Origin of the sequence: Cellulophaga sp. BC115SP (assembly GCF_009905545.1) — a bacterium.
Taxonomy (GTDB): Bacteria; Bacteroidota; Bacteroidia; order Cytophagales; family Spirosomataceae; genus Flectobacillus; species Flectobacillus rivi.
Genome location: NZ_JAAALB010000004.1, coordinates 57,672 through 255,764, shown reverse-complemented (window position 1 = coordinate 255,764; position 198,093 = coordinate 57,672). Strand labels below are relative to the sequence as shown.

Genomic DNA, 198,093 nt, shown 5'->3' with positions numbered 1-198,093 from the left:
TGGAGCTTGGTAACTACAAAACTCTTGCTTCCCTTTCTTTTTACCTAATTTGTCCCATTTTTTAGTAGGGTAGAGTAGCTTACGGCATATTGCTTAGAGCCTAGAGCAAGTATAATTGCCCAATAGCTTCAGATATTTTACTTTTATCAATGACCATCAAAATCATCAAAAGTTTAATTTCTAAACCTGATTAAAACTTGAATTATTTAGATTAATTATAAATAATAGCAAATTTAACGAATTGATTTTAACAATACGTTAAATAGAGATGATGCTTATCTAAAAAATGTACTAAAAAAAATATTACTATTATTTTGAGATTTGAAGGTAAGAAAAGTGTCTTTAAAGCGAAATAGCGTGATTTTGAAGATAATATGGCAAGATAAAATGAAGACGTACTTCGAATTTTACAAAAAAATAATAATCATTTTTTGATTTTTCTTTTAAAAGTACAAAACTCGTCGTAAATTTGTCTGGCAAATAACAAATCAAAGCTATTTGCCATGTTAGACACATCCAAGTTCTTATACGAAGCATTAACATACGACGACGTATTGCTTCTTCCTGCTTACTCAGAAATTCTTCCGAGAGAAACTAGCACTCAGACCAAACTTACTCGCAACATCACGCTTAATACTCCAATGATTTCGGCTGCTATGGATACAGTTACCGAAGCTGATTTGGCTATTGCGATGGCTCAAGAAGGAGGTATTGGTATTATCCACAAAAATATGACCATTGCACAGCAAGCTGCGCAAGTAAGAAAAGTAAAACGTTCGGAATCGGGTATGATTATCGATCCTGTAACACTTACAGACGGTCAAACACTTGGTGATGCTCACCGTATCATGCGTGAATTTAAAATTGGAGGTATTCCAGTGATCGATTCAGAAGGTAAACTTATTGGTATTTTAACAAACCGTGATTTACGTTTCCAAAAAGATTTGACCAAAACTGTCAATGAAATCATGACTAAAGATGGTTTGATTACAGCTCAAAAAGGAATCTCTTTGGACGATGCAGAAAGCATTTTACAAGAATTTAAAATTGAAAAATTACCAATCGTTGACGGAAACAATAAGTTGATTGGATTGGTAACCTATAAAGATATTATCAAACGCAAAAATAACCCTTACGCATCAAAAGACACATTGGGTCGTTTGCGCGTAGGTGCTGCGGTTGGTGTTACTCCAGATTTGTTAGAGCGTGTTCAAGCGCTTGTAGCTGTTGGAGTTGACGTAATTAGTATCGATACAGCTCACGGGCATTCTAAAGGTGTAATTGAAGCCTTGAAACGTGTGAAAGCTCAATTCCCAGACCTAGACGTAATCGTGGGTAACGTAGCTACAGGCGAGGGCGCAAGAGCTCTAGCTGAAGCAGGTGCCGACGCTGTAAAAGTAGGTGTTGGTCCTGGTAGTATCTGTACAACTCGTATTATTGCTGGTGTAGGTATGCCACAGCTTACAGCCGTATACGAGGCAGCTAAAGCAGTAGCTGATTTAGGTGTTCCTATTATTGCTGATGGTGGTATCCGTTTCTCTGGTGATATTGCAAAAGCAATCGCTGGTGGTGCTAGTACAGTAATGATTGGCTCAATGTTGGCTGGTACTGACGAGGCTCCAGGTGAAGTGATTATCTTCGAAGGACGTAAATTCAAAACATACCGTGGTATGGGCTCTCTTGAAGCAATGGAAGATGGTTCGAAAGACCGTTATTTCCAAGATGCAGAAGACGATATTAAGAAATTAGTTCCAGAAGGTATCGTAGGTCGTGTACCATTCAAAGGTTCTGTATCTGAAATCATTTACCAAATGGTAGGTGGTTTGAAAGCAGGTATGGGATACTGTGGTGCTAAAAATATCACTGAAATGCAAAAAGCACGCTTCGTGAAAATTACAGCAGCAGGGGTAAAAGAAAGCCATCCACACGATATTACTATCTCGAAGGAAGCTCCAAACTATAGCGCGAAGTAAGCAACATCCGCAGTTTATAATCATAAATTATAGCTTTGTAGAAATTCAAAAGGCTCAGTACGATTTGTATTGAGCCTTTTTGATAATGTCAAAGAATTGCGGATTGGGGATTTATGATTGCGGAAGTATAAAAAAGACTCCCCAAAAAGTGGGTCATAGTTCCGAAATCCAACATCCGAAATCCGCAATTTTCTCTATGCCTGGTATTCCTTTACGGTATCGATAAAGCATTTTACTTTATCTGGATTAGTATCTGGATATACGCCGTGTCCTAAGTTTGCAATGTATTTCTGTGTTCCAAATTGCTGAATCATTGAACGAGTGTGCTTTTTGATTTCGTCAAATGAGCTATACAATACACATGGATCAAGATTTCCTTGTAATGTTTTTGAATCGCCAACCAATTTTCTTGATTCAGCAATATCCATATTCCAGTCAAGACCCACAACATCACAATTCAATTTACCCATATCTTCACGAGCAAAGAATGCACCTTTAGCAAATACTGTTACAGGTACTTCGGTAATAGCATCGCAAATTTGAGCAATATACGGCAATGAATAAATACGATATTGTTCAGGAGAAAGGATACCAGCCCAAGAGTCAAAAATCTGAACTAAATTAGCTCCTGCTGCAATTTGAGCTTTTAGGTAAGCAATAGTAGTATCTGTAATTTTTTGTAAAAGAGCATGTGATAATTCAGGCTCAGAGTACAATGCTTTTTTTGCTTTAGAAAAAGTCTTTGAGCCTCTTCCTTCAATCATATAGCAAAGTAACGTAAACGGTGCACCAGCAAAGCCAATTAAAGGCACACGGCCATTTAATTCTGATTTTACAATTTTGATGGCATCCAATACATATTTAAGCTCCTCCTCTGGATTGGCAACACGTAGCTTTTCCACATCTGCCATCGAATGAATCGTAGTAGGAAAAATAGGACCTACTTTTTCTTCCATCACATAAGGTAAGCCCATAGCTTCGGGAACTACCAAAATATCAGAAAAAATAATTGCGGCATCTACACCTAAAATATCCACAGGCTGAATCGTTACTTCAGCAGCTAATTCTGGGGTTGTCGCTAGTTGAATAAAACTCCCTGCTTTTTCGCGAACGGCACGGTATTCAGCTAAAATTCTACCCGCCTGACGCATCATCCAAACAGGCACACGCTCTACTTGCTGCCCACGTGCAGCTCTCAATATTAAATCGTTCTGTAAGTTTTCCATTGATTCAGCAATTCGAGTGCCTTGATATGTATGTCATAGTAGGCTGGCTCGTATAATATTACCGCAAATATACGGCAATATTTCGGTATGGGATTTTGAAAAAGAAGATAAACCCAAAGAATCCTATTTCGAGGTGGTCTTTTTGTATTTCAACAAGGTTTTTATCAGATATTCAGGAGGGAAAAAACCTTTGAGTCGTTCTAGCTCTTTGCCTCTTTCATCCAAAATAATCGTAATAGGATATTCCGAAACTTTATAGATATCAGCCACATCCATACCTGTAAATTGTTCCACATCTACAATTTTAGAAACATATCGTAAACTTAACAATGAGGCTACCTCTGGCTCTGAGAAGCTTTCTGCCTCAAGCTTTTGACAAGGCTGGCACCAACTTGCCGAAAAAGTAAGCAAGATAGGTTTACGCAATTTTTTAGCTTCTTGTAATGCTTCTTGATAGTTACCTTGAAAAAATGTTGCCTCTAGGATATTATCAATAGGTATGATCTTGTCCTGAGCTTTTAGCGAATGGTTCAGAAACAACAATAAGCTTAGTATAAAAGTAAACAGTTTCATAGAAGTGGATGTCAAGAGAAAATGGTATTATTCATCAAATTACAAATTTCCAGAAATCTTTGTACCCAATGTACTGCCTTTTATAACGCAAAAAGCTCCGTAGTGTTGCTACGGAGCTATGCTATTAAAATCCTTATCTAATCCCTGTTAGTTATCGTTCAAGCCTAAGGCTTTCAATGTTTCGATATTGATATTACCCAATGGAAGGTTGTTATCTTTCTGGAATTGAGTCAAGGCAGCACGAGTTCTTGGTCCAATTACATCATCGATAGGACCTGGATCATAACCTTTAACTTTCAAAGCACGTTGGATTTGGATAATTTTTTCTACAGTCAATTTGTTACCACAAATTACTTCTACCCAATCAGCGTACATATTGTCTGCCACTTTTGTAGTAGTTACGAATGAACCATACTCAGCAGGAATAGTCTTTTCAGTAGTTTTAGCCGCAGACTTAACTACAGTACGAGTATAAGTTTTTGACTCAGCCGGAATCTCTGTTTCTTTAGTCGTAGCTTGCGCCGCTAGTAACTGACGTACGCGAGTTTCGTATTGAGCTGGAGTTTCTACAACTTTTGTTGTAGCTGGAGATACCAATACTTGTTTTTGACGAGTAGCATATACTGCTGGAATTACTACTTCGCGAGTAGATGCAGGGGCTGCTACAATTTGCTTTGTCAATACTTGATAACAACTTTGTCCGTTTGGAAGTTTGATGCTTGCCACAGCAGCATTTGGCGTAGTACCAGGTGCTACGCAAGGCGTAGGAACATCAATTTCAACAGATTTTGCTGGAGTACCTACCACTTGTTTTGTACGAGTAGCATACACTGCAGGAATCACTTGTTCTTTTACTTCAGCATCTTTTACCAAAACTTGTTTAGTTACCGATGCATACTCAGCAGGAATAGCTGTTTCGCGAGTTGAAGCAGACTTTGCAATTACAGTTTTGCTGATAGTTTTGTATTCAGCAGGAATTTCTTTTTCTACAACTCTAGCAGGTTGGTCAACAACTTCTTTAGTATAAGTTTCGTACTCAGCAACCACGTCTTTTGCAGAAGCTAAGTCAGCAGGAGCTACCAATACTTGCTTTGAGAAAGTTTTGTATTCTGCAGGAATCACTGTTTCCTTCACAGTAGCAGGCGAAGCCAAAATCTGGCGAGTGATAGTAGTGTATTGTGCAGGAGTTACTACTTCTTTTGTACCAGCTGGAGTTTTTAATACTTGCTTAGTAATTGTTTTGTATTCAGCAGGAACCGTTACAAGACACAAGATACGACAGTCATCAGGGTTAGCAGACAAACATGATGGATCAGCTTTACCTTTTTCGTATTTTGTATATTCATCACGAATTTTTACTTTTTCAGTAACTGTTTCGTACACTGGAGGAGTTGTCACCAAAGCAGTAGTAGCTTCTTTCACTAATACTTGCTCAGTTACAGTTTTATATTGAGCAGGAACAACTTCCAATTTTTTGGCAGCTTCTTTTACCAATACTTGCTCGGTTACAGTCTTGTAAGTAAAGGCATTTGGTGTCAAAGTTTTAGACGCTTCTTTCGTCAGACGTCTTTCTGTTACTTTTTTGAAAGTTCCAGGAACGACTGTCAATACTTTAGATGCTTCTTTTACTAAAATTGTTTCTGTAACAGTTTTAAACTCTGCTGGAATAACTTCCAAGCGAGAATATGCAGGTTTTACCACATATTTTTCTGTTTCAGTTTTGTACACTGCAGGAATCACAGTGTAGCTTTTTGAAGCAGGTTTTGCCACGTATTGTTCTGTTTCAGTTTTCAATACTGCTGGAACTACTTCCAATTTTTTACAAGGAGAGCCTGTCAATTCAGAACCATCTGGGCGAACAAAAGCTCTGCGTTGGTTATCCCATGAACCAGCCATATAAGAGCCAGTTGGACATCCACCTACAAATACTTGTTCTGTTACTGTTTTGTACTGTGCAGGTACAACTTCCAATTTTTTAGAAGCTTCTTTTACCAAGATAGTTTCTGTTTCTGTTTTGTAAACCGCAGGGATTACTGTAACTGATTTACCTGCTTCTTTTACCAATACTTGTTCCGAAACTGTTTTGTATGCAGCAGGAACTACTTCTAAGCGTTTTGCAGCTTCTTTTACAACAATTGATTTTGTCTCTGTACCTAATACTGCAGGAACTACTGATAAAGTTTTACCTGCTTCTTTAGATACAAATTGTTGTGACTTAGTGGTAAATTGTGCTGGCTTCAAACATTTCGCATAACACTTGCCATTAACAGCGTTAGGCGGTAGGTCATTTTGGGCGTCAACTGCCGTCGAGACCGTACTTAGGGTTGCTATCGTTAACAATAGCGAATAGTAATTTTTCTTCATGGTTAGAAAAATTTATCAGGTGTTAAGGATTTAATAACAAATTTACGTGTCGTTACAATAAAAAAAAAGTGACATTTATAAACCACGTCACCAATAATTACGTCATATAGACGTAACCAAATCCCATCTGTCACTATATTTTACAATTAACTCTTATATGTAGAGTAAGAGAGCGGATAATTAAAATTGTGTAAATTTGCGGATGTTTGTTAAAACTAACAAACTTATTTGACACAAAGACACCCTGAGAGGGCATTATTTGTGCTAATATATTACTATTTCTTGCAAAATGCTAGACTTAGTAAATTCATAATTTAAAAAAAGAGGAGCTTATCGCTTTTCACCATAAAATTTAGCGCCATGAAAATCACTCAAGCGTCTTTTTTAATGAGTAATTCCACTTATCAGCAATGTCCTAAGCCTGATAAGCCTGAATATGCCTTTATCGGAAGATCCAACGTAGGAAAGTCATCTCTTATCAATAGCATTGTTAGAAAAAAGAACCTTGCTAAAACATCCCAAACGCCTGGGAAAACACAACTTATCAATCACTTTTTTATCAATGAAGACTGGTATTTGGTCGATTTGCCAGGATATGGCTATGCTAAAGTGAGCAAAGTTGAGCGTGAGAAATTCGAAAAAATGATTAATGAATATCTTACACTCAGAACCAATCTTGTATGTACTTTTGTACTCATCGATGTAAGACATGAACCACAGAAAGTAGACGTTGAGTTTATGCAAAAACTTGGAGAAAATGGGCTTCCATTCTGCATCGTTTTCACAAAAGCCGATAAGCTTTCAAATACGGCAGTGAATAAAAATCTTGCTATTTATGAACAAATCATGCTGGAAACATGGGAAGAAATGCCACAATATTTTGTGACGTCATCCGTTAATGGAACTGGTCGTGAGGAGATTCTAGCATATATTGACGAGCTTAATCAGGGCTTTAAGCCGTAGTTAGAAATAATTTTAGGTCTTTTTGACGAAATACTCTTGTCAAAGCCTTAAATAACTAATTTTGTAAAAACAAATTATTAAGATATCATATGGAATTACTAAAAGAAGTAGCTAATATTTCAGGTAAAAGCGGATTATACAGAATTTTAAAACCTACTCGTACTGGCGTTATCGTAGAAAGCCTTGATGGAAAAAAAGAACGTTCTGTGGTAGGAGCTAATGCACGCGTATCAGTTTTGAAAGATATTTCAGTATATATGTCGGATCATCAAGATAGTTCAGTTCCTTTGGCTGACATTTTCTTTGCGCTTAAAGAAAAATATAACGAAGGTGTTGAATTAAATACAAAAACTGCTTCAGACGAAGAGCTTTATGCAATTTTAAGCGAAGTTGCTCCAGACTTTGACCGTGAGCGTGTTTACCCATCTGATGTAAAGAAAATCATCAACTGGTTCAATACACTTTTGAAAAACTTGCCAGAAGCATTTGAAGTAAAAACAGAAACTGCTGCTGAATAGTCGTTATTGAACAAGTCATAAAAAAGGAGTGATAGGTTTCTATCACTCCTTTTTTATGCATTTAATTCATAACAAGTTTGGGAAAACGATACAACTGTGAATCATAAATCACTAGTTGCTCGACCTCTACATCCCACTTGTGATATATGGGCGACTTTTCTAAAGTTTGTAGTACCTCTTTTTTGCTATTAGCATTCATAATAATCCAGCCTTGCGTAGACTCGGCCGAAATCGCATACGAATCTATAATTCCTTTCTGAATCAACTCTCCTATAAAGTTACGATGTTGAGGTACTTTTGAGAGTAACTCTTCGTCCAGTTCAAATTGAAATATTACCTGATATTTGTGCATAGTCGTAGCGATTAGATATAAACCATTGAACCACTCATAAGTCAATATACCATAAAGTGATTTTAATCATAACACAAAAAAGAGACCATTAGTTGTGCTTTCTGCGAATTTCAAGACTTAAAAAACAAAAAACCTTGGTAATTATGACATTACCAAGGTTTTTCACAGAATCGTATAATTCTTATTTCTTCTTTCTTAACGAGTTAATCCAAGTAGCAATTTTGATAGCATCGTCCTTTGGAACGTTTTTCATAGCTGCCATTGGAGGATAACCTGGCCAGTTTGATGGCTTTGGATTAGCAATCAATTCAACGATTTTCTCGTTAGTATATTTTTTCTTAGCAACATCTGTGTAAGCTGGACCCACCAAACGAGTATCTACTTTGTGACAAGCAGTACAAGTATATTTAGTCATCAATGGTTTGATGTCTTCTGGGAAATCTTCTGCTTTTGCATTGATCGCAAATGCAGCAAGTATTAGAGAGCTCAAAACAACTTTTTTCATTTGTAATTCAAAGGGTTTCTTAAGGAATTGAATAATAAAGTAAAATAAAATTTAAGATAGTAAGCCTATTACCAAATATTATTTCACCAATCTTCTCGAAATACAAAATAAAGACAAAAAGATGATTTATTTATCATTACCTATGTGTTTCTTGATTTTTCGGTAAAATTTAATTTTAAAAGCTACAGAATCCTAAGAATTAGTTTTCAAAAGAGATAACTCTATTAAACGCCTTGTCAATTCTGAAAATCTTATAATTGTACTTCTCAAATTTTTTCTATACTCTTTCAACGACAATATTAAGCTAAAAGTACTAAGCTCTATGTTAATGGTTTGTTAACGTAAAGAAGAGCGATAAGCATCTATTGCTTTGCGCACACTACCATGCTCTTGCAAGAGTGTTTCAGCGAGGGTTCTATCGATTCCTAATTCTCTGATAATCATATTTTCGGCTCTTGCTACTAATTTGTGGTTGCTCAATTGCATATCCACCATTTTGTTGCCACGAATACGACCTAATTGTATCATTACAGAGGTCGAAATCATATTAAGAATCAGTTTTTGTGCAGTACCTGATTTCATACGTGTACTACCTGTTACAAACTCTGGCCCTACGACTACCTCAATAGGAAACTCTGCTTCTTTTGAAATTTCACTTCCTATGTTACAAGAAACCGAACCAGTCAATACCCCATTGTTACGAGCAGTACGAAGACCGCCAATAACATAAGGTGTACGCCCAGAAGCAGCAATTCCGACCACTGTATCTAGTTCGTTGATATCGTACTGTTCGAGGTCCTTCCAAGCTTGTTCTTCATCATCTTCGGCATACTCTACAGCCTTGCGAATAGCAGTATCGCCACCCGCAATGATACCAATAACCAAGTCAAAAGGAACACCAAATGTTGGAGGGCATTCTGAGGCATCTACGATACCTAATCTGCCGCTAGTACCTGCTCCAATGTAAAACAGGCGACCGCCTTGCTTCATTCTTGGAACAATTTGGCTAACTAAGGCTTCAATTTGTGGAATAGCCTTCTCAACAGCGTGTGGTACTGTTTTGTCCTCATTGTTAATACCTTCCAAAATGGCCGTAATAGACATTTCATCGAGGTTATTATATTTTGAACTTGCCTCGGTTGTGAGTGTTTCTAAGTTGATTTCTTGTGACATAGTTTTACAAAACAAAATATTGGGTCTGTTTCTTCTAGAAGGGTTTGAAATAGATTCCCACTCCTAAACCGCCATAGTATCGAATTGAGCGATATTGTACAAAGTGACAATTAAGTAATAGTACTGAATCATGAATGTAAATTTTAAATAAATTTATTTTACACCCAACATTGATTCAATCAATTTCTGCGCTATTACCTGCGTAAATTTAGTTTCTAGCTATCGAGTATCAACCCTTTGCCCAGAACTAAAAGTTTGTTTTCATCTATAAGAGCAAATCTTTTGTTTATGGGTAAACCTCCACAACAAAGCAAAGCCCTTGTAGGCTCATTACTGAGCCATTTCTGTGTAGTATTTAAAGAACAATGGAATTGTCTCTATTCCTTTATAAAAATTAAACAAGCCATAATGCTCATTTGGAGAGTGAATCGCATCCGAATCTAACCCAAAGCCCATCAATACCGTTTTCACTTGTAACTCTTTCTCAAATAAAGCCACAATTGGGATACTTCCTCCTCCACGTGTTGGAACAGGCTTTTTACCAAATGCTTCCTCCATTGCTTTGGCTGCTGCCAAATACTCAACCGAATTGGTTGGCGTTACATAAGGCTCTCCTCCATGGTGAGGACGAACTTTCACCTGTACACCAGCTGGAGCAATAGACTCAAAATGTTTGGTGAACAAAGCTGTAATTTTATCTGACTGTTGGTTTGGTACCAAACGCATTGAGATTTTGGCGTATGCTTTAGAAGGCAAAACTGTTTTGGCTCCTTCTCCAATATAACCGCCCCAAATACCATTTACATCAAGCGTTGGACGAATTGAGGCACGTTCGATAGTCGAATAACCTGTTTCGCCATATACATCATTAATATCTAAGTCTTCTTTGTAAGCATCCAAGTTGAATGGCGTTTGAGCCATTGCAGCGCGCTCTTCTGCTGTCAAATCGATCACATCATCGTAAAATGTAGGAATGGTAATATGATTATTTTCGTCATGCAACGAAGCAATCATTTTACTCAACACATTGATTGGGTTTGCTACGGCACCACCATATACACCAGAATGCAAATCACGGTTAGGTCCTGTTACTTCAACTTCAAGATAGCTCAATCCTCTCAAACCAACATCAATAGATGGCGTATCATTAGCAATAATAGCAGTATCCGAAATTAAGATTACATCTGCTTTCAATCTATCCTTATTTGCCGCCACAAAGATACCAAGGTTGTCCGAACCAATTTCTTCTTCGCCCTCAATCATAAATTTTACATTGCATGGCAAAGAATTTGTTGCCATCATAGCTTCGAAAGCTTTGATATGCATATAAAACTGCCCTTTGTCGTCACAAGCTCCACGAGCATAGATTTTACCATCCTTTACTACTGGCTCAAATGGAGGAGAATTCCACAATTCGTAAGGGTCAGCTGGTTGTACATCGTAGTGACCATATACCAACACCGTAGGAAGGGTTTCATCAATAATTTTTTGTCCAAAAACAATAGGATGGCCTGCCGTTTCGCATATCTCTACTAAATCAGCTCCTGCTGCCTGAATTTTTTCGGCTACAAATTCTGCTGCTTTACGTACATCCCCCTTAAATTTTGAATCGGCACTCACCGATGGAATTCTCAATAAATCAAGAAGTTCATTCAAAAACTTCTCTTTATTTTGCTCAATATAGCCTTGCATAGACGTTGATGATTGATTTCAAAAAAATACCTCCAACTACTTAGTAATTGGAGGTACAAATATAGTAAGTTATTATGGAGTTATCATTACGAGTTTGGTATCAACAGACGTCATAATCGTAAGGAAACATTAACATCAGAATTATATTACCAGTTAAAAGATTACTCTTTCTTTTTTCTTAGATAAATACGACTTTCTTGTCCTCTCATTAAGCGTACAATATTTTTACGATGTGTAATGACAATCATCCCAAAAAGCATAAATCCAAAGACAATTACCGATTCATTTTCTTTACCAAATGTACGTAACAATAAAAGCACAGGAAACGCTAATGATGCAATAATAGCCCCCAATGATACATAATGAAACGACATAAATACTACAAAGAAAATTACCATACATACTAAAGCAGCCTCAGGATGCACCGACATTACCATACCCAAGAGCGTTGCTACACCTTTGCCTCCCTTAAAATTTGAAAATACAGGAAAAATATGTCCAACTACAGCAGCAAAACCAAAAATTAACTTTAAAGTTTGGCATTCGTTCCATTCAACCATGTGACCATAATAAAGCATCAATGCCAACGAAGTAGAAATCCACCCCTTAATAGCATCAATCAACAACACGACAGTTCCTGCTCTTTTGCCTAACACCCTAAAAGTATTAGTAGCGCCAGCATTACCGCTTCCATGCTTGCGCACGTCGATTCCAAAATAAGCTTCGCCATACCAAATAGCCGTTGGGATGGAACCTAACAAATAGGCAAGTACTGTACAAACAACAACGAGTAGGGTTAACATTTTTTGCTAGTAGATTATTAAGTAAAAATCGGAATGTTGTAATAAAAGCAATGTCTAACATCTGGGTTCTCGAAACAAGAAGATTTTCTTTTGTGCATTTTGAGTAAAGATTTATCTCTAATTTTTACCATAAAAACACCGAATAACTTCTGTTCAACTGGAATTTCTAAGTTCATAACCTATTAGTTACTACTTACCTATCCGATTTCAAATTTTAGCACTTTTGTTGTATAATAAATTGCTCTCTAAACAAAAATAAATGAAACTTTATGCAAAACCTATTAAGCAATAAAAGTTCTTAGAATAATCCAACGGGTTCAAAATAAATACAAATTAAGTGGGAATTACATGAAAAAAGCTGTTTGTATTGCTACAAAACAGCTTTTCTAAGAACATGGATATTGAAACAAATAAATATCTTTAGGTTTAGCTATTGAGGTTTTCGAACAAAATTAAGTCCTTGATTTTGTGATTCTTCAGAAAAATCCTAGCAACAGGTATAACCGTGAAAACCTTAATTTGTCAATCGTTTATCAATCAAGGTAGCACTATCTTTATCTTTAAAGAAAATACTTCCTTCAATAACTTTTGTAAATTCTTCTGAATAAGTATCACCAATTGGAATACGCACTACTTTATCGAGTAACACTTCGTCACCCTCTATGCCTGTAATTTTTTCCATCGAAATAATATACGAGCGATGTACACGCATAAATCTGTCAGAAGGCAAACGTTTTTCTAAGTCTGACAATGTCAAATTCGTAGAAATACGTTCGTCTTTCATGTAAATAGAAGCATAATTTTTTTGTGCTTCCATGTACACTACATCTTTGAATAGCACTTTATGGAATTTTCCTTTTACATCTACCTTCACAAAAATGAATTCCTCTTTTTTGGCAGGCTGTGGCTCTGGAGCAGCAGCAGGTTTGGGCTCTTCAACCAAGGTCATGTGAAAAGGCATTTTGTTAACAGCCTTCAAAAATCTTTGGTATGAAAACGGCTTCACCAAATAGTCGAGTACTCCATATTCAAAACTTTTGAGTGCGTATTCTTGATAACCTGTAGTCATGATAAACTTCATACGACCATCAAAAAGACTCACCAAGTTCATGCCATTCATACGAGGCATTTGAATATCTGCAAATACCAAATCAACTTCTTTAGTCTGTAAAACACCCACCGCTTCCATGGGATTTGTGGTGGCCGCAACTAAGTTTAGAAATGGGGTATCGTTTATGTAATCTACCACAATATCCAAGGCAGATTGCTCATCATCTACTGCGACACAGTTAATCATATTCCGTTCGGGTTATAGTTAAAGTTTAAGGTAAAAAATACAGCATAATCATCCTTATCATCAATTATGCTCAATTCTTGAGCATCGCCATGAACAACCTTAAGGCGTTTTTTGATATTGTCGATACCAATACCTGTTTGACCTTTATCAGTGATAGGATTATCGTCCTTTCGTTTCAAGTTCCAGGTAGAGAACGTCAAAATATCATCTTCAAGAATCGCACGTATTTGTAGAGGACTCTCTGGGTCATGAAGCTCGCCGTGTTTAAAGCTATTTTCAACAATGGTAATCAATACCATTGGCATGATTCTAAAATAGCTGAAGTCACCTTGTTCTTCATAATCAATAAAGATATTATTATTAAAACGTTGCCTTTGTAGTTCGAGATATTGCTTGACAAAATCCAATTCCCCTTCTAAGTCGACGGTATCTTGCTGCATACGAGTACTGGTAGCATAGCGCATCATTTCGGCAAATGTCAGGATAATATTTCCTGCTTCTTTGGATGCACCACGTACTTTGCTGTACAGCATATTTAGGGTATTGTACAAAAAGTGAGGATTGATTTGCGCACGTAAAAATGCCATTTCGGCGAGAGTTTTCTCTTTTGCTAAAATAGCTAGTTCTGCGTCTTGTCTTGCAATTTCTGCATCTTTTTCCGCAATTGCAATTTCTTGATGAGCAATTTCTTTTTGCTGTTTAATCGACTTCAGAGCAAAGAAATAACCCACACTAAACATCACATAAGTATTGGCATTAAAGATAGTCAAAGATATCATTTGTGCTATTTTAGTCCCTATCGTGCTAAACAACCATGGCATCAAAATATACTCTATCCATGCTCTCCAGCCTAAATACAAACCAAGCAATATTAAAAATGACAGAATTAGCTGAAAAATTTTCGATTTTGAAAAAAAACGGGGCAAAACTAGTAGCGCAAGCCCATAAAACAGCATGGCATCGCCAATCCTATACACGACCGCCTGTAGAATAAACTTCGGTGTAATGGGCTCTCCATAAAAGAAATGAAGTAGTAAGCTAAAATAAATGGTGTACAAGACCCAAATCATCACATGCGTACTTACTTCCCTTGAAGCCCATGAAGTCCTTTTCTGTGTATCTGCTGTTCGATTCAACATAGAATTTTTTAGGATAATTAAAAAATTAAAATAGACAATCTTCCTATTCGGATTGATAATAAACGGATTAATCCGATAAAATAAATAGGCCAAAATCTTTTGAACAACTTTGTATCATCACTTCGCAAGAAGCTAATTACTAGACACATAACTTAATAAATAAAAGATTTTTGCCATGAAAAATATTACAACAAATAACAAGCTTTCTGTTGCTAAATCTACGGTTGCTAAATTCAATAACCAAGATAGCCTTAACCACAAAACGGCTTCGATCATCTCAAACTTCGGCGCTCAGTACACTGCTTCGATCATTTCGAATTTCAATGATAATGCGACCGCTTCAATTATCTCGAATTTCTAAGAATAGCCCTTTTATCTGTAACAACACAACATTCAAAAATTTATAAACTCGCATTGCCATGAAAACTATCACAACTAACAACAAGCTTTCTGTTTCTAAATCTACGGTTGCTAAATTCAACAACCAAGATAGCCTTAACCACAAAACGGCTTCGATTATCTCAAACTTCGGCGCTCAGTACACTGCTTCGATCATTTCGAATTTCAATGATAATGCGACCGCTTCAATTATCTCGAATTTCTAAGAATAGCCCTTTTATCTGTAACAACACAACATTCAAAAATTTATAAACTCGCATTGCCATGAAAACTATCACAACTAACAACAAGCTTTCTGTTTCTAAATCTACGGTTGCTAAATTCAACAACCAAGATAGCCTTAACCACAAAACGGCTTCGATTATCTCAAACTTCGGCGCTCAGTACACTGCTTCGATCATTTCGAATTTCAATGATAATGCTACCGCTTCGATTATCTCGAATTTCTAAGAATAGCCCTTTTATCAGATACTAACACAACATTCAAAAATTTAAAACTCTTATTGCCATGAAATCTATCACAACTAACAATAAACTTTCTGTTGCTAAATCTACGGTTGCTAAATTCAATAACCAAGATAGCCTTAACCATAAAACGGCTTCGATTATCTCAAACTTCGGCGCTCAGTACACTGCTTCAATCATTTCGAATTTTAATGATAATGCTACCGCTTCGATTATCTCGAATTTCTAAGAATAGCCCTTTTTATCAGATACTAACACAACATTCAAAAATTTAAAACTCTTATTGCCATGAAATCTATCACAACTAACAACAAGCTTTCTGTTTCTAAGTCTACTGTTGCTAAATTCAATAACCAAGATTCCCTTAACCATAAAACGGCTTCGATTATATCAAATTTCGGCGCTCAGTACACTGCTTCAATCATTTCGAATTTCAATGATAATGCGACCGCTTCGATTATCTCGAATTTCTAAGAATAGCCCTTTTTATCTGTAACAACACAACATTCAAAAATTTAAAACTCTTATTGCCATGAAATCTATCACAACTAACAACAAGCTTTCTGTTTCTAAGTCTACGGTTGCTAAATTCAATAACCAAGATTCCCTTAACCATAAAACGGCTTCGATTATCTCAAATTTCGGCGCTCAGTACACTGCTTCAATCATTTCGAATTTCAATGATAATGCTACCGCTTCGATTATCTCGAATTTCTAAGAATAGCCCTTTTTATCTGTAACAACACAACATTCAAAAATTTATAAACTCTCATTGCCATGAAAACTATCACAACTAACAACAAGCTTTCTGTTGCTAAATCTACGGTTGCTAAATTCAATAACCAAGATAGCCTTAACCATAAAACGGCTTCGATTATCTCAAACTTCGGCGCTCAGTACACCGCATCAATCATTTCGAATTTCAATGATAATGCTACTGCTTCGATTATCTCGAATTTCTAAGAATAGCCCTTTTATCTGTAACAACACAACATTCAAAAATTTATAAACTCTCATTGCCATGAAAACTATCACAACTAACAACAAGCTTTCTGTTGCTAAATCTACGGTTGCTAAATTCAACAACCAAGATACACTTAACCATAAAACGGCTTCGATTATCTCAAACTTCGGCGCTCAGTACACTGCATCAATCATTTCGAATTTCAATGATAATGCTACCGCTTCGATTATCTCTAATTTCTAAGCAGTTGTTTACTCTAATTATCAAAACAAAAAGAATCCTTAATTTGTAGACATTCGCAAAACCGCTCAAATGCGAAACTTAAAATTATAAATCTACAATAGTCTAAATTTCAAATCGCAAGTTTACATACGGTCAAAAGGTGCTTTTGACAATCAATCATCAAATTTTTTTAGTTAATGTCTTCGGCTTTAGGAGGCACATAGATGGCGATATGCAATAGAAATGAACCAGAGGAGAATCTCAGTAATTTTACATAATGGAAAATACTCAGTAATACGCATTGCTCAATACGTATATGCCTAAAGGTTCATTTCTTATCTATGATTAACTGCGCTGAAACACACTTTTTGTACAAAGTAAATACCTTATCGCAAAAAAACTATCTTCCTCAAAGACATTTTCGATGTCTGACAAGGTATAACAGAACAAGGGACTTAATAAAAAACTCCTATCAAACATTACGTTCAATAGGAGCTGATAACTTAGAATGAAAAATGTACTGATCCTTTTATGGTAAATTTATCTGGTAATTTACCCGATGGAGACAAGTGGTCTAAGTAAGTGAGGCGATGAAATGCCTGAATTCTAAATATTTTAAAGATATTATCAATCCCATAACCAACCTCCACAAACGGAATATTTGGATCTAAGCTTGAAAAATTAAACCTTGATTCAAGCATATTAGAAGGATGTCGAGGATTAAATATTGGCATTGCATCATCCATCAATTGCTGATTTCCTTGTTTTTGGCTACCGTACAATATATTGGCTGTTGCCAAAAGACGCCATTTCAATTGACGAATTGCAGGAATTCTATTGAATAATAATCCTTCGAAATTGTGGTTGTATTGCACAGAAACAAACTTATCACTCACAAATTCAAAATAGTGCATTGTATTAAATGCTGCTCTATTAAAGAATAGCGTTTGGTTTCCTAAGTGTGGATACAATAATGGAGCAGGCAAACTAGATGGTGTATAGCCAGCTTGTAACAAATAAGACGAACGACCAAGTGTACCTAATCTAAATGTTTGATACACTTTTGCTGTAAATTTGTGATAGTCAAAATCGCCATTCAAAAATCCTTTCAAGCCTCGTTGATACGTAAGCGTAACCACAGGAACGCGTTTAGTATCGAGTGTGATTCGTTCGTTGCCATCCATGATATAAGTTTCATTTTTAGCAAAACGAGCTTCTAATGTCAAAAAAGTATCATCATAGTAATCTCTTGATGGAGACAGTTGATTCATTTCGGGATTAGTACGATACTTGAATGCAAACAAAGGATCAAAATTTCGTTGAATCAAAGACGCCGTTAAAGTAATTCCTTTTGTTGGCTCTGTTTTAATGAATGCTTCATTTTCTCGACGATAAAACGCTCCAGAATATAATCCCCAGCGCGTAAAAGCATAGAAGATTTTATTGTCTGAAATCAATTCAGGTGTTAAGCCTATGCGTTCTAAGTCATAGGTATGTTTAAATCCTGCAACGGTCCAGTGTCTTCTAGACAAAATATAGTTGGCTTCCGCACCATATTTCATCTTCAAATCTCGTGTTCCAATTCCTGCAAAACCTCTAAAGACCCAGTGCTTACTAAATGCTGCATTCGTTCTAAAACCCATTCTTAAGCGCATTCCTTCAATTCGGTTGAAAGCAATAGAATACAAATATGGGCCAATTTCGATACCATCGAAGCGCTTGTAACCACTTGCAACAATCTCTGCAATCTCTACATATGTGCGTACGATAGGCACATTACGTACGGTATCTATCAACCTAGACGCTAATACGTCTTGAGCGCTAAAAGGCTCATGACGGGCTTGTTCCCAAAATTTAGGGTCAGTTTCTTTTGAATCCTCGGCTACCTCGACAGGAATATCGTAAAACGCTAGAGGCTTTGGTTGATTAATCACAAAGTCTTTGTTGGAGATATACATTTTCAAAAGCATACCAGCCGAATTCTTTGAAATTTCAGCAATATCAATCAAAAAACGTGTTTTGGCAGGAAGCCACGCTCCTTCAGAAGTTTGTGTTAACTCTTGAGAAATTTTAATCTTATCAATAAAGTTGATATTGGCTTCTTTGCCTACAGTAGCGTCTATCTGAACCAAGGCATAAGTAGTGGTATCGATATAAGCTTTTCCGATAAACACCAAATCTTTATCGTTTTTTGGATCGAACTCCATACCATAGCAGATATGTCCATCTATATCGGTGGTATCTGACAAATACCATTTATAGGTACCTTTCCAGTTTTCACCAATTGGCGAAATAATATCTTTTCCTAAAAATGCGACGTAGTTATTATAAAAGTTATAGTTGGCAAAAAGGTTTCCTCCAACTAATTGCGACACAAATCCTCCTTCTTTGACACCAACTCCTTTTACGTTGTTTTTAAGCACCATTTCTTTTTTGCGAGAAGGGCTTTCACGGTAGTAATATTTAGAAACTGTTTCTGAAATAAACGTTGGAATAACCGCCTTTCCATCTTCGCCTGCCATTTTTTCAAATTTGTCAATGGCACCTTGGATTTGCTTCATAACCTTTCTCTTCTTGAACTTTTCTGAAATATTATCTACATCAAGTTCCATTTTTGAATAGGAATCATACTCGTAGGCACTTAAGCGCTTACGGTCATTTTTATCACTATTTTCACGAAGTTTACGAAGAATTTTAAAGGCAGGATTTTCTCCAGAATAAACAATTACTTCATCTAGGGACTTGGCTTCGCCCGCTAACTGAAAATCAATAGTTTGATTTGCTGACTTTTTATCAATGGCTTTGGTACGAGTTTTATAGCCTACTGTACTTACATAGAGAGAATCGCCGAGTTCTTTTGCACGAATAGTAAAAATACCCTCAAAGTTGGTTTGAGCACCTATATTTTTACCTTTGATACCGACTGTAGCAAAAGGAAGCGGATCACCATTTTTTGCATCTGTAACTCTACCTTTTATAACGAATTGTGCTTTTGTAGTTAGGGTTGTTAAGATAATAATGGTTAAAATTTTTGTGAATAAAAAGAGGTTTTTAGTGCACATGTATAAGACAAGTGATTTTGATTCCAACATTTCTCGGATAAAACTTAAATGGCGATAATGTTTTAAATCTGTGATTAGATATTTTGTAAACGGAAAACTAAATAGTTGGCTGTCTAAGCCATTAATTTAAAGAGATTTTTTATTCAAATTTGGAAAAAGAAACTTAAAAATACAATTTATTAGTATGACAATTAAAAGACACTATTCCCTCTAACTTACTGAAGATAAGTCTATAATCTTGTATAGCAAATCTTCATTCCTTTTATGTGCCGTACATTGAATATGTACGAAGAAAAAGTTATAACTGGTTGCTTACGAGCGTAGAATATTTTTGAGGATGCAATTCTGTTAATTAAACATTGAGGTTATTTTTTATTTCAAATCAAAAAGAAGTTTTCACTCTTCTCTAAATTTCTTTCAAGAATTGGACTAATTTTTGAAAGGCTCGTCCTCGGTGAGACATACTGGCTTTTTGTTCCATCGTCATCTCTGCAAATGTTTGTTCATAACCATCTGGCACAAATATAGGGTCATAACCAAAACCGCCTTCGCCTCTTAATTCATCAATTATTTGTCCTTCTACTATACCATCAAATTGGTGAATTACGCCATCTAATATCAAAGTAATGACAGTTCTAAATCTTGCTTTACGACTTGCTTTATCTTTCAAATTGGTCAAAAGCAACGCTATATTATCGGTATTACTACGATGAGCTCCTGCATAACGGGCAGAATATACCCCTGGCTCACCATTGAGCGCTTCCACTTCCAAACCTGTATCGTCTGCAAAACAGTTAATATTGTTATAATTATCAAAAAGGTATTGAGCTTTTTGTAGGGAATTGGCTTCTAGGGTATTACCTGTTTCGGGTAACTCTTCTTTACATCCTGTAGCTTCAAGAGAGATAAGTTCGAACTGCTCGCCGAGCATGGCTTGAATTTCTTGCAACTTATGAGCATTGTTCGTTGCAAAACATAACTTTTTCATAATAATCATTCAAATTTTAGTTTCGGGCTACACCTTTCATATCAAAGCCTTCCTCTGTTAAGAAGAAGGCTTTGATATTTTCTGTAAAACTACAAAGAAAACAGTTGAGTATTACCCTGACTGTCATTATTTTACTGACACTACCTCTACTTCAAATTGTAATGAAGCATAAGGAGGTATCACATATACACCAGTAGTTTGGTTGACACTACCACCACTTGAATACCCAATATTTGAAGGAAAGATAAACACTGCTTTTTCTCCAACTTTCATTCTTGCAACGCCTTCTTCAAATCCTCTAATTGTAAGATTTGCGCCAACGGTAAAATCCATCGTATTTGCGTCAAATTGAGCATCATAATAGAGTTTGTTATTGGCATCCACTTTTCTCATTTCAAAAAGTAACTTTCCAGTATACTTTAATGAAACTTTTTTGCCTGATGTTAAAGACTCCCCACTAGGATTAGCACTTGTTATTGCAAATCGTAAATCAGTAGAGGTTTTAGTAAATGACAATTGAGGATATTTCGTTGCGATATACTTATCAATATTCTCATTTTCGGTAAGCGTATTCAACAACTCAATCTCAATAATCACAGGATCGCCATTGCTTTGAAGTTGAGGAAAAATAAATTTACCTTTATCTCCTACACGCATTATACTCAATGGATAATTGAATACACTGTTATAGGCTCCAAAAATATAATCATAAGCAATTTTCTGATTAACTCTTGAACTATCAACAATAGTACCTGCAAGATTTTTAATCACGAAGTTAATCGATGACAAATCACCTACTACAGGAACACGACCCGATGGGTTTGAGTTATTGATTTGAAAATAAAAGCCTGAACTATGTTGTTGTACAGCAAGATTATTGTCAGTGATATATTTCTTTACTGCTGCTTCATTTTGTTTGAGTTTCTCTGTTGCAGCTGGGTCAGGATCGCCATTACTCATACAAGAAGTCATCAAAAATGCATAACCAATCGTTAATAACCAGAAGAGTTTTTTCATAATAAATACAATAATTGGGGTTTAAAATTGCGAATGTTACGCTTTCGCATACATCTGCTTTCAAAAATAAAGAGTTAGATGTTAGAGCATCTTATCCCAAAGACTCCAAAGCTGGCAAAATGGTTGTATTCAAATGACCATTCCTTACAACTTTATCTCTTTGAAAGGATTACTTACTCTAATTTCTAACTCTTTAGATAATATTTACTATTAATTATCGCTTACAGCAATTACTTGTACATCAAAAATCAATGGTGATTCCCCTGGAATCTTTGGTAACGAACCTGTTGTGCCATAACCAATAGATGATGGGAAAATTAGGGTTGCTTTTTCTCCTACTTTCATCAACTCTACCCCTCTTTGGAAACCAGTAATAGCTGATGACCCACCGATGGTAATTTTGAAGGTATCGGTTTTTGCAACGTTTGAATCAAAGATAAATCCATTCAATAGCTTTCCTGTATATTTAACTTTGGCAATTTTACCACTTGCCATATAGTCTCCTGTTCCATCTTGAGTACGGATATAACGTAAGCCATTACTGTATTTTGCAGTCACAGTGATCTTATTCGCTAAGATATAGTTATCAATATAAGCCGCTTCACTGTAGGTTTTAAACCATTTTACATCTAAGCGAATCGGTGAGTTTGCAGGTAGATTTGGAAACGTTTGTGACCCCAATGCTTGAGTAGATGGAATAATAAATGACCCTTGTTGGCTCTCGTGCAACAAAGGAAGCGTTTTCACAAAAATACTAGTACTATTACCATAAATAAACTGGAATGGTTTTCCTGTAACTGAGCTATCGATTTTCACTCCATCCAATCTTGAAATAGTGTATTGTACTCTTACAGTATCACCAGCCGTCATAACACGTCCGCTAGTATCACCCACAGCTGTATAGTAAATACCGTTTGTTGCTTTGGTAAATGATAGTGACTGTGAACTTAAATATGTCTGAATTTTGGTTTCGTTCTGTTTTACGATTTCGTCATTTTCTAAGACGATTGTCGATAAGCATGAACTCAATAGCACTACAATCGCAAACAGCCCCAACACATATAAACTTTTGATGTTTTTCATCTTTGATGATAATTACAGATTGTTAGATTAAAAATTAGCTTGGAATATCTTTAACTGAAAACTCCTAAACATAAAGTATTCACTTTACTGGAATAGACAGTCTTTCATAGTGTAAAATAACGACAAGCATTTGTGGAATAGTGCTACTTGGCTGTTAAAAACTGTTAAAATTAGCAGTTTTGCACTTTAGAATGAAGGGATTTCCAAAAACAGACAAAAGTGTAAGATGTATCCGAGAATACCGCCTACACTTTTATCGCGTAATTACTTACAACCTTGATATTATTTTGACGCTGTGAAATCAATTACTTCAACCTCGAATACCAAAGCAGAGTTGCCTGGGATTGGGCCTTGTCCTTGCTCGCCATAACCGATTGCTGGAGGGATCACGAATGTTGCTTTTCCACCTTTTTTCATCAATGTCAATGCTTCGTTAAATCCTGGAATCATTTGTCCGATTGGCATATCAATTGGTTGTTTGCTTTGGTCAAATACTTTACCATCCAAGAATTTACCAACATACATACACTTACAAACGTCTCCTTTTTTAGGACTAGCGCCAGTACCTTCAGTTGTGATTGAGTAGTATAAGCCTGAAGCAGTAGTTTTGAATGTTTTTCCAGATTTTGCGATATAATCTTGAATCAATTTTGGAAGTTCTGTCTTGCGTGCTTCAGCAGCTTGCTTTTCTTTTTGAGCATTAGCAGCCATTTCTTTATCAAAATCAGCACGAGTTTGTACTTTCAAGATTTTAACAGAATATTTCAAATCTGTTCCTTTTTTGATAAATGGAGGCAATTGTTGTGCACCTTTTGACAATGAATCTACTGGTACATAAATTGTTGCACTGTCACCCTGAGCAAGTAATCTCAAACCATCTTCGAAGCTACCTTTAAAGCCTGATGCACCTGCTGGCTGAACCATAGCACGTGCTGGGTTTGCTTCAGTTGACTCTTGTAACAATGAATCTGCGCTATTATAGATTTTGGCAGTAAAAGTGATGATATCGCCATCTTTTAATTTCTTCGCCTTGTCGTCATGGTTGTGAATTTGAATCTTCACATTTTCGATTACCTCTACACGATTTTTGTTACATGCAACTACTAAGCTAGCAGCAGCCATAACCATGGTAAGTTTTTTAAGCATTTTTCTGATTATTGTAAAAAATTGATTTTAATTCTATTCTACTTTTAATAATTCCTCTTGATACTCTGGTAAAATTGAGAGTAATTTAGCCACCGTGCCTTCAACACCTAATCCTGTTGTTTTTCCTCCTGCGGCATTTTTATGACCTCCTCCATTGAAATATTTAGATGCCAAGCCATTTACTGCAAATTGCTCTACAGAACGGAACGACATTTTTACGGCTTCTGGACGATCTACGATAATGACAGACATGACAATGCCTTCTACCTGTAATCCATAATTAACAATACCCTCAGTATCACCCGTTTGAGAATTGTATCTTTTAAGCTCCTCAGCGGTAAGTACAAAATATACAACTCGATATTTAGGCAATACCACCATTTTTTCGGACAATACAAATCCTAAAAACTTCAGACGCTCTACCGAGGTACTATCATAGATACGACGATGTACCAAATTGGTGTTGACACCCAATTCCATAATATCAGCCGCAATACGATGTACTTCTGGTGTTGTACTAGGATGTCTAAATGAACCTGTATCGGTCATGATACCAGCATACAAACTTTCACCGATTGGAATATCGATGAGGCTTTTATCACCCAACAACACAATCAGTTGATAAATCAACTGTGCTGTTGCCGAAGCTTTTGTGTCATGGTATACAAAAGTAGCAAAGCTTTCAGGATTGATGTGATGGTCTATCATCACTTTGGTAGCTTTTGCTTTTTCTACATATTCGGCCATTGCTTCAATGCGACCTAATGCAGAAAAGTCAAGGCAAAAGATTAAGTCTGCCTCGTTTATATATTTTATGGCTTGCTTTTGAGCTTTTGAGTCTTCAAAGTTAAGAACCTCATCATTTCCCTGCATCCAATTCAAGAACCTAGGATAATCAGATGGAGTGATTACCTGTACTTGATGACCTTTTTTCTTGAGATAACCTGCCAAGCCGAGCGACGAACCTAAAGCGTCGGCGTCTGGCTTGTAGTGAGTGGTAATCACAATCCTTTGTGGGGTAGCGATTATCTCACGAAAGGCTTCGAAGTTTTGCATTCTATTAGTGATTTCTCCTAAAAGAGTTTTATTTTAAGTTAATTAGCCCACAAAGTTAGAGAATAGTTTACAGTTTATGATTTATCACTTGGAGATTTTTGAAATATTCGAGTGATTTAGCCTTAAAATTGCTATATTAGTTAGGTAATCATTTGAAAATCAAGCAAAGAGTATATCAAGCATGCAAAACCGTATAGTTATTTCTTTGAATGGTAAATAGAATATCCTTGGAACTTGATATAATCAGATATAATTTTGTATTAAACAAAAATCATATAATACCCATTTTATGGCTACTAACAGAACCTTTACAATGATTAAGCCAGATGCTGTAGCAGATGGCAACTCAGGTGCAATTATCAAAATGATTGAGGAAGCAGGCTTCAAGGTTATTGCAATGAAAAAAACATTGTTGACTCCAGCTCAGGCGGGCAAATTCTATGAAGTACACGCTGAGAGACCGTTCTACGCTGATCTTTGCGAATACATGTCTTCTGGCCCTATCGTACCAATGATTCTTGAAAAAGAAAATGCTGTTCTTGATTTCAGAACGCTTATTGGTGCTACTGACCCAGCTAAAGCTGACGAAGGTACTATTCGTAAAATCTTCGCAAAGTCTTTGAGTGCAAACGCCATTCATGGTTCTGATTCAGACGAAAATGCAGCTATTGAAGGTGCATTTTTCTTCGCAACTACTGAGCAATACTAGGCTATTGTTAAGTAACACTTCAGATGCAACATTAATCACAGAAGCTGTCTTACCGACAGCTTCTGTTTTTTAAGGCTTTTTGATTAAATATTATCGTATTTACCTCAATTCCGACACATGCTCCTTTTCTTTATCCTTGGGTATTTATCACTGAATCTTTTGGTAGGCTGGTGGGCTTCAAGTAAAATATCGAGTACCGAAGATTTTGTACTTGCAGGACGTGGTTTATCCTTTGGACTTTCGTCGATGGTTACTTTTGCTACTTGGTTTGGCTCTGAAACTATGATGGGAGCTCCCGCAGAGTTTATTGAAAACGGTATTTTAGGTGTTATTGAAGAGCCTTTTGGTGCAGCCCTGTGTTTGATTTTGGTAGGTCTATTTTATGCAAAAATCTTCTACAATCTGAACATTCTCACTTTTTGTGATTATTTCAAATTACGATACGGAGTTGCCGCTGAATATGTATCGGCTTTCTTAATGGTTCCTTCTTATTTTGGTTGGATTGCTGCTCAGCTTATTGCGATGGGAACGGTTTTGGAGGTTGTAGTCGGGTGGCCTTTGTATATGGGGATATTAATCAGTGCGCTTTTGGTAATGGTTTATACGCTAATGGGCGGAATGTGGTCGGTGTCAGTAACTGATTTTTTCCACAACATTTTGTTGATTATTGGGTTAATCATTCTCACAGCAATTATGCTTGATAAAACAGGTGGGCTTCAGCCTGTGATAGCTTCTACGCCACAAGATTTTTTTAGGGTAGTCCCCAAACGATTTACCTTACTCGAATCAGCGTCTTATCTGACAGCTTGGATTACAGTTGGGTTAGGCTCTATTCCACAACAAGATATTTTTCAAAGAGTTATGGCCTCCAAAGATGCCAAGACAGCTGTTCGCTCCTCGGTTACAGCAGGTTTTCTCTATTTGTCTGTGGCTATGTTACCCTTGTTTATTGCCTTAATGGCAAAATACCTTCATCCTGAACTTTTGCAGCAAGATGCCCGCATGATTATACCTAACATGGTCATGGAGCACACCAATACATTTGTACAAATCCTATTTTTTGGCGCATTGATTTCGGCGGTATTGAGTACCACAAGTGGTGCTATATTAGCTCCCGCATCAGTAATAGGCGAAAATATTATTAAACCCCTTTACCCTAAACTAACAGACCGTCAATTGCTCTTTGTGATTCGATGCGCTATAGTTGTGGTGACTCTGGCGAGTATATGGATGGCAACCTCAAGACAAAATATCTTTGAGTTAGTTGGCGAATCCTCAGCTTTTAGCCTTGTATCACTTTTTGTACCCTTGACCGTAGGATTGTATTGGAAAAAAGCAAATACGATTGGCTGTATTGCCTCAATGATACTAGGATTTGGTTCTTGGTTTATTTGCAATTTTGTGTGGAAAACGGAGTTTCCTGCTTCCCTAATCGGGCTTATTGTCAGCTGGATTGCCATTTATGTCGGGTCGTATATTCCAATTAAGTCCTTGAGATCTTAATTGGAATAATACTTCGACATACGATGTTGGCCATCAGATGTGAAGGTTTCAGAAATTTTATTTGTAAGGATTTTATAAAATATCAAAAATCAATCTGACTAATACTTATCGTCTTCGCCCAAATCATCACCTAGAAGACCTTTTCCGAATTTTTTGAGACCATCTAGCCATGAGCCTTGTTTCTTAGCTTGCTTTTGCTCTCTTTCTTTTTCTGGCTCACGTTTTCTTGGCGTATTAGGTGTCACAGCTACTGGTGGCACAATTTTAGGCTCCGTTTTACGCAATACTTTGTAACTATCTTCACGTTCGTCAATCGAACGAAGTCCGTTCCAAACAAGCCCTACAGCCGTCGCAAAAGAAGGATTTTTCACTTCTTCAGAGATGGTACGTCCTAGATTTTCGTTTGGATAGCCTAGTCTAACATCACGTCCTGTTACCTTTTCAAACAACTCGCAGATATTTGGCGTTTGTACAGAACCTCCCGTAAGAACGATTCCACATGACAAACGATTGCCGAAGCCAGAACGACTAATTTCGGCAACAACAAGTGCGGCAATTTCTTTCAAACGCTCCTCAATAATAATAGACAAGTTTTTAACCGAAACGACTTTCGGTTTACGTCCGTTGATACCAGGGATTGAAATCGTTTCTTCGAAAGGAACTTGAGAAGCCAAAGCATTGCCAAATCGTACTTTTAGGACTTCTGCATGTTCATTAGAAACATTACACCCTTGCTCAACGTCGGCAGTAATGATGTCGCCAGCATAAGGTAACACCGAAATATAACGAACGATATTTTTATAGAAAATAGCAATTTCAGTAGTACCACTACCTATGTCTACCAACGCTACTCCACTTTTCTTTTCTTGCTCTGAAAGTACTGCCAATGATGCCGCCAACGGAGAAAATACCAAACCACCTTCGATTTCCATTTTCTCTTTTGCACGCTCGATACAGCGCTTAGTTTTGTCCAAAGCCAGTGTAGGAGATGTAATCATTAGAAAATCTCCTTGTAACTTCAAACCACTAATACCTACAGGCTCTTGGATACCTGTACTAGAGTCTACCACGTATTCTTGTGGTAAAGTATGTACGATTGAGTTACCTTGAGAAATGAAGGTACGCTCTGCATCACTAGCCACTTGGTCCACGTCGGTTACTGTAACCTCCTCACCTGAGGTGTTACGAGTAATCATGGCCTTGTGTTTAATTCCTGCAATATTTGGACCTGCAACACTTGCAATAACTCCACGGATATCGATATTAGCTTGTTGCTCAACTTGCATAATCGCATTGCGAACGGCGTCGATTGTTTTGTTGACGTTCAAAACAACACCCTTCGAAACTTGACCAGTAGTATCACCTTTGCCCAAGCCTAGTATCTCTAACTTTCCCATGTTATCGAGTCTACCAGCCACAACGCTTACTTGCTTGCTACCTATGTCCAATCCAACAATTATCTCACTCATGCGATTTAGAAGTTTTAGTGATCCTTCAGTCAATAAACCCCGATATAAATGTAATAGCAAAAACTACATAATACGCCTCACTCTATAACACTATTGATTAACAACTGAAAACCTTATTCACAAACAATCTGATTCTTATATTTAACACTAATTTTTTTATAAAAATCCCACCCTTTTACTGGTAGAATCTCTTTATATAAAATTTTTATCTTTTTAAACTTTGCTTCTAAATCTATGGCTAGTCCTAGCTCAATAAAGTGACTTCCAAATTCGGGTATCAAAGTAACTCCTCCGTCTTTTTCAACGATGAGCTGGGTAATTTGAGACTTCCAAAATTCATCATCACGAATAAACTTTATCAGTTCTATAATAGATTTACTTTGTGCATCTTTTAGCGATTTTTTACCCACAAAGTAAGCACCCGAAATCAACAAAACTCGCTCGGTGTGGTGAGGCGACAGCCCAATCATTGAACCATCTTCTACCAAGTAGCTATCATATTGTGTATGGTTGGGGCTTTTGCTCGACAAGATTCTTGCAATAGGAGTATGTTCTTGTACTGTAATAGTCATCTGCCCACTCAAATCTTGGTGCGCCTGACATGATTTAATCAAAGGGTTTGCCAAAACTTTTCGCTCAATTGCCTTCAGATTTATTCGGCTAAAAGGCTTGCCTTGAGGGTCTTCGCTAGGTACTCCAGTGACTACGTTCTGAACATCATACTCTTTTACAAGTAGATTTTTATTTTCACTCTCTATTACAACCTTAATCTCCTTACATTTTTGTTTGCTATGAATTAGGTTAGCTCCAAAAATGGCAACTACCACCGCTACCACTGATACGATAAGCACTACAGTTCTCTTTAATTGTACTTTTAGTGGCAAATCAATATGGGGTTAGAGTTTACACGTTATTACTATTTTTTAGCCAAGCACTTAAGGCTGCAAGATTTACACGAAATTAGTATTTTTTTCTTATGTTTTACTTAAGAGGATTTTATTAAAATTTTTAATAACCCTAAAAAAGCAATTTTAATCAACGAATTTATTACAAGAGTGCAACAAATAAGTGATTAATCTATTTCAAATTGAATATTTTTTTATAGGAGATTCCTCTTTTTTTATTGAGCGGTTAACATCTCCTTAATTGGAGCCAAAAGAGTGTCAATATCTCCAGCTCCAATCGTCACTAGTAAGTCTAAATCTTTCGTTTTGAGCACGTCTAACAAATCTTTCTTAGCAACCATTTGTTTGTTATCAATCGTAACCTTATCAAAAATAATTTGTGAAGTTACTCCTTCTATCGGCAGCTCTCTTGCAGGGTAAATATCTAATAATAAAAGCTCATCTGCTAAGCTCAAGCTTTCAGCAAAACCTTCTTGAAAGTCTCTTGTACGAGTAAACAAATGGGGCTGGAATACCGCCGTAAGTTTACGGGTAGGATACAGCGCTTTTACAGAACGTAAAAAAGCCTCAATTTCTGTTGGGTGGTGCGCATAATCATCAATAAACACTACATTTTCTTGACGAACATGATATTCAAATCTGCGTTTTACTCCCTTAAATGTATTGATTCCATCACGAATTTCATCAGCACTCAAACCCACTGTTAAACATGCTGCGGTAGCTGCCAAAGCATTTTCGACATTATGAAATCCTGGCGTAAGTAATTTACAATCTTTGATTTCTCCATCTGGATATACGATATCAAATACCATCTCTGCATTTTCGATACGAAGATTATTGACATGATATTGTCCACCTTCGAGCGAAAACTCTGCTGAGGTTTTGGTATAATTTTCCAACTCTAAACCTTTACGCTGGAACAATCGACCACCTTCTTTAATTTGCCCGACATACATTCTAAAAGACTCCAATACATGATTGTGGTCTCCATAAATATCTAAGTGATCTGCATCTGTAGAAGTTACAATCGCAACATCGGGATGCAGGGTTAAAAACGAACGGTCAAATTCATCAGCTTCAATAACACATGCTAAGGGATTTGGCGCACTACTAATCAAAAAGTTAGTACCATAGTTTTGTGTAATACCTCCCAAAAATGCCGTAATATCGCGATTTGCATTTTTAAGAATATGAGCAATCATCGAAGATGTCGTGGTTTTACCATGTGTACCCGCAACGCCAATGGTAAACATATTCTGCGTGAGAAGTCCCAATACTTGCGAGCGTTTCATTAACGTAAAGCCATTTTCCTGAAAATAATTCAACTCGGTATGGTTCTTTGGTATAGCGGGTGTATAGACGACAAGCGTTTGGGTAGTATCAGTCAGATATTCACTTGGAATAAGATTGATATTGTCTTCGAAATGAACCTTTGCACCTTCTTTTTCCAAAGCTTGGGTAAGTGGCGTAGCTGTTTTGTCATAACCAGCCAACTGATAGCCGTTGGCAATAAACCAGCGAGCAATTGCCGACATTCCGATTCCACCTATTCCTAAGAAATATACGTATTTGAGTTGTTGTAAGTTCACGATACAGTTTTTGGTTAATGTTAATTAAGTTAGTAGGCAAAATTAATTTTACCTGCCGTAAGCATTACGCCTTATGCATTAGGCTAAAAGTTTGAATATGCGTCCTATTCTACCTAGTGCCCATAGCTGAATTTTATTTTGCACTAATACTTAAGTGGTTAGTCGTATGCATTAGGTAAAAAAGTCGCCATTACGCCATTTGAAATATTCACTTTTAACTTATGGCATAAAGCTCATAGCCTATTGCCATGACGAATAAGGCTCGATACTTAGTCTTGAATTGTAATAACGAGGGTCGTCTGTAACTTCAGTCTGTACCCAAGTAGGTAGGTCAAATGTTTCTGTTTCTGAGCTAAGCTCTATTTCAGCAACAATTAAACCTTCATTAGCTCCTTTAAATACATCTACTTCCCACGTTTTTCCTTCATGAGGAATTATGTATCTGTACTTTTCAATGTTTTGTTCTGTAAAATTATCTAACAATGCCAGTGCTTCATCTTTAGGTATCTCATATTCAAACTCCAAGCGACTCATCCCTTGAGTTTTTCCTTTGATTGTAATAAAGCCTTTGTCATTGGTAGCTCTAACTCTTAATGTTTTTTCAGGGTCGGTAGAAAGATACCCTTGTTTTAAGAAGTTTGGTATTGGTTTATCCAATTCATGCCATAATTCATGCTTTACCAAAAACTTTCTTTCTATTTCTACAGCCATGCTTTATAGTTGTTTTACGGCCTCAATAATCTTAATTTGTTCGAGTACCAATTCTGGTTTTATCAACAAATCTTTCCCTTCAACAATGGCTTCATATAAGTTTTGGAAAAGTAATCCCCAATTGCCCACTTCCGTTTCCACTTTTCCTTTGACAACTACATCGCCAATATTGGAATATATTGCTCCTTGATTTTCGATTGGCTCAACGCCAAACCCTGTCATTTGAGGCAACAAATCTGCCTTTAAATGGTCTTCTTGATGGTCTATCCCGTATTTGACAAACGAACCTTTTGTTCCATTAATTCTGTAGCGTGGGCTTTCCTCTCTTACTAATAAACTAGACGACAGTTTTACAGTCATTTTATCGTATGACAAGTAAATATCAAAAGCATCGTCAATCAATGAACCTTCACGCTGAGTGTAAGTTTGTCCCCATACTTTTTGAGGCACTCCAAACAATACTAAAGCTTGGTCAAGAATATGTGGTCCTAAGTCATAAATAATCCCGCTTCCTGGCGATGGTGTTTCTTTCCATTTTTTAGGATTAAGTACGGGTTTATAACGATCATATCTTACTTCATAGCTCACAATATCACCTAATAATTTGGCTTTCAAAATTTTTTGTACTGTCAAAAAATCAGAATCAAATCTACGATTTTGGAACACAGAAAGTACTTTATTTTGCTGCTTAGCTAATAGTATCAACTCCTCAGCTTCTTGACTAGTACTGGCAAGAGGTTTTTCTACCAGAACATGCTTATTGGCTAATAAAGCTTTTTTAGCATATTCATAATGGGTTGCATTCGGACTTGCAATACTCACCAAATCGATAGACGAATCTGCCAAAACATCTTCGATTGAAGATACAATCTGAGCCTCAGGATATAACTCCTTTGCCAAGGCATTGGATGTTACAATAGTTTTGAGTCGATAATTAGAATTTGCGGTAATGAATGGTGCTTGCAAATAACGTCCAGAAAGACCAAATCCTACTAATGCAATATTTATCATAATCTAGTCGAAAGTAAATAAAAGAATGTCTATTTCACCAAGCTAAGCACTTGTTGAGCAATCTCAATAGCGGCATTAGGCTTTCCTAATTTCAGAATATTATCGATCAGTGTACTTTGTTTCTCTTTATCATGTAATAAATCCAAAGCAACCTTTACGAGTTCTTCTCTTGCTTGTACATCTTTAACAAGTATGGCAGCATTATTTTCTACTAAACTCATGGCATTTTTTGTTTGGTGGTCTTCAGCAGCAGTCGGAAGAGGCACTAAAATTGACGGTTTACCAGCCAAACAAAGTTCTGAAACAGACAATGCCCCCGCACGCGACACAACAATGTCGGCCATAGCATAAGCCAAATCCATCTCGTAAATAAAATCAGAGACATATACCTTCCCTTTGAATACTTCGGCAGCAGTTTTGGCTCTTTCGATATAGAGTTTACCTGTTTGCCAAACTACTTGACAACCTTCATTTACAAGACTTGTTAGCCCTCCATCAATACTTTCATTGATGGTTTTGGCACCTTGACTCCCTCCTATCACCAACACGGTTGGTTTGTCAGGCTGTAGTCCAAAATGTTCAAAAGCTTGTTGTCGTTTAGCTGCTACATTGAGGATGTCTTTTCTTACAGGATTGCCTGTCATCTGAATTTTAGACGCAGGAAAAAACTGTTCCATTTTGGGATACGCTACACATATCTTCTTGGCATTTTTCGCTAAGAATTTATTGGTAATACCCGCGTAGGAGTTTTGTTCTTGAATTAAGATAGGAACATTGGCAAAAGATGCTGACAAAAGCAATGGACCAGAGGCATACCCCCCCACTCCAACTGCCACGTCAGGCTGAAAGTCTTTTACTATTTTTCTTGCTCGTAGTAAACTCGAGATAAGCTTCAGTGGAAAACCTAAGTTTGCCAGCATATTCGAGCGGTTGATCCCTGCAATTGGTAAACCAATAATAGGATACCCAGCCTTGGGTACTTTTTCCATCTCCATTTTTCCTTCAGCACCTACAAAAAGTACTTCAACGGCAGGATTAATTTCTTTGAGGGCATTAGCAATTGCTATGGCAGGATAAATATGGCCTCCTGTACCACCACCCGAAATAATTACTTTTATGGCTTTCACAAGTTGTATTATTTTTCAATTAAACCTTAAAGATAATGATTCCTTATAAATCTCTTGTTAGAGAGCTGCATCTTTCACTTTATCTCTACTCACCGATATAATAATCCCAACTGTGATGCCTGTAAAAACTAAGGAACTCCCTCCCCAACTTAATAATGGCAAAGGTTGGCCCGTAACTGGCCCTAAACCCGTAGCTACCGACATATTGACCATCGCCTGTATAACCAGACTAAAAGTAAGTCCTGCCGAAAGTAGCCCTCCAAAGGCTCGTCCAGAACTATCGACAGCCTTCATTCCTCGATACAAAAACCATAAGTAAAGACCCAATACAAAAATGCCTCCAAGCATTCCCCATTCCTCAATAATAATAGAATACACAAAATCTGAATCGGCTTGAGATAGGAAATACCGCTGTTGACTTTTGCCTGGTCCTTTACCAGTAAGTCCTCCGTTGGCAATGGCAAAAAAGCTTCGTTCTATTTGATAATCGCTATCTTTATCTGCACCAGGTTTTTTCTTGCCTTTAATACCATCTACGTAATTAACAATACGATTGCGAGCGGTTTCAATACGACTACCTGTACCCGTCATCACCAAGATTGTTCCCATCATAAAGAGCCCCATCATGGTGTACACTAAATATTGAACAGGCACTCTACCAAAGAACATTAGTAAAAAACAAGTGGAAAACAGCAATGCAGATGTAGATACGTTAGTTAAGGCGATACAAGTACACACAATGAGGATTTTTGCAATCATGGGTACTAATTCTACAAAGGTATATTCGACATGTTGGCGCTTAGCCAACATGCCTGCCAAATTGGTAATCAACGAAAGTTTAGCCAAATCGGATGGCATAAACGTCATTCCTATCAATGGTACACGTACCCAACGGCGGGCATCGTTAATGGAAACGCCATATTTGTAAGTATAAAGTAGCAACGCAATAGACAGTAACACACCAAAGTTGGAAACGGTAGCAAACTTATGATAGTCAAATTTGTGAAAATACCACATTGCTCCCAAACTTACCACGACAATAGCCGTGTGTTTTACCAAAAATGAAAAAGTGCCCTGACCCGACAATATGGCCAGTTTTCCTGTGGCACTAAATACGACGATAATACTACACATCGAAAGAAAAGCCACAATTGTCCAAATCTGATAATCCCCCTCAAGGTTTTTTTTCAGCCAATTAGTTATCATAGTTGATAGAATTCTATGGGTATTAAGATAAAGAAGGATTATTTTACGTTTGGTAGTTCTTGGACAGCTTGCTTAAATTGGCGACCTCTGTCTTCATAATTTTTGAACAAATCAAAACTAGCACATGCTGGTGACAACAATACTACATCACCTTCAACAGCTAAGTTTGCTCCTGTTTCTACAGCCTCTTTCATCGATTTGGTGTCAAAAATTAAAGGTACTTTTTTGCCAAAATAATCAAACAATTTATGATTATCTGTCCCCATGCATACAAGGGCTTTGACTTTGTTTGCAACTAGCTCATCTATTTGACTATAGTCGTTGCCTTTATCAACTCCTCCCATAATCAATATAATTGGCTCATTAAAACTTCCTAGTGCATAAAATACCGAATCAACATTAGTAGCCTTAGAATCATTTACAAAAGTAACTCCGTTTACTACTCCAGCAGGTTCTAAGCGATGCTCCACACTTTGGAATGAAAGTAACCCCTCCATAATTTGCTCGTCGTTCAAACCAATAGCTTGAGACGCCAACACAGCACAACTCGCATTGATACTGTTATGAGTTCCTTTAATAGGTAATTTATCTATATCTACCTGAAAATCGCGCGCTTGAAATTTAGCCTCCAAAACACCATTCTGAACAAAAGCTCCTTGTGCTACCTCTTCTTGAATCGACACTGGCAAATGATTAACAGCATACACTTTTTGCGTCAGTTCTTTAGCCAAAGCTTCACTTTCTTGAAAGTAGATAAAATGGTCGCTCGGAGTCATATTCTGTAAAATACGGAATTTAGAATTCACATAATTTTGGAAATTATACTCATAACGGTCAAGATGGTCTGGTGTAATATTTAACAAAATGGCAATATCAGCCTTGAAATCATAGCAATTATCAAGCTGAAAGCTCGAAAGTTCCAACACAAAATAATCGAAAGTATCTTCAATTACTTGTTTCGCAAAACTATCTCCCACATTTCCTGCCAAGCCAACCTTTAAACCTGCCGATTTGAGAATATGATAAACCAAAAGAGTCGTCGTAGTTTTACCATTACTTCCTGTAATAGCAATAATTTTCGCTTTTGTATATCGAGAAGCAAACTCAATCTCTGATATGATTGGTTTACGTAAAGACTTCAGTTTTTTTATTAATTCAACTTTGTCAGGGATCCCTGGGCTCTTGATAATTTCATCCGCATCCAAAATAAACTCCTCATTGTGCTGCCCCTCTTCGTAAGGAATATCATTCTGCTCTAAAATCTCTTTGTATTTGTCAGACAAAGCCGATTTATCAGATAAAAAAACCTCATATCCTTTACTTTTTGCTAACAAAGCTGCACCTACGCCACTTTCACCACCTCCTAAGATTACAATTTTCATAACAGTTTTATTTTTGGGATAAAGCCTTAATTCATTTTGTTTTTTGTATCAAACCACCAATATAAGCCCCATCAAAAAGTACTCATTTTTTATTAGTGTCAAATCTTCCTGCATGAAAGACTTTTTGACGTTGCAAAATAATCAAAAAGCGCTTTACCAAATATGCTTTAAAAAATAAAAAACAAAAGTCTGACGCCATTAGCATCAGACTTTTGCTGAAAATCGAAACCATTGAATATCTATTCAAATTTCTTTTCTGTCAAACCTGCTTTATTTGCAGCCTTAATGACCAAGAAAATTACCCATGCTACAATAAGGAAGTTGACCGAAATCTGAACAAAGCTACCAAATTTCATGGCTACTTCTGCTTGGTTTTCAGCAGGATTAGCGGCTTTAAGTACGACTTTCCAAGTAGAAAAATCGATTCCGCCAAGAAATAAGCCAACCACTGGCATCAAAATATCCTCAACGAGTGAGGTAGTAATTTTGCTAAATGCTCCACCTATTACAACCCCCACTGCCAAATCAAGCACATTACCTTGCGAGATAAAATTTTTAAATTCTTTTAACATCAGTAGTTTAGTTTAGAAATCATGGAAAAGTATATAAAAGACCAATACCTAAGTTTTGAGCTACTTGTAAATTAGCACTCTGATCTTGGAAATACATCGCGATTATATCGAAAGTAGTGCTTATGTATTTATTTACCTTCGCTGTAAATTTAGCATCTAAGCGATTATCCATTGCCGCAAGGTCATTGTATTTAATAAACAGTGCATAACGTGCCTTTAGATTAATATTTTTTGCTACATCTTTATCTAACGTCGCAACAATCTGCATCAAGGCTACATCATTCTTAATGGTTTTACCATCTGGCACCCCATATCGTTCTCCTGTTTTTGTAAACGCAATCTTATTATCTGCAACGATAGTCTGACGAAGGGCTCCTGGTGCAAAAGACATATTAAATACTTTTGAGGGTTTCCATTCAAGACCTATGGATTCGGTTATATACGCAGGAGAAAACAAATTAGAAACCAGAATGTCAGGTTTATAAGTTGTTCCATCTGGAAGTGTCACATCAGCCCCAGCTCCATAGTTATAGCCTTTAGAAAATTGAGACTGAAAGTTAAGATTGGCGATAAACAACCATTTTGGAGAAATTTTATTTCCTAGTTTGGTATCAAAGAATACCCTGTCTATGGTTTTTCTTAATCCGCTTCCATTATCTTGTAAGCCATACTGCATTTGTAAATCATTTACCCAGTTGACTTTACCCTTATTGTATTCACCTTTTGCATTAAAAAATACGTTGAATCCAACAGATCCTTTCGCACCTTGAACAGAACTCCAAGCTCCATTAAAACTAGCTTGGTTAAAGTTGGCTCCAAAAGCAGTTTTCTTCTTCCAGTAAGAAGTATCCTTTTTAGCCTCTTGTGCTATTGTAGCACAACCTACACTTAAAATTGAGAGTGTTAATAAAAATTTTTTCAGCATGGCTCTAATATGTATTGATTGTAGAATTTCCACTCTCTTTCTCAACACAAATCTGGCGCTACAGGTCTGATTCTACCTTTGAGTCATGTGCAAAAATTTCAATTTTTTCCTTTTGTAAGACATTTAAAGGTAAAATTGTCTGTGTTTCGCCAGTTTGTAGTGTTAAAGAGGTGGTGTCAAATGAAACGATGATACCTTTTACACCATTCACTTCAATGACTTGTCCTTCTTTGAATTTGTTCTTGCTATAGAAGTTAGACAGGATATTTGTTAAAACGTCACGCGAAGCAAAGCCATATCCAATCGCAAATGCTAAAACGACTCCTCCGATGATTAGGTTGAAGCTTGATTCCAATAGACTAGTTTCGATGCCAGCCTGTTTAAGAGAGGCGATCAACGCAATCACAAAGAAGAAGAAAAATACAATATTGCCAAGGAGCTTTGCTGAGTCGATTTTAAACGAATTACATAGATTTACTACAGTATTCTTTAATGTATCTGCAATCATTAACCCTGCAAACAGCAAAATAGCAGAAGCTATTAATTTGGGGATTAAATTAACTAAAGATGCTACCATATCTGTCAGTACTTGCATGCCTAACGTTTCGGTAGAGGCAGTAATAAATACTAACATGATAAAGTACTGTAATACTTTAGACACAATTAAACTTAATTTCAACTCACCAAATCGGGCGATAACATCAATCTTATTTAGTTTGTCTCCTAAGCGATCAAATCCTGATTTTTCAAGGGCTGTTTTTAAAATTCGACTTACAAGTTTTGACACAATTGAACCTACGATCAATAAGATAGTAGCTCCTAATAACTTGGGAACAAAACCCGTTAACTGCTCTAATAATTTGCGAAATGTATCAATTAAAATGTCTTGGATGTTTGGCATGATCAATAAATGCGATTATAATAATGAAAGTAAAGAGCTATAATTCATCTTCAGGTGTAATAGTAGATTCGCCACGTTGTGTGTTCAACGAAGCAGTTATGGTATTGATGAAATTACCAACATACAAATCTATAATTATAGAAGTGTTGCGAATTGTATCTATCTCTGATACAAGAGCTCGCTTGAGACTTTCTGGAGCCTTTTCTGAAGATTCTAAATCTTTAAAGGGGTTTTCAGCCATATCTATTTAAGTAATTAGCGTATTTGGAACCAAATTTAGTCATTTCCAAACAGCAAGCTAAGTGCTTTGGCGATAATTATTCCCCAAATGAGAGTGGATTCAAGGTAAACCTTTCTGATTTTTTCTTTGGCTCTAAGCAAGCGCATTTTTACGGCACTTTCAGATATGTCTAGGGTAGATGAAATTTCCTTAATAGATAAATCATCCTGATACTTCATCATCAGAATAGATTTCTCCTCTGGTTGCATCTGAGATAAGGCTTTACGAAGCTTTGTTGCTTCCATTTCAGCCAATTCTGCTCCTTCGTCGTAATCTTCTACATCGAAGTTTTCATCCATTAAGGTTTCTGAATAGCGCTTAGCCAAACGAGTTTGGTCTATACAATAGTTATAAGTGATTGAATATAGCCACGTCGAAAACTTTGCAGTTTCTTTATACGATGATATATTCATCACTAGCTTTAGAAAGATGTCATGTGCGAAGTCTTCGGCACGTGCTTCATCTTTTACAAATGAGAGACATTTGCGATATACTTTATCTGAATACCTATCATATAAATGCTCGAAATAGATATTCTTCTGAGTTTCGATAAAAAGCTTCACAAGCTTTTCATCCGTTTCTTTTTTAAGGTTAGCTTTCATTAGCAGACTTTGATTTAGCTCAGGCGGGTTTCATATAGTTTTACTGAAAAAGATAGTGTTTATTACTTAATTATTATCATTTGTCTACATAATATTAAGGTAGGCAAGTTAACAAAAAACTTTATATAAATAGGGTGGCGTTCCCTAAATCTTATTAATCGTCACTCTATCCTACGAGTATTCACATGAAAATAATCAAATACACCTGTTGTTTAATCACTAAGCAACTCCTAATTTACTGATTATAAAGCTATTGACGTTAAAAATACCAATTATGCTACAATTATATCTAACAAAGTAGTTGATCATTGAATATAACTGATAAATGTAGAATAAAAGAAATAAAAACTCTGAATTTTATATAAATAAGTCTAGTCTTTATGATAAAAAATAAGAGCCTCTTTTTGAGAGGCTCTTATTAAAAATATGGTATTCAAGCGATTAAGCTAAAGCAATACGTTTGAATTCTGTGATTGTCAAACCTTTTTGAGTTTGTTCCAACAATTGTTTGATGTTGATAGAAGAATCTTTCACAAACTGTTGGTTCAACAAAGTAGATTCTTTGTAGAATTTCTCTAATCTACCTGTTGCAATTTTATCTAACATTGCTTCTGGCTTACCTTCAGCACGAGCTTGCTCTCTACCAACTTCAATTTCACGTTCGATTGTAGCAGCATCAACACCGTCTTTGTCCAAAGCAACTGGTTTCATTGCAGTGATTTGCATAGCGATATCTTTACCTACCTCTAGTACGTCAGCACCAGAAGTATTATTAAATGCTACTAATACACCAATTTTGTTGTTTGAGTGAATGTAAGAAACTACTTTCTCTGCAGTTACATTTTCGTAACCAGCGATAGTAATTTTTTCACCAATCTTACCAGTCAACTCGATAATATTTTCTTCTGCAGTACGTCCGTCAGACAATGTAGCAGCCAATACTTCTTCTTTAGTAGCAGCATTGTTTGATACTGCAGCTTCTAACAAAGCAGAAGCCAAGTTGTTGAAATCAGCTACTTTAGATACTGGTTCAGTTTCACAAGCCAAAGCAAGCAATTTACCATTTGAACCATCTTCGCTGATAGAGATCAATACAACTCCTTCATTAGTAGCATTGTCAGCACGTTTAGCTGCAACTTTTTGTCCAGCTTTACGAAGAATATCGATAGCGGCTTCAAAATCGCCATTAGCTTCAGTTAGGGCTTTTTTGCAATCCATCATGCCCGCACCTGTCATTTGTCTTAGTTTATTAACGTCTGCTGCTGTAATAGCCATCGTTTTGTATATTTTAAGATTAAAATTTCTATTAAACTTCTAAGCTTTGAAAGTACTAGTACCTATTGGTAATAGCTTATCTGCAACAATTACTCATTTCTTAATAGCCTCCCAAAACTAACAGAATAGCCCACAGAAAACTATGGGCTATTCAAATGGTAATAATTATTTCATTGACACTTAACAACTTAAGAGTATTGGTGTCAATCTACGAAAGAAAGTTTATAGGCTAATAGCCCCATTTGCTACTAAGCTTCTTCTTCTTTCTCGTATTTAGCTGCTAATTTCGCTGCTTCGCGTGCTGCTTCTTCTTCCTCTGCAACTTTCTTTGCCTCTTCTTCTTCAGCCATACGAGCATCGTCTTTATCTTGCTTACGCTCCATCAAACCTTCTTCGATAGCTTTACCGATAGCTAAAGTAATCAATGCGATTGATTTGTAAGCGTCATCGTTTGCTGGAACTGGGAAGTCTACTAAATCAGGGTTTGAGTTAGTATCGCACATAGCGAAAACTGGGATACCCAAACGTTTTGCTTCAGCAACTGCAATGTGCTCACGCTTTACGTCAACTACGAACAAAGCAGCAGGAAGACGAGTCAAATCAGTGATACCACCTAAAACTCTTTCCATTTTCTCTTTGTCACGAGTCATCATTAAACGCTCACGTTTAGCCAATGCCTTGAAAGTTTCTTCGTCTTTCAACATCTTTTCAATCTGTCCCATCTTCTTGATAGATTTACGAACAGTTGCAAAGTTTGTCAACATACCACCCAACCAACGGTCAGTAACGAAAGGCATTTTCAAACGACGTGCTTCTTCAGAAACGATCTCTTGAGCTTGTTTCTTTGTAGCAACGAACATTACTTTACGTCCAGAACGAACGATTGCTTTAATAGCAGTACAAGCTTCGTCCAAACAAGCTAAAGTCTTGTTCAAATCGATGATGTGAATGCCATTTTTCTCCATAAAGATGTATGGAGCCATTCTTGGATCCCACTTACGTGTTAAGTGTCCGAAGTGAACACCAGCATCCAATAAGTTTTTGTATTCTAATTGTGCCATTTGTGTATTGTTGAAATAAATTCAACACTAAATGATGAAAAAAATATGAGTAAATAATCGCTGCGGCATCGGTCACTGCAAGCCTAACAGCAATAAGCATTTGGCATACGAATAACGAGCAGCCCATTGCTGGGCTGAAATTCGTAAGCCAAAAGCCGTAAAAATATTAACGTTTCGAGAACTGGAATCTACGACGTGCTTTACGACGACCTGGTTTCTTACGTTCTACCATACGAGGGTCACGAGTCAAGAAGCCTTCTTTCTTCAATGGAGGACGCAATTCGCTATCGATTTCTTGCAATGCTCTAGAAATAGCTAAACGGATTGCTTCTGCTTGTCCTTTGATACCACCGCCATCAACGTTTACTTTAACATCATAAGCACCTTCAGTTTTTGTTAAAGCGAAAGGCTGGTTAACGATGATTTGTAAAATTTCTGATGGAAAATATTCTTTAATTTCACGACCGTTGATGATGATTTCGCCCTTACCTGGAGTCATGTAAAGACGCGCAACAGCCGTTTTTCTTCTTCCTAATGTATTAGTTACTTCTGCCATTGTTTTATAGAGAAGTTATCGGTCATAGTGGCGCTCCCAACTACAACTAATAACGATTATTAGAATTTAATTTCTTTTGGTTGTTGAGCTACGTGTGGGTGTTCAGTACCTGCATAAACGTGCAAGTTTGTGAACAAACGACGACCTAAACGGTTTTTTGGAAGCATACCTTTTACTGCTGCTTCAACTACACCTCTAGGGTTTTTGCTCAACACTTCTCTTGGAGTAGCAAAACGCTGTCCACCTGGATAACCAGTGTGACGAGTGTAAACTTTATCAGTTAATTTCTTGCCAGTAAAACGGATTTTATCAGCATTGATTACGATAACGTTATCACCACAGTCAACATTCGGAGTGTAGCTTGGCTTGTGTTTACCACGTAAGATTTTAGCAATCTCAGAAGTTAAACGACCTACGATTTGGTTTTCTGCATCTACGATTACCCATCCCTTCTCTACGGTAGCTTTGTTAGCTGAGATGGTTTTGTAACTTAAAGTATCCACTTTTGTTCTAAGTTTTAATGTTATGAATCATCTTTTACAGATGACGGAATACACCTGATTTTCAATGATTTTGCCTTATTTCCTTTCTGAACGGGCATCCAGTCGAAAATGGGAATGCAAAATTACTGAATATCATGACGATATACAAATAATTACAAGGAAAATTTTCGTATAAAAGCCTATTCTTTCAATTTTTCTTCTAGATTGATTTGCACCTCTTTAGACTAATCACTAAGCCCTAAAGGTCATTTTTTTAGTAGTCAATTTATCTTTAAAATATTAGGTCCAAATATTGTGTAATTGGAACTTGCCTGTATCCAGTTTAAGATTTCTCTAAGAAAACTTTATCTTTGAGCAATGCGTTTAGCTAATGACCTACGTTGAGGTTAAATACAAATTATTTTATTTATCGAAAACATTACCGTTTTTACTCAGTCTGACAATTCCATAAATTCTATGAACATTCAAGGTATTCCAGCGCCAAAGGCTCCTATCAAACCTTATCCTATGACCATCCACGAGGATACTCGTGTTGATAATTATTATTGGCTAAATGACCGTGAAAATCCAGAAGTAATTGCCTACCTTGAAGCAGAAAATGCTTATACAGAAACGGTTATGTCTCCAACAAAAGCTTTTCAAGAAGAGCTTTTTGAAGAAATGAAAGGGAGAATAAAAGAGCAGGACGAATCTGTTCCTTACCGTGATGGAGATTACTACTATTATTCTCGCTATATCGAAGGTGGAGAATATCCGTTGTATTGTCGCAAAAAACATTCAATGGAAGCAGAAGAAGAAATTCTTTTAGATGGTAATGCTCTTGCCGAAGGACATGAGTATTTCTCGATTGGTGGCTATGATATTTCGGACAACGATCAAATATTAGCTTACAGTATCGACACTATCAGCCGTCGTAACTATACGCTTTATTTTAAAAACCTTCAAACTGGCGAGTTATATCCAGAAACAATTGAGAATACCGAAGGTGGTGCTTATGCTTGGGCAGCCGACAATCAAACCATTTTTTATCTGCAACGTGACCCTCAAACTTTATTAGCATCAAAGGTTTATCGCCATAAATTAGGTACTTCAGCCTCAGAGGATGTTTTGGTATATACAGAGGAAGACCCTCAGTTTTATATGGGATTGGGGCGTATGAAATCTAAAAAATACATTGTTTCAGTTTCTGATCATAATGGTGTTTCTACAGAATATCGCTTGTTAGAGGCATCAAACCCTGATGGTGACTTCAAGGCATTTTACCCTCGCCAGCATGGCTTACAATATTCGATAGAACATTTTGAGGACAAATTCTATATCCGAACAAATGTGGGTAATGCGACCAACTTCAAACTAATGGAAGTTACTGAAAATGAGTCGTATGATATTAAAAACTGGAAAGAAGTAATCGCACACCGTGAGGATACTTATTTGGAGGGCATAGATGTTTTTCGTCATCATTTGGTATTAACAGAACGTAGTAATGCACTAATTCATTTAAGAGTAATCGACCAACGTACACAAAAAGAACATTATTTAAACTTTGGTGAACCTGCCTACGATGCAGGTGTTGGATACAATCCCAACTTTGATACTGATTTACTCCGCTTTCATTATACTTCATTGACTACCCCTAGTTCGGTATTCGATTATAATATGGATACACAAGAGAAAACGCTTATGAAAGAGCAAGAAGTTCTTGGGGTATTTAATAAAGAAGATTATCAGACAGAAAGACTCTTTGCAACTGCGCGTGATGGCGTACAGATACCTATTTCGATTGTTTATAAAAAAGGATTCAAAAAAGAAGGCTCGCAACCTTTGTTGCAATACGCGTATGGCTCGTATGGCTATTCTATTGACCCATATTTCTCGGCTGCACGTTTGAGCTTATTAGATAGAGGGTTTGCCTTTGCCATTGCCCATATCCGCGGGGGACAAGAAATGGGGCGTCCTTGGTATGAAAATGGGAAAATGCTTCAAAAGAAAAACACTTTCTTTGATTTTATCGATGTTTCAGAGTATTTGATTCAAGAAAAATGGACTTCGAAAGATAAACTTTTTGCCAATGGTGGCTCGGCTGGTGGTTTATTGATGGGCGCTATTATCAATTATCGCCCAGACTTATATAAGGGTATACTAGCAGCTGTTCCTTTTGTCGATGTTGTTACGACCATGTTGGATGAAACAATTCCACTTACCACAGGCGAATGGGAAGAATGGGGTAATCCTAAAGAAAAAGAGTATTATGATTATATGAAATCTTACTCTCCTTATGACAATGTGGTAGCACAGCAATATCCAAATATGTTGGTCACAACAGGTTTGCATGACTCGCAAGTTCAATATTGGGAGCCAGCCAAATGGGTAGCTAAACTAAGAGAGTTGAAAACCGACAATAATATATTGCTTATGCACTGCGATATGTCGACAGGGCATGGTGGCGCATCAGGACGCTTCCAAAGATTTAAAGAAGTTGCCAGAGATTATGCTTTTATTTTGAATTTAGTGTAAGGAAATAGCTTTTAGATACTAGTAGCTTGATATAAAAAATGCTTCTAGTGTTTTGTGACAGCTCAATTCAATTATAAGCTTACTACTATTATATATTAATGTAAAATAAAATTGCATTAATACGCATTAGGCAAAAATGTATTCATGGTTTTATTATAAACACTTTTATACTTTCAGCATACGGCATATAGCTTAATGCCTATGGCAGGTAAAACTCTTTCAATTTTAACTGCTAACTTATACAAAACTATGTATCTCGATCAAAAAGTCATTTGGATAACAGGAGCCTCTTCAGGAATTGGAGAAGCGCTAGCGCTAGAATTAGCAAAATTTCCAGTCAAATTAGTTCTGTCGGCTCGTCGAAAAGATGAGCTAGAACGAGTGGCATTACTGACAGGGTTGTCTTCCAAAGACCTTTTTGTATTACCCATGGATATGTTGGATATATCTTCGATGTCGCAAAAAGTAGAGGATGTAATACAACGTTTTGGTTATATTGATATCGTAATACAAAATGCTGGAGTGTCTCAGCGTTCGATGGTAAAAGATACCGTTTTTCAGGTTTATAGAGACTTAATGGAAATTAACTTCTTTAGCATTGTAGCGTTGACACAGGCTGTTTTACCGCATTTTACTCAAAGACAAAGAGGACATTTTGTAGCAATCAGTAGTGTGGCAGGTAAAATTGGAACACCATTACGTGGTGGTTATGGCGCTACAAAACATGCTGTAATTGCTTTTTTTGACTCGTTGAGAGCAGAAGTTTTTCCTGACAATATTGATGTGACTGTTATTTGTCCGGGATATATCAAAACGCAAATTTCGTTTAATGCACTTTCGGGAGATGGTAGTAAACATAATCAAATGGATGCTAATCAAGCTAAAGGAATGCTTCCTGATGAATGTGCTCGCCAAATTGTCCGAGCGATTATTACTAAAAAATCAGAAGTATATATCGGTGGATGGTACGAAGTAATGGGTGTGTATCTCAAACGCTTCTTTCCAAATTTCGTTTACAAGACTTTACGATTAAAAAAATCATAAAATAGAAAAGGGGATAATGATGTCATTATCCCCTTTTTCTTTATCGATAGTTCGAATGCATGAATTTACTTTCCTGTTGCGTTAATAGCTTTTCCAGCATTCATTTCCATATAGTCAAGCGTCAAGTTTGTCATGGCTTTCATACCTAACACAAAACCACCTTCGTCGATATAGAAGTCAGGCGTATGATGCGAGGCTGTTTCAGACTCTTTCTTTCCTTTTGGAGCACCTCCAAGGAAGAAGAACAATCCCGGTACTTTTTCTTGGTAAAATGCAAAGTCTTCTGCGCCAGTAGCCGCCGATGTCAAGAATACATTTTCTTTTCCAGCAACCGCTTCTAATGTTGGAACCATTTTTTCTGTCAAAGAAGGGTCATTAAAAGTTACAGGGCACATTTTAGTAATACTTACTTCAGCGATGGCACCAGCACTTTCGGCAATATTTGTAGCCACTTGCTTCATTCGAGCATGAATCATGTCCTGAACCTGCGTATCAAGCGTACGAATGGTTCCATTCATATTCAATTCTTCAGGAATGATATTGCTTCTTACCCCAGCATTGATTTGACCAACAGTTACAACAGCCGCTGATTCTGTAAGGGGAGCATTTCGGCTGACAATTGTTTGCAAGCCCATCACGATTTGTGAAGCAGTTACAATAGGGTCGATACCTTGCCAAGGAGTAGCACCATGAGCCTGTTTGCCTTTCAATTTGATTTTGAACCAGTCAGAAGCAGCCATTGTACCTTTAGGGCGGTAACGAATCGTTCCAACAGGTGCTTGTGCACTAATATGAAGTCCGAAAATAGCATCAACTTTAGGATTTTCAAGTACCCCCTCCTTTACCATCAAACCAGCACCACCTTCTTCCCCTTCAGGAGCGCCCTCTTCGGCAGGTTGGAAAATAAATTTTACGGTACCTTTCAATTCACTTTTCATACTAGCCAAAATTTCGGCAGTACCCATCAAAATGGCCACGTGCGAGTCATGACCACAGGCATGCATCACGCTTACAGGTTGGCCGTTATATTCACCCATTGCTTTTGAAGCAAAAGGGATATCCACTCTTTCTTTTACAGGAAGGGCGTCCATATCGGCACGTAATGCAATTATAGGACCTGGCTTGCCTCCTTTCAAAATTCCCACAACACCCGTTTTTGCTACGCCCGTTTGTACTTCAATACCCAGCGAACGAAGATGAGCCGCAACTTTTTCAGAGGTCTTAAATTCACGATTACTCAATTCAGGATTTTGGTGAAAGTCACGACGCCAAGTTACAACTTTCGACTCAAGCGACTGAGCTTTTTGTGCCACTTTAGCTTTGAGGGCTGCGGTCTGGGCAAATGACATATAGGCGCCTAAGAGCAAAGCACCAGAAAGTACTATTTTTTTCATGAAATGTGTTAAGGTTTGTGTGATGACAATTATACCATGTGCAATGTCAAATTTGGGTACTACACTTTTATGAAATTAAGAAGTTATTAAGAATATTCCAAGAAGAATCCATTTGAGAATAAAGCATATTAAGGATTACTGTGCCCCAGAAGCATACTATTTTAATAGGCTTATTTAAGCATCAGAGACTAAAAATTTACGTATATTAATCAACAGTTCATACAGTTACGTCTACACATTTCAAATTTTCCCAAAAAAATAAATATCCTTTTGAATAGTACTTTTTCAAGGCTCTGTAAAGCTTTAACTCTAAATTTTCAGGTGTTATATTAGAGGAATTGCAAATGGCATTACATTTGAAAAATCCAATAATTATCCTCTTAATTGTATTATAAAATGTAAATTCTTGCTAATTGGTCATTATTTCTAAAAAGATATATTTATCTTTTATTAGAGGCTTTTGTAAACAAAATATTATTTATTAGTGTTATGAAAGGAGAATCACTTTTTTAGGCGAAACGTAAAATATGTGAAACGTTACTAACCGAAATCTAATGTTCCAACATATAAAATTTGGTTTAGAAGTTTTTCTGTTTGTATTTTTGTTTAAATTGGAAATTAATCCACTGTCAGTTTAGTATTAACAAACTAAAAAATTGTCACATGAAAAGAAAGCTACTAATGAGCTTTGTTTTGGTGTTGTCGCTTATATTTAGCACAATCGCCCAAGACATAGCAATTTCAGGAAAGGTAACTTCATCAGAAGATGGTTCGACACTAGCAGGTGTCAATGTTACTATCAAAGGGTCTTCGAAAGGAACCACCACTGCTTCAGACGGTTCTTATCGTATCAGTGCTCCAGCAAAGTCTGTTTTGGTTTATAGTTTTGTAGGATTCAACTCTCAAGAAATTGCAGTTGGTTCAAAAACTATCATCAATGTTACTTTGAAATCATCTACTACTGACCTTGACGAGGTTGTAATTGTAGGTTATGGTACTCAGGCAAAAAATAAAGCTACTTACTCGGTATCCTCAATCAAAAGTGATGAATTAAAAAACCTTCCTGTTACAGGGGTTGACCAAGCTATGCAAGGTCGTGCGGCAGGTGTATTGGTTACGTCAAACTCAGGTACTCCTGGTGGTGGTGTTACGGTACGTCTTCGTGGTGGTAGCTCTATTACTGCAAGTAACGAGCCTTTATATGTTGTAGATGGTATTCCAATCAACACAGGTAGTTACTCTCAATTAGGATTTGGTAACCAATCATCAAATGCCTTGAATGATATTGCACCAAACGATATTGAATCAATCGACATTTTGAAAGACGCAGCAGCAGCAGCTATTTATGGTTCTCGTGCAGCTAATGGTGTTGTTTTGATTACGACTAAAAAAGGTAAAGCAGGCAAAACTCAAGTTAACTTTAACTACTACACTGGTTTTGGTCAGAAAGCTAGCAATAGATTAAGTCCTATCTCTGGTGCTGAAGAAACAAAGTTATTGCAAGAAATGGTAATCAACCGTTATGGTGTTTACAACAGTGCAGGTGGTTTAACAACTCCAGGTTTTGGTACAGGTACAAGTGTATGGGCGTCGGCAGCTGATGCAGCAGCTTGGTTCTGGCAATCAGATAGTAACGCAGGTGTAAATGCAGGAGGACAATTATATACCATCGAATCTGCAACATCAAAAGCTAGAGGAATTCGTACAGTAAATGTATTCCAAAACCCATCACAAGCAATTAGTACTAACTGGCAAGACTTGATTTTCAGAAATGCTCCAATTAGCCAATACGATATCTCAGCAAGAGGTGGTAACGACAAAACAACCTTCTTTGTATCGGGTTCATTGTTTGATCAAAAAGGTATTATCTTGGGTTCTGACTACAAGCGTTTGGTAGGTAGAATTAACTTAGAGCACCAAATCAGCAAAAGAGTAAAAACAGGTGCGCAAATGGCATATACTCGTTCATTGCAAAACCGTATCAACAACGATAACAACATTTATGGTGTATTGAGTACTGCTATTTTGATGGCATCTGATATTCCTGTTCGTTTTGCTGATGGTTCTTATGGTAAAGATGCTTCGTCATCTACAGAAAACCCATTGGCTGCAGCTGTTGAACCATATAACTTGTCAACTAGTGGTCGTTTGTTAGGAACTGTATTTGCAGAAGCTTCTTTGATAGATGGTTTGAAAGTAAGAACAAACTGGAATATGGACCAAGTATCATTCAAAGAAGACCGTTTCTTGCCAAACACATTGAACGCAGCTTCAGGGTTGAATGGTTCGGCTACCGCTACTAATGGTGGTGAATTGAACTGGTCAACAAGTAATTACTTGACCTACAACCGTTCGTTCAACAATATTCACTCTATTTCGGCTACGGCAGGTGCAGACTACCAACAATCTTCTTATGATTATGTATTGGCTTCTGCAACAAACTTCCCAGGCAATGCGATTAAAAAAGTATCTGCTGGTGCAAACAAAACTGATGCTACATCATTTGCTACATCTTGGGGCTTGGTATCTTACTATGGTCGTTTGAACTATGACTACGATGGTAAATACTTAGTACAAGGGGTATTCAGAACAGATGCTTCATCAAGATTTGGTGCTAACAACCGTTGGGGAACATTCCCTTCTATCTCGTTTGCATGGAGAGCTTCTAAAGAAGAATTCATGGAATCAGTACCAGCTGTTAGTGACTTAAAAATCCGTGCTAGTTATGGTAAAACAGGTAACTCTGAAATCACTAACTTTGGTTCTTTAGGTTTATTTGGTAGTGGTGTTGCGTACCAGTTAAACGGTGCATTAGTTCCTTCTCAATTATCAAATCCTGATTTGAAATGGGAAACTACAACTACTTCAGAAATTGGTTTGGACTTAGGTTTACTTAAAAACCGTATTACAATCAATGCTGGTTATTACCACAAATACACTAATGACTTGTTGTTGAATGCTACGATTCCTGCTACTTCTGGTTTTACTTCGGTACTCCAAAACATTGGTGAAATGCAGAACAATGGCTTTGAATTGGGTATCTCTACTGAAAATATCAAAGGTAAAGACTTCACTTGGAACACTAGCTTCAACATCACTTTCAACAAAAACAAAGTGATGAAAATCTTCAACGGAACACCAACTCCTTACGGTTTTGCAAGCTGGTTGGCGGAAGGTGAAGAGTTAGGTGCATTCAGAGGATATGTTGTAGACAAAATCTTCCAATCTGCTGATGAAGTAGCTGCTGCTAACGCTGCGGCAAAAGCAAAAGGTTTTACTTACTATCAAGTAGCAGCTACGGCTCCTGGTGATATTAAGTTCAAAGATTTGAACGGAGATGGTGTTGTCAATTCGGCTGATCAGCAAGTTTTGGGTTCTGCTCAACCAAAATTCTTTGGTAGCTTAACAAACGACTTCACATACAAAGGTTTCGATTTGAAAATTTTCGCGCAGTTTGTGTATGGCAACAAAATCTTGAATTATACTCGTAACTTCTCTGAAGGTATGAACGGTGTATTTGGACAAACAGATGCTGTATTGAACCGTTGGACTCCAACAAATACAAACACAGATATTCCAAGAGCTGTATATGGTGACCCTAACAACAACCGTCGTGTATCTGACCGTTTCATCGAAGATGGTTCATACTTGCGTTTGAAAAACGTGATTTTGGGTTACACATTACCTAAATCTGTAACAAACAAAGTTGGTATTGAGCGTGTAAGAGTTTATGCGCAAGCACAAAACTTGTTGACATTTACTAAATACAAAGGCTTAGACCCAGAAGTAAGTACTTTCACAGCAGGTGCAAATGGTAACTCATCAGCCAATGCTGCTTTAGGTACAGATTTCTTGACTTTCCCACAACCTAGAACAATTACATTTGGTGTAAACTTAACTTTCTAGTAGTACAACCACTTGATTTGTAGGTATTATTGTTTTACAGTAAGTTATTCATTTTAAAGATTTTGAAGCCATGAATAAACTAAAAATATTTATATTTAGTACTCTTGTTTTGGGCAGTACAGCTTGTGAACAAGTACTAGACCAACTTCCCCAAACTTCCGTAGTATCCGAAATTAAGGATGCTTCGACGGCACGTGCTGCACTTAACGGTGCTTACAATGGTTTACAATCTGCTAACTATATTGGTACTCGCTACCAATTACTACCAGATTTGCAATCAGGAAACCTTCGTCACACTGGTACTTTCTCTGATTTTGCAGAGATTGCTAACCGCTCAATCCTTACCAACAACACGTCGGTAACAGGTATGTGGACGCAAATTTATACGTCTATTTTGCGTGACAACTTCTTGATTAAGTATGTTCCATCGATTAACGAATCAGGCTTTACTGACGCTGCTAAAAACCAAATTGTAGCAGAAGCTAAGTTCTTGAGAGCGTTTAACTATTTCAACTTGGTAAGATGGTGGGGCGATGTGCCATTGGTATTAGATCCAACTGAGCAAGCAAACGAAACGTTGAAAGTATCTCGTAGCTCAACTGCCGATGTGTACAAGCAAATCTATGCTGATATTGATGCAGCACTTCCATATTTGCCAACAACAAATAAAGGAAAAGCTACGAAAAATGCAGCGTTGGCATTGAAAGCAAGAGCTGCTCTTTACCAAAAAGATTATGCTGCAGTAGTGTCATTGTGTGATCAAATTATTGCTTCAGGACAGCACTCTTTGGTGCCTACTTTCTCTAATATTTTTGCGACACAAGGAACGTCTGAAAGTATCTGGGAGCTTAGTTTTGAAACGACAAACAGTAATACTTTGGCATTCTTCTTATTCTCTACGGCTTTGGGTGGTAGAAATGAGATTCGTCCAAATACCACTTTGGCGTCTGCTTATTCAGCAACAGATACTCGTCGTATTTTGACGACTTCTTACGATGCTCAATTGAAATATTTCAGAATTAATGGAACAGACTTCCCTGTGCTTTTCCGTTATGCTGAAGTTATTTTGAACAGAGCTGAAGCGTTGGCTGAACTAGGAAGAAATGCTGAAGCTTTAACAGCTTTGAACTTGATTCGTAACCGTGCTGGTATTGGTGATGCAGATGCAACATTGGTATCGAACCCAACAGCATTGAAAACCGAAATCTTTACACAAAGAAGATTAGAGTTAGCATTGGAAGGTCATTATTTCTTTGACTTGGTTCGTACTGGACGTGCAGCAGCTACGCTGACTAACTGGGCAAGTACACAAGCATTATTGCCAATTCCACAAAGAGAAAGAGATTCAAACCCTAACATGACTCAAAACCCAGGGTATTAATCAATTTTTGAGGTATATATCATGATTATTTATTTGATTTAGTCATGAATACTATAATCTTTGAAAGAAGCTTCCTTTATCAAGAAGGAAGCTTCTTTTTTTATATAAAAAAAACTAATTTTAAACTATTCAAGTTTGAAATGTTGCTTTGATGACCTTATGCTATCCTTGTGATTTAGTGCAACTAATTTCTTCTTAAGTTGGTCTTTACAATAAGTATAATATCTTCTTAATTTTTGTAATCAACATTGATTCCACTTGAAAACATTTGTCCATTCTCACTTAATCCTAGACTTATGAAAAAGCAACTTTTACTACTTTTGTTGACGCTTTTTTCAATTCCTTTTATTCGGGCTCAATCAAAGCTTGACAAATTTGTAGGCCCCGGCAGAAGCATTTATTGCCCTCCTTCAGATCCAAATGCGCCTGCCGTAAAAAGCTATGTAGCTCCACCACTTGAGTATTTGCTCAAGCAAAATAGGGCTGCAAAAGTTACAGCAGACAAATCTCAATTTATTGTTACTTATAATGACTTTCCTGCTGATGCAAAAGCCGCTTTTCAAAAGGCTGTAGATATATGGCAGTCTATACTGGTTTCAGATGTACCTGTTCGCATAACTGCTAATTGGCAAAGTTTAGGAACTAGTGTTTTAGGCTCTGCCTCTACAACAGGTGCCTATAGAGACTTCCCAGGAGCTACCAAAGCTCAAACTTGGTACGCCGTTGCATTAGCTGAAAAAATGGCACATACCAACCTTAATGGTAATAATCCTGATATTGTTGCTCAATTCAATGGCGACTTTGCATGGTATTATGGAACAGATGGAGTCGTTCCTGCTAATAAATATGACCTCGTTTCTGTTGTTCTCCACGAAATTGGGCATGGTCTAGGATTTTTTGGCTCGCTGCGCGAAGCAAGCTCAGATGCAACGCTTGGTGTTATTACGGATGGTGGTATTCCTTATATCTACGATGTATTTGGAGAGAGTCAAAGTGGACAAAGACTACTCAATTCAAGTGTTTTCAAAAATCCCTCAGTAGAACTTCATCAGCAAGTGGTTGGAGGGCAACTTTATATGAATTCACCTTCTATTATTGCTGTGAATGATAGTTTGAGAGCCAGATTGTATGCGCCAAACCCTTATGACCAAGGTTCCAGCTATAGCCACTGGGATGAAGTTACTTACCGTACAGGCACAGTCAATGCCTTAATGTCTCCACAATTTGCCAGAGCTGAAGCAATTCACAACCCTGGCCCAATTATGTTAGGCTTTTTCAATGACATGGGATGGATTGGCAATACCATTAGCCATAAACGCCTAAAAGACACAGAAGACTTAGTTAATCCGCTTTCTTTCGCGGTAAAGGTTTTTGGTGACAGTGGCTTTGACTCAACTTCTGTCAAACTTGTATACTCGTATGGTGATATTACCAAGGATAAAACAGAAGTATTAATGACTCGAAATGGTAAAACTGGGAATTATACTTTTAGCTTACCAAACAAAGGAAATGACCAAACGTTAAGTTATTATTTCACAGCAGTCGACAGTAAGAAAAAAACATTTACCACACCAGCAGAAGCATCTGGAAGTATTGCCAATATTAATTTCTATAAAGTTAAAATTGCAGCAGATACTGTTAAGCCAGTTATCGATTTTGTAAATAATATCTCATTGGTAAAGCCTTCTGATACACAAGTAACTTTGCCGTCATTAACCGTAGCCGATAATATCGATATTGATACGGTTTATGTTGAATATTTGATTGACGGAAAAGCTCAAACAGCCTTTGGTCTAACCAGAGGTCAATCGGGGGATTTATTGAGTGGTGGGATTGCATATCCTTTTACGGGCAAGTTTACATTTGCTAGTGGCTTATTCAAAGGAGGAGAAAAGATTCAATACAGAATTGTGGTAAAAGATAGAACAAAAGCAAAAAACACAACCTACTCTCCGAGCACAGGTTACTATGAGTTTAGTGTACAAAAAATCCTTGCTGCTGTTAACTCATATATTACAACCTTTGAAAGTGTTGCTACAGACGATTTTTATACCAAAGGCTTTAGCGTAACACAGCCTTCTGGTTTTACTAGTAAAGGGATGCACTCTGACCATCCTTACAAAGACGGAACAGAATTTCCATTTACGGCCTCTGATCCTTCAGATACTTATAGCAACTTTACCTTCAACTTGCAAAAGCCTATCATTTTAAGAGGTGATACTGCCAAAATTTATTTCGATGAAATTGCGCTTGTTGAGCCAGGAGACAAAGGTGTTTCTTTTGCAAGTAATGGCGTTCCAAATAGAAACTTTTTTGATTACGTAATCGTGGAAGGCTCCAAAGATGGAGGTAATACGTGGAAATGGTTTCAAGACGGTTGGGATGCAGCGAGTAATGCTACATGGTTAGCTGCTTGGAATAGCTCTTCGGATGCCAATGGCAATTCATTAGCAGCAGGAACTCAAGCCTTATTCAAGCCTCGTGAAATAGATATGCTCAAATCTGGCGATTTTAAAGCTGGAGATCAAGTCTTAATTCGCTTCCGTTTGTTGGCTGATGTTGGTGCGCACGGCTGGGGCTGGGCTGTTGATAATTTAAATATCCAAGGTCCTAATCCAAATCCTCCTAAAGTGGTAGTGCTAGGAACAGAATTTGATGAAACTCAATTGTTCACGGTAAGCCCTAATCCAAGCAATACGGGTCAATTTTTACTGAAGGCTACTTTCGAAAAACCAGCAACAAAATTACGCTTGAGTGTAGCTAATATGCTTGGTCAGGAAATATCACAAGCTAGTTTCGAAAAAGTAGGAACTGAATTTTCTCAAATCATAGATTTATCTTCTGCAAGCTCAGGCACATATATCCTCCGCATGATGGTTGATGATAAATTGTATGTCAAAAAATTGATTAGCCATCGCTAAATTTAGTGAATTGAGATTGAGTGAATGAGTGATTATTTTAAGGAAAAACACCTGTAACAACCTAATAATTTGCGTCTTAGGAAGTGTCACTCTGAAATATAGTATCAAAAAAGGGGTCGAAAAATATTTTTCGACCCCTTTTTTGATAAAACTATGCTAGATATGAATGGCTTGAGACGCAATCATTGCGTCTCTACTGATGGAATACAAATTTTTACATAATCACTCACTCGCTCAATCACTAAATCACTAAATTTGGGATGACTCATCCTTTACAAAGTATCCAAATAAGTTAAGAATGCTTTTAAGTCTGTTTCATTTTTTAGATTAGGCTTTTCCTTACTCCACCATTCTTTCACTACACTCTCATCTTTGCCTAAAGCTTCCAGTAAAGATTTCTTGTCTTTCTTTACTTTCACGATGGTATTATCTGACTTCAAGAGATATAAGGTCTCATTAATATCAAATTTCATCGTTTTGGTTGCCGAATTATAGCCCGAAACATCAAACTTATGGGCTTTAAAATATTTTAGTAATTTGATTTTTCCATCATACGCCACTTCATAAAAAGTACCATCAGTCTGGCGGTCAATAGCAGGAAATCCTTTTTTGAATACACGCATACTGCCAGCAGCCTCCTCAAACCCAAATTCTACAATTGGTAAGGTCAAGACCTTTTCTTCCTTACCCTCTTTAAACTCTATGCGATTGTCGTAAGAATTAAATCGGACTTGAGGGATTGTCATTTTCCTTTCGTTCGAAAACTTCAAATATCCTTTTTTAAACTCCTGAGGAATATAAACTGTACCTTCTACATTGACTTCATGTCCATCGAACAAGACTCTCCCATCGGGAGTTTCAAGGTAGGATTGGGCTTTAGTATGATAAGATAAAAAGCAGATTATCAAAAATGAGGCTATTTTTTTCATTTCAAAAGAACTTAGATTGTTGCGTTTTTAGTTATATAGACCAATAAATTACGGAAAATGTTGTCAAAATCAACACTTTATCTGTAAATTTCTGGACTTAAAATCAGCTACTAAAACGAAAAAGCTTAGATAAAATTCAAGTTTTTGTTAATTCTCGATTGCTTAAGTTTTATCTTTGCGATTCATTATCACTCACAACGAGTATTTTACCTAGTGTTTCTTTTCCTAAAAAACACGTAAAATCTTTAATTGAAAAAGAAATATGTCTTGGTTTACCAGAAAAGATAAGGGGATTTTGACCCCAACCGAAGCTAAAAGAGAAGCACCAGATGGTCTATGGTATCAGTGTCCTTCTTGTAAAAAAGTAATGCATACGCGCGAACATCGCCTATTTGCTTGGACTTGTTCGTCGTGTAACTACCACGAAAAAATCGGTTCACAAGATTACTTCGAGCTACTTTTCGACCAATCACGTTATACAGAGCTAGATGCCTTTATGTCGTCGGGCGACCCTCTCAAATTCGAAGATACCAAACGCTATCCTGATCGTATCAAAGCTACAGAAAAGAAAACTGGCTTGAAAGATGCTGTTCGTACTGCGCACGGTAAAATGAATGATGTTGAGGTTGTAATCGCAGCCATGGACTTTTCATTTATTGGTGGTTCGATGGGCTCAGTAGTAGGCGAAAAAATTGCTCGTGCGATTGACTATTCTCTAAAGCACAAAATTCCATTCTTGATGATTTCAAAATCTGGTGGAGCTCGTATGATGGAGGCCGGTTTCTCATTGATGCAAATGGCTAAAACATCAGCCAAATTAGCGTTACTTGCTGAAGCAAAAATCCCTTACGTATCGTTGTTGACAGACCCTACTACTGGTGGTGTTACGGCTTCTTACGCAATGTTGGGTGACTTCAATATCTCTGAGCCAGGTGCTTTAATTGGATTTGCGGGTCCTCGCGTTATCCGCGAAACTATCGGTAAAGACCTTCCAAAAGGTTTCCAAAGTGCTGAGTTTGTATTAGAACACGGCTTCTTGGATTTTATCGTAGATAGAAAAGATTTGAAAGATAAGCTTACAGCTTTGTTCAATATGTTGAAATAATCATTACTTTATTGAGTGATTATTTTAAGATGAATTTCACTAGTAAAGACGCAATGCTTTGCGTCTAAAGATGTGTCATTCGAAATATAGTATCAAAAAAGGCGTTCGAAAAACTAGTTTCGAACGCCTTTTTTGATACTATATTTAACTAACGGTTTGCAACTACACGAAGGGCGGGATTTTTACCACAAAATTTGATTTGAAAACTAATGTTTGATTGACCACAAAGCTGTTGTCTGGTGCTGTTATTGGCAGTTATTTCTGTCATCATATTATTTCAGCTTGTCCAATTTGGCTGTCGCCTTCGTATATCCACCAAACTCGTCCTTTATTTAAATATTTTTCAATTGGTTGATTCATTAAGAAGCGAACTGTTACTTCTCTTTCTTCTCCTGGTTCAATAGTCGGTTTGTCTTGAAATACTATATCGCCAATATAAGTTTGTAATAATTGTCCTTTGTCGTTGTATTCAAAAACATGATTGGGTCTATAACCGCTAATAAATCCAGTTTGTCGTCCACCTTCTTCTGTCGATTTGAGTTTTAATATTGCCTTGACGGTCAACAGTCCACCGTTGTTTTCATATTCTAAGTCTCTTATGCTTGTCAAAGTATATTTGTCATACGCCATTACATCAAATATTTTTGATTGTCCAGTGTCAAGCCAGCGTTTGTATATGAGCTTTCCGTTCATGTACAAATACAGTTCATTGCCTTCTATTTTTTTTAATATTGCCATCGTCTATAATTGCCTATAACATCCAATATCCGAAATGAATGTTTTTTTAATCCTTCACAAAGTACTAAATTAAAGTATTCAGGGCAGCTTTGGCTTTGTTGTCAGCAGAGTTTTTATACTCATGTTTTGAATAAGTCAGTACTTTTTCGAAGTAATACTTTGCTTTTACTTTTTGCCCGCTCTCCTGAAAGATATATCCAAGCTGTAAGCAAGCTAATGCGCCATAACTTATCGAGGAATTTTGACTAAGTATAATAGCTCTTTCAAAGTGTTCTTCTGCCAAGGTTATTTCATGTAATTTCTGATGTATTCGTCCTTTGCGATAATTATATTCTGCTTTTTCGGCATGATCAAAAAAATAGCTTTCTTTCAAGTCTAAAACTCCTTCTTTTGCTTTTTGATAATACCCTCCATCAAAAGCTAAGCGAGCTTTCATTAAGATTTTTGAAGCATTGCTTTTAGTAGAGAGTTTAAACTTTTCAGCAAATCGTAACGCAGACTGATCAGACTCCACAATGGTTGAACCTTGTGTTTTTACTTTTTCTAAGTAGGCAATCGCTTTTGTGTCTTCATTATTAAGCCATAAACATAAGAACAGTTTGTAATAGGTATCCTTGATAAAATTAAAGCCTTTGTATTGCTGTAAAAACACTTGATAGTGTCGACTTGCCAAAGTATAATTCCCTTTCTGAATCTCTATTTCACCATGTAGATACTGCAAAAACGGAAACGCCCAATAACCTGTTTGAGCATTCAAGGTGTCACATTTTTTGAGCAATACATTGGCTTGGCTGCTATTGCCCTCTTTCATGTAGGTGGTGACTCCTAAAAATTGTATTAAAAGGCTTTCGTCATTTTTATCCAAAAACTGCTCATAATCCTGAAAAACCACGGGGGTAAAACCAAGAATATAAGCATGAGCCAAATAATACATTACGTTGGCTTCGGTAGCATAACGAGGTTCATTTTTGCTTACATTTTTCAATTCCTGCAAACCATTCTTAACAGAACCTTTAAGTCCCAATAGTTTGGCTACCCACAAAAAATTCTGAGGTATAGACCCAACCATAATATGAATCAAACCAAGTGATTTTTGTTGTGGGATAAAATTGGGAAACTTCTTGTAGTTATTTTCGAGCAATTTAGAGGCCTTTATCAAATTCCAAGCCCCTTTTACCTCATGACCAAATTTGAGCTTTGCAGTAGCCAAATGAAGATACATTTCGGCTATAATCCATTGTTTTTCGGGAGCAGTATCAGGGAAGTCTTCCAGTAAAGTCAATCTAGAAGATTGAGCATCGAGGAACTGCTCAAAATCGGTCTTATCTTCTGTAACCATCAACTCTATTAAATCTGTGTAGCTTTGAAGATAAAGCTTTATTCCAGAGGTATTTTTTTGCGAAGCTAATAAGGCTCTGGTTTCTTGCAAGCGTAATTTCCAAAGTGAAATATAAGCCCTTTGTAATACTGGATTCCAGTCAAAGTCATTTGCTTTACTTTGAAAATTTATCAAAACCAGAAAGACAACGATTAATCTTCGCATATTTATTGGAAACCTTTATTTGAAAGTTTTATAACGTCAATACTATGATTAAGTTGCAAAAAGGTTAATCTAGTCTGTAGAGTTGCCATAAACAAATAAAGCCCATAACTCAACAGTTATGGGCTTTAGATATATTTTCAGCAGATTTCTTAGCGTTTTGAAGCTGTGATAACGTCTTCAACACCAGCCAAGATACGACCGCAGTGCTCACATACGATAATACGTTTGTGGTCTTTGATGTCTGCCTGACGTTGTGGAGGAACTACGTTGAAACAACCACCACAAGCACCACGCTTAACCAATACTACTGCAAGTCCGTTTGCATAGTTTGTTCTTAATTTATCGTAAGGGCGCAACAAACGTTCTTCAACGAATTTTACTGCCTTGTCACGATCTTTCAACAAACGTTGCTCATCGTCTTCGCTTTCAGAAATCAAAACGTCCAATTCTTTACGTTTTGCATCAAGGTCTTTTTGACGGTGGAAAAGACGAGTTTCAGTTTCAGAAACATCATCACGTTTGTTTAAGATTTTGAATTCGAATTCACGCATACGTTTGTCTGCTAATTCGATTTCCAATTGTTGTAATTCGATTTCCTTCGAGATGGCGTCGTATTCACGGTTGTTACGAACGTTCATCTGTTGGTCTTTGTATTTGTTTACAAGCTTTTCTGATTCTTTTTTCGTATTTCTATTCTTCGAAATTTCATCTTCTAATGAAGCAATCTCACGATTGAATTTTCCGATACGTGTCTCGATACCAGCAATCTCATCCTCCAAATCACGAACCTCTTCTGGCAAGTCGCCACGCATTTTTTTGATACTATCTAAAGATGAATCTATGGTCTGAAGTTTCAGAAGTGCTTCTAATTTCTGAGCAATGGTTGTTTCGTTAGCTACTACTGCCATTTTCGTTATACGTTATTCGTTATGCGTTAAACGTTATTTGTTAAGTTCTATGTTGTAATGATTACCCTCTACTCCTAACGCCTGTTCAAAAATACTGTACAGGATTCGTGTTTACCTGACTTTTGAGAATCGCAAAATTACTAAATTTTTCAGATAAATAACTAATTATTAATTCCTTTGTGTAAACTTCTGACTCATAATGTCCAATGTCACAGATGATAATCTTGTTTTCGGCATCAAAAAACTCATGATATTTGTAATCAGCCGTCACAAACACGTCTGCACCTTGTCGAATAGCATCATTGAGTAAAAAGCCACCCGCTCCACCACATACCGCTACTTTCTGGATTTTTTTTCCTAAAAGTGGCGTATGGCGAATAGTAGATAAAGCCATCGACTCTTTTAAGTATTGTAAAAAAGATGATTCCTCTAAGGCTTCGTCCAAACTTCCGATGGCACCAGCTCCTACCTGTGCTAAATCATTCTCTAAGTTAGACAAATAATAAGCAACCTCTTCATAAGGATGCGCTTTTTTTAATGCATGCAAAATCGCATATTCCTGATGTGCTTGTAGAATGACTTCTATTCTAAACTCTTTTACCTCCTCATCTTTGTCTACAGTACCGATGAAGGGGTTTGCTCCGCCTGTAGGACGAAAGGTACCTGTTCCTTCCACTCTGAAACTACAGTTTTTATAATCCCCAATTTGTCCAGCTCCTGCCTCGTACAAAGCATCCAAGACTTTTTGACCATGCTCTACAGGCACAAAGGTTACAAGCTTTTTAAGAAGATTTTTTTTAGGCTGTAATATTTTTACATTTTGTAAGCCTAATTTTTCTGCAATCTTAAAATTTACGCCTCCTTCTACATGGTCCAAATTGGTATGTGAGGCATAGATAGCAATATCATTTTTGATGGCCTTGATGACTACTCTTTCAACGTAGTTTTTACCATTTAGTTTTTTCAAACCTTTAAAAACAATCGGATGATGCGCAATAATTAAATTACAGCCTGCCTGAATCGCCTCCTCAACCACAGCTTCTGTACAGTCGAGTGTACTTAGAACACCTTTTACTTCTTCGTTAGGATCGCCTACGATAAGCCCTGCGTTATCATAGCTTTCTTGTAAGAACAGTGGAGCCAATTGCTCCATATAATTGGTAATATCTTTTATTAAAGTCATATTAAGTACGAGTGATGAATTGTGAGTTAGAGCTGTACGAAGGATTTTCAACTATTGCAGATTTGGGATTTCTGATTTCGGAAATAAAGTAAAATACCTTTATTTTTTACAAAATACAGAAGGTTACAGTTCCGAAATCCAACGTCCGATATCCAAAATAATTGTTTTCATAATCCTTCGTATACAACTAGTATACAATCAAGCTTTTGGGCTGTATCAAATCCCAGAGGTTACCATACAAGTCTTCAAATACGGCTACTGTTCCATACACTTCTTGTTTTGGTTCTCTTACGATTTTGATTTGTTGTGTTAATAGGTTTTGATAATCTCTTTCAATATCATCGGTATATAAAAACATAAATACTCGTCCTCCTGTTTGATTGCCTACTCTAGTCTGCTGCTCTTCATTGGCTGCTTTTGCTAGTAGTATGGCACATTCTTTGGCTCCTTTTGGTTTTACCAAAACCCAACGTTTTTCTGGGCTCATGATAGTATCTTCGATTAAATCGAAGTGTAACTTTTGGGTATAAAACTCAATCGCTTGGTCGTAGTCATCCACGACAATAGCGATATGGGCAATGTGTTGATTCATATCAAGTTGTTTTACAAAAAGCAGTTTAATCTTTTTCGTCACGGGTGAATAAATTCACTCACTAAGTGGACTATCTAAGAGTAAGTTATTCTCCAAAAGTCATAATAACTTAAATGGAGAGTATTTCTTTTTCAAAATTACTGGAAAATTCATCCACTTCTATCAACAAAGAAAAAAGGCGAGAAAATCCCGCCTTCTTTAAATCGCCACAAATATATACTGTCAAATGAAGATTTCTAGTCTTGTCTCACGACACTGCCTCCCGAAGTTTTAGCATCTACGACTGGAGTGCCTCTAAAATATACTGAGCTTGCTCCTGATGCTACCACATTGAGATAACGAGAGGCCATTACTCTTACTTTACTAGCTCCAGATACATCTAAGTATGCCTCCTCACTTCTCATCGAAAAACCATTAACTAATGATGCCCCGAATACACCTCCAGAAATCTTTTGGGTATCACCCAATACATCCATGGTAGATCCGCCAGAGAGATTAAAAGTAAAATATTGTATATCTGAGTTTAGGTCTAGGTATGAAGAAGCTTCAAGACTAACATCCATATCTCTTTCATCGAAACCATATACCTTACCTGTGCTTGCGCCATACAACTCGATAGAGCGCAATGATGGCATTACAATATCAAAAGTAACCTGATAGCGGTTATTACGAGGATAACTATAGTTCGCAATTAATACCCCGTTTCGTACATAAATATTAAGGTCATTTATATCTATTACATCCCCACGTACATAGATACTGTAGGTGTTTCCAGCTCTCACATTTACTTTAAATCCACTACCCATCTCGATACCATCAAAGTTACGGAGACGAACTTCCTCCTGGATTTCTTCAAATCTTGGCCTAATTTCTTCTCCTCGGAGAAAACATCCTGTTAAAGTAAATATCATTAAGCCTATAACGCTTAGGAATAGAGTTTTCTTTGAAGTTTTCATAATAACTATACGTGTTTATGCCTTTTTTAAGGGCGTTTTGATTAAGAAGTTTTTCTGAGGTTCATTTGTCTTACTGACAAATCAATCGTATTTTACCCCTAGAATATTTTATACGTTAACATTTCATTAAGAAAAAAGTGAATAGGGGCTTGCCTAAAACTACAAAAAGGTATACTTCTATTACTCAACATCTCAATAATTTTAAATAAGTAGTTTATGAAAGTAAGGCCAAGTGTAGCAATTATCGAAAACAACCACCTACTATTGATGCGTTATGAATATGGTAGTACCCAAGTTTATAATTTACCCGGCGGTAATACTGATCCCGGTGAAACATTGGTCGGTACTTTGGAAAGAGAACTCAGAGAAGAACTAGGGATAGAAATAGAGGTAGGTCCAATGTTGTTGACGGGAGAGGTAATTCTACCCCAACAAAAAACAGATGTATTACACTGTGTATTTATCGCGCAGGTTATTGGTGGAATTCCGATATTGAACCCTTCAGAGACCAGTGCTTTAGAAATCAAATGGATTCCTCTTTCTGAGATTAACCAGTTAGAAATGTATCCCAATGTTGGAGCAGAATTACAAGATATCCTTTTTCAGAATCAACTAGGAAAATACGTCGGAAAAATAAACCAGAAGTGGCACTGATTAGTGTTGAATTTTGAGTGTGGAGTTGGGACTGCTCGAAGGATTTCAAGCTATGGCAGATTTGGGATTTCTGATTTCGGAAATAAAGAAAAATACCTTTATTTTTTACAAAATATAGAAAATTACACTTCCGAAATCCAACATCCGAAATCCCCAATATATGGTTTTATAACTCCGCCCTCAAAATTCAACACTCCACACTCTTTAAGGTTATAATCCTAAGATTTTTCCACCATCTACAGGTAAACTTACTCCTGTAATATAAGAAGCTGCTGGTGAACATAGAAATGCCACAGCAGCGCCAAACTCTTCTGGTTCGCCAAACCTTTTGGCTGGTATATCTACCTGCAAAATCTTTTCTACTTCTTCTCTAGGTGCTCCTGTAAAATTCATTCTCGATTCTATCAGCGAGTCTAATCTCGCCGTTTTGGTCGACCCTGGCAATACATTATTGACAGTAATGCCAAAGGGGGCTAACTCACCTGCTAAAGTTTTTGCCCATGATGCTACAGCTCCTCTTGTAGTATTTGATACTCCAAGTCCACTGATGGGTTGTTTGACAGAGGTAGAAATAATATTGACGATTCTCCCGAATCCTGCTTTTTTCATCGCAGGTACGCATGCTTGTACGAGGATATGATTACAAACCAGATGATTGGAATACGTTTGAGTAAACTCCTCAATGGTCGCCTCTAAAATAGGACCACCCTTAGGTCCTCCAGTGTTATTGACGAGAATATGTACCTCTGGAAACTTGTCTAGGTGCTGTTGTACTCCTACTTTTACTTGCTCAGGATTAGAAAAATCAGCTACAAAATAATGATGCTGTTGTCCTTGGCTAGTATCTAAATCAAGAAGTGTTTTTTGTAAAGAGGCTTCGTTACGTGCTACGAGCGTTACATTGGCACCCAATAATGCTAACTCTATGGCCGACGCTTTGCCTAAGCCTTGAGTACTTCCGCATACGATGGCATTTTTATGTCTTAAATCTAAATTCATTAGCGTTTCCTTTTAGTTACAGTTTATGATGTTGAAATTAGCATTCCAATATTCTTGTTACAAATGCTGATGTATTCTTAGCTCTTTTTACAAAACAAAAATGGCAAATATCTCTTTATACAGTAGATACAACATATCTTACGTTTACTAGATAATTACCTATAGAAATTCTTTTCAAGTGACTATCGTCCAAAAGACTTCGGTCTCTACAAAAAACTCATCCTTTCCCTTATGCCAGACTTATCATATCGAAGCAATCAGCCTGAACTCATCGACGATTTTGAGCTTGATAGCGATGCTCTTCGCCAGAATTTAGAGGAATTGGCACTCATCAATCAATACCTAGGGGGAAATCAAGTTACTATTGGAGGGTTACGATCCCTTTTGAAAAATCAGGATAAAGCTCAAACTATGGTAATTGGTGATTTGGGTTGTGGCGGTGGTGATATGCTAAAATTAATGGCGCGATGGCTTCAGAAAAAGGGATATAATAGTAAGCTCATTGGTATAGACGCCAACGATTTCATGATTGATTTTGCACAAAAAAGAACTCAGGATTTTCCTGATATTAGCTATTTACATGAAAACGTTTTTGCTGAAAGTTTTCAACAACATACTTTTGACATTGTGGGTATGACGCTTTTTTGTCATCATTTTACAGACGAACAGCTCATTCGACTTTTTGAATTACTCAAAAAACAATGCCGTTTGGGTTTTGTCATCAATGATATTCATCGCCATTGGTTTGCTTATCATTCGATTGCTTGGATTACTAAGCTTTTCCTCAAATCTTATCTTGTGAAGCACGATGCCAAACTTTCTGTCTGGCGAGCCTTCAAAAAGTCGGAAATAGTTTCATTGCTTGAAAGAGCTGGCATTCGTCATTACCGTATCCGATGGCGCTGGGCATTTCGCTGGGAGGTGGTCGTGGAAACTAACCAATAATAATTTTCCTAAAACTAAAACTCCCTCGGAAAGTTATACACTAAAAAACATATTAAAATGAGTATTATAGTTTGGTATCGCAACGATTTAAGAGTACACGATCATGAGCCTTTGTGGAAAGCCTCTCAAAAAACCACAAACGTATTCCCTGTATATATTTTTGACCCTAGGCAATTTGAGGAGCTATCTGTAGGTTTTTCGAAAACAGGATGGCTTAAAACCCAATTTTTAATAGAATCCGTTCAAAATCTTCGAAAAAACCTTCAATCTATCAGCTCAGGTTTGATTGTCAGAGTTGGAAAGCCAGAAGAAATTCTCCCAAGATTAGCAATTGAATTAGAGGCTGAGGCGGTCTATTGCTCAGAAGAAGTAACATCTGAAGAAACAGGCGTAGATGCACAAGTAGAAGAAGCCTTGCAGACGATGGGTAAATCGATGTCCTTTTTCTGGACTTCGACCTTATTTCACGTTGATGATTTACCTTTCGATATTGACCAGTTGCCAGACGTTTTTACACAATTTAGAAATAGAGTAGAAAAGTCATGTAACGTACGCTCTTGCTTTGATACGCCTTATGCTCTTTTGTTCAAAACTAATGTAAGCATTGGTACTATGCCTACGGCTGAAAGTCTGCTAGGGTACTCCTCTGATGCTACTACTCATTATGTAGGTGGTGAAGATGCAGCAAATCAACGTTTGAAAGAATACATTTGGGAACAAGATTTACTAAAGGTTTATAAAGAAACCCGCAACGAAATGCTTGGTATGGACTTTTCGTCAAAGTTCTCTGTTTGGCTAGCAAACGGCTGTATTTCTCCAAGGCATATTTATCAGCAAGTCCAAGAGTATGAATACCAGCGTGTCAAAAATGATTCGACGTATTGGCTGATTTTTGAGCTTCTTTGGCGTGACTACTTCCGTTTTGTTTCGATGAAATATGGCAATAGAATTTTTTCAGCCAAAGGTATCAAACAAGATCAGCACGTGCAGTGGAGTCGAAATAAGAGAATATTTGAGCTTTGGAAAAACGGAGAAACTGGTATTCCTTTGATTGATGCTAATATGAAAGAGCTTCTTGCTACAGGATTTATGTCAAACCGCGGACGACAAAATGTAGCTAGTTTCTTGGTAAAAGATTTAAAAATAGATTGGACTTGGGGCGCTAGTTGGTTTGAGAGTCAACTACTCGATTATGATGTATGCTCTAACTGGGGCAACTGGAATTATGTAGCAGGCGTAGGCAATGATCCTCGCGAAAATCGCTATTTTAATATTTTGACACAAGCTACTCGTTACGATAGCCAAGGTGAATATGTAAAACATTGGCTACCTGCATTGGCTTCGGTTCCAGCTGACAAGGTTCACTTGATTTCGGTACTACCACCTTTAGAGCAACAAAAGTATCAAGTACATATAGGTGTAAACTTTCCAAAAGCATTGTTTGATGTAAATCGTTGGCGAAAAAAGTAGTTGAGATTCTTAGTTTGGTTGTTGGTATTTCTTGCATTTCAAATAAACAGGTTACCATTCATCCACAAAAAAAGCGTCTCAACTAGAAATCGTTTTGGCTAGTCTTTTTTACTATACATTTGACAAAGAATCGAGATTAATATGACATTAGGTTTTGGAGAAAGCTTTTTTTTCCTGATATAAAATACTTAACTTGTCAAATCTAAATCGAGACTTATATTTGGCTTGTGTCGTCTAAGAGGCACTTCCAAGGGGTAACCTATCCACTCGGAGTTTATCCACAATTTTAACTTTAAAATTTACCAAGACTATGTCAAAAGGAACCATCATTGCATTAGTTGTTGCAGCAGTTTTAGTATTCTGGGGAATCGGTGTAAGAAACGGAATGGCTACAAGCGAACAAGATGTAGAAGCATCTTGGGCAAAAGTACAAACTGCTTATCAGCGCCGTGCTGACCTTATTCCAAACCTTGTAAAAACAGTACAAGGAGTAGCAAATTTTGAAAAAAGTACATTAACAGACGTAATCAGTGCTCGTGCTAGTGCGACTCAAATCAAGTTAGACGCAAGTGATCTTTCGCCTGAAAACATGAAGAAATTCCAAGAAGCTCAAAGCCAATTGAGCGGTGCTCTTTCGAGATTAATGGCAGTAGCTGAAAACTATCCAACGTTGAAAGCAACTGAAAACTTCTCCGAACTACAAGCACAATTGGAAGGTACAGAAAATAGAATCAAAGAAGAACGTGACCGTTTTAATGATACTGTAAAGGAATTCAACAATAAAGTGGTGACATTCCCGAACAGCTTAATTGCAGGTTTCTCTGGTTTTAGCAAAAAAGGCTATTTCGAAGCTGATGCTTCTGCTCAAAAAGCACCATCGGTAGATTTCTCTAAATAATCCTCCGAAACAGCTAAATTTAAGTAACTTCTCAGCTATACTATTGTTGAGAAAGTGCTTAAATTTAGCTGTTTTCTTTTTTCCAATATTCTTATGCTACTTTCTGAAGAACAACAAAGTATCATTGTCGAAGCTATCAAAGCTGCTGAGAAAGAAACTTCGGGCGAAATCAAAGTTCATGTTGAACAATTCTGTCCTGGAGACGTGCTCGAGAGAGCTAAAGCCGTGTTTGCTCAGCTCGAACTTCACAAAACCGCACAACGAAATGGGGTGTTGTTTTACTTAGCTATCGTTGACCGCAAATTTGCTATTTTGGGAGACAAAGGCATTAATGACGTTGTTCCTGCCAATTTTTGGCAAGACATCCGCAATGATATGCAATCTCATTTTGTCATGAATCAGTTTGCGGCAGGTTTTGCCGTAGGTATTCAAAAATCGGGAGTTGCGCTCAAGCAATTCTTTCCTTATCAATCGGATGATATCAATGAGATTTCTGATGAAATTTCATTTGGTGATTAATTATAACATGCCATCCTATCTAATCAGTCATGTCTAGAAAAATACAACAATATTTGGCAGTACTTATTTTGTCTCTATCATTTTTTGTAAAAGCGATTGGACAAGATATTCCTGCACAGCCTAACCCTCCTCTTATGGTAAGTGATTTCGTGATGAAACTCAAGCCAGAAGAGCGTAACGCATTAGAACAAAAACTTAGAGGCTATCGTGATTCGACCTCTACAGAAATTTCAATTGTCATTGTAAAAAATACAGGTGAATCTGACCCGTATGATTATGCCATGAAAATTGCCAAAACGTGGGGAGTTGGGGCTAAATATAAAAACAATGGGGTCTTACTCTTATGGGCTACCGAAACTCGTAAAATTCGCATCGTAACAGGTAGAGGTATCGAAGATGTTTTGCCCGATGCTATCTGTAAAAGAATCATCAATACGATTATTGTTCCGAATTTCAAGCAACAACAATGGTATCAAGGTCTAAACGAGGCTACCGATGAAATGATTCAGCGTGCAAGCGGTGAATTCAAATCTGATGCGACCTCAGATGATGACAGTCCATTGGGCTTTTTTATCATTGTTATTCTCGTCATTATATTTATCGTTATTTCTATCATTATTTCAAAACGTGGCGGCGGCGGTGGTCGTGGAGGTTACCGAGGCGGTGGCTGGACACCTCCAATTATCATTACTGGCGGCTCGTCATGGGGTAATCGTAGCGGTGGTGGCGGTGGTGACAGTGGTTTTGACTTCGGAGGCTTCGGCGGTGGTGACTTCGGTGGCGGTGGCGCTGGCGGAGACTATTAAGTATGAGTGTTGAATTGTGAGTTGTGAATTAGGGTTTTAGGAAGGATTTTAAAAACCGTTTATTGGGGCGGATGTTGGATTTCGGAAGTATAATCTTTTTTATTTTGTAAAAGCAAAGGTATTTTTCTTAATTTCCGAAATCAGAAATCCCAAATCCGCAATTATTGGAAATCCTTCGTACAACCCTAATCCAATATCCGACATCCGAAATTTTTTCAATCCTTCGTAGACCACTCGATGGGGAATTTGTAATTTTGTACACAAAATAAAATTATGCGAGAAATGTAACTAGCCACAGTGCTACGGATATTTTTCAAAAATCCCAAATCAGTCTCCAAATTGCCATTAGGCTTCATTAAATTTTTGAGAATCAGTGCTAAAAAATATCATATCACAAGAGCTTAACGAAGCTCAACTTGTTCTCCAGAAGTTTTTATCGGACGAACATAATATTCAGCAAATTGAGGCCGCAGCACAATTAATGGCTGATGCTATTAAGCAAAATAACAAGATTATCTCTTGTGGAAACGGTGGTTCGCATTGCGATGCCATGCACTTTGCTGAAGAACTTTCGGGTCGTTATCGTAACGAACGCCGTTCGATGCCTGCCATTGCTATATCAGATGTTTCCCATATTTCTTGCGTAGGTAATGATTATGGCTTTGAATATATTTTTTCTCGCTTTGTAGAAGGTTTGGGAAATACAGGAGATGTGCTATTGGGTATCTCTACCAGTGGCAACTCTGCCAACGTGATTCGTGCCGTAGAAGCTGCCAAAGCCAAAGGCATGAAAATCGTGATTTTATCAGGAAAAGATGGTGGAAAGCTAGCAGGACAAGCAGATGTAGAAATCATTGTTCCGCATTTTGGCTATGCCGACCGTATTCAAGAAGTACATATCAAGGTAATTCATATTCTGATTTTACTTATCGAGAAATTGGTTATTGGGGAGTAGTCATCTGTTAATTGTTAGTGGTTATTCGAAAAATTTGTACGCTAGCAGTCGATGCGCCATGTTTGAGTCTCAAGCCAAGTGAAATCTAGCATAGTAACATCAAAAAGCGGTTGGAAAATATTTTCTGACCGCTTTTTTGATTCCATGGTTTTAACCTGATACTTCCTTAGACGCAAGCATTGCGTATCTACAAGTAAAAATAATCACTCATTCGCCAATCACTAATTCACTAAATATCGATAGTCCATTTGCTCAATTAACTCACAATTTTTAACTTATGATTCGTTGTAAAGTAATAGTGCTTCAATTATTCAGTATCACTATAGGCAAAATTTAGTTCTTTTATTCGTTTTGCCTAAGGTTTATGGCTTCTTGCCTAACGCATAATCATTATTACTTACTTTGCATGTACAACGAAGTACATGTTTTTATCTAACAACTATGAAAAAGCTAAGCCTTACCCTATTGGCCGTCTTAACAGGATTGTTAGGTCTTGCCTATACCTTACCCTATTTTTTTAAGGATCAGATTCAGGAACAAGTCAATAAAGCCATTATCAAACAGGTAAAGGGTAAAGTTTATTACTCAGACTTGAACCTATCTTTGTTTCGTCATTTTCCCTACTTGGCTATCAATATCGAAGATTTTGGAATCGTTGGTCTTGCCCCATTTTCTCAGGATACGTTAGCTCAGGCTAAAGGTTTTGAGCTATCTTTTGATGTAATGAGTTTAATCAAAGGACAAAAAATCATACAAAACATCCGCCTAGAGCAACCTAAGATTTACCTCAAAATTCTAAAAAATGGTCAGGCGAATTATGACATTTTTGTGCCTTCTAAAGATACAGGTACTACTTCAGGAAAACCTTCGGAAGGGGTTCAGTTACAAATCCAAAATTGGCAAATTGTAAAAGGAACAATTTTGTACAAAGACCTTCAAAAAGACTCTGAAATACTGATGACAGATATTGAACACAATGGTAGTGGCGATATCAACAAACAGATTTTTGACTTGGCTACCAATACTGAAGTCAATCAGGCCTCGGTAGTTTGGGAAGGGAAAAACTATTTTAGCCAACGTAAGCTAGCATGGCAATCATTAATTCAGGTTAATCAATCTGCCAAAAGCTATTCTTTTCAAGATACTCGCATTCGTCTCAACGATTTTGAATTATCTTTTTCAGGGAAAATTCAACAACAGGATTCTACCTACACGATGGATGTAGCATTTCAGACTCCTGAAACTAATTTTAAAAATCTGGTTTCACTCGTTCCTATGATTTATCAAAATCAGTTTGATGCGTTGAAAGCAGAAGGTGATATTCAATGCACTGGACAAGTGAAGGGCTTATATGCTTCTCAATCAATTCCGTCATTCCATTTGAATGTACAGGTAAAAAATGGCAGTTTTCAATATCCTTCTCTTCCAACTGGCGTCAGTCAGGTTTGGGTAGATTGCGACATTAACAACACCAGTAATCAACTTGATAGTACTCAAATTGCGCTTAATCGTTTTGATTTATACTTTGGTAAAAATCCTATCAAAGCAAAAGCTAAAATCAAGGGGCTATCTCGCAGTATCGTTGATGCTGACGTAAAGGGTGAGTTTCAGCTAGAAGAACTCACAAAATTATTCCCTATCGAAGGTACTCAGCTGAAAGGTCGCTTTGGTGTTGATCTTCATAGTAAAGGCACGTATGACTCACTTACAGGGCAATTTCCTGTAACAAATGCTCAAATGCTTTTAGAAAATGGGTATATCCTTTCAAAGCAATTTGCCAAGCCCATTGAAGATATTCACTTTAAAGCAAACTTAACCAACCAAGATGGAACACTTAAAAATAGCCTATTAGCAATTCAGGAAGCCACTTTTCATGTTTTGGATGAAACCTTCCAAGCCAAAGGTTCGGTACAAGACTTTGATGCATTTAAGTGGGATATCACTGCTAAAGGTAAGCTTGATTTAACACAAATCACAAAGATTTTCCCTGTAGAAAACACTACACTCAAAGGTAAAATCGATGCAGATATTCGTACGCAAGGGAATCTCAAAGATTTGAAAGCGAAGCGATATGGTAGTTTGAATACAAATGGACAAATGGCTGTATCCAATTTTGAATACCGTTCAAAAGAATTACCACAAGGTATTAAAATCGATCAAGGGCAAGCGAAGCTTTCTCCCAACAGTCTAACTATTACTCAGTCCAAAGGATATCTAGGAAGTAGTGATTTTGAGGCAACAGGTACGATGAATAACTACATGGCTTATGCACTTACGAATGATGTTTTGAAAGGAAATTTTCAGGTCAAATCAAATCATTTTAATGTCAATGAATGGATGAGTTCTGAGCCCAAAGCCACTACTTCGGGTCAAGCACCAAATCCCAATGCACATCCTAGTGTCGTGGAGGTTCCTAAAAACCTACAATTAAGCCTCAATACACAAGCTAACGAGATTGTTTATGACAAAATGGCCATGAATAATGCAAAAGGGATTATCAGAATCAATAACGGTACTATTCGTCTTGAAAATACGAATTTTGATGCATTAGGAGGGCGTTTTGCCACAACAGGTAGCTATGACCCAAGTGATATTGCTCACCCTAAATTTGATTTTGGATTAAATTTGGAGAAAGTAAATTTCACGGAGGCTTATCAGCATTTAAGTGTCGTGAAATACCTTATGCCTTTGGCGCAGTTTATGGTTGGAGAGGTATCTTCTCAATTTAAAATCAATGGTGAGTTAACACAAGATATGATGCCGAATTTTGCCACATTAAATGGTTCAGGTTTATTAAAACTCTTGAAAGCTAGCTTACAAAATAGTCCATTAATCGAAAAGTTAGTCGCAAATACGAAGTTGACCCAATTAAAAGACCTGCAATTGAACAATGCACTTATGCAGGTTCAAATCGACCACGGTACTCTAAAAGTAAAGCCATTTACGGTAAAATGGAATGACTACGCAGTCAATATTGGCGGACAACACGGCATCGTTGGCGATATGGACTACAAATTAGCCTTCGATATACCCAGTGGCAAAGCTGGACAAAGCTTTAATAATTTATTCACACAATGGACAGGAAAAGCCCTGAATAATGTTCCTAGAGTCAAGTTTGATTTGTCATTAATAGGTACGCTCAAATCGCCTATTGTCCGTTTTGATAACAGCAGTACAGCACAAAATTTGAAAGATGCTGTTACCTCCGAAATCAAATCTCAAATTGATAATGCCAAAAATCAAGCAGTCCAACAAGCGGAAGATTTACTAAAGGCAGAAAAAGAAAAGCTTTTAAAAGAAGCACAGGATAAGCTTAAAACAGGTCAAGGAGATATTCAAGCGCAAGCCAAAGCAACGGCAGATAGCTTGAAAAAAGCAGCCTTAGAAAGAGCCAAAAAGCTAATAGAAAGTCAGAAGAAAGGAGTACTTGATGGTATTTTCAAAAAACCTCAACCTGCCAAAAAAGACTCAACGAAGTAATAAGTAATCCGAAAGCACTACGATGCTTTCGGATTTTTAGTTTTTCACCTTAAAAAAGATTTAACTGTTCATTACTACCCAATTTATCGGTATAATAGTCATTTACGTCTTTGTACTCGTCAGGAAGTTGTTTTCGCGAACAAGTAAGTCCAAAGTGACTAAATATCTTCTCTAATTCATCGGCGGCTTTATGTCCAGCCTTATCATTGTCCAGATAAAAAATCACATTCGCACGCTTAAATAGTTTTGCCCAGTCTTTCTTGAAAACATTAGCTGTTCCTAAACTTACGGCAGTTTTGCCCGCCTGCACCAATCGCATACAATCAAAAGCTCCTTCGGTAATATAAACATCTTGGTCTAGCTTGATTTTGTCTAAAGCATCAGCATTAAACAAGGTAAGAGGATGTTTGTACAAAAACTGATAACGTCCGTGCCCTTCGGGTGGTGGACCTAATACGCGCCCTTGAAGATACACAATCCTACCATTTCGGTAATATGGAATAATCAAGGGGTGTGCATAGAAGATTAAGTTATTCTTATCGTTAAAAAGCCCTGATTCTTGCAAGTCTAGCGTCGAGAAACGTTGTTTGAGATACCAACTAACATTTGCATAATCTTTGACCATAAAAAGCCTAAAATCCTGAATTGTTTTATCTGTAAATCCTCTTGACTTTATATATTCCAGACCCGATTTGGATAGCTCGTTGGAAGGTTGCTGCAAACAACAATCTCTAAAAGTCTCATAAATCTGGGAGTGTATTTCTTCTACAGGCTTTTCTTTCTCTTGTAACTTTTTGACATCTACAGTTTGTAATGTATTCTTTGCTGAAAGAGGTTTAGTACTTTTCTGATACTTTTGAGGCGAATATCCAGACAAATACGTCTGAGCCATTGTTTGAATTGTATCTTTAATACTCAGTTGTCGAATTTCAGAAAATAGCGTAATAGAGTTACCCGTCTTGGCGCAGCCAAAACAGTAAAAACTATTGGTATGCGGATACAATACCAAAGATGGGGTATTTTCCTCATGAAAAGGGCAAACCATACGATTGCGGTTTACCTCCAATCCTAGATCTTGCGCTACCTCTAATATCGAAACCTGACTTAATTCGTCTAGAACTGTCATCGTGTTGGGGATGATTTAGAATTTTGAAGAAAAACAAAAGACATTCAGCCTCTATTAATTTTACCTCAAATATAAAAAAACGACAGCCTCCGTGAATCACAGAAGCTGTCGTTTTTGATATTAATAAGTACTTTCTTTCTAAAACTATTGAAGGAAAGATACTTTCAAGTCGTTTAATCTTGCTTTTACTGAAGTATCGATTTGACGGTCGTTGATACGAAGTACATAACCACCTATCAATTCAGGGTTCACTTTTTCAACCAATTCAACAGTCTTACCTGTAGCTTCAGTTACCAAACGAATAAATTCTGCTTTTTGAGCATCCGTCAAAGGAGATACGGTTGTAACTTCCGCTTTTTGGATACCTTTATAAAGAGCATACTGACGTTGGAACTCTTCAGCAATAGCAGGAAGAATTTTTTCACGGTTTTTCTTAGTGATAATTTCAAAAATCGAAAACGTTACAGGGTCAACTTTATCTTTGAAGATAGCAGTCAAAATACCTAGTTTCTGTAAGTGTTTTACGATTGGGCTTTTCAAGGCTAAAACAAGCTGACGGTTTTCATCGCAAACTTGATCAAAAAACTTCATGTCTTCATGAACTTTTTCAATTACACCTTTTTCAGCGGCCAAACCAATCAATGATTTAGCATATCGGAAAGCTACACTTTGTTCTGACATTTCTCTTTACGCTTTGAGTTGCGAGCTGGTAAGCTCATCACTGAATTAGTTTAATTTAGCATCAGATAATAAATCTGTAACCAATTTTTCTTGAGCAGAACGATCCGCTAATTGATTACGAAGAATTTTCTCTGCAATTTCCAAAGAAAGAGCAGCCGTTTCTTTTCTAATTGAAGCTACTGCGCTAGCTTTTTCTTGTTCGAACGCTACACGAGCTTTTTCGATTTCAGCACTTGCGGCTTTTTGAGCTTCAGCTTTAGCATCAGAAATCATTTTATCTGAAGCTTCTTTGGCTGCTTTCAAGATACCATCACGTTCAGCGCGAGCTTCTACCAATAGTTTTTCGTTTCCAGCTTTCAACTCTGCCATCTCCTCACGAGTTTTTGCTGCCAAAGCTAATGCACTTTCAATAGACTCTTCACGCTCATGTAAAGAAGCAATGATTGGTTTCCAAGCGAATTTTGCTAATACAAAGAACAAAAGGCCGAAAACTACCAACTGCCAAAAGATCAGACCTAAATCAGGAGTAAGTAATTCCATATTAAATAAATGTTTTTGCGATTGAAAAGCATTTCTTGTATTGTGTAATTAGGAAGTGCTTTTATCAGGGTTTACTATATGATTTGGAAAATGAATTTTCTCAAAAAACTTCGTGCTATCGGCCTAATGCGTAATAACACGAAGATAATTTTGTGCTATATCAAAATAGAATGAGATAGAAACTAATTTTCAATCAAACGACTATTCCGATATCCTTGGTTAGCTACGAATTATTTGTTAGCTACCAAGAAGCAAATAACTGCTGCGAAAAGAGCAACCGCTTCAACGAAAGCAGCTACAACCAACATCGCACCTTGGATCTTGCCAGAAGCTTCTGGTTGACGAGCGATTGATTCCATTGCACGACCACCGATGTTACCGATACCTAAACCAGCACCGATTGCTACTAAACCAGCACCGATACCTGCTAAACCTGTACCTAAAGAAACTTCAGCTAAAATTGACAAAAGTGACATGATTGTTATTTGTTTATGTAAGTGAAAAAAATTATTTACTAATTAAAAATATGAACTTAAGTATTAATGTGCTTTAGGCTATATGCCGTAGGCATTAGGCAAAAAAAAACTACTATAATATACGAACTTACGCTTAAAGCATATAATAATTCTATTTTGCCCACTAACTTAGATCTTAGTGATGATCATCGTGGTGATGCTCTTCAACTGCTGAACCGATGTAGCTTGCAGTCAACAACGTAAAGATGAATGCTTGCAAGAATGCTACTAACAATTCGATAATGTTCATAAATACTGCAAATGCACTAATTACTGGTGTTACCATCCAAATTTTCAAGATGAAAATCAAACCAATAAAGCTCAACATGATGATGTGACCTGCTGTAATGTTAGCAAACAAACGAATCATCAATGATACTGGCTTTGTAAATACACCGATAATTTCTACTGGAGTTAAGATTACTAACAACCATTTCGGAACGCCAGGCATCGCAAAAATGTGTCCCCAATAAGTGCTTTTACCATTTAAGTTGGTAATCAACAAAGTGAGTACTGATAATACTAATGTTACAGCAATGTTACCTGTTACGTTTGCTCCACCTGGTAATAGACCCAAAAGGTTATTAATCCAAATAAAGAAAAACAATGTTAACAAATACGGAAGGAATCTTCTGTAATGTTTTTCTCCGATGCTGTTTTTAACAACTTCATCACGAATAAAGATGATGATTGGCTCTAACCAAGACTGCAATCCTTTTGGAGCTTTAGTGCCTCTTTCTTTATAAGCGTTACCAACACTAATAAAAATCAAAAGCAACAATACAGCACTAACCAACAAAGAAGCTACGTTTTTGGTAATTGACAAATCCAATACATGAGAACCATCTTCAGCATGCAACTTGCCGTGCTCTAAGATTAATCCTTCATAAGCTACTGGATTTCCGTGCTCATCTTCCAATTTGCTAGAAGAAAATACTTTTACACCATCCTTTGTATAAGCAATCACAGGAAGATGTACACCGATGCCATGTGCAAACTCCCACTTGTGGTCGTCGGCAATGTGGTGCATAATCATGTGACCTAGGTCAACTTTGCCCTCTGCGTGGGCTTCAGCACCTGGAGCATGTTCGGCTGTTGCCTCTACGCCATGAACTGCTACTGTTGAATCAGCCGTAGCGGAAGTTGCTGAGTGATGCTCGGATTGTGCAAATACTGAAGTAGCAAATAAAAACAAAAATGCTACAATATTTGAAAAATATAATTTTCTCATCTCGACGTGGGGGATGAACGTATAATGGTTTATGATTTTGACTCTCTTATTCTATCGCTTAATCACACCTGAAAATCAACAACTTACACTAATCATTAACACAGGCCTTACGAAAAGTGTCGCAAGTTACGATACAAATCGTAGATTTCAAAACCTGTATAACATAAATAGAGTACAAAAAAGTTGCTAATAAATGTATATATGTCTGGAGTGTTCTTATATATAAAGAATCCGATAAATGCTAAACTCAAAATTAGGCGAGCTCCAATACTTCCCATGTAAAACTCAATAAAATGCTTTCGGTCGTTGGCAAAACCTTGTTGCATCAATAAATGATTGAAATAGGAAAGTGTGGCATAAAATGCCAACATGAACCACTTATCAGCATGGATATATTCTGATAAACCAATGTATGGAGCCAAAAAGAAGATTAGACCAACTATAACAGTCAGTATGATGATGCGTAACATTGTAGGTTCTGAATTTTTCCGCAAAGATACGTAAAACCTTCATTCAGAAATGAAAAAGGGGAATTAATTACTGCAATTTATTCCCCTTTTATTGTATAAGATTATCTTACGGCTTTGAGCTTTTAGCTATGATATTTAAGTTTAAGGAAATACTGAACCTATAAGCTAATAGCCATGAGCCTAATACCTCTCAAATATACTACCTTACCAAATATTCATTTTGAGCAACACCAACTCGCCCTTGATTTGACATTCCTTCTAATTTGATGTTCATATTACCTTTGGCATCGCTATTCCAGAAGCTTGTTGTGGCTTTACCTGAGGCATCAGTCGTTATATTGGCGTTCCAATATAGTGTAGAACGATAGTCTGGACGAACGTGCTCTGGCTTAGCTTGCCCATATTGTGGGGCAAAAAACTCTCTGGTCATGGCATAACCCATACGCTTCTGAATTTTTACACCATCAATATTAGATTTGCTCCAGTCGTAATTGGCATTTCCTTTTCTTGTCAATACCGAAACAACACCGTTGCCTCCTCTAACACCAAAAATAGAAGCATCTGCTCCTTTCAATACATCGATACTTTCTACATCGCATGGTGGCAAGGTATTAATTACATCACTACTTACTTGCATACCATCAATCAAAAATAGTGGGTCATTAGAGGCATTAATAGATCCTTGACCTCGAATTAATACGGAATAGGTTCCCATACCCGTCTGTATTACCTGAACACCTGGAATTCGACCTTGTAGCATTTGTAAGACACTAAACATACCTCCGCAAAGTGTATCGTCTACTTTTAGGGTATTACTGGCTTGCCCATAAATTTTACGGCTATCTGTTGGCTCTTTTTTGGCCGTTACGGTTACTTCTTGAAGCATTTGTACTTTTTCAGTAATGAGCTTCTTTTCAAGTTCTATGGATTCTCTTGAGTATTTTAAGAACGTCGCAAATGCATTTGGGTCAAAAATTCTCACCTCATTAGGGATTTGGAGAGGTCTTGTTTTGGGTAACGAAAGAGCTTCGTCTATCGTTAGGGTCAAATTACGAGCACCATTAGCCTTTACCGCCTGTAGATACACATCTACACTATCCGTAAAATCTAAGTTATAAAAACCATATCTACCCAATGAATCCACACTTGTCATGGCTATGATAGGGTTTTCTTTAGGCTTTTTCAGCATCAAAGTTAAAGTAAGCTTATCTGTTACTTTGCCATTAGGACGAAGTGCTTTACCTGTAATTTCTAATCCTTGCTCAACGAAGTAATCCATTTTAGGTTTGACATCATTCAACATTTGTTGCCAAGTAAATCGGCGCCAGCCTTGCGTCATCATTAGTAAGTCAAGGTGTAAATGACGGTTTTCTTGTGTGTTGTCAAAATAATATTGTGGTTGCTCTACAGAGCCTTGTATTTGTTGATAATACTGTCCACTCAACGATTCTTTGACTTCTGAGTTTAACAATACGTATGTCAATATATTGTCGGCATAAGGCTCACCTTTTACTTGTGAGGCATCAGTGACTGCTACTGAAAAAGTCCCTTGAACAGGTTTACCTTCGGCGTCTTTTACTTCGATATTCAAATCTACTTTCTCGCGACTTTTATACTCTGTTTTATTCGAAGAAACATTCACTTGTAATGTTCTATTACCATGCTCAACAAATATCAATCTTTCACAAATTGGTAATCCTTCGGGCGAAAATAAAGTAATTTGCACTACACCATCATCAGGAATTTGATTTTTGGGAATATTTGCTACAAAACTTTTACTTGATTCTGAACCTTTTGCAATCATACAAACTTCTCCCCGTTGTTGCACAATGATAGGAAGTTCTTTCCCTTGTCCAGCAGGTTTAGGACTAGAGTTTTGAATATAAAGTCGGATTTTATCTTTATACGTCACATTGTCTACACTCATGATGTAGCCACTTTTTTGAGGTTGGGGTAACTCTTGTTTGATATAGCTACCATCTGATTTTTTTACGTAAGCTGCATATATATTATTAGCTTCAGGATGAAAATTGAACACTCCATGTCCTAAATGAGCTGTGCTAAACACCCCCACAGTGTCTTTATCATTAGCCAAAACGAAACCAGAGGTTTCAACGCCTTTTCCTAATTTATTCACCACTTTGAAGGCTAATCTACTTTCTAGGTTTTCAACCAGATATCCGCCTTCTGGGAAAAAGCTAATAGACGCTACCTCATTGAGAGCCTGAGCTTTATTCTCATTCATAGAAGACATATTAGTATTTTGCCATACTCGCACATCTTTTTCAAAAAATAGAGATTCTGAAAAGTTTCGCATATAATTGGTGTAGGCTCTTATGCGATAAAGGTCGTTTGCAAGAGTATCTGGCAATTGAATATCACCCACCGAAACGGCCAAAGCTTTGAGAACTTTGTGAACTATCACTTTACCTGTAGCAGGCTGTACCAAATCTACATACAGTACTCGACTCACCGAGTCAACACCATTAGACGAAGCATCGAACAAATAGCCTTTTAGCCACATAGTTTCACCAGCCATGTAGTATGGTTTATCCAAATGGAGATACACTTTTTCTTGAGGATACGAATAGCGGTATTTAGTTAAAGTAGCACGAAGTTTTTCATAAACAGGTTGCTCTTGTGCATGTGAGGCGTTTGTAAAACACAGCAGGCTTAATAAAGTAATAAAGCAATAGGTTAAATTGTTTTTCATTGCAATTGGTTTGATTTAGAACAGTAAAATGGTTCGAACTAGCGATTTAAAAAAAGAAAAGCGAAACTACAACGATTTCTTGATGACTGGTAGTGTCTGAGGTACCACAAAAACATAAGTCATCCCTAATTTGGCGATTGAGCGATTGAGTGCATGAGTGATTACTTTAATATTTGTATCCTAGAAGTAGAAACGCAATGCTTTGTGACTAAAGCGGTGTCATTGTGAAATGTAGTATCAAATAAGGCGGTCGAAATTGTTTTTCGACCGCCTTATTCGATAAACTTTGGGAAATAACCCAAATGTTAAAATTCGGGATGACTTATGTTCAAGTAAATAACTATGATATGCTACTTGACTTCATATTGAAAATTGGCAACCCCGACCCTGCCTGAGTGAGAAACGCCCTCTACTTGAACACTCATTTTACCTCTATTATCGCTATTGTAGTAAGTCACAAACGCCTTTCCTTCGTGGTTTGTTATGATATTTGATTTCCAAAAAATGGTAGAACGATAATCTGGATTAACGTGCTGGGGCTTTGCCTCGATATATTGTGGTGACTCAAACTCTCGTTCCATAGCATATCCTAGAAGCTTTACGACCTTTACTCCTGCTGGAGCAAATTTTATTCTATTCACATTATTAACATTACTCGTCCTAGATAGAAAAGATAGAACACCATTACCGCCTAATACCCCATAAATTCCTGCGTCAACGCCTTTTAATACATCTACTTTTTCGATTTCACAAGGTGTAAGATTATTGATAACCTCCAATGAAACTTGTAATCCATCCAACAAAAATAATGGTGTAGCTTTTAGAGCAACAGATCCTTGTCCAAAAATATACACGGTGTACGTACGTTCACCATTACTGTACACTTGCACCCCAGGAATACGCCCACTAATCATTTGTAGCACATTGAATGCTCCTACACAAATAGATTCATTTATTTTCAAAGTATTTGATGCTTTGATGTATAAATTTCGGTTGTCAATCACTTCTCTTTTTGCCGATACCGTAACCTCTTTTAGTTCTTGTGTCTTGTTGAGAATATCATTCTTTTCGATGGTTAAAGCTTCACGAGTTTTTCTAAGGAAGAACTCAAAACCTTTTTCGTCGGGGTAACGGATATCTTTAGGAATCTGTAGAGGGGTGCTCCAGTATAAATCTAAACCTTCGTCTAGATTTATACTAATGTTTCGAGTACCACTTCCTTTCAATACCTGAAGGTATGCTTCAGTTGAGTCCGTAAAGTTGAGAGAATTATATTTGAAGTTTCCAGAATCATCGACCAGAACCGTTTTGAAAACAGGATCAGTATTAGGCTTTACCATCATCAAACTCAAATTGATATTTTCTGAGACTTTTCCGTTGGGACGCAAGGCTTTTCCTTTAATTGTCAAACCATCCTCAATATCATATTTCAATTCTGGCATTGTATTCCCCAACATTTGGTTCCAGTTGAATCTACGCCAACCCTGAGTCATCATCAGTAAATCGAGATACCATAATCGATTAGCATTTGATGGTTCGAAATAATAACGTGGTTGCTCAATGTTACCTGTAAGTTGGGTATAATTTTTACCTGAAAATTCCTCTCTAACATCAGAATTAAGCAATAAGTACGTTTGGATATCCTCAGCAAAAGGTTCATGTTGTACTTGCCCAACATCTGTTACTGCCATCGAAAATGATCCTTTTACGGGCTTTCCTTCCGCATCTGTCACCTCTAATTCTAGCTCTGTTTTGCCTCTTGTATTATACTGACTATTCTTACTTTTTACCTTTACTTGTAATTGTTTATTTTGTTCTACGAAAATCAACCTCTCAGCTAATGGTTTTCCTTCTGATGAAAATAAGGTAATCTGCGTAATTCCATCGTCAGGGATTTGGGTCCTAGGGATATTGACTGTGAAACTTTTTTCTGAAGAAGACCCTTTTAGCACCATACAAACTTTTCCTCTTTGTTGAATAATAATAGGGAGTTCTTGCGAAGTTGTAGCAGGACTTGAATTTTGTACAAACAATCTGATTTTATCTTTGAAGGTTACATTATCTACCGTAATTGTATAGCCTGCTCCCTGTGCTTTGGGTAACATTTGAGAGAAATAACTACCATCTCCTTTTTTGATAAAAGCTGTATAGCTTTTTCCTGCCACTGGCTTAATATTAAATACACCCATTCCTAAATGAACTGAATGGAAACTAGCTACTGTATCTTTGAGATTATCAAGTACAAATCCTTCAACGTCAAAACCTTGCCCTTTTTTATTTCTTGCCTTGAATGCTACACGAGATTCTATATTTTCAACAAGATTACCACCTTCAGGAAAAAATGAAATTGTAGCTACAGAAGAGGGCATTTCTGAAGTAAATTCTGGATTTCCAGTGCTTGGACTATCTTGGAAAATTTTAATATTTTTCTCAAAAAAAAGATTTTCAGAAAAGTTTCTCATATACTGGGTATATGCTCGAACATGATAAGTATCAGCACTTAAGGTATCTGGCAATTGAAAATCACCCGATGCCACTCCCGACGACTTCAATTTCTTTTGTAGCACTACCTTTCCAGTAGCTGAATGTATTAAATCAACATACAATACGCGACTTGCGGAATCCAACGTATGATAAGAAGCATCAAAAAGGTAGGCTTTGAACCAGATGGTTTCACCCGCAACATAGTAGGGTTTGTCGAAATGTAGATAAACTTTTTCTTGTGGATATTGTTCCTGCGTTTTGCGCAAGGTGCTTACAAGATGGTTGTAGATAGCTCCAGATTGAGCGCTCACAGATACACCTAAACCGCTAATCAATAGCAGCAAGAGCGAATAGGAAATGATTCGTTTCATAAAAATGGAATGGATTCTATTTTGGTTCGAACTAATAGGTAGGCGAGAAATTATAAAGCTGGCGCCTTCATAATTAGCATTCGCTAAATATACAATTACTTATACAAATAATCATATTAATTGTATTTATTAACACATCCTTAACAAATTCAGTATGCAAATTCGAATCAATCCATAAAACGTTTGCATTTTCGAGATTCTAGCTATTATATTTGCAACATCAAGTCAATTACTCTTCACAAAAGGTAGTAGTTGATTTATAAAGAAGAAGGGAGAGAATAGGCTCTATGAACTTCTGGCAACCTACTGATTCGTAAAGGCAAGGTGCTAATTCCTACCCAATAAATTCATCATTATTGGGAAATATAAACCAATTACGAAACTAATCCAGCTACATTTTTACATTCTGCTGTTCAGTATTCGTCAGGTTTACGATGTATCGTTTCACTGTCACAATTCATTGTGGCTATATGTCTGTACGCATCCATGAAAAAATTTATTCCAATTACCGTAGGCAGCTATCTAGTTGTCCATGGTTATGACGAGCACAATCGAGAAATCATCGAAAGTGTCGAGGAAGAAAAAGCAAGTTTAAAAATTGTAGCAGTCGACCGTATTCAATCTCTGAGCGAAAAATATATTTTAGTTACAGGGGCATTTGGTCGTTTGATGTATTGGGAATATGAGGAGTCTTTTGAGGAGATTTCAGCCAAACTGATGGAGAACTAAAGAAGTTGGGTACGATGAGTTGTTTCTTTCATTTCTAAGTTAAAAACAATAGCTCGTATCATTTTCAATAACTTCCAACGAAATGTTTTCTTCTTGATTCTTTATTATTATCAAAAACAGCATCTCAATTCGTGTTAAATACGTCAATTTTTAAACATCATGCTCCTTTCAAACTCGAAGCAGGAGGAGTTTTGCCAGAAGTTGAATTAGCTTATCAAGCGCTTGGACAGCTCAATACCGACTGTTCGAACGTGATATGGGTATGCCATGCTTTTACAGGTAGCCAAGATGTAGCAGATTGGTGGCAAGGTTTGGTCGGCAAAGGCAAATTGTTTGACCCTGAACAATATTTTATTATTTGTGTAAATGTACTGGGGTCACATTATGGAAGTACAGGTCCACTTTCGATTAATCCCGTAACTGGCGAGCCATATTTTCATACTTTCCCAACCATTACGATACGTGATATAGTCAACTCATTTGATTTATTGAGAGAGCATTTGGGTATTTCAAAAATCAAAACTTGTGTTGGTGGTTCTTTGGGTGGTCAGCAGGCTGTGGAATGGGCGATTTCTCAACCTGAGCTTATCGAAAATTTAATTTTGATTGCTACTAATGCCCAACATTCTCCTTGGGGAATTGCCTTCAACGAGTCTCAAAGAATGTCTATTGAAGTAGACCCTACTTGGACAGAAAGCCACCCTCTGGCTGGTATTAATGGCATGAAAGCCGCTCGTGCAACAGCCTTGATTTCATATCGTAACTACGAAACTTATGGTGTAACCCAAGCTCGTCGTGAGGAAGGGCTGGACAAAACCTATCGTGCGGTGACCTATCAGCGTTATCAAGGAGAAAAACTAGCCCAACGATTCAATGCTTTTTCGTACTATGTCTTATCACAAGTAATGGACTCGCAAGATGTGGGTCGTGGAAGAGGTGGGGTTATCAATGCGCTTTCGCAAGTCAAAGCCAAAACCTTAGTGATGGGTATTAAATCGGATGCGCTATTTCCTATTAATGAGCAAGAATTTTTGGCTAAACATATTCCTGGCGCTACATTTCAGGCTTTGGACTCGTTATATGGCCATGATGGCTTCTTAATAGAAAATGAATTGATTACGAAAGCCATTAAAATTTGGCAGAAATTTATTAAATTGGATGTCAATCCAATGTATTCTTTCTTCAAAGCTCTTGAAGACCGTCCGAGAACATTAGTTGCTCATGATTAATGAGTTTTGAATAAAAAGTTACAAGCTAGCAATGGCTTAGAAAAAATTGTTTACTACCTGACTACATATATTTTTCTTTACCAAAAAAGCTGGCATCACTGCCAGCTTTTCCATTTTATTTTCTTTCGTAAAATAAAAATCCGTTTTCTTCTTTGATCAATCGTAGATTAGGATGCGCTTTCATGGCACTATCTGCTGTAATTTTCATCACAAAATACGCAGGTTTGTCTAAATGAGGTTCGTTTAATAAGTAAGCCTCTGTTTTAGGTTTCTGAGGTTGTTTTTGGAAATAAAACAATTGTGCATACGACTTGAATCCTATCGGCTCTACATATACATCTTTACCTTTCAAAGACTCATAAAAACTTATCGCAGCACGTTGAGAATACCCTTCGATTTTACTTACCACTACCGCCGAATAACCAAACAAACATAAAGCCGTGGCGATATACAAACCTCGAATATTGCGCATACTTACCATGACTATTACCGCCACAATATACGCCAAGCCCATGTATTGCTCCCATCCACCCCAAGTAATCTTTGCACTGAGATTTGCCACAGCAAAATCATCCTTGATATACGGAATCAATTGAGCTGCATACTGACCTACCAATGGTACTGCTGTAAGGGCAATAGCCATCACCAAACCAATAAAGAACAGACCAAAACCCGTGAGTTTTGACCACTTCCAATTTCCTGATAGTAAGTTGTTGACATGGTACGCCGCCAAATACGACACAGGAAACCATGCCATTGATGAATAATGAACAATCTTGGTCTTCACAATCGTGAATAAAATCATGACTACCCAAAACAAATAAATCATCCATTTTCTAAAATATTCTCCTTGAGAATTACCCGACCCTGAGGTTCCCAATACACGAATCGCCAACACTGAAATAGGAAAACAACCTACTAATACAACTACAAAATGATAATAGAATGGCTGTTCATGTCCAGCATCACCTGTGGTCAATAAGCGAATTTGATACTGAATAAACTCTACAAATAAACCCCATCCATTTTGATAGATAGATAGTCCAAACCAAATACAAGCCACCAAAAAGGCAATAGCAATAGCCGAGAAAAATGGTTTAATCGCATCTTTTAAGAAACTAGCACTAAAACCATTGACTCCCCAAAAAGTAAATACCGTAAGTCCCCATAACAAACCACCTACAGGTCCTTTGGTTAGAATCGCCAATCCTACAAATAGCCCCGAAAGTAAGCCGTAGGTCTGGCGTTTAGATGTATTTTGATTTGTAGAAACACTTTGTGAGAAATACCAAACGCCCAAAAAGATAAATAGGTTGAAAGTAGGGTCAATAATACCTGATTTAAAATATAAATGTGGCGTAAATGAGCCCAAATATCCCAAAGCCCACAACAAACCAAACTTTTCATTATAGAGTTTTCGTCCGATTCGATAAAAAACCAAAAGGGTAATGATACCAATGATAGCATTTGGGAAGCGAGCACCAAATTCAGGAGCAAATCCAGAATTAGGGTCAAAAACATTAAATGCTTTCATGGCTAAGACCTGCATCCAGAAAAACAAAGGAGGTTTTTCCCAAAATGGCATATAATTAATTTGCACTGTAGCATAGTTTCCTGTCAAAATCATTTCTCTTGCTGACTCGGCAAAATTGATTTCGTCCCAGTCAAATAAATGGGAGCTACCAATAAATGGGATAAAAAAAACTGCCCCTAGAGCAGTTATTAATATGTAGGATAAATGTCTTGTTTGCATAATAAATCGTCAATCGCAATGGTGATAACGTTTTGGCAAAAGTAAAAAAAATAATTGTTTCGTCTATACTTTCTAAAAATCGACAGACCAATAATATTCTTTTGCCAAAAGTTAAAACTATGGCTTAGCATTCTTCGCAGCCGCTAAATTCTCTTTTACTAGACCTAACAATTGGCTTTTAGGATAGTCTTTAATAAAGTTGTTCAATGCTTTTACATAGCCATCAAAATTTTGAGTTTTAGCTAATAACAACGCTTTCAAAAATGCCAATTTATCCTCTGTATGACTATTGGGATACTCTTTCAAGGCCGTATCCACAAATGATAAAGCATCTGCAAAATTACCTTGTTGATAGTATTGGTATGCTTCGGTATAAAGCTTTTGAGCCTCTGTTTCTTTGTCAGAACTCAATTCTACAATATTTTCACGGCTTAACATTCTTGCAAAATACGAATCTCCAAATTTATCAAAGAGTGATTTTCTGTAGCCTGCTTTTTCTGTTGGATTATTTTCGTGTAATAAATACAAAAAATACAGAGCCTCTGGTTCATGAATTGAATTTGGGTATTCGGAAAGTAGTTGTTTGAATGTCGAAATGGATTTCTTAGGCTCATTTAAACTCAACTTAAAGATTTTACCCACTTCAAACATCGCATCTTGTCGTTTGATTTGCGACGTTTCGAGCGCCTTTGCGCTGAATGGAATCTTGGTTTTCATGAGTGCTTTTTCGGTTGCTAATTCTTTGTCGCTTACCCCTTCGATTGTATTCTTTGAGGAAGATGTATTTTCAGTGCTTGAAGTATTAAAACTAGCAAAAGATGCGGCATCGTCACGACTACTTCTACGCCAATTGTCTTCCAGAGGTCGATTCCCCCAGCGATTCATAAAATTGGTACGACCTTGGCTTACCAACATAGCATTAGAAAAATACCAATCTGTTTTACCTGATGTGGCAAATGGATCCTTAGTTGCTGTGGTAGAGCCAGCTACAATTTCTTTTGCTTTTGCCAAATTAGCCAACTCTTGGGCCTTCTTCAAGCGAATAGCTCTTTCCAAAACTTTATCCAATTCTGCTGGAGTAAGTTTCGAAAGTTTTTGTAAAGAATCCTCTGTTTTGACAATATTCATTTGCTTCACAAACTCTCCAAGTACCTGTTGTTTTTGCTTTACTTTCGCAAAAGCAGCATCAGTATTAGGCAACAGCGACAAGCAACTATCATAATACGCAAAAGCCGTTTCATACTCAGCATATTTGTCATAATACAAATCTGCCAACGTTAAATAGGTATAAGGCAATTGTTTTGTATCCTTGCTGATACTGGCAGATTTTTTCAATAAAGCAATTCCTTTAGCCGTGTTGCCTTGGCGCATTTCTGCCGAGGCCATAGCTTCATAAATTTTATCTGATAAATCTTTGTTCTTGCTATCTTTTAATAATTTATCAAAATTGCCTTTCTGATTCATGACCAATGCGCTATTCAACGAGGCATAGAATCTTAAATCGTACGAGGGTCTGTTTTTGGCAACCTTTGTAAAACATTCACTTGATTTAGGAAATTTTTCCAATATCTCATACATCTGACCTGCTACGTAATACAATCTGGCTTTTTGCTCATTTTTAGGAAGCAATGGAAATGTTTCTTCCAAAATAGCCACAGAAGTAGCATATTCCTTTTTAAGTTGATGCAAATACGCTTTTGTTAGATAAAAGTTCGCTGTATTATTTTTGTTCAAGTCCTCCTCTCGTAATAACTCAGCAACTCTCAAAGCAGTAGTAAACTCACCTTGTTCGACATAAGCACGCATCAGTCCAATCAGCGCTGCCTGACGAGCGTCATCATCTTCGGCTGTTGTATTGACATATTTAAATGTTTCTATCGCATTTTTATAATCTTCTTGTATTAAGCGAGCTTGCCCTATGAGTACATAGGCATCGTCGAGCCAACGAGAGTTTTGATGTCTTTCTGCCACCATTGAAGCCTTTTTGATAACGGCTGCCAGTTCTGATGACACCGTGCTGGCTACTGCCGAGTCGAGAGGCAATAACACAGGAAGTATTTGAGAGTAATTATCGTGACGGTCTTCAAAGAGCTTTTTTTCGGCCTCAAACAATTTTTGATTAGCCTGAAAAAGCGCGTTGTATTTGGCATTAAGATTATGGAATCCCACGCTGATAGGCGAAGAGCTATATTGTGAGCATCCTCCTATGCACAAAAATATGACAAGTACTAAAAGTAACGGTATTCTATTCATGTGAAGTAGCTATGCAGAAAAACTACAATGATTTGATTGATTCACCATCCAAAATACAAATATAGGTCAATTTGATGGTTCTTAAGATAAGATTCAAAGTACTCAAAACAATACCACGAGTCAACAGCACAAATCTATCTTGAACAACAAGGGGTTTAACGCAAAATAACGAGATTTTATTATCAGATTCCGTGCCAATTAAGTATTTTTGTTACAGGTATATAAAACATTCGTTCTTGGATTTTTTAATTGTAATCCTACGGAAAAATACCATTTCATTTTCGACGTCGAACAACCTTTTTTCTTTACTTTCATGTCAAACGATTCGCCAAATTCCAACAAGTACATGCGCTATATGGGAGCAGGAAGTCAAATGCTTATAACCATTGCGAGTGGCGTACTGTTAGGTAACTGGCTTGATAAAACCTTCCATACTACCACTCCTTGGTATTCTATTGGCTGTTCGTTGCTATTCATTTTTGCTGCGATTTATTTATTAATTCGTAGTCTTCCTAAAGAATAATATCATTCGGCAAAATTATGTTTTGATTCTCAATGAGTTTATTGACAAATTATTGAAAAACAGCAAATTTTGCACTTTAATTATGTTTCTTCAGATAGTTTTTTCCGTTTAAACTATAAAACAGGTCTGTTTTTGTTTAAATGAATATTTCTTACATGATGAGCAGATAACAGTCAAGCTTTTACTCAAAATACAAAAACAGTAATAGTTAGTAGATTATTTACAGATTGGTTAGCTATTAAAACGCTTATAGCCAGTCAAATTTTCCTGAAAGTAGAAAACATTTTCTATATATCCCTAAAATCATATTAAAGCCAGTGGACGAGATTAGAAAGAGATTTATCCAAGGATTCATTATCCTTATTGCCATACTTTACATCGGAAGGCTATTTTATTTGCAGGTTATTGACGAGACTTACAAGTTAGATGCTCAAAACAATGCTATTCGTAAAATTGTACAAGTTCCTTTCAGAGGGTTGATTTATGACCGCAACAAAAAGTTGATTGTCTATAATACCCCTGTGTATGATTTGTACATTACGCCCAAAAAAGCACATGTTCAGGATACTTTAAAATTCTGTAGACTTTTTGACATTACCCGCAGTGAGTTTGATAGCTTAACTCATTTGGCGAGAATTTACTCACCTGTACGCCCTTCTCTATTTTTACGTCAGCTTTCCAAGGAAGAATATGCTCGCGTGCAAGATGCTATGGTAGACTACCCTGGGTTTTCTTTCCAGATTAGTTCTTTGCGTACTTATCAATCAAAAGGCATGGCAAATGCCTTAGGGTATGTTGGAGAAATTAGCCCTGAGCGCCTCTTGAAAGAACAAGAAAAAGGTAACGAATACTACCGACAAGGAGATTATGTAGGGGTTACTGGTCTTGAAAGATTTTATGAAGACGAACTACGTGGACAACGTGGCGAAAAATACGTGATGGTCAATAGCCGTGGCGTAGAAAAAGGTCCATTCAAGAATGGAGAGTTTGATAGAGAACCCGTAGCTGGCAAAAATTTAATTTCGTCGGTAGATATTGCCTTACAAGATTATGCAGATAGTTTGATGCAACACAAAGTAGGAAGTGTGGTGGCAATTGAGCCATCTTCTGGCGAAATCTTGGCGATGGTATCAGCTCCTACTTATGACCCAAGTAAACTATCGGGAAGAACTTTCTCAAAATATTTCCAAACGCTCAACCTTGACCCATTGCACCCGCTTATCAACCGCCCACCAAGTGCTTATTATCGCCCTGGCTCGACTTTCAAGTTGATTCAGGCCCTGATTGGTTTGCAGTTAGGAGTAATCAGCCCAAGTACAGGGTTTGGTCACGCAGGTGTACCAATGAAGTGTCACTGTGGAGGTACATCTTCATCGATTCAGTTAGGTATCAAAAATTCTTGTAACCCTTATTTTTATAATGTTTTCAAAAGAATTATTTATAACAATAAGGAGCAAAATCTTTTCAAAAAATCAGCTGTTGGTCTTCAACGCTGGAATGATATGGCTAGCAAGTTTGGTATTGGGCAAGAATTAGGCATTGATTTACCAAACGAAACAAAAGGAAAACTTCCGAGCGTCGAATATTACGACAAAGTGTATAAAGGTCCTCTTCGTTGGAAATTTTCTAATATTTACTCTGTAGGTATTGGAGAAGGGGAAATTGTTATTAACCCACTCAAAATGGCGAATGTGGCCGCTATCATTGCCAACAGAGGTTGGTATGTTCGTCCGCACTTAGTAAAAGGTATTAACGAAATCGGAAACATAGACAACAAATATAAAGAGCATATTTCTGCGGGTATTGACCGTCGCCATTTCGAACCCGTTATCGAAGGAATGGTTGGTGCTGTAAATGCAGGTACTGTAGCAGCTGAAGCACGACTAAGCGATATTCAGATTTGTGGTAAAACAGGTACATCTCAAAATAAACATGGTCAAGACCATGCCATCTTCATTGCTTTTGCGCCAAGAGAAAACCCTAAAATTGCCATTGCAGTATTTATTGAAAATGCGGGTTTTGGGGGAACGCACTCCGCTCCTATTGCATCACTTTGTATCGAAAAATACTTGAAGGGTAAAGTAGAACGCAAAGCTATGGAAACTCGATGGATGAATAAAAGCTATCTGGCCAATGTGTTGAGTGCAAAAAGTGCTTCGGCCAGACCTAATAAAGAGGTAAAAGCTACAGTTGAAAAAGATTCGACAATCGAAGACTATCAATTACGCAATCTTAAAGAAGAGCTATTTAAACTAGATCAGGCAAATAAACCAAAAGCGCCTGTATTCAAGATTCCGATGCAGCCACAAGCAGTTTTACCTAAAAATCAGAAAATAGCACCGAAAAAAACACACTAGGATTTAATGAGTAATTAGGATAGTAAGAAAGATTTCAAGCCTTTACTCAAGTGTACCAAACAAATTGATTTAGCATTTCTAAGAATAAGACCTTGAAAAGAGAAGAACAAATATCGCGAAACCTCGACTGGGTGACCGTATTAATATATATACTTTGTGTTGTGGCTGGCTGGCTCAATATTTATGCTGCAATTTATAATCCTGAGCACCCAATTTGGATTTTTGATGACGGTTTCTTTGATACCAATTCAGGTAAACAACTTATTTGGATTGGAACAACCGTTTTGCTCATTATTGCAATTTTAGTAATCGACCATCGTTTTTACGATACTTTTGCTTTTCCTATTTATGGATTTTTCCTATTTATGTTGTTGGCAGTGCTTGTAGTAGGAACAGAAGTAAAAGGCTCACACTCTTGGTTTAGAATTGGTTCTTTTCAGTTACAGCCCGCCGAGTTCTCCAAGATGGCAACCTGTCTGGCACTGGCAAAATATTTGAGTACGCCACTAACCAATCTATCCAGATTCAAGGACCAGCTCAATGTGGCAATCATCATTGCGATTCCTCCAATCTTGATTCTAGCATCTAACGAAACTGGTGTTGCTTTGGTTTTTGCTTCATTTTTGATTCTATTGTATCGTGAAGGACTTCCAGGCATGTATCCTGCTATTTTCTTGGCGGTAGTAACCTTATTTATTTTATCTCTTATTTTTGAAGAATGGCAGATTTATATCGGCTTGGCTGTAGTATCTGCTTTGGTCGTTTGGGCAATGCCTCGTTATGAACGCAAAACCAAAAATATTTTAGCCATTTTAGGTGTTGCCTTCTGTATGGGTTTGTTTGTGACAGGTGTAGATTGGGCTATTAATAATGTACTAAAAGAACACCAGCGTAATCGTATTCGAGTATTAGTTGATCCTGATTTTGACCGTAAAAAAACAGGTTATAATGTTCGTCAGGCCAAAATTGCGATTGGCTCGGGTGGGTTGCTTGGTAAAGGATATTTGCAGGGAACACAAACTAAGTTTGACTTTGTACCCGAACAAAGTACCGACTTTATTTTCTGTACTGTCGGCGAAGAGTTTGGTTTTGCAGGAAGCTTAACTGTGGTCGGTTTATTTATTGGCTTGATGCTACGGCTTATTTATCTCGCAGACCGACAGAAATCCCGATTTGCGCGAGTCTACGGCTATGGGGTCGTCTCCATCATATTTTTCCACTTTCTCGTCAACATCGGAATGACTATCGGTTTGATGCCAGTAATTGGGATTCCGCTTCCATTTTTTAGTTATGGAGGCTCTTCACTTTGGTCGTTTTCTATTTTACTATTTATTTTTCTAAAATTAGACGCCCATCGTTCGCAAATGCTTTCAAGATGGTAAAATAGCACTTCATACAAAAACTACCGATTATCTAGATAATCGGTAGTTTTTTTGTTATAGACTATTAAAATTCTTATTTTCGGAATGAATCTTTCCTTTACATAAAACCTATCTCTATGCAGGAAACTACTATTTCTAAAAATGCCAAACTGTTAATCCTTGTAGCTTCTTTAGGCTATTTTGTGGATGTGTACGATCTCATTCTCTTTGGAGTAATTCGTAATGCTAGTTTGGCAAGTCTCGGACTTGATAAAGACGGACAACTATCAGAAGGTCTTCGCCTACTTAATATACAGATGGCAGGTATGCTTTTGGGTGGACTTATCTGGGGAATTTTGGGTGACAAGCGTGGACGCAAATCTGTCTTATTTGGTTCTATTTTGTTGTATTCCCTAGCCAATGCTTTCAATGGAATGGTACAAGATTTGACAGTATATGCTATTCTAAGATTTTTGGCAGGTATTGGTCTTGCAGGAGAATTAGGTGCTGGGGTAACCTTAGTAAATGAATCTTTACCAAAAGAAAAACGAGGATACGGTGCCTTATTCATTGCAGGCACAGGGGCATTAGGAGCCGTAACAGCCGCCTATATAGCAAGCTTGAGTACCGACCCAGAATGGTGGCGTATGACTTATTATATTGGTGGCGCTATGGGTTTAGCATTATTGCTATTGCGTATTGGCACCATGGAGTCATCATTATTTCAAAACATCGAAAAAAGTGCCCCCAAAGGCAATTTTCTTAGTCTATTCACCGATTCAAATAAACTCAAAAGATATATCTATTGTATTTTGATAGGACTTCCTGTTTGGTACACAGTGGGTATTCTTGTACTGGTAGCACCTGAACTCAGTAAGGCGATTGGCGTACAGGGTGAAATTAAAGCAGGCACTGTTGTAATTTTATGTTATGCAGGGCTCTCATCTGGTGATTTTTTAAGCGGACTCGTAAGTCAATTTTTACAAAGTCGTAAAAAGACGATCTACTGGTTTGTAGGCTCTAGTATTATTCTGATGGGTATATATCTCTTAGTTCATGGACTAAGTACTACGATTTTTTATTTCCTATGTTTTGCGTTGGGCTTTTCAGGAGGATATTGGGCGGTATTTATCACCATGGCATCAGAGCAGTTTGGCACTAATATTCGTGCAACAGTCACTACGACAGTACCAAATTTCGTTCGTGGGGCATTGATTCTTATTACATTAGGCTTTAAATTTTTAATGGGTCATGTGGGATTAATCTATGCAGCCTTGATTGTCGGTTGTATTTGTAACTTCGCTGCTCTCTGGGCATCCTATATGTCTGAGGAAACATTTGATAAGGATTTAGATTTTATCGACTAGGTGTAACGTAGATAAAATTTATTGGACACCTATACCTTTTACCAATAAAACTCTTGATTTTAGTCTTGAAAAAGAAGATGTTTACAGCCTAAATCTTGCAATATGGCCCTTATTTCTAAAAAGAAACTTCCATTCAAAATTAATCTCCAGCTCAGAAAATATTTAATTAAATACGGGCGTGAAATAACCATGCCTTTACAGTATTCTGATTTATTGAGATTTGAAAATGCTATTAGTCTGTATGATAAGTTTGGCAATGATACGTTTTGGCAAACAGTCTTTTATCCACACAGTGATATTGATTTTGTGTATGAAGGGTTAAAAAAAATCTATGCCGATTTACGAACTGATGGTGATGAGAAAGTCATCAAACACCTTAACGTGGATAGGGTTGATTTGTGCACTTATGGCAATACTCAGCCATTTCGCATAAGAATTGTCAACAAGATGAACGATAACTTTGACTATTTTTATGTCAAGCGAGCCGATTCTTCACGGATATATGGAATGGAACTAGAACACCTTCTTTCTCCCAATAGAATGAGTTATCTGACATTCGAGGATACAGTCGTAGAAGAACATATTATTGGTATTCCAGGAGATTTATTCTTTAAGCAATTACCTAGTTATGAAGAAGTAAATTACCGTCGATTGGCCAAAGAGTTTGTGAAGTTTAATGAACGATGTTTTGTAAAGCTATTGGGCGATATGCATTCATCAAATTTTATTATTGATATTACCCCCGATTTTGAAGAAGTATTTTATCGTATTCGAGCCATCGATTTTGACCAACAAAGCTACGAAGGCAAACGGTCGGTATATATGCCTCAGTATTTCAAGCAAAACTATCCTTTGGTAGAAATTGGAATGAAATACATGACTTCGGAATCTGTTCAGCAATACCAAATTGAAGAGAGATCGCTCATTGCAGGAAGATTGAGGGTAGAGCAACAACGAATGTACGAGCTGATGTCGGTAATGGCGAGAGATGAAATTGCTTCTGTAGATAATACCGAATCACTCAAGAAAGAACTAGCGAGATGGTATCAATCAGACAGATTTCTCAAATGTAAAACCATGGGCGAAATCGTTTGGGCAAGCCTAGAACAAGTCCTGATTCATTAAAAGGTAAAAACCTAATTTAGTGAGTTGAAATTGAGTGAATGAGTGATTATTTTAAAATCTTATCCTAGCAGTAGAGACGCAATACTTTGAGTCTAAAAACAATTTTCGACCGCTTTTTTTGATAAAAAGTTGGAGAATATACTTAATTCTAAAATTTGGGATGACTCATGACTATATTTTAAAATGATACCTCTTTAGACGCAATACATTGCGCCTCTACAAGAAAAAATCAAATTAAAAATAATCACTCATTCACTCAATCTCAATTCACTAAATTAGGAATATGCTTACTTGCTTTTAGTAATTCCGAAAGCTAATAGAACCCAGCCTACCATCAAGCAAGTGCCTCCAATTGGCGCAACCGCTCCCCACATGGTAACTCCTGTAGCACAAATCATATATAAGGCTCCTGCAAAAATAATCGTACCTACCAACAAAGCATTGCCTGCATATCTTACAAAAGCATGCTTGAATGTTCCCGACAATATTCCTACAGCTAACAATCCCAAGGCGCCATACATTTGATAACGAGCAGCTGTCTCAAATGTCTCTGTCCTACCAATCGCTTCTAAACTAGCTTTAAATGCATGTGCTCCAAATGCGCCAAGTGCAACAGATAATGCAGCCAAGATGGCTCCTATTTGTAAAAAAAACTTATTCATGTGTTAATGATTTATTGGCTAAAATTACCATCTATAAATGAAAACACTGCACGTTCGTAAGATATTCATGCAGTTCATAAATAATAAGGCTTCAATTGATACATTAGTTCATCAATTCATAGGATAATTTGTGTGTTGGTTAGCTATCAGTTCTTGGCAATATTCAACATCAATATTAAAATGTAATTTTGTAATGCAATTACATCCTTACTCAATACCCTTAAATATCTGACCGCCTAAGAAATTACAAATGAGACAAATAAGTAGCTTAAGTAGTTTATAATAATTTCAATCCGTTTAAGTACTCGACATTAACATTATCATTAATACAGTAATTCGTCTAAGTTAAAGAATTTTTAATTCTTACTTTTTGAAAACTATACATTTCCCAAGATGTGCTCAAAACTTGAGTATATCTTGGGATTTTTGTTAAATTCTAGTCTTCTATATTTTATTTTCTAACAAAAATCCCGTAAGTTGCGATGTAAAAGACCATTCTAGGTAATAGTTTTTGAAACTTTTCGTCGAATAAACCCAACCTTCCTAAGTTAAACTCTAGAAGTCGCCATATCTTTTAGCCAATTTAACAGAATAATTCACCTAATTCATGACAATTTATCGATGTGTCATTTTAGAAGACGATGACATAGCTCAGAAAATTTTAGAAACGAATATCAAAAGATTACCACATCTTGAAATCGTTCAGGTTTTTAGTAATCCCATTGAAGCCATTCCTTTATTGCATCAAGGAAAGGTCGATATTCTATTTTCTGATGTTGAAATGCCTGAAATTTCTGGACTAGATTTAATCAAAACGCTCGAAGCACCTCCGCAAATTATTCTTACTACTAGCCACTCCGACTATTCTATGGAAGCATTCGATGTAGGAGTAACAGATTATCTACTCAAACCCTTTAGTTTTGAGCGATTCTTAAAAGCTGTTAATCGAGCAATTGACAATATCAATATCAAGAATAAAGCTTCACAAAAGCCTGTTGTTCAGGAAGAACAAATTATCTTCTTAAAAGCAGGGAGAGAGTCCTTAAAATTCTTTGTGAATGACATTCAATATATCGAAGCATTAGGAGCCTATACAAGGGTTTTTAGCAAAGAAAAACCTGTATTGATTAGTGAGTCTATCTCTGATTTACAAATTAAGCTCCAACCGCTTAATTTTATTCGTGTTCACAAATCATATCTTGTTCCAAGATTCAAAGTAACAGGAATTTCGTCGAGACATGTGATTTTAGATAAGTTAAAAATTCCTTTAGGCGTATCTTATCGTGAAACAATCGAAAAACTTTTTGAAGAAAAATCTGGTTCATAAAAAAGGGGCTTTTGCTAATGCAAAGCCCCTTTTTATTATTCTATTTTGTTGTATTACTACAAGCTTTTCAAATCAAAATTCTCCATAAAAGCAGTTGTAAATTGACCTGATTTGAAGCGTTCGTCATCCATCAATTTAATGTGGAATGGAATCGTAGTTTTGATACCATCGATTACGAACTCTTGCAAAGCACGCTTCATACGCAACAATACTTCTTCACGGCTCTGACCTGAAACGATTACTTTCGCAATCATTGAGTCATAGTTTGGTGGAATTGTATAGCCTGCATACACATGGCTGTCGATACGTACTCCGTGACCACCTGGTAAGTGTAAATTAGTAATTTTACCTGGCGATGGGCGGAAGCCGTTTGCTGGATCTTCAGCATTGATACGACACTCTAGTGCATACAATTTTGGCGTATAGTTTTGTCCAGAAATGGCTACACCAGCAGCAACTTTAATTTGTTCTTTGATAAGGTCAAAGTCAGTTACTTCTTCAGTGATTGGGTGTTCTACTTGGATACGAGTATTCATTTCCATGAAGTAGAAATCGCCATGCTTATCCACCAAGAACTCAACAGTACCCGCTCCTTCGTATTTAATAGCTGAAGCACCTTTGATGGCAGCTTCACCCATTTTCTCACGAAGTTCTGGCGTAAGCGCTGGAGAAGGAGTTTCTTCACAAAGTTTTTGGTGACGACGTTGGATAGAGCAATCACGTTCTGAAAGGTGACATACTTTACCAAATTGGTCGCCTACTACCTGAATTTCGATGTGACGTGGTTCTTCTACATATTTTTCCATGTAGATACCATCGTTACCGAAAGCATTGGCAGCTTCCATTTTAGCGTCATTCCAAAGCTTTTCAAACTCGTCTTCATGACGGATGATACGCATACCACGACCACCACCACCAGCCGTAGCTTTGATGATAACTGGGTAAACAATATCTTTTGCAATACGCTTAGCATCTTCTACCGTATCAATCAAGCCTTCCGAACCTGGAATTACAGGTACGCCAGCGATTTTCATAGTAGCTTTTGCTGTAGCTTTGTCACCCATCAAATTGATTTGTTCGGCAGTAGCACCAATAAATTTGATACCATATTCAGAACAAATACGAGAGAACTCAGCATTTTCTGACAAGAAACCATACCCTGGGTGGATTGCATCTGCGCCAGTAACTTCGGCAGCTGAAATAATCGCAGGGATGTTCAAATACGACTGACGGCTTGGCGGTGGGCCAATACACACAGCTTCGTCAGCAAATTTTACGTGAAGGCTTTCACGGTCAGCAGTAGAATAAATCGCTACCGTTTTGATGCCCATTTCCTTACATGTTCTAATGATACGGAGGGCAATTTCACCTCTGTTGGCGATAAGTATTTTCTTAAACATTCTTTAGCTTTAGTTATAAACTCAACTAAACATCTTTATCGATGAGTTATTGTAACAATAACTCACTAATCGACAAGGGAGTTTTTGACTTATTGAAAAATAAAACCAAATAGATGGGGTAATTCAATATGGTTGGCTTATTGTTCAACTACGAAAAGAGGTTGGTCAAACTCAACTGGCGTTGCGTTCTCTACCAATACTTCAACGATACGACCAGATACTTCTGATTCGATTTCATTAAACAATTTCATGGCTTCGATGATACAAACTGGCTTACCTTTTGTCACTTCTGAACCAATTTCAACGAATGATGGAGAATCTGGGCTAGAAGAACGGTAGAATGTACCAATCATTGGAGACTTGATAGTCACACGGTTAGATGCTGCCACTGGGGCCGCTGCAGGAGCAGCTGGAGCCGCCGCCGCTGGAGCTGCAACTGGAGCCGCTGCTACTACTGGTGCTGGAGTTGCTACCACTTGTTGTACCACTGGCGCTTGACCATAACGCTTTACTGAAAGTTTCAACTCAGAAGTTTCGATGTTTACCTCATCAAGAGTTGATTGAGCAATAAAATCTAATAGCTTTTGGATTTCTTTATTTTCCATTGGAGGTTGGTGTTACAATGTCTAATTGATAAATTTTACGTATAAGGGAATTTCAGATAAGTTATTGTTTTCAAGAATACCTCTCACAAAAATTAAGGCCGAAAAAGGACAGTGTCCTATAAATTCAGGACTAAAGATACAGTAAATATAAGTATTTTTAGTTGAGCCAGTAAAATCTTGAGGGGTAAAACTTTATTGAAAATCAATCACTTATCGCGGGGTATTATTTTACTCGTTCTACATATTCGTAAGTACGAGTATCTACCTTGATTTTCTCATCGTTTTGGATGAATAATGGTACAGTAATCGTTGCACCAGTTTCAACAGTAGCAGGTTTTTTAGGAGAGTTGGCTGTGTCACCTTTGATACCTGGTTCGGTATAAGTAACTACAAGCTCCACAAATAGAGGCATTTCGCAAGAAATAGGTTGCTCTGTTTCTGCATTGATTAAGATTTCAACCACTTGGCCTTCTTTCATAAGGTCAGCAGCTTCTACCATTTCTTTGTTCAATGTAACTTGCTCGAAGTTTTCGTTATCCATGAAAGTATAACCAAATTCTTCTTCATACAAGTATTGGAAAGAACGACGCTCTACACGTACTGGGAAAATCGCTACCCCTGAGTTGAACGTGTTATCGATTACCTTTCCTGAAGTCAATGATTTCAATTTTGTTCTTACAAAAGCAGGGCCTTTGCCTGGCTTTACGTGTAAAAACTCAACAACTGAAAAAAGATCGTTGTTAAATTTGATTACTAGTCCGTTTCTGATGTCTGCAGTAGTTGCCATTTTTTCAATTATTTAGAAAACAAGAAATAGCATAAGCAATTTTGCTTTCTGAACACTAAATAGTTACAAATTTGATAATTACAAAAATTTGAATGTGCAAAATTACAAAAATGTTCTCTGAACTTAGCACAAAAAAAAACAGTAAACTACCCAGTTTAATGAAATTTAGCTAGGAAATTTACTGTTTTGATACTTTAGTACGCCCATTTGAGGTAAACACTCCCCCAAGTAAAGCCTCCACCAAATGCGGCAAGAATAAGATTATCCCCTTTTTTAAGTTGACTTTCGTAGTCCCACAAACACAATGGAATGGTAGCTGCAGTGGTATTTCCGTACTTATGGATATTGAGCATTACTTTCTCAGGACCAACGCCCATTCGGTTGGCAGTTGCGTCAATAATTCTTTTGTTAGCTTGATGCGGTACCAAAAAGGCAACATCATCGCCCGAAAGATTATTACGCTCCATGATTTCAGCCGAAACGTCTGCCATACGAGTTACGGCAAACTTAAATACAGCTTGTCCTTCTTGATGGATATGATGCCACTTATTGTCAATTGTTTCGTGCGTTGGAGGATATGCACTTCCTCCTCCTTTCTGAATCAAGTGATTAGCACCTGAGCCATCTGATTTTAAGATAAAATCTTGAAGACCTAAGCCATCTGAGCTAGGCTCAAGCAATACAGCACCAGCGCCATCGCCAAACAACACGCAAGTAGAGCGATCTGTATAATCAACAATAGCTGACATTTTATCGGCACCTACTACAACTACTTTCTTATAGCGACCTGATTCGATAAACATGGCACCAGTTACCAAGGCATTCAAAAAGCCTGAGCAAGCAGCTGCAATGTCATAGGAAGCATTAAAAGAAATGCCTACTTTATCGCAAATCAAATTGGCTGTTGATGGGAAAAAATGATCAGGAGTTACTGTAGCGCAAATTAACAAATCTACCTCTTCAGGTTTTGTATTGGTTTTTTCCAATAGTTTCCTTACAGCTTCAGCTCCCATGACCGAAGTACCTTGACCTTCTCCACGCAAGATACGACGTTCTTTAATACCTGTACGGGAGATTATCCATTCATCAGTGGTATCAACAATTTTTGCTAAGTCGGCGTTTGTTAAAACTTCCTCTGGCACGTACCCCTGAACGCCTGTAATTGCTGCAATGATCTTTGTCATGTTCAATAATATAAATAGTGCCCTGCGAACTAGCGCTAAGTGAAGTGCCTTTAAGCACAACACGGTAGTTGGCAGGAACACTCACTATGCACTAAGTGCTTCTTTGATCTTTTCTGTAACTTTAGATTCTACTATTTTAGTAGAAAGATGAATCATATTTTTAATAGCTTTTGCCGATGACGCTCCATGTGCAATAATAACATTGCCATTCACTCCAACGATTGGGCTACCACCTACGGCTTCATAATTAGTTTTGTCAAGGAAATTTGTTTCAACACCTTGATCTTTCATAATACCGTATAACGACTCGCCCATTTTCAAAAGAATATTTCCAGTGAATCCATCTGTGACAATCACATCAGCTTTCCCTTTAAAGAAATCTTTTCCTTCGATGTTACCAATGAAGTTCATTTTAGCATTTTCCTTCATTAGTTTGTGAGCTTGTTGAGCAATAACAGAACCTTTTTCTGCTTCTTCTCCAATATTCATCAAGCCTACTTTGGGATTTTCTTCACCTGTTGTAGCTTGGTAATAAATAGATCCTAACAAGCCGAATTGCTCAAGCATTTCTGGTTTTACGTCGGCATTAGCACCAATGTCCACCATTACGGCCATTTTGCCGTTGGTTTGTGGTGCAAAGCCAGCGATTGCAGGGCGCTGAACACCTTCGATTGCCTTTATTGAGAAAAGTGAACCAACCATCATCGCACCAGTATTACCTGCCGAGCCAAATGAATCGATTTCACCTGTCTTTAAAAGTTTAAACCCAACTCCGATACTGGAATTGGGTTTAGCTTGTAAGGCTTTTACAGGATGTTCACCCATCTCAATTGTTTCGTTAGCCTCAACAATTTTAATGTTTGATCCCGTATAATTTTGTTTATCAAGAACTGCTTGAATTGCCTCGACTTGACCAATCAATACGATTGTCACACCTTCGGGCAACTCATTAGCTGCTAATACTGCTCCTTCAACTATGGCTTGCGGGGCGAAGTCGCCGCCCATTGCATCAACTCCTATATTCATTGGTTATTTTTGTTTACGCAAAATTGGTAACTGCAAAAATAGCATTTTAAGAAGTTGAAAACAGTATTTTTTTGTGTTTTTTATATGTAAAAAAACACATTTATCAGCTATACCTCTGATAATCAGAAACTTTAGCCTATTTAATACCTAAAATATTGTATCAATTACGCTTGTGCAGCATAACCTTCTACTACCATTTTACCTTTGTAGTAAAGGTTACCTTCGAATACGTGTGCACGGTGACGCAAGTGAATTTCGCCAGTAGTTGGGTCTACAGTGATTGCTTTTGGAGTAGCAAAATCATGTGAACGTCTCTTATCTCTGCGAGTTGTCGAATGTCTTCGTTTAGGATGTGCCATTTTCTTATTTCCGTTATTTTGTTACGTTGTTACTTAACTTATGTACGAGCGTCTTGCTCTAAAATTAATTTTGATTATTTTTCAAATTCTTCAATATAGCCCAACGTGGGTCTATTGGTGCTTCTGAGTCATCTTCGGGGCTTTCTTGTTCCTCCTCTTCATATTCTTCTTCTTCATCCTCGTCGTCGTCATCTCCGCCTCCTGTGGTATAAACAAACTCTCCTTCTTCATCTTCCCAAAGCAAATCGTCATCCTCCCAATCTTCATCGTCTTCGTCTTCCTCATCGTACCCTTCCGTTTCTTCTTGTACAAATTTGGGGTGCAATTTCTTGATCGGAATTTCCAAAAATATGAAGTCAAATATGTCTTGCGCTACATTAATCTGTTGTACATGACGGTCAATTAACATCAGTTCATCTGTGACTTCCTCTGTGCGATCTGCAAACTTCAGAATCATTTTTTTCGTAATGTTAATAGGGTAATCAAACTGCTCAAGGCTTCTATCACAAGTCAATTCTACGACTGCTTCAATTTCATAAAGTAACTGAATCATCGTTTCAGATTTGTCTAAAGTTACTTTTGCTTTGAAGTTTCCTTTTCCGATTTCATCCTGTTCAAACTCAGCAAAAAACTGATCGTCACCCTCAAACTCATGCACATATTGCTTGTTGTCGAGGCGAAAAATATCAATCTTATAATTTGCTAAATAATTCTTTTTCAAGGCTTTCAATCAAATAAAGGTCTGTCAGACAGACTCGGTTTGGATACTTTATATCACCGTGTACATTGTATTGTACGCATGCTTTTGAGCTAACCTAAAGCTAGGTTATCCCGAAAAGACTGCAAAATTAGAGACTTTTTTTGAAAATGACAACAATTCGAAGCAATACTTTTGAGAAAAAGATTTTTTATTAATTCTCAGGCAATGAACCACTTACTATACTGATAGCTGCGACCTTATTTGACCTACTATCAAAACAAGGATGTTTGAAGGAGGCTCATTTTTTACGAACTTTGTGGTTATGAAAAATCTTTTGAAAAATAATCTCTCTTTTTTTATTCCTTTTATCCTTTTGTGGCTTGTGTGCTTGGTGTGGGTTTTGGACACTCCCAAGTTCGAACAAATGGTTTGGATTAATACTCACCGAACGATGTGGTCAGATACTTTTTTCTGGTGGGCAACTCAGTTAGGTGAGGGATGGTTTTTCGCTGTTACGATTTTGGTTTGGTTATTATTCAGGTATGAAAATGCACTCATTGGAGCTATAGCCTTTGCAGTTAGTACCATTATTTCACAGAGTTTAAAATTTTCGTTTCAAACCTTACGACCTAGCGAATTTTTTAAAGATATATCATACCCTTGGCAATATGTGAATGGTGTTGAACTACACGGCTTCAATAGTTTTCCTTCAGGGCATACGACTAGTGCATTTTGTGTGTTTACACTTTGGGTATTTTTTGCCAAAAAGCCAGTGTTAAGTCCTATTTTCCTTACCTTGGCACTCACAGCAGCCTATTCTAGACCTTATCTTTTTCAGCACTTTCCTGAAGACTTATTGGGTGGTTCAATCGTCGGAATAATTAGTGCTATTGTATCTATTGAAATCTATCAGAAATATTTTGAAACTAAATATCCACAATTAAGTCAAAAAGGATTATTGACAAGGAGAAATTGATATTTCGGAAATATATCATTCTAGTAATAATCCATTTACTCAATAATTCTGACAGACTCGAATACTTTTCTGGTAAATCAAGCGTATATGTATTAAATTTTTAAATTTGTAAAAGAGAGTTACCCTAATTGCTGATGTAAGATGGTAGATTTCGAAAGTAGCCTTGAATTTACCGAAATACACTAACGCTCTTACATCAAAACATTTTAAACCCCATAAACGACTCAAGTCATAACTATAAACTCATGATAAAACTCCAACCCGGTAAATACCAACGTACCATTCAAAGCCTCTGGAAATGGTCTATTCGTGGTTTTATTGCGCTTGTTTTATATGTTCTAGCTGTTAACTATAACTTCTTCTGGTTGTTTGGAGGAATGCCTAGTCTCCAAGAGCTTGAAAATCCTAAAAGCCAATTAGCCTCTGTTTTAATTTCGGAAGACGGTGTCGAACTAACCAAATATTTCAGAGAAAACCGTAGTCCTGTAGAATTTGAAGAGCTTTCGCCCAATATCATCAATGCCTTGATGGCAACCGAAGATGCTCGTTTTGCCAAACATTCTGGGATTGATTTACGTAGTACATTTCGTGTAGTGACCAGCTTTGGTACGGCAGGTGGTGGTAGTACTATCACGCAACAATTAGCCAAAAACCTATTCAATACTCGAAGAGCAGAATCAACAGAGGAAGGAATGGAGTACAAAGGGCTTTTGATGCGAATTCCAAAAATCAGTACTATAATTGCTAAAACTAAGGAATGGATTTTGGCCATTCGTCTTGAAAGTCGATATACCAAACAAGAAATCATGAAAATGTATCTAAACGAAGTAGAGTTTGGAAACAATGCTTATGGTATTCGTGTAGCCTGTAAGACTTATTTTAGTAAAGAAGTAGGTAATGTTAGTGTAAGCGAAGCGGCAACGCTTGTAGGGATGCTTCAGAACCCCAATCTTTATGACCCACGAAGACGTCCTGAAAAATGCCTTGATAGACGTAATATTGTTTTGGCACAGATGGTTAAATATGGCTATTTACCCGAGGCTGAAGCTGCTGAAATGCAGGAAAAGCCTATTCAGTTGAAATTTAAAATTGAAAACCACAATACAGGTTTGGCTCCTTATTTCAGAGAAGCTATCAAAAAACAACTTTTGGCAATTATTGCGGAAATTAATGAGAGTCGTGGTGACGACGAACAGCTGAATCTTTATACAAGTGGGCTCAAAATTCATTGTACGCTTGATTCTCGCATGCAACAGTACTTTGAAGAATCCATTCGCGAACATATGATGGCTCAGCAAAAGAAGTTTTATGAGCATTGGAAAGGTCGTAATCCGTGGGTTGATGAGCACATGCGTGAAATTAAGGGATTCTTGAAGGATGCTATGAAACGTACTGACCGATACAAACAATTGATGGAGGAGATGGATGGTGATGAAGAAAAAGTTTGGGAGGTTCTTAATAAACCTGTTCGCATGACGGTATTTTCGTGGCAAGGAGAAAAAGATACCACTCTTTCACCGATGGATTCACTCAATTATTACAAAAGAATCCTTAATGCAGGTGCAATGGCAATGGATCCTAACAATGGCCATGTTAAGGCTTGGGTAGGTGGTATTAATTTCAAGTATTTCAAATACGACCATGTTCGCCAAAGTAGACGTCAACCAGGCTCAACATTCAAGCCTTTTGTGTATGCATCGGCAATTGAAAGCGATATTGTGACACCATGTGACAATGTTGTGGATGAGCCTGTTACTTTTGGACAAGAAGATGGTATTATGAAATCATGGACACCACAAAACTCTGATGGAAAATATTCTTACCAAAGTATGTCTTTGCGTAGAGCAATGGCGCGTTCAATTAATACGATTGCAGCTAAATTAATGAAGCAATTAGGGCCTCAAAAAGTAGCTGAATTTGCACACCGTGTTGGTATCACCAGTCCTTTGAATGAAACACCTGCGCTATGTTTAGGCTCTAGTGAGGTTTCTGTTTTTGAACAAGTGGATGCATACTGCTCTTTTGTGAATGAGGGCTATCGTATTGAGCCGCTTTTAATTGTAAGTATTGAAGATAAAAATGGGAACGAGCTTCGTCGTTTTGAAACAACGACAAAGCAAGTGATGAATAAAGAAACGGCCTATAAAATGGTACACATGCTTCAAGGTGCTGTGCAAGAACCAGGAGGTACTGCAGAAGGTTTGCGTCGTTATAGTTGTGCACAAGGCAATGAAATAGGTGCCAAGACAGGTACTACATCCAACTATTCAGATGGTTGGTTTATGGGTGTAACACAAAGTTTAGTCGGTGGTGTTTGGGTTGGTGGCGATGACCGTAGTATTCACTTCCGTAGTATTAGTTTGGGACAAGGTGCCAAAATGGCTATGCCTGCCTATGCCATGTTTATGGATAAAGTATATGCTGATCCATCACTTAGGATTGCAGGATACAAAAAGGAACCTTTCAATAAACCCGATGGTGTAGATATTAACTGTTATACTGCTCCAAGCGATTCGACACAAGTTCAATCGCCAACGGTAAAACCTAAAGATGAAGATGGATTTTTAAATTAAAAAGAAAAGGGGCTAACGCCCCTTTTCTTTTTAATTTAGTTTAACACACGTTTCAGACCCCTTTCATTCATTGCTTGAGCTTTTACAACATCACCTCCTACCATGAGTTTGTGAGCCGATTGTGACAAGAACGATGAGCCATAAGGAATTTCAACTTTCCGTGTTTTACCATTTTTAAGTGTCAACAATGCACTGCTTTCATTTGGTGCAAGCTTAAGCACTTTATAAGGTTTTGTACTTTCAAAAAACTTCAATTTATCTCTATTTTGAGATGTAACGGTCAATAAACTACCTTTTGCAGACTGAAGCTCTACTAATGCTTTGGCATCTCCAGTTACACGATAGCCACTTTGATCAATTGGTAGTACTGTAAAGCCTCCTTTACCATCACCTTTCAGAAGATTTCCCTGAGACCCGTCCATACGTCCAACAGTCAACTCCGTTGAATAGTCATTACCCGTTATGAGTACATCCAAGTTACCATCTTGATCGAAGTCTTGTACCACCATACCAAATACAGGCGCAAATTGCGTTTGAACTGGCAATTCTTTTATCTTAAACTTACCATTTCCTTGATTTTCAAGATAACTTGTTTTCATCCAATTTGCTTTTAAGATAATAGCATCTTTTAGCTCCTCAGGTTTTAATACTTCATTGATGGTTGCTTTGGCATATTTTGCATACGAATCAAAACGTTGACGAGTTTGGATAAATTGCTTTGCTAAATCATCACGAGTATTAAATGGGAATTCTTTGCGAACACCATCCAAGTCTTTATAAAATACCGTTGGAATAGCATCATAATGCCCATCATTATTAAAATCTTTTGCGTAAACAGTAATGGGATTTGAGTCTGATGCACGATTCAATGAATTGAGCCCCAAGTTACCTGCCACATAATCCATATCACCATCATTGTCAAAATCTCCTGCACTAAGGCTATTCCACCAGCCTTTATAAGATTCAATACCTGTTTCTTGTGCTGGAGCTAACTTACCATTTTGATTTTTCAAGAAAGTCACTGGCATAAACTCTCCAGCAAGTGCCAAATCCGTCCAACCATCATTGTCATAATCTGTCCATAAAGCGTCACAAATCAAACCAATTTGATTTAATTGTGGTGCTACTTGTGCCGTCACATCTGTAAATTTTAATTGAGGGGCTTCATTACGGAGGATATAACTATTCACAGGCTTAGGATATGCTCCTGGCTCTACCCTACCTCCAATAAACAAGTCTAAATCACCATCTCTGTCATAATCTACAGCCTTGATACAAGACCCACTCTTTAGTAAAGCAGGAATAGCTTGGTCGGCAGACTGAAAATGTCCTTTTCCATCATTGATAAACAAATGGTCTTTGTAGTTTTGATCTCCCGCAGGGAATTCATAACTTCCACTTACTACGTACAAGTCTAAATCGCCATCCTTTTCAGCATCAAAAAGTAATACCCCCATATCCTCTGAGAGTTTTTCTTTTCCTTCAAGACCAGGCAAAAAGTCTTTTACTTCAAACTTACCTGTAGTATTTTGCAACAAGAACCGTCCTTTATATTGACTTGCACCACCTACAAAAATATCATCTAACCCATCCCCGTTTACATCTCCTACTGCCAACGCTGGACCAAATTGTGAGAATTTATGAGGCAGTAACTTTTGGACGTTAAAGTCAATAATATCCTGTTCATGATGAATATATCCTGTATTTAATACATCCGTAATATCTACAAGCAAAGGACTTACAGTATTTTCTTTTTCATCAGGCAATACCTGAGCTTGAGCTTCGTCTACATACAAAGTTTTGTTTGTTTTGACATTTTTAAAAATTTGTCCTTTACCACTTTGCCAAACTACCTTTACCTCTTTTACAGTTTGTGTTTTGCCCAAACCAAAATGTGCTGTAGGGTCTACACTAGACAAATATCCACGATATGGCGTGTATTCATACACTTGTTTCTGATCATTTGCGTACAAAATTTCGACCCAAGCACCGTAGCCTTGAACATTGTCTTTGCCCCCTTTAAGTTGAACCTTTAGATAGTTACTTTCATTGGGTTTCTGTTGAATCACATTATTTCTAAAAACAGATGCCGAATCATTGATATTATTCACGATGTAATCTAAATCACCATCATTATCTAAATCAGCATAGGCTGCTCCATTTGAAAAACTAGGTTGTGTAATACCCCACGCTTCTGTAACATCATCAAATTTCAAATCTCCTTTATTCTTGTAAGCAAAGTTTTTGATTTTGATAGAAGGAATCGAATCCAACAACATCATACGAGTCATGATACTCGACATAGACGCACGATAGGCAATGAAGTCTTGGTCAGTGACATCACGTGGATATCCATTAGTAATAATAATATCACGAAGACCATCATTGTCGAAATCTGTCACCATAGGAGTCCAACTCCAATCTGTTTCTGCAACACCAGCTAACAGTCCCACTTCACTAAATAACGGACGGTGTGAATAAGGATCTTTTCCTAAATTCACCTGAAGGGTATTTCGTGGATATTGATAACCATAACCATATTGCTCATTATTTTGATAAGTCACGTAGTTATTAGCAGGAGTCATCATTTTTTTACGATAGTTCGACTCTGGCATCATATCCAATGCAATAATGTCGACTAATCCATCATTGTTAATATCACTCACATCATTTCCCATGGCAGAGTAAGAAGTATGTTTGAAATACAAACTTGCTTGGTCGGTAAAGGTGCCATCATGGTTATTGATATAAAGTAAATCATTCGTTAAATAGTCATTGGTCACATAAATATCTTTCCAGCCATCGCGGTTGATGTCGGTGATATTCAGTCCCAACCCATATCCCTCAATCTGAATTCCTGCTTGTTTAGACACGTCGGTATAAACAGGGTGTTTTTTTACAGGGTCCCAATCATTTCTATAAAGTCTATCAGTTCTTTTAGAAGAACCATCTACAATTTTTTCGTGATACTTGTTCGGAAAACGGGTATCATCCATTTCGTTGACAAGCACATAAAGGTCGAGGTCACCATCATTATCATAGTCAAAGAAAGCAGCATTAGTCGTATGGGTTGTATCAGCAATACCATATTCTTGTGCCATTTCTTTAAAAATAGGTACATTGTTTTTATCTACACCTTGGTTGACATAGAGTAAATTTGCTCGTTCTGAAGCTACTTTTTTGGCAGTAGCACAAACGTAAATATCTAATTTGTTATCATTATTGATATCGACAATTGCCACGCCTGAACACCATTTTTTAGCACCATCCACTCCTGCTTTGGCAGTAATATCGTCAAACTTAAAATCACCTTTATTCAAGTATAATTTATTGCTTACCATATTCCCTGTAAAATAGACATCAGGCAAGCTATCATTATTAAAATCACCCACTGCAACGCCCCCACCATTGTTGATATATTCAAAAGTAAGAACATTCATCGTATCACTCTCTGTAATTCTATTTGAGAAGGTAATACCTGTGTCTTCTGCATTGAGCTGAGTAAACAATGCTGTATCATTTGTACACGAAACTTGCCAAACAACAGGGAGTAAACAGATACAAAGTCGTAATAGTTTTTTCATGATATTAGAGTTAAATCTTATAAAAAAAGAGATGGCAATATATACCATCTCTTTTGTATTAAAGCAATTTACAATTGGTTAAAATTAATAACCAGGGTTTTGCTTCAAGATATCTTTACCTTGAATATCAATTTGAGTTTGAGGGATTGGTAAGTACTCGTTTTTGCTAGCTGTAAATTTTGCACCACCAAACATAGTAACTAAGAATTTAGATTCATAGGCTAAATATGCATTTAATTCTGTAGCTGCTTCACCCCAACGAACTAAGTCAAAAAATCTATGACCTTCTCCAGATAACTCAAGTTTACGTTCGAAACGCACAGCTTTACGAGCTACAGCTTTGTCAGTCCATGCTGTATTGTACAAACTGATTACATAGTTAGCGGCAGGCTTACCAGCTTTTGTCACAAAACCAGAAGGGTTTGCTGCACGAGCTCTCACTCTGTTAACATACTCACGTGCTTTTTCTAAACTACCTACTTCAACTTCAGCTTCAGCTGCCATCAATAATACGTCAGCGAAACGGATAATTGTATAGTTCATTGTAGCATAACCACGCGTCCATGAGCTACCATCTGTCAATGTATTTTCCTGAGTTTTGTAGTACACATATTTTTTAGGAGAATATGGACCAGCATAAGGTTGAGAACGAATCCAATCTTTTCCAGGGTGATCTATCCAGTCTAAATAAGGAATACCACGACGACCGATAGAGTGGTCAATACGAGGGTCAAGATTACCTTGATCTGGTGTAAATGCAGCATTTGATTCAACACCATAGTCATTTACTAACTGATTACTTCCTGTGTTGTAAGAACCATCTAATAAAGGTAAACCATTAGCATCTGTACGGAAAGAGTTCGCCAATGAGAAACTTGGTTGAAAGAATCCGCAACAGTTACCAGGACCATTAGCACCTGTGTTGTATGGATAGTTCAAATCATCCCATGCGTTAGAGTTGTTCGTACTACCTGTATTCATTGATGTTTGAACAGCAAATATCGATTCTTCATGGTTGTCATTTTCAGCGTTGAAGATCTCTGCATATTTAGCTACTAAGGCATACTTCTTACCATTCGTTGTTTTACCATTAGCAATTACTTGATCGAAAATAGCTTTTGCCTCTGTATATTTCTTTTCAAACAAATATGTTTTACCTAAATATGAAGCAGCAGCCCACTTATTCACACGACCAGCTTGATCCAATGTTTCTGGTAAGTTATCCATACCTGCTTTGAAATCAGCTTCAATTTTATCCCAGAAATCAGGAGTATTTGCTACTTTCTCAATACCAGTACCATAATCTTTTGTTTCATCGATGTATGGAACGCTATTGAAGATTTTTTTCAACTCAAAATAAAAGTGACCTCTTAAAACACGAGCTTCAGCAATAATACGTTTTTTATCAGTATCTGATAGCTCTGTTGAGGCTGTAGCCAAACGAATCGTTGTGTTTGCACGGCTAATACCTTCATACTTTGCATTCCAGCTACCATTAATATCTCCGTCTGTAGCTGGTGCTTCATAACGTTGAATTGGGTTGATAGCTGTATAGTCACCAGGGTCGGTACCTTTATTGGCATCACCACCCAAAATTGAACCATATACCCAGTTGTTTGGACCAGCGAAACGAGTATAACCTTTACCAGCTAACATTGCATAGGCTCCCAATAAAGAGCCTTCAACCCCAGCTTTAGTACTTAATTGCGCCTGAGCCAATGAACCCGTTGGTAACACTGTCAAGAAAGTATCTTCTTTACATGAGAATACCAAAGTAGTCAATGTCAAAGTAGCAATGATTGCCTTTTTTGCACTTGAATATCTTTTCATAAATGGATTTCGATTTTAAAATTAGAATTACTTTTTGTTGGTACTCTTGAACGATTAGAATCCTAAGTTCAAACCAACGTTAAAGCTACGAGTTACAGGGTAGTTACCAACATCGATACCGAAGTTTGTATCCACAGCACCACCTACACCTGGGTCTAGACCTTTGTATTTAGTAACTGTAAAGATGTTGTTAGCTGATACACTGATACGAGCTCTAGAAAGACCTAATTTTGCAAGAGCTGATTTTGGTACAGTATAACCTATAGAAAGGTTCTGCATTCTCAAATAAGAACCATCCTCTACGTACCAAGAGTTAGAAGCACCACTTGTTGACAAGTTTGAGGCACTTTCCCAAATTGGCCCTTGAGCACTGTTACCCAATGCAGGAGTCCAAGAATCTTTCGCTCTTACACCTTTACCAGAACCTTCAAATGTTCCGAAGAAGTCAGTAAACCACTTCGACATATTGAAGATTTTATTTCCAAGAGATGTATAGATATAAGTAGAGAAATCAAAGTTTTTATATTGAAGACCGATATTTACACCACCAGTATAAGTAGGAACTGGACTACCAATGAATGTTCTATCATCTGGTGTGATTTTACCATCACCATTGAGATCTTTATACTTAAAACGACCAACACCAGCACCATCTTGAGCAGGAGAGCTTTTCACTTCGTCAGCACTAGCAAAGTAACCGATCACTTCATATCCGAAGAATGATGAAATACTTTGACCTACAGCATTACGAATTGGAGAAATACCACGGTATGTTGTTCCCTCAAAGTATGATACATTTGGAGCCAATGAAGAAATTTCGTTTTTCAAGAATGAACTGTTCCAAGTTAAATCATATTTCAAGTCTTTAGTTAACTTACCTTTATTGATGATTTGGAAATCGATACCTGAGTTCATCATACTAGCAATGTTTACAGAAGGAGCAGAAGCAGAAGCACCTACTACCCCTGGAAGAGGTACTTGGAACAACAAGTCTTTTGTATCTTTTCTCCACCAGTCTAATACTACTTCAAATCTACCATTCAGTAATGTTGCATCAATACCTATGTTAGTTGTAACTGCTGTTTCCCATTTTGCATCTGGGTTACCAATACGAGAACGATAGAAACCTGCATCAGCACCATTGTTAGTACCTGAAATTGGATAGAACGAAGTACCACGATCAGACGCATACAATGAGTATTGGTTGTTAGGGTTCACGTTATTTGAGTTACCCATTTGTCCCCAACCACCACGAATCTTCAAGTCTGAGATAAATGGAATCTCTTTCATGAATTCTTCGCTAGTTACACGCCATGCTGCTGAAAATGCAGGGAATACACCAATACGGCTATTAGCACCAAATCTTGATGAACCATCACGACGAACCAATGCAGTTAAATAATATTTGTCGTTGAAGCTATAGTCAACTTTACCAAATAGAGAGTAGAAGTTTACTCCACTAAATAAAGATGAGTTTACTACAGGGTTTTGTACAACTGATAAGTTAACGTAATCTAAATCCATTGAGAATGGATTAATACCTGAACCTGCAATGTTTCTTCCAACACCTGTATTTAATGCCTCAATACCTCCAAAAATTGTAGCAGCATGCTTATCAACTTTCAACTTGTAGCTTGCAGTATTTGAAAATACCCAAGAGAAAGAATAGCCTGTACCTTCGCTAAAGCTATTAGATGCTTCAGGCTCAGAGTCACCCAAATATCTGTAGTTGTAATCTTTATAGTAATAGTTATTGTACTGTCCACCAATACTTGAGCGTAATGTCAAGTTTTCGATTGGATCTACTTCTAAATAGATATTACCAAAACCATTAACATTAAAATTACCGTCGTTACTGTTGTTTAACATCAAACGTCTAACAGGGTTACGAGGGTTGTTAAAACCTTGAGCTATTGTAGAAGCGTAACTTCCAAACTCGTCAAATACGGGAATGATAGTTGGCATACGATAAGCTGCCAAAACTTCTGATTCTGAATCAGCAATACCCAAACCATTATTGCCACCTGCTTGACCCACTACTGAACGATAAGTAAACTGTAAGTTTTCACCAATTCTTACTTTTTTCGACAAATCAAATTCTGTGTTCGCACGGAATGAATAACGTTTGAAGCTATTAGCTAATAAGATACCAGATTGATCCTGAACACCTAGTCCAATATAATAGCGAGAACTTTCGGTGCCACCACTAAATCCTAGACTATGTCTTTGAATAGGTGCTACACGAGTAATTTCGTCGTACCAGTTTGTTCCTGCCTTATTTGGCTTAATCAAAAATGTGTTGCCAGGATTGGCCGCATACGCTGCTCTAAGAGCATTAATATCTACAGTACCTCTAATACCACTACCTACACCAGTTGCATACAAATAGTCTGGTAATGTTGCAGTTGCAGAAGAACCATATTGTGGGTGTGTATATTGTACCGCTGTACCGTTAGCAGCAGCGTTATTTCTATATGCCTGTTGAGTCCAATCTGCTTGTTCTTGTGGAGACAACATTTTTGGAGCTCCAGCTACGTTGGGGTCTGTAAAACCAATCAAACCATCATAGCTAACTTCCAATTTTCTTGCTTTCTTTGTTCCTTTCTTTGTTGTATATACGATTACACCATTTGCTGCACGAGCACCGTAAATTGAAGCTGCTGCAGCATCCTTCAATACAGTTGTCGACTCAATGTCATCTGGAGATAAGAAGTCCGTTGAACCAACAGGAACACCATCAACAACATATAAAGGTTCGTTACCTCCTAGTGCACCAAATCCACGTACACGGATAATCGAACTTGTACCAGGTTGACCGTTAGTAATAACAGTTACCCCAGTTACACGACCTTGTAATTGTTGCTCTACGTTACCTGAAGGAACAGCCGTTAAATCTTTTGCTTTTACAGTTGAAATCGCAGCAGTAGATTCTTTTTTGTTAGTAGTGGCATAACCGGTTACGATTACTTCTTCTAGAGCAGATACATCTTCACTCAATACAACATTGAGTGTTGTTTGACCTCCTACACTAACTTCTTTTGCTTTAAAGCCAATACCCGAGAATACGAGTACGTCACTTGAAGATTTTGAATTGATAGAAAAACTACCACTAGCATCAGATGTAGTACCCGTACGTGTACCTTTAATCATAATACTCACACCTGGAATACCTTGGTTGTCAACACCAACAACCTTACCTGTCACTTTTCTATCTTGAGCTACTGTTGAAACAGCATACAATAGCATTAAGCTCAAGACACATACATGCTTGAAATAATTTAGTAATTTGTTTTTCATATAATTGGTTTTTTGGATAATAATGAACTGAAAACGATTAGTTACGATGTGCCTTTACTGTCTGGTGGTGACCTCCTTTCTTTAGTTTGAAACTGTGGATTTTTTTTAGTTTTTTTTGAATTACTTCAAAAATTAGAAAAATACAATAACAGAATAGTGAAAATGCAGTGTCTTCATATAATAGTGTTAGAAAAATACAAGTTCTACCGTGTTCTGTACTGTTCTATGAAGTAAAATTCTATATAATATTTTTTTCATGCAAATATTTCTTCATTTTTTTATAAAAAACTTATTAGTTTTACCACACATAATTGCTTTATCGATTGTCACACTTATTCTACTTAAGTTAATCGCACCACCAAGCAAAATTTTCATATCAGCAATTTCCTGACTAACTTGGTCTATTATCCATTTTAGGCACAAGGACTGGAATCATTTATTATTAAAGATGGGCAAATATTTACAAATAGAGCCAAACGCTCAAAAACCCAAATACCAACAACTCATTGATGATATCATTGAAAAAATACAGAATGGCACCCTACAACGTGGTGACCAACTGCCTACAATCAATGAAATCACTCAGTCACTGGGTGTTGCACGTATGACTATTATTAGAGCTTATGAAGAATTGAGAGAACGTGGGATTGTGGCGGCTCAACATGGAAAGGGATATTTTGTAGCGTCAACTGACGTGCAAACAACCATGCACGTATTTGTTCTATTTGATGCTATGAATGCTTACAAAGAAACGTTATTTCATTCACTCAAAGAAGCTCTCGGTGATAATGTTGCGATTAACTTATTCTTCCATTATCATGATTTAAAGGTCTTTGAGAACGTTTTAATCAACAATATTGGTAACTATAACTTTTATATTGTAATGCCTCACTTCAATGAGGATGTATCGCATATCGTAGGACAAATACCAAAGGAGAAGTTATTGGTTTTAGATATTGACATAGATGAGTTTGACAATGACTATGCAGTATTGTATCAAAACTTTGAGGAAAATATCTACTCTGGTTTGCAGGAAGCATTACCTCTTCTCAAGAAATACAAAGCTATTACGCTTTTTCTAAGTAAAAATCAGTTTCAATACACCCCTAATGGTATCACCAAAGGATTTAAAAGATTTACAAATGATTTTGATATAGACTCCCGTATTATCGACAACCTTGAAGTTGATTGTATTGAGGCAGGACAGGCTTACATTCTTTTTCTTGAAAGTGATATCATACGTTTTATGAATCATGTCAATAAAAAAGGTCTAAAATTAGGAGAAGATGTTGGTCTATTAACTTATGACGATACGCCTATCAAACAAATTTTGGGAGAAGATGGTATAACAACCATCTCGAATGACTTCCAAAAAATGGGAAAAATTGCAGGTAGAATGGTCAGAAATAGACAAAAAGGAAAAGTCGCAAGCCCATGCTCGCTTATTGTTCGTGGCAGTTTGTAAAAGTCACAAAAAATCCCTCTCACAAACGTAAGAGGGATTTTTCATATCCATTATTCTGTTAATACGAACTTTTACTTTTAGATGTATTGGTTAATGATATTTTCCAAAAGTTCTTGTTTGCCACTTGTACGAGCTGGCTCACCGTGTGCTAATGCAATATCACGCAAATCTTCTAATGTTAATTTACCTGCTTCGTATTCTGCTCCTTTGCCTGAATCAAAAGAAGCATATCTGTCTGCACGAATTTTTTTGTATGGTGACTTTGTCAAGATATTATCAGCAATTACCAAAGCTCTTGCAAATGAATCCATACCACCAATATGTGCAAAGAAAATATCTTCTAAATTAGTCGAGTTACGACGGATTTTAGCATCGAAGTTAATACCTCCTTGTGTAATCCCTTTTCCTTCTAAAATGATTAACATAGATTCTGTTAATTCATTTAAGTTGTTAGGGAATTGGTCTGTATCCCATCCATTTTGGTAGTCACCACGGTTGGCATCCATACTACCCAACATGTTGTTATCTACAGCTACTTGTAATTCGTGTTGGAATGTGTGTCCAGCCAAAGTAGCATGGTTTACTTCAAGGTTCAACATGAAATCATTTTCTAAACCGTATTCTTTCAAAAATCCAATTACTGTTGCTGAGTCAAAGTCATATTGGTGTTTAGTTGGTTCACAAGGTTTAGGTTCGATGAAGAATTTACCAGTAAATCCATTTTTACGAGCATAGTCACGAGCAATTGTTAAGAATTGTCCCATGTGAGCTAATTCACGTTTCATGTCTGTGTTTAATAAGGTCATATAACCTTCACGACCACCCCAGAATACATAGTTTTCACCATTCAAGGCAATTGTAGCATCAATCGCATTTTTCACCTGTGTACCAGCGTGTGCAACCACAGAGAAGTCTGGGTTTGTAGAAGCACCATTCATATAACGTGGATTAGAGAACACGTTTGCAGTACCCCACAATAACTTCACACCAGAAGCTGCTTGTTTTTGCTTTGCATAGTCAACAATTGACTGTAGGTTTGATTCGTACTCGCTCATTGAGTTTCCTTCATCAACTAAGTCAATATCATGAAAACAGTAATATGGAGCACCGATTTTAGTAAAGAATTCAAAAGCGGCATCCATTTTATCTTTTGCTCTGTCAACAGCACCCGCTTTTACATCCCAAGGAAATTGCTGTGTTCCTGGACCAAATGGATCTGCACCTTGTCCACAGAATGTATGCCAATAAGCAACAGCAAAACGCAAATGCTCTTTCATCGTTTTACCTGCAATCACACGATTTTCATCGTACCATTTGAATGCAAGAGGATTGTCTGACTCACGGCCTTCAAATTGAATTTTACCAATACCAGCGAAATATTCTTTATCGCCCAATGTAATGTTTGCCATCTTATAGGGATTGTTTTTTAGTTAGCTTTTTTGTTAAACAGAGACTCAACTGTTCTGTACTGTTCTGTTATTTTATTTTACCACGAAAATACAATTATATCTTTGAATCAAAAAATATTTAAACCAAATTAATTCTCGATTCTTATCGAATGGATATATTGCTAAGGATGAATGGATTTAGACCTACCTACTTTTGAGAATCACTCTCAAACATTTCTCTTTCATCGTTGATTTTTTAAGTAGATTTGTTGTTCTAGTTACTGTACAAAGGAATTAATTCTATGAGTGATTTTGATTATAAGGCCGAATTGGCCAAAGTTCCCGAAGAACCCGGTGTGTATCGATATTTTGATAGCGAAGGAACTGTTATCTATGTTGGTAAAGCAAAAAATCTTAAAAATCGTGTTAGTAGCTATTTTGTAAAATCAAACCAGCATGACCGAAAAACCAAAAGACTTGTTAGTCAAATTCGTAAAATCGAATTTACGATTGTTAATACCGAGTTTGATGCCCTACTTTTGGAAAATAATCTTATTAAAAAGTATCAACCAAAGTTTAATATCTTGTTGCGTGACGACAAGATGTATCCTTTTATTTGCATCACAAACGAACCTTTTCCTAAGGTAATTACCACACGAAGAGTTGACCGAAAACTGGGAACTTTCTTTGGACCATTTGCCAATCAAAAAGCCATGTATGCAATTTTGGAGATGTTTGGGCAGCTCTATAAGTTTAGAACTTGCTCTCTCAATCTTACTCCTTCTAATATAAATAATCGCAAATTTAAGGTTTGCCTTGAATATCATATCGGTAACTGTAAGGGTCCGTGTGAGGGATTACAACAGGAGGAAGAATATATCGCCGAAATCGACCAAGCAAAACATATCCTTAAAGGAAATTTGAGTTTACCTAAGGGGTATTTTGAGGAAATGATGCTCGCCGCAGCCTCAAAACTTGCATTCGAAGAAGCCCAAGAATTTAAGGAAAAGCTTTTGGTTCTAGATAAATTTCAAAGCAAATCAACAGTTGTCAATCCCAATATTAAAGATGTTGATGTGTTTTCAATTGTATCCGATGAGCAAACAGCATTCTTAAATTTCATGAAAATTACGAATGGCTTTATTACTCAAACTCAAACATGGGATGTGAAAAAGAAGCTCGACGAGCTAGATGAAGACATCTTGACCATGATGGTTTGGGAAATGCGTGATAAATACCAGAGTGAAGCAAAAGAAGTCATCACAAATATTCCGTTGGCGATTGAACTTAAAGGCGTTGAAAATACACTTCCGCAGATTGGAGACAAACGAAAAATTTTGGATATGTCTCTTAAAAATGTATTGTATTTTAGAAAAGAAAAAGCTGACCGACAAGTTGCCGAAGAAAGCGGTGGCGATCGTAAAATGCGTGTTTTGCTTACCTTAAAAAATGATTTACAACTCAAGACTCTTCCTAGACATATAGAGTGTTTTGATAACTCCAATATTCAAGGTACAAATCCTGTATCTGCCATGGTTTGTTTTAAAGATGGGATTCCTTCAAAGAAAGATTATCGCCACTTTACTCCTAAAACAGTCATAGGGCCAAATGATTTTGCAACGATGTATGAAGTAATCACGCGTCGCTATTCAAGACTTTTAGAAGAAGAAGCAGACTTGCCTGATTTAATTATTATAGATGGTGGAAAAGGACAACTTTCGGCATCGTGTGATGCGCTAAAAGCTTTAAATCTTTACGGAAAAGTTCCGATTATTGGTATTGCTAAAAGACTTGAAGAAATCTATTTTCCAGAAGACAGTATTCCGCTTTATATTGATAAAAAATCAGAGTCATTGAAGCTCATACAGCGACTAAGAGACGAAGCTCACCGTTTTGGTATTACCAAACACAGAGACAAACGCAGTAAGAATTTCATTATTAGTCAACTCGAAAATATTGAAGGAATTGGAAAGATAACAGCAACCAAACTCTTAAAACATTTTGGAACGGTTAGTAAGATTTATGAAGCTCCTCTTGAAGAATTAGAAACGCTATTGGGCAAAGCCAAAGCTAAATCACTCAAAGAACAACTCAATATCATCAATCCTGAATAATAAAAAAGGAGATTCGACATATCGAATCTCCTTTTTTATTACAAAATATCATGACTTGATTTTAGTATTCCCAAAGGTTATGCTCCATCTCCATTAGTTTATACTCTAATTGCTGAGACATTACCAATCCTTTTTTATCGCCACCATACATCTGAACCAAGTCTTTATCTTCTGGGTTACCAAACTTAATTGGGCGAGCACTAAACAAACGTAAATCAAAAGCATCTGCCATATTTTTATGCTGAGCTTCGTTTTGCGTGTTGTAGTAGATACAATTTGGATTACTACGGAACAATTTATCTAAGTCTTTATAACGAAACGACGCTACAGTTTTATCAAAACCAGCAGCAGTTTTGCTTGCAGGAATGATGATTGTAATTGCTTGGATATCAAAATACAATCTTGAGCGTTGTTTGTCAAAAACTGCATCTTCTTTGATTTCAAGAATAGTCAATTCTCTTGGAAAACGATAGTTTCCATTAGTAGCCACAACAGGTGCTGATTTTGAACCAGCTACTTTGTTATCACCAGCTTTTGGCTTAGGATCACCCCAGCCGTCGTCTGCACCACTACCTGAAGTTGCGGCTGATTCGTTACCAAAACCAGCAGCTTTTTCTTCAGCAGAAAGAGCTCCATCATTGAAATCTTCGTCGATTTCGAGATTCTTCATAAACTCTTCTTTTGAAAGTTTTCTTTTCAAAGAATCGTCTTTGTATGGTTGTAAAACACCACTCTGAACCCATTCAATCAAGTATTTAGTGATTTCGTTATTTTTAGAGAAAAACGGCTGATTTTGCTTTTCATTCAAATCCATTCTTCTCCACAAACGTCTCTTCCACATGATATTTGAATCATCAATCGGACGAACAGAATCTGGATTTTTTCCGTTGTTATCTTTTTCTTGCGCTGTTGCCAACGAGCAAGCTGCCAATGTTATGAGGGCTACACTTGCATATTTTACTAAATTCTTCATTTGAGTTAAGTCGCTATTAGTTTTACAATTACCAACCAAATTTCAGGAAAGAGGGTTGGCTTTTACCAATAAACCTCGAATTCTAAACGACAGATTATCAATATTTATTGAAATCAAACTAATATTTTATTCAGCAATTAGTTCAATGGAAGTACTTTCGCCATGTTATAAGGGATATTTTCAACGGTACCCTTAAAGTTTCTACGTTGTACTCCTCTCACTTCAATATAATATCTATCACCTGCTTGTGCTTGAGATGCTAAGCTTGAAACGTTAACAGAGCCACTACCAGTAGCATCACCTACTTTCTTAGTACCACGAGCCAACGCTACGTAGATTTCAGATACGCGAAACTGAGCATCCTCAGGGTTTGTTGACTTGAACGATTCATCAGCAAGGGCACGAGCCTCGATTGTACGAAGACCAGTTGCACTAGCGCCACGTTTTTCGTCAATTTCGCCACCATTACCATAGATTTTAACTTCTGGTCTTGGTACACGTCTTACACGGAAAGTTTCTTTACCCAACAACGTTCCTCCGTTTGTTACATTCAAAGTAACAGTAGCAGCACTCGGAACGATGGTAACTTTACCACGCTCTCCAGCAATTGTTTCACCACCATCAGCAGAGAAAGATGGATTCCACAAAGCACCCAAACCTGGACTTACAACACTCAAACGGTTTGCACAACCCAAATATAACGCAGGTAATGTAGCTGTTTCGATGTTATAGGTTGGTTTCAACACAAAGTATTCTTTTGTGATTGATTCTGTTTTTGGTCCTGTTGGGCTCATGTAAGATACAGAAGCTGTATATGATTTACGAGCTAAGCCATTTTTGTCATATTCACCACCAGCAGTTTTGAATTTGATTTGACCACGACCATCTTTTACTGGAAGTGCCGAACCGTTCAAGCTCATACGTGGAGTAAAACCACTTGAAGTAGCAGCAATAAATACCTCAGCCTCATAGTCCATACCAGCTACAACCGTATTAGCATTAGCAGAAACCTGAGCAAATACTTTGTCAAATTTCACCTCTTTTGCTCCTACTTTAGCAGCCAATTGACCTAAAACTTCACTTTCATAACGTCTAACTTCAGCTTGCTTTTGGCTCAAAGTTGCCAATGCTGCAGGTACCGGAGTTTGAGCAAAATTTAATTCTGCAAAGTCTTTATTTCTTTGATTAGCATCTCTCGAGGCAATTGGATCATCTTTAGCACCTAAAGCTAAAGCAGGAAACACAGTTCCCTTATCAGCAATAGCAGAAAGCTTGCTAACATAGTCTTCCATCGAAGAAGCCAACTGATAAGCAATGCCTTTCTTACCAGCACCTACCATCAATTGATACACTTTTTCTTCTTCTTTAGGGTTTTTGATTTGACCTGTTTCAGGGTCAATACCACCACCCGACTCAATTACTTTAGCTTTTGCTTCTTCAATTTGAGAAACTACAGCCTCAGCAATCTTATGTACTTCAGCAGCTTTGCGTGAAATATCTGCATAAGCACCAGGGTTTGGTAACTCTTTAATTTTTGAATCAATACCTTGGATTGTTCCTTTATTTTTCTCAGCTGCCGACTGGTTAGCCGTTTCCAAGCTGTTATTTAATAGCACAAATTTCTGTAAGAGGGCATCACTTACTTGCAATGCAAGCAAGGCTGTTAGCACCAAATACATCATCCCAATCATCTTCTGTCTGGGCGTTTCTTTTAAACCTGCCATCGTATATTATACTTGAGGATTTTAACATTTAAGAATGACTACTTTCGAAACTTACGTTTCTGTCTCTTTGACATTACAATCAGCTATTGGTTATTAGCCTTTCATAGCTGACAACATACTTCCGTAAACATTGTTCAAAGAAGTTAAGTTGTTTGTCAATTTAGCAAGCTCTTGCTTAAACTGTTGAGTATCCTTGCTAGCATCAGACATATTTTCCATAGCAGAAGTAAGATTGCCATAGAAGGTGTTCATCGCCTTCAAATGCTTATTTGTATCTTGTAATTCCAATTCATATACTGCATTAAGAGCAGACATACTTTGTGTGATTTTTTGGAACTGGGCACGGTAGTCTTTCGCATCTTGTGTAGCGGTAGACAATTCAGAAACAGCGTTTAGAGTAACACCATAAGCTTTGTTCATTTCGCTAACTGAAGCAGAAGCAGCTTTTACATTTTTAGCATATTCAGTAGTTGCAATGGTAGCATCTGAGATTTCGCCAATTTTTGAAACAGATTCAGTCAAAGATTTAAGACTTTTACCTAAGTTGTCGAATACCTCAGGAGAAACTTTTGCATTAGCTAATGCTTCATCCATTTTAGCTGTCAAACCAGAACCTCCAGTAAATGAACCACGAGAAGATGATTTTGGTAATTCTCCTTGGAAATCTTTTGATAATTCAGGGTAAACTCTTTCCCATTCATATTCTTTTTCAGGCTTAGCCGTAGCGTAAAGGATGGCAAAAAGGATAAAGATAGCAGCCTCTGTTAGCATACCTACCATTAGCATTTGATTGGCTCCTTCTAAGTGTAAGATTTTGAACAATGCTCCAACAATAACTACTGCGGCACCAGCACTGGCGATAACGTTAATAATTTTTTCTAAGCCCTTCATTTGATCTGAAAATGATTAAAAGTGGAATTTAAAATGTACAGTTTCGAGTTTTGTTTTTAAAAATTGAAAAAAACTAGAGTCTTTTTCGTAATACCTAAATCTAAAAATGATTCAAAAGTAGTTTTTCTTCAATATTACTTTATTCTTTATTTCAAAGCAAAAGGTAATCAGTTGTTGATGCACACTTTGCCCAAACAACTGATTACCTTTTGAAAATATTCTATCTAAATTCTTTTCCTGACGAACGACCCAAGTGCGTCATGGCACAACGGAAGCCGATGTAAGAACGTTTTTTATCTTCGTATTCATAAGAACGAGTACCTGTCTCAAGATAATAGGCAACATCTTTCCATGAACCACCTCTGATTACTTTACGTGGCTCGTCCTTATCGTCATTCAACGTGTTCAAGTCCCAAGTAATCGCTACAGCGTTATCAGAATAAGCATCAATACACCATTCCGCTACGTTACCAGCCATATTATACAAACCATAATCATTTGGATTGTAAGCATTTACAGGAGCAGTATAAGCATATCCATCCGAATCGTAGTTGCCTCTATGTGGCTTAAAGTTAGCTAACAAACAACCTTTTCCGTTTGCAACGTAAGGGTTACCCCAAGGATATTTCGCAGAAGCTTTTCCACCACGAGCTGCCCACTCCCATTCTGCTTCAGAAGGTAATCTAAAACGAGGAGAGATATACATTCCTTCAGCCGTACGGTAATCATTTAATGCTTTTGTACGCCATTCGCAGAAATACTTAGCAGCTCTCCAGCTCACACCTACTACAGGGTAAAGGTCAAATGCTGGGCTTGAGAAGTAATATTCTGTCATAGGGTCACCATTGTGATAGGTAAAGTCTTTACTCCATACAGTTGTATCGGGATAATATTCTGACATAATTTTCTCTTCTCCTAATACAGAAATAGAGTCTGTCAACATAGCTGTTGTAAATTGACGATACTCGTTGTTACTGATTTCTGTATCATCCAAGAAAAACTGTGCAACTGATACTCGTTTGTTAAAGTTTACAGATGATGAAACGATATCCTCATCAGCTTGACCCATCATATAAGAGCCAGAGGGAATTAATACCATTCCAAGCGGAGTAGTTTGTTTCCACCCTTTACGAGCGGTAGCAGCAACTTCTCCATTGACCATACCAATGTCGTCTTTTTTGCTGTTACGTCCCTTCTTACCTCCTTTTCCTTTCGAGGCAACTTCTCTACCTTTCCCACTTTTGCTTTTGCTACTTGAAGTCTTTCCACCTTTTTTACCAGATGAAGAACTACAACTATCCAACAATAGTACAGGAACAGCTAGTAGGATTAATAATAGAGTTTTCCTGAAAATTACACTGTAATTCATATTGATTTTACTTTTGCGATTGATACCTGCTTTGAAACGGGTAAATAATTCTCAAAATTGTAAGTGATATTGATTTTATTACTAATGGTACACTAGAAAAAGTTTCTTGCCTGAAATATATGGATGGCAGAAATTACTCAGAAGGCAAAATTATCTTTGTTAATTTTTCTTAAAACGAGCAAAAAAATAATTTAGTATGCTATCCAAGATAAGCAAAGTTAATAATTTTTTACCTAGTACTCTAATACAATATAGATTTGATTCACAAGCATCTGATTAGAAACAGTGCTTTTTTAAGCTTCTCCGCTAATTCAAGAGAAACTGAACCTTATTTTCTAAATCTTGGAGTCCTAACAGGCGCTTTTTTTCCTGCTAAAAGTTTAGGAGCCGGTAGCGAATAACTGAGCAATATTTCATGCGAGGTTGGGGCTTTGGCGGATGCTCCTCGCGTTGAGGTCAAATCTAACGAATAACCGATTCGTAATGCGTTATTTTGTAACAACGAAATTCCAGCAATAATAATGCCAGCATCATTCAAACGATAAGAGCCACCAAACCAGTATTTTTCTTGGTAGTTTAGCACAGCCCCTCCTTCTAAGACTTGCGATTTAAAGTCTGTTTTAAATAATGCTGTTGGGACGATTTCTAAATCTTCACTCAAGTAATAATTAATATTTCCATGAATATTAACCGTTTGAACCGCTTTGTTTGACAAACTTGCGATTCCAAAATTATATTCGGGCTGATTGACATGATTAAAGCTAGCACCTATCTGAAAGTTGCTACTTTTAAAAATGGCACCTACACTAAAATCAGGTTTACTTTGACTTACTCTGCCAGTCAAACCATCCAAAATGGGATCGTTCTCATCACGAGGGCGAAAGCTATTGTCATAGTTTTTGATATGAAACCCTCCGCTTGCCCCTAAAGATAATAAACTGGCATCAGAAAGTTTTAATTGAAATGAATAAGCAAGCTTTAAATCTTGGTATCCTGCACCTGAAGGAGTTTTGTCATTAACAAACGATAGACCAACCCCACTTCGAAGGCCATTGAGAGGCATGGACACGTTAAAAATTTGTGTTCCCAATGAGCCAGAACCATCTAACGAAGTTTGATAACCTGTCCACTGATTACGATAGTGTAGTTGAAATTTGAGCGCCCCATCAAGCCCTGCTGCCGCTGGGTTGATATACAAAGGGTTAAACATATATTGACTCAACTGAGCATCCTGCTGTGCGCGTGCAGGAAAAATCCCAATCAATCCAAAGGCTAATAAAATGAATAATAGTTGTTTCTGCATAATGTTCTTGAACTAGGTATGCTCGTACATCAATGTACTCAAATGATTAAGAGGCAATCGTTCATATAGCTTTTTTGCAATAGTTCAGAATACCCAAAACTTCTGCTTTCCCAAAACTAATAACAATTTCCAAATATTCACTACAATTTCTCTTTTCAGAGACAGGATTATTACAAAAATCGTTTCAGATTTTTTGAGAAAATTTTAACTGCATATAATCACGAGATATAAACGGTCGAACTAACGCTTTTGTTGTAGGTAAAACAAAAAGAGGTCAGACTTGCATGGCAAATCTGACCTCTCTAGTTTGGTAGTAAACTTTTTTACAATCCGTTTACTTTTTTAATGTATAATTCCAACGCACCCGACATAGACGGAGCGTTTGGAAGTGGAGCTTGAATATCCAAAATCAATCCAGCATCAGTAACGGCTTTTGCTGTCGTAGGACCAAATGCCGCAATACGAGTTTTATTTTGCTGAAAATCTGGAAAATTATCAAACAAAGATTTTATTCCAGATGGGCTAAAAAATGCTAAGATGTCATAGTATACATCTTCCAAATCAGACAAATCAGCTGAAACTGTTTCATACATTACAGCCTCAGTCAAATGTAGATCGTTTGTTCCCATAAATTCAGGAATGTCGTTACGACGCTTATCTGAACAAGGGAATAAAAACTTCTCACTTTTGTGCTTTTTAATCAACTCCAACAAATCTGCTGCGGTCTTTTGACCTGAGAAAATTTTACGCTTACGAATAACTATATATTTCTGAAGGTAAATAGCAGTTTGTTCTGTAATGCAGAAATATTTCATATCTGCAGGAACTTCAATACGTGCTTCTTTACAGATACGGAAAAAATGATCCACAGCATTACGGCTTGTAAAAATAATGGCCGTATGGTCTAGAATGTTGATTTTTTGCTTACGGAAATCTTTGAATGAAACGCCTTGTATCTCAATAAATGGACGAAAATCTACCTTAATATTGTATCTTTTTGCCAACTCAAAATAAGGTGACTTTTCATCAGTTGGCCGTGCTTGTGACACTAAAATGCTGGATACTTTGGTTAATCTGTCTGGATGTGCGTTTACTGTTGTTTCGCTCATGCTCAATGCAGTTAAACTTTAATGTGGTGATAAATGTTGAGGCCTATTATATGGCAAATCGTATCCCTACTATCAAGGGGATTAATTCAACGATGCAAAGATACGAAAATAAATACAGATTTTTTAACGGTGTCAGCTTATTTATCGTAAAGTAAATCAATATTAATCTTACGATAAAAAAGAATGAAATAGGTACAAACAGGATTTCTTGAGCATTTCGAAGTACGTCGGGGTAAGATACTGAGCAAAAACTTAATCCTATCGCCAACAATAAGAAAAATATACTTGAAGCCTGAATAACTTTAAAAAAGTGAATATTGGTGATATTCTCTAGTCGATAAAGGTTTGTCAAGATGGCCAATGCGATGTATTTTCCAATCAAAATAAAAAATACAACTATCCCTAACTCTAGAAAGTTGATAAAAAAGCCCATCAAACTCTCACTTTCTATCAAAATTGTACTGACAGAAAACAAATCGGTTTCTTCGTTTTGCACCAACATGATGATAAACGATAGCGTAAAACTCAGGTTGAGTACAAATAATAAATTGGCTAAATCGAAGGGCTTATTGATTACTAAAGAATCTTCCCGAAGGTTAATCGTAAGTAAATCTTTAATACTAAAATATCGGTCAAATGCCTTTGGTTGTATGTTATATAAAAAGGCGTAGCATATTGCCAAAAACAAAATACTTAGTATCAAATAATCCTGAAAAGGAGTTAGCTCTCTAGGAATTACAGTCAACAAAGAATCTGAGATTTGGATACTTTTCTCCACCTTCGAAACCTTATTTCCTACTAATACAGAGATGGCTTCAACGCTAGTATTGTTACCATAGAAAGTCAAAAATACTTTAGTCTTACCATATTTCTCTTTCAAACTATCAACATCCATAACGACCCATTGGTCTACAGGTAGCTTACGCTGCAAAGAAGCATTGATAAAAAGATAGTTTTCTTTACTCGAAAAATATAGCAGCTTATAGCCTCTGTAGTTTTCAGAATCAAAAAATAAGCTAAAAGAATTATAGTCTTTGTGCTCATTACGGATGTAAGGAACATAGGCTTTGTATTGTTCGTCAAATACCTGCCAATCATCATGGTAATCATATACCAAATAATAGGCATTGTTTGGACCCACATTGCCAGCCAACGAAGATGAAATAGAAGAAAGCAAGAACATTCCGATAAAGAATCCTTGCAACGGCATGAAGCACAAAAACCTGACAAATATCGATTTGTCAGGTTTTGCCGTATTTTGATAATATGAAGCGTTAACTTGTTGCAATACCGTGTAATATTTTTACAAAATTACATCACCTATAAGCAAAAGCCAACTGCCGACTCACAATTATTTCAAACCTAGTGCTTTCAACATTGTTTCACCAATGTCAGCAGGTGAGTGAACTACATGGATACCACACTCTTCCATGATAGCCATTTTAGCAGCAGCAGTATCGTCAGCGCCACCGATGATAGCACCAGCGTGACCCATACGACGACCTTTTGGAGCAGTTTGACCTGCGATGAAACCAACAACTGGTTTTTTGTTACCAGTTTCTTTGATCCAACGAGCAGCTTCAGCTTCCATTCCTCCACCGATTTCACCGATCATTACGATACCTTCAGTTTCAGGGTCGTTCATCAACAACTCAACAGCTTCTTTAGTAGTAGTACCAATGATTGGGTCACCACCAATACCGATAGCTGTAGTCTGACCTAAGCCAGCTTTTGTTAATTGGTCTACTGCTTCGTAAGTTAAAGTACCTGATTTTGAAACGATACCAATTTTACCTTTAGAGAAGATAAATGCAGGCATGATACCTACTTTACATTCTCCAGCAGTCATTACGCCTGGACAGTTAGGGCCAATCAAACGAGTTTCTTTGCCTTTGATGTATTCTTTAGCGTAGATCATGTCCTTAGTAGGAATACCTTCAGTGATACAAATAATCACTTTGATACCTGCGTCAGCTGATTCCATGATAGCATCTGCAGCAAATGCAGGCGGAACAAAAATAATCGAAGTGTCAGCACCTACTTGTTGAACAGCCTCCAATACAGTATTGAAAACCGGACGGTCAAGGTGAGTAGTACCACCTTTTCCTGGAGTAACACCACCTACGACGTTCGAGCCGTATTCTATCATCTGCTGAGCATGGAAAGTACCTTCCGAGCCCGTAAAGCCTTGTACAATTATTCTAGAGTTTTTGTTAACAAGTACACTCATTTTTTCGTGTCGTTATCTGTTATTGAAAATTCCTATTATTAAGAAAAGTTTCGTAAAGGTAAAAGGTGAATGCCAAAGAGCAAAAAGTAATTATTATTTAGCTCATTTTTATTCGGGGGCAATATTACAACAATTTGACATACAAGACTTTAATATTTAATTAAATTCTGCTAAATTTTTATAGATTCATTCTGTAACAAAAGAATTGTTATCTTAATCTTTCAATAATAGGCTAAACTATTTTTAACATGGAAACACTTCTGTTCAGTATCCAAAACCATATTGCTCAAGTCATTATCAACAGACCTCATAAAGCCAATGCCCTTGACGCCAAGTCGTGGGAAGAACTACAATTAATATTTGAACAAATTAATGAGGACGATTCTGTACGAGTAGTAATTATTTCAGGAGGAGATAGCAAACATTTTTGTGCAGGAATTGATTTATCTCTATTGATGTCAGTTACTCAAAATACCATATCTTGCGAAGGAAAAAGAAGAGAGAAACTTCGTAAGCAAATTATTGAGCTCCAATCACCTATCAATGCCATAGAAAATTGTACAAAGCCCGTTCTAGTGGCTATTCATGGAGGGTGCATAGGTGCAGGTGTCGACCTAATTTGCGCAGCAGATATGCGCTATTGTACCAATGATACGTATTTTACCATCAAAGAGATAGATATGGGAATGGTAGCCGACCTTGGTACTTTACAACGTTTGCCCAAACTCATCAACCCAAGTGTAGCTAGAGAACTAGCTTTTACTGGCAGGGCGGTTGCGGGCATAGAAGCACAGCAAATAGGACTCGTTAATAAAGCATTCGAGTCGAGAGAGGAACTTGATAAATATGTATGGGAGATTGCCACACAAATTGCCTCCAAATCGCCCCTAGCTATTAGAGGTACTAAACACATTTTGAACTACAGTTTAGAACATTCGACCAAAGATAGCCTTGAATATATGGCCACTTGGAACGCTGCTATGCTATTGTCCAATGACTTGCAGGAGGCATTTTTGGCGCAAACGCAAAAACGTAGCGCAAAATTTGAAGATTAAATTTACCGATTGATAATATTATAGATTGTATTTTTGTAAAAATGTCGTCGTAGCTTACGGTTATTAGCCAAGAGCTTTGAGATTTGCTTAGGATTTTGAGCAAAACTTATAAAACTTAATCAAGGTACATCATCTTTGGACGGGTAGTTTTACCTTTCTGGATTCTTCATAATACGATGCTTACTCATTTAAAGATAAAAAACTATGCGCTGATTGAGCGCCTGGAGTTGACTCCAAATCCCGCCTTAAACATCATTACGGGTGAGACAGGTGCGGGTAAGTCTATTATGTTGGGGGCTATTGGCTTGTTGTTAGGGAATCGTGCCGACACCAAAACCCTCTACAATCCAGAAGATAAATGTGTGATTGAGGGAGAGTTTAACCTTTCTGGTTTTATTATCAAAAGTCTTTTTGAAGAAGAGGAACTTGATTACGAAGACCATTGTATTATTCGCCGAGAAATTTCGCCTCAGGGCAAAACTCGTGCTTTTATCAATGATACTCCTGTAAATCTTGAAACACTCCGTCGTATTGCTTCCCAATTGATGGATGTGCATTCTCAACACGATAATTTGTTGTTGGGAGCAACCGAATATCAACTCCAAATCGTTGATACTTTTGCTCAAAATGATACGCTTCTCGAAAAATACAAACTTGATTTTAGCAATTATCAAAAAGCTTACAAGGCTTATGATGAATTAGTTAACGACGCAAAAAACAGTAAAAAAGAGTTTGACTATAATTCCTTTTTGCTCGATGAACTTCAAAAAGCAAAACTAAAAGGAAATGAGTTGGAGAGTCTCGAAGCGGAGCTCAATAAGCTCGAAAATGCTGAAGATGTCAAATCTAAACTCCAACAATCTGCCGAGATACTGAGTGGCTCTGAGCAATCTATCATTTCTTTGTTTGGTACCACATTAGCCAACCTCAACGCTATTAGTCAATATGGCGAGCATTTTAAACAATTGCGTGAAAGACTGAATTCTTGTTTGATCGAAATCAAGGATATTTCTAACGAAATAGAAGGAGAATCGGAACAAGTAGAAATAGATAACGAGAAAATTGCAGCGCTTCAGGTAAGAGTAGATACTATTTATCATTTATTACAAAAACATCAGGTTAAAAAGGACACCGACTTACTAAAGATTCAAGCAGACTTAGAAGTAAAAGTTGGCAAGGTTTTGAATCTTGATGAGCATTTAGCAGAGGCAAAAGCTAAAGTTGAAAAGGCAGAAAAAGCCTTACAAAAAAGTGCCGAAGCCCTTTCGAAGTCTCGACTAAATGTCTTGAGTACGATTGAAGCTCAAATTACAAGTCTTTTGATAGACTTAGGAATGCCAAACGCTGCTCTAAAAGTTGAGAATGAATTTATCAAGCCATCTCCTACAGGAATCAACGTGGTAAATTTATTATTCTCTGCCAACAAAGGGATTAAGCCACAGCCTCTCAAAAATGTAGCTTCTGGTGGTGAATTTAGCCGTTTGATGCTAGCAATTAAATATATTTTGGCTAATAAACGTGCTTTGCCAACGATCGTTTTCGATGAAATTGATACAGGTATTTCGGGAGAAGTATCTATCAAAGTAGGGAATATGATGCGTGAGATGAGTAAAAGCCACCAAATTATTGCCATTACCCACTTACATCAGATTGCAGCTCAAGGGTCAGTTCATTATTTTGTGTACAAAGACCACTCATCTGAAAGAACCGTTTCTAGAATTAAAGAGTTATCTAAAGACGAACGTATCATGGAAATAGCTCAAATGATTGGTGGGCAAAACCCATCTGCGGCTATTTTGGACAATGCACGTGAAATTCTTGAAAAACACCTTCAAGAACAATAACTGACCGTCGTCATTTTATAAGGAGCAAACATCCCCTTTTTTTGTTGTTTGATTCTATCTAATCACCAAACACCCTTTGCTAGTTCACAGAACGATATATTTTAAATGCTTATGAAAAAGATTATTATTCCAGTGTTGTTCCTGCTTGGAGCAAGTTCTTGTCAGAAAGCGCAACAAGAAGATCAACAAAAAAAACTCATCGATGAAGTGATTGCGGTACATGATGAAGTAATGCCTAAAATGGATGAAATCATGACCCTCAAAAGCCAACTCGACAGTGTAGCTAAAGTTTCGAAAGACTCAGTAAAAGCACGTGATTTGTTTATTCAGCTTGATTCTGCCGATATTAAAATGTCTAATTGGATGGCTGAATATAATCCAGAGTCAGTGAAAGGCAAAGGCAATGAAGAGGTGATTAAATATCTCGAAAACGAGAAGAAAAGAATCAATGAAGTAAAAGATATTACCAATACAAGTATTACTAACGCCAAACAATTTTTAAGCAAATAATGCGACTATATTCATTAACAAAACAAGCTTTAATGGTAGGTATAGCATTATTGGCTTGGTCATGCTCTAATAGCTCAAAAAAACTCCCCTATCTTGGTCAAAAAAGCGTAGAAACCAGAGTAGAAAACGGTAAAAGCATCACCGATTCGGTTTATCATACTATTCCTGACTTTAGCTTTATCAATCAAGATTCTGTAGTTTTTACGCAGAAAGACGTTGAAGGCAAAATTTATGTCGCCGACTTTTTCTTTACGACTTGCCCTACGATTTGTCCTAAAATGAAAACTCAAATGTTGAGAGTTTTTGAAAAATATAAAGACAATCCGCATTTCATGATTTTGTCACATACCATCGACCCTCGTCACGACACGCCGAGCGTTTTGAAAGAATTTGGACAAAACTTGGGGCTTGATTCTAAAAAATGGCAAATGGTGACAGGCGACAAGATGAAAATCTATGAACTTGGTCAAAAAAGCTATATGGTTACCGCTACCGACGACCCTACTCAACCAGGAGGAATTGTTCACAGTGGCGCCTTCATTTTGGTAGATAAAGATCGCCACATCAGAGGTATCTATGACGGAACTGTTCCTGAAAAAGTCGATAATTTAATCAAGGATATTGAAGTGCTTTTAGCTGAGCAATATCCACAAAAATAGCGTTGAAATAAGTTAATGGGCAAAATTAGATTAATTTTACCCGCAATAGGCATTAAGCAATATGCAGTAAGCTAAAAGTTATGCTTGCCTAATGCTTACAGCATATTGCCTAAAGCTTATTAATAGAGGTATATTCTTATGAAAAAATTCTTATTCGGTTTGTTTGTTACAACCTTGATGATGGCCTGCCAAAGTCAAGAAGAACTCAAGCTCAAACAATATTATATCGACGGACAAGCTTTGTACAAAACACATTGTGAAAACTGTCATCAAGTAGACGGTAAAGGATTAGCAGGTCTATACCCTCCTATTAATGGTTCTGATTTCTTGAAAAAGAATAAAAATCGTATTATTTGTGGTATCCGCAATGGCTTAAATGATACCATTGTTGTAAACGGTAAAACCTATCACCAGCCTATGCCAGCCAACAAGCAATTACAAGGCATAGACGTAGCCGAAATCACCACCTATATTTATAACGAATGGGGTGGCGAAAAGACGATTACAGATGTCAAGGCTGTCAAAAAAATCTTAGATACCTGCAACTAATAGCATTTCGGTATTCGATAAAAACCTCGGAAGTAACCTAGCTGACACTTCCGAGGTTTTATTTTTTATGATTCCATACATTTAATTTCCCATTCAACAATTTCTGTGTACATCTATCAAATCAATAGCGAATTCCATCTAAAACTTAGCTATTATCGTAAACTAAAATCGTATTACGCCCAAAACAACTCTCTCAAATGACTAAAAAATTATCCTTATTGCTTATTGCATCAATCATTGTTAGTTCATGCTCAGTAACAAAAAACTGGAAAAGTGAGCACCCTCGCGACAACTTTATTAAAGCCAGTTTTGATGAATTTACAGGGACAGAAAAACTAAAATTTCCTAAACAAACCAACGCCTTAGTTTATTTAAGCTCATCGATAAATACTTCAAAAGGTAAGGTTGTGCTTGCATCGAACAATACAATACTGTCAACATCCCATAAAGTCAATCATCAGAAAATTAGTTTGTCACAATCTCAAGTATTAAAAATTTCTGGGGAGAAAGCACAAGGTTCTTTTGCATTGCTATATCCGACTTTAATTGAAAAGAAAATTCAGGTAAACTATCATCAAAATATTGAATTGCTAGGTTTATGCTATACCCTTTTAAACCTAAGCGACTTTAATGAAATTCCAGATGATCAAACTTTTGAGATGAATGGAGAGAAAGTGAAAATCAAAGATTTGTATGCACTCACTACCAAAATTGGCAACGAGTTTAAGCCTTTTTTAGCCTCAAAAAACTTAGCAATCATCAAAACCTTCTTTGATAAAGACTTTTATCTCCATAACTCTAATTTTTTATTACAACTCGACAATTTCCCTAATGCAACATTGACCGAAGATAATCCCTTTTTAAGCCATTACTCATCAAAAGCAGAAGCGGAAAAGCTAGTTAATGCCTTCAATGCATTTGCTATTGAAATTAATTTTCAAGATTTCTTGAAAAGATACAGTCCGTACTATCAAAAAATGATTCAGGAAGTGGAGCACAATATTCCTCAAGAAAGTTTCATTGTAGAGATGGAGCACATATACGGAAAGAGTGTTCAAAACTATCGACTATATCCTAGCCTAACGATTCCTTTTGGGCAAGGTTTTGCTGCAGGTAATGTCAATACAATTGGTAATATTTTTGCCTCTTTTAACAAGCCTAAAGAAGTGAACCAAATATCAAATCTTCAATTAGGATATGGCAATCCTGTTTCGTTACGAGATATTTGTGTACACGAGTTTGGTCATTCTTTTGTTAACCCAGCCATCGATAAAGTTGATGAAAGCTTGATACAAGATAAAGAATCTTTATTTGAACCTATCAGAGGTAAGATGTCAGAACAAGGATACAGCCAGTGGAAGATATGCCTTTATGAGCACTTCAATAGAGCTAATGAGGTTATCATTGCTAGATTGCTTGGAGATAATACCAAAGCAGATATGATTTATCAAGATAATCTCAAAAATAAATCATACATCTACCTTCCCCAAATTGTAGAGAAACTTGAATTTTGGTATAACAATGAATTTTTAGACAAAACTTATGAACAAAAAGTAAGTGATATTATTGCAGAATTGAAATAATGTCACCTATCTAAAGTTTTAGCAACAAAAAAACGGCAAAGAGTTAATCTTTGCCGTTTTTGTTTATTTCAAGAAACCAAAACTATACAATAGTTTTGATTTTTAATTCATCCAATTGTTTTGCATCAATTGTAGATGGAGAGTCAATCATTACATCGCGTCCTGAGTTGTTTTTCGGGAAGGCGATAAAGTCACGAATTGAGTCTGAACCACCAAACAATGAGCAAAGACGGTCAAAACCAAATGCCAAACCACCGTGAGGAGGAGCGCCGTATTCGAAAGCATCCATCAAGAAGCCAAATTGGTGCTTCGCCTCTTCGTCAGAGAATCCAAGCGTTTCAAACATTTTAGCTTGAAGGTCTTTTTGGAAAATACGAATTGAACCACCACCTACTTCAACACCATTGATAACCATATCATAAGCATTGGCACGGATTTTACCTAAATCACCTGATTTCAAGAATTCGATATCTTCTGGCTTAGGAGACGTGAATGGGTGGTGCATTGCAAACCAACGATTTTCTTCTTCGCTGTGCTCCAACAATGGGAAGTCAACAACCCAGTGTACTGAGTATTCGTTAGGATTACGCAAGCCCAAACGGTTACCCATTTCTAAACGCAATTCGTTTAATTGCTTTCTTGGTTTGTCGCCATCACCACACAAAATCAACAATAAATCGCCTGGTTGTGCATTTGCTGCTTCAATCCATTTTTTCAAATCCTCTTCTGAGTAGAATTTATCTACCGAAGATTTGATTGAACCGTCAGCATTGTAACGCACATAAATCAAGCCTTTCGCACCAATTTGAGGACGTTTCACAAAATCAGTTAACTCGTCTGCTTGCTTACGAGTGTACTCAGCACAACCTTTCGCATTGATACCTACGACTACTGATGCGGCATCGAATACTGGGAAGTTTTTGCCAGAAGTTAAATCAACCTCTTCGCTTTTCAACTCATAAAACTCCATACCAAAACGAATATCTGGTTTATCAGAACCATAATATTTCATGGCATGAGCATAAGTCATACGAGAAATTTCATTGATTTCAAGACCTTTCAAGTTTTGGAATAACTGACGAATCAAACCTTCGAACATTTGAAGAATATCTTCTTGCTCGATGAAAGACATTTCGCAGTCGATTTGAGTAAACTCAGGTTGGCGGTCTGCACGTAAGTCTTCGTCACGGAAGCATTTTACGATTTGGAAGTAACGGTCAAAGCCCGATACCATCAAAAGCTGCTTAAATGTTTGAGGAGACTGAGGCAAAGCATAAAACTCACCTGGGTTCATACGTGATGGAACTACAAAGTCACGGGCACCTTCTGGCGTAGATTTAATCAAAACAGGTGTTTCTACTTCGATAAATCCTTGCTTGTCGAGGTACGAGCGTACTTCTTGAGCCATTTTATGACGTAAAATCAAGTTCTGGCGAACAGGATTACGACGTAAATCAAGGTAACGATATTTCATACGAATATCATCGCCACCATCTGTTTCATCTTCAATTAAGAATGGAGGAAGTTTAGCAGGGTTCAAAATGCTCAATTCCGTTACCTTCACTTCAATATCTCCAGTAGGTAATTTATCATTTTTCGAAAGACGCTCAACTACAGTTCCTGTCACCGAAATCACAAATTCACGTCCAAGTGAACGAGCAGTTTCGATGGCTTCTTTTGGAGTTTTACCCTCTTCTAACATCAATTGGGTAATACCATAGCGGTCACGGAGGTCAATCCAAATCATACCACCTTTGTCACGAGTACGTTGTACCCATCCACAAAGCGTTACGATTTCGTTTACGTTAGCGATACGAAGTTCGCCGTTGTTGTGAGTTCTTAACATAAGTTTTTGATACGGACGGTATTGTCCGTCTATGTAATCTCTTATTTATGAAAAAATATGGACATACCTGTCCGAGCTAAATAATTCGCAAAATTACAGAATTTGTAGGGTGTCACCCAAAAGAATTTAAAATCTATTTGAGTAGAATCTGTAACTTTCTTTAGGATTAGTAAAAAAATGTCAAGATAGAAGAGTCACCTCACAAGTATTTGTAGGCTTGGAGAGGTCACCTTTTTACTTTTTACCAGAAAAAATCACATCTTAAGAGAAGAAAACAAACGTATAAGCCTCAAACATTCTTACTAATCAGTAGTTTCATAAAAGGAGGAAAAGTGGTATTTGAAGGAAGAATGCTAACACAAAAAGAATGAAAAGAGTCGCAATCATAGGAGCAGGTATTGCAGGAATCGCGTCGGCGATTCGCTTAGCGCATAAGGGTTATGAAGTAGAAGTTTTTGAGGCTAATGAATATGCTGGTGGAAAACTCAGTAGTTTTGAGCAAGATGGATACCGATTTGATGCAGGTCCATCCTTGTTTACCCTACCACATTTGGTAGAAGAACTATTCCAGTTAGTAGGGAAAAAAGCGTCTGATTTTTTTGAATATGAGCGACTATCCACCATTTGTCATTATTTCTGGGAAGATGGAACTAGACTAAATGCCTACGCAGAACCTTCCAAATTTGCTCAAGAAGTAGAAAAGATTCTGGGTATTTCGGCTTTGAAAGTAGAACAATTCTTAAAAGATAGTGCTTTTAAATACGAAGTGTTAGATGGCTTATTCTTACAAGATTCTTTACACAAGTTATCCACATGGACTTCAAAAAAGGCCTTACGAGGTTACCTCAATCTTCCTAAACTTGGCATTTTCGGAACGATGAATCATGCCAATGAAAAGTATTTCCGACATCCTAAACTGGTACAACTTTTCAATAGATACGCCACTTATAATGGTTCAGACCCATATCAAACTCCTGCAACATTGAATATTATTCCACATTTGGAATATAATGTGGGTGCTTTTTTTCCAAAAAAAGGAATGGTTGATATTACGAATGTGCTTGTCGATTTGGCAAAATCAATCGGAGTAAAATTCCATTTTCAATACCGTGTAAAAGAAATTCTTACCCAAAATCAGCAAGTAAAGGGCATTCGTGTTGTATCTCAGCATAGAGAAGAGCAAGAACTATTCTTCGACAAGGTAGTTTCTAATATGGACGTTACTCATACCTATCGCAAGTTATTACCACAATCGCCTCATCCAGATAAGCTACTAAATCAACCCAAATCAAGTTCGGGTGTGATTTTTTATTGGGGAGTTAAAAAGTCTTTTCCTGAGTTGGGACTTCATAATATCCTGTTTAGTGATGATTATCGCGAAGAATTTCGAGTGATGTTTGAGGATAAAAAAATATTTAATGCCCCTACCGTATATATCAATATTAGCTCCAAACACAAGCCAGACGATGCACCAGAAGGTTGTGAAAACTGGTTTGTACTCATTAATGCACCAGCCAATGAGGGGCAAGATTGGGATAAGCTCATTCAAGACCTTCGACAACAGGTAATTCAAAAAGTTTCGAGAATATTGTCTTGTGACTTAGCTTCTTTGATAGAAACTGAGGCTATTTTAGATCCAAGGAGTATAGAGCTGAAAACATCTTCGGCGCAAGGAGCTTTGTATGGAAACTCTTCTAACAACAAATATGCGGCGTTTTTGAGACATGCGAATTTTTCAAAAAGCATCAAAGATTTATATTTTGTGGGAGGAAGCGTACATCCTGGCGGAGGAATTCCATTGGCTTTGTCTTCGGCCAAAATCATGGCAAAGGAACTTTGAAATACCCACTTGTTTACTTAATTAAAGTTTCGGAACTTTGCCAAATCAAAATAAACCCTGTGGGTTTTTGAAAAACAAGATTTAGCTATAACAAAATGATTCAACGTACACAAAGTCTTTTATTGGCATTAATAGTAATTGCCATGGGAGTTGTAATTAGTAGCCCAGTTTGGGAAAAAAGTAGTGCTGCACTCAATCAAAAAGTCGTATTGACAGCCAAAGCTTTAGAACATACACAAGGAGCTACTACTGTGAGCTCAAGCACGATTTATATTGCAATTTTGGCTGGATTGGCAGCGCTAATTGCGGCATTTTCTATTTCTCAGTACAAGAAAAGAGTATTGCAAATGTCTTTAGGAGCCTTAAACTCGGCAGTTTTGGCGGGTGTATTAGGCGCTAGTTTTTTCAATATTTTCAAAGAAGGCATTCCTCTTTTCGAACCAGAAAATCAAGGAAACTATGCTTTAGGCTTTTATGCAGGCGTATTTGCCTTATTAGCAAATATGATTGCTAACCGTCTAATCCGTCGCGATGAGATGCTAGTGCGCTCAGCAGATAGAATGAGATAGATTCGATTGTAGATTTTGGATATTTGATTTCAGATTTTCGAATCAAAAACAAACGTAAATCCTCGTTGAGAATATAGAAATTCTATATTCTCAACGAGGATTTACGTTTAATACTTGAATAATACCTCAATAAATAATAAATCCGACTTCCGCAATCAGAAATCTAAAATCAAACCAGTCCTTCTTTCAACAAATCATGCAAGTGCACAAAACCAATAGGTTTTTGATTTTCTAGTACTACCAAAGAAGTGATGTTTTTCTCTTGCATTACTTGAAGGGCTTCTGTTGCATACGCGTCAGGTTCGATTGTTTTCGGGTTAGCGGTCATAATATCTTTCGCTTCCAAACCTGTCAAAACCTCATACTTATTCAACATTCTACGAACGTCACCATCGGTAATGATACCAGCCAAAGTGCCGTCTGCATTCACAACGGCAGTTGCACCCAAACGTTTCGAACTGATTTCGACAATAGCATCTTTGATAGAGGTATTGTATTGAACAATCGGTAATTCATGATTTGGATAAATATCGCTTACTTTCAAGTACAATTTTTTACCTAAAGCACCTCCAGGGTGATATTTAGCAAAATCTGTACTACTAAAACCACGGCATTCCAATAAACATACAGCCAATGCATCGCCTAGCGCAAGTGCCACAGTTGTACTAGTTGTTGGTGCCAGATTAAGTAAGTCAGCTTCTCTTTCGGCTAAAGCATGTAAAATAAAATCAGCGTTTTTCCCTAAATACGATTGGGGGTTTGAAACCATCGCAATGAGTTTCACCCCTGTACGCTTAATTAAGGGTACAAGTACCTTAATTTCAGGAGTATCTCCAGATTTAGAAATACACATAACGGTATCTCCATCTTGAATCATTCCGAGGTCGCCATGAATAGCGTCGGCAGCGTGCATAAACAAAGCTGGCGTACCTGTCGAATTAAGCGTTGCAACGATTTTTTGAGCAATGATTGCAGATTTACCAATACCTGTAATCACAAAGCGACCACGACTGTTAAGTAAGTGATTTACACATGATTCAAAATCTGAATCAATTTTATCAATAATTTTTTGGATCGCTTCGGCTTCTTCCTGCAAAACTTTTTTTGCTGTTGATTGAATATTTTTTACTAATTTCAATTTTAGAAACGGTTTTTAATGACTGGTTTTGTATTAATTTTAGTGCAAAGATAAACTATTATATAAGTACAGTCTCACAACCACCAAATATCAATTTTATTCATAACCTCAAATAAGTTTGAAGACAATGAGTGTTAGTCAAGAGACCACCGACTTGTTGAAGGAAAAACTCAAAGAAACCTTCGGTTACAGCCAGTTTCGTGGCGAGCAGGAAGATATCATTAAGAATACTTTAGCAGGAAAAAATACTTTCGTAATTATGCCGACAGGGGCAGGCAAGTCATTGTGTTATCAATTACCAGCCATAGCCACTGAAGGGACTGCTATTGTTATTTCGCCATTGATTGCATTGATGAAAAACCAAGTGGATCAGATGAACGCTTTTGGTATCAATGCGCAGTTTTTGAATTCGTCGCTCAATAAGGCCGAGATGACGAAAGTAAAAAATGACGTAATCAGTGGCCAAGTGAAATTGTTGTACATTGCTCCTGAGTCTTTGACCAAAGAAGATAACCTTGCTTTCTTGAAGCAAGCCAAAATCTCTTTCGTAGCCATCGACGAAGCGCACTGTATCTCCGAATGGGGACACGATTTCCGCCCAGAATATCGCCGAATTCGCAGTATTGTCGAAAGCTTAGATAGTACTTTGCCAATTATTGCGCTCACCGCAACTGCCACACCAAAGGTGCAACAGGATATTCAGAAAAACCTGAATATGGATGATGCTACTTTGTTTAAGTCGTCTTTCAACCGCAAGAATTTGTATTACGAAATCCGTGCTAAGCGTGATGATATTGATAAGCAAATTATCAAATTCATCAAAGTGAATCACGGTAAGGCTGGGATTATCTACTGTCTGAGTCGCAAAAAAGTTGAAGAAGTAGCCGAGGTATTGAATGTAAACGGTATCAAAGCGCTTCCTTATCATGCAGGCTTGGATAGTGACATTCGTATGGCCAACCAAGAGGCTTTCTTGAACGAGGAGGCTGAAGTAATGGTAGCAACGATTGCCTTCGGAATGGGTATCGATAAGCCAGATGTTCGTTTTGTAATCCACTACGATGCGCCAAAATCATTAGAGGGATACTACCAAGAAACAGGTCGTGCAGGTCGCGATGGTTTGGAGGGTATTTGTATCATGTTCTATGCAAAAGAGGACATCAACAAGCTGGATAAGTTTAACAAAGACAAAACTATCAACGAGCGCGACAATGCCCGTATGTTATTGAACGAGATGGTATCCTACTCTACTCTAGGAGTTTGCCGTCGTCGTCAATTGCTCCACTATTTTGGAGAGCAAGTAGAAAAAGATTGTGGCTATTGTGATAACTGTAAAAAACCAACACCAAAGTTCAAAGTAGAACAAGAGGTAGTTTTGGCATTACAAGCAGCCATCATGACAGGTGAGCGTTTTGACGCACAACACTTGGCAGATGTATTGCTTGGTCACAAAAACCAGTACGTAACGAGCTACGAGCATCATAAATTAGACATTTTTGGAAAAGGGAAAAGCTACTTCAAACTTCAAGCCGACGATGATGAGGATGAGGAGGATGAAGAAGACGAAGAAGTAGAATACTCAGATGAAGAAGATGAGGATGGAAATCCGATTCCGAAACCTAAAGCCAAAAAAGCGCCAAAAACAGCTAAGAAAAAAACACAACAGCAAGAACCTGTAGAACAATGGTTATCGGTTATTCGTCAAATCACTGTTTTAGGCTACTTAGAAAAAGATATTGAAAACTACGGTATCTTAAAAGTATCTGAAAAAGGTCATGCTTTCTTGAAGGATTCTTTCCCATTAACGCTTTCGAAAGATCACGACTACGAAAACGAACATATTGAGGAAGAAGACGAAAAAGAATCATTGGCTGGTGGCGGCGGTTCGTACGATGCAGCATTGTTCGAATTGTTGAAAAACCTTAGAAAGAAAATTGCGAAAGACAAAAACTTGCCTCCTTACGTAATTTTCCAAGATCCTTCACTCGAAGAAATGGCCACAACATATCCTACTACAAAAGAGGATATGGCTCAAATCAACGGTGTGGGTATGGGTAAAGTAGTGAAATTTGGTCGTCCATTTATTGACTTAATCAAAAAGTATGTAGAGGACAACGAAATTGAAACTGCTACTGAGGTAGTCGTAAAATCGACAGTTAATAAGTCAAAAATCAAAATTCATATTATCCAACAGGTAGACCGTAAAGTAGATTTGGACATTATTGCCGAACAAAAAGAATTGGCAATGGAAGACCTAATCGAAGAAATCGAGCATATCTGTTATTCGGGAACAAAACTCAACTTGGATTATTATATCAATCAGGTAGTTGAGCCAGACAAGCAAGACGAAATCTATGATTATTTCTTGCATGCCGAAACCGACAATATTGCAGTAGCATTAGATAAATGTGGAATTGATGATATTACAGAGGAGGAATTACGCTTAATGAGAATTAAATTCTTGAGCGAACTTGCCAACTAGATTATCAAAAAAACTATTACGAAGAGGTATTAAGAAAACCTTGTTCAAGCATTTTAAATAAACAAACTATAGGTTTAAGGAATAAAAAGTCGATAATATTTGTTGGCAATTTATGACTTCAAACACATCTTCAAAATCTTCCAATTAATAAGATTCTGATAGTTTTGTTAAAAATGCTGAGCTAGGATTTCATAAATGCCTCTTTGTGCGTTAATTTTGCTATCCCTTTGTACTCAATTCAATTTCAAACAAATAGTCTTATTTAAAGGCTGTTTATTTTAGATTAACCAATTCAATGAACATACTAATTTTAGGCTCGGGCGGACGTGAACACGCATTTGCTTGGAAAATCGCTCAAAGCCCCCTTTGCGAAAAATTATTCGTAGCTCCAGGTAATGCTGGTACAGCTGCTATTGCTACAAACTTGGCTGTTGGCTTCAATGATTTTGAAAAAATCGCAGAGCAAGTTTTAGAAAATCAAATCGAACTAGTAATTGTTGGTCCTGAAGAACCACTTGTAAGAGGTGTTCGTGACTATTTCCAAAGTCGCCCAGATTTACAACATATTTTGATGGTAGGTCCAGACTCGAAAGGTGCAATGCTAGAAGGTTCGAAAGATTTTTCGAAAAACTTTATGGTAAAATATGGTATTCCTACTGCAAAATCACAAACTTTTACGAAAGATACGCTAGAGGATGGTTTAGCATATTTGGCTACCCAAAAACTTCCTATCGTATTAAAAGCTGATGGACTAGCAGCAGGTAAAGGAGTTATTATTGCCCAAACATTAGAAGAAGCTCAAACATCACTTTCTGAAATGCTTGTAGATGCCAAATTTGGTGATGCTAGTAGCAAAGTGGTAATTGAAGAGTTTTTGACAGGTATCGAACTTTCGGTGTTTGTTCTTACTGACGGAGAATCGTACAAAATTCTCCCTGAAGCAAAAGATTACAAACGTATCGGCGAAGCAGATACAGGTTTGAATACAGGTGGTATGGGAGCTGTTTCGCCAGTGCCTTTTGCTACCGAAAAATTTATGCAATCTGTTGAAGAAAATATCGTTAAACCTACACTAACTGGCTTACAGGCAGAAGGTATTAAGTATAATGGCTTTATCTTCATCGGTTTGATGAATCACGAAGGAGAACCTATCGTGATTGAATACAACGCACGTATGGGCGACCCAGAAACAGAGGTTGTTCTACCACGTATCGAGTCAGATTTATTAACTCTTATGATAGCAACCGCTAAAGGCGAATTGGGGCAAGCAGAGTTTTCTGTAAGCAAACAGCACGCCGTAACTACAGTAGTAGTAGCAGGTGGTTATCCGGGTGACTATAACAAAGGTGATGTAATTGTAGGTTACGAAAACGTAGAAGATGCCTCAATTTTCCATGCTGGTACAAAACTGGATGGAAACCTTGTCGTGACAAATGGTGGTAGAGTAATGGCTCTGACTGGAATGTCTAATACATTAGAAAGAGCTATCCAAAAATCACAGAAAGCGGCAGGTACTATCTCATTTGAAGGTAAGTATTATCGTCGCGATATTGGTTTGGACGTGCTCAGGTATAGTTAGTCGCTGAGTCTCTTAAAGAATGGAAAGAATTACACAATGCTAGAGGCTATCATGTATCAGTCGTTTCTGAATTTACTTAAAGACAGAAACGTTAGCTTGTGCGCCATCTTTATACTTTAAGAGGTCAGTGTTTCACTGAGTTTTGAGCCATAGTAAAAAAGATTTCAGGAAATATATTCCAAAGTCAAACCTTACTTATCCTCATTATCTCGTTCACTTTTGAAGATATATGGGATGCAAATCATGTTCCACAGGTAGTTGTGGTACTCGTAATAACAATGGTGCTGTAAGTGGCTGTAAAAATAACGGTGCTTGTAGTACAGGTGGGTGTAATAAAATGAACGTATTTGACTGGCTGTCAAATATGGAAGTACCCGCATTTAGTAAGTTTAATATCATTGAGGTAAAATTTAAGGGTGGTCGTAAAGAATATTTTCGAAATGTTAATCAAATCGAATTATATGCAGGCGACCCTGTAATCGTAGATGTGCCAAACGGTCATCATCTTGGCTTTGTTTCGCTTCAAGGTGAATTAGTTCGCCTCCAAATGCTGAAAAAAAGCATCAAAGATGATGAAAATGTTCGTGTGGTTTATCGCAAAGCCAATGATAAAGACTTGGAAAAACATGAGCAAGCTATCGCTCGTGACTTGCCAACGATGTATCGTACTCGCGAGATTATCAAAGAACTTAAGTTGGACATGAAGTTGTCTGATGTAGAGTTTCAATCAGATAATACCAAAGCGATATTCTATTACTCGTCCGACGACCGTGTAGACTTTCGTGAGCTTATCAAAATTTTGGCAAGCGAATTCAAAGTTAGAGTAGAAATGAAGCAAATCTCTTTGCGTCAAGAAGCTGCTCGTGTGGGAGGGATTGGCGTCTGTGGTCGCGAACTTTGTTGTTCGACGTGGTTAACGGATTTCAAAAACGTAACTACTTCGGCAGCTCGTTATCAAAATCTTTCATTGAATCCTGTGAAATTATCAGGACAATGTGGTCGTCTGAAATGTTGTCTCAACTATGAACTTGAGACTTATATGGACGCCCTCAAAGATATTCCGACTATCGAGAAGCCTCTGCAAACGTTGAAAGGCGAAGCACTTTTACAAAAAACAGACATCTTCAAACGTGTCATGTGGTTTGGTTATCGTGGCGAAGAAAGTAACTGGATTCCAGTGACGGTCGATAAAGTTAGAGAGGTGGTTGAACTAAATGAAAAAGGTATCCAACCTCAATCTTTAGACGTAATGGAAAGCACTCCAGCAGCTTTAGATTTAGATAAGGCAACTTCTGGTTTGAATGCTGACTTGGACAAAATGGACAAGAAATACAGCAACAACAAGAAAAAGCCTCATAATAAAACTAAACAAAACGATAAACATCAAGAGGTTAAATCTGAACGCAGAGAACACAAGCATGAGAGAAAAGATACTCGTCCGGATGTTTCTGACAAAAAAGATAAAGCTGTTGTTGTAGATAAAAAGCCGCAACAACAACCTCAAAACAATAGCCAAAAGGGTAATAACCATCATAAGCATCAAGCTAATCATAATAAAAACCCTCAGGCAAAAACACAACCACAACAGCCAAATAACGCTCCAAAGGTTAATCCAAATCAAGGGAATAACCATAATAATCCACAACAAGGAGGACAGCAAGCAAAACAGGCTCAGAAGCCTCAGCAAAACAATCCTCAAGGAGCTAATAAAAATGGGAAAGGAAATCATAATCGTCCGCCACATCAACATAAAAATGGCAAGAATGATAACAATAAACCTTCTCAAAGCTAGTTGAAAGAGTAATACCCATTTTCACAAAATAGAAGGTGAACTCATTATATAAATAAAAAAGGAGTTTGGGCGAGAAATGAAACATTTCAAATCCAACTCCTTTTTTTAATCCATCGTACTCTTATGTTCCTCAAAAGTTTGAAATCGAAAATTTTTATTGGAAGTATTTTATTGGCAACGGCCATGTCAGCTTGTGATTCAAATACTATTTTGAAAGATAATTATAACATTGCTGATGCCAAGTGGTTTATTAAAGATACCCCCGAATTCGAATTCAACGTCGATGATACAACAACGACTTATAATGTGTTTTACAATGTTCGTAACAATCGTTCTTATCCGTACTATAACCTTTATCTAACGCATTATTTATCAGATGATAAAGGAAAAGTAATTCATCAAAAATTGGATGAATTAGTACTTTTTGATCCAAGTACAGGTAAAAAATTAGGCGAAGGCTTAGGCGATGTGTATGACCATAAAATTTTAGCTTTTAAAAGTTTTTCTTTTCCCAAAAAAGGAAAGTACAAAATTCAGGTAAAACAATATATGCGTCAAAATCCCCTTGCTGACATTGTCAGCGTAGGTTTTACCATTGAAAAAGCAGGCATTAAATAATAATGCTGAATTTTGAGTTGTGAATCAGAACTGTACGAAGGATTCCAAACTATTGCTGATTTGGGATTTTTGATTTCGGAAATAAAGTAAAATACCTTTATTTTTTACAAAATATAGAAGCTTACACTTCCGAAATCCAACATCCGATATCCGAAATAGATGGTTTTATAATCCTTCGTACAGTACTAACTTCATATCCACAATTATCTAATTTAAGTTTGTACGATTACTAAAGTAATAAGGCAAAATAAAATTGCATTATTGGGCTTTCGGTGGTCGGCTATGGCACTTGGTAAAATGTCTCTAAGGTTTCCTGAGAATTTAGCCTAATACCTACTGCTAACCGCCAACAGTACATACCCATTAGTTTTAAGTAGATACTAATCACATGCAAAAGTTTTTACCACTGTTTCCGCTCAATTTAGTGGTTTTTCCTTTGGAAGACCTCAATCTTCATATTTTTGAACCTCGCTATCGCCAGTTGATCAAAGATGCTATTCAACAAGATTCAACCTTTGGAATACCAGCATTTATTGAAGGTAAAATGCAAGGTTTTGGGACAGAGGTGAAGATTACTTCGGTTTACAAAGTATATGATGATGGTAGAATGGATATCAAAACACAAGGTGTTCGTGTATTTAGAATTTTAGATTTCCAAAATCCAATAGACGGTAAGCTGTATGCTGGAGGAGAGGTCGAAGCCCTAAAAGATCCAGAAATTACTCCACCTGTTTTTCCAAAATTATTAGAGCAGATTAATGATCTTTATTTGCTTCTTGGAGAAGACAACAAATTCAATGTCCAAAAGCCTCAACCTTATTCTTTCCAAATAGCCCATAAAATCGGTTTATCTATAGAGAAAGAATATGAGTTACTCAAAATGCCAACAGAAGCCGAAAGACAGGCTTATATCTCCAAACATTTAGAAAAGGTTTTACCAGTTCTACAAGAACTGGAAAGAACCAAGGAGCGTATTCGCATGAATGGACATTTTAAGAACTTAGACCCACTGAATTTTTAGGAAAATTCACGGGATGAAGCATGAGTCATCCCGAATTTTTAGGATTGAGATTATGCTCCAAGTTTTTATCAAAAAAGGGGTCGAAAAGTATTTTTCGATCCCTTTTTGATAAAACTATGCTAGATATGAATGGCTTAAGACGCAATCATTGCGTCTCTACTGATGGAATACAAATTTTAAATTAATCACTCATTCGCTAAATCGCTAAATTCGGGATGACTCATATTAATGCTTCAATTTATCTTTGAAGGCCTTTTTAAACTTATCTAACTTTGGCTTAATCACAATTTGGCAATAGGGTTCATAGCCATTTTGATTAAAGTAATCTTGGTGATAGTTTTCGGCTGGATAAAACTTCGTAAATGCACTGATTTCAGTCACGATAGGATTTGGAAAAACGTGCTCGGCATTAAGTTTTTCTTTCCAATATTCTGCCAGTTGTTTTTGTTCGGCATTATGGTAAAAAACTACCGAACGATACTGCGTTCCCTCATCAGCTCCTTGACGGTTCAAGGTAGTTGGGTCGTGTGTTTTCCAGAAAACTTCTAGAAGCTCTTCAAAAGTAATTTTTTGAGGGTCATAAATTACCTGACAAACTTCGGCGTGTCCAGTAGTACCAGTACAAACTGCACGATAGGTAGGATCAGGAACCGAGCCTCCAGAATAGCCTGACACAACTTTTTCGACTCCTTCGAGGTTTTGGAATACTGCTTCTACACACCAGAAGCATCCTGCACCAAAAGTTGCGATTTCTGTTTTGCCACTTGGTTTATCTTTTTCTTTGTTCTCCATTTTAGTATTTTTCTGATTTTCAGGTTTTTGCGCACATGAAATATTTACTGCTAATGTTAATATTCCAAGAACAATGGCACTAATTTTTCTTTTCATAATTGATAACATTTAAAACTTGATGTAAGTTTGCAATCTTTTTATAGTTGTTTTGTCATCTTTCCGACAAAACGCTACAACGACTCGATAATCTTCTCATGATTTATGGATAACGATTTGTTAACACAAAAACCCAAAACAACATCTCAAGAAATGAAAAAACTTTCCTACTTTCAGGCATTTGCAAAGAGTTGGAAAGAAGGTTTTCAAACCATCGATTTTAGCGTAAAGATAATTCTAACCCTAGGGATTTTAATTATTGGTGCTACGCAGTTTCCGAGTTATTTGAACCATATCCAAAAACGACCAGGAGCCGCTCTTGAGGATTTAGTGTTGAACGCCTTGCCTTCAATAGACGTATCTGTACCCATATTTACGGTATTGTACAGTATTTTGATTTTCTCATTAATACAAAGTCTAAAAAAGGCCGAAGTGTTTTTACTTTATGCTATTACTTACGTTTGCGTGACGATTTTTCGTATGGTAACTATCACTTTAGTGCCACTCGATGCGCCCGTGGGATTAATTAATTTGGCAGACCCTTTTGCTGAAGCAGCGGTGTATGGTACGGCTTCGCCTGTAACCAAAGATTTATTCTTTTCGGGACATACTGCTACAATGGTCTTGATTTGGATTATTGTAGAAGGGCATATTGCTAAAATCTTGGCTGGTATCACCTGCATTTTAATCGCTTTTTTCCTACTTTTACAACATGTACATTATACCGCCGATGTGATTGCGGCATTTGCTTTTACTGTTGCTTCGTATGAATTGGCTAAAGTAATCAAACAGTGGCATTGGATTCCATTTTCGGCGGTAATGCTAACCTTGTTTGCCTTACTTTTGGCAGTATTCCGCCATGCAGCAATTATGTACCCTTAAGGCTGATACTTGTCAATAAACATATACAAATCCCAACCTGATAGAATGGCTCTTAATTACCTCTGGATTGCATTTTTTTTGATTGCCTTTATTGTGGCTTTGCTTAAGTTGATTTTCTTAGGCGACACCGAAATCTTCAAACTGATTGTCGATGGTATGTTTGACTCAGCAGAAACTTCGGTCATGAACATTGCACTTCCATTAGCTGGGGTAATGACGTTCTTTATGGGTTTGTTAAATATTGGCGAAAAAGCTGGAGCCATCAACTTTTTGGCTCGTATTGTTGGACCATTCTTTAATCGTCTTTTTCCTGAGGTTCCTAAAAATCACCCAGCAAGTGGGCAAATGATTATGAACTTCTCTGCCAATATGTTAGGGCTCGACAATGCTGCTACACCTTTTGGACTAAAAGCAATGCAGAGTTTGCAAGAGTTGAACCCAAGCAAAACCGTAGCCTCTAATGCTCAGATTATGTTTATGGTGTTGCACAGCGCAGGACCCGTTTTGATTCCACTGAGTATTATGGCACAGCGTGCGATTTATGGTGCCAAAGACGCTTCTGACATTTTTATCCCATGTTTGATTGCTACCTATGTTGCTACGGTTACAGGCTTGCTATTTGTCTCTTTCAAGCAAAAAATAAATCTGTTAGATAGAGTCATCATCACGTGGTTAGGAGGTATTACAGCTGCTATTGGGCTATTGCTATGGTATTTATCAAGCATTCCGAAAGAACAAATCGAAATCTTTTCGAAGGTATCGAGCAATATGATTTTGTTTGGGCTTATCATTTCGTTTTTGCTTGGTGCATTGCGTAAAAAAGTTGACATTTTTGACGCTTTTATCGAAGGTGCAAAAGGTGGTTTTGAGACTTCTGTTCGTATTATTCCTTATTTAGTAGCCATGTTGGTAGCGATTGGGGCATTGCGTAACTCAGGAGCTTTGACTTGGATTGTTGATGGCATGAAATACCTTTTAGCCCTAACAAATATCAATACAGACTTTACTGATGCCCTTCCGACAGCTTTGATGCATCCATTGAGTGGTGGCGGCTCAAGAGCCATGATGATTGATACGATGAAAACCTTTGGTGCAGATTCGTTTGCGGGCAGATTGGCTTGTGTGTTCCAAGGTTCGGCAGATACGATTTTTTATGTGATTGCCTTGTATTTTGGTTCTGTCAACATCAAAGAAACACGTTACACTCTTTGGGCTGGTTTGACCGCAGATTTAGCTGGAATCATCACAGCGATTCTGGTGAGTTATTTGTTTTTCCACTAAAAAAATAAATTGATTACCTTTGATTTTCATTGTCGTAGCTGCAATTCGGTTTTTGACTAAAGTATAAAGACAAGCTTTCAGTTATACTGACTTTTTGGTTTTTGATTTTCCATAAAATTATCTCAAAATATTGGACTTAAGTACAAGTAAAATAGCAATAATCGGTCTTGGATATGTAGGGCTTCCATTGGCTGTTGAGTTCGGGAAAAAAATTCCAGTGATAGGTTTTGATATTAATCAAAGTCGTATCGATGAACTCTCAAAAGGTTATGACCGCACACAGGAAGTAGAGACCGACAATTTACAGTCTTCTACTCTATTGAGTTTTTCGGCCAATATCAATGATTTGGTAGACTGCAATGTGTTCATTGTAACCGTACCTACGCCGATAGATCGTTTCAAAAAACCTGATTTGATTCCTTTAATTGCTGCCAGCAAAACTGTAGGAAAAGTCCTTCGCAAAGGTGATGTTGTGATTTATGAATCAACGGTATATCCAGGTTGTACGGAAGAAGATTGTGTGCCGATTTTGGAAAAAGAAAGTGGTTTGGTATTCAACCAAGACTTCTTCTGTGGCTATTCTCCAGAACGTATCAACCCAGGAGATAAGGTAAATACTTTGACCAAAATCAAAAAGGTCACTTCTGGTTCAACTCCTGAAATCGCCCAATTTGTGGATAGCCTTTATGGTTCAATCATCACAGCAGGTACTTACTTGGCGACTTCTATCAAAGTAGCAGAGGCGTCGAAGGCGATTGAAAATGCCCAGCGTGATGTCAATATCTCATTTGTGAATGAATTGGCTTTGATTTTTGATAAAATGGGAATCGATACCACCGAAGTATTAGAGGCAGCAGGGACAAAATGGAACTTCCTCAAATTCAAACCAGGTTTGGTTGGTGGTCACTGTATTGGGGTTGACCCTTATTATTTACTTCACAAGTCCGAAAGTTTGGGGTATTATCCTCAAGTGATTCTTTCAGGTCGTCGTGTCAATGATAATATGGGGATTTTTGTTGCCAACAAATTAGTGAAGTTATTGATTAAAAAAGGACATAAAATCGATGGTTGTAAAGTCTTGATTTTAGGAGTTACTTTTAAAGAAAACTGCCCAGATATTCGTAACTCTCGTGTCATTGATGTGTATAACGAACTAAAAGAGTTTGGAATTGATGTGGATGTATATGACCCTTGGGCCGACAAACACGAAGTTTCGGAAGAATATGGCATTCAGTTGCTCGACCAATTGGGCACTGACTACGAAGGTATCTTGCTATGTGTATCGCACAACGAGTTTGCAAGCTTAAACATTGATGCACTCAAAGGTGAAGACGCCGTGATTTATGATATTAAATCTTTCTGGGACAAATCATTCTCTGATGCGAGATTGTAGGGTATTGAGTGAATTGGTGATTTGTTTTGATAAAAATCAGTAGAGACGCAATATTTTGCGTCTTCAACAGCTATAAGCATAAGTCATTCCGAATTTTTCAAATTAGGATTATTCTCTAAATTGTATCAAAAAAGCGGTCGAAAAACAATTTCGACCGCTTTTTTGATACATATTTCAAAATGACACCGCTTTAGACACAAGGCATTGCGTTTCTACTTCTAGCATACAAATAATAAAATAATCACTCATACACTCAATCACAAATCACTAAATTTGGAATGACTCATGTTTTATTTTAGGCTTCTCATACATATCCTCTAACAATGAAGTTTTTTGCTACGATTCGAAATACCTTTCATGAATACCGAGGTGTTATTCGCAACTTCGTAGCGTTGGCATTTTTGCAAGCGACTAACCTATTAATTCCTCTTTTGTTAATTCCCCTTTTACTTCAACGTATTGGCTTGGCTCAATATGGAGTTGTGGCGTTGGCACAAAGTACCATGCTATATTTCTATGTCTGGGTTGATTATGGCTTTAGCCTTTCTGCGTTAAAAACTTTGAGTGAAAAGCACCGTCAAAAAGAAGATTTAGGTCAACTTTTTTATGAAGTGAGTTTATCCAAAATAATCCTTCTTATCTTAGGTTTCGGTATTTTACTGATGATTTTACCTTTGCATCCTACCCTTGCGCATAACACTAAACTAATTATTGGTAGTTATCTGATGGTCGTAGGTCAGGCGTTATTGCCTATTTGGTTTTTTCAAGGAGTTGAAAAAATGCCTTGGGCTACTTATGCCAATTTTTGCTCAAAAATCCTTAGTGTTAGCTTGATTTATTTATGGGTGTATAGGGCATCTGAAGCCATTTGGGTAAATATGATATTAGGTGGAAGCAATATCTTGATTGGAGTTATTGCCAATATTTATTTGTCAAAAAAATATCAGTTGGTATTCCAGAAACGATGGTTGAAGGGTATTCCTAGACAACTAAAAGAAGGATTTTTCTATTTTACATCCCATTTTTCGGTAAGTCTATATATGCACTCTGGTATTATCCTATTAGGGTGGTTTGTCAACGAGCAAATGCTTGGGGTCTATAGCATAGCCGAAAAAATAGCGCTTTTACTTCGTCAAGTATTGGTCATGTTTTCACAAGCTATTTATACACAACTTTGCCATATTCTCACACAAGGGTATGAAGCGATGCAGTCATTTTTGCGAAAACTATTCTTTCCTTTCTGTATTTTGGTCGGAATTGGATGTTTGGTATGCTGGTTGGGAGCACCACTGATTAGTACGTTGGTAAAATTAGAAATTTCAGAAAAAAGTCTGTTTATTCAATTGGTGAGATATATGGCTTTTATACCAGTAATTGTGTGTATCAATATCCCCTTTTATCAGCTATTACTTATCTCAGACCATGGAAAAAGTAGCACAAAGATTTTATCTTGGGGAGCTTTGGTATGTATCTTGTTAAATGTTTTGCTAATTCCTTATTTCTCGGTACTTGGTACTGCTTTAGCGCTATTAGTTACCGAAAGTATGATAAGTATTTTAGTGATTATGAAAGCAAAGAAATACTTTTTTAGAGGGTAAGTTAGCTTACTATCCGACTGTCCAAAATCATAAATTATGACATTAGCTTTACTTTTGATATTACTGATAGGAAACAGTCTACTTTACAGAAGCCTGCTGAATCCTATCGTAATACAAACAGGGTTATGGTTGATGTATTATTTTATTTTTTGGTATAATCAAGCTTATTTTTCTGTTAATCTCGATGATATTGCCCCCTTTATAGGGCTAAGTTGTTTTGGGTTTTCACTGGGAGGTTTGATCTGTTGGGGGCTATACCAAAAAGTAATACCCGAAATAACTATTGCTGAACCTCTTGATGACGATACTCTTTTAGTCAAAAATCTTTCCCTCTTTTACCCAATCGTTTTACTTTCTTTGGCGCTTACTCTTCCGATGGTGCTGAAAGAGGTAGGGCAATTTTCATGGGGTGATATTCAAGAATTACGGAATACCTTAGTCGAAAATGATGGAAAACGTTTCGGACTTTACGGGTTGATTCAAACCTTGAGTTCCGTTTATTTGGTTTTGTTACTGACCCATACCTCTTTTTCTTGGCGCAATGGCATCCTATTGGGAGCGTTTTTAGTTTATACCTATTTGCTAGGCTCACGTGGACAATTGATTTTTTTTGTGGTGCCTTTGGCTTATGATTTACTTTGGAAAAACAAAATTTCGGTAGGACAAGCCATCCTGGGAAGTCTCATGCTTATAAGCTTGATTGTGCTTATTACGATAGGTAGAGCGTCTGATTTTTCGGGGGAATCTATTATTCCTATGTTGTTGACTTATTCGGTGGCATCACTGCCCGCTCTGAGTTTGGCAAGCATCGACCCTGTACCGTATTGGGGCTATCATACTTTTCGAGTAGTGTGGCTTTGGATAGGGCGTTTGGGCTTTAATATTCCTGTAGCACCAGTTATCTCAGAATGGATTAGTACACCACTGCCCACTAATACTTATTCATATCTCAAACCTTATTATATGGATTTTGGTATGATAGGGGTATTTGTTATTCCTTTGTTACTGGGTTTTGGCTATAATCTGCTTTATTTTCGAGCAAAAAGGTTTCATATAACTTCCTGCTATCTTTTGGGCTTTTTGATGTATGCTTTATTAATGCAACCCATCGAGGAGCAATATTTCAGATGGCTAACCAATTGGTTTTACATTGTTTTGGTAATGTTTTTTTTGAAAAAAGTAGAGATAAAATGGTTTGATACCAAGTGATTTTTTGATTTAGAAAACAATAAATTTCTCTGGTTAAATAAATTCAATTCACAATTCAGTATTCCTACTTATGACTGGTCAAATTGCGGCAGTAATTGTCACTTATCACCCATTGATTGCTAATATCCAACAGTTACTTGAAAGGCTTAGTCCGCAGGTAGACAGTATTGTTATGGTAGATAATGGAAGTCATAATGTCGAAGAAATTGAAAAAATATTGATTAATTACCCACAAACTACCCTTATTTCGCTAGCAGATAACCATGGAATAGGCTTTGCTCAAAATAAAGGAATAGTATTTGCTTTAGAAAAACCAGAAATAGGTGGGGTTATCTTATTCGACCACGATAGTTTGCCTGAAGCGAAAATGGTACAACAATTATTAGAGGCATGGAAATTGTTGGCAATCAATGGTCATTATCTTGGTGCAGTTGGGCCTATTTATAGAGACCCACGTACCTTACGCAATTACCCCATTTCGGTTTTTCAGGGATTTCGACTTATTCATAATTATCCCCAAAACAAGGATACTCAGCCTATTTCTGCTTCTTTCCTGATTTCTTCTGGATGCTTAATTGATCGTAAGACTTTGGAGACCACAGGCTTCATGAATGAAGATTTTTTTATTGATTATATTGATATAGAATGGAGCTTTCGGGCTTGCAATAAAGGATTCGAGCTGTTTGCTATTCCTACGGCTATTATGTGGCATCAGGTAGGCGACGACCGTCTGAAGGTTTTAGGAAGAGAAATTTCAGTGCATAGTCCTTTAAGAAGATATTATTTGGCTCGCAATTCGATATTAATGCTTAAACAATCACATATTCATTGGCAATATAAAGTCCGAGAACTCTTCTATACCGTATCTAGAGTGGTTGTTTATATCGCCTTAGTTCCACAAAAAAGAAAATATCTCAAGTACATTCTTTATGGCTGGTACGATGGTATCGTCAACAGAGTGGGTAAGTCTAGGTTATCTTCCTAGTTATTGAGCCATCATTTTGCCTAGTATAGTTTATGAAATTTATGTTTATTATTTCCGATGTAGGGAGTTTTAATATTTTTCTATCGGAATTATCCTTATCGATATTCGAACATTTTCCAGACATCGAGCTGCATATTATTTGCTCGGCTGAAAAAACCATAGATATACCCAATCTCTATTCTTTCAATCACCTCAATATCCATTTTCATTATTTAGGTATTCCACGAAGTCTTCGTATCAAGCACGAATTACAAGTAGCTTGGCAGATTCGGCGCTTGGTGGCAGACATCAAGCCTGATTTGGTGCATGCACATTTTACTACGGGTATATTCCCTACGATTCTTTTTCGGAAAATGGGTATTCCTTATTGGGGTACATTTCACGGATTAGGGCTCAATAGTAGCTCTGGCTGGAAAAAAGGGCTTTTTTACTTTTTGGAAAATCATTGTTTTCAAAAACTTGATAAAATTATTTTGCTCAACCAACCCGATGTAAAAATTGTCCAAACAGTTTATAAAAACAAAGTATATAAGCATCAAAGTCTTGGTTTGGGATGTAATTTAGAAAAATTTAATCCTCATAATTTTTCAGAAAACATACGAGTAAACTTACGTCAAGCTTTAGGGATTCAGCAACAAAAAATCATTGCTTTTACAGGACGATTTGTCGCCTTCAAGGGCTTTCATATTGTCGTAAAGACTTTTCTACAACTGGCACAAAGTTATCCACAACAATTTAAGCTATTGTTGATAGGTGGTCTTGATCCCGTGCATTCGAGCGGGCTCAGTACCTCGCAGTGGACATATATCGAACAACATCCAGATATTACGATAACAGGGTTTACTTCCAAGGTGGAAGAATATTTGTCTATTTCTGACTATTTTGTTTTTCCGAGTAAAAAAGAAGGTATTCCTGTATGTGTACTCGAAGCCTTGGCAATGGGCATACCAGTGATTGCTTCGGATAGTCGAGGGAATAATGAAGTGATCGAGCATTTGCATAATGGTGTTCTTATCCCTCCATCACCAGATCACGAGGAAGAAATAGTAGGTATTATTCAATCTATCGAGTTATTAGAAAAGAATACCCAACTTTATCAAGCCTTAAAATCCCATGCTCTAGCAAGCAGAAGTACCTATTCGAGAGAAAACTTTATTAATGACTCTATCGCTATTTATAAAAATAGTTTTTGTGAGTCATCAAAATTTCAATTTCATTAAAGAATATGCTAATTTCAATGTATTCAATCGGTAACTCATTCATTACAAACGACTTGATACATTTTTGGCAAGAAGATTGTTGAAAATATTAAGTAACTGCTAATAACTTGCTTGGTGGGTTATTTCTTTAACCTTCATTTGGTATCTTAAAACACTCCATTATACTAACCACCCTTTAATTTGATGAGTCTAATGCCCGATTACTCTTTCGTAAAGGATTTGTTTGGCATAGTCTATTGAACAGTTTTAACTTGGAGAATAGTCTTTGATAAAGACTGTGCTCTTTTTATTTGTCCTAAGTAAACATGATACGCTACTACTCTCTATTACTAGTGATACTTGGTATCACTTTCAGCACATTTTCGCAGACCATAACCGCTCCTTATGGTCAAAGTCTGACTATTAATAACCCCCTCGATATTGCGGGTGGTAGTATTAATATCATGTCGGATAGTGCCTACAAAATCGGAGGAAAGCCTATCCTGAGTATTGCAGGTATTGCCAATGTTTTGCTAGGTGATGGCGCAGGCTTTAATAATCAAGGATCAAATAATATTTTCATTGGAAAAACGGCTGGTTTTCTGAATGCATCAGGTTTTGCTAATACTTTTATTGGCGAATCGGCAGGGTATTCAAACACGACTGGCAATAACAATATGTTTTTGGGAACTGCCGCAGGACTGTCTAATGCGGTGGGCTACTCCAATACCTTTATTGGTGTCAACGCTGGGCGACGCTCTTTGGCAAATGGTAATGCCTATATCGGTACAGCAAGTGGTATCAATACCATTACTGGGAATAATAACACAGGACTAGGTACTTTGACAGGGCAAGATAATGTATCTGGCTCGCAGAATACCTTTGTGGGATTTAGCTCTGGTAGTAAACTCATGTCGGGCGACTATAACACTTTTATTGGTGCATTAACAGGTGTGGCTTCGAGTGCAAGTAATATTACCAACGCCACGGCTATTGGTGCTAATACTGAATTGGCTATATCGAACTCGATTGTATTGGGCAACAATGCTAGCGTTGGAATCGGTACGAATGACCCCATTACTAATGGAGCAAAATTGGTTATTGTAGGAGCTGGCAATAACGCCAATGTTCTACAATTGAGGAACATTCCGACCCGTAATACTGTCAACGGATTAAGACAGCTTTTTGCTGATGAAGTAGGGAACCTTGTTACATTTCAAATGACAACGACTGCCAATAGTTACCCAGAGGTCAAATCGATGACTAATAGCATTAATAATACTCTTTGGACTAGTAATGAATCGGGGTTTTTAAAGAATAACAGTACTAGAGGAGTGGTGATTGGAGATGGTATTAATTCTTTGCCCGAAGGCTATAATTTGTATGTGTCTGAGGGTATTTTGACGGAACAAGTAAAGGTAGCCTTGAAAAATACAGAAGATTGGGCAGACCATGTTTTTTCAAAAAAACATCGTTTAATGCCGTTACAAAAAGTAGAAGATTATATCAAAAAATATCAGCACCTACCCAATATTCCTTCGGCAGCAGAAATGGTTATTTCTGGAAATGATTTGCATCAAACAGATACCAAGCTTCTTGAAAAAATCGAAGAATTAACCTTGTATATGATTGAGTTGAAAAAGGAAAATCAACAAATGAAGCAAGAAATAGAATCCTTGAAAAGAACTCGAAAAGAAGGTTTTTCTCAAAAGAAAAAACGCTAATATTTCTTTATCATATTCTTGCTATTGCCTTTTATCAGCCTAATGTCATGACTAAAAACTACTTTATCGCTTTCTTTATAGGAGTTATTACAAAAGCATATCCTCAAAGTACTTCTATTCAGGAAGTACAATCCGATTATATAAAGTCGAGCAAAGCAACCACTGTACCGACTCATTATCGAGCGTCAAAGGCTGTAGTTTTGCAGTCAGGATTTAAGGCAAAGGGAAAGAATAGCTTCAGTGCCAAAATTCAGCATTTTCCTTTAAAAGAATCCATTACAAGTGTGTCTTTGGCTGTTTCGCCCAATCCCGTACAAGATGAATCTTTTATTCATTTCAAAATCCCACAATCTACCCTTGTATCACTTACTGTGAGCAGTGCTTCGGGCGAGCCAATTGTTCAACTTATCCAACAAGAATATAAAGAGGCAGGCGAATATCGATTAATGTTAAACAGTAAAGAATGGGCTTCAGGAATGTATTTGCTACATCTTCAAACTTCGCAAGGTATAACAATTTTTAAAGTAATAAAGCCATAAAAAAAAGCCATCTCCGACAATCTGAGATGGCTTTTCCATAAACCCTAAACCAAACTAAATTTATCTAATAATAATCTTAGTTCATTTTTTAATCATTTCTAGAGATTCACGCCTCTATCTTTTACTTCTTCTCTTTGTTGTCCTTATTAGCTTCTTTTTTCTTCACTAATTCTCCATCTTTCAATTTCTTAGAAACTGTCACATAAGGACCTGAAATGATTTGTTCTCCTTCTGTTAATCCACTTAAAATTTCGATATTATCAAAATCGGAGATACCAGTGGTAACTTCTTTCAATTTAGCATGATTGTCTTTGGTCAAAACAAACACTACTTCTTTGAGCTTTTCTTTTTTAATAACCTTTGGTTCTTCTGAATTATTGCTTTCTTCTTCTGATTTTTTCTCCTGATTAGCTGCTTTAGGGTCACGCGTTGTAACTGCTGCTAGAGGTACTGACAAAACACCATTTTTGCGATCAGTAACAATCTCTACCGAAGCCGTCATCCCTGGTTTTAATGGATAAGAGCGTTTGCCTTTGATAAGGTCAGCATAAGAACTACGAAGAACTCTAATTTTTACTTCAAATTCAGTAACAGCGTCGTTAGATACTGAAGCTGCTGCTGAAGAAGTTGCCAAACCATTAGCAGAGCTAGCCACTTCGTAAACAATACCTTTAAATTTACGACCTGAGGCACTGTAAGAATCCACGTCGATGATTACAGTATCATTAAGACTAACACGGGTAATATCGTTTTCGTTCACATTTACACGAACTTCCATTTTATTCAAGTTGGCAATACGAAGTAACTCTGTACCAGCCATTTGAGAAGTACCAACAACTCTTTCGCCAAGCTCTACGTTCAATTTTGAGATAGTACCACTTTGTGGTGCATAAATCGTTGTTTTAGTCAAGTTGGTACGAGCTTCTTTCAAGGCCGCTTCCGAGCTTCTTACGTTAAATGCTGCTGCTTGAACGTTTGCTTTTGCTGATTCCAAATCTTGTTTTGCCACAGAATATTGTGAACTAAATTGTTCGTAATCAGAATCAGAAATTACTTTATCATCATGTAACTTTTTATTACGATCAAAATCAGTTTTTGCTTTTAATAAACGAGCTTCTGATTGCGATTGGATAGCCTTTGATTGCTCTAATGAAGCTTTGGCAGAGTTTACTTGTGCTTCGGCACGAGCCAATAACGATTCGTAGTTATCAGGGCGAATTTTTAACAATAATTGACCTGCTACAACTGAGTCGCCTTCACTTACATAAAGACCTACAATTTCGCCAGAAACATCTGGAGAGAGTTTTACCTCGATTTCGGGTTGTACTTTACCTGAAGCAGATACACGCTCGATAATGTCTGTACGTTTTGCTTTAGATAGTTCTACTTCTGTAGCTTCTTCTTTTCCGATCCAACCATTCTTTTTCGCTAAAATCAACCCACCTACCACTACGACTGCGACAACGGCTAAAATGACCCAGATTTTATTGGATTTGTTTTTCATTGTATATAAAGTTTTGAAAGATTGATGTTAAGGTTTTTGAAAAACGATGAAACATAATAGTTTTTCAAGGTTTTACATTCAATCGAGTGTTTGGTTAAAATGTGAGCGGTTTATTTTGGTAATAATCTAATATCTTGGTTCTAAAAATAAAGTCATATTTGGCTTGAATTTGATTTGCTTTTGCTTTGTCCAAATTCGTTTTTTGTAAGTTGTAGCTTACAAAATCAATTGCTCCTGCATTGAAACGACTTTCTGCAGCACGGAAAGATTCTTCCAAAGCAGTTACCTGTACGGTCAAAGCTTCATATCTTTTAGCCGAATTTGACATATTTGTATAAGCTTGTTCGATATTCTGACGCAAAGTCAAGCGTGTTTTTTGAGCTTCCAATTCAGCATTTACTTTTTGCAATTTGGCTTGACTCACACGAGTCTTGTTAGCAAAACGACTAAAGATTGGAATATTGGCACTCGCTCCGAAGGCATAGTTAAAAGTATTTTCTAGTTGCTTGAAATAACCAACCGTTCCTGCCTCAACAGTACGTGGTGTATTTACGACCAACGGAATATCTTGTCCATTAAAACTAACCGTTCCTAAATTTTGCTGATTGGTACCATCTACTTTATAGATTTTTTGTGCATTGGACTGGTTGGCACCCGTCGAAGCCGAAAGGTTGATGGTTGGTAGAAAACCAGCTCTGGCAATTTCGATACCTTTATCAGCACTTTTTACTCTCAAATCCGAAGCCTTTACCGTTGGTTGAGTTCCTTCGGCAGTTTGATAGATTTGATCCACAGGAGCTTCGTAAGCTGTCGTAGATGGTGTTGGTACCGAAATTCTGTCTAGATTGACATTGTTTGAGAACTCCTTATCATTAAGTAGCTGTACTAAATTAAGTTTTGCCAAATCTAAGGTGCTTTGATTGTTGACAACAGTCGTTTCTTCGTTGGCAACCTGAGCTTTTAAATCAAGCAAATTGGTCTGCGGTAAAGAACCTGCACGTACTAATTTTTCTGTACGCTCAATTTGCAATTTAGTGATAGCTGTTTGACTTTGAGCAATGATAAGTTGGTCTTCAGCATTGAGAATATTCAGATAAGCCAATACCACCTGCATTGAGATATTCTCTTTCATCGCCTGCATATCCAACTGATTGGCTTTTACTAGCAAATCGTTTTGTGCAATTGTATTCTTAAGGAGATTTCCATTAAAAACCGTCACCCCAGCATTTACGCCCAAACTATTGTAGTTGATATTTCGTGCTACATAAGTGTTGGTAAATGGGTCAAGGCTTCGACCAAAGTTGAAGAATTCACTTACGGTACCATTAGCACCAGGAAGCTGGTTATTTTTAGCTTGTTGATAATTCAACACGGCGTTCTGAAGCTGTATTTCTGACTGCTTTACAGAGATATTATTGCGAAGTGCAATATCAACCGCCTGTTGTAGAGTAATTTTTGGGCCTTTTGAACTAGGAGCCTCTACTGCGTTTTGCGCCTGAGCCTGTGTCCCAGCGATAAGTGCAGCTCCCAATAAAAGTCTGTAAACGCCTGATTTCATATTTCGTTTGATAGTTTTGAGTATTCGCTCTCGATATAGTCCCTAGAGTTTTTTGAATAACCAATACTACGAATGAAAAATCAAGTCATGAAGCGATTTTGGATAAGTGGTTCGTGGGTAAGGATTAGTGGTTTGTTTTCGTATAGACCTACTCTTATTTTTATTCAATTATCTGATAAACACGTTTGGCATCGCTGCGTGCAAGAGCATTGAAATGCCACCATTCGTACTTAATAGGCATAAATCCAGCTTGTTGCATTACGCTTCGCAAAAGACGACGATTGGCTACCTGTTGAGCTGTAAGTTGCTTATTTTTTAGAAAATATTCTTCGTGACTTGGATAGGCTAATTTGCCAAAAAAATCAAAAGGCGTTCCCATATCTAAGGGAACTCCTTTGCTGGTAGTAATCGTCAAATCAACGGCACAGCCATAATTATGAATTGACTTTTGACTTGGGCTTGCCACGTAGGTTTCGCGCTGGTGCGGCGGGTATTGGGAAAGACTATTCCAAAGAATTTTTTGAATTGCAAAAGGTCGTCCGCCGTCATATACCAATAAACGATAGTTTGGATGTTTTTTTTTCAAAATGGCGTTGGCTCTCGCCAGCATTTGAGCTGGCTTTTTTTGTAAGTAACAAGCCGTCGTGCAGCCATAAACATCCTTTTTTACAAAATTATCTGTAGTCGAATATTTGAGTAAAACCGCAATACTAGGGTCAAGGCTCTTGACATTGACCAAGCCTTGTTCTACCATTTTTTGCTCATAATCACATGGGACAAGATTTCTTTTCTGGCTAAATAAAGTACTTATGGTAAGCATTTGAAGAAAGAAGAGTGTAAGGATTTTTTTCATTGAAAGTTAAAATAACCATACTAAAACATGTGATAGTTAGCATCTCTTATCCCATCCAATCAAGCGTTAACTGTTCAGTTTTAGGCTTTTCCTTTTTGCGGTGATTATGTTGACTAATAGTGCCTGTGTCAAAATTACAAACCAACGCTTCTACAACCGTTCGTCGGTTTTCTATATTTCCACCATTATGATAAAAATGGTCCTGAGTTATTATATTAAATTTATTCCAATACTTCTTAATCATTTCATTTTCTCGCCAATCATTATGGTGCCAAGTGGAAAGAATAAATTTTGCTTTGGTCTCTGACAATAGTTGAAATAATAGTTCTTCATCTTGTTCTGTCCATCCATTATAATAATCTACATGCCTACCATAATAAGGAGGGTCACAGTAAATTATGTCATTTTCGGTCGCTAAAGGAATAATATTTGCAAAAGATGTATTATGAAAAGTCCAGTCAGGTTCAGATTGTATAACCTGTGAAACATGTGTTACCTGATTTATTATTTTTGTTATATATGCTGGAGCAAAACGTTCTGGTTTCTTACAAAATGGGATATTCCAATTTCCTTTGCTACCAAATCGCATCATGCCATTGAATCCAGCTCTGGAAAGAAAGATGAAGTCATAAGGAGAAAACTCTCCACTATTAAATCTAGAACGTATTTTTAAGTAATGTTCATATCCATTATTTTCAGCTTCAGAAAGAATTTGCCCTTCTTTTTCCAAGTACTGCTTCATCAACGCTGCAGTTATAGATTTACTTTGGACGTTTTTATAAAAATTAATTATATGAGGATTAGTATCATTCAAAATAGCTTTTTTATATCCAGCGTTAAATGCAACAACACCTGTGCCTAAAAACGGCTCTATCCAGGTTCCTGTTTGATTAGCTATTTCTACTAAATCCTTGATCCAAGGTACAAGCTTGGTTTTAATACCTTGACTCTTTATAGGTGGAATAATTACTTTCATAAGTTTATTTGTTTTGATGTTCTTGTTATTATTTTGTCCCATAAATCAGTTCGCCCTTTAAACTCTAAGAAATCCTTAAGGTTGGTAATTCTTACAGTTTTTCCTTCTTTGACCATTGTAGCATTTCCAAAATTAATCCAATATTCATCAAACCATGATTCTCCTAACTGACTAAAAACACCATTCTCATTTCGTAAATCTTCAATACTAAGAGTCGAACCTATATTTGCGGTGTTCCCAGACCCTTGTTTATCGCTTGCTATTTTCCATTTTTCAGCCACGAAAAATTCAAAATCTTTAATTACAGAAGTAATAGACCTAAGACTATCTATTGTAGTAACGTCTCTCTTCCCAACCTTTTTTTGAGGTGTTTCATAGTCTTCATATAATTCTTGCACTTGAAATATCTCCGTGTCTGACATATCATCAGACACATTTGCTCTTGTATAAATAACCCCTAGACAGTAATGTCCTAAATATTGATTATACGGGAATTGGATGTTTTTTCTCTTGTCTCGTTCTTTAAAATATCCTCCATGGCTTCCTAGTGTAAAACTTGAAATACCACTTTTCTTACGATAAGTTGTTTTTAAATCTACCGCAAACATTATCGTTTCATCTCTTTTATCTATAAAAGTTAAATCAGGATAGTAATTTTGATGTTCAGTGAGTAATATTTTATATCCTACATCTTCTGCAAACTTTAAAAGCAGAGGAAATATATGTATTTCAAGAATTTTGGAAACAATCTTTGTATCTGATGAAATGGTATATATGTTTTTATATACATCTATAAAGCCTTTCACAGCCCACTCACCATTATCAGTAGAAACATATTCTCCTAATTTTTCAATAAATCGGTCAAGCTCTTCTTTAAACTTAATTTTATGTTTTTCTTTCTCTATTGTTGTCATCCTTCAAATTTACTAAAATTTATCCCAAGAAAATATTTTTGATATTTATCAAAAGCAATAACAGTCTTTATTTAACTAATATAAACTACATCTCTATCATTTTTTAAGTCTAGATATTTTTACAGAACTATTTTAAAAACCTTATGGTTAACTCTTAGTCAAAGTCTACTATTGGCCTAGACCAATGTACACCTTTCTATTATTTTATTCTCCAATTTACAATCGCTCATATCAAACCATGAAAATACTATTACCCTATCTTAAACGATACCAAACAACGGTGTGGCTAGCGCTATTGCTAGCAATTATTAATCAAGTTTTTTCCCTTTTAGACCCGCTGATTTTCAGACATATTATCGATAATGTAGCTACTAAATTTACCGAAAAGAATCATACTTTTCAGGATTTCGTAGGAGCTATTTTACCATTGCTTGGCGCTTCGGTTGGAGTTGCCTTTGTGTCGAGGGTTGCCAAAAACTTTCAGGACTATTTTATTAATACTATTACCCAAAAAATCGGGGCAGAAATGTATGCCGATGGGATTCGCCACTCGCTCGAATTACCTTATGAGACTTTTGAAGACCAGCGCTCTGGTGAAACACTTGGCAAACTTCAAAAAGTAAGAGTCGATGTAGAAAAGCTTATTTCGTCGGGTATCAACATCTTTTTCCAGAGCTTAGTAGCTTTAGTATTTGTAACGATTTATGCTGTTTCTGTCCACTGGTCTATTGTTCCTTTATTTTTAACGATTGGACCTCTGATTGGTTGGATTAGCTCATTGCTCAGTAAAAAAGTAAAAGTAATTCAAAAATCTATTGTTCAGGAATCTACCGCTTTGGCAGGTTCTACAACGGAGTCTTTACGCAATATCGAGTTGGTAAAATCTTTGGGCTTGGCACAGCAAGAAATCAATCATCTCAATAGCACGACGCAAAAGATTTTAGGACTTGAACTCAAAAAGGTTCGTTATGTCCGTAGTATGATGTTTATTCAGGGGACAAGCGTCAATTTGCTTCGCGTAATTTTGACCTTTATCATGATGTACTTGATTTATCGTGGAGATATTACACTTGGTCAGTTTTTCTCTTTAAATATTTACTCATTCTTTATTTTTGGTCCATTACAGGAAATGGGTAACGTGATTAATACCTATCGTGAGGCACAAGTTTCGTTACAAAACTATGAGTCCTTATTCGATATTCCAGTGGAAGTAAAACCAGCATCTCCGCAGCCTATTCCTAGTATCAAATCACTGGCTTTCGATAACGTTTCGTTCAAACATCAGTCAGCATCTAAAAATGCACTTCGTGAAGTAAGCTTTCAAACAGCAGCAGGACAGACTATTGCTTTTGTAGGTCCTTCGGGCTCAGGAAAAAGTACTTTGGTAAAATTGCTTGTGGGTCTGTATAAACCTCAAAATGGTCAAATATTATATAATGGTCATGATGGGCGCACGATAGATTTTGATCAATTAAGAGAAAAAATAGGCTTTGTGACTCAGGATACGCAATTATTTTCGGGTACAATTCGTGAAAATTTACTTTTTGTAAATCCTAATGCCACCGATGAAGAATGTTTGGCAGTATTGAAAAAGGCAGCTTGCGAGCCACTTTTAGCCCGTGCCGACAAAGGCCTCGACACAGTCATTGGAGAGGGAGGAGTAAAAGTATCGGGTGGTGAAAAACAACGTTTAAGTATTGCCAGAGCTTTATTACGTAATCCACATTTATTGATTTTTGACGAAGCTACTTCTGCGCTTGACTCTTTAACAGAAGAAGAAATTTCAGAAACGATTCGTCAGGTATCTGTTCACGGCGAGCATCTCACTATTTTGATTGCGCACCGATTGAGCACTATTATGCACGCAGATAATATCTTTGTACTCGAAAAAGGAAAAATTGTTGAATACGGCTCGCATCAAATACTATTAGAGAAAAAAGGACTCTACTATGCGATGTGGCGTCAGCAAGTAGGCGAAAAAGAAAGTATAGAAATTGAATAAAACCTTGGGGGTGTCGAAATCGGCACCCTAATTTATTGTACCCCAACTTCATGTCCAATCACATTACCCGTTATGAAGGTTTGATTGCTTCTCAAACCTTTGATAAAGTTACCAGTAAGCTACAAAAGCAATTTGTCCAAAACCTCAAACGTCTGGAGGCGCTAAAAGTAGAAGTTGCCGAAGCAAAAGCCTTTGAGCGTGCTGTAGAAGTTCAGGTCGCCAAAGATATTGCTCCTCTGCACCGCAAATATAATCAACGTCTGGGAGATATGCTCCTGATTTTAGATACCCATTACGGACGGTTATCGGAAGAGGAAAACCACAAATTAGGCTTTTATATTGCCACAATGGTTAGTCAGCTATTGGCTTCGGGTTTGCAGCATTTACAGCCTTTATACGAAAAATACCAAGACTACCTCATGTCCAATTCTCAAGAAGTAGACATGCCAACTGAAGAGGACGACGATGATGAAGATATTCCCGAAGAATGGAGTGAACAAGATAGTCGTATTTTTGAGCAGGTAGAAGAAACTTTACCACCTATTACCAACAAAACCGCTCGTTCGATTTATATGGAATTGGTAAAGGAGTTTCATCCAGATTTGGAATCTGATGAAGAGGAAAAGCTTCGCAAAACCAAATTGATGCACTTAATTACAGAGGCATATTCAAAAAATGACCTTTATGAGTTATTAAAGCTTAGAATGACGCTGATTACTGAGCAAGAAAAGCCTCAGACGTTTGTAGAACCACAGCTTAAGCGCTACAATAAGATTTTGATTAAGCAGATTTTGTTTCTGGAGAAAGAACTAAAAGATATTCAGTCGGGAGCTTATTGGCAATTCGGTAGAGGAAATTATAAAACAATGGATATCAGTATTATTACCGAAATGAATTCTATTAAAAAGGCTACAAAGCAATTGGAGTTTCATAAACAAGTACTCAAGTCCAAAGAATATGTCGTTCAGTTTTTGAGTAATTATTAATACGCTCTAGGCTATAAGCCGTAGGCATTAGGCAAAAATTATATGCATGATATTGAGAAATACTTTTTGCTTATGGCATATAGCTATTGGGCTTTCGACTTTCAGCAATGGGCTTTCGGTAAAAAATCTTCCATGAACTCAAAGAAGCTTTTTTACTTTATGCCTACGGATTATAGCCTAAGGTGTATTAATGCTGAGTTAGGACTAATAGTTAGGAAAGATATCTATTAAGCCCCATGCTTAAAGCCGATAGCCCAATGCTAACATTTCTATTTTATCGATACTTTTTCATAAAAATATGATTCGCCTTTTCCCTCAATATCATCATAGGTGTATATTTCACGATGTTTGTTGCGAAGAGCGTATTTTACCAGCATAAAATCACCTATGCAGCCCATCGTGTGAAGCGCCAACAATAAGATAGTTGTGAATTGCCAAGCAGGAAAAAGAAAAATAGCCATGATAAGTAAAGGAGTAATAATGGCAAAAGGCATAATGGCTAACCAGATGAGCTCTCTGAGATTTATCGCAAATTTCTGAGCATACGCATACGCCATCATTCCTTTCCAACTCCAACCAAAACCTATCTTTGGTGCGCCTAATATTTTAAATACTGCTCCATGAATAAGCTCATGTACGGGCAACAATAATATAAAAAATAGCAAAACTCCGCCAAACAGTGAACTTAATCCATGCCATTCACCTCGAAATGCCGCTGGAATTATACTTACTAAGCCATAACCAACTAAAGCTCCCAAAAACATCAATAAGATTAAAGGAAGATATTTTGAAAGAGGTTTATTCGTGTTTTCATCTGTTCCTGTACTCATTTCTCTTGCCAAAAACGTACCCATTTCATCAATATGAAAAGCATCTATCAATTCAAACTCAATGTTATTTTGTAATTCTTCGGGTGTTGGGCGTTGAGTCATAAGGTTGAACAAGTTATGATTTTATGATATGAAAAGGTTCCAGATATGATTAAATTAAAAATGTAAACAAATCAGGTTTTTCATTGAGCAGTTGATACTGGATTTTATTTTCTTCCATACGAGTTAGAAGAGGTTCAAAATCCTCTCTGTATTTTAGTTCGATACCTAGCAATACTGGTCCCAACTCACGGTTGGTTTTCTTTTGGTATTCAAAATGGGTAATATCATCGTTTTCGCCTAATACATTATTGAGGAAATTTTTCAAAGCTCCAGCACGTTGCGGAAAACGAATGATAAAGTAATGCTTCAATCCTTCGTAAAGTAAAGAACGCTCTTTTATTTCTTCGGTACGAGTAATATCATTGTTGCCTCCCGACACCAAGCATACTACATTTTTACCTTTTATTTCTTCTTTTAAAAAATCCAAAGCAGCAATCGTTAATGCACCAGCAGGCTCGGCCACAATCGCAGATTCGTTATATAACTCTAAAATAGTGGTACACACCTTTCCTTCAGGAACCTCAATAATATCATCAAGGGTTTGCTTACAGATTTCGAAGGTTTTGTCACCTACACGTTTTACAGCAGCTCCATCCACAAATTTGTCGATCGTTTCCAATTCTACCACATGCCCAGCATTGATACTTGCTTTCATAGATGGTGCCCCTTGTGGCTCAATCCCAATGATTTTGGTATGTGGAGAAAGTTGTTTAAATACCGTAGATGTGCCAGCCGCAACACCACCTCCACCAATAGCCAAAAGGATATAATCTATTTTGACATCGGCATCCTTAAAAATCTCCAAACCAACAGTCCCTTGTCCTGCAATTACGTCCATATCATCGAATGGATGCACATAAGTCGCATTTTGTTCTTCACAATATATTTTGGCTGCATTTGAAGCATCGTCATAGGTGTCGCCAACCAACTGAATATCGATATGCTCACGACCAAACATTTTTACGGATTTAATCTTTTGATTTGGTGTTGTTGTAGGCATAAAAACCGTACCCTTCACCTTCATTTTATGGCAAGCATAAGCCATACCTTGAGCATGATTACCCGCACTTGCACATACAACGCCTTTGTCGAGTGCCTCTTTTGAGAGTTTAGACATTTTGTTGTAAGCTCCACGAATTTTGTAAGAACGCACAATCTGAAGGTCTTCACGCTTTAGGAAAATATTAGCCTCATAACGTTCTGACAAAATAAGGTTTTCCATCAAAGGCGTATGATATGCCACTCCACGGAGGCATTCTGCCGCATCATAGATGCTTTCGAGCGAAGGAAATTGTGCTGTTTGTGTATTCATAAAAATTGTTGATGGTAAAAGATGTTATCGGTTAACAGTATATCCGTAATTAGTATTGGTCAACAGAATCAATTTAATAAATTCTTTTACTCGATAGATTAAATGTTGGTGATAATGAGAAAACAATTCTGAGTGATGAATGGTAAATCATGAATTAGCAGAGAACGAAGCACCTATTTCGAATATCGGATGTTGGATTTCGGAAGTGTAAGTTTCTATATTTTTCTTTATTTCCAAAATCAGAAATCCCAAATCTGAAACGGTTTGCAAACCTTCGTACACACCTTCTTCACAACTCATAATTAAGTGACTGAACAGTATATCTATGGTGTACTTTCTGATTGTATTTCAATAACTTTCTAGCTTTACTAAAACACAAATGAGTGAATAATAGATATAAATCCATTACTCACTCATTTTATTGTCAATTTGAGGTGAGATGATTTGATGATTAAGAGCGAAGTCGCATTTTCTAATCTTCAAAATTCTCCTATTTTCAAATTAAAAAACTAGCTTCTTTCTGGACGAAGGCTACGTACAGCAGCACCAGCTTTCCACATTTCTGAGTCACGAAGCTCTTCTAATTCAGCTTCCAACTTCACGCGGTAGTCAGGTTGAGAGTTCAAAGTGATAGAACGCTCAGCTTCAGCTTGAGTTTTCACAGAGTTGTACAATTGAGCGAATACAGGCTTAGTAGCTTCTTTGAATGGTCTCCACCAGTCCAAAGCACCACGTTGCGCTGTTGTAGAGCAGTTAGCGTACATCCAGTCCATACCGTTTTCAGCTACTAATGGCATCAACGATTGAGTTAATTCTTCAACTGTTTCGTTGAATGCTTCAGATGGAGAGTGACCGTTTTCACGCAATACTTCGTATTGAGCAGCGAAAATACCTTGGATAGCACCCATCAAAGTACCACGTTCACCAGTTAAGTCAGAAGTTACTTCTTTGTAGAAGTCTGTTTCGAACAAATAACCAGAACCTACACCGATAGCCATAGCGATACATTTCTCACGAGCTTTACCAGTAGCGTCTTGGTAAACAGCGAAAGAAGAGTTCAAACCTTTACCTTCTACGAACAAACGACGAAGAGAAGTACCTGAACCTTTAGGAGCTGCCAAGAATACGTCAACATCTGCAGGAGGAACGATACCAGTTTTCTCTTTGTAAGTGATACCGAATCCGTGAGAGAAATACAATGATTTTCCAGCAGTCAAATATTTCTTAACAGTTGGCCACAATTCGATTTGAGCAGCATCTGAAAGCAAGTAGCAAATGATAGTACCTTTTTCTAAAGCTTCTTCGATTTCGAACAAAGTTTCGCCTGGAACCCAACCGTCAGCTACAGCTTTGTCATAAGTTTTACCTTTACGTTGACCAACGATTACGTTCAAGCCGTTATCTTTCATGTTCAAAGCTTGACCAGGACCTTGTACACCGTATCCAATTACAGCGATAGTTTCATTAGCCAATACTTCTCTTGCTTTTTCTAATGGGAACTCCTCACGAGTCACGATATCCTCTACCACTCCGCCAAAATTAATTTGTGCCATGATTTGATTTGTTTTTTGGAATTATGTTTTACTGAAAATTATTTACGAATTATAAACTTTAAGCATTGGATGATTGAAGTTAGAAGATATGATATTCACAACTCAACACTCCTCACTTATACGACTTCCCAGTTGCCTTCAGGAAGGTATTCTACCAAGCCTTTTTCTGTTTTACCAACAGCTACGCGGCCTGATTTTAAGTACTCAAGAATTTCCCAGTTTTTGATATACTCATAAAATTCTGAGATTTCCTGTTCGGTACCATTTTTCTCGATTACTACATAATCAAGTCCCCAATGCACCACTTTTGCATTCCAGTCGAGGTTGATTTCTTTGATATTCAAAGGTGTTCCTCCAAGTGGTGTTGCAATTTTGAAAAGGGCGATTTCGTTAAAAACGATTTCGTGATCAAGGTATCCAAATACCGCTAATACATCGACTACCTTACGGATTTGACGAACGAGTTTTTCAACAGCTTCGCGAGAATCGTGACGGATAACGATAGTAAAACGAGATACACCTACGCGCTCGGTTTCACATACGGTCAACGATTCGATGTTCAAACGTCTACGAGTAAAAATAATCGTAATACGATTGAGTAAACCGATGGTATTGGAAGTAAATATGGATAACGTGTATGTTGTTTTCATGAGTTATTGCTAGTCAAATGTATTGGTTGTGCATCAACGCATTTTAGATTTCCTCAACGTTTCCCCTTTAATAAAGAAGGTTAAAGTACTAAAATACTGAGTGATACCAAAAATGTTCTAAACACTGATAGTTACATTGATGTCATAACCTAGCTTTGAACTTATTTTATCTTTTTAAACTATTCTAAAATCACGTTAGTAACACATGTACCTGCTGGTACCATTGGGAACACGTTTTCTTCTTTTTCACAGATAATTTCCAACAAATAAGGCTTGTCAGAATTAAGCAAAGTATCTAGTGACTCTGAAAGTAGCGCACGATCAGAAACCGTGTGTCCTGCAATACCAAATCCTTTTGCAATCGTGATGAAGTCAGGGTTTTGTAATTCTACGAATGAATAGCGTCTGTCGAAGAATAACTGTTGCCACTGGCGTACCATCCCAAGGAAGTTATTATTAAGAATGATGATTTTTACAGGCAAGCCACTCTGAGCAATTGTTCCTAATTCTTGGAGAGTCATTTGGAAACCGCCATCACCAATGATTGCCACTACTTCACGATCAGGAGCACCAACTTTAGCACCAAAGGCCGCTGGAAGTGCAAAGCCCATTGTTCCTGCACCACCTGAAGTTACACTTGAGAATGGCTTTTTGAAACGATAATAACGATTCGAAATCATTTGGTGCTGACCAACGTCGGTAACCGTCACGGCCTCACCTTTTGTTTTCTCAGAAAGCATTACAACAGCTTCGCCCATTTTGATTTGGTCGCCGTCGTGGAAAATATCTTTCTTTGTGATTTTTTCGTATTCGATAGCATCGTATTTAGCAAACTCTGCGCGCCATTCTGGGAATGAGTTTTGTTTTACTAAAGGAATCAACGCCTTTAATGCTTCTTTAGCATCACCAACAACTGGTGCGTCAGCAAATACGTTTTTATTGATTTCAGCAGGGTCAATTTCGATATGAATTACTTTAGCTTGTTTAGCATAAGTACTCAAATCACCTGTAATACGGTCGTCGAAACGCATACCAATAGCGATAAGCACATCACATTCATTAGTTAATACGTTTGCACCGTAGTTACCGTGCATACCTGGCCAGCCTACATATAAAGGGTGATCAGCATCAACTGCCGACATACCCAACAACGTTGTTGCTACAGGGATACCAGTTTTTTCAATAAATTCTTTTAGTTCATTTTGCGCATCAGCCAACAACACACCGTGACCCGCCAAGATATATGGCTTCTTAGCAGCGTTGATTAATTTAGCAGCGGCTTCAACATGCTCTTGTTTGGGCACAGTACGAGGACGATAACTAATAATATCCACTTCTTTAGGGTAGTGGAAAGGTTTCGTCATTTTATCAGTTTGTGCTGTACGAGTAATATCAATCAATACAGGACCTGGACGACCAGCTTCTGCAATATGAAATGCTTTTGCAATAATTTCAGGAATTTCATCAGCATCTACTACTTGATAATTCCATTTAGTAATAGGCATTGAAATTCCGATGATATCACATTCTTGGAAAGCATCAGTACCTAGCAAATTACCTTTTACTTGCCCCACAATACAAACCATCGGGGTAGAGTCTAGCATGGCATCGGCAATAGGAGTCATGAGGTTGGTAGCTCCAGGCCCAGAAGTCACCATTGCTACTCCTGCACGGTTTGTCATACGAGCGTAACCTTGTGCTGCATGACCTGCTCCTTGCTCATGGCGCACCAGAATGTGCTTGAGTCTATCTTGATAATCATAAAGCGCATCATAAGTAGGCATGATGGCGCCACCCGGATAGCCGAAGATTGTATCAACACCTTGCTCGACTAAAGATTGCATTATGGCCTGTGCGCCCGTAAGAAACTGTTCTGTTTCTTTTGCTTTGGGCTCTGCGGTCATGGTTTGTGTCTGTGCTGCCATGCGATTTTTTAATTAAAATGTTGAACTCCGAAGAGTTGAATGCTAATTCTATGTTTTGTGGTTTTGTTTAATGTTTTTATGAGTAATTGACTTACTTTCGCTAAGCTTATCGATACATACTCAAATGATATTTCTTCATCAACTCTACTTTTTGTCTAAGCAATTCAGAATTGGGGTAAAGCATTTCTTTTACTACTGGAGATTCAAAATTTGAGGCTTTAATACATGCTAATGCATCTTCTAATTTAGAATTCCTTTGATTCGCTAGACTAATAAATTTTACTTGATACATTCCGAAAAGAACTAAAAACATATACAATGGTACTGAAATATATTTCTGAATAATCTTATTGCTCGTTAAATAACCTATATTGTCAATATTAATCACCAATGACAATATAGAAACTATGGTAAAAGGAAAGCTCAATGTACAATATCTAGGAGATAAAGCTTGGGTTATTCCTAGTGAAGCTCTTCCATGTGCTACCATAAATCCAACAGCCATAGCCCAAAAGCCATATAGAAAAATTGGAGCCATATTTAACAGTTTTGCTTTATTATTTTTTAATAAGAGTCCAATGGATATTCCAATTGACACTAATTGAAGAATAGAAAGCAGAATAGCTGTATTACTACTTGTTGTAAAATTATTTGACAAAAAAGCAAAGGCGTAAGGAACTAACTCCATAGGATTGACGGACTTTTCAATGGTCTTACTCGAAAGAGGGTGATATTCATAAAAATAAAGTCCTATATTCAACATAAAGAACAGCATTATCATTGTAGAGTAATACATTTTAGCCTTATAATTTTCATCACTAATAAGCCAAACTAAAAGTATTAAAAATGGCCATATAGCGAACCCTGAAGCATATGAATACATCGATATGTGTGCCCACACAATACTTATGATTACACTTTTCCACGAAATTTTCTTTAAACTAATAAATGAGAATAAACCTGCAATCACTGATAGATAGTAGTTTAAGTCAAAACTTAATACAATATTTTCATATTGCTTAAATGAAAATATCACCAACAATATGAATAAAAAGCCTGCTCCGAATGAGTTTATATTTTTAGGCTTCAAAGATTCATAAGTATATTCTCTTAATGTAAAATAGAAAACAAACAATAAAACCAAATTGAACGAAATCAATGTAAACGAATGCCACCTAGTAATAAATAAAATAATTAAATTGATGATATGTGGATAAGGCATTCTACACTCGTTATGAGGTATCATTAAATCGGACATCGTCAATTTATTCTCATAAAACCTTTCAACAAAATAAGATAAATCCCATTCGTCAGCAGTAGGTATATTTGGAACATTCGCAAAAACATAAAGTAAGAGACCTATAAAACTAATTAAGGCTATGTAAGTGTAATTTTTTAAAACAGAATTTAAAAGCATTAGTTTGATGAGTTAATACAAATAATATTAGTTCAATCTCATCTTATTCTTGAGTGTAGTTTGATCTAATTATTTATCGAACTATGTTTATCACTATACTTTATAAGATTACATTTAAATATTAAAGTAGTGTATAGAATGATTTTGGTGTTACACATACTTTAGGGTCACGAACTAGTATTAAAAATAAATAATCTATGTTGGTGTTTATATGTTAAAACTTATAGTTTTCAAGAATAAAAATAAGCTTGCGAACCAATATTAATTGGTTGGTGTGTATTTAGAATTTATAGAGTGTGTAATATAAACTTGATAATAATTATTTAGCGTGTATTATAAGTATTTGTAAGATAAGACTGATTACCGATAGAAATGACAATCAGTCTTATGGAGATTATTTTTGAATAAATACTATTTACAAATCCGTTACACAACCCTCACTTGCTGAGGCTACGTTTTTCACATATTTGCGTAAAACACCTTGTTTGAATGGTGATTCAGATGGAGCCCAGTCTTTACGGCGTTCTGCCAATTCTTCGTCAGATACGTGTAAGTGAAGAACATTATTAACTGCATCGATCGTAATCAAATCGCCATCTTTTACCAAAGCGATATTGCCACCTACCTGTGCTTCTGGTGTTACGTGGCCTACCACGAATCCGTGTGTACCACCTGAGAAACGACCGTCTGTAATCATGGCTACTTTGTTACCTAAGCCAGCACCCATAATAGCCGATGTTGGTTTCAACATTTCTGGCATACCCGGACCACCTTTAGGACCTTCGTTACGGATTACTACTACTTGTCCTTCTTTGATTTCGCCTTTTGATAAGTATTCAATTACCTCTTCTTCACGCTCACAAACCTTTGCAATACCCTCAAAACGTTCCCCTTCTTTACCTGTGATTTTTGCTACAGCACCGCCTGTTGCTAAGTTACCATACAATACTTGTAAGTGACCTGTTGGTTTGATTGGGCTCGTTAATGGCAAAATGATTTTTTGTGAATCGAAATCCAATTCAGGAACATCAGCCAAGTTTTCAGCAATTGTCTTGCCTGTTACAGTCATACAATCACCATGTAAATATCCTTCTTTCAACAAGTATTTCATCAATGCTGGTACCCCGCCGATTGAAAGCATATCTTCCATGTAATATTTACCAGAAGGCTTCAAATCAGCAATTAATGGAGTACGGTCAGAAATAGCTTGAATATCTTTTAACGTAAATTCAACTTCAGCAGCGCGAGCAATTGCCAAATAGTGCAATACAGCGTTTGTCGAACCACCCATAGCCATTACCATAGTAAGGGCGTTTTCGAAAGCCTTACGAGTCATGATGTCTCTTGGGCAAATATTTTGCTCCAACAAGTTTTTCATTGCTGCTCCAATAGCCAAACACTCAGCTTTTTTACCTTCGTGAGTAGCTGGATATGAAGACGAGTTTGGTAATGTTAAGCCCATCGCTTCCATCGACGATGCCATAGTGTTAGCAGTGTACATACCACCACAAGCACCTGCACCCGGAATAGCGTTACGGATAACTCCTTCATAATCTTCGTCAGATATATTTCCTGCGAATTTTTTACCCAATGCCTCGAATGCCGAGACAATATCTAATTTTTGTCCTTTATACTCACCAGTACGAATTGTACCACCATACACCAACATACCCGGGCGGTTCAAACGAGCCAATGCCATCATAGCCCCTGGCATGTTTTTGTCACAACCAACTACCGCAATCACGCCATCATACCATTGAGCACCTACTACGTTTTCGATCGAATCAGCAATCAAATCACGTGATGGCAATGAGTATGACATCCCGTTGTTACCGTTGGTCATACCATCTGATACACCAATCGTATGGAAAATCAAGCCTACCATGCCATTCTCTTGAACACCTTTTTTCACATGTACCGAAAGACCATTGAGGTGCATATTACATGTGTTTCCTTCATAACCTGTACTAGCAATACCGATTTGTGCTTTTTGCATATCTTCGCTAGTAAGACCAATTCCATAAAGCATGGCTTTGGCTGCAGGGTTGGTTACTTCTTGAGTCAGTGTTTTTGAGAATTTGTTCAGTTCCATAACTTGAAAAGATGCTTTAGACTCTGCCCGACAGGATAGAAAACACGAGTCAGAGGGTTTGTATTATTCTTCTATTTTTTGACTTATTTTAAGTTCGATATTTCTGGACAGCAAAAGACCTTTCTCAGTGTGTGAGAAAGGTCTTTTCAATTATATACATAAAAGCCCGTCTCACACTTCACAGCAGAGAATCACGAGAACGAGAATGATATTTACAAATCCAGAAACTTTCATAAAAAATTAGCGAAATTTCGCTGATGTTTTTGTTAGTACTTTACAAATATACAGAGGTATATTTTTTAAATGCAAGAAAATACCAAATAAAATTTTAGTAATAAATACTTATGCCAATTTTAATTTTGGGAATTTTGATTCATTTTTAGTGAATTAAAACAGTTTTTTTTCAATTTAAAGTATAAAATTCTGTTTCGGTTCTCTCTTTTGAAATAATATTTTTATTGAAAAATTTACATAAAATACATTTAGCGAAATTTCGCTATTGTTTTTTAGTTGTATGTTACTTTTTCAAAAACTGGATAATTCCTGCATTAGGGAAATCAATTTGTACTTGATCAATTGCTCCTTTGAAGTTTGTCAGAAACTGAATTGGCATATTGTCGAGCATATCTTTTCCTAAAAAATAATCATAATGAAAGTGTACTAATTCTATAGTTTGGTTATGATATTTGGCCATAAGCCCTTTGTCAGATTTGTAAATTTGCAAGATTCCATAAGCTGGATGTTCATAAATACCTGCGTAATTATCGAGGTTATGTGACATCGAAGCAAAGAGTACTCGATTGGCATTTTGTTCTTTCGCACGTTTTTCCTCAGCAAAGGTAGCGTCTGCTTTTTCTTGCTTCATACGACTATGCCAATCTATCTCAGGAAGATTAAAAAGCATATCTGTAAGACTGTTTGTGACCACATTAACAAAGTAGTAGTCGGCGGCACTGCTATTGGTTGTAATAAATATGCCAATATTATTATTAGGAAAAAGTGTCATTTGAGAGCGATATCCTTCTATTGAGCCATTGTGCTGAAGGCGTTGAGCTCCTCTGTAAACATTTTGATTCCAGCCCATGCCATAAGTACTAAATCCTAATTCAGGGTATTTGGCTTCGGCAGGATACACAACCGTTAAAGGAGTATGATTTTCTTTTAAATTTTTACTAGAAACAATCTGTTGGTTCTCATATTTACCTTGTTGTAACTGCATCAATAGCCAATGACTCATATCCTCGGCATTAGACTTTACAGCTCCTGCTGGTCCGATGGCATCCACATTACTCCCAAAACCTGCTTCAGCAAGCTGGTCATTTAGTTTACGATATGATTTCGAATAATCCATTGATTTGAATAATTCGGGATATGTCAATACCGTTTGATTCATTTTGAGAGGCTTTAGAAGGCGCTCCTCCACAAATTTTTCCCAAGTCATCCCACTTACTCTTTCAATCAAAACGCCAGCTACCATATACATCAAATTGTTGTATTGATATTGTTCGTAAGGTTTTTTGCTAAGTTTGAGATATTTGAGACTCTTGTAAATCGTCTGACGGTCGAGCGAACTGTACAGCCAAACAAAATCATGGCGCGGCAAACCCGTGCGATGTGAAAGTAAGTCTTTTACCATTACTGTATGCTCTGCATCTACGTCGCTTAGCTCAAAGTCAGGTAAATAATATTTGACGGGTTTGTTCCAATCTACTTTCCCTTCATCTACCAAGATTGCCATAGCTGCGGCGGTAAAAGATTTGCTACAAGAAGCGATCGGAAATAAGGTTTGAGGAGTAACAAACTGTTTGGTTGTCGTATTTTTTTGTCCCAAACCCGCTGTCCACAATACTTGCCCATCTTTGACGATACTGATGGCGCAACCTGGCACTTGCCATTCGGTCATCCAACCATATATCTTTCCTTGCATTTTGGCAAGCATCAAATCGGTTTCGCTGAGTTTGGTTACCTTTTGAGCATGGGTATTATGCCCTAAAAGTAACAATGATAAGCTTGTAAGTGTGAGGATAAAAGTTCTTTTCATGCTTGATTATCAATTAAATTGCGTTGAAAGAGTATATTAAATTTACGAGCTACTCTTTAATTGGGCTAATATTTCAGTCATTATGTCGAATTTTTGACAGGATTAGTAGTAAAAAGTATCGAAATGATACTTTGAACCTATAAGAAAGGAGCTTTTTCTAGAAGAAATTCAATAACTTTGACTATTCGATTAAATTGTCTGTTTTAGAGAAAAAATAGATGTATTTCAAGAGTTTTTGTGCTCATGTTTAGGCTCAAAACTATCCAACAACGCACTTACCAAAGACCAAGAGCAGTTCGAGCGAGAATTGCTCGCATATACAAATCAAACTCAACTATTCAATTCATTAATTCTGTAAAACTATGAACCGTAGAGATGCACTCCAGCATGTAGCAATCCTCTTAGGAGGTGTTATATCTGCTCCAGTGATGGCTGGTGTTATGGGCGAAAAAACCTACACTGGCGAAAGCCTCAAAGTGACTTTGGACCAAGAATCCCTTTTGGCTGAGGTAGCAGACATTATTATTCCTACCACTAATACCCCAGGCGCAAAAGCTGCTGGCGTGGAGAAATTCATTGTGCGTGTAGTAAGAGATTGCTATACCAAGGAGGAACAAAAGGCATTTTATGAAGGATTATCCAAACTGGATGCTGATAGCAAAACCAAATTTGGAAAAGGCTTTGTTGATTTGGATGTAACTCAAAAGAATGAAATGGTAAAGCAAACAACGGTAGACAACAAACCATTTTTCTTGAAAATGAAAGAATTAACTGTAACAGGTTACTTTACTTCAGAAATTGGCGCTACTAAAGCTTTAGAATACTTGCCTATTCCTGGACGTTTTGAGGGTTGTGTACCTCTAAAACCTGGACAAAAAGCTTGGGCTTTGTAAAAAATTACGGTTTATCATTCCCTATTTTAACTTAATCAGAACAATGTCTTACTTAAATATAGATGCTGTAAAAGGCAATACCTACGATGCTATTGTAGTGGGTTCGGGTATTACAGGTGGCTGGGCTGCCAAAGAACTTACTGAAAAAGGCTTGCGCGTATTGATGCTCGAAAAAGGTAAAAACTTAGAGCACGTTACGGGTTACGAAAATGCCATGAAAGACCCTTGGGAATCCAAATACAATGGTCGCCTAACGGTAGAGCAAAAAGAAACTCACCCAAAATTGATGCGTGATTATCCGTACAACGAAATGACCGAAAAATACTGGTTCAACGATGCGGATTCATTGTATAAAGAAGAAAAACGTTTTGACTGGTATCGTCCTAATATCGTAGGGGGTAAATCTATCATGTGGGGACGCCAATCATATCGTTTGAGTGACCTCGACTTTGAGGCAAACCTCAAAGATGGTATTGCTGTAGACTGGCCTATTCGCTACAAAGATGTAGCACCATGGTATTCTTATGTAGAAAAATTTGTAGGCATCTCAGGCGAAAAACTTGGTTTGCCTCAATTGCCAGATAGCGAGTTCTTACCGCCAATGGATATGTATTGTGTGGAGAAAGAGGTAAGAAAACGTATTGAAAAAAACTACCCAGGACGTGTGATGACCATCGGGCGTGTGGCCAACTTATCTAAGGCTGCTCAGGCTCAGTTGGGTGTTGGGCGTACGGGTTGTCAGTATCGCAACAAATGTTCATTGGGCTGTCCTTATGGAGCTTATTTTAGTACACAATCATCTACGCTACCAGCTTGTATGAAAACAGGTCGTTTGACACTTCGCCCTGATTCTATTGTAAGTGAGGTTTTGTATGACGAAAATAAAAAGAAAGCTACAGGCGTAAGAGTTATTGACTCTGTAACTATGCAAACAACTGAATACTTCGCCAAAGTTGTATTCTTGTGCGCATCGGCTTTGGGCACTACTGCTTTGATGTTGAATTCAACATCTAACCGTTTTCAGAATGGTTTGGGCAACGATTCAGGAGAATTAGGGCATAATTTGATGGATCACCACTTCCGTGTAGGTGCATCGGGTACATGGGAAGGCGACGAAGACACATATTACTACGGTCGTCGTGCCAATGGTATCTATGTGCCTCGCTATCGCAATATTGGTAGCGACAAGCGTGATTATTTACGTGGCTTTGGCTATCAAGGCGGTGGCGGTCGTGGTCGTGGAGCATGGGCAAGTAATGTATCAGAATTGAGCTTCGGTACAGATTTCAAAGAACAAGCAAGTGGTATTGGACCATGGTCAATGGGCTTGAGTGGTTTTGGGGAAACGCTTCCATATCACGAAAACCGTATGTATCTTGACAAAAACACGAAAGATAAGTGGGGCATTCCTGTGGTAGTATTCGATGCAGAGTTGAAAGAAAATGAGAAGAAGATGCGTATCGATATGATGAACGATGCCAAAGAAATGCTAGAAACTGCTGGGGTCAAAAACGTAAAAACGTATGATAGAGGTTCATATTTAGGTATGGCTATCCACGAAATGGGAACAGCTCGTATGGGACGTGATCCTAAAACTTCGGTAGTTAATGGCAACAACCAATTGCATGCAATCAAGAACGTATTTGTAACAGACGGTGCTTGTATGACTTCAGCGTCATGTGTAAACCCATCGTTGACTTATATGGCTTTGACAGCTCGTGCGGCTAATTTTGCTGTAAACGAATTGAAGAAGCAAAATTTGTAAAATAAGCAGGTAAAAATGGTCGATTATTGATATTCAATAGCCATATTTTGTATAAAATCCCCAATGCTGTAACAAGCCTTGGGGATTTTTATTTGGCCTTTTTTTTATATTATACCTTTTTGTACTGTAAAAAGTCTTTTCTTAAAGATAAAACACCCCTATTTTACCTCATCATAGGGGATGAAATATGATATTTCCATGGCAATTCCTTGCAAAGTATTGCCGAATATTGGTTATCTTTAAACTCGCAAAAAATAAAACTTTTCAAATAAAGTTTTGTCTTTGGCGTTGAATGGGAAATATAATATCTTTATTTTCTCAAAGAGATACAATGAGTTTTAAAACAATATAATTCATTGGTATGTTGGAAGAACAAAAACTAATTTATAAATACTATATCAAAATCCCGATCTAAAATGAACAGAAGAGACGCACTCTCAAAAGTTGCCTTATTAATTGGAGGGACGCTTTCGGCACCAACCCTTTTGGCAATGAGCAGAGCAGGTGAAGCAAAAAACACTTCTATAGCGCTTGAGTCGTTTAGCCTCAATGATACTCAGCGTAAGATAGTAGCAGAAGTAGCCGAGCATATCATTCCAAGAACTACCACTCCTGGTGCAAAAGATGCAGGAGTACCAGCATTCATTGAAATGATGTTGAATGATTGTTACAAAGCACCAGAGCACAAAAGCTTCTTGGCGGGTGTATCTGATTTAGAAAAGAAAAACTTCTTAGCTCAATCAAAAGACCAACAAATTGCAACATTGAAGCAACTTGAATCAGATACCAAAGAGTTGATGAAACAATACAATGTGAAGCAAGTAAAAGTTGGAGATAACGTTGACAAAGAAAGTATGGATGCCGCTATGGGTGTTCCTTTCTGGCGTTTGATGAAAGAGCTTACTTTAACAGGTTATTATACTTCTGAGCAAGGTTTGAAAGCTTCATTCGTATATGAGCCAATCCCAGGCAAATTTGAAAATACCAAGTTGAAGCCAGGACAAAAAGCTTTTGCTTACTAAGAACAACGCAAGATGGCATTATTAGGCTTTAGGAAAGAAGTCGTAAGTATTAAAAAAATGGAGTAATATTTACGTTTACAGCTTAAAGCATACAGCCTAATGCGGGTAAAATAGATTTCATTTTACCCACTTATTTAATTTCTTTCAATACTTATAGAAGATATAAAATGAATCTTAATATAGATGCAGTAAAAAACCAAACCTTCGACGCAATCGTTGTTGGTTCTGGTATTTCGGGCGGTTGGGCTGCCAAAGAGTTAACAGAAAAAGGTTTGAGAGTAGCAGTACTTGAGCGTGGTCGTGAAATCAAACATATTGAAGGTTACGAAACGGCAATGAAAGATCCTTGGGATTTTGCACACCGTGGTCGTCCTACAAACATGGCTGCTGAAGAGTACTGGGCTGGTATGCGTACTGGTTATACAGCCAACGAAGAGCACCGTTATTTGTTCGAAAACGATAAGCAAAATCCTTATATCGAGAAAAAAGGTGGTTTCGACTGGATTCGTGCCTATCACACAGGTGGTAAATCTTTGTTGTGGGGACGTCAGTCTTACCGTTGGAACAAAGCAGATTTTGAAGCTAACTTAAAAGAAGGCGTTGGGGTTGACTGGCCAATTCGTTATGAAGACCTAGCTCCGTGGTACACGTATGTAGAGAAGTTTGCAGGTATTTCTGGTCAAGCAGAAGGTTTGGATGTATTACCAGATAGCCACTTCTTGCCAGCTATGCAAATGACGGCTCCTGAAACTCACTTCACAAATGCAGTAAAAAGCAAATTGGGACGTCCTGTAACAGTTGGTCGTGTAGCTCACTTGACTAAGCCAGGTCCACAACACACTGCTGTTGGTCGTGGTTCTTGTCAATACCGTAACAAGTGTATGCGTGGTTGTCCTTATGGTGGTTACTTTAGCTCATTATCGGCTACTTTGCCAGCAGCAGCTCGTACAAAACGCTTGGTAATGGTTCATAATGCCATTGTATCTGAAGTAATTTTTGACGATAAAACACAAAAAGCAAAAGGTGTTCGTGTAATTGACCAAAATACAATGGCTGTTACTGAATACTATGCAAAAATCATCTTCTTGAATGCTGGAGCTATTCCTTCTGCTTCAATTTTGATGAACTCAAAATCAAACCGTTTCCCTACTGGTATGGGTAATGAAAGCGATCAATTAGGTCGTAACATCATGGATCACCACTTGGGAGTTGGTGCTAGTGCATCGGTAGAAGGTTTCAATGAAGATTACTTCTTCGGTAACCGTCCAAACGGGTTGTATATTCCACGTTTCCGTAACTGGGGTAAAGACAAGCGTGATTATCTTCGTGGATTTGGCTACCAAGGTGGTGCTAGCCGTGCAGGTTGGGGTCGTGGTGTTGGTATGGATGGTTTCGGTGCTTCATTCAAAGAAGATTTAACTCACCCAGGTTCATGGTCAATTGGATTTGGTGGTTTCGGTGAAATCCTTCCAAACGAAAGCAACCGCTTTACTTTGAGCGACCAAAAAGATAAGTGGGGCTTACCAGTGCTTTCTTTCGAATCTGAATTTGGACAAAACGAATTAAAAATGCGTGAAGATATGATGAACGACGCTGCTGAAATGTTGGAAGCAGCTGGTTTCAAAAATATCAGTACTTACAATAGCCAATCAACTCACATTGGTTTGGGTATTCACGAAATGGGTACTGCTCGTATGGGTCGTGATCCTAAAACGTCGATCTTGAACAAACACAATCAAGTTCACGCTGTGAAAAACGTATTTGTTACAGATGGTGCTGCAATGGTTTCGGCTTCTTGCGTAAACCCATCATTAACTTATATGGCATTGACAGCTCGTGCAGCAGATTTCGCTGTAAGTGAATTGAAAAAGAAAAACTTGTAAGACTTACAAGTTTCTATTCATACTCTTGCAAAAACGCCTCGAAAGAGGCGTTTTTGTTTTAACAAGATTGCCAAAACTTTGAAGCATATATCCAAGGTTTATGGCATTAATTTTATTACTAAAAAATAACAAAATGAGTTACATTCATCAAACCAAACCTTTCGTCGTACCTACTACAGACGGAAAACTTATCGAAGAACATTTCGGAAGAGTAGCCACACAACAAGAAAATATTAGTATTGCTCGTATGATTGCTCCTTCTGGTTGGAGTGAGCCACACCAAAATCCCGCTTTTGACGAGTGGACTTTAGTCAGTAAAGGTAAAAAACTGATCGAAGTTGATGGCGAAGTAATCGAGATTTCGGCAGGGCAAAGTATCTTGATCACAAAGGGAAGTAGAGTCAGATATAGTAATCCTTTCGACGAGGCTTGTGAATACTGGAGTGTATGCCTTCCTGCCTTTTCAATTGATACCGTAAACAGAGAAGAATAATTCGATTTTGGGTTTGTGATTGTCGATTTCGGAAGTGTGAGTACATAACCTTAGATAGGAGTTTTCAATACAAACATGGTTCAGAAAGATAGTATCAAAAAAGGCGTTCGAAAAAATCATTTCGAACGCCTTTTTTGATGAATAATTGGAGAATAAGCCTAATGTTGAAATTCGAGATAACTCATGTTTTAATACAATCACTAAATCACTCAACCACTAATTCACTCAATATCTAGATGTCACAAATCAAGATACCTTCACGCAATGAAGCGATTTTGTCGGTACGAGTTGGGATAAATTCTTGCCCAATAAAGCCTTTGTAGCCAGTATCAACAATAGCTTTCATGATAGCAGGATAGTTCAACTCTTGAGAGTCGTTGATTTCATGACGCCCTGGTACACCACCTGTGTGGTAGTGAGAGATATACTCATTATATTTTTTGATTGTTGCAATTACGTCCCCTTCCATGATTTGCATGTGGTAGATGTCATACAACAATTTGAATTTTTCAGAACCAACCATTTCACAAAGTTCCACGCCCCATTCGGTATGATCACACTGATAATCTCTGTGGTTTACTTTTGAGTTCAACAATTCCATCGAAAGTGTCACATCGTGTTTTTCGGCAGTTTTGATAATTCTTTGAATTACCTTTTTGCAGTTCAACAAACCTTGTGTTTCGCTGATACCATTACGGTTTCCTGAAAAACAAATCAAGTTTTTGATACCTGCTTTTGCTGCTTCTGGAATCAGATAGTCGATATAGTAGTTTGCCAACAGGTCATGATTTTGGGGATCATTAAAGAAATTTGTCAACCCTGTACCTTTTGGCCAGCTTCCCCAACCCATACCTGCTGTAAGATCATATTTTTTCATAATAGACCATTCTTCAGGGCCTGTCAATTCAATCGACTTCATGCCGATTTCTTTAGCAGATTTACACAAATCCTCAAAAGGAACTGACTCATAACACCAACGGCAAGCCGAGTGATTGATGCGTCCTTTGAGAGCCGAACCAATATGGTTGTCGGCAGCTTCGATGCGGTTGTTGAGGGAGGATGTCAGCATGGTAGCAGTAGTCGCCGCTAGGGTTTTTTGTAATACCGAACGACGAGATATTGGGTTTTCCATAAGTACGATAATGAAAATGTTACATGGGATAAATACGAATATATGGATAATATACTCATTCCATGTTTTCCTATGAAATTTACAATATCTTTTTGATAAATGATACCTTGTTGCCGAACACCTCGATTCGTCATCTATAGGTTGAAAAGAGAAATAAGCTACCTAATAGATTTTTACTTGACAGCCATTATCGATTTTGCCAAAGCTTAATCGAGGCTAATATTTCGGCTGCTACTTGACGGTTATATTCCATTGTCATGCTTTTGTGGTTAACCAAATCGACGATTGTACCAATCATACAAAGTCCACCTGTAAAGAAGTAAAGGATACCCATACCAATTCTATCTGTCAAAAAGCGTTGAATACCAGCGAAACCGAAGAATCCCATGATTGTTGTAATAAGTATCAAGGTTGTATCACGACGTTTGTTTTGGTACATTGCCAAAAACTGTTGTTGTTGTGTTTCATCCAAATCTCTGACTAAATTTTGGATAAAAATAGCTTCCTCAGGTTCTAAGTTGGCCATCATAATTACGAAGTTGGGATTCATTTTCTTAAAAGTTTAGATGGATAAAAGTCTTCAGTTTTGTTTGAGCAAACGTTTGAGCAAAATGCTGTTTTACCAAGTTCAAAAATGCGTTTAAGTAGTATTAGCAATGCAAAAGCACCTAGAGGGTGACTTTGCCAAGATAATTGCCATTCACCTCTCAACAAATAAGAAATAGAATGACCTAATCCGCAACCTGGACAATGTTCAAAACCTGCTAAAGCTAAGGGACAAATTGTAAAGTGAGTGCTTTCGGGACGGGAGAATGCCAGCCATAAAAGTCCACTTACCCAGATGATTAGCTCTATTGGTATCTTGCGCTTGTTCATGGATTAAAGTTGTGTGTTTCTTTTTAATCCACGAGCATTTTCTACACCAGACACACGAAATCAGGGTAAATGGATGTTTTTAAGGATGGCAAATAAATTAGTTGATAATTCGGAAAGTAGGATAGGCTAATTGCGCTTGATGTTTTTGGACAATAGATAAAATCTGGTAATTGATTTCTTCTTTTACCTCATTCAAAACAACAATGCTGTTGGTAGCTACATGGTAAGAAACTAAAATATCAAGTGAGTTATCGCCAATAGCGTCAAAACGAGTTTTGCCAGGGTCGCTATGATATATTTTATCGTGTGATTCTACCAAAGTTTGAATATCATTCACAATTGCTTTGACTGCCTCAGTAGGTGTGTCCAAACGTAAACGAAGGGCATAACGAGCACGGCGGTAATTTCTTTGACTGAGGTTTTCTAAGGCTTGTGCTGTAATGAGGCGATTAGGTACTGTTACCAAGCTACCATCACCTGTACGAATGCGGGTACTACGAAAACCAATTTTTTCCACATCACCAGTTACTTTATCGAGCAAAATGGTATCGCCCACCAAAAAAGGTAAGTCTAAGAAAATCGTAAACGAAGCAAATAAGTTTTCTAAAGTCTCACGAGCAGCCAAGGCGATAGCCAAACCCCCAATCCCCAAACCCGTAATCAGTGCTATTACGTCAATTTTGAAAACTATTCCTAGCATCGAGAAAAACGTCATTAAGACCAAGGCAACAATCACTAAATCTTTGGTGAATGGTACAAACTGGTCATCGAGTTTACTTTCTGTAAGCGCAGCTTTTTCTTGAAAAACAATTGCCAGAAATTTTGTGATACGAATAAGTATCCACGAAAACGACATAATAAGCGTAAGCTGAAAGGTTTTCCAAACAAACATCAGGATACCAAATTGTTCAACTGGTGCTAAATGCCAAGCTCTAGGGACTTTGATATGATAAGAAGCAAGCCATATAGCATTAAGAATAAAAAACACTTCAAGCGGCTTCCGAAGTAATTCGATACAGGTGTAGATAGGCACTTTGTCGTGGCGCAAAACTCGATAAAGGACTTTACTCAAGACAATAGAGAAATACCTTTTAATCAATACTCCCAAAAGGCAAATTCCTGTAAACCAGATTAAGTCTATTACAGTATTTTCGAGTATGGATTGAGATAAGAAATTCATAAAAAGTTTGTTTGATAAAGATGTTTTTGGTCATTTGGCTAGCATAAGTACTTTCCTGCTTTTCCAAAGCAGGAGCAAATATAAAGACCAACCAATATTCTTGTTTTAAGATTCTAGAAAATATTAGTTATGAAATAAATCACTCACCTCAATGCCTTTGATTGGTCACAATGTAATAGGAATGCTCATCTTAACATTGTGCCTAATAATCAAAACCCTACCTTTGCTTTATTATTGAAAACAAATCTCATGAATTTAGCGATAGACTTAGGCAATACCTTTGCCAAAACTGGGGTATTTATCGGTGGAAAACTTCAAGAATTACAAAAAGGCTTGGATTATCCTACGTTGTTGGCATACGTGGAAAGTATCAAACCAAAACATATTGTCATCTCTACAGTCAGTTATTCGGAGGAACAATTAAAGGCTGATTTTGGAAAATACGATTCAGAACTAGTATTGTTGCAACCCACAACCTCTGTGCCTATTCAAAAACTTTATGATACACCTCATACTCTTGGTGCTGACCGTGTCGCTGCTGCGATTGGAGCAACGGTGCTGTTTCCACAACAAAATTGTGTGGTAATAGATTTGGGAACTTGCAATACCTATGATTTGGTTGATGCCGAAGCTAATTTTCATGGAGGTATTATTTCACCAGGAATGGCAATGCGTTTTAAAGCAATGCACACTTTTACCCAAAGATTACCGTTAATAGAACCCGAAGGCTTTCCAGAATTAATTGGAAAAAGTACCTCTAAAGCAATGCAAAGTGGTGTAATAAATGGACTTCTTGCAGAAATCAATGGTTTCATCGAACAATACGAGGCACTTTTAACAAAAATTAACGTCATTTTATGCGGGGGAGACGCTACATTTTTTGCAAACCGCATAAAATCACCGAACTTTGTAGAACCAGCTTTAGTGTTGATTGGTCTTAACAGAATATTAGAACATAATGTCGAAATTAAAAACGCTAGCTCACCAGACAAGCTTACACAATCGTAAAGGCCTGCCTGTAATGGCTAAATTAAAAATTGTCTCTCTATTGGTACTGGGTCTAGTACTCCACTCTCAGTGGTCTAGTGCTCAGCAATCCAACTCACCTTATTCGTATTTGGGTATTGGCGAGGCTGTTACAGAAGCCGGTTCTGTAAACTATATGATGGGTGGACTTGGCGTTGCCAATGCCTCTGGCTTATATATCAATAATCTAAACCCTGCCTTGTTGGCTCGCAACCGTTATACGCTTTTTGAAATGGGTGTAAATACGGAAGTAAAAGGTTTGCAAAACTTCTCAAAACGCTCTAATACCACACGTGGTACTATTGGTCCTATCTCGTTGGCATTGCCTGTGAGCTCTCGTTGGACAATGTTGTTGGGCTTGCGTCCATCTACCAATGTGGATTACTCTACTTTTTCAGTAAATAAACTTGACCTATTAGGCAAAGACAGTACAACGATTGCTTACAATGGGAGCGGTGGTTTGAACAAAGCCGTTTGGTCAAATGGTGTTAGATTGAACAAGAATGTTTATGTTGGGCTTGAAACAAGCTATACTTTTGGTGTAATCAACAACGATATTACGACTCAAAACTATAGTGATGGTCAAAACTATCAAATCAAATTGGCTGATCGTACCAACTATTCTGGTTTTATCTTCAAATTGGGAGGTGCATGGCGTCCAAAAATTAGCAAAGAGTATTTCTTGAATATTGCAGCTACAGCTGATTTTTCTCAAACGCTCAAATCTAAGTCTCTTCGTCAGTTCCGTACGTTGGATGCTTCGGGTATCACAGCAATTAATGCCGATACATTGACACAAACTACAGGTCATATCACCTTGCCATCAACTTATCGTTTTGGTATCAGTTTAGAAAAACCAGGCCAGCTGAGCGTATCTCTTGACTACTCAATGACTAAGTGGACAGCTTTCAGAAATGTTGAAGGTAATTCGGAGAAATTGGTAGATGCGTCAACTATCGCATTTGGAGCAGAATATATTCCAGATTTCGAAGCAATCTCTGGTTATTTCAACCATGTAGTATATCGCGTGGGTGCTAGTTATACGCAATCTCCATATACTGTAACAGGAACAGCAGGAGCTAAAGACTATAATTTCTCAGTGGGAGCGTCGTTTCCGATGCGTACGATTTCATACCTAAATGTTGCTTTTGTACATGGTAAAAGAGGTACCTTGGCAACGAATGGCATCGAAGAGGTTTATTCAAAAATTGTAGTTGGATTCTCTTTGGGTGACTTCTCTTGGTTCCGTAAACCAAAAATCGACTAATCTTATTAAGTGAGATAATTTTCTGTGAATTGAGGGAATTATCGAAATACTAATTGCGATTTTGGTATGAAAACAGACAGATATAAAGTGGCAATAGGTGTTATTTTGTGCTGGACATTGACGCTGATAAGTTGTAAAAAGGAAGAGAAAATTGTACAGAAGGGAATTTACAATGGTCCATTATCCGAGCTACATGGTATCAATATGGCATATACCGATTCGGCAAAGATTATGGTCAAAATGTCAACCGAAACACAGCTAACACTTCAAAACGAAGATAAAGTATATCCCAAAGAAGTAAGGATATTCTTTTTTGATAAGTTAGGGAATAATACCACAACACTCAGAGGCGATTCGGCAAGATTTATTCGTTCGAAAAATCTCTACCACATTATGGGGCGCGTGTTGGTAAATAACCAAATCAAAAATGAGACCTTACAAACCGATGAGATGTTTTGGAGCCCTGATACCAAGAAGGTTTACACCGATAAACCTGTTGATATCAAAACCCCTGAACAAGTCTTACACGGTGTAGGAATGGATTCTAATCAAGATTTTACCGATTATACGCTTCGTCGAGTAACAGGCGTCCTGAGCGTGAAAAACTTGCCCCAATAACAAAAAAGGTCAACACTTATGAGTGCTGACCTTTTTTGTTAACTCTCACTCACCCTAAAAAATGTCTCTATCAAGCTAAAAATTACTCAGGCAAAATATGATTTCGTAACAATCGTGCCTGTTTGAAATACAAGAAGTATTGCCCATCGGTGTTTTTTATCACTTTAAATTCGATATCGGTACTGTAAAGCTGTTTATCTCCTGATTCTTTCTGACGGTTCATCAGGGCTTGATGCACTTTGATGGCATTGATTCTCAAGACTTTTAGCAGTAAAGAAGCTTGTTCGTTTCCAATAAATACCTTGCCGATATTTGAATGACTTTTTACGGAGCTAACCACCCCATTTTGTCCTACCAAAAAAGCTTCTGGCTTGTCATTTTTCTTCGGGTTTGCTACTTCATTTTCACCTGGTTGGGTATTGACTAATACATCCACATTTCCACTCTTTTCGTGTGGTGTAACCAAAATGACACCATTGGCATATTCATCTACAAAGGCTGGACTCACCAAAATAGCCATAGCCACTTTTTTGTGGTCAATCCCAAAATATTCTCGTTCTTCAAATGCTTCATCATTCCACAATGACGCATAAACCTTCGTGATTTTTTCGGCTAAAACTTTATCGTTATCTGCCACATTAAATCCTTTGGAGGTATATAAACCTGCTCCATTGAACTGGGGTAAATCTTCGCAATTAGTTGAGCTACGAAGTTTTACTTTTTTACCTGCATAATACTTATTCAATATTCCACGCAAAGACTCAAGCATTGCCACACTTGGGGTGCTTTTTGCGATCACACTTCGAATTCTGGCTAAAGCTTTTTGCCTATCAGACTTATTTAACGTACTTTTTTTACTCAGAAAAAAGTTTATTTCCTTATCAGCTCCTTGTGCTAGCAAGTCCATATAAGGTTTAAACCCTATGGCATAAGCAGGCAAAACATACTCTTCGCCCAAAAGCTCATGAATCAAGGCATAGTTATTGGCTTTCGCTCCAATCAAGTTTACTTTTTGGTACTGTTTGAAATGTTTATTGAGCGGAATGGTAGACTCAAACGTTAATTCAGGATTGGGAATATTTACTTTTTGAGGTTGATTATTTTTCCAAAATTTTGCCGCATAATCTGACGTAACAGTTTTGATAATCAGCTTCTGGAATTTTGGATTTATTTCTACTATTTGACCAATTTTTGCCTTTAACTCTGGCCAATCCGAAAGACTTGTCAATGAGACATTGAGTGTTTTTCTATTTTTAGCTAAAAGATTTACATGCGAAAGAGGTGTTTGGGGTTCGAGCGTAATAATACCTGCCAATGGCGGCACTCTTTCTGGAATGTGCTCAAAAATGGCAATATCTTTTGAACTTAATTCTGTAAGGTTTTTCTCATTTTTAACATAAACCAATCGACCTACTGCTACAACTTCATTGAGCACTTCAACCTTGAATCCATTGAAATGCTTAATGAGATTCATAGCTGTTACCGACTGTAATTGCTGTTTGAGAAGAAGGGGCGCAAGCACCTTCTGACTTAAAATATGTTTCTCTTTTGTATTTAGTACTATTAATGGTTTTCCCTTAAACTGCTTGTAAGTTGTTGATATCAGTTGCGTCAACTTCTGTATAGAGC

At 37.2% G+C, this 198,093-nt stretch carries 166 protein-coding genes and 1 riboswitch (1 of these 167 cut by a window edge); of the genes, 71 read left to right on the top strand and 95 right to left on the bottom strand.

Going from position 1 to position 198,093, the window contains the following annotated elements:
• Positions 1–503: 503 nt before the first annotated feature.
• On the top strand, positions 504–1,973 hold the full coding sequence (gene guaB / locus GVN22_RS05440) for an IMP dehydrogenase (protein WP_166550031.1): 1,470 nt from the start codon (positions 504–506) through the stop codon (positions 1,971–1,973).
• Positions 1,974–2,167: 194 nt separating this feature from the next.
• On the opposite strand, the gene hemE is transcribed toward guaB, so the two are convergent.
• The 3 genes from hemE to GVN22_RS05425 form a co-directional block, all read right to left on the bottom strand.
• Positions 2,168–3,199, bottom strand: coding sequence for a uroporphyrinogen decarboxylase (hemE, locus tag GVN22_RS05435; protein WP_166550030.1), 1,032 nt, complete (start codon positions 3,197–3,199; stop codon positions 2,168–2,170).
• A 123-nt stretch (positions 3,200–3,322) separates the two neighbouring features.
• Complete coding sequence (locus GVN22_RS05430) at positions 3,323–3,772, bottom strand: thioredoxin fold domain-containing protein (RefSeq protein ID WP_166550029.1); 450 nt, start codon at positions 3,770–3,772, stop codon at positions 3,323–3,325.
• A gap of 147 nt (positions 3,773–3,919) precedes the next feature.
• The gene (locus tag GVN22_RS05425) at positions 3,920–6,136 is read right to left on the bottom strand and encodes a peptidoglycan-binding protein (protein ID WP_166550028.1); all 2,217 of its coding nucleotides are present in this window, start codon (positions 6,134–6,136) and stop codon (positions 3,920–3,922) included.
• A 360-nt stretch (positions 6,137–6,496) separates the two neighbouring features.
• On the opposite strand from GVN22_RS05425, the gene yihA reads away from it, so the two are divergent.
• Both yihA and GVN22_RS05415 read left to right on the top strand, forming a co-directional pair.
• Positions 6,497–7,099 carry a ribosome biogenesis GTP-binding protein YihA/YsxC gene (gene yihA / locus GVN22_RS05420; protein ID WP_166550027.1) on the top strand — a complete coding sequence of 201 codons (603 nt, stop codon included), beginning with the start codon at positions 6,497–6,499 and terminating at the stop codon, positions 7,097–7,099.
• An 89-nt stretch (positions 7,100–7,188) separates the two neighbouring features.
• Positions 7,189–7,617, top strand: a complete 429-nt coding sequence (locus GVN22_RS05415) for a DUF5606 domain-containing protein (RefSeq protein ID WP_166550026.1) — start codon at positions 7,189–7,191, stop codon at positions 7,615–7,617.
• Between the two features lie 61 nt (positions 7,618–7,678).
• On the opposite strand, the gene GVN22_RS05410 is transcribed toward GVN22_RS05415, so the two are convergent.
• From GVN22_RS05410 to GVN22_RS05380, 7 genes are all read right to left on the bottom strand, one after another.
• On the bottom strand, positions 7,679–7,969 hold the full coding sequence (locus GVN22_RS05410; protein WP_166550025.1) for a hypothetical protein: 291 nt from the start codon (positions 7,967–7,969) through the stop codon (positions 7,679–7,681).
• A gap of 181 nt (positions 7,970–8,150) precedes the next feature.
• Positions 8,151–8,474 carry a c-type cytochrome gene (locus GVN22_RS05405; protein ID WP_095161374.1) on the bottom strand — a complete coding sequence of 108 codons (324 nt, stop codon included), beginning with the start codon at positions 8,472–8,474 and terminating at the stop codon, positions 8,151–8,153.
• 336 nt (positions 8,475–8,810) lie between these two features.
• Complete coding sequence (murQ, locus tag GVN22_RS05400; protein ID WP_166550024.1) at positions 8,811–9,647, bottom strand: N-acetylmuramic acid 6-phosphate etherase; 837 nt, start codon at positions 9,645–9,647, stop codon at positions 8,811–8,813.
• Between the two features lie 330 nt (positions 9,648–9,977).
• Positions 9,978–11,339 (bottom strand): dipeptidase, encoded by a 1,362-nt coding sequence (locus tag GVN22_RS05395; protein ID WP_166550023.1) that lies wholly within the window; start codon positions 11,337–11,339, stop codon positions 9,978–9,980.
• A gap of 161 nt (positions 11,340–11,500) precedes the next feature.
• The gene (plsY, locus tag GVN22_RS05390; protein WP_166550022.1) at positions 11,501–12,142 is read right to left on the bottom strand and encodes a glycerol-3-phosphate 1-O-acyltransferase PlsY; all 642 of its coding nucleotides are present in this window, start codon (positions 12,140–12,142) and stop codon (positions 11,501–11,503) included.
• Between the two features lie 514 nt (positions 12,143–12,656).
• Positions 12,657–13,439, bottom strand: a complete 783-nt coding sequence (locus GVN22_RS05385) for a LytTR family DNA-binding domain-containing protein (protein ID WP_166550021.1) — start codon at positions 13,437–13,439, stop codon at positions 12,657–12,659.
• The gene (locus tag GVN22_RS05380) at positions 13,436–14,578 is read right to left on the bottom strand and encodes a sensor histidine kinase (protein WP_166550020.1); all 1,143 of its coding nucleotides are present in this window, start codon (positions 14,576–14,578) and stop codon (positions 13,436–13,438) included. The genes GVN22_RS05385 and GVN22_RS05380 overlap by 4 nt, the downstream gene beginning before the upstream one ends.
• 175 nt (positions 14,579–14,753) lie before the next feature.
• On the opposite strand from GVN22_RS05380, the gene GVN22_RS05375 reads away from it, so the two are divergent.
• Genes GVN22_RS05375 through GVN22_RS05340 form a run of 8 tightly spaced genes read left to right on the top strand, consistent with a single transcriptional unit; the run spans position 14,754 to position 16,649 of the window.
• A complete protein-coding gene (locus GVN22_RS05375) occupies positions 14,754–14,939 on the top strand; it encodes a hypothetical protein (protein ID WP_166550019.1) in 186 nt (61 codons plus the stop codon).
• 58 nt (positions 14,940–14,997) lie between these two features.
• Positions 14,998–15,183 carry a hypothetical protein gene (locus GVN22_RS05370; protein ID WP_166550018.1) on the top strand — a complete coding sequence of 62 codons (186 nt, stop codon included), beginning with the start codon at positions 14,998–15,000 and terminating at the stop codon, positions 15,181–15,183.
• Positions 15,184–15,241: 58 nt separating this feature from the next.
• On the top strand, positions 15,242–15,427 hold the full coding sequence (locus tag GVN22_RS05365) for a hypothetical protein (RefSeq protein WP_166550018.1): 186 nt from the start codon (positions 15,242–15,244) through the stop codon (positions 15,425–15,427).
• 58 nt (positions 15,428–15,485) lie between these two features.
• Positions 15,486–15,671 carry a hypothetical protein gene (locus GVN22_RS05360; RefSeq protein WP_166550017.1) on the top strand — a complete coding sequence of 62 codons (186 nt, stop codon included), beginning with the start codon at positions 15,486–15,488 and terminating at the stop codon, positions 15,669–15,671.
• Between the two features lie 59 nt (positions 15,672–15,730).
• Positions 15,731–15,916 carry a hypothetical protein gene (locus GVN22_RS05355; RefSeq protein WP_166550016.1) on the top strand — a complete coding sequence of 62 codons (186 nt, stop codon included), beginning with the start codon at positions 15,731–15,733 and terminating at the stop codon, positions 15,914–15,916.
• A gap of 58 nt (positions 15,917–15,974) precedes the next feature.
• On the top strand, positions 15,975–16,160 hold the full coding sequence (locus tag GVN22_RS05350) for a hypothetical protein (RefSeq protein ID WP_166550016.1): 186 nt from the start codon (positions 15,975–15,977) through the stop codon (positions 16,158–16,160).
• A 59-nt stretch (positions 16,161–16,219) separates the two neighbouring features.
• Positions 16,220–16,405 carry a hypothetical protein gene (locus GVN22_RS05345; protein WP_166550015.1) on the top strand — a complete coding sequence of 62 codons (186 nt, stop codon included), beginning with the start codon at positions 16,220–16,222 and terminating at the stop codon, positions 16,403–16,405.
• A gap of 58 nt (positions 16,406–16,463) precedes the next feature.
• Positions 16,464–16,649, top strand: coding sequence for a hypothetical protein (locus GVN22_RS05340; protein ID WP_166550014.1), 186 nt, complete (start codon positions 16,464–16,466; stop codon positions 16,647–16,649).
• A 482-nt stretch (positions 16,650–17,131) separates the two neighbouring features.
• Here GVN22_RS05340 and GVN22_RS05335 read toward each other — a convergent pair whose 3' ends face one another.
• The 6 genes from GVN22_RS05335 to GVN22_RS05310 form a co-directional block, all read right to left on the bottom strand.
• On the bottom strand, positions 17,132–19,690 hold the full coding sequence (locus tag GVN22_RS05335; protein ID WP_166550013.1) for a DUF5686 and carboxypeptidase-like regulatory domain-containing protein: 2,559 nt from the start codon (positions 19,688–19,690) through the stop codon (positions 17,132–17,134).
• A 406-nt stretch (positions 19,691–20,096) separates the two neighbouring features.
• On the bottom strand, positions 20,097–20,678 hold the full coding sequence (locus GVN22_RS05330) for a non-canonical purine NTP diphosphatase (RefSeq protein ID WP_166550012.1): 582 nt from the start codon (positions 20,676–20,678) through the stop codon (positions 20,097–20,099).
• 126 nt (positions 20,679–20,804) lie between these two features.
• Positions 20,805–21,695, bottom strand: a complete 891-nt coding sequence (locus tag GVN22_RS05325; protein WP_166550011.1) for an FKBP-type peptidyl-prolyl cis-trans isomerase — start codon at positions 21,693–21,695, stop codon at positions 20,805–20,807.
• Positions 21,696–21,905: 210 nt separating this feature from the next.
• Positions 21,906–22,778 (bottom strand): FKBP-type peptidyl-prolyl cis-trans isomerase, encoded by an 873-nt coding sequence (locus GVN22_RS05320; protein WP_166550010.1) that lies wholly within the window; start codon positions 22,776–22,778, stop codon positions 21,906–21,908.
• A 282-nt stretch (positions 22,779–23,060) separates the two neighbouring features.
• Complete coding sequence (locus tag GVN22_RS05315) at positions 23,061–23,924, bottom strand: FKBP-type peptidyl-prolyl cis-trans isomerase (protein WP_166550009.1); 864 nt, start codon at positions 23,922–23,924, stop codon at positions 23,061–23,063.
• A gap of 33 nt (positions 23,925–23,957) precedes the next feature.
• On the bottom strand, positions 23,958–24,980 hold the full coding sequence (locus tag GVN22_RS05310) for a bifunctional oligoribonuclease/PAP phosphatase NrnA (protein WP_166550008.1): 1,023 nt from the start codon (positions 24,978–24,980) through the stop codon (positions 23,958–23,960).
• Positions 24,981–25,269: 289 nt separating this feature from the next.
• On the opposite strand from GVN22_RS05310, the gene GVN22_RS05305 reads away from it, so the two are divergent.
• Positions 25,270–25,689 (top strand): nucleoside-diphosphate kinase, encoded by a 420-nt coding sequence (locus GVN22_RS05305; RefSeq protein WP_095161360.1) that lies wholly within the window; start codon positions 25,270–25,272, stop codon positions 25,687–25,689.
• A 117-nt stretch (positions 25,690–25,806) separates the two neighbouring features.
• The gene (locus tag GVN22_RS05300; RefSeq protein ID WP_166550007.1) at positions 25,807–27,192 is read left to right on the top strand and encodes a sodium:solute symporter family protein; all 1,386 of its coding nucleotides are present in this window, start codon (positions 25,807–25,809) and stop codon (positions 27,190–27,192) included.
• 98 nt (positions 27,193–27,290) lie between these two features.
• Here GVN22_RS05300 and ftsA read toward each other — a convergent pair whose 3' ends face one another.
• The 17 genes from ftsA to rplM form a co-directional block, all read right to left on the bottom strand.
• Positions 27,291–28,661 carry a cell division protein FtsA gene (gene ftsA, locus GVN22_RS05295; RefSeq protein WP_166550006.1) on the bottom strand — a complete coding sequence of 457 codons (1,371 nt, stop codon included), beginning with the start codon at positions 28,659–28,661 and terminating at the stop codon, positions 27,291–27,293.
• A 113-nt stretch (positions 28,662–28,774) separates the two neighbouring features.
• On the bottom strand, positions 28,775–29,545 hold the full coding sequence (locus GVN22_RS05290; RefSeq protein WP_166550005.1) for a cell division protein FtsQ/DivIB: 771 nt from the start codon (positions 29,543–29,545) through the stop codon (positions 28,775–28,777).
• A 236-nt stretch (positions 29,546–29,781) separates the two neighbouring features.
• Positions 29,782–31,155: a UDP-N-acetylmuramate--L-alanine ligase gene (murC, locus tag GVN22_RS05285; RefSeq protein ID WP_166550004.1), complete on the bottom strand. Its 1,374-nt coding sequence runs from the start codon at positions 31,153–31,155 to the stop codon at positions 29,782–29,784.
• Positions 31,156–31,395: 240 nt separating this feature from the next.
• Complete coding sequence (locus GVN22_RS05280; RefSeq protein ID WP_166550003.1) at positions 31,396–31,866, bottom strand: CYTH domain-containing protein; 471 nt, start codon at positions 31,864–31,866, stop codon at positions 31,396–31,398.
• A 3-nt stretch (positions 31,867–31,869) separates the two neighbouring features.
• Positions 31,870–32,877, bottom strand: coding sequence for a Gfo/Idh/MocA family oxidoreductase (locus tag GVN22_RS05275; RefSeq protein ID WP_166550002.1), 1,008 nt, complete (start codon positions 32,875–32,877; stop codon positions 31,870–31,872).
• Between the two features lie 29 nt (positions 32,878–32,906).
• Positions 32,907–34,004, bottom strand: a complete 1,098-nt coding sequence (murG, locus tag GVN22_RS05270) for an undecaprenyldiphospho-muramoylpentapeptide beta-N-acetylglucosaminyltransferase (RefSeq protein ID WP_370520396.1) — start codon at positions 34,002–34,004, stop codon at positions 32,907–32,909.
• 57 nt (positions 34,005–34,061) lie between these two features.
• A complete protein-coding gene (locus GVN22_RS05265) occupies positions 34,062–35,210 on the bottom strand; it encodes an FtsW/RodA/SpoVE family cell cycle protein (protein WP_166550001.1) in 1,149 nt (382 codons plus the stop codon).
• A gap of 38 nt (positions 35,211–35,248) precedes the next feature.
• Positions 35,249–36,592, bottom strand: a complete 1,344-nt coding sequence (gene murD, locus GVN22_RS05260) for a UDP-N-acetylmuramoyl-L-alanine--D-glutamate ligase (RefSeq protein WP_166550000.1) — start codon at positions 36,590–36,592, stop codon at positions 35,249–35,251.
• A 239-nt stretch (positions 36,593–36,831) separates the two neighbouring features.
• Positions 36,832–37,164 carry a large conductance mechanosensitive channel protein MscL gene (gene mscL, locus GVN22_RS05255; RefSeq protein WP_166549999.1) on the bottom strand — a complete coding sequence of 111 codons (333 nt, stop codon included), beginning with the start codon at positions 37,162–37,164 and terminating at the stop codon, positions 36,832–36,834.
• Between the two features lie 19 nt (positions 37,165–37,183).
• The gene (locus GVN22_RS05250) at positions 37,184–38,089 is read right to left on the bottom strand and encodes a DUF3078 domain-containing protein (protein ID WP_166549998.1); all 906 of its coding nucleotides are present in this window, start codon (positions 38,087–38,089) and stop codon (positions 37,184–37,186) included.
• A 58-nt stretch (positions 38,090–38,147) separates the two neighbouring features.
• Complete coding sequence (locus tag GVN22_RS05245) at positions 38,148–38,990, bottom strand: mechanosensitive ion channel (protein ID WP_166549997.1); 843 nt, start codon at positions 38,988–38,990, stop codon at positions 38,148–38,150.
• A gap of 37 nt (positions 38,991–39,027) precedes the next feature.
• Entirely contained in the window at positions 39,028–39,231 is a 204-nt protein-coding gene (locus tag GVN22_RS05240; RefSeq protein ID WP_166549996.1) for a hypothetical protein, read from the bottom strand.
• A gap of 35 nt (positions 39,232–39,266) precedes the next feature.
• Positions 39,267–39,872, bottom strand: coding sequence for an RNA polymerase sigma factor (locus GVN22_RS05235; protein WP_095161349.1), 606 nt, complete (start codon positions 39,870–39,872; stop codon positions 39,267–39,269).
• A 441-nt stretch (positions 39,873–40,313) separates the two neighbouring features.
• Entirely contained in the window at positions 40,314–41,147 is an 834-nt protein-coding gene (gene tsf, locus GVN22_RS05230; RefSeq protein ID WP_166549995.1) for a translation elongation factor Ts, read from the bottom strand.
• Positions 41,148–41,395: 248 nt separating this feature from the next.
• On the bottom strand, positions 41,396–42,208 hold the full coding sequence (gene rpsB, locus GVN22_RS05225; RefSeq protein ID WP_166549994.1) for a 30S ribosomal protein S2: 813 nt from the start codon (positions 42,206–42,208) through the stop codon (positions 41,396–41,398).
• A gap of 166 nt (positions 42,209–42,374) precedes the next feature.
• Positions 42,375–42,764, bottom strand: coding sequence for a 30S ribosomal protein S9 (gene rpsI / locus GVN22_RS05220; RefSeq protein WP_166549993.1), 390 nt, complete (start codon positions 42,762–42,764; stop codon positions 42,375–42,377).
• A 59-nt stretch (positions 42,765–42,823) separates the two neighbouring features.
• Positions 42,824–43,267, bottom strand: a complete 444-nt coding sequence (gene rplM, locus GVN22_RS05215; RefSeq protein ID WP_095161345.1) for a 50S ribosomal protein L13 — start codon at positions 43,265–43,267, stop codon at positions 42,824–42,826.
• Between the two features lie 456 nt (positions 43,268–43,723).
• Here rplM and GVN22_RS05210 point away from each other — a divergent pair, with 456 nt between their 5' ends.
• On the top strand, positions 43,724–45,781 hold the full coding sequence (locus GVN22_RS05210) for a S9 family peptidase (protein WP_166549992.1): 2,058 nt from the start codon (positions 43,724–43,726) through the stop codon (positions 45,779–45,781).
• A gap of 249 nt (positions 45,782–46,030) precedes the next feature.
• Positions 46,031–46,825: an SDR family oxidoreductase gene (locus GVN22_RS05205; protein ID WP_166549991.1), complete on the top strand. Its 795-nt coding sequence runs from the start codon at positions 46,031–46,033 to the stop codon at positions 46,823–46,825.
• A gap of 65 nt (positions 46,826–46,890) precedes the next feature.
• Here the strand turns inward: GVN22_RS05205 and GVN22_RS05200 are convergent, their stop codons facing one another.
• Positions 46,891–48,219 (bottom strand): amidohydrolase, encoded by a 1,329-nt coding sequence (locus GVN22_RS05200; protein WP_166549990.1) that lies wholly within the window; start codon positions 48,217–48,219, stop codon positions 46,891–46,893.
• Between the two features lie 663 nt (positions 48,220–48,882).
• Here GVN22_RS05200 and GVN22_RS05195 point away from each other — a divergent pair.
• The 3 genes from GVN22_RS05195 to GVN22_RS05185 all read left to right on the top strand — a co-directional run bounded on the left by GVN22_RS05195 (position 48,883) and on the right by GVN22_RS05185 (position 56,427).
• Positions 48,883–52,125 carry a TonB-dependent receptor gene (locus GVN22_RS05195; protein WP_166549989.1) on the top strand — a complete coding sequence of 1,081 codons (3,243 nt, stop codon included), beginning with the start codon at positions 48,883–48,885 and terminating at the stop codon, positions 52,123–52,125.
• 70 nt (positions 52,126–52,195) lie between these two features.
• Entirely contained in the window at positions 52,196–53,506 is a 1,311-nt protein-coding gene (locus GVN22_RS05190) for a RagB/SusD family nutrient uptake outer membrane protein (RefSeq protein ID WP_166549988.1), read from the top strand.
• 296 nt (positions 53,507–53,802) lie between these two features.
• Positions 53,803–56,427, top strand: coding sequence for a T9SS type A sorting domain-containing protein (locus GVN22_RS05185; protein ID WP_166549987.1), 2,625 nt, complete (start codon positions 53,803–53,805; stop codon positions 56,425–56,427).
• Between the two features lie 272 nt (positions 56,428–56,699).
• On the opposite strand, the gene GVN22_RS05180 is transcribed toward GVN22_RS05185, so the two are convergent.
• The gene (locus GVN22_RS05180; protein WP_166549986.1) at positions 56,700–57,356 is read right to left on the bottom strand and encodes a hypothetical protein; all 657 of its coding nucleotides are present in this window, start codon (positions 57,354–57,356) and stop codon (positions 56,700–56,702) included.
• Positions 57,357–57,618: 262 nt separating this feature from the next.
• On the opposite strand from GVN22_RS05180, the gene accD reads away from it, so the two are divergent.
• Entirely contained in the window at positions 57,619–58,461 is an 843-nt protein-coding gene (gene accD, locus GVN22_RS05175; protein ID WP_095161336.1) for an acetyl-CoA carboxylase, carboxyltransferase subunit beta, read from the top strand.
• Between the two features lie 148 nt (positions 58,462–58,609).
• Here the strand turns inward: accD and GVN22_RS28075 are convergent, their stop codons facing one another.
• From GVN22_RS28075 to GVN22_RS05145, 7 genes are all read right to left on the bottom strand, one after another.
• Positions 58,610–58,732, bottom strand: a complete 123-nt coding sequence (locus GVN22_RS28075) for a hypothetical protein (protein WP_255494244.1) — start codon at positions 58,730–58,732, stop codon at positions 58,610–58,612.
• Positions 58,729–59,199, bottom strand: a complete 471-nt coding sequence (locus GVN22_RS05170; protein WP_166549985.1) for a hypothetical protein — start codon at positions 59,197–59,199, stop codon at positions 58,729–58,731. Before GVN22_RS05170 ends, GVN22_RS28075 begins: the two co-directional genes overlap by 4 nt.
• A gap of 64 nt (positions 59,200–59,263) precedes the next feature.
• Complete coding sequence (locus tag GVN22_RS05165; RefSeq protein ID WP_166549984.1) at positions 59,264–60,742, bottom strand: tol-pal system YbgF family protein; 1,479 nt, start codon at positions 60,740–60,742, stop codon at positions 59,264–59,266.
• A 149-nt stretch (positions 60,743–60,891) separates the two neighbouring features.
• A complete protein-coding gene (locus tag GVN22_RS05160) occupies positions 60,892–61,650 on the bottom strand; it encodes a zinc ribbon domain-containing protein (protein ID WP_166549983.1) in 759 nt (252 codons plus the stop codon).
• 85 nt (positions 61,651–61,735) lie between these two features.
• The gene (locus GVN22_RS05155; RefSeq protein WP_166549982.1) at positions 61,736–62,833 is read right to left on the bottom strand and encodes a Nif3-like dinuclear metal center hexameric protein; all 1,098 of its coding nucleotides are present in this window, start codon (positions 62,831–62,833) and stop codon (positions 61,736–61,738) included.
• A 187-nt stretch (positions 62,834–63,020) separates the two neighbouring features.
• Positions 63,021–63,425, bottom strand: a complete 405-nt coding sequence (locus GVN22_RS05150) for a VOC family protein (RefSeq protein WP_166549981.1) — start codon at positions 63,423–63,425, stop codon at positions 63,021–63,023.
• Between the two features lie 236 nt (positions 63,426–63,661).
• A complete protein-coding gene (locus GVN22_RS05145; RefSeq protein WP_166549980.1) occupies positions 63,662–64,336 on the bottom strand; it encodes a GIN domain-containing protein in 675 nt (224 codons plus the stop codon).
• A 261-nt stretch (positions 64,337–64,597) separates the two neighbouring features.
• Between GVN22_RS05145 and GVN22_RS05140 the strand changes: the two genes are divergently transcribed.
• Complete coding sequence (locus GVN22_RS05140) at positions 64,598–65,035, top strand: NUDIX domain-containing protein (protein WP_166549979.1); 438 nt, start codon at positions 64,598–64,600, stop codon at positions 65,033–65,035.
• Between the two features lie 210 nt (positions 65,036–65,245).
• On the opposite strand, the gene GVN22_RS05135 is transcribed toward GVN22_RS05140, so the two are convergent.
• Entirely contained in the window at positions 65,246–66,034 is a 789-nt protein-coding gene (locus GVN22_RS05135) for an SDR family oxidoreductase (RefSeq protein WP_166549978.1), read from the bottom strand.
• A gap of 231 nt (positions 66,035–66,265) precedes the next feature.
• Here GVN22_RS05135 and GVN22_RS05130 point away from each other — a divergent pair, with 231 nt between their 5' ends.
• The 7 genes from GVN22_RS05130 (at position 66,266) to GVN22_RS05100 (ending at position 75,107) form a co-directional block, all read left to right on the top strand.
• Positions 66,266–66,979, top strand: coding sequence for a methyltransferase domain-containing protein (locus tag GVN22_RS05130; protein WP_166549977.1), 714 nt, complete (start codon positions 66,266–66,268; stop codon positions 66,977–66,979).
• A gap of 57 nt (positions 66,980–67,036) precedes the next feature.
• A complete protein-coding gene (locus tag GVN22_RS05125) occupies positions 67,037–68,449 on the top strand; it encodes a DASH family cryptochrome (RefSeq protein WP_166549976.1) in 1,413 nt (470 codons plus the stop codon).
• Between the two features lie 310 nt (positions 68,450–68,759).
• The gene (locus tag GVN22_RS05120; protein WP_095161326.1) at positions 68,760–69,347 is read left to right on the top strand and encodes a LemA family protein; all 588 of its coding nucleotides are present in this window, start codon (positions 68,760–68,762) and stop codon (positions 69,345–69,347) included.
• Positions 69,348–69,440: 93 nt separating this feature from the next.
• A complete protein-coding gene (locus GVN22_RS05115; RefSeq protein ID WP_166549975.1) occupies positions 69,441–69,866 on the top strand; it encodes a TPM domain-containing protein in 426 nt (141 codons plus the stop codon).
• A gap of 29 nt (positions 69,867–69,895) precedes the next feature.
• The gene (locus GVN22_RS05110) at positions 69,896–70,672 is read left to right on the top strand and encodes a YgcG family protein (RefSeq protein ID WP_166549974.1); all 777 of its coding nucleotides are present in this window, start codon (positions 69,896–69,898) and stop codon (positions 70,670–70,672) included.
• Positions 70,673–71,045: 373 nt separating this feature from the next.
• Positions 71,046–71,627, top strand: a complete 582-nt coding sequence (gene lpcA / locus GVN22_RS05105; protein WP_166549973.1) for a D-sedoheptulose 7-phosphate isomerase — start codon at positions 71,046–71,048, stop codon at positions 71,625–71,627.
• Between the two features lie 441 nt (positions 71,628–72,068).
• Positions 72,069–75,107, top strand: coding sequence for an AsmA-like C-terminal region-containing protein (locus GVN22_RS05100; RefSeq protein WP_166549972.1), 3,039 nt, complete (start codon positions 72,069–72,071; stop codon positions 75,105–75,107).
• A 49-nt stretch (positions 75,108–75,156) separates the two neighbouring features.
• On the opposite strand, the gene GVN22_RS05095 is transcribed toward GVN22_RS05100, so the two are convergent.
• The 8 genes from GVN22_RS05095 to GVN22_RS05060 form a co-directional block, all read right to left on the bottom strand.
• The gene (locus GVN22_RS05095) at positions 75,157–76,233 is read right to left on the bottom strand and encodes a CHC2 zinc finger domain-containing protein (RefSeq protein ID WP_166549971.1); all 1,077 of its coding nucleotides are present in this window, start codon (positions 76,231–76,233) and stop codon (positions 75,157–75,159) included.
• Positions 76,234–76,377: 144 nt separating this feature from the next.
• Positions 76,378–76,914: an ATP synthase F1 subunit delta gene (gene atpH, locus GVN22_RS05090; RefSeq protein WP_166549970.1), complete on the bottom strand. Its 537-nt coding sequence runs from the start codon at positions 76,912–76,914 to the stop codon at positions 76,378–76,380.
• Between the two features lie 45 nt (positions 76,915–76,959).
• Entirely contained in the window at positions 76,960–77,454 is a 495-nt protein-coding gene (atpF, locus tag GVN22_RS05085; protein WP_166549969.1) for a F0F1 ATP synthase subunit B, read from the bottom strand.
• A 230-nt stretch (positions 77,455–77,684) separates the two neighbouring features.
• The gene (atpE, locus tag GVN22_RS05080) at positions 77,685–77,930 is read right to left on the bottom strand and encodes an ATP synthase F0 subunit C (protein WP_095161318.1); all 246 of its coding nucleotides are present in this window, start codon (positions 77,928–77,930) and stop codon (positions 77,685–77,687) included.
• A 175-nt stretch (positions 77,931–78,105) separates the two neighbouring features.
• The gene (gene atpB / locus GVN22_RS05075) at positions 78,106–79,200 is read right to left on the bottom strand and encodes a F0F1 ATP synthase subunit A (RefSeq protein ID WP_166549968.1); all 1,095 of its coding nucleotides are present in this window, start codon (positions 79,198–79,200) and stop codon (positions 78,106–78,108) included.
• Positions 79,201–79,307: 107 nt separating this feature from the next.
• Positions 79,308–79,670, bottom strand: coding sequence for a hypothetical protein (locus tag GVN22_RS05070; RefSeq protein WP_166549967.1), 363 nt, complete (start codon positions 79,668–79,670; stop codon positions 79,308–79,310).
• Positions 79,671–79,869: 199 nt separating this feature from the next.
• Positions 79,870–82,383 carry a TonB-dependent receptor plug domain-containing protein gene (locus GVN22_RS05065; protein WP_166549966.1) on the bottom strand — a complete coding sequence of 838 codons (2,514 nt, stop codon included), beginning with the start codon at positions 82,381–82,383 and terminating at the stop codon, positions 79,870–79,872.
• A gap of 350 nt (positions 82,384–82,733) precedes the next feature.
• Entirely contained in the window at positions 82,734–85,238 is a 2,505-nt protein-coding gene (locus GVN22_RS05060) for a TonB-dependent receptor plug domain-containing protein (protein WP_166549965.1), read from the bottom strand.
• A 254-nt stretch (positions 85,239–85,492) separates the two neighbouring features.
• A riboswitch (SAM riboswitch) is annotated at positions 85,493–85,610 on the top strand.
• Between the two features lie 114 nt (positions 85,611–85,724).
• Here GVN22_RS05060 and GVN22_RS05055 point away from each other — a divergent pair.
• Together GVN22_RS05055 and metX are read left to right on the top strand one after the other, a co-directional pair.
• Positions 85,725–85,967, top strand: coding sequence for a hypothetical protein (locus GVN22_RS05055; RefSeq protein ID WP_166549964.1), 243 nt, complete (start codon positions 85,725–85,727; stop codon positions 85,965–85,967).
• A gap of 131 nt (positions 85,968–86,098) precedes the next feature.
• Positions 86,099–87,196 (top strand): homoserine O-acetyltransferase, encoded by a 1,098-nt coding sequence (gene metX, locus GVN22_RS05050; protein WP_166549963.1) that lies wholly within the window; start codon positions 86,099–86,101, stop codon positions 87,194–87,196.
• A gap of 115 nt (positions 87,197–87,311) precedes the next feature.
• On the opposite strand, the gene GVN22_RS05045 is transcribed toward metX, so the two are convergent.
• Together GVN22_RS05045 and GVN22_RS05040 are read right to left on the bottom strand one after the other, a co-directional pair.
• Positions 87,312–88,949, bottom strand: coding sequence for a glycosyltransferase family 39 protein (locus GVN22_RS05045; RefSeq protein WP_166549962.1), 1,638 nt, complete (start codon positions 88,947–88,949; stop codon positions 87,312–87,314).
• Positions 88,950–89,066: 117 nt separating this feature from the next.
• Positions 89,067–91,202, bottom strand: a complete 2,136-nt coding sequence (locus GVN22_RS05040; RefSeq protein ID WP_166549961.1) for a tetratricopeptide repeat protein — start codon at positions 91,200–91,202, stop codon at positions 89,067–89,069.
• A 313-nt stretch (positions 91,203–91,515) separates the two neighbouring features.
• Here GVN22_RS05040 and GVN22_RS05035 point away from each other — a divergent pair, with 313 nt between their 5' ends.
• From GVN22_RS05035 to GVN22_RS05015, 5 genes are all read left to right on the top strand, one after another.
• Positions 91,516–91,725: an AtpZ/AtpI family protein gene (locus GVN22_RS05035; protein WP_095161649.1), complete on the top strand. Its 210-nt coding sequence runs from the start codon at positions 91,516–91,518 to the stop codon at positions 91,723–91,725.
• Between the two features lie 317 nt (positions 91,726–92,042).
• A complete protein-coding gene (mrdA, locus tag GVN22_RS05030) occupies positions 92,043–94,082 on the top strand; it encodes a penicillin-binding protein 2 (RefSeq protein WP_166549960.1) in 2,040 nt (679 codons plus the stop codon).
• Between the two features lie 92 nt (positions 94,083–94,174).
• A complete protein-coding gene (gene rodA, locus GVN22_RS05025) occupies positions 94,175–95,464 on the top strand; it encodes a rod shape-determining protein RodA (protein ID WP_095161309.1) in 1,290 nt (429 codons plus the stop codon).
• A 116-nt stretch (positions 95,465–95,580) separates the two neighbouring features.
• A complete protein-coding gene (locus GVN22_RS05020) occupies positions 95,581–96,810 on the top strand; it encodes an MFS transporter (RefSeq protein WP_095161308.1) in 1,230 nt (409 codons plus the stop codon).
• 189 nt (positions 96,811–96,999) lie between these two features.
• Positions 97,000–97,935: a hypothetical protein gene (locus GVN22_RS05015; RefSeq protein ID WP_205690792.1), complete on the top strand. Its 936-nt coding sequence runs from the start codon at positions 97,000–97,002 to the stop codon at positions 97,933–97,935.
• A 287-nt stretch (positions 97,936–98,222) separates the two neighbouring features.
• On the opposite strand, the gene GVN22_RS05010 is transcribed toward GVN22_RS05015, so the two are convergent.
• On the bottom strand, positions 98,223–98,597 hold the full coding sequence (locus GVN22_RS05010; protein WP_166549958.1) for a DUF423 domain-containing protein: 375 nt from the start codon (positions 98,595–98,597) through the stop codon (positions 98,223–98,225).
• A gap of 607 nt (positions 98,598–99,204) precedes the next feature.
• Here GVN22_RS05010 and GVN22_RS05005 point away from each other — a divergent pair.
• The gene (locus tag GVN22_RS05005; protein WP_166549957.1) at positions 99,205–99,924 is read left to right on the top strand and encodes a LytTR family DNA-binding domain-containing protein; all 720 of its coding nucleotides are present in this window, start codon (positions 99,205–99,207) and stop codon (positions 99,922–99,924) included.
• Between the two features lie 56 nt (positions 99,925–99,980).
• Here the strand turns inward: GVN22_RS05005 and accC are convergent, their stop codons facing one another.
• The 7 genes from accC to GVN22_RS04970 form a co-directional block, all read right to left on the bottom strand.
• A complete protein-coding gene (gene accC / locus GVN22_RS05000) occupies positions 99,981–101,324 on the bottom strand; it encodes an acetyl-CoA carboxylase biotin carboxylase subunit (protein ID WP_166549956.1) in 1,344 nt (447 codons plus the stop codon).
• 137 nt (positions 101,325–101,461) lie between these two features.
• Positions 101,462–101,929: an acetyl-CoA carboxylase biotin carboxyl carrier protein gene (accB, locus tag GVN22_RS04995; protein WP_166549955.1), complete on the bottom strand. Its 468-nt coding sequence runs from the start codon at positions 101,927–101,929 to the stop codon at positions 101,462–101,464.
• Positions 101,930–102,152: 223 nt separating this feature from the next.
• Positions 102,153–102,716 (bottom strand): elongation factor P, encoded by a 564-nt coding sequence (efp, locus tag GVN22_RS04990; protein WP_166549954.1) that lies wholly within the window; start codon positions 102,714–102,716, stop codon positions 102,153–102,155.
• A gap of 194 nt (positions 102,717–102,910) precedes the next feature.
• Positions 102,911–103,900 carry a beta-ketoacyl-ACP synthase III gene (locus tag GVN22_RS04985; RefSeq protein WP_166549953.1) on the bottom strand — a complete coding sequence of 330 codons (990 nt, stop codon included), beginning with the start codon at positions 103,898–103,900 and terminating at the stop codon, positions 102,911–102,913.
• Positions 103,901–103,984: 84 nt separating this feature from the next.
• A complete protein-coding gene (plsX, locus tag GVN22_RS04980; RefSeq protein ID WP_166549952.1) occupies positions 103,985–104,926 on the bottom strand; it encodes a phosphate acyltransferase PlsX in 942 nt (313 codons plus the stop codon).
• Between the two features lie 164 nt (positions 104,927–105,090).
• Entirely contained in the window at positions 105,091–105,285 is a 195-nt protein-coding gene (gene rpmF / locus GVN22_RS04975; protein ID WP_095161299.1) for a 50S ribosomal protein L32, read from the bottom strand.
• Positions 105,286–105,349: 64 nt separating this feature from the next.
• Positions 105,350–106,006, bottom strand: a complete 657-nt coding sequence (locus GVN22_RS04970) for a DUF177 domain-containing protein (protein ID WP_166549951.1) — start codon at positions 106,004–106,006, stop codon at positions 105,350–105,352.
• A gap of 301 nt (positions 106,007–106,307) precedes the next feature.
• On the opposite strand from GVN22_RS04970, the gene GVN22_RS04965 reads away from it, so the two are divergent.
• Positions 106,308–106,961, top strand: coding sequence for a phosphatase PAP2 family protein (locus GVN22_RS04965; RefSeq protein ID WP_166549950.1), 654 nt, complete (start codon positions 106,308–106,310; stop codon positions 106,959–106,961).
• 245 nt (positions 106,962–107,206) lie between these two features.
• Positions 107,207–109,534, top strand: a complete 2,328-nt coding sequence (locus tag GVN22_RS04960) for a penicillin-binding protein 1A (RefSeq protein ID WP_166549949.1) — start codon at positions 107,207–107,209, stop codon at positions 109,532–109,534.
• Positions 109,535–109,569: 35 nt separating this feature from the next.
• Here the strand turns inward: GVN22_RS04960 and GVN22_RS04955 are convergent, their stop codons facing one another.
• The 3 genes from GVN22_RS04955 to GVN22_RS04945 form a co-directional block, all read right to left on the bottom strand.
• Positions 109,570–113,118, bottom strand: a complete 3,549-nt coding sequence (locus GVN22_RS04955; protein WP_166549948.1) for an FG-GAP-like repeat-containing protein — start codon at positions 113,116–113,118, stop codon at positions 109,570–109,572.
• 84 nt (positions 113,119–113,202) lie between these two features.
• A complete protein-coding gene (locus GVN22_RS04950) occupies positions 113,203–114,948 on the bottom strand; it encodes a RagB/SusD family nutrient uptake outer membrane protein (RefSeq protein ID WP_166549947.1) in 1,746 nt (581 codons plus the stop codon).
• Positions 114,949–115,002: 54 nt separating this feature from the next.
• On the bottom strand, positions 115,003–118,245 hold the full coding sequence (locus GVN22_RS04945) for a TonB-dependent receptor (RefSeq protein ID WP_166549946.1): 3,243 nt from the start codon (positions 118,243–118,245) through the stop codon (positions 115,003–115,005).
• Between the two features lie 448 nt (positions 118,246–118,693).
• On the opposite strand from GVN22_RS04945, the gene GVN22_RS04940 reads away from it, so the two are divergent.
• Positions 118,694–119,710: a GntR family transcriptional regulator gene (locus GVN22_RS04940; protein WP_166549945.1), complete on the top strand. Its 1,017-nt coding sequence runs from the start codon at positions 118,694–118,696 to the stop codon at positions 119,708–119,710.
• A 77-nt stretch (positions 119,711–119,787) separates the two neighbouring features.
• Here the strand turns inward: GVN22_RS04940 and xylA are convergent, their stop codons facing one another.
• Positions 119,788–121,119, bottom strand: a complete 1,332-nt coding sequence (gene xylA / locus GVN22_RS04935) for a xylose isomerase (protein ID WP_166549944.1) — start codon at positions 121,117–121,119, stop codon at positions 119,788–119,790.
• Positions 121,120–121,400: 281 nt separating this feature from the next.
• Between xylA and uvrC the strand changes: the two genes are divergently transcribed.
• Positions 121,401–123,212 (top strand): excinuclease ABC subunit UvrC, encoded by a 1,812-nt coding sequence (uvrC, locus tag GVN22_RS04930; protein ID WP_166549943.1) that lies wholly within the window; start codon positions 121,401–121,403, stop codon positions 123,210–123,212.
• A 61-nt stretch (positions 123,213–123,273) separates the two neighbouring features.
• Here uvrC and gldN read toward each other — a convergent pair whose 3' ends face one another.
• The 8 genes from gldN to sucD all read right to left on the bottom strand — a co-directional run bounded on the left by gldN (position 123,274) and on the right by sucD (position 132,811).
• Positions 123,274–124,185, bottom strand: a complete 912-nt coding sequence (gene gldN / locus GVN22_RS04925) for a gliding motility protein GldN (RefSeq protein WP_166549942.1) — start codon at positions 124,183–124,185, stop codon at positions 123,274–123,276.
• A 137-nt stretch (positions 124,186–124,322) separates the two neighbouring features.
• Positions 124,323–125,909, bottom strand: a complete 1,587-nt coding sequence (gldM, locus tag GVN22_RS04920) for a gliding motility protein GldM (protein WP_166549941.1) — start codon at positions 125,907–125,909, stop codon at positions 124,323–124,325.
• Positions 125,910–126,002: 93 nt separating this feature from the next.
• The gene (gldL, locus tag GVN22_RS04915) at positions 126,003–126,800 is read right to left on the bottom strand and encodes a gliding motility protein GldL (RefSeq protein ID WP_166549940.1); all 798 of its coding nucleotides are present in this window, start codon (positions 126,798–126,800) and stop codon (positions 126,003–126,005) included.
• A 220-nt stretch (positions 126,801–127,020) separates the two neighbouring features.
• A complete protein-coding gene (locus GVN22_RS04910; protein ID WP_166549939.1) occupies positions 127,021–128,169 on the bottom strand; it encodes an SUMF1/EgtB/PvdO family nonheme iron enzyme in 1,149 nt (382 codons plus the stop codon).
• Between the two features lie 328 nt (positions 128,170–128,497).
• A complete protein-coding gene (locus tag GVN22_RS04905) occupies positions 128,498–129,472 on the bottom strand; it encodes a type IX secretion system membrane protein PorP/SprF (protein ID WP_166549938.1) in 975 nt (324 codons plus the stop codon).
• A gap of 323 nt (positions 129,473–129,795) precedes the next feature.
• Positions 129,796–130,581: a uroporphyrinogen-III synthase gene (locus GVN22_RS04900; protein ID WP_166549937.1), complete on the bottom strand. Its 786-nt coding sequence runs from the start codon at positions 130,579–130,581 to the stop codon at positions 129,796–129,798.
• A 46-nt stretch (positions 130,582–130,627) separates the two neighbouring features.
• Entirely contained in the window at positions 130,628–131,869 is a 1,242-nt protein-coding gene (locus GVN22_RS04895; RefSeq protein ID WP_166549936.1) for a DUF4271 domain-containing protein, read from the bottom strand.
• A gap of 63 nt (positions 131,870–131,932) precedes the next feature.
• A complete protein-coding gene (gene sucD / locus GVN22_RS04890; protein WP_095161283.1) occupies positions 131,933–132,811 on the bottom strand; it encodes a succinate--CoA ligase subunit alpha in 879 nt (292 codons plus the stop codon).
• Between the two features lie 248 nt (positions 132,812–133,059).
• Between sucD and GVN22_RS04885 the strand changes: the two genes are divergently transcribed.
• The 6 genes from GVN22_RS04885 to GVN22_RS04860 all read left to right on the top strand — a co-directional run bounded on the left by GVN22_RS04885 (position 133,060) and on the right by GVN22_RS04860 (position 139,011).
• On the top strand, positions 133,060–133,866 hold the full coding sequence (locus GVN22_RS04885) for a crotonase/enoyl-CoA hydratase family protein (RefSeq protein WP_166549935.1): 807 nt from the start codon (positions 133,060–133,062) through the stop codon (positions 133,864–133,866).
• Between the two features lie 176 nt (positions 133,867–134,042).
• Positions 134,043–135,710, top strand: a complete 1,668-nt coding sequence (gene recN / locus GVN22_RS04880; RefSeq protein ID WP_166549934.1) for a DNA repair protein RecN — start codon at positions 134,043–134,045, stop codon at positions 135,708–135,710.
• Positions 135,711–135,821: 111 nt separating this feature from the next.
• A complete protein-coding gene (locus tag GVN22_RS04875; RefSeq protein ID WP_166549933.1) occupies positions 135,822–136,220 on the top strand; it encodes a viral A-type inclusion protein in 399 nt (132 codons plus the stop codon).
• A gap of 32 nt (positions 136,221–136,252) precedes the next feature.
• Positions 136,253–136,879, top strand: a complete 627-nt coding sequence (locus GVN22_RS04870; RefSeq protein ID WP_166549932.1) for an SCO family protein — start codon at positions 136,253–136,255, stop codon at positions 136,877–136,879.
• A 138-nt stretch (positions 136,880–137,017) separates the two neighbouring features.
• Positions 137,018–137,428, top strand: a complete 411-nt coding sequence (locus GVN22_RS04865; RefSeq protein ID WP_166549931.1) for a cytochrome c — start codon at positions 137,018–137,020, stop codon at positions 137,426–137,428.
• Between the two features lie 197 nt (positions 137,429–137,625).
• Positions 137,626–139,011 (top strand): DUF4932 domain-containing protein, encoded by a 1,386-nt coding sequence (locus GVN22_RS04860; RefSeq protein ID WP_166549930.1) that lies wholly within the window; start codon positions 137,626–137,628, stop codon positions 139,009–139,011.
• Between the two features lie 82 nt (positions 139,012–139,093).
• Here GVN22_RS04860 and aspS read toward each other — a convergent pair whose 3' ends face one another.
• Complete coding sequence (aspS, locus tag GVN22_RS04855; protein WP_166549929.1) at positions 139,094–140,857, bottom strand: aspartate--tRNA ligase; 1,764 nt, start codon at positions 140,855–140,857, stop codon at positions 139,094–139,096.
• A 367-nt stretch (positions 140,858–141,224) separates the two neighbouring features.
• On the opposite strand from aspS, the gene crtD reads away from it, so the two are divergent.
• Together crtD and GVN22_RS04845 are read left to right on the top strand one after the other, a co-directional pair.
• Entirely contained in the window at positions 141,225–142,697 is a 1,473-nt protein-coding gene (crtD, locus tag GVN22_RS04850) for a 1-hydroxycarotenoid 3,4-desaturase CrtD (protein WP_166549928.1), read from the top strand.
• A gap of 95 nt (positions 142,698–142,792) precedes the next feature.
• A complete protein-coding gene (locus tag GVN22_RS04845) occupies positions 142,793–143,266 on the top strand; it encodes a DUF4293 domain-containing protein (RefSeq protein ID WP_166549927.1) in 474 nt (157 codons plus the stop codon).
• Between the two features lie 169 nt (positions 143,267–143,435).
• Here the strand turns inward: GVN22_RS04845 and GVN22_RS04840 are convergent, their stop codons facing one another.
• A complete protein-coding gene (locus GVN22_RS04840; RefSeq protein WP_166549926.1) occupies positions 143,436–144,404 on the bottom strand; it encodes an SIS domain-containing protein in 969 nt (322 codons plus the stop codon).
• Positions 144,405–144,531: 127 nt separating this feature from the next.
• Between GVN22_RS04840 and GVN22_RS04835 the strand changes: the two genes are divergently transcribed.
• The 5 genes from GVN22_RS04835 to GVN22_RS04815 all read left to right on the top strand — a co-directional run bounded on the left by GVN22_RS04835 (position 144,532) and on the right by GVN22_RS04815 (position 151,896).
• Entirely contained in the window at positions 144,532–146,886 is a 2,355-nt protein-coding gene (locus GVN22_RS04835) for an ATP-dependent DNA helicase RecQ (protein ID WP_166549925.1), read from the top strand.
• A gap of 295 nt (positions 146,887–147,181) precedes the next feature.
• Positions 147,182–148,465, top strand: a complete 1,284-nt coding sequence (gene purD, locus GVN22_RS04830) for a phosphoribosylamine--glycine ligase (protein WP_166549924.1) — start codon at positions 147,182–147,184, stop codon at positions 148,463–148,465.
• Positions 148,466–148,694: 229 nt separating this feature from the next.
• The gene (locus GVN22_RS04825) at positions 148,695–150,257 is read left to right on the top strand and encodes a regulatory iron-sulfur-containing complex subunit RicT (protein ID WP_166549923.1); all 1,563 of its coding nucleotides are present in this window, start codon (positions 148,695–148,697) and stop codon (positions 150,255–150,257) included.
• 138 nt (positions 150,258–150,395) lie between these two features.
• Complete coding sequence (locus GVN22_RS04820) at positions 150,396–150,875, top strand: gliding motility lipoprotein GldH (protein WP_205690790.1); 480 nt, start codon at positions 150,396–150,398, stop codon at positions 150,873–150,875.
• 388 nt (positions 150,876–151,263) lie between these two features.
• Entirely contained in the window at positions 151,264–151,896 is a 633-nt protein-coding gene (locus GVN22_RS04815; RefSeq protein WP_166549921.1) for an LON peptidase substrate-binding domain-containing protein, read from the top strand.
• 225 nt (positions 151,897–152,121) lie between these two features.
• Here GVN22_RS04815 and msrA read toward each other — a convergent pair whose 3' ends face one another.
• Complete coding sequence (gene msrA / locus GVN22_RS04810; RefSeq protein WP_166549920.1) at positions 152,122–152,784, bottom strand: peptide-methionine (S)-S-oxide reductase MsrA; 663 nt, start codon at positions 152,782–152,784, stop codon at positions 152,122–152,124.
• Between the two features lie 153 nt (positions 152,785–152,937).
• On the opposite strand from msrA, the gene GVN22_RS04805 reads away from it, so the two are divergent.
• The 9 genes from GVN22_RS04805 to GVN22_RS04765 all read left to right on the top strand — a co-directional run bounded on the left by GVN22_RS04805 (position 152,938) and on the right by GVN22_RS04765 (position 163,594).
• A complete protein-coding gene (locus GVN22_RS04805) occupies positions 152,938–153,666 on the top strand; it encodes a phosphatase PAP2-related protein (RefSeq protein WP_166549919.1) in 729 nt (242 codons plus the stop codon).
• 45 nt (positions 153,667–153,711) lie between these two features.
• A complete protein-coding gene (locus GVN22_RS04800) occupies positions 153,712–154,947 on the top strand; it encodes a nucleoside recognition domain-containing protein (RefSeq protein ID WP_166549918.1) in 1,236 nt (411 codons plus the stop codon).
• Positions 154,948–155,077: 130 nt separating this feature from the next.
• Positions 155,078–156,340: a nucleotide sugar dehydrogenase gene (locus tag GVN22_RS04795; RefSeq protein ID WP_205690789.1), complete on the top strand. Its 1,263-nt coding sequence runs from the start codon at positions 155,078–155,080 to the stop codon at positions 156,338–156,340.
• Between the two features lie 323 nt (positions 156,341–156,663).
• Positions 156,664–157,938 carry an oligosaccharide flippase family protein gene (locus tag GVN22_RS04790; protein WP_166549917.1) on the top strand — a complete coding sequence of 425 codons (1,275 nt, stop codon included), beginning with the start codon at positions 156,664–156,666 and terminating at the stop codon, positions 157,936–157,938.
• Positions 157,939–157,974: 36 nt separating this feature from the next.
• The gene (locus GVN22_RS04785) at positions 157,975–159,147 is read left to right on the top strand and encodes an O-antigen polymerase (RefSeq protein ID WP_166549916.1); all 1,173 of its coding nucleotides are present in this window, start codon (positions 157,975–157,977) and stop codon (positions 159,145–159,147) included.
• Positions 159,148–159,217: 70 nt separating this feature from the next.
• Entirely contained in the window at positions 159,218–160,132 is a 915-nt protein-coding gene (locus GVN22_RS04780; protein WP_166549915.1) for a glycosyltransferase family 2 protein, read from the top strand.
• A gap of 41 nt (positions 160,133–160,173) precedes the next feature.
• Positions 160,174–161,352, top strand: coding sequence for a glycosyltransferase (locus tag GVN22_RS04775; protein WP_166549914.1), 1,179 nt, complete (start codon positions 160,174–160,176; stop codon positions 161,350–161,352).
• Between the two features lie 305 nt (positions 161,353–161,657).
• The gene (locus GVN22_RS04770; RefSeq protein ID WP_166549913.1) at positions 161,658–163,055 is read left to right on the top strand and encodes a bZIP transcription factor; all 1,398 of its coding nucleotides are present in this window, start codon (positions 161,658–161,660) and stop codon (positions 163,053–163,055) included.
• 47 nt (positions 163,056–163,102) lie between these two features.
• Positions 163,103–163,594, top strand: a complete 492-nt coding sequence (locus tag GVN22_RS04765; RefSeq protein WP_166549912.1) for a T9SS type A sorting domain-containing protein — start codon at positions 163,103–163,105, stop codon at positions 163,592–163,594.
• A gap of 121 nt (positions 163,595–163,715) precedes the next feature.
• Here the strand turns inward: GVN22_RS04765 and GVN22_RS04760 are convergent, their stop codons facing one another.
• From GVN22_RS04760 to GVN22_RS04740, 5 genes are all read right to left on the bottom strand, one after another.
• A complete protein-coding gene (locus GVN22_RS04760; RefSeq protein WP_166549911.1) occupies positions 163,716–165,098 on the bottom strand; it encodes an efflux RND transporter periplasmic adaptor subunit in 1,383 nt (460 codons plus the stop codon).
• Positions 165,099–165,192: 94 nt separating this feature from the next.
• Complete coding sequence (locus GVN22_RS04755) at positions 165,193–166,656, bottom strand: TolC family protein (RefSeq protein WP_166549910.1); 1,464 nt, start codon at positions 166,654–166,656, stop codon at positions 165,193–165,195.
• Positions 166,657–166,816: 160 nt separating this feature from the next.
• Positions 166,817–167,509, bottom strand: a complete 693-nt coding sequence (locus tag GVN22_RS04750; RefSeq protein WP_166549909.1) for a M15 family metallopeptidase — start codon at positions 167,507–167,509, stop codon at positions 166,817–166,819.
• Between the two features lie 46 nt (positions 167,510–167,555).
• On the bottom strand, positions 167,556–168,485 hold the full coding sequence (locus GVN22_RS04745) for a Dam family site-specific DNA-(adenine-N6)-methyltransferase (protein ID WP_166549908.1): 930 nt from the start codon (positions 168,483–168,485) through the stop codon (positions 167,556–167,558).
• Positions 168,482–169,399: a type II restriction endonuclease gene (locus GVN22_RS04740; RefSeq protein WP_166549907.1), complete on the bottom strand. Its 918-nt coding sequence runs from the start codon at positions 169,397–169,399 to the stop codon at positions 168,482–168,484. The genes GVN22_RS04745 and GVN22_RS04740 overlap by 4 nt, the downstream gene beginning before the upstream one ends.
• A gap of 238 nt (positions 169,400–169,637) precedes the next feature.
• Between GVN22_RS04740 and GVN22_RS04735 the strand changes: the two genes are divergently transcribed.
• Positions 169,638–171,401 (top strand): ABC transporter ATP-binding protein, encoded by a 1,764-nt coding sequence (locus GVN22_RS04735; RefSeq protein WP_166549906.1) that lies wholly within the window; start codon positions 169,638–169,640, stop codon positions 171,399–171,401.
• Positions 171,402–171,451: 50 nt separating this feature from the next.
• Entirely contained in the window at positions 171,452–172,387 is a 936-nt protein-coding gene (locus GVN22_RS04730) for a hypothetical protein (protein WP_166549905.1), read from the top strand.
• A 269-nt stretch (positions 172,388–172,656) separates the two neighbouring features.
• Here GVN22_RS04730 and GVN22_RS04725 read toward each other — a convergent pair whose 3' ends face one another.
• The 9 genes from GVN22_RS04725 to GVN22_RS04685 all read right to left on the bottom strand — a co-directional run bounded on the left by GVN22_RS04725 (position 172,657) and on the right by GVN22_RS04685 (position 184,309).
• On the bottom strand, positions 172,657–173,319 hold the full coding sequence (locus GVN22_RS04725) for a DUF3267 domain-containing protein (RefSeq protein WP_166549904.1): 663 nt from the start codon (positions 173,317–173,319) through the stop codon (positions 172,657–172,659).
• Positions 173,320–173,368: 49 nt separating this feature from the next.
• Positions 173,369–174,631, bottom strand: a complete 1,263-nt coding sequence (gene ilvA, locus GVN22_RS04720) for a threonine ammonia-lyase (protein WP_166549903.1) — start codon at positions 174,629–174,631, stop codon at positions 173,369–173,371.
• A gap of 147 nt (positions 174,632–174,778) precedes the next feature.
• Positions 174,779–174,931 carry a hypothetical protein gene (locus GVN22_RS04715; RefSeq protein ID WP_166549902.1) on the bottom strand — a complete coding sequence of 51 codons (153 nt, stop codon included), beginning with the start codon at positions 174,929–174,931 and terminating at the stop codon, positions 174,779–174,781.
• Between the two features lie 209 nt (positions 174,932–175,140).
• Positions 175,141–176,184, bottom strand: coding sequence for a ketol-acid reductoisomerase (ilvC, locus tag GVN22_RS04710; protein ID WP_166549901.1), 1,044 nt, complete (start codon positions 176,182–176,184; stop codon positions 175,141–175,143).
• Between the two features lie 116 nt (positions 176,185–176,300).
• Positions 176,301–176,834 carry an acetolactate synthase small subunit gene (gene ilvN, locus GVN22_RS04705; RefSeq protein ID WP_095161261.1) on the bottom strand — a complete coding sequence of 178 codons (534 nt, stop codon included), beginning with the start codon at positions 176,832–176,834 and terminating at the stop codon, positions 176,301–176,303.
• A 179-nt stretch (positions 176,835–177,013) separates the two neighbouring features.
• Complete coding sequence (gene ilvB / locus GVN22_RS04700) at positions 177,014–178,759, bottom strand: biosynthetic-type acetolactate synthase large subunit (protein WP_166549900.1); 1,746 nt, start codon at positions 178,757–178,759, stop codon at positions 177,014–177,016.
• A 106-nt stretch (positions 178,760–178,865) separates the two neighbouring features.
• The gene (locus tag GVN22_RS04695; RefSeq protein WP_166549899.1) at positions 178,866–180,176 is read right to left on the bottom strand and encodes a hypothetical protein; all 1,311 of its coding nucleotides are present in this window, start codon (positions 180,174–180,176) and stop codon (positions 178,866–178,868) included.
• Between the two features lie 415 nt (positions 180,177–180,591).
• Entirely contained in the window at positions 180,592–182,268 is a 1,677-nt protein-coding gene (gene ilvD, locus GVN22_RS04690) for a dihydroxy-acid dehydratase (RefSeq protein WP_166549898.1), read from the bottom strand.
• A gap of 517 nt (positions 182,269–182,785) precedes the next feature.
• A complete protein-coding gene (locus GVN22_RS04685) occupies positions 182,786–184,309 on the bottom strand; it encodes a serine hydrolase (protein WP_166549897.1) in 1,524 nt (507 codons plus the stop codon).
• A gap of 362 nt (positions 184,310–184,671) precedes the next feature.
• Here GVN22_RS04685 and GVN22_RS04680 point away from each other — a divergent pair, with 362 nt between their 5' ends.
• From GVN22_RS04680 to GVN22_RS04660, 5 genes are all read left to right on the top strand, one after another.
• Positions 184,672–185,202, top strand: a complete 531-nt coding sequence (locus GVN22_RS04680; RefSeq protein WP_166549896.1) for a gluconate 2-dehydrogenase subunit 3 family protein — start codon at positions 184,672–184,674, stop codon at positions 185,200–185,202.
• Between the two features lie 43 nt (positions 185,203–185,245).
• On the top strand, positions 185,246–186,967 hold the full coding sequence (locus GVN22_RS04675) for a GMC oxidoreductase (RefSeq protein ID WP_166549895.1): 1,722 nt from the start codon (positions 185,246–185,248) through the stop codon (positions 186,965–186,967).
• A 416-nt stretch (positions 186,968–187,383) separates the two neighbouring features.
• Entirely contained in the window at positions 187,384–187,989 is a 606-nt protein-coding gene (locus GVN22_RS04670) for a gluconate 2-dehydrogenase subunit 3 family protein (RefSeq protein ID WP_166549894.1), read from the top strand.
• A gap of 167 nt (positions 187,990–188,156) precedes the next feature.
• Positions 188,157–189,872, top strand: a complete 1,716-nt coding sequence (locus GVN22_RS04665; RefSeq protein ID WP_166549893.1) for a GMC oxidoreductase — start codon at positions 188,157–188,159, stop codon at positions 189,870–189,872.
• A gap of 133 nt (positions 189,873–190,005) precedes the next feature.
• Positions 190,006–190,365 (top strand): cupin domain-containing protein, encoded by a 360-nt coding sequence (locus tag GVN22_RS04660; RefSeq protein WP_166549892.1) that lies wholly within the window; start codon positions 190,006–190,008, stop codon positions 190,363–190,365.
• A gap of 232 nt (positions 190,366–190,597) precedes the next feature.
• On the opposite strand, the gene GVN22_RS04655 is transcribed toward GVN22_RS04660, so the two are convergent.
• The 4 genes from GVN22_RS04655 to GVN22_RS04640 form a co-directional block, all read right to left on the bottom strand.
• Positions 190,598–191,497 (bottom strand): hydroxypyruvate isomerase family protein, encoded by a 900-nt coding sequence (locus GVN22_RS04655; RefSeq protein WP_166549891.1) that lies wholly within the window; start codon positions 191,495–191,497, stop codon positions 190,598–190,600.
• A 187-nt stretch (positions 191,498–191,684) separates the two neighbouring features.
• Positions 191,685–192,047: a TM2 domain-containing protein gene (locus GVN22_RS04650; protein ID WP_166549890.1), complete on the bottom strand. Its 363-nt coding sequence runs from the start codon at positions 192,045–192,047 to the stop codon at positions 191,685–191,687.
• Positions 192,044–192,373, bottom strand: coding sequence for a DUF2752 domain-containing protein (locus GVN22_RS04645; RefSeq protein WP_166549889.1), 330 nt, complete (start codon positions 192,371–192,373; stop codon positions 192,044–192,046). The genes GVN22_RS04650 and GVN22_RS04645 overlap by 4 nt, the downstream gene beginning before the upstream one ends.
• 97 nt (positions 192,374–192,470) lie before the next feature.
• On the bottom strand, positions 192,471–193,553 hold the full coding sequence (locus GVN22_RS04640; RefSeq protein WP_166549888.1) for a mechanosensitive ion channel family protein: 1,083 nt from the start codon (positions 193,551–193,553) through the stop codon (positions 192,471–192,473).
• 249 nt (positions 193,554–193,802) lie between these two features.
• Between GVN22_RS04640 and GVN22_RS04635 the strand changes: the two genes are divergently transcribed.
• The 3 genes from GVN22_RS04635 (at position 193,803) to lptC (ending at position 196,464) form a co-directional block, all read left to right on the top strand.
• Positions 193,803–194,561: a type III pantothenate kinase gene (locus tag GVN22_RS04635; protein ID WP_166549887.1), complete on the top strand. Its 759-nt coding sequence runs from the start codon at positions 193,803–193,805 to the stop codon at positions 194,559–194,561.
• Positions 194,512–195,846: a hypothetical protein gene (locus tag GVN22_RS04630; RefSeq protein WP_166549886.1), complete on the top strand. Its 1,335-nt coding sequence runs from the start codon at positions 194,512–194,514 to the stop codon at positions 195,844–195,846. Before GVN22_RS04635 ends, GVN22_RS04630 begins: the two co-directional genes overlap by 50 nt.
• Before the next feature lie 66 nt (positions 195,847–195,912).
• Positions 195,913–196,464, top strand: a complete 552-nt coding sequence (gene lptC, locus GVN22_RS04625; RefSeq protein WP_166549885.1) for an LPS export ABC transporter periplasmic protein LptC — start codon at positions 195,913–195,915, stop codon at positions 196,462–196,464.
• A gap of 82 nt (positions 196,465–196,546) precedes the next feature.
• On the opposite strand, the gene GVN22_RS04620 is transcribed toward lptC, so the two are convergent.
• Positions 196,547–198,093, bottom strand: partial view of a PEP/pyruvate-binding domain-containing protein gene (locus GVN22_RS04620; RefSeq protein ID WP_166549884.1) — the 3' portion only. The gene runs 394 nt beyond the window's last position; 1,547 of the gene's 1,941 nt are visible here — the last part of the coding sequence; the start codon falls outside the window, past its right edge; the stop codon is at positions 196,547–196,549.

Excerpts from the sequence above, each read along its gene's own strand:
- guaB (WP_166550031.1), top strand. The coding sequence starts at position 504 with ATGTTAGACACATCCAAGTTCTTATACGAAGCATTAACATACGACGAC.
- hemE (WP_166550030.1), bottom strand. The coding sequence starts at position 3,199 with ATGGAAAACTTACAGAACGATTTAATATTGAGAGCTGCACGTGGGCAG.
- GVN22_RS05430 (WP_166550029.1), bottom strand. The coding sequence starts at position 3,772 with ATGAAACTGTTTACTTTTATACTAAGCTTATTGTTGTTTCTGAACCAT.
- GVN22_RS05425 (WP_166550028.1), bottom strand. The coding sequence starts at position 6,136 with ATGAAGAAAAATTACTATTCGCTATTGTTAACGATAGCAACCCTAAGT.
- yihA (WP_166550027.1), top strand. The coding sequence starts at position 6,497 with ATGAAAATCACTCAAGCGTCTTTTTTAATGAGTAATTCCACTTATCAG.
- GVN22_RS05415 (WP_166550026.1), top strand. The coding sequence starts at position 7,189 with ATGGAATTACTAAAAGAAGTAGCTAATATTTCAGGTAAAAGCGGATTA.
- GVN22_RS05410 (WP_166550025.1), bottom strand. The coding sequence starts at position 7,969 with ATGCACAAATATCAGGTAATATTTCAATTTGAACTGGACGAAGAGTTA.
- GVN22_RS05405 (WP_095161374.1), bottom strand. The coding sequence starts at position 8,474 with ATGAAAAAAGTTGTTTTGAGCTCTCTAATACTTGCTGCATTTGCGATC.
- murQ (WP_166550024.1), bottom strand. The coding sequence starts at position 9,647 with ATGTCACAAGAAATCAACTTAGAAACACTCACAACCGAGGCAAGTTCA.
- GVN22_RS05395 (WP_166550023.1), bottom strand. The coding sequence starts at position 11,339 with ATGCAAGGCTATATTGAGCAAAATAAAGAGAAGTTTTTGAATGAACTT.
- plsY (WP_166550022.1), bottom strand. The coding sequence starts at position 12,142 with ATGTTAACCCTACTCGTTGTTGTTTGTACAGTACTTGCCTATTTGTTA.
- GVN22_RS05385 (WP_166550021.1), bottom strand. The coding sequence starts at position 13,439 with ATGATTAACTGTGTCGCAGTAGATGATGAGCAATCTGCCTTGGATATT.
- GVN22_RS05380 (WP_166550020.1), bottom strand. The coding sequence starts at position 14,578 with ATGTTGAATCGAACAGCAGATACACAGAAAAGGACTTCATGGGCTTCA.
- GVN22_RS05375 (WP_166550019.1), top strand. The coding sequence starts at position 14,754 with ATGAAAAATATTACAACAAATAACAAGCTTTCTGTTGCTAAATCTACG.
- GVN22_RS05370 (WP_166550018.1), top strand. The coding sequence starts at position 14,998 with ATGAAAACTATCACAACTAACAACAAGCTTTCTGTTTCTAAATCTACG.
- GVN22_RS05365 (WP_166550018.1), top strand. The coding sequence starts at position 15,242 with ATGAAAACTATCACAACTAACAACAAGCTTTCTGTTTCTAAATCTACG.
- GVN22_RS05360 (WP_166550017.1), top strand. The coding sequence starts at position 15,486 with ATGAAATCTATCACAACTAACAATAAACTTTCTGTTGCTAAATCTACG.
- GVN22_RS05355 (WP_166550016.1), top strand. The coding sequence starts at position 15,731 with ATGAAATCTATCACAACTAACAACAAGCTTTCTGTTTCTAAGTCTACT.
- GVN22_RS05350 (WP_166550016.1), top strand. The coding sequence starts at position 15,975 with ATGAAATCTATCACAACTAACAACAAGCTTTCTGTTTCTAAGTCTACG.
- GVN22_RS05345 (WP_166550015.1), top strand. The coding sequence starts at position 16,220 with ATGAAAACTATCACAACTAACAACAAGCTTTCTGTTGCTAAATCTACG.
- GVN22_RS05340 (WP_166550014.1), top strand. The coding sequence starts at position 16,464 with ATGAAAACTATCACAACTAACAACAAGCTTTCTGTTGCTAAATCTACG.
- GVN22_RS05335 (WP_166550013.1), bottom strand. The coding sequence starts at position 19,690 with ATGTGCACTAAAAACCTCTTTTTATTCACAAAAATTTTAACCATTATT.
- GVN22_RS05330 (WP_166550012.1), bottom strand. The coding sequence starts at position 20,678 with ATGAAAAAGTTATGTTTTGCAACGAACAATGCTCATAAGTTGCAAGAA.
- GVN22_RS05325 (WP_166550011.1), bottom strand. The coding sequence starts at position 21,695 with ATGAAAAAACTCTTCTGGTTATTAACGATTGGTTATGCATTTTTGATG.
- GVN22_RS05320 (WP_166550010.1), bottom strand. The coding sequence starts at position 22,778 with ATGAAAAACATCAAAAGTTTATATGTGTTGGGGCTGTTTGCGATTGTA.
- GVN22_RS05315 (WP_166550009.1), bottom strand. The coding sequence starts at position 23,924 with ATGCTTAAAAAACTTACCATGGTTATGGCTGCTGCTAGCTTAGTAGTT.
- GVN22_RS05310 (WP_166550008.1), bottom strand. The coding sequence starts at position 24,980 with ATGCAAAACTTCGAAGCCTTTCGTGAGATAATCGCTACCCCACAAAGG.
- GVN22_RS05305 (WP_095161360.1), top strand. The coding sequence starts at position 25,270 with ATGGCTACTAACAGAACCTTTACAATGATTAAGCCAGATGCTGTAGCA.
- GVN22_RS05300 (WP_166550007.1), top strand. The coding sequence starts at position 25,807 with ATGCTCCTTTTCTTTATCCTTGGGTATTTATCACTGAATCTTTTGGTA.
- ftsA (WP_166550006.1), bottom strand. The coding sequence starts at position 28,661 with ATGAGTGAGATAATTGTTGGATTGGACATAGGTAGCAAGCAAGTAAGC.
- GVN22_RS05280 (WP_166550003.1), bottom strand. The coding sequence starts at position 31,866 with ATGGCTGTAGAAATAGAAAGAAAGTTTTTGGTAAAGCATGAATTATGG.
- GVN22_RS05275 (WP_166550002.1), bottom strand. The coding sequence starts at position 32,877 with ATGATAAATATTGCATTAGTAGGATTTGGTCTTTCTGGACGTTATTTG.
- GVN22_RS05265 (WP_166550001.1), bottom strand. The coding sequence starts at position 35,210 with ATGATAACTAATTGGCTGAAAAAAAACCTTGAGGGGGATTATCAGATT.
- murD (WP_166550000.1), bottom strand. The coding sequence starts at position 36,592 with ATGAAAATTGTAATCTTAGGAGGTGGTGAAAGTGGCGTAGGTGCAGCT.
- mscL (WP_166549999.1), bottom strand. The coding sequence starts at position 37,164 with ATGTTAAAAGAATTTAAAAATTTTATCTCGCAAGGTAATGTGCTTGAT.
- GVN22_RS05250 (WP_166549998.1), bottom strand. The coding sequence starts at position 38,089 with ATGCTGAAAAAATTTTTATTAACACTCTCAATTTTAAGTGTAGGTTGT.
- GVN22_RS05245 (WP_166549997.1), bottom strand. The coding sequence starts at position 38,990 with ATGCCAAACATCCAAGACATTTTAATTGATACATTTCGCAAATTATTA.
- GVN22_RS05240 (WP_166549996.1), bottom strand. The coding sequence starts at position 39,231 with ATGGCTGAAAACCCCTTTAAAGATTTAGAATCTTCAGAAAAGGCTCCA.
- GVN22_RS05235 (WP_095161349.1), bottom strand. The coding sequence starts at position 39,872 with ATGAAAGCTAACCTTAAAAAAGAAACGGATGAAAAGCTTGTGAAGCTT.
- tsf (WP_166549995.1), bottom strand. The coding sequence starts at position 41,147 with ATGGCTATTACAGCAGCAGACGTTAATAAACTAAGACAAATGACAGGT.
- rpsB (WP_166549994.1), bottom strand. The coding sequence starts at position 42,208 with ATGGCACAATTAGAATACAAAAACTTATTGGATGCTGGTGTTCACTTC.
- rpsI (WP_166549993.1), bottom strand. The coding sequence starts at position 42,764 with ATGGCAGAAGTAACTAATACATTAGGAAGAAGAAAAACGGCTGTTGCG.
- GVN22_RS05210 (WP_166549992.1), top strand. The coding sequence starts at position 43,724 with ATGAACATTCAAGGTATTCCAGCGCCAAAGGCTCCTATCAAACCTTAT.
- GVN22_RS05205 (WP_166549991.1), top strand. The coding sequence starts at position 46,031 with ATGTATCTCGATCAAAAAGTCATTTGGATAACAGGAGCCTCTTCAGGA.
- GVN22_RS05200 (WP_166549990.1), bottom strand. The coding sequence starts at position 48,219 with ATGAAAAAAATAGTACTTTCTGGTGCTTTGCTCTTAGGCGCCTATATG.
- GVN22_RS05195 (WP_166549989.1), top strand. The coding sequence starts at position 48,883 with ATGAAAAGAAAGCTACTAATGAGCTTTGTTTTGGTGTTGTCGCTTATA.
- GVN22_RS05190 (WP_166549988.1), top strand. The coding sequence starts at position 52,196 with ATGAATAAACTAAAAATATTTATATTTAGTACTCTTGTTTTGGGCAGT.
- GVN22_RS05185 (WP_166549987.1), top strand. The coding sequence starts at position 53,803 with ATGAAAAAGCAACTTTTACTACTTTTGTTGACGCTTTTTTCAATTCCT.
- GVN22_RS05180 (WP_166549986.1), bottom strand. The coding sequence starts at position 57,356 with ATGAAAAAAATAGCCTCATTTTTGATAATCTGCTTTTTATCTTATCAT.
- accD (WP_095161336.1), top strand. The coding sequence starts at position 57,619 with ATGTCTTGGTTTACCAGAAAAGATAAGGGGATTTTGACCCCAACCGAA.
- GVN22_RS28075 (WP_255494244.1), bottom strand. The coding sequence starts at position 58,732 with ATGATGACAGAAATAACTGCCAATAACAGCACCAGACAACAGCTTTGT.
- GVN22_RS05170 (WP_166549985.1), bottom strand. The coding sequence starts at position 59,199 with ATGGCAATATTAAAAAAAATAGAAGGCAATGAACTGTATTTGTACATG.
- GVN22_RS05165 (WP_166549984.1), bottom strand. The coding sequence starts at position 60,742 with ATGCGAAGATTAATCGTTGTCTTTCTGGTTTTGATAAATTTTCAAAGT.
- GVN22_RS05160 (WP_166549983.1), bottom strand. The coding sequence starts at position 61,650 with ATGGCAGTAGTAGCTAACGAAACAACCATTGCTCAGAAATTAGAAGCA.
- GVN22_RS05155 (WP_166549982.1), bottom strand. The coding sequence starts at position 62,833 with ATGACTTTAATAAAAGATATTACCAATTATATGGAGCAATTGGCTCCA.
- GVN22_RS05150 (WP_166549981.1), bottom strand. The coding sequence starts at position 63,425 with ATGAATCAACACATTGCCCATATCGCTATTGTCGTGGATGACTACGAC.
- GVN22_RS05145 (WP_166549980.1), bottom strand. The coding sequence starts at position 64,336 with ATGATATTTACTTTAACAGGATGTTTTCTCCGAGGAGAAGAAATTAGG.
- GVN22_RS05140 (WP_166549979.1), top strand. The coding sequence starts at position 64,598 with ATGAAAGTAAGGCCAAGTGTAGCAATTATCGAAAACAACCACCTACTA.
- GVN22_RS05135 (WP_166549978.1), bottom strand. The coding sequence starts at position 66,034 with ATGAATTTAGATTTAAGACATAAAAATGCCATCGTATGCGGAAGTACT.
- GVN22_RS05130 (WP_166549977.1), top strand. The coding sequence starts at position 66,266 with ATGCCAGACTTATCATATCGAAGCAATCAGCCTGAACTCATCGACGAT.
- GVN22_RS05125 (WP_166549976.1), top strand. The coding sequence starts at position 67,037 with ATGAGTATTATAGTTTGGTATCGCAACGATTTAAGAGTACACGATCAT.
- GVN22_RS05120 (WP_095161326.1), top strand. The coding sequence starts at position 68,760 with ATGTCAAAAGGAACCATCATTGCATTAGTTGTTGCAGCAGTTTTAGTA.
- GVN22_RS05115 (WP_166549975.1), top strand. The coding sequence starts at position 69,441 with ATGCTACTTTCTGAAGAACAACAAAGTATCATTGTCGAAGCTATCAAA.
- GVN22_RS05110 (WP_166549974.1), top strand. The coding sequence starts at position 69,896 with ATGTCTAGAAAAATACAACAATATTTGGCAGTACTTATTTTGTCTCTA.
- GVN22_RS05100 (WP_166549972.1), top strand. The coding sequence starts at position 72,069 with ATGAAAAAGCTAAGCCTTACCCTATTGGCCGTCTTAACAGGATTGTTA.
- GVN22_RS05095 (WP_166549971.1), bottom strand. The coding sequence starts at position 76,233 with ATGACAGTTCTAGACGAATTAAGTCAGGTTTCGATATTAGAGGTAGCG.
- atpH (WP_166549970.1), bottom strand. The coding sequence starts at position 76,914 with ATGTCAGAACAAAGTGTAGCTTTCCGATATGCTAAATCATTGATTGGT.
- atpF (WP_166549969.1), bottom strand. The coding sequence starts at position 77,454 with ATGGAATTACTTACTCCTGATTTAGGTCTGATCTTTTGGCAGTTGGTA.
- atpE (WP_095161318.1), bottom strand. The coding sequence starts at position 77,930 with ATGTCACTTTTGTCAATTTTAGCTGAAGTTTCTTTAGGTACAGGTTTA.
- atpB (WP_166549968.1), bottom strand. The coding sequence starts at position 79,200 with ATGAGAAAATTATATTTTTCAAATATTGTAGCATTTTTGTTTTTATTT.
- GVN22_RS05070 (WP_166549967.1), bottom strand. The coding sequence starts at position 79,670 with ATGTTACGCATCATCATACTGACTGTTATAGTTGGTCTAATCTTCTTT.
- GVN22_RS05065 (WP_166549966.1), bottom strand. The coding sequence starts at position 82,383 with ATGAAAAACAATTTAACCTATTGCTTTATTACTTTATTAAGCCTGCTG.
- GVN22_RS05060 (WP_166549965.1), bottom strand. The coding sequence starts at position 85,238 with ATGAAACGAATCATTTCCTATTCGCTCTTGCTGCTATTGATTAGCGGT.
- GVN22_RS05055 (WP_166549964.1), top strand. The coding sequence starts at position 85,725 with ATGAAAAAATTTATTCCAATTACCGTAGGCAGCTATCTAGTTGTCCAT.
- GVN22_RS05045 (WP_166549962.1), bottom strand. The coding sequence starts at position 88,949 with ATGCAAACAAGACATTTATCCTACATATTAATAACTGCTCTAGGGGCA.
- GVN22_RS05040 (WP_166549961.1), bottom strand. The coding sequence starts at position 91,202 with ATGAATAGAATACCGTTACTTTTAGTACTTGTCATATTTTTGTGCATA.
- GVN22_RS05035 (WP_095161649.1), top strand. The coding sequence starts at position 91,516 with ATGTCAAACGATTCGCCAAATTCCAACAAGTACATGCGCTATATGGGA.
- GVN22_RS05020 (WP_095161308.1), top strand. The coding sequence starts at position 95,581 with ATGCAGGAAACTACTATTTCTAAAAATGCCAAACTGTTAATCCTTGTA.
- GVN22_RS05015 (WP_205690792.1), top strand. The coding sequence starts at position 97,000 with ATGCCTTTACAGTATTCTGATTTATTGAGATTTGAAAATGCTATTAGT.
- GVN22_RS05010 (WP_166549958.1), bottom strand. The coding sequence starts at position 98,597 with ATGAATAAGTTTTTTTTACAAATAGGAGCCATCTTGGCTGCATTATCT.
- GVN22_RS05005 (WP_166549957.1), top strand. The coding sequence starts at position 99,205 with ATGACAATTTATCGATGTGTCATTTTAGAAGACGATGACATAGCTCAG.
- accC (WP_166549956.1), bottom strand. The coding sequence starts at position 101,324 with ATGTTTAAGAAAATACTTATCGCCAACAGAGGTGAAATTGCCCTCCGT.
- accB (WP_166549955.1), bottom strand. The coding sequence starts at position 101,929 with ATGGAAAATAAAGAAATCCAAAAGCTATTAGATTTTATTGCTCAATCA.
- efp (WP_166549954.1), bottom strand. The coding sequence starts at position 102,716 with ATGGCAACTACTGCAGACATCAGAAACGGACTAGTAATCAAATTTAAC.
- GVN22_RS04985 (WP_166549953.1), bottom strand. The coding sequence starts at position 103,900 with ATGACAAAGATCATTGCAGCAATTACAGGCGTTCAGGGGTACGTGCCA.
- plsX (WP_166549952.1), bottom strand. The coding sequence starts at position 104,926 with ATGAATATAGGAGTTGATGCAATGGGCGGCGACTTCGCCCCGCAAGCC.
- rpmF (WP_095161299.1), bottom strand. The coding sequence starts at position 105,285 with ATGGCACATCCTAAACGAAGACATTCGACAACTCGCAGAGATAAGAGA.
- GVN22_RS04965 (WP_166549950.1), top strand. The coding sequence starts at position 106,308 with ATGAAAAATCTTTTGAAAAATAATCTCTCTTTTTTTATTCCTTTTATC.
- GVN22_RS04960 (WP_166549949.1), top strand. The coding sequence starts at position 107,207 with ATGATAAAACTCCAACCCGGTAAATACCAACGTACCATTCAAAGCCTC.
- GVN22_RS04955 (WP_166549948.1), bottom strand. The coding sequence starts at position 113,118 with ATGAAAAAACTATTACGACTTTGTATCTGTTTACTCCCTGTTGTTTGG.
- GVN22_RS04950 (WP_166549947.1), bottom strand. The coding sequence starts at position 114,948 with ATGAAAAGATATTCAAGTGCAAAAAAGGCAATCATTGCTACTTTGACA.
- GVN22_RS04945 (WP_166549946.1), bottom strand. The coding sequence starts at position 118,245 with ATGAAAAACAAATTACTAAATTATTTCAAGCATGTATGTGTCTTGAGC.
- GVN22_RS04940 (WP_166549945.1), top strand. The coding sequence starts at position 118,694 with ATGGGCAAATATTTACAAATAGAGCCAAACGCTCAAAAACCCAAATAC.
- xylA (WP_166549944.1), bottom strand. The coding sequence starts at position 121,119 with ATGGCAAACATTACATTGGGCGATAAAGAATATTTCGCTGGTATTGGT.
- uvrC (WP_166549943.1), top strand. The coding sequence starts at position 121,401 with ATGAGTGATTTTGATTATAAGGCCGAATTGGCCAAAGTTCCCGAAGAA.
- gldN (WP_166549942.1), bottom strand. The coding sequence starts at position 124,185 with ATGAAGAATTTAGTAAAATATGCAAGTGTAGCCCTCATAACATTGGCA.
- gldM (WP_166549941.1), bottom strand. The coding sequence starts at position 125,909 with ATGGCAGGTTTAAAAGAAACGCCCAGACAGAAGATGATTGGGATGATG.
- gldL (WP_166549940.1), bottom strand. The coding sequence starts at position 126,800 with ATGAAGGGCTTAGAAAAAATTATTAACGTTATCGCCAGTGCTGGTGCC.
- GVN22_RS04910 (WP_166549939.1), bottom strand. The coding sequence starts at position 128,169 with ATGAATTACAGTGTAATTTTCAGGAAAACTCTATTATTAATCCTACTA.
- GVN22_RS04905 (WP_166549938.1), bottom strand. The coding sequence starts at position 129,472 with ATGCAGAAACAACTATTATTCATTTTATTAGCCTTTGGATTGATTGGG.
- GVN22_RS04900 (WP_166549937.1), bottom strand. The coding sequence starts at position 130,581 with ATGAGCGAAACAACAGTAAACGCACATCCAGACAGATTAACCAAAGTA.
- sucD (WP_095161283.1), bottom strand. The coding sequence starts at position 132,811 with ATGAGTGTACTTGTTAACAAAAACTCTAGAATAATTGTACAAGGCTTT.
- GVN22_RS04885 (WP_166549935.1), top strand. The coding sequence starts at position 133,060 with ATGGAAACACTTCTGTTCAGTATCCAAAACCATATTGCTCAAGTCATT.
- recN (WP_166549934.1), top strand. The coding sequence starts at position 134,043 with ATGCTTACTCATTTAAAGATAAAAAACTATGCGCTGATTGAGCGCCTG.
- GVN22_RS04875 (WP_166549933.1), top strand. The coding sequence starts at position 135,822 with ATGAAAAAGATTATTATTCCAGTGTTGTTCCTGCTTGGAGCAAGTTCT.
- GVN22_RS04870 (WP_166549932.1), top strand. The coding sequence starts at position 136,253 with ATGGTAGGTATAGCATTATTGGCTTGGTCATGCTCTAATAGCTCAAAA.
- GVN22_RS04865 (WP_166549931.1), top strand. The coding sequence starts at position 137,018 with ATGAAAAAATTCTTATTCGGTTTGTTTGTTACAACCTTGATGATGGCC.
- GVN22_RS04860 (WP_166549930.1), top strand. The coding sequence starts at position 137,626 with ATGACTAAAAAATTATCCTTATTGCTTATTGCATCAATCATTGTTAGT.
- aspS (WP_166549929.1), bottom strand. The coding sequence starts at position 140,857 with ATGTTAAGAACTCACAACAACGGCGAACTTCGTATCGCTAACGTAAAC.
- crtD (WP_166549928.1), top strand. The coding sequence starts at position 141,225 with ATGAAAAGAGTCGCAATCATAGGAGCAGGTATTGCAGGAATCGCGTCG.
- GVN22_RS04845 (WP_166549927.1), top strand. The coding sequence starts at position 142,793 with ATGATTCAACGTACACAAAGTCTTTTATTGGCATTAATAGTAATTGCC.
- GVN22_RS04835 (WP_166549925.1), top strand. The coding sequence starts at position 144,532 with ATGAGTGTTAGTCAAGAGACCACCGACTTGTTGAAGGAAAAACTCAAA.
- purD (WP_166549924.1), top strand. The coding sequence starts at position 147,182 with ATGAACATACTAATTTTAGGCTCGGGCGGACGTGAACACGCATTTGCT.
- GVN22_RS04825 (WP_166549923.1), top strand. The coding sequence starts at position 148,695 with ATGGGATGCAAATCATGTTCCACAGGTAGTTGTGGTACTCGTAATAAC.
- GVN22_RS04815 (WP_166549921.1), top strand. The coding sequence starts at position 151,264 with ATGCAAAAGTTTTTACCACTGTTTCCGCTCAATTTAGTGGTTTTTCCT.
- msrA (WP_166549920.1), bottom strand. The coding sequence starts at position 152,784 with ATGAAAAGAAAAATTAGTGCCATTGTTCTTGGAATATTAACATTAGCA.
- GVN22_RS04805 (WP_166549919.1), top strand. The coding sequence starts at position 152,938 with ATGAAAAAACTTTCCTACTTTCAGGCATTTGCAAAGAGTTGGAAAGAA.
- GVN22_RS04800 (WP_166549918.1), top strand. The coding sequence starts at position 153,712 with ATGGCTCTTAATTACCTCTGGATTGCATTTTTTTTGATTGCCTTTATT.
- GVN22_RS04790 (WP_166549917.1), top strand. The coding sequence starts at position 156,664 with ATGAAGTTTTTTGCTACGATTCGAAATACCTTTCATGAATACCGAGGT.
- GVN22_RS04785 (WP_166549916.1), top strand. The coding sequence starts at position 157,975 with ATGACATTAGCTTTACTTTTGATATTACTGATAGGAAACAGTCTACTT.
- GVN22_RS04780 (WP_166549915.1), top strand. The coding sequence starts at position 159,218 with ATGACTGGTCAAATTGCGGCAGTAATTGTCACTTATCACCCATTGATT.
- GVN22_RS04775 (WP_166549914.1), top strand. The coding sequence starts at position 160,174 with ATGTTTATTATTTCCGATGTAGGGAGTTTTAATATTTTTCTATCGGAA.
- GVN22_RS04770 (WP_166549913.1), top strand. The coding sequence starts at position 161,658 with ATGATACGCTACTACTCTCTATTACTAGTGATACTTGGTATCACTTTC.
- GVN22_RS04765 (WP_166549912.1), top strand. The coding sequence starts at position 163,103 with ATGACTAAAAACTACTTTATCGCTTTCTTTATAGGAGTTATTACAAAA.
- GVN22_RS04760 (WP_166549911.1), bottom strand. The coding sequence starts at position 165,098 with ATGAAAAACAAATCCAATAAAATCTGGGTCATTTTAGCCGTTGTCGCA.
- GVN22_RS04755 (WP_166549910.1), bottom strand. The coding sequence starts at position 166,656 with ATGAAATCAGGCGTTTACAGACTTTTATTGGGAGCTGCACTTATCGCT.
- GVN22_RS04750 (WP_166549909.1), bottom strand. The coding sequence starts at position 167,509 with ATGAAAAAAATCCTTACACTCTTCTTTCTTCAAATGCTTACCATAAGT.
- GVN22_RS04745 (WP_166549908.1), bottom strand. The coding sequence starts at position 168,485 with ATGAAAGTAATTATTCCACCTATAAAGAGTCAAGGTATTAAAACCAAG.
- GVN22_RS04740 (WP_166549907.1), bottom strand. The coding sequence starts at position 169,399 with ATGACAACAATAGAGAAAGAAAAACATAAAATTAAGTTTAAAGAAGAG.
- GVN22_RS04735 (WP_166549906.1), top strand. The coding sequence starts at position 169,638 with ATGAAAATACTATTACCCTATCTTAAACGATACCAAACAACGGTGTGG.
- GVN22_RS04730 (WP_166549905.1), top strand. The coding sequence starts at position 171,452 with ATGTCCAATCACATTACCCGTTATGAAGGTTTGATTGCTTCTCAAACC.
- GVN22_RS04725 (WP_166549904.1), bottom strand. The coding sequence starts at position 173,319 with ATGACTCAACGCCCAACACCCGAAGAATTACAAAATAACATTGAGTTT.
- ilvA (WP_166549903.1), bottom strand. The coding sequence starts at position 174,631 with ATGAATACACAAACAGCACAATTTCCTTCGCTCGAAAGCATCTATGAT.
- GVN22_RS04715 (WP_166549902.1), bottom strand. The coding sequence starts at position 174,931 with ATGAGTTGTGAAGAAGGTGTGTACGAAGGTTTGCAAACCGTTTCAGAT.
- ilvC (WP_166549901.1), bottom strand. The coding sequence starts at position 176,184 with ATGGCACAAATTAATTTTGGCGGAGTGGTAGAGGATATCGTGACTCGT.
- ilvN (WP_095161261.1), bottom strand. The coding sequence starts at position 176,834 with ATGAAAACAACATACACGTTATCCATATTTACTTCCAATACCATCGGT.
- ilvB (WP_166549900.1), bottom strand. The coding sequence starts at position 178,759 with ATGGCAGCACAGACACAAACCATGACCGCAGAGCCCAAAGCAAAAGAA.
- GVN22_RS04695 (WP_166549899.1), bottom strand. The coding sequence starts at position 180,176 with ATGCTTTTAAATTCTGTTTTAAAAAATTACACTTACATAGCCTTAATT.
- ilvD (WP_166549898.1), bottom strand. The coding sequence starts at position 182,268 with ATGGAACTGAACAAATTCTCAAAAACACTGACTCAAGAAGTAACCAAC.
- GVN22_RS04685 (WP_166549897.1), bottom strand. The coding sequence starts at position 184,309 with ATGAAAAGAACTTTTATCCTCACACTTACAAGCTTATCATTGTTACTT.
- GVN22_RS04680 (WP_166549896.1), top strand. The coding sequence starts at position 184,672 with ATGAACCGTAGAGATGCACTCCAGCATGTAGCAATCCTCTTAGGAGGT.
- GVN22_RS04675 (WP_166549895.1), top strand. The coding sequence starts at position 185,246 with ATGTCTTACTTAAATATAGATGCTGTAAAAGGCAATACCTACGATGCT.
- GVN22_RS04670 (WP_166549894.1), top strand. The coding sequence starts at position 187,384 with ATGAACAGAAGAGACGCACTCTCAAAAGTTGCCTTATTAATTGGAGGG.
- GVN22_RS04665 (WP_166549893.1), top strand. The coding sequence starts at position 188,157 with ATGAATCTTAATATAGATGCAGTAAAAAACCAAACCTTCGACGCAATC.
- GVN22_RS04660 (WP_166549892.1), top strand. The coding sequence starts at position 190,006 with ATGAGTTACATTCATCAAACCAAACCTTTCGTCGTACCTACTACAGAC.
- GVN22_RS04655 (WP_166549891.1), bottom strand. The coding sequence starts at position 191,497 with ATGGAAAACCCAATATCTCGTCGTTCGGTATTACAAAAAACCCTAGCG.
- GVN22_RS04650 (WP_166549890.1), bottom strand. The coding sequence starts at position 192,047 with ATGAATCCCAACTTCGTAATTATGATGGCCAACTTAGAACCTGAGGAA.
- GVN22_RS04645 (WP_166549889.1), bottom strand. The coding sequence starts at position 192,373 with ATGAACAAGCGCAAGATACCAATAGAGCTAATCATCTGGGTAAGTGGA.
- GVN22_RS04640 (WP_166549888.1), bottom strand. The coding sequence starts at position 193,553 with ATGAATTTCTTATCTCAATCCATACTCGAAAATACTGTAATAGACTTA.
- GVN22_RS04635 (WP_166549887.1), top strand. The coding sequence starts at position 193,803 with ATGAATTTAGCGATAGACTTAGGCAATACCTTTGCCAAAACTGGGGTA.
- GVN22_RS04630 (WP_166549886.1), top strand. The coding sequence starts at position 194,512 with ATGTCGAAATTAAAAACGCTAGCTCACCAGACAAGCTTACACAATCGT.
- lptC (WP_166549885.1), top strand. The coding sequence starts at position 195,913 with ATGAAAACAGACAGATATAAAGTGGCAATAGGTGTTATTTTGTGCTGG.